Source organism: Agrobacterium sp. GW821-FHT14E08 (genome assembly GCF_058803865.1).
Genome location: NZ_JBXAPJ010000007.1, coordinates 1 through 228,737, shown reverse-complemented (window position 1 = coordinate 228,737; position 228,737 = coordinate 1). Strand labels below are relative to the sequence as shown.

Genomic DNA, 228,737 nt, shown 5'->3' with positions numbered 1-228,737 from the left:
AGCGGCCGAGCTGCACGATCCAGCGTGTCCATTCCGCACTATCAGGCTTCAGAATATCCGACGTGACGTCACGGCTTTCCGACGCGAAATGGCGCATCTGGCGCGGCGAAAGACCGAAGGTCTTCTTGAAGACGCGGCTGAAATTTTCCGGATTGGTGAAACCATAAGACGCCGCCACCTCGGCAATCGTCATATGTGCCGATTGCGGTGCCCGCAGGAAATCCATTGCACGTTCGAGACGCCGATGGGTGATGCAGGCCGAAAACCCGCCCAGCGGCTCGAAAAGCCGATAGACGGTGCGCCGTGATACGCCGAATTCGCCCATGACCCTTTCCACCGACAGGGCCGGATCGAGAAGGTGATTGTCGATATAGCGCCTGATGGATGCCCGGAGCGCCCGCTGCACGCCCTGCGCATTGTCGTGCCCGACATGATTGTTGATGGCGGCTGCGGCAAGGTCCAGAAGCGGCGAGACCGTGGCTGCGCCTTCACTGGCGTTCATCACGTCGAAATGACGATAGATGCTCGTCATCGTTTCGCGCAGCAGCGATACCAGCGGCAGACCGGCCGGCAGCACACGTTCATGATGATTGCCGGAACCGACAAGCCTGCCTTCCAGCAGCCGGCGCGGCACGACGAGGCTGAGATGGTCATGGTCTGTCGTCGCAGTGGCCAACGGTTGCGCCATATCGATGAGATAGAGGTCGCCGGGGCCCGCGGTCTCGCCCGATCCACGCCGCGACATGCTTTGTCCGCTGGCGTAGAATTGCAGGAGAAAACCGTCCATGCCGTCGCGGGCAAGCTTGTGGCGCGAACGGTCGAAATCCTGCGCCGAGGACTGGGTGCGACCGAGCGCGACATTGCCGATGAAAGCCGCATCGACGCTGGCGAAGAAACCGTCATCCTGCGGGCGACGCAGCCGGGCATCGAACAGCACGTTGATCGAATCCCGCCAAAGCCCCATGGCGTCGCGTTTCGGCACCTGGCGCGTGTCGAAGCGCGAGCGCGCCAGCGGCGCTTCAAAAGACCCTGTGTTCATCATGACGCTTTTCCGTGAACACGGCGCTGACTCCGCCGTCCACGAAAACTATACAGGATTGAAACCGCTCAACAATGCCGGAAGCCGATGAGACGGTTCGCTTCAAGCGCGTGCACGAGAATTATTTCGCGGTCCAGCCGCCATCGATGGAGATGGTGGTGCCGGTGATGGAGCGCGCCATATCGCCGGAGAGATAAAGCGCCATTTCCGCCACTTCTTCCGGTTGCACAAACCGCCTGGTCGGCTGCGGCGCAAGCATCACCTTTTTCACCACATCCTCCTCGCTCATGCCATGCACACGCGCCTGATCGGCAACCTGGGCGGCGACAAGCGGCGTCCAGACATAACCGGGGCAGATGGCGTTGCAGGTGATGCCGAGTTCGGCCACTTCCAGCGCCACGCTTTTCGTCAGGCCCACCACTGCATGTTTGGTCGCCACATAGGGTCCCTTGAAGGGCGAAGCACGCAGGCCGTGCGCGGAAGCGATGTTGACGATGCGGCCCCAACCCCTTTCCTTCATGCCCGGCAAAGCCGCACGGATCGTATGAAAGGCACTGTCGAGCGAGATAGCGACAATGTGGGAGAAATCGGCAAAATCGAACTCGTCGATCGGCGCGACTTTCTGGATGCCGGCATTATTGACGAGGACGTCAATATGACCGAATTCGGCGATGACGGTTTCCGGCAGATGGGCGCTTTCATCATAATTGGCGAGGTTGGCGGCAAAATAGACCGGCCTGTGCCGCGCCACCTTCGCGACCGCCTCCAGCGCCTGCGTCGCCTCCTCGGCCGTCTCTATGCCATGCACCGCAACCAGATACCCCGCCTCGGCGAAACGTTTGGCGATGGCGAGCCCGATGCCGCTGGTGGAACCCGTGACGAGCACGGTTTTCGGTTGATCCTCCATCGGCCTAGTCCTTCAGCTGCGGCAGGTTGCGGAAAAGTTCGAGCGCTTCGGGATTGGCGAGCGCATCGGCATTCTTCACCGGCCGGCCATGGATGGTGTCACGCACCGCGATTTCGGAAATCTTGCCCGAACGCGTGCGGGGAATGGCGCTGACGGCAATGATCCTTGCCGGCACATGCCGCGGCGTCGCACCCGAACGGATGCGGCTGCGGATCGTTTTTTCCAGCTCTTCCGTCAAAACCGCACCGCCCTTCATGCGCAGGAAGAGGATGACCCGCTGGTCGCCCTCGATATCCTGCCCCACGGCAATGGCCTCTTCGACTTCAGGCACGGTTTCCACCTGCCGGTAGATTTCGGCCGTGCCGATGCGAACCCCGCCGGGATTGAGCGTCGTGTCCGAACGTCCATGGATAACATAGCCGCCGGAAGGGCGCATCTCGGCGAAATCGCCATGCGCCCATATTCCGGGGAACCGGTCGAAATAGGCAGCCTGATAGCGCGAGCCATCCTCATCGCCCCAGAACTTCACCGGCATGGACAGATGCGCATTGCGGCAGACGAGTTCGCCGGCAACGCCACGATCGGAATGTCCCTCATCATCCAGCGTGTCGATATCCATGCCGAGCATCGCACCCTGCAATTCGCCGCGATGCACGGGCTGCAAAGGGTTGCCGCCGAGGAAACAGGCGCAGATATCCGTGCCGCCGGAAATAGAGGCGAGGTGCACGTCGGCCTTCCAGTCGCGATAGATATAATCGAAGGATTGCGGAATGAGCGGCGAGCCTGTCGAAAGGATCGTCCTCAGCGATGAAAGATCGTGGCTTTCGCGCGGCTTCAGCCCGGCCTTCAGGCAGGCGTCGATAAACTTCGCCGACGTGCCGAAAGTGGCGATCCGCTCGGCGTCGATGAGATCGATCAGCCGCGCCGATGTTGGATAACCGGGATTGCCGTCATAGGTGATGAGCGTTGCGCCGAGCGCCAGACCGGAGACCTGCCAGTTCCACATCATCCAGCCGCAGGTGGTGAAATAAAAGAAGCGCTCCCCTTCCTGAATATCGCATTGCAGCTTCAGCTCCTTCATGTGCTGAAGAAGCAAACCGCCGCCGGAATGGGTGATGCATTTCGGCTTGCCGGTGGTGCCGGAGGAATAAAGGATCGCCAGCGGCGCCTTGACGGGCAGACGGTTGAAGGCAATCTCGCCCGCCGCATAAGGCGCGACGAAATCCGTAAGCGTCACGCAGCCGAGATCGGCAAGGCTTTCGGGAACGGTGTCGCCGATCAGCACGATCTTTTCAGGAGCCGCACTTTTCGCGACGGCGCGGATGGTCGGGCCGACATCGATGCGCTTGCCGGCATAACCATATTCCGGCACGGCGATGAGGATTTTCGGGCCGATCTGCGACAGGCGGTCGGAGGCTCCCGCCGGGCCGAAATCCGGCGAGCAGGACGACCAGATCGCCCCGATGGCGCTCGCGGCCAGATAGCTGACGATCGCCTCGATATCATGGGTGACGATGGCCCCGACGCGGTCGCCTTGCCTCACACCGGCATGGGCAAGCGCCTGCACCATGCGGGACACTTCGTCGTAAAGCTCTCTGCGGGTAATCTCGCGCCTTGTGCCGTCGTCGCGATGGGCGATGATGGCCAGCCGCGCGTCGGCATTGCGCAGAAGGTTCTCCGCATAATTGAGCCTCGCGCCCGGATAGAACTCGGCCTCCCGGATCGTCGCGCCCGGTTTGAATGCCACATCGCCTCGCGTGCCGATAATGCCGAGTTCGTCCCACAGCGCATCGTAAAATTCATCCGGCGCGTCGATGGACCAGCGCAGCAGGCCGGCATAGTCATTGGCGGCCTGCCCGTGCAGCTTTGCCGTTTTCGTGGCGAAGGCGAAAAGCGCCGAACGCTCCAGCCTCTTCTCCGGCGGCACCCATAAGATGTCGGATGGCGCGGCGTCCGTCATGCTTCGCTCCCGCGCAGCATTTCGACGATGGCGGAAAAATCACGCCCGCCGCTCCCCTCATCGACGAAGTTCTCGTAAAGCGCCGCCGCCGCCGCACCGAGTGGGGTGGAGGCCCCGGCTCCATTCGCGGCCTCCTGCGAAAGCTTCAGATCCTTCAGCATCAGGGCCGCTGCAAATCCGGGATGGTATTCCTTGTTGGCGGGCGATGTCGGCACCGGGCCCGGCACCGGGCAATAGGTGGTGAGCGACCAGCATTGCCCGGAGGAGGTGGAGGCGACATCGAACAGCGCCTGATGCGAAAGCCCGAGTTTTTCGCCCAGCACGAAGGCTTCGGAAACGGCGATCATGGAAATGCCGAGGATCATGTTGTTGCAGATCTTGGCCGCCTGGCCGTTACCGCCCTTGCCGCAATGCACGATCTTCTTGCCCATCGCCTCCAGCACCGGCTTTGCCGCAGAGAAGGCCTCAGCCTCGCCGCCGCACATGAAGGTCAGGGTGCCCGCCGCAGCCCCGCCCGTCCCGCCGGAAACGGGCGCATCGACCGAGGGGCAACCGGCGGAAGCAGCCAGTTCATGCGCCTTAAGCGCGCTTTCCATATCCACCGTCGAGCAATCGATGAGCAGCGTTCCAGCAGGGATTTTCCGAACCAGATCGCCATAGACCGACACGACATGTTCGCCCTTCGGCAGCATGGTGATGATCACGTCAGCCGCTTCGATGGCCTCGGCGGAATCCGCGGCAACGGGAATGCCCGCCTCTCTCGCCGCCGCGCGGCAGGCTTCGGAAAGATCGTGACCCCTGACGGCATATCCGGCCTTGACGAGATTGGCGGCCATGGGCAGGCCCATATGTCCCAGCCCGATAAAAGCGACGGTCTTCATCGGAGCGCTCCTTTCAGCGATTATCCGCAAGGATCATGTCGGCGGCCTTTTCGGCAATCATGATCGTCGGGGAATTGGTATTTCCGGATGTGATACGCGGCATCACTGATGCATCGGCGACGCGCAACCCGGCGAGCCGGCGGAATTTCAGCCGCGCATCGACCACGCTTTCCATATCCGACCCCATGCGCAGCGTGCCGACGGGGTGAAAGATGGTGGTGCCGATATCGCCCGCGGCCTTTGCAAGATCATTGTCGTTTTCGAAGGAGGGACCCGGCTTGTATTCCTGCGGCTTGAACCGCGCAAAGGCCGGCTGGGCGACGATGCGGCGCGTCAGCCGCATGGAATCGATGGCCACCTGGCGGTCGCCTTCGGTGGAAAGATAGTTCGGGCGGATTTCCGGTTGCATGGCGAAATCCGGTCCTTTCACATGCACTGAGCCCCGGCTTTCCGGCCGCAGATTGCAGACACTTGCGGTAATGGCCGGAAAAGTGTGAACCGGATCGCCGAACTTGTCGAGTGAAACCGGCTGGACATGATATTCCAGATCAGCGGTTTCCTTCTCGGGTGACGAACGGGTGAAGACACCGAGCTGGCTCGGCGCCATCGACATCGGCCCGGAGCGCGTCAGTGCATATTCGAGGCCGATCCGCGCCTTGCCGAACAGGGTGGAAGCCCTTTCATTCAGCGTCAGGACGCCGGAGACCTTATAGACCATGCGCAGTTGCAGATGGTCCTGCAGATTTTCACCCACACCCTGAACCTCCGCTACTGTGTCGATACCGGCCGCCTGCAACACATCGCCACGGCCAACGCCGGAAAGCTCCAGAATATGCGGCGAGCCAATGGCACCGGCGGACAGCACCGTCTCACGCCGAGCCCGCATCGTTTTCAAGACGCCGTCATGGTGAAACTCGACGCCGGTAACACGGCCTTCTTCGATGATCAGGCGCTTGACATGGGCCTTGGTCAGAACCGTCAGGTTCTTGCGGCCAAGCGCCGGTTTCAGGAAGGCTTTCGCCGTGTTCCAGCGCCAGCCCGCCCGCTGGTTGACGTCGAAATAACCGGCACCCTCATTGTCGCCCCGGTTGAAATCATCGGTCGTGGGAATGCCCGCCTCGCCCGCCGCCTTCTGGAAAGCATCCAGCACATCCCAGCGCACACGGGCCTTTTCCACGCGCCATTCGCCGCCGGCGGAATGCATCTCGTTCTTGCCGCGATAAAAGTCTTCCGACTTCAGGAAATAGGGCAGGATATCGTTCCATCCCCAGCCCTCGCAGCCGAGCTGCCGCCACATATCGTAATCGCGCGCCTGGCCGCGCATATAGATCATGCCGTTGATGGAGGAGCAGCCGCCAAGCACCTTGCCGCGCGGATAGATCAGCGAGCGGCCGTTGAGCCCCGGCTCTTCCGCCGTCTTGAAACACCAGTCGGTGCGCGGATTGTTGATGCAATAGAGATAACCGACCGGAATATGGATCCAGTGGTAATTATCGTTGCCGCCCGCTTCCAGCAGCAGCACGCGGTTGTTCGGATCTTTCGAAAGGCGGTTGGCGAGAACGCATCCGGCACTCCCCGCTCCGATGACGATATAGTCATATTCGCCCATACTCTTCTCCATACGCCGCCCTTGCCGCGTCGTCCCGGACGCGGGGGAGGCCTTTCCAGTGTTTTCAAAAAATGTTTAGCCGCGGTGCTGGAAGCCGAGTTTTCTCCCAAGCCGCGACGCGTAGAATTCGCCGATAAGACCCCGTCGGAACACCAGAACGCAGGCCATGAAAACGAGGCCGGTAATGATGGTAACCGGGAAATCCGATGTCGCGAGATAGTTTTGCAGGGTGACGACAAGGCCCGCGCCAAAAATCGGGCCAATCATGGTGCCGATGCCGCCGAGCAGCGTCATCAGGATTACTTCGCCGGACATCTGCCAGGTCACATCCGTCAGCGTTGCGAACTGGAAGACCAGCGCCTTCAGACCGCCCGCAAGACCGGCCAGCGTCGCCGACATCACGAAAGCACCGAGCTTGTAGCGCTGCACGCTGTAGCCCAGCGAAATGGCGCGTTGCTCGTTTTCGCGGATCGATTTCAGGATCATGCCGAAGGGCGAGTTGACGAAACGCCAGATGACCAGAAGCGCCAACACAAAGGCGGCCAGCACCGTATAATAGATGTTGAGCGGCGCGTTGAGATCGAGAAGGCCGAAGAGATGGCCGCGCGGCACGCCCTGCAAGCCATCCTCACCATGGGTGAACGGCGCCTGAAGGCAGAAGAAATAAAACATCTGCGACAGCGCCAGCGTGATCATGGCGAAATAGATGCCCTGGCGGCGGATGGCGAAAAAGCCGATGACAAGACCGAGCAGCGCCGCACCCGCCATGCCGATGACAAGGCCGATCTCCGGCGTCACGCCCCATTCTTTCACCGAATAGGCGGTGAAATAGGCTGCACCGCCGAAAAACGCGGCATGGCCGAAGGACAGAAGGCCCGTGTAACCGATCAGGAGGTTGAAGGCGCAGGCAAACAGCGCAAAGCACAGCAGCTTCATCAGAAAGATCGGATAAACGAACATCGGCGCGGCGATGAGAACGGCAAGCCCTGCGAGAATAAGCACGGTCTTGATGGTGCCGGCAGTCGTCGAAACCTCCGTCTGCGGCATTGCTCCGGCGGTGGGGCTATGGGTGGCTTTGGACATATCAGGCGTCCTTTCCGAAAAGTCCGGCGGGGCGGATGAGCAGCACAAAGGCCATGATGACGAAAATGACGATGTTGGAGGCTTCCGGGTAGAACACCTTGGTAAGGCCCTCCGCAATGCCGAGCATGTAACCGGTGACAATGGCACCCATGATCGACCCCATGCCGCCAACCACGACCACGGCAAAAACGACGATGATGAGGTTGGTGCCCATCAGCGGCGAGACCTGATAGATGGGCGCCGCCAGCACGCCGGTGAAGCCTGCAAGGCCGGCACCCAGCGCGTAGGTCAGCGTCAGCAGTACCGGCACGTTGATGCCGAAAGCCTGCACCAGCGTCGGGTTTTCCGTCGCGGCCCGCAGATAGGAGCCGAGTCTTGTTTTTTCGATCAGCGCCCATGTCGCAATGCAGGCGACCAGCGAAATGACGACGACGAAAGCGCGGTAGTTCGGCAGGAACATGAAGCCGAGATTGGTGCCGCCGGCAAGCTGCGGCGGAACCGAATAGGGTTGGCCCGCAGCGCCATAAAGCCAGCGGAACGTGCCTTCCACCACCAGCGCCAGGCCGAAAGTGAAGAGCAGCCCATAAAGCGGATCGAGATCGTAAAGCCGTGACAGCATGAGACGTTCGACGATCGCACCGAGAAGCGCCACGACAAGCGGCGTCACCACCAGCGCCACCCAGAAATTGATGCCGAAATATTGCAGGCCGAGGAAGGCCACAAAAGCGCCGAGCATATATTGCGCGCCATGCGCAAAATTGATGACACGCAACAGGCCGAAAATGACGGCAAGGCCAAGCGACAGCAGGGCATAAAACGAACCGTTGATGAGGCCGATCAGCAATTGCCCGAGCAGTGCCTGAATTGGAACGCCGAAGATCATCGTCATCGTTAAACCCCCAGCACCTTGTTGAGTTCGCCCATGCGGCCGGAAAGCTCGCCCACCGGAAAATTGCCGACCATCTGGCCATGATCCATCAGGTAGAAGCGGTCGGCGATGCGGCTGGCGAAACGGAAATTCTGCTCGACCAGAACCACGGTCATGCCGCGGCTCTTCAGTGTCTTCAGCACCTCGCCGATGCGCTGGACGATAACAGGGGCAAGTCCCTCGGTCGGTTCATCAAGCAGCAGCACCTTCACCCCGGTGCGCAGGATGCGCGCCATGGCCAGCATCTGCTGCTCGCCACCGGAGAGCTTCGTGCCGGGGCTCGCCCGACGTTCATAAAGATTGGGAAACAGCTCGTATATCTCATCGAGAGTCATGCCGCCGGATGCGACGACGGGCGGCAGCTTCAGATTTTCCTCGACGCTCAGCGTCGCGAAGATGCCGCGCTCTTCCGGCACGAAACCAAGGCCGTATTTCGCAGTTCGATGCAGCGGCACCGGCATCATATCCTTGCCGCCGAGCTTGATGGAACCCTTGCGGTTGCGGATGATGCCCATGATGGTGCGCAGCGTCGTGGTCTTCCCCACGCCGTTGCGGCCGAGAATGGTGATGGTTTCACCCTCGCCGACCGTCAGATCGACACCGTGCAGCGCCTGGCTTTCGCCATACCAGGATTTCAGGTTGGAGACTTCGAGCATTGCCGCCATATCAAGCCTCCTCCGTGCCCATATAGGCCGTGCGCACACGCGGATCGGCGGCAACAGCGGCATAATCGCCCTCCGCCAGAATTTCACCGCGTTGCAGGACCGTGACGTGGTGGCAAATATCGGCCACGACTTTCAGATTGTGTTCGACCATCAGCACCGCGCGTGTCTTTGCCACCTCACGGATGAGTTCGGCGACGTGGGCGACATCCTCGCCGCCCATGCCTGCCATCGGTTCATCGAGCAGCAGAACCTTCGGATCGAGCGCCAGCGTGGTGGCGATTTCGAGGACCCGCTTGCGGCCGTAAGAAAGATCGGCCGCAAGCGCATGTTTTTCTCGTGTCAGGCCGACCATGGCGATCAGCTCCTCGGCGCGGGCGTTCAGCCTGTCGAGCGAGGAGAGCGGCAGCCAGAACTGCGTTGCAAGGCTGTTGGGCCGCTGCAACGCCACCCGCACGTTTTCCAGAACCGTCAGATGCGGAAACACCGCCGATATCTGGAAAGACCTGACGAGGCCGAGACGCGCCACCTTGTCCGGCGGCGTCCTTGTTATGTCCGTTCCCATGAAGGTGATCGCCCCGCCTGTCGGCTGGAGAAACTTGGTCAACAGGTTGAAGACCGTGGTTTTGCCGGCACCGTTCGGACCGATAAGCGCATGCACGCGGGCATGGTGGACGTCGAGATCGACGTTTTTCACGGCCGCGAATGCGCCGAAGGTCTTGGAGAGACCGCGCGCCGAAAGAACGACGCGAGGTTCGGCCTGCCCGGCAAGGGCGGGAGCGATCGTCATCAAGCTTTCCCCTTTTTATTCTTCTTTACTGCGTTACCAGCGGGCAACCGCTCTTTGCGGGGTCCATGAAGGCTTCCTTGCCGGGGATGGTGGCAAGTACCTTGTAATAATCCCACGGCTGCTTGCTTTCCTCCGGCTTCTTCACTTCCATGAGATACATGTCGTGGATCATGCGGCCATTGGCGGCCACACGGCCGTCCTTCGAGAAAACGTCGTTGACCGGCATTTCCTTCATGGCCTTGGCGACGGCATCGGCATCATCCGTACCGGCCTTTTCGATGGCCTTCAGGTAGTGCAGCACGGCAGAGTAAGTGCCGGCATGAACCATGTTCGGCATGGCGCCAGTGCGTTCCTTGAAACGTTCACCGAACTTGCGCGATTCATCGTCGCGGTCCCAATAAAAACCTTCCGTCAGCGTCAACCCTTGAGCCGCTTCCAGACCGAGGCCGTGGACTTCGGCAAGCGTGAAGAGAAGCGCCGCAAGCCGCTGGCCGCCCGCCACGATACCGAATTCGGCCGCCTGCTTGATGGCGTTGGAGGTATCGAGACCGGCATTGGCAAGGCCTATGACCTTCGCGCCCGAAGACTGCGCCTGCAGCAGGAAGGAGGAATAATCCGTCGTGGCCAGCGGATGGCGCACGGAACCCAGCACCTTGCCGCCATTGGCCTTGACGAAATTGCCGGTGTTTTCTTCCAGCGAATAACCGAAGGCATAGTCTGCGGTCAGGAAGAACCAGCTGTCGCCGCCCTGCTTGACAAGCGCGCCGCCGGTGCCGACTGCCAGCGAATAGGTGTCATAGGCCCAATGGAAACCATAGGGGCTGCATTGTTTGCCCGTCAGCTCGGTGGTTGCCGCACCCGTATTGACGGTAATCTTCTTCTTGTCCTTGGAAAGCGCCTGTACGGCGAGGCCCACCGACGACGACGTCAATTCCATGATCGAATCGACCTGTTCGGTGTCGTACCATTGGCGGGCGATATTGGAGGCGACATCCGCCTTGTTCTGGTGGTCGGCGGTCACCACTTCCACCGGCGCATTGAGCACCTTGCCGCCGAAATCCTCGACCGCCATCTTCGCGGCCTCGTAAGAATATTTGCCGCCGAAGTTGGCATAGACGCCCGACTGGTCGTTCAGGATGCCGATCTTGACCTTGCCGTCGGAAATCTCGGCGGCATAAGCGGCGGTGCCCGCGGCTAGTGCCATGGCCGTGGATAAAAGGATACTCTTGCGCATGACTTCTCCTCCCAGAGATGATTGCGAGCCTCAGATGGGTCTGTGCAACGGTGAACGAAACCGCCTGCGGGCTTCCATGCCATTGCACCCGAATGGTCACACCGCCCTCCTCAAAGCGATGCATCCTGAGCCTAGACTTCTCGAATTCGGCCGTTGACACAAGAGCGGGGCATCATCAAATTGCGAACAGGAACTGTTCATTTTTGAACAGAACTCTTGATGGGAGACGAAAATGGCCACCCCTTTTACCTGGGACGACCTGCAATATTTTCTGGCCGTGGCCCGCACCGGGCAGCTCTCATCGGCAGCCCGAAGCCTGCGCACCAGCCACGCCACCGTCTCCCGCCATATCGACCGGCTGGAATTCTCACTTAAAACCAAGCTGTTCGAGCGAAACCCGCGCGGTTATGAACTCACGACCGTCGGCCGGCGGCTGGTGGATACGGTCGAGCGTATCGAGGCGGAAGCGGAAAGACTGCAATCGGATATTTCCGAAAGCGGCAGCCTGCTGCGCGGCGTGGTGCGGCTCAGCGCACCGGAAGGTTTTTCCAATTTTTTCTTCGTTGAAAGGCTGAAGGACTTCGCCATCACGCATCCCCACATCATGGTGGAGATGGTGACGATCCAGCAGATCATGGCGCTATCGAGAAAGGAGGCCGATGTCGCGGTCACGCTCGACCCACCGAAAGCCGGTCCCTATATCAACGAACAGATCATCGATTACACACTGCATATCTATGCCTCGCGTTCCTATCTGGCCGGGCGACCGAAAATCACCAAGCGCGAGGACCTGCTCGATCATTTCTTCATCGGTTACGTACAGGACCTGATCTTTTCGCCGGGTCTAGACTATATGCGCGATGTGCTGCCCGGCCTCAGGCCCAACTTCCAGTCATCGAGCATTTTTGCCCAGCTGACCGCTACTCTCAGCGGCCGCGGCCTTTGCATATTGCCGAATTTCATCGCCGCGCGCTTTCCCGATTTGCAAATGGTGCTTGCCGGGGAAGTGGAACTGCGACGGGGCTACTGGCTGACGAGCCATCAGGACTTTGCCAACGTGCCGCGCGTCCGCTCGCTGATGGACTTCATTCTCACCACCGCGCGCGCCCACGAAAATCTCTTCATCCTCGACCGCAAGACGATTGCCTGAAGCAGCCATCGTTCACATTTCGGCGACACCGTGTTTACGGGCGGCGGATTGGAGGATGCGCGCCATTGCCTATATGACTGACAACAACGAAGCCGGTTTGTGAAAGCCGGCATCCTCCGACATCTGGAAGGTCATCATGAAAAAGATCGGATTTTTATCCTTCGGCCACTGGACGCCCTCGCCCCAGTCGCAGACCCGCTCGGCTGCCGATACCCTGCTGCAATCGATCGATCTCGCTGTCGCGGCGGAAGAGCTGGGAGCCGACGGCGCCTATTTCCGCGTGCACCATTTCGCCCGTCAGCTGGCTTCCCCCTTCCCGCTTCTGGCCGCGGTGGGCGCCAGAACGAAAAGCATCGAGATCGGCACCGGCGTCATCGACATGCGTTATGAAAACCCGTTCTACATGGCTGAAGATGCGGGTTCTGCCGATCTCATCGCCGGCGGCCGCCTGCAACTCGGTATCAGCCGCGGTTCGCCGGAACAGGTGATCGACGGCTGGCGTTATTTCGGTTACCGCCCCGCTGAAGGCCAGAGCGAAGAGGATATGGCGCGGCAGCATACCGAGGTCTTCCTCGAACTCTTGAAGGGCGAAGGTTTCGCTGAGCCGAACCCGCGACCGATGTTCCCGAATCCGCCCGGCCTTCTGCGGCTGGAGCCGCATTCCGAAGGGCTGCGCGAGCGCATCTGGTGGGGTTCCAGTTCCAACGCCACGGCAGTGTGGGCGGCAAAGCTTGGCATGAATCTGCAAAGTTCCACCCTGAAGACGGACGAAACGGGCGAGCCCTTCCATGTCCAGCAGGCGCAGCAGATCCGCACCTTCCGGGAAGCCTGGAAGGAAGCAGGCCACACCCGCGAACCCCGTGTTTCGGTCAGCCGCAGCATCTTCGCTCTCGTCAATGACCGCGACCGGTCCTATTTCGGTTACGGCAACGAGGGTGACGACAAGATCGGTTATATCGACGACAAGACGCGCGCGATCTTCGGGCGCAGCTATGCCGCCGAGCCTGAAAAACTGATCGAACAGCTGAAAGCCGACGAGGCCATCGCCGAGGCCGACACGCTGCTCCTCACCGTACCGAACCAGCTGGGCGTCGAATACAACGCCCATGTGATCGAGACGATCCTGAAGCAGGTGGCGCCCGCACTTGGCTGGCGCTAGGTCTGGCAAACCTACATAATCCACACTCCGTCACCCCGGACTTGATCCGGGGTCCAGCGCGATCAAGTCCTTGATCGCAAGAGACTCTTTTCACGGCGCAGACGCGCCGTGGCTGGATGCCGGATCTAGTCCGGCATGACGGAGGACGGGCTTCCCTCCCTTAAAATCCGGGCTGTGTATCGCTGCTCATTTCACAGCCTTGCCATAGCGGACAATGCTTTCGACCAGAGGCGTGGTGCTGGCGCCCGGAAGCTCGGGCCGCTTGTAAACGCCGTCGCGAACATGGATCGGTTCTTCGAAATGATCCTTGATCCACGGAATATATTCGAGAATGGTCGAGGCCGGATGCCAGTAGCTCAGGTGCACATGCACCTGGCTCATCTCGCCGGCATGCGGCACGACGGGCAGGCGATGGGCGAGTGCAAGGTCGGCGACCTGGATATATTCGGTGATGCCGCCGAGCCGGGTCACATCCGGTTGGACATAGGCAACCGCACCCGCATCGATGAATGAGCGGAACGCATCCACCGTATAAAGCTGCTCCCCGAGCGCAATGGGAATGGACGTATTCTGCGCCAGCCGCGCATGGCTCGTGACATCGTCATACCAGAGCGGCTCCTCGAACCAGTAGATATCCAGATCTTTCGCCGCCGCGCAGAAGCGCTGGCAGGTCGGCAGGTCCCACTTGCCATTGCCGTCAATCGCAATCCTGACGGAAGAGCCGACGCGTTTGCGGACGGCGGCGAGACGCGCAATGTCGATATTGGGATCGTCATGCCCGACCTTGAGCTTCAGGCGGGTGAAGCCATCTTCCTCCACCGCCTTGGCGCTGCCCGCCAGCAGCTTCTCCAGCGTGAAGGAAAGCCAGCCGATATCGGTATTATAGGCTTCCACCCCGGCCGTGCGCGCGCCGCCCAGGTAATGCCAGAGCGGCACGCCCGCCTTTTTCGCCTTCAAATCCCAGAGTGCCACGTCGACCGCGGCCAGCGCCAGATGCGTGATGCCTGCACGGCCAACCCATTGCAATGCGGGGTAACGGGCAAGTTTCATCCAGAGCCGCGAATGGTCGGAGGCGTCCTCCCCCACCAGCAGGGGCGCATAACAATCGCTGATGCAGGATGTGATCAGCCTGTCGGATGGCAAATGTGCATGGGTGCCGGTGAACCCATAGCCCTCGAGACCGTCACTGGTGGTGATTTTTGCGCCAACGACGCCCCAGTGAGTGATGCTGTGGGTGGAATCGGAAATCGACTCCGAAGTCAGCGGCAGATGCAGGATGAAAGGTTCGACAGCGGTTATTTTCATGATCGGTCAGTTCCTCGACGCTTGAGCGGCCTTTGAGGAGGAATAAACGGATGCCCCTTTCTGATCGAAGCCCGACGGTTGGCCGCCGGAAAATCCTCACCCCCGCAGTCATTGACCGCAGGAGGCCCTTCAGGGGAACGCCAGACCGCCCTCCTCCAGCAGCCAGCTTCCGATGACCGATAGAGCTAACGGAAAAACGACCATTGTAAAATAAAAAATTTTTTATTTTTAATATTTGGCCATTGCCTGCCTCGTAAAGCTGAGCGATGATGTTTTCATGAACACGCTGGTCAAAGTCACACTCGCCGAACAGGCGCATCAGGAATTGCGGGCACGCATCGTCAGCGGCAGATTGCGCGGCGGCGAGCGCCTGCTGCCCAATGAGCTTGCCGCCGATCTCGGCATCAGCCCCACGCCGGTCAAGGAAGCCTGCCTGAAACTCGAGGCGGACGGGCTGGTGGTCAATTCCTCCCGGCGCGGCATGGTGGTGCGTGATTTTACGGTGGAGGACGTGGAGGAACTCTACGCCGCCAGAATGCTGCTGGAAAAAGGTGCCGTGGAAGTGGCCTTCGACGCCGGGCAACTGGACGAGGCGCTGCATGCGCAGCTTCTGCAAAGCCTCGTAAAACATCGCGAATTTGCCAAAGGCTCCACCCTCGACGAATTGTCGAAGGCGCTTTTTTTCGACCGCCGCTTTCACACCGACCTGGTTTCGGCCGCACGCATTCCGGTCATTTCCGGTTCGCATGAGCGCATTCTCGACCAGACCCATACGGTTTTCGTATCGATCCTCGGCGACTATGCCCGCTCAGTCGAGGAGCACCAGAATATTGCCGATGCCATTGCCGCCGGCAGCAAGGCCCAGATCGTCGACGCCCTTTGGCGGCATCTCGAGCGCAGCCGGCAGAATACGTTGCGCCAGGTACGCATACTCAAAGAGGCCCGCGCCTGATCCATTCAAAATACCGCCATTCAGATAAAACGGGAGGAACTGACATCATGGGCGAAAACCCGGACGCCGCAATTCCAGTGGCCCATGCCACGGATTTCTTATTCGGAACGGGAAAGTCGCATCGATGACAGACAGGCTTTCCGCTGCCGCCCTGCCTCGCCTGCCGCAATCCGTCGCAACACCCGCCTATGACCGCCAGACCGCGACACCGGGCATCGTGCATCTTGGCGTCGGCGCCTTTCATCGCGCGCATCAGGCCGTTTTCATCGACGATTGCCTCAACCGCGGCGAGACGCAATGGGGCATTGTCGCCGCCTCCCTCAGAAGCCCGGACACCCGCGACGCCATAGAGCCGCAGGATAATCTCTACACCTTCTGCCTGCGTGACGGAGAAAGAGAGCGCCTGCGCATCATCGGCTCCATCCTCGAAACCATCGTCGCACCTGAGGACCCCGAACGCCTGGTGGAACGGCTCTCCGATCCGCGCGTCCTTATCGTGACGCTGACGGTGACGGAGAAGGGTTATCTGACCAATCTCGCATCCCGAAGCCTGCTGCGCGATCATCCCGATATTCTCCATGATCTCGAACATCCGGACCGGCCGCGTTCCATCTTCGGTTTCATTCTTGCCGCCACAAGGCGCAGGCGCGCTGAAGGCTCCCTGCCGCTGACGCTTCTGTCCTGCGACAACCTGCCGGCCAACGGACATGTGCTGCGAAAGCTGCTGCTGGAATTTGCGAACCTCGCGGACAAGGAGCTGGGAACATTCATCGAAACCAATATTGCCTTCCCCTGCTCGATGGTGGACCGGATCGTTCCCGCAACCACCGATAAGGATCGGGATGCGGTATCCGCGGCACTTGGTGCGCGCGATGCATGGCCAGTGGTGGCCGAGCCCTATTTCCGCTTCGTCATCGAGGACAATTTTCCGCATGGAAGGCCGGCGCTCGAAAAATCGGGCGTGGAATTTGTCGGCAATGTCGAACCATATGAGCATATGAAGCTCAGAATGCTCAACGGTTCCCACAGCGCCATCGCCGCCATCGGCCAGATCGCCGGCCTAGCGACGGTGGCCGATGCCTGGGCCGAAACGCCCGTGCGCGATTTCATCGATGCCTACTGGCGCGAGATCGACCGGACACTCGACCCAGCCGTCGACGGCGCGGAATTCGTGGCTGGCCTGAGGGAGCGTTTCGCCAACCCTTCCCTGCAACACAAGACGATGCAGATCGCCTCCGACGCTTCGCAGAAAGTGCCGCTGCGCATTCTCGCCCCCTTACGCGAATTGCTGGAAGAGAAGGCCGAAAGCAGGGCCGTCGTTTTCGCGGTCGCCCTGTGGATCAGGTCCTGCGCGGACAGGGATGAAAAGGGTCAGCCGATCACCATTCTCGATCCTGCTTTCAAGGAATGGGATGCCCCGGACCAACTGACAATGTCGCCCGATGCCGTCGTCGACCGTTTTCTCACCTTCGGGCGCACATTTGGCGAGGACCTTCCTGAAAACGAGACCTTCGTCTCAACCCTGAAGGCCGCTTATCGCAATATTCGGGAAAATGGCGCGCTGGGGGCCATCGGCAGGTTTTTGAAGTCCTGAAAAAAGAACAGGCCGGAAATCCGGCCTGCCCAACTTTACTCACCGGTAAAAATCACTCAAGCCGTCGCAGCCTGCCGTGCCGCCTTACGGCGTTCCACGCGGGCGCGGATGGCGTCGACATCCGTGATCGGCGTGGCTGCAAAAAGCTGGCGTGTATAGGCGTGTTTGGGATCGGCGAACAGTTCCTCGCGCGTTCCCTGCTCCACGGCCTCGCCCTTCGAGATGACCATCACGTCATCGGCGATATAGCGGACCACGGAAAGATCGTGGCTGACGAAGACGTAGGTGAGTTCGAACTCTTCCTGCAGATCCCTGAGCAGGTTCAGCACCTGCGCCTGTACCGACAGATCGAGCGCCGAGACCGGTTCGTCCAGCACCAGAAGTGCCGGATTGAGCATCAGCGCCCGTGCAATCGCGATGCGCTGGCGCTGGCCGCCCGAGAACATATGCGGATAGCGGTTGAAGTGTTCCGGCCCCAGGCCCACCTTCACCAGCATGGCTTCAGCCCGCTCGCGACGCTCGGAAGCCGGCATTCCCGTGTTGATGACCAAAGGTTCCATCAGCACGTCGCCCACCTTCTGGCGCGGATTGAGGCTGCCATAGGGGTTCTGGAACACCATCTGCACCTTGGAGCGCATGTCGGTGCCGGGACGACGCTTGGCGATATCGACCGGCTGGCCATCAATCTTCAGTTCGCCGCCGGATGCCGGATCGATCAGCGCGATGATGCGCGCGAGCGTCGACTTGCCCGAACCGGATTCTCCGACGATGGCGAGCGTCTTGCCACGCTCGACAGCGAAATCGATGCCCTTCAGCGCCTGAACCGTCTTGGCGCCGCCAAACAGGCCGCCCGGAACGTGATAATGGCGGGTAATGCCCTTGCCTTCGACAACGATGCTCATTGGACGCCCTCCTTGCCGAAGAAATCGGAAACCGTGGGCAGGCGGTCACCGGTCGCATTTTCCGGCAGGGCCGAAAGCAATGCCTTGGTATAGGGATGCTGCGGGGCTTCGAAGAGGCTTAAGACATCCGCCTCCTCCATCTTGCGGCCCTTATATTGCACCACGACGCGGTCTGCGGTTTCCGCCACAACACCCATGTCATGGGTGATGAGGATGAGCGCCATGCCATATTCTTCCTGCAGGTTCATCAACAGATCGAGGATCTGTTTCTGGATCGTCACGTCGAGCGCGGTCGTCGGCTCGTCGGCGATCAGCAGACGCGGTTTGGAGGCGATTGCGATCGCGATCATCACACGCTGGCACTGCCCACCGGACATCTGGTGCGGATAGGCATTAAGCTTGGTTTCCGGATCGGGAATACCAACGGCCCGGAACAGTTCGAGCGCCCGCGCACGCGCGGCGGACCGGCCCATGCCGAGATTGAGGCGCAGCACCTCCTCGATCTGGAAACCGACCGTGAACGACGGGTTGAGCGAAGCGACCGGCTCCTGGAAGATCATGGTGATCTCGCGGCCGATCAGCTTGCGACGCTCCTGCGGCGTCATGGCCAGCAGGTTCGTGCCGTCGAAGGTCATCTCGTCGGCAGTGATTGTCGCCGTATCGGGCAGAAGCCCCATGACGGCGAGCATGGATACCGACTTGCCCGAACCGGATTCGCCGACGATGGCGAGCACTTCGTGCTTGTCCACGGACACGTCGATGCCGTTGACGGCCGTGAAAGCGCCGGTGGCCGTGGCGAACTTGACGGTGAGGTTCTTGATTTTCAGCAGGCTCATCGGTCAGCTCCGCTTCAGTTTGGGATCGAGCGCATCGCGCAGCCCGTCGCCCATCAGGTTGATGGCGAGCACCGATACGAGGATCGTCAGGCCAGGAAGGGTAACGACCCACCAGGCGCGCAGGATGAACTCGCGGGCTTCGGCCAGCATCGTGCCCCATTCGGACGCGGGCGGCTGCGCGCCCATGCCGAGGAAGCCGAGAGCCGCCGCATCAAGAACGGCGGACGAGAAGGAAAGCGTCGCCTGCACGATCAGCGGCGCAAGGCAGTTCGGCAGGATGGTCTTGAACATCAGCCGGAAATTGCCGGCACCCGCCACACGGGCGGCCGTGACATATTCACGGCGCAACTCGCTCATGACAGCCGCACGCGTCAGACGCGCGAAATGCGGCTGGTAAACGATGGCGATGGCGATCATGGCATTGGTGAGACCAGGCCCCAGGATCGCGACCAGCACCAGCGCCAGAAGCAGCGACGGAAACGCCAGGATGACGTCCATCACGCGCATGATGACGGTATCGACCCAGCCGCCGAAGAAACCGGCGACGAGACCGATGACGATGCCGCCGACAAGGGCGATGGAGACGACGACAACGCCGATGAACAGCGAATATTGCGCACCGTAGATCAGCCGGGACAGCATGTCGCGACCGACCGCATCGGTGCCGAAGAAGAAGCCGGCGCGGCCGCCATCCTGCCATACGGGCGGAACGAGCAGAGCGTCGCGATATTGCTGCGTCGGATCATGCGGCGCGATGAGCGGCGCAAAAACCGCCACCAGCACCAGAAGAAGGAAGACGGCGAGACCGATGACGGCGCCACGGTTCTGGCGGAAGTAGAACCAGAAATCGGCGATCATCCGGCGGCGGATGGCGGCGTCCGAAAGACGGACGCCGGGGGTGGTGGTCACATCGCTCATTTGTGACGGATCCTCGGATTGATGAGGCCATAGGTCAAATCGACGAGCAGGTTGACGACCATTACCAGACCCGCAATCAGAAGCAGGCCGCTCTGCACGACGGGATAGTCGCGACGAGAGATGGAATCGATCATCCACTTGCCGATACCCGGCCAGGAAAAGATGGTTTCGGTCAGGATCGCGCCCGCCATCAGCACGCCGATCTGCAGGCCGATGGTGGTGATGACCGGGATCATGGCGTTACGCAGCGCATGGATACCGACGACGCGGGAGGGCGACATGCCCTTGGCACGCGCGGTGCGCACGTAATCCTCACTCAGAACCTCCAGCATTGCCGAGCGCGTCTGGCGCGCAATGACCGCAAGCGGAATGGTGGCAAGCACCACCGACGGCAGGATGAGATGCGACAAGGCCGAGGCGAAGGCGCCCTTCTGCCCAGAAATCAGGCTGTCGATCAGCATGAAACCAGTGACGGAGGGGAAGAAATACATCAGCGAGATGCGGCCCGACACCGGCGTCCATTGCAGGATGCCGGAAAACATGATGATGAGCAGCAGGCCCCACCAGAAGATCGGCATGGAGAAGCCCACCAGCGCGGTCGTCATGGAAATCTGGTCGAACCAGGAGCCACGGCGGATGGCGGCGATGACGCCCACCGGCACACCGATCAGCGTTGCGATGATGATGGCGACGAGGCCAAGCTCGACCGTCGCGGGGAAGAGCGACAGGAACTCGGTCAGAACGGGTTTCTTGGTGACCAGCGAATTGCCGAGATCACCCTGAAGCAGCCGCCCGAGAAAATGGAGATATTGCTGCCAGATTGGCTGGCTGAAGCCGAGCTGCTCGGCAAGCTGCGCATGCCGTTCGGGTGAAATGCCGCGCTCACCCGCCATCAACAGCACAGGATCTCCCGGCAGGACGCGAACGAAGGCAAAGGCGACAATGGTAATCCCGAGAAATGTCGGAACGAGATAGAGAAGTTTGCCGAAAATGAACCGGATCATGGTTTTTTCCTGAAAAGACGCGCGGAAGAACCGAGTTCTTCCGCGCGTCCTGTTACTTGGGATTACTCCGCGATGTCGACGGATTCGAAGGTGAAGTCGCCAAGCGGGCTCATGGTGAAGCCGGAAACCTTGGCAGACATCGGAACGAACTGCGTGGAGTGCGCAAGCGTCGCCCACGGAGCCTGTTCCTTGAAGATCACCTGCGCCTGCTCATAAAGCTTGGTGCGCTCGGCAACATCAGTGGTCTGCTTTGCCTTGGACAGCAGCTCGGAGAACTCCTTGTTGCACCACTGAGCACGGTTTGCACCGCCTTCGCCGGTTGCGGCGCAGGAGAGCAGAACACCCATGAAGTTGTCCGGGTCACCGTTGTCGCCGGTCCAGCCGAGGATGACGGAACCGTCACGGTTCACTTCGGTCGACTTCTTGAGGTATTCACCCCATTCGAAGGAGACGATCTCGGCCTTGACACCGACCTTCGCGAAATCCGACTGGATCAGCTCGGCCGTGCGGCGGGCGTTCGGCATGTAGGGGCGCTGCACCGGCATTGCCCAGATCTTCATCGACAGATCCTTGACGCCAGCGGCTTCGAGAGCCTTCTTGGCAGCTTCCGGATCGTAGGCATCGTCCTTGATGCTGTCGTTGTAGGACCACATGGTCGGCGGGATCGGGTTCTTGGCAACCTGGCCTGCACCCTGGAACACGGCGTCAATGATCGCCTGCTTGTTCATCGCCATGTTCAGCGCCTTGCGCACTTCCGGCTTGTCGAAAGGTGCAACAGTGGTGTTGTAGGCGAAGTAGGCAACGTTCAGGCCCGGCTGTTCATCGAGCTTGAGGTTCTTGTCGGCGCGGATGGCGGCAAGGTCAGCAGGGGCCGGGTACGGCATCAGGTGGCATTCGCCGGCCTTCAGCTTCTGCAGGCGAACGGCGGCATCCGGCGTGATTGCGAAGATCAGATCGTCGATCTTCGGCGCGTCACCCCAGTAGTCAGCATTCTTCTGGTAGCGGATGACCGCGTCCTTCTGATAGGCGACGAACTTGAACGGACCCGTGCCGATCGGCAGGTTGTTGAAGTCTTCCTTGGTGCCGGCCTTGTCGAGCGTATCGGCATATTCCTTCGACACGATCGAAGCGAAAGGCATGGCGATGTTGGCGAGGAACGGCGCTTCCGGGCGCGTCAGCACGAACTTGACGGTGTAATCGTCAACCTTGACGATTTCCTTGATCAGCGACGGCATTTCCATGGAGTTGTAATATTCGTAGGTGATGCCTGCGATATACTGGTTCCACGGGTTCTTCGCGTCGCCCTGGCGGTTGTAGCTGAAGATCACATCATCGGCGTTGAAATCGCGGCTCGGCGTGAACTTGTCGTTGGAGTGGAACTTCACACCCTTGCGCAGGTGGAAGGTGTATTCGAGGCCATCGCTCGAAACATCCCATTTTTCAGCAAGGCCCGGCTCAACTTCGGTCGTGCCCTTCTTGAACTCGGTCAGACGGTTGTAGACCGGATGCGCGGAGGCATCGAAGGTGCCGCCGGCGGTGTAGGGCGACGGATCGAAGCCTTCCGGCGACGCCTCGGAGCAATAAACGAAGGTCTTCGCCATGGCAGGCACGGCGGAAGTAATCGCAAGCGCAGAGGCGATAAGCAAACTGCGGGTCAGCGTTTTCATCTGGTGGTCCTTTCCCTCTTTTTCTGAGTTCCTGCGGCCCCGTCCGGGGGCCTACCTCTTCTGGTCAGCAGCGACGCGGGAACCCCGTGTCGCTGTTCGGTCCTTTGCCTCCCGACCAATTACCCGGCGACCGGCTGAAACAGCCGGTCGAGGTTCTTCTCCGGAGGGCAGAACCAGCGTGGCCCAGCCTCCGTCATATAAACAATGTCCTCGAGACGGACGCCGCATTCCCCATAAACGCAAAGCATCGGCTCGATGGAAAAGCACATGCCCGGCTCAAGCGCTGTGGCATTTCCTGCAACGATATAGGGTTCTTCGTGAATATCCAGCCCGAGCCCGTGGCCGGTGCGGTGCGGCAGTCCGGGAAGCTGATAATCCGGGCCGAAACCGGCCGCCTTCAGACTGTCGCGCGCGGCCTTGTCCACATCCGAACAGGCAGCGCCGACCTTAGCCGCGTTAAAGGCCGCAGCCTGGGCATCGCGTTCGGCGTTCCAGAGAAAGCGCTGCCGATCCGTCGGCTGGCCGAAAACATAGGTGCGGGTGATATCCGAACGATAGCCGTGAAGAATGGCGCCGAGATCGACCAGCACCATGTCGCCTTCATTCAGCGTCTGCGCATAGGGCACGCCATGCGGATAGGCCGTCGCCTCGCCGAACTGCACCGCCACGAAAAGCGGCTTCAGGCCAAGCGCAATATGGGCAGCGTTAACGAAATCAGCCACTTCGGTGGTGGAAACGCCCGGACGCAGCCCCTCGAACACAGCCTTCTGCACGCCGTAGCTTGCATCCATGGCGGTCTGGATGAGGGCGATTTCGGCGGCGGACTTGACCTGCCGCTGGGCGACGATCAGCGGCTGGGCGGAAATGATCCGTCCTTCCAGACGCTGCATCAAAGCCGAAGCAAAAACAAAAGGTGTGGCTGGATCGATAGCGACAAGATGGCCGGAACAGGAAAGTGTGTCGATACGCGTCGTCATCAGGTCGAAGGGATTTTCATCCTCTTCCCAGACGACGACCTCACCCGGGATACGGATCAGGGTCTGAAGCTTCGGCTCCTCGAAGGTCGGGCTGACATAGACCGGCGCGCCTTCGGCCGGCACCAGGGCGCCGTGAATCCGTTCGGAAAGACCGAGCGACAGGCCGGTATAATAGGTCAGCGACGATGATGCATCGAGCCAGACCGCCTTGATGTTCTGCTGGATCATTCGCGCTTGCAGGCCGCGTAGTCGCAACCTTAGTTCGTCTTCAGCGATCGATGAAACCGCGATCGGCTGAAACCGCTTCAGCGCCTCTTGAAAGTCTGTCATTCTCTCCCCGCCGCTTTCGGGCGCACAGGCACAAGCGTGCCGGCAACCTCCCAAGCGTTCTTTTGCCCATGCTTAAACACAGGCCGGAGGCTAAGCAATGGGCCAGCACCGCCCACCGCCACAAAACTGTGCATATTCATCTAGACATAACGAAATCGTGATCGACACGCGTCCGATTTCCGCACTCGTCGCCTTGACGGAGAAATCCGAAATCCCCCGGAAATCCATGGGGGAAGATGCAAAAGCACCGTCGGCACATAGCCGGCGCGCGGAAGCTCGCGGATGAGACTCTTCGGAAATGAGGCCCAGAAAAGGAAAAAGCCTGCCGCGGGAGGAGGTGCGGCAGGCTTCAAACTTGATCGGCGACTGGGAGGAGGAGTGCCACCGATCCACATCGAGCGACGCTGGGAGGAGGAGTGCGTCGCTTCGATGATTTGAATATAGCGACTTCCGCGCTTTTTAACAGAGCGAGTCTCGCAATGCAGCATTGCATTTCTGCATAGCTCGAAAAATCCTGCTCTGTTTTTCAGCACTCCCCGGAATACACTGAGAAATCAGCTTTCCCGGTAGACCTGAAAACCGGCAAAGGACTGGTTGACCGGCATGAGTTCGAGGCTGTTGATGTTGATATGCTTGGGCTGCGAGGCGACCCAATAGATCGTATTGGCGATATCTTCGGCCGTGATCGGGTTGACGCCCTTATAGAGATTGTCCGAGGCATCCTGGTTGCCGCCGGTTCGCACCAGCGTGAATTCGGTTTCGCACATGCCGGGTTCGATGGAGGTAACCCGTACGCCCTTGCCATGCAGGTCTGAGCGAAGACCGAGCGAGAACTGCCGCAGGAAGGCCTTTGTGCCGGCATAGACATTGCCTCCAGCATAGGGCCAATGCGCAGCCACCGATGAAAGATTGACGACAATGCCCCTGCGGTCGATCAGGGTCGGCAAAAGCTGGTGGGTGATGTTCAGGAGGCCGGTGATGTTGGTGTTCACCATGGTCTGCCAGTCTTTCAGCGGCACCTGCGGCGCAGGCGCCGTACCGAGCGCCAGGCCGGCATTGTTGACGAGGATGTCGATGTCCCGGAAACCCTCCGGCAGCGCCGCAAGCGCCTTTTGTGTCGCATCTTCATCTGTGATGTCGAAAGCGACACCATGAAAGGCGGAGCCGAGTTCCTTCGCCGATGCTTCCAGCCGTTCGGCCCGCCGGCCGGTGCCGATGACTTTCCAGCCTTCCTTGATGAAGCGCTGCGCCGTGGCCTGTCCGAAACCGGATGTAGCGCCGGTGATGAGGATGGTACCGCTCATGATGATGTCTCCGCTAGATTTTTTCTGTCAGGGTCAGTCTCTGTCAATAATTTTTCGGCGGCCACAGCGAGGCAGCGCCTGTAGGCGTCCAGATCCGTATACAGCGCCTCCCCGGATGCGTTGCCGACGATGATGACGCCGCCGCGCCGCACGATTCCGCCATGCAGCATGAGATTGTCGACCATGTCGAAATTCTCGATCGACAGCCCGTCCGGCCCGCGATACCGGCCGGTTTCGTCAATTGCGGCAATACCGCCGTAATGCGCCTTGATGCGGGTGAAATGATTGGCCGCGACATTGGTATAGGCGAAAACCGGCTTGCCCAGCGCGCACATGAACCCAAGTTCGTAGCTCGTTCCCGTATCGGCGGCGATACCACGGAACGGTGTTAGATTGGCGATCACCGCATCCGCTTCCAGCATCATCTGCTCATCGATGGCATTGATGTTGCAACCGTGGCCAATCTTCGTATCCGCCGGAGGGATTTGTAAATCACCCGGCGATAGCGGCACAAAACCGGCTTCCCGCGCAAGCGCGGCCTTGAGATCAAGCATTTCACGCGCGTTCGGGAGGAAAACTTCCGGTCCGGCGAGATAGATTTTCTTTGTCATCGGGAATTTCATGCAATCTGGAAGAAAAGGATTTCCCGAACCTAACCCGGGGACTTTCGCAAAGGCAAGTGCCAAGAGGCGCGCGAAGGACCTTGGACGGGCCTATAAAACGGTATCGTCCGACCGCTCTTTCCGTTATAGCCGGAGCAACGAACTGGAAATTCCTGGAGCAAGACATGGCCGCACCCATCCGTTACCACGAAGGCGATATTTCCGCCGAAGATGCCGCACGTTATACCGGCGCCATCGCCATCGACACGGAAACGCTGGGACTGGTGCCGCGCCGTGACCGCCTCTGCGTCGTCCAGCTTTCGCCGGGCGACGGCACGGCAGACGTCATCCGCATCGCCGCCGGCCAGAAGGAGGCGCCGAACCTCGTCCGGATGCTTGCCGATCCCGCCCGCCAGAAGATCTTTCATTATGGCCGTTTTGACATCGCCGTTCTGTTCCACACCTTCGGTGTGACGACCACGCCGGTTTTCTGCACCAAGATCGCCTCGCGCCTGACCCGCACCTATACGGACCGGCATGGGCTGAAGGACAATCTGAAGGAAATGCTGGAAATTGATATTTCCAAAGCGCAGCAATCATCGGACTGGGCAGCGGAAACCCTGTCGCCCGCGCAGCTTGAATATGCCGCCTCCGACGTGCTTTACCTGCATGCGCTGCGCGACAAGCTGACAGCCCGCCTTATCCGCGACGGCCGCCTCGATCACGCCGATGCCTGTTTCGCCTTTCTGCCGACCCGCGCGAAGCTCGACCTCCTCGGCTGGGAAGAAACGGATATTTTCGCCCATAGCTGAGCGTTCGCGCAGATTGTTTAAGCACTGATTTACCAGAACTGCCTATTCTCGGCCGCAACTTTGGGCGGCCGGGGACTTTCCAGATGATTACTCCGCTACAGCAGACGGCAGGCATTGCAGTCAGCGACATCATGCGGTCGATGGTCGAGACCATCGAGGAACGCCAGCGCGAAGAGCAGGAAAAGGCAAACGGCACCCAAAAGGATGACGCGGTCAAGACGCAGCCGCAGCCGGACGAAAGCCAGCGTGTCGCCAATGAAAAGATAAGCGCCTATCTGTTCGGCATCATGAAGCCGGACGCGGATCCCTTCGCCTCGCTTGTTTCCCGCTTCTCCTCCGCCCTCGGCATCACCCAGGAAGCCAATGAATCGAACACCTCTTTCGCGCAGAGGCTTCAGGACGCGCTGACCCTGACCGAAAATTTCGAAAAAACCGATGCACAGGGAAAAGCCACGAAGATTTCCCTGACATCCTTCGGTGTCTCGGAAGCGCAGGTCCTGGACGTACTGAACAACGGCGTCGGCGCCAAGACAGATCCCATGGCCGCCCTTGCCGCACGTATCGCCGCAGGCGCCGGCCTGTCAGGCAAGGAAGAGGATTTCGGCGAGCAGCTGTCGAAGGCCATCATGGCGGCCCGCGCCACCCTGCCCCGAACCGTCGATGATCTGGAAGAATCCACGGGTCTCAAGGAACTCGGCGTTTCGGCACAACAGATGATCGCCGCCATCGCCAACCCTTATGGCGATGCCGCGCGCGCCGTCAAGGATGCGCTGAACGAGCAGGCGCAGGGTACGCGCTTCATGACACGGGAGACGCTGAAGGTCATCCAGCGCCTGGAGGATGTCGCAGACCCGAAGAGCAAGGAAGAATTGCAGGCTGAGCGCGGGAAAAATCGCATCGGCGAGATCAACGATGCGGAAGTTGCCGCCGAGCGGGAACAGGATATCCAGACCCGCGATGCGCAGGGCAAGCTTGAAGATGTGCAGGAATTGCAGGATGTCGTCAAAGAACATCTGGACGCATCCGCCGATGAAAAAACGGACGCAGCAGGCGGGCAGGGTCCAGTCGATATTTCTTCGGAAATGGCCCTGATTTCCGTACTTGCCGCCACGCCGGCCGCTGAACCTGCTCCTCCTGAAAACGATAACGAAGCTGCAGGCAAGGATGCACCTGCGTCGCCAGCTGAAGCGGAAGACGACGCCGAAAAACTGCTCGATGCGCAGGCCGTTATCGAGGATGCCCGAGACACCATTCTGCCGATCTCGATCGACGACAATGGCCTTTATGAACTGCTGAAGAAAAAGGCGGCATGATTGCTGCTTCCCATAGTCACTTGAGCGAAACATGATGTGAGTTCAGACATGTCCGATATTTCAGGCATATCCGGCACCGCCAGTCACGATGCCGAACAGAATGCGGCGCAGACGCTGCTCTCCATGGCTGCCCCGTCGCTTGTCCCGGATGACGTTGTTTTTGTCGCGCCGGTCGAGGAAGATAACCTCATCACCCCTGAAGATATCCGTCCGGAGAGAAGCTTTCCAAAGGCGAGCTGGCTCGATGCGATGCCGCCGGAGGCTCTGGATCAGACGGTCAGCGACCCGGATCACATTTCATCGGTCAATTCCGACGATAACGGGCTTTACCGCATGTTCATCGGCGTTTCTCCCTGACGATGCCAGTGAACGGCACTGCCCGTGGTTAGCCAAATCTTAATATCTGCAGGTCAAGCTTCGGCTTGATGATTCTGTGTGCTCCGACAACAGCTGGCATTCGGGCCGGTGGCGCGCACGGCGCTCCCGCATGAGCGGGCGAGATGACACCTGTACATCACCGGCGCGGCAATCTTTCAACATACAGCCAAATGCGGATCAGAGAGCCAGGAGGGCCCTTTCGCAGCCAGCGGCGGTAATCGATAGGAACGGAGCGCAGCATGTTACCGCCTGTACCGAAAATTCCGGCCGCCGATGCCGCCTATGGAGCCTCAGCCACACCGACACCGCGCGGGCAGCAGAAAGAGGTCGCGCAGCCACAGGCAAGCAATGCTGCTTCTGGCAATGGCAGCAGTCTTTTTGCCAGAGCCGCGATCGCCTCTCTCGCCAGCGAATTTCAGCTTTCCCGCAGCACCGCCATTCTGGCGGAAACGCTCGGCAAGCTGATGAATCTGCCAAGGCAGGACGGCGAAGCCATTCAGGCCTACGTGGTGCGCCTGACGGACGCCATTCGCGCCTTGCCCGCCCCGCAGCGTCTGGCACTGGAGCAGCAGGTCGCAAAGGTCCTGCAGGGATTGAGCCTTTCAATGCTGGCCGAAATCCTGAAACAGCCAACGGGACCGGATGCCGCACGCCTTGCACTTCTGATCGAGCTTTCCCGCTACAAGGGAATGGATCTTGCCGCAAAGGCGGTCGTCTCTTCCTATCAGCAGAATAATTCGGCCAATCCAACACCCGCGCAGCCGCCACAACCGAAGGCCCAGACACCCCAAGGCCAGAACGCGGAAAGCCGCCCGAATGCAGCTACGGCTGCGCAACTGTCAAATGCGCAGACAACCGGCAGGCTCCTGTCCCAATTCATCGGCCTGCCGGCCCTTGGTGCCGCGGCGGTAAAAGCCATGGCCACGGCACAGGCCGCATTGCCGGACCTGCGGAGCAATCTTCCTGCCTCACCCGCCGACCTGCCCGATTCTTCACCCGAAGCGGCAAGAGCGGACGGAAAGGCCGAAAGCGCGGCACGTCCGCCTCAACTGCAAACGGGAACCATGGCAAAGGAAGGGACCGCACCGGCGGAGACCCATTCGGCAAAATCCCCACGGGCAGAAAATGTCGAAGCGCGCCCTGCCTTGCCGCTTCGGGACGTGGTGAAGGCCGAACAGAAGGACGCACGGGCGGCCCTGCTCCAGCCATCCGGCCAGCCTGCAGGCGATGCCCGGGATATGGAAAACCTGCTGCTTGCCGCCCTGACCGGCAAACTTCCTGCCAGGGCAACAGCCACGCCCCAGCCCGCCGCCACTCCACCGGGCATTCCGCCACAGCAGCCGGAAGAACAGCCTGCCGAAAAAAACGCTTCGGCAACGGCCGCCGCCCGCCCGTCCGGCGAGGAAACGGAAACAATCGCCAATAGGCCCGAAGCCCAGCCCCTTCCCCGCGCCGCCATTGATCCGGAAGCCAGAATGGCGATGCTCGAACAATCGACGTCGCAATCGCTGATCGCGGCGGCTCTTGCGAAAGAAGGCACGCCGCTACCACTTGTCGCCTATCCCCCGGCGGAAGACGATCACGAATCGGAAAGTCCGCATCGCGGAAGCGGGCCGTTTTCCGAGGAGGAGGCGGAAGGCGAACCGGAGGATGAAAATCCTGGCGCTCAGGACGAAGCCGAAGAACGTGTCGCCGCCAACGACGAGACCGACGAGCTGGAAGCAGCTTCCGATGACAGCGCTGAAAACTATTATCTGCGGATGAGCGGCATGCTCTGAGCACCGCGTCGCTCTTCCATTCCTGACGCGGACAATAAACCCAATAAAAAACCCGCCGGAAATTCCGGCGGGTTCTTCATTTTCAAAGGATCGAAGCGATTATTCGCCGCGGTTCTTCAGAGCCGCGCCGAGGATGTCGCCGAGCGAAGCGCCCGAGTCGGACGAACCGAACTGTGCGACGGCTTCCTTCTCTTCAGCGATTTCCAGCGCCTTGATCGAAAGCATGACCTTGCGGTCCTTCTTGGAGAAGTTGACGACGCGGGCGTCGAAAACCTGACCGACCGAGAAGCGCTCCGGACGCTGATCGTCGCGATCGCGTGCGAGATCGTTGCGGCGGATGAAGGAGGTGATGTCCTCGTGGTTGACGAGCTTCACTTCCACGCCACCGTCGTTGACGGCGATGACTTCGCACGAAACAACGGCGTTCTTGCGCAAATCGCCGGATGTCGCAGCTTCGCCGACGGAATCCTTGCCGAGCTGCTTGATGCCGAGCGAGATGCGTTCCTTCTCGACGTCAACGTCAAGAACGACAGCCTTGACGACGTCACCCTTGTTGTATTCTTCGATGACCTGCTCGCCCGGACGGTTCCAGTCGAGATCCGACAGGTGAACCATGCCGTCGACATCGCCTTCGAGGCCGATGAACAGACCGAATTCAGTCTTGTTCTTGACTTCGCCCTCAACTTCAGTGCCGGCCGGATGGCTGTAGGCAAATGCCTGCCACGGGTTTTCCAGCGTCTGCTTGAGGCCGAGCGAGATACGGCGCTTGGACGGATCGACTTCGAGAACGACAACGTCGACTTCCTGGCTCGTGGACAGGATCTTGCCGGGATGTACGTTCTTCTTGGTCCAGGACATTTCGGAAATGTGGATCAGGCCTTCGATGCCCGGCTCCAGCTCGACGAATGCACCGTAGTCGGTGATGTTCGTGACCGTACCGGAGATCTTCTTGCCAACCGGGTACTTGGCGGAGATGCCATCCCACGGATCGGACTCGAGCTGCTTCATGCCGAGCGAGATACGGTGGGTTTCCTGGTTGATGCGGATGATCTGAACCTTGACCTGCTGGCCAATGTTGAGGATTTCCGAAGGATGGTTGACGCGGCGCCATGCCATGTCGGTAACGTGCAGCAGGCCGTCGATGCCGCCGAGGTCAACGAACGCACCGTAATCGGTGATGTTCTTGACAACGCCGTCAACAACCTGGCCTTCTTCGAGGTTCTGAACGATTTCAGAACGCTGCTCGGCACGCGACTCTTCGAGAACCGTACGGCGCGAAACAACGATGTTGCCGCGACGCTTGTCCATCTTGAGGATTTCGAAGGGCTGCGGGTTGTGCATCAGCGGGGTAACGTCGCGGATCGGACGGATGTCGACCTGCGAACGCGGAAGGAAGGCAACAGCGCCGTCCAGATCGACGGTGAAACCACCCTTGACTTGGTTGAAGATAACGCCTTCGACGCGCTCGCCAGCTTCGAACTTGGCTTCGAGCTTGACCCAGCTTTCTTCGCGGCGAGCCTTCTCGCGCGACAGAACGGCTTCGCCGAGAGCGTTTTCGATGCGCTCGACGTAAACTTCGACTTCGTCGCCGACCTTCAGCGTGCCGTCCTTGGACTTCGCGCCGAATTCCTTCAACGGTACGCGGCCTTCAACCTTGAGGCCGACGTCGACGATGGCAACGTCCTTCTCGATTGCCGTTACGATACCCTTGGCAACATAGCCTTCGGCAAGATCGTTGGAGGCAAAGGATTCTTCGAGAAGCGCTGCGAAATCTTCGCGCGTGGGGGTAGATACTGACATGAAATCTCCTGATTGCATCCGCGCAATGGCGAATACAAAAGCGCCGGTGGGCTAGTGTTGTTGATACCCGACCCCATGCCCGCCTTTTAAAAGGCTTTCCGGCGCAAGGACATGTCTTCGGGCAATTCCGGACTAAACGCAGACGGCAGAAAGCCGTTCCGCGAGAAACCTATCTCTCCAGGGCGGCGTCGATGATCGTCCGCGCGGCCTGAAACGCCGCCTCTATACTCATTTCCGACGTATCTAGCAAGTGCGCGTCTTCAGCCGGCTTCAACGGGCTGTCGGCGCGGCCCATGTCGCGCTCGTCGCGTTTTTTCACTTCAGCGAAAATGGCATGATAATCCGCAACGCTGCCATTGGCGAGGATTTCATCATAACGCCGCCGCGCCCTGACGTCGGGCGAAGCGGTAACGTAAAGCTTCACCGGCGCATCCGGGCACACCACCGTCCCGATATCACGGCCATCCAGAACCGTGCCCGGCTCCTTTAACGCAAAACGCTGCTGCGCCTTGACCAGCGCCCGCCTTACCGGCGTCATGACCGCAATCTTCGAAGCCGCTTCGCCGATATCGTGCCGGGAAAGGACAGAGCGGTCGAGGCCGGCAAGATCGAGTTCCAGCGCCACTTTTTCAGCGATGGCCTCATCATCGAGCGGCAGGCCGGCATCAAGAAGCGCCTTGGCCGTCGCCCTGTAGGTCAGCCCGGTATCGAGATGATGGAAACCATAGGTCTGCGCAATCTTGCGTGACAAGGTGCCTTTGCCCGCCGCAGCCGGCCCGTCTATGGCGATCGTGAAGGTCATGAAGCTTTCTGCCTGTGCATTGGTCATTGATACAATATGGAGTACGGGATGTTTCCCGATATTTATGAGCATCCCCGCATACAGCTTGCGGCAAGGGAAGACGACATCCGAAGTTTGTCTTTGACACGAAAGACCGCAACGATTAAGGGGACCGGCTAGAAATTTTACCGTCTATGCCGGTTTTACGGCGTACACACCGAAACTCATTCGACAATTTGAGGCTTAGACAGTGGCAAAAGCGGAACTTGGTACCAAGCGCACCGACCCCGATACCGGCAAGAAGTTCTACGATCTGAACCGCGACCCGGTCGTTTCTCCCTATACCGGCAAGTCCTGGCCGCTCTCCTTCTTTGAGGAAAGCACCGCCCAGGCCAAGATGGAGCAGGCTGAAGAAGAGGAAGTGGCGGAAGTCGATACCGAAAACACGGAAGTCGAACTCGTATCGCTGGAAGACGCCGACGGAGACAACAGCGGCGACGAGATCCCGGATATGGGCGACGACGACGACGTGGAAATCGACGACGATGACGACACCTTCCTCGAAGCCGACGAAGACGATGATGATGACGACATGTCCGGCATCATAGGCGTAACGGGCGACGACGAAGAAGCTTGATCCTATTGAATAAATCAGCCCGGCGACAAAAAAATGAAGCCGGGCTGTTTTTTGTGCTTGCACTCTTCGATTAGCCGAAGTAGTAAGCCGCCACCGAACGGAACAACAGCCGCTTCGGTTCCCGGAACCGGAAGAAATGCCGGAACCCTTATGGGGCTATAGCTCAGCTGGGAGAGCGCTTGCATGGCATGCAAGAGGTCAGCGGTTCGATCCCGCTTAGCTCCACCAAATTTCCCAGAACCTGCAAATCTCGTTTTCAGGCAATCACTTTCACCCACCTTGTGGCAACCCCTCTCGATCGCCTATTGCAATAACGCCCGCACATCCTGTCCGTTGATCCGGCATTCGACAGAACGGGCAGCGGCACCCTCCTCCACCACGCGGCATTCGAGATATCTCCCGCGCAACCGGTTCTCCAGTGCCTTGAAAGCGTTCAGGCCGCAGGCATAACGGCGGCCATCGGAACCCGTGCAGACCCGGTTGCGGTCGACTTCCTCCACGCCCGCCAGCCGGAATTCCTGCCCCTTGAAAGTGAAGCGGTTGCTGGCAACCACGCGCAGGCGCTGATCCGCATGCATTTTGAGGGGATAGAGATCGGGCGGCGTCGGGATGCGTTCATAGTTTTGGCGACGAGGATCGACCCGCACCGGTGAGGTCGTCCACAGCATTTCCGTGTTGGCGGCAAGGCCTGCCGTCGCATATCCGGCCTCGCCGTTCACGAGCGAGGCGATACGGATGCCCGCGACACCGAGGCTCACGACCAGCGTGATCTGAAAAAGCAAAGCTGCGACCTGCCGGATCATGTCACCGAAACATCAAAACAATAAAATATGAATTCGCCGCCGGGGGGCGGGGATTACATCAACAAGACCTTGCGGGCGGCAACCTCGCGCACCGTGCCCATTGCCATCATCGGAACGCCGTCGCAGTCATGGATCACCCTGCCTGTCGTCCGCAACCAGCGAAAGCCGCCGGACCTCAGCCCGATCCGGTACTCCTGGTCATAAAACTCACCGCGCGTCAGCGAATTATGGACCGCCCTTGCCACCCTCGCCCGAGCGTTAATCTCGACCTGGGCAATGAACGCTTCCACCGGAATGCCGCCGGACGCCTCATCGAAGGAAAAATCCCGCACACGAGCGGCCACAGCATCCAGATAAACCAGATTCTGTCCGATATTCCACGTATAATAGCCAATAAGCGTCTCTTCTAGAGATATATCTTCCAACATCGGCTTTCTACACTATTAGAATGCTTATAACATTTTTATAACATAACAAAATATACGCGACTAACCACAGGAATTCGTCCTTTCGTCTAACAGGACATTATTTTAGGATTTACGCGAATACCGGCAGCACTTTTGGTCCGCTTGTTGGCGAACCGCTCTTCCTGTGCCAAAGAAGGTTGAAATCGCAACCTGCAACAGGAGTCGCCGTGACCATCGGGCTTGCCCATGCCGAACTCATTGCCGTCGTCACCGCCATTACCGGAGATGAGCCGCGGGTAATGACCGTGCGGGCGGGCGCTGCCCTTCCTTCAGGGCCGTTCGAATTCGGGCACAGAACGCTTCAGAGCGGGCTGCGGGAATGGATCCACGAACAGACGCATCACCCCGTCGGTTATCTCGAGCAACTCTACACCTTCGCCGACCGCGACCGGAACAACGACATTCCGGGCGGCAGAACCATTTCGATCGGTTATCTCGGGCTGGTTCGGGAGCAGGAATCGTCCGGCAATGGACGCCCCCTGTGGCATGGCTGGTACGAATATTTTCCGTGGGAGGACCACCGTCAGGGCCGGCCAGCAGTTCTGGACACCATCATCGACAGGCTGCGCGCATGGGCGGACTCCGATCCAGCCTGCAAAAGCCAGCGCCATTTGCGTGCCGATTTCACCTTCGGCCTCGACGGTGGCGGCTGGAACGAGGAACTCACCCTGCAGCGCTACGAATTGCTCTATGAGGCGGGATTGGTCGAGGAAGCCCAGGGCGAACCCCGGATCAATTTCGGCACACCCATGTTTGCCGATCACCGCCGCATCCTCGCCACCGGCATCGCCCGGCTGAGAGCCAAGATCAAATACCGGCCTGTAGTTTTCGAGCTGATGGCCGATGCCTTCACCCTGCTGCAATTACAGCGCGCCATGGAGGCACTGGCGGGACTGACGCTGCACAAGCAGAATTTCCGCCGGTTGATCGAACAGCAACAACTGGTGGAAGAAACCGGCGACATGGCGACCGAAACCGGCGGCCGCCCGGCAAAGCTTTTCCGCTTCCGCCAGACGGTTCTCGATGAACGCGCCCTTTCCGGAACGAAACTGCCACTCTCCCGCAATTGACATATGCTCATATTGAGAATATCTATTTGCCATAGATATACTCAAAAAGAGTATAAATGGGAGAGCGCCGTGAACGAACAGATTTCTGCCGCAAGCCTTTATGACCGCGTCAGCCGCGTCATCCCCAAGGCCGAATGGATGGGTTTTCAGGACGATGTGGAGGCGATCCTTGAGCTGAAACGCAAGCGCAATGCCGTCATCCTCGCCCATAATTACCAGACGCCGGAAATCTTCCACGGCGTCGCCGATATCGTCGGCGACAGCCTCGCCCTCGCCCGCAAGGCGATGGAGGTGGAGGCGGATGTGATCGTTCTGGCCGGCGTGCATTTCATGGCCGAGACGGCAAAACTGCTCAATCCGGAAAAAACCGTGCTCATTCCGGATATGGCCGCCGGCTGTTCGCTCGCCGATTCCATCACGCCCGAAGACATAGCGCTTCTGCGCAAGGCCTATCCCGGCGTTCCGGTTGTCACTTACGTGAATACCTCGGCGGCAGTGAAAGCGGCTTCCGACATCTGCTGCACCTCCGGCAATGCCCGCCAGGTGGTGGAATCGCTCGGCGTGCCGCGCGTTTTGATGCTGCCGGATGAATATCTGGCGAAGAATGTGGCGCGGGAAACCAGTGTCGAGCTGATCGCCTGGCGCGGCCATTGCGAGGTGCACGAGCTGTTCACCGCCGATGACATCAGGGAATTGCGGGAAAGCCATCCGGGCGTCACCGTGCTGGCGCATCCGGAATGTCCGCCCGATGTCGTCGAAGCTGCGGATTTTTCCGGTTCCACCGCCGTCATGTCGGATTATGTCAGCCGCGAGCGGCCGGCCCGCGTGGTGCTTTTGACGGAGTGCTCGATGAGCGACAATGTCGCCGTGCATCACCCGGATGTCGAATTCATCCGCCCCTGCAATCTCTGCCCCCACATGAAGCGTATCACGCTCGGCAATATCCGCACGGCGCTTGAGGAAAACCGCCACGAGGTGACCGTCGATCCGGCGATCGCGGTCGCGGCCCGCCGCGCGGTGGAAAGGATGCTGGCGGTATGAGCGAAGCGCTGTCGCAATATGCGGGCAGGACGGTCATCGTCGGCAGCGGCATAGCGGGCCTGATGGCGGCGCTGACGCTTGCGCCACAGCCCGTGCTGCTTCTGACGCGGAGCGCCCTCGGCGGAGAGACATCCAGCGCCTGGGCGCAGGGCGGCATCGCGGCCAGCCTTGGCGCGGATGACAGCGCAGCGCTCCATCTCGCCGATACGCTTGCCGCCGGCGACGGCCTCTGCGACACGGATATGGCCGCGGACATCGTCTCCGCCGCCCCTGCCGTCATTGATGCACTGGAGAGCGCCGGCGTCCGTTTTGACCGCGATGCGCAGGGCAAACTCGTCTTTGGACTGGAAGCCGCCCATAGCCGTCGCCGCATCCTCCATGCCGAAGGTGACGGGTCGGGCGCGGCCATTGTCAGGGCTCTTGCGGCCGCCGCTCTCAACACGCCGTCCATTGCAGTTCTGGAGGGCACGGAGGTGCGCCGGCTGCTGACGGAAGACGGGGCCTTGACCGGTCTCGTCTGCGCCGGACAAAAGGGCAATTTTATTCTGCCGGCCACGAAGGTCATTCTCGCAACGGGCGGACTCGGCGGGCTTTATGAGGCGACGACCAATCCTTCCGGCAATTATGGACAGGGCATCATGCTTGCCGCGCGCGCTGGCGCCGTCCTTGCCGATATGGAATTCGTCCAGTTCCACCCGACGGCTCTTTCCTCCCCCCGGCGGCCGCTGGCGCTGGTCAGCGAGGCGGTGCGGGGCGAAGGCGCGCTGCTTCTCAATGAAAACGGCGAACGTTTCATGGCGGCCGTCCCGGGTGCCGAGCTTGCTTCCCGCGATATTGTCGCCCGCGCCATCGACCGGGAAATCCTGCGGGGTGGCAGGGTCTTTCTCGATGCCCGAAAGGCGCTCGGCAACGGTTTTGCTTCGCGCTTTCCCTCGATAGACCTGCTCTGCCGCGAGGCCGGAATAGACCCCGCTTGCGAGCTGGTTCCGGTCCGTCCCGCCGTACATTATCACATGGGCGGTGTCGCCACTGACGGGAATGGCCGCAGTTCCGTGCCGGGCCTCTGGGTTGCGGGCGAAACCGCCTGTACGGGCCTTCACGGGGCCAACCGGCTCGCCAGCAACTCCCTGCTGGAAGCGGCCGCCATGGGCATGCGCGCGGCGCAAGATATTGCCGGCCAGTCGACATCGAAACCGGTGGCGACCGTCACACCATTCGCGACGCCTGTTCTTTCGGCCGCAGACCCATCTATCGTCAGGCCAATCGTCTCCCGCCATCTCGGCATAGCAAGACATGAAGCCGGGTTGACCGAGGCGATCCGCGATCTTCTGCCGCTCGCCAAACAGAATGGCCCGGCCTCCGATCCCGCCATTGTCGGGCTCGCCATCGCCGTCTTCGCGGCCCTGCGCACGGAATCGCGCGGCGGCCATTTCCGTAACGATTTCCCGGAAAAGGACGTGACCGCCACAAGGCGCAGGCTTTGCCTGACCGACATCATCGCCATTGCCCGCGACCTTTCCTCCAGCAGCCTTTCCTCCCCCAGCATTGCGCGGAGCGCCTGACATGACCCTTTCCCCCCTGCCACGCCTCATCGTGGAACCGCTCGTCCGCAACGCCCTTCTGGAAGATCTCGGGCTCGCGGGCGACATAACCTCCGCCGCTGTCATTCCTGCCGATCATCGTTCGGTCGTTGTCATGGCCGCGCGGGAACCGGGCGTCATCGCCGGTCTCGATGCCGCAGAGCTCGCATTCCAGCTCGTCGACCCGGCAATCGTGATGAAGCGGCACGTGCAGGATGGGGCGACCGTCGTACCCGGTGATATCATCGCGACAATCGAAGGTCCCTCGCGCGGCCTTTTGACCGGGGAGCGCACTGCGCTTAATTTCCTCGGCCATCTGTCTGGCATAGCATCGGTAACCGGGAAAATCGCTGCCGCCATCGCCGGCACCAGGGCCTCCGTCGCCTGCACCCGAAAGACGACGCCGGGCCTCCGGGCGCTGGAAAAATATGCCGTGCGCGCCGGCGGCGGCATGAACCACCGTTTCGCACTTTATGATGCCGTCCTCATCAAGGACAACCACATCGCCGTGGCCGGGGGCGTGCGTCAGGCTATCCGCAGCGCCCGGCAGGGTGTTGGACATCTCGTCAAGATCGAGGTGGAGGTCGATACGCTCGCACAATTGCGCGAGGCGATGGAGGAAGGCGTCGATGCCGTTCTCCTGGACAATATGACGCCGGAACAGCTGCGCGAAGCGGTGGAAATCGTCGCCGGTCGTGCGATCACCGAGGCCTCCGGCCGGATCAACCCGGAAACCGCCGCCATTATTGCCGCAACCGGCGTCGATCTCATCTCCGTCGGCTGGTTGACCCATAGTGCGCCGGTTCTGGATATCGGGCTGGACTTCCAAAGCCAGAGCTGAACGAAAGGGCCGCCATACAGCCCGCCGCACGGAACCAACCGCCAGCATTTTCGTTATTGCCTCGCCTGGGGTCGATTCAAGGCGGGGGGATCAGTGCGCGCAAAAGCCTGTCCATATGCCGGTGGACCTCTCTCACAAAGGAAAGGCCTGTTATGGAAGACGCACAAATCGGCTGGATTGCAGCAATCATCATTGGCGGCGTGGCCGGCTGGCTCGCCGAACAGTTCATGAAAAGCAACATGGGTGTTTTCATGAACATCATCCTTGGCATCGTCGGCGCCCTCGTCGCCAATTTCCTGCTTGGGCTTGTGGGCATCTCGCTCGGGGGCTGGATTGGATATCTCATCGCCGGTTTCATCGGCGCCTGCATTCTCATCGCCGTCGGGCGCGCATTTCGCCGATAAAGGGAGGACACAATGAGCTTTTTCGACAAGATCAAGAACGCGATTTTCGGCAAGGCCGAAGCCGCTCCACAAGCTTCGGCTCCAACTGCAACAACCGCAAGCCCGGCCGCACCGGCCCAGCCCGCAGCACCTGCTCCAGCCGCCACAGCCCCGGCAAGCACGGGCAACGTCGACGTCGCCTCCATCCTGGATGCGGCCGTCAAGCAGAACGGACAGAAACTCGACTGGAAACGTTCAATCGTTGACCTTCTGAAGGCGCTCAATCTGGACAGCAGCTTCACCGCCAGAAAGGAACTGGCCGGTGAACTCGGCTATACCGGCGACACCTCGGATTCAGCCACCATGAACATCTGGCTGCATAAGGCCGTCATCAAGAAGCTGTCCGAAAACGGCGGCAAGGTTCCTGCCGACCTTTTGGACTGAACCAGCGAACGGGAGAGCCGCGATGGACGACTATTCGAGCTTGCGAGAGCAGATCGGCCAGGACCTCGACACCCTGCACAGGACCGAGAACCCGAAATCGATTTTCGAGATTGCCGACGACTATCTTCTGGGAAATCCAAACCTCAAGAGGGCGCTGGTCGAAGACATCATCAAGGAAGAAGCGGACAAGCGCGGCATCGCAATCCACTGAAGCCGCACGTCAAGCGGGGTGACTTTTACAGGAAGGGCGGCATTCACAACGGATGCCGCCCTTTTTCACCGCGTGCCCCGAAGCATTATTTTTCCGGCTTTGCCTCGGCCTTTCTGGCGTTTTCTTCCATCAGCTCATACCACATCGCGTTCATGACGGCGAAGATGGCGGCGAGAGGCAGGCCAAGCAGCCAGGCGAAATACCACATGGTCGATCTCCTTCTGTTTGATATCAATAGGCGTGGCCGCTGTCGTCGCGGATCGCCTTTTCATCCACCTTGCCCCACAGCACGCGATAGACCCATGAGGTATAAGCGACGATGATGGGAATGAAGATGAGCGCGACGACCAGCATGATGAACAGCGTCATATGGCTGGACGATGCATCCCAGACAGTCAGGCTCGATTTCGGGTCGATCGAAGACGGCAGGATGAAGGGAAACATCGTCAGCCCAACCGTCGAGATGATGCCGAAAATGGCAAGCGAACTGGAAAGCAGCGCCAGCACCTCACGCCCGACCCTGAACAACAGGAAGGCGACGAGCGGGAAGGCGAGACCGAGCGCCGGCGCCAGCATCATCCAGGGATGGGCCGCATAATTCGCAAACCAGACGCCGCTTGCGACCTCGACCGTCTTTGACAGCGGATTGGACGGACCGTCGGTCACGACTTCCGAGGTGAAGCGATACCCGTCAATACCGAGCCACAGCAGAACTCCGCCGAGTGCGAAAAGAACTGATGTGGCGAGTGCGGCAATGCTGCCGAAACTGCGGGCGCGGGCTGCAACCGGGCCTTCGGTCTTCAGCACCAGCCAGCCAGCACCATGCATCACCAGCATGGCAACGGAAACGAGGCCGCAGAGGATGGCGTAAGGGTTGAGAAGCTCGAACAGCGTCGTGCCGTCGTAGAAAATCCTCAAGTCGTCATTGAAGCGGAAGGGGACGCCCTGCAGCACATTGCCGACCGCCACACCGAAGATCAGCGCAGGAACAAAGCCGCCGATAAACAGCGCCCAATCCCAGGCACTGCGCCATGTCGTGCTCTCACGCTTGGAGCGGTATTTGAAACCGACCGGTCGCAGGATCAGCGCAAACAGGGTGGCGAACATCGCCAGATAAAACCCTGAAAACGACACCGCATAAAGCGGCGGCCAGGCGGCAAAGATGGCGCCGCCGCCAAGGATGAGCCAGACCTGATTGCCTTCCCAGACCGGGCCGATGGAATTGATGACGACGCGCCGCTCGATATCCGTTTTCGCGACGAAGGGCAAAAGCGCGCCGGTGCCCAGATCGAAACCGCCGGTGACGGCAAATCCGATCAGCACCACGCCGAGCAGCAGCCACCAGATGACGCGGAGGATTTCGTAGTCGATGAGTTGGTGCAATATCATGATCGTTTACTCCGCAGCGACGAGTTTTTCAGGAACGAGCGGCGCTTCCGGCTCGTGATCCGGATCAGGCCCCTTGCGGATCGCCTTGAGCATCAGCCCCATTTCGACGATGAACAGCACCGTGTAGATGGCGATGAAACACAGAAGCGTAATCAGAACCGTCGAGGCGCTGAGGCTGGAGACGGCGGCGGCCGTCGGCAGCACACCCTCGATGATCCATGGCTGGCGACCGAATTCCGCAACTATCCAGCCCATTTCAGCTGCGATCCACGGCAGCGGGATGGCGAAGACGGCCACCTTCAGCAACAGCGGATAGCGATCCAGCCGGCGGCGGGCCGAGAGATAAAAGAAGGTCGCCGTCAACAGAATGAAGAACATGCCAAGACCGACCATGATGCGGAAGGCCCAGAACAACGTCGGCACATGCGGGATAGTATCGGCGGCCGCCTTGGCGATCTGCTCCTCGGTCGCCTGACGCGGATCGTCGACATAACGTTTCAGCAGCAGGGCGTAACCAAGTTCGTGGCCAAGTTCCGCAAAGGTGCCACGCACCTCTTCGGGCAGTTCCGCGCCCTTGCCGGTGGCGCGTATCTGCATCAGCGCATCATAGGCCTTGATGCCATCGCGGATGCGGGTCTTTGCCAGCTCCACCAGATCGTTGATGCCCGGGATTTCCGTGTCGAGCGAGCGGGTGCCGATAAGACCCATGACCCACGGGATTTTGACGGCGAAATGCGTCTCACGCGCTTCCTGATCGGGAAAACCGATGACGGTGAAAGGCGCCGGCGCCGGTTCCGTTTCCCACATGGCCTCGATGGAGGCGAGCTTCATCTTCTGGTGTTCGGTCGAAAGATATCCGCTTTCGTCACCGAGCACGACAACCGACAGCGCCGCCGCCAGACCGAAGGAAGCGGCGACCGTCATCGACCGCTTGGCAAGATCGACGTGACGTCCCTTGAGAACATACCAGGCCGAAACGCCGAGCACGAAGATGGAGGCGGTCACATAGCCCGCAGAAACGGTATGGACGAACTTCGCCTGAGCCACCGGGTTGAACAGGACCTCGAAGAAGTCAGTCACTTCCATGCGCATGGTCTGAGGGTTGAAAGCCGATCCCGCCGGGTTCTGCATCCAGCCATTGGCGATCAATATCCATAGCGCCGAGAAGTTCGAGCCGATCGCCACGCACCATGTTGCGATGAGATGGCCGAGTTTCGACAGCTTGTCCCAGCCGAAAAAGAACAGACCGACAAAGGTGGCTTCAAGAAAGAAGGCCATCATTCCTTCGATTGCCAGCGGCGCACCGAAAATATCGCCGACATAGTGGCTGTAATAGCTCCAGTTCATGCCGAACTGGAATTCCATGACGATGCCGGTGGAAACACCAAGCACGAAATTGATGCCGAACAATGTGCCCCAGAATTTCGTCATCTGCCGCCAGATCACGCGGCCGGTCATGACATAGACCGTTTCCATGATGGCGATCACCACCGATAGTCCGATCGTCAGGGGAACGAATAGAAAGTGATATAAAGCGGTAACCGCGAATTGCAGGCGCGATAGCGCCACGATGTCGAGTTCCATGTTTTTACCCCACCTTTCAGGAAAGGCCGGCCTTCTGTTACGAGACGGCGCCGGCCCTGAAAAAATCACTCAGTCCGGACGCAATGTTTGCAGCATTACGTCGTATTCCGGGGTGCCGCTTTGACATTGATCAAGTTGGCGGCCCTCTTTCAGCACGATGATGCGATCGGCAAATTCCGCCTCACGGCGATTATGGGTGATCATCACGACAGTCTTTCCCTGTGCCCTGGCAAACAGCCGGCCCAGCACGTCGCGGGCGGTCTCGCCGTCCAGCCCTTCCGTCACCTCGTCGAGAAGCCAGAGCGGTTTGTCGCGCAGCAGGAAGCGGGCAAGTGCAAGCCGCCGCGACTGGCCGCCAGAGAGGCCTTGCCCCGCCTCGCCAAGCTTCGTATCCAGCCCGGCGGCCAGGGTTTTGACGTGCTCACCAAGGCCTGCCGATTGCAGGGCGTCCCACATTTCACGCTCGGTCGCGGCAGGTTTTGCCAGCCTCAGATTATCGGCGATGCTATCGCGGAAAAGCTGGCTGCGCTGCGTCATGAGAGAGCACGGCAAAGCGCTGACCGTGCCAGCCGCCGGCTGCAATTCGCCTGCCAGAAGCTGGATGAGGCTGGTCTTGCCGGCACCGCTCGGCCCGATAATCGCAACCGTTTCTCCGGCGGCAATCGCAAGGTTGATATTTGTCAGAACGGAGTTTTCGTTCCCGTCCCGCTCCAGCCGCACGCCATCAAGCTCGGCCGCCATGCCCGTGGCAGGCACGCGCGGACAGTTGGCGGCGGCCTCGGCGGAAAAACGCGGCGCGATGCGTCTTGCCGAAAAGAGCGTGCGCCCGAGTTCCATTGCACCGCGGCGCAGCGCCGTGAAGGGTTCCAGCGCAGCGAAACAGACGAGCAGACCGAGGGCCGCAGCCGGCGCAGTCACCGCTCCCTGTTCCGCAAGCCAGGCCATGCCGAGCAGAGCCGAACTCAAAAGAACCGCCGCTGACATGCCGAAGGAAAAGCCGGCATTCGTTTCGATCCGGTTCAGGCGGTCGTCGCAGGCAGACAGATAGTTGTCCGCCCGTTTTACCGCGGCAACCTGCGCGGAAAGACGGGATGTCGTCAGCAATTCCGCCTGTCCGTTGACGAGATCGGCCGTGCGGGCGCGGAGCGCTTCAAGCCCGATTGCCCGGCGGCGTGAGAATTTTTCCGCCCGCAATGCCGACCGCACCGAAATACCGAGCCCCGCCGCGACAAGGAAGATCGCCGCCAGAGCACCTGCAAGCGGGCTGAGAAAAGCAAGCCCGATACCTGTCGCGATGGCGGCAAGAACCGCAACGGCCGCGGGCACCAGCACGCGTAGATAGAGCGAATCCAGCGCGTCGATATCCGCGGTCAGACGGTTCAGCAGACGGGCGGGCCTTGCCTCCAGAGTTTTTGCCGCCTGCGGCGCGGCAAAGCCGCGAAACAGCTTTTCCCGAAGAGCTGCAAGCACCGACAGCGTTGCTTCATGGGTGGTCATACGTTCGCCATAACGGGCGGCGGTGCGCGACAGCGCCAGCAGGCGGATCGCTGCCGACGGCGCAAAGACGTCAAATGCATAGGCCGTGGCCGGCAGAAGACCGGCAATTGCGGTGGCCGTGATGAACCAGCCGGAAACGCCGAGCAGGCCGATGCCCGCCAGCACCGTGGTTGCCGCCAGAACGGCACCGGCAAACAGCATACCGCGCCGCGCCGACCAGAACAGCGTGATGACGGGTTTCAATATGGCAAAACGCGCAATCATGACCGTTTCCCCGAATGGATCGCCGTTATGTCCACGATCCTGTCCATGCGTGCCGCAAGCACCGGATCATGTGTTGCGACAATCAATGTCCTGCCCTTTGCAAGCTGCAGCAGGTTTTCCGTCACCAGAGCAGCCGTCTCCCGGTCGAGATGCGCCGTTGGCTCATCCACCAGAACCAGCTGCGTTGCGGGATCGGCAAAGGCGCGCGCAATGGCGAGCCGCACGGCTTCCCCGCCTGAAATGCCATATCCGCCATCTCCGATCGGCAGATGCCGGCGCGCATGCCACAATGTATCCAGCCCGGTACGGCGCAGCACCTCTTCCACCATGCCTTCACCAACACCGGCACGGCCAAAGCGAATATTCGCCTTCAGGGAACCCGCAAAGAAGAACGGCTTCTGGCTGACCCAGCCGATTGTCTTGCGCAGCCCGTCGGCACTCGCATGATCGAGCGTCACGCCGCCGATCCTTATTGCGCCGCTCCCAGCCTCGGCCAACCCGGCAATCAAGGAGAGTACAGTGGATTTGCCACAACCGGAAGACCCGAGAATCGCAACTCTCTCGCCCTGCTGAACCGTAAGGTTGAGATTTTGAATGACGGGTGGAGAATTCGGATAGGCGAAGGAGAGATTATCCAGTTCCACCAAACCCGGCATCAGGCGTGGGGTTAACACGGCCTCGGTACCCTCGCCCACGATGGTGGTGCCGCCTTCCGTCAATGTGCCGAGCGCGCCAAGTGCTGCTTCGCCGGCAGCACGGTCATGCCACACGGCGGATAATTCCCGCAATGGCTCGAAGAAGGCGGGGGCCAGAAGCAGAATGAAGAGCCCCTCGGCAAGCGTCAGCTTCTCGCCCCATGCGCCGAAATCGAGAAAACCGAGCAGATGAAAGCCGATATAAACGGCGGTCATCGCAACACCGAGGGCTGCGAAAAGTTCCAGCACGGCCGAGGAGAGAAAGGCGATCCGCAGCACCGCCATTGTCCGCTTCTTGAGGTTTTCCGCGTCCCTGCTCAGGCGTCCAGCGGTCAGATCGACGGCTTCAAGCGCCCGGATCGTTTCCAGCCCGCGCAGGCGATCGAGCAGGAAGGCATTCATGTTGCCGGTCTCGGCCAACTGCTTTTCACTGGCAGCCTTCGCCTGCCAGCCGATCAGCGCCATGAAAAGCGGGATGGTCGGCATGGAGAGGAGCAGCACGAGGGCCGCAATCCAGGTGAAGGGCAGGATTGCCAGCACGAACACCAAGGGGACGATGGTGGCTTTCATCCGCGCCGGCTGGAAACGGGAAAGATAGGGCACCAGCGCTTCCGCCGTCTCGGCAACGACGCCAGCAACCTCCCCGGATGCCGTACGCGACAGATCGAGTGGCGACACCTGCGCCACGGCATTGAGTGCTTCCAGCCGTCGCTGCGACAGTGCGGTGCGTGCAGCACGAAACGATTGCCTCGCCGCGATTTTTTCCAGAAAGGCCTTGATCAGGCCAAGGACGAGGACAGCCACTGCCGCTGGCAGGATTGCCATCACCGGTGCGCCATCGGCGATTTTTCCAACCGAAAAGGCAAGCAGGCCCGCCTGCGGCAGCCATAGCAAAGCCGGCAGCACATGAAGCAGGGCCACGAACCTTCCCACCGCCGGGGCCTTCGCCATTTCTGCCGTGCTGGAACCCGTGCCACGGGCGTGTTTCCCAGTGGCAGCGTCCAAAGAGTGCCGCCGAGCTGCATCGGGTGAGGCTACTCCAGGCGCGGGACAGTCTGCTCCCTTGCCATCAGCGGGTTGGTGGATTTGTGCCGATATGCTCAAGGCCGATCTCCTCACCCGTCCTTTTTTGCACCACGGGGCCTTGCAAGCGAGACGATCTTGTCCTTGGCCTCCAGCAGCTTCGTGACCTTCGAACCGAGCGCCAGAAGCGAAGCCAGCCTCTCCGTCTCCAGCCTCTTCACATCGTCATACCAGCCGGTGAGCTGCTCGATCAGCGTTTTCATCTCGTCGATGCGCTTCTGCGCATGCCGCTCATCTTCATTTTCCGGTGTTTCCATAAGGATTTCACGCAGCACGCTGAGGGTTGGGTCGATCTCACGCTTCTTGCGCTCCTCGGCAAGGGTGCGCAGAATTTGCCAGACATCCTCCGGCGTGGTGAAGAAATCGCGCCGGTCACCGGGGAAATGTTTGAGAATTGCAAGGTTCCATGCCTGAAGCTCCTTGAGGCTCATCGACACGTTGGAACGCGAAATGCCGAGCGCCTCGACAATGTCGTCCGCACAGAGCGGCTGCGGCGAAATGTAAAGCAATGCATAGACTTGCCCGACCGTGCGATTGATGCCCCAGCGGCTGCCCATTTCACCGAAATGCAGCACGAAGGACTGAACAAGCGGGGAAAGATTAGCCGGCATTTCTTCGTTTCCTGTATTTTCAGTAATTTCTGAAATTTCGATAACGCAAAAAATGGCGAGCGGCAAATCACCTTTTTGACCTGCGTCAAAATGTGCAGATCGGCTGAAACGGGGTCAGTCCGGCAAGACCAAGTTGTCCTGCATGGCCCATGAGCTGGTCATGATATCGATAACATAATCAGTATATTGTTGCGTGCGAAAAGCGCCCGCAAAAAATCGGCGGCGGAAATAATCCGCCGCCGATCAAAACATCGATACACATGCCTCGAGGGACAGGCCCTTATGAAAAAGCGATCTGAACCTTCATGGCGCGACTGCGGTCGGAGGCGAATTCGAAGGCGGAGATGGCATCGGCGAGATCCACCGTCTGGGTGATGAAAGGCTTGACGTCGATCAGGCCCTTGCGCATCAATTCGACGCCGGTGGCGAATTCCTCATGGAAACGGAAAGAACCGCGCAGATCGAGTTCCTTGGCCGTGATCGCCATCATCGGCAGGCTCATATCACCACCAAGGCCAAGCTGGACGATAATGCCGCGCGGCCGAAGCGCCGCAATTCCGCCCGCAAGGGCGACGGCGGCACCCGAGCATTCATAGAGAACGTCGAATGTTCCCTTGTTTGCCCCGTAGGCGGCAAGCGCATCGGGCTCATCCTTGCTGTTGATGACACGATCCGCACCGGCTTCCCGCGCCTTGGCAAGCGTGAAATCCGAAAGATCGGTCGCGACGATTTCAGCCGCACCCGCGCGGCGGGCGGCAAGAATGGAGAGGATGCCGATGGGGCCGCAGCCGGTGACGAGTACACGTTTTCCCAGCAAATCGCCGGCGCGGCGGGTGGCGTGCAGTGTAACCGCCAGCGGCTCCGCCATGGCCGCCTCGCCGGCGCTCAGGCCATCGGCCGGAACGCATTGCAGCGCATCCGCGACAAGAACCTCCCGGAAAGCACCCTGAATATGCGGGAAAGGCATGGCGCTGCCATAAAAGCGCATATTGAGGCATTGGTTGTGCAGGCCTTCCTGGCAAAAACGGCAGGTCCTGCACGGGCGGGATGGCGAAACCGCAACAAGGCCGCCGACCTTCAACCCCTCGACGCCTTCGCCGAGTTCCTCGATGACGGCAGAGACCTCGTGCCCCAGCACCATGGGTTCGCGAAGCCGCACCGCGCCGAAACCGCCATGGTTGTAATAATGAAGATCGCTGCCGCAGATGCCGCCCCGAACCAGACGGAGCCGCACTTCCTGCGGCCCCGGCGCTTCCTCCGGCCGCTCCTCGATGCGCACATCCTTTGCCCCATGGGCGACAATCGCTCTCATAAACAACTCCCGTTCAACCGCACGCCACTCTGGCGCGCAAAATTTTCCGCATCCCAATCCCGCTGCAAGGCGCGCAACAGCCCCTTGCAACCTCCTCCCGCGCCCGATCCGTACCGAAACAGGGCGTTTAAGCCTTGACATCCATGTCTGAAAGGGATGAATGTTATCGATAACATAAACCTGCACGAATGCAATGTCGAGAGACTGGAGGAAACAGTGGGCCTTAATTTGTTCGATCTTTCCGGCCGCCGCGCCCTGATCACGGGTTCGTCCCAGGGCATCGGCTTCGCGCTGGCGCAAGGGCTGGCGGAAGCGGGGGCGGAAGTGGTTCTGAACGGCCGCGACGAGGCGAAGCTGAAAGCGGCTGCCGCCGGCATTAAGGGCGCCAAGACGCTCGCCTTCGACGCCACCGATCATGCAGCGGTGCGCAAGGCCATAGACGGTTTCGAGGCGGATGTCGGCCCCATCGATATTCTGGTCAACAATGCCGGCATGCAGCACCGCACGCCGCTCGAGGATTTTCCGGCGGACGCCTTTGAGCGCCTGTTGCAGACCAACATCGCCTCGGTTTTCCATGCAGGCCAGGCTGCCGCGCGCCACATGATCAGCCGTGGACGTGGCAAGATCATCAACATCGCCAGCGTGCAGACCGCTCTTGCCCGCCCGGGAATCGCGCCTTACACCGCTACCAAGGGCGCTGTCGGCAATCTGACGAAGGGCATGGCGACGGATTGGGCCAAATACGGCCTGCAATGCAACGCCATTGCGCCCGGCTATTTCGACACGCCGCTCAACGCCGCCCTGGTGGCGGACGAGACCTTTTCGGCATGGCTTGAAAAACGCACCCCCGCCGGCCGCTGGGGCAAGGTCGAAGAGCTTGTCGGCGCCTGCATTTTCCTGTCGTCCGATGCCTCGTCCTTCGTGAACGGGCATATTCTCTACGTCGACGGCGGCATCACCGCCTCGCTTTAAAATCTCTCGTCCGGCTGGCCCGCTGAACCCGCCAGCCGGATCGGGCAGACAATACCACGACGCTTTGGGAGGAGACCGTGAGCACCATGACCGACAAGAATAAAGTCGCCCTCATCGGCGCAGGCGCCATGGGTGGGGCGATCGGCACGCGGTTGATCGAGACCGGCAATCACCTGACGGTTTTCGATCTGGATGCGGAAAAGGTCGCGGCGCTGACGAGCCTCGGCGCACAGAGCGCGGGTACAGCCGCGGAAGCGGCTTCGGTTTCCGATGTGGTCATCCTCAGCCTCAACTCGCCGAAAATTGTTCGCATCGCCGTCTTCGGCAAGGATGGCGTCGCGGCGGGAGCGAAGCCCGGCACGCTGATCATCGACATGTCCTCCATCGACCCCGAAGCGACCAAGGAACTGGCGGCCGATGCTGCCGAAAAGGGCCTGCGCTGGGTGGACAGCCCCCTTTCGGGCGGTGCGCCCAAGGCGCTCATCGGGCAATTGACGCTGATGGCCGGCGGCACCGAAAAGGATGTGGCCGACGCCCACCGCGTGCTGCAGCATGTCGCCAGCAACTATACCCATATGGGGCCAAGCGGCGCCGGCCAGACGACGAAACTCATCAATCAGGTTCTTTGCGGCCTGAATTTCCTCGCCGTCGCGGAAGCAACCCAGCTTGCGCTGGATGCCGGTGTCGATGCCGCCAAAATTCCCCAGGCGCTGAAGGGCGGCCGCGCCGACAGCGCCATCCTGCAGGAATATATGCCGCGTTACGTGGCGAAGGACTACCGCCGCACCGGCCGCATCGACAATATGGTGAAAGACCTGAACGGCGCGCAGGATCTTGCGCGACGCACCAACACGGCCATGCCCCTGACGGCGCTTTGCGCCGAGGTGCATCGTATGCTGACCGCCGCGGGACTGGGCGGCGAGGACCAGGCCGCGCTCATGGAATTTTTCAGCGGGGCGAAACAAACCTTTCCGGACTGACATTCGCCAAAGGCAAGGCGACCAAATCGGAATTGCCGAACCGGATGCGCAGGTCATGCATCTTTGCTGCTCGGCCATTGCGAAATGTCCCCGCAACGAAGATGATCTGACGAATCGGCGGGGCAACAGGCCCGGTGACCGCAGACGCATGCATGCAAAGGACAATTTCCCGATGACCACCTCTGTGACAGGCACAGGGATTGCCGGTATTGCCATTTCCGGAAATGGTTTCAGCGCCGAGATCGCTTATGAGGGCGCGACCCTTCTGAGCTGGCAACCGCACCTTGCCGAAGGCGGCAAATGTGAAAACCTTGTCGACGGCTATTTGACCCCTGCGGAATTGCAATCCCAGGGCGGCGTGAGAAACGGCATTCTCGCCCCCTTTACCAATCGCATCCCGGACGGCCGGTTCAGTTTTGGCGGAGAGACGCATCAAATAGAGCCGGTGCTTGCCAGCGAAAGCCTCGTTTTCCACGGTTTCGCCAGAGCCCTGCCATTTGCCCTCACCCGGTCTTTCGAAGAGGATGGCGTCCATGTGCTCGTTTTCCGCACGGAGATATCGCCCGGCGACTTCAAGGGTTATCCCTATCATCTCGCCATCGAGGTGGAATACCAATTCTCCGGCCATGACGTCACCATAAACATACGCGGCATCAATGGTGACGACCGGCCGCTGCCCTTCGCCGCCGGCTGGCACCCCTATTTCCGTCTGCCCGGAATGGCGTCCATCGACGATCTCGATCTAAGGCTCCCCTCGCGAACGGCGATCGAGACGGATGAGCATTTGATACCGCTTCTCGACAGGAAAAACGGATTTCTCAAGCGGCGGGACGATGCGACGTTTCTTGCTGCCGCGCCGCTTGCCGGCCATGTGCTCGATGTCTGCTTTACCGATCTGATCGCATCCGAAAATGGACTGTACGAGACACGGCTGGAGAACCGGCGGAACGGATCAAGCCTGACCATCTGGCAGGAGCGTGGCCACATGCATGTCTTCACCGGCGACACGCTTGCCCGCGACAGGCGAACTTCCATCGCGCTCGAACCCGTTGAGACACCCACCAACGCTTTCAACCAGCCGGAACTTGCCGCTGCGATCACCCTTCAACCCGGCGAGACACGAAATTTCCGCTTCGGTTTTCGCTTCGAAACCGCACGCTGAAAAAAGCCAGTGGCCTCATCATATATGTGTCGTTGGCAGCGACGATGACAGCTTCACCGTCTCCATGGAAATATAGGCGGACATGTCGTAAAGCTCGACGCGGCGGAGGATCTGTTTGTAGATCGTATCGTAATATTCGACATTCGGCAGCACCAGCTTCAGAATATAGTCGAAATTCCCGGTCAGCCGGTGAACCTCCACGATCTCCGGTATGGTGCTGACGGCGGCATGGAACCGGTCCAGCCAGTCCTCCGCATGCAGACCTGTCCTCACCAGCAGGAAAACCGTGGTCGGCAAATTGATCTTGCGCCGGTCGAGCAGCGCCATCGTGCCCGTCACATATCCTTCCGCACGCAGGCGCGTGATGCGGCGCGAACAGGCCGATAGCGACAGCGACACTTCCTCCGCAATGTCGGCGAGCGGCGTTTCAGCATTTTCCTGGAGAATCGCAAGGATTCGGCGGTCACGATCATCAATCATCGACAAAGAATGCACAGGTTAACGCAATGGCGCAAGAAATTTGCGACTTTAACACAAAGAGCGCGTTAGTTTTGCATTTACGCCGCGAAATCCCTGCAAAAACGCATGCCGTTTTCGTCCCGGCGATGGCATTCTTATTTTCAATCAAACTTGATAAGGGAACTCTTATGAAACGGATCGGCCTGATCGGCGGCATGAGCTGGGAATCGACCGCAACCTATTACCGGATGATCAATGAGGCCGTGCGTGACAGCCGCGGCGGACTGGTCTCGGCAGACATCGTCATGCATTCGCTCGATTTTTCCGAAGTCGTCGCCCTTCAGAAGGCTGACCGCTGGGATGAGGCTGGCGCGCTTCTGGGCGCCGCCGGCGCACGCCTTGCCAATGCGGGTGCCGATTGTGTGCTCATCTGCACCAACACCATGCACCTCGTCGCGGAAACCGTAGAAAAAATGTCGGGCGTCGCACTCATCGACATTATCGACGAAACCGCCGCAGCCCTGAAGGCGGATGGACGCCGCAAGCCGCTGCTGCTCGCCACCCGCTACACGATGGAACATGGTTTCTACACCGACCGCATGCGCCGCCACGGCGTCGAGGTGGTCGTTCCGGATGCGGAAGACCGGGCTGCGATCCATGACATCATCTTCGGTGAACTTTGCCAGGGCGAGATCAAGTCGTGCTCGCGCGAGCGCTATCTTGCAGTCATCGAGAAGGCCCGCGCACTCAGCGTCGATTCCGTCATTCTCGGCTGCACCGAGATTTCGCTGCTGATCGATCCCGATGCGCTGCCGCTACCGGGTTACGATTCGACCGCCATTCACGCAAAGGCCGCCGTCGGTTTCGCACTCGGAAACAAGGCCCTGAACAGGGCCGCATGAATGTGTCGCCTCTTTGCCTATTCCGGTAAACCTGTCTGGCTCGACAGTCTTCTGATCGAGCCGGAAGCATCGCTGGTCAGCCAGTCCATGGCCGCGCGGGAAGCAAAGACCGTCGTTAATGGCGATGGTTGCGGTCTTGGATGGTATGGCGAACGCGGAACGCCCGGCGTTTTTCGCGATACCAGACCCGCCTGGTCCGACGCCAATCTGGCCGCCCTTTGCCATCAGCTTCGCTCGGGCATGTTCATGGCCCATGTTCGCTCCGCCACATCGGGCGAGGTATCGCGCGCCAATTGCCACCCCTTCGCGCATGGGCGGTACCTGTTCATGCATAACGGCCAGATCGGCGGTTACGAACAGATCAGGCGCGATATCGATTCCCTCATTCCCGACGATATCTACGCCTCCCGGCGCGGCACCGGCGACAGCGAAGCCATTTTCCTGATCGCCGCCGGCCACGGGCTTGATAGAGACCCGGTCCGGGCCATTTCCACCGCGCTGCGCCTCTGCCAGGAACGGATGATCGCCGCTGGCGTATCTTCCGCGCTGAGATTCAGCGCCGTGCTGATGGATGGCGATTGCCTGCATGCCTTCCGCTGGTCCAGCGATGACAAGCCGCCGACACTTTACTGGCGTGGTCTCGATGAGGGCATCGCGCTGAGTTCGGAGCCCTTTTCCTTCGATTGCACCCCCTGGTGCGCCGTTCCGCCAAATACAAGGGTGACGATCCGCGCCAGCGAGATGAAGACCGAACCATTTTTTCCGGCATAAATCTCGTATTTCCCCCTGATCAGGGCCGGTTTTGAGACCGTAGCCGCCGCCGGCCTGTGCCGCGGCGGCACCGCCTCGTTTATTTTCATTGAATTTTCTCAGCCGCGAAGGCTAGTGTGTGATCCGATAGACCGAAACAGATTTCAGGACCGGTGAACCATTTCGATAGTGTTGCAGCTTCTCTCCCTTTCTTGAACGATGCCCGGCATCGCAACGACCACGCAAACCCGTTCATGAACGGCGCAAAAAGAGCGCGCAATGCCTTCGGCGACCCTTTGGGCGCTGAGGGAAAAGTCTTATTTTTCATTACATTAAGCTGTTCAACTTTCCGGAAAAATTGCTGTTGCCACGCCTCCATATCGATGCATAAACTGGCATCAGCAAAGGCAAACCGGATCGACCTCATCAGACCCTCTCCTCCCACCAAGGTGCTGACCGACCAATGATCAATAATCTCAACGCCGCCGATCTTCCCCGCCCCGCCCCGCGCAGTTCCAATCCGGAAATCATGGCGGCGGAAATCATCGAGCGACTGACCTACCGCATCGGCAAGGACGTCAAGGTCGCCAAGCCGCATGACTGGCTGACCGCAACCATTCTCGTCGTCCGCGACCGCATCATCGACAAATGGATGGAATCCACCCGCAAGGCCTATCAGAACAATTCCAAGCGCGTTTATTACCTGTCGCTCGAATTCCTGATCGGCCGTCTCATGCGCGACGCCATCTCCAATATCGGGCTGATGCACGAAATCCGGGATGCGCTTTCCTCGCTCGGCGTCGATCTGGATGTCATTGCCGGGCTGGAGCCGGATGCCGCACTCGGAAATGGCGGTCTTGGCCGTCTCGCGGCCTGCTTCATGGAATCGATGGCGACCGTCGATATTCCCGCCTATGGCTATGGTATCCGTTACGTGCACGGCCTTTTCCGCCAGCAGATGGCGGATGGATGGCAGGTGGAACTGCCCGAGACCTGGCTGGCGCACGGCAATCCCTGGGAATTCGAACGCCGGGAAAGCTCCTATGAAATCGGCTTCGGCGGATCGGTGGAGACCATCGGCGGCTATGAAGATCCGCAGCGTTTCGTCTGGAAACCGGCCGAACGCGTGATCGCCATGGCATATGACACGCCGGTCGTCGGCTGGCGCGGCACGCGTGTCAACACATTGCGCCTGTGGTCGGCGCAGCCGATCGACCCCATTCTGCTTGCCGCCTTCAACGCCGGCGACCATATCGGCGCATTGCGTGAGAGCAACAAGGCGGAAAGCCTGACACGGGTTCTTTATCCTGCGGACGCGACGCCGGCAGGCCAGGAACTGCGCCTGCGGCAGGAGTTTTTCTTCTCCTCCGCCTCATTGCAGGACATTCTGCGCCGCCACCTGCAGCAATATCCTGATTTCACATCGCTGCCCGAGAAGGTTTCGATCCAGCTCAATGATACGCACCCGGCCATTTCCATTGCCGAAATGATGCGTCTTCTGTGCGATGTGCACGGTCTGGAATTCGACGAGGCCTGGACGATCACCCGGGGAACCTTCTCCTATACCAACCACACGCTTCTGCCGGAGGCTCTGGAAAGCTGGCCGGTGCCTCTGCTGGAACGGCTGCTGCCGCGGCACATGCAGATCGTCTATGCGATCAACGCCAACACCCTGGTTTATGCCCGCAAGGAAAAGAAGATGCCGGATCAGCAGATCCGCTCCATCTCGCTGATCGACGAGGGTGGTGAGCGCCGCGTGCGCATGGGCAATCTCGCTTTCATCGGTTCGCATTCCATCAACGGTGTTTCAGCGCTTCATACCGAGCTGATGAAGGAAACGGTCTTCGCCGACCTGCACAGCCTCTATCCCGACCGCATCAACAACAAGACCAACGGCATCACGCCACGCCGCTGGCTGATGCAATGCAATCCCGGCCTGACAGGGTTGATCAGGGAAGCGATCGGCGACGATTTCCTCGATGATGCAGAAAAGCTGACAGCGCTCGACCGTTTCGCCGACGATGCCGGTTTCCGTGCGAAATTCGCCGAAGTGAAGCGTCTGAACAAGGTGCGGCTTGCCAATACGGTGGCGCAGCGCATGGGCATTCGTGTCGATCCTTCGGCCATGTTCGATATCCAGATCAAGCGTATTCACGAATATAAACGCCAGCTCCTGAACCTCGTGGAAACGGTGGCCCTTTACGACCAGATCCGTTCCCACCCGGAACTGGATTGGGTGCCGCGCGTTAAGTTCTTCGCAGGCAAGGCGGCGCCGAGTTATCACAACGCGAAGCTGATCATAAAGCTTGCCAACGATATTGCCCGGGTCATCAACAACGATCCGGCCGTGCGCGGGCTCCTGAAAGTGGTGTTTATTCCGAACTATAACGTCTCGCTTGCGGAAATCATGGTTCCGGCGGCCGATCTTTCCGAACAGATCTCGACGGCGGGCATGGAAGCCTCGGGCACCGGCAACATGAAGTTCGCCCTGAACGGCGCTCTCACCATCGGCACGCTCGATGGAGCCAATGTTGAAATGCTCGAACATGTGGGTGACGATAATATCGTCATCTTCGGCATGACGGCGGAAGAAGTGGCCAAGGCACGCGCCGAAGGACACAATCCCCGCGCGATCATCGAACAATCGGCGGAACTGTCGCAGGCGCTGTCATCCATCGCGTCCGGCGTGTTCTCTCCCGATGACCGCTCGCGCTTTTCCGCTCTGATCGACGGTATTTACAATAGCGACTGGTTCATGGTCGCCGGCGACTTCGACGCCTATGCCAATGCACAGCGCGAGGTGGACGCCATCTGGAGCAATCCGGATAGCTGGTATGCCAAAACAGTCCGCAACACGGCACGCATGGGCTGGTTCTCGTCCGACAGGACGATCCGGCAATATGCCGCCGACATCTGGAGAGCCTGATGAAAAAACCGCTCAATTCGGCCGAAGAGAAAAAGACTGGCGCTGTCACAAAGGCTGAAATCGAGGCGATCAAGAGCGGTTTGCATTCCAATCCCTTTGCCCTTCTCGGTGTTCACGAAACGCCGGAAGGGTTTTCCGCGCGCTGTTTCATCCCCGGCGCCGAAGAAGTGTCCGTCCTCACGCTCGACGGCAATTTCATCGGCGAACTGAAGCAGCTCGATCCGGAAGGCTTTTTCGAAGGCTCGGTCGATCTCACGTCACGCCAGCCGGTGCGTTATCGGGCCGGCCGTGACGATGCGGAATGGGCGGTGACGGACCCTTACAGCTTCGGTCCGGTTCTCGGGCCGATGGATGATTATTTCGTCCGCGAGGGTTCGCATCTGAGGCTCTTCGACAAGATGGGCGCGCATCCCCTCAAGCTCGAGGGCGTGGAAGGTTTCCACTTCGCCGTCTGGGCGCCCAATGCCCGGCGCGTTTCCGTTGTCGGCGACTTCAACAATTGGGATGGGCGCCGGCATGTGATGCGCTTCCGCAAGGATACCGGCATCTGGGAAATCTTCGCGCCTGACGTCTATGCCGGCTGTGCCTACAAGTTTGAAATCCTTGGCGCGAATGGCGAGCTTCTGCCGCTGAAGGCCGACCCCTATGCGCGGCGTGGCGAATTGCGGCCGAAAAACGCCTCCGTCACCGCGCCGGAACTGACGCAGAAATGGGAAGACCAGGCCCACCGCGAACATTGGGCGCAGGTGGACCAGCGCCGCCAGCCGATCAGCATCTACGAGGTTCATGCCGGCTCCTGGCAGCGACGCGAGGACGGCACCTTCCTCAGCTGGGACGAGCTGGCCGCGCAGCTCATCCCCTATTGCACCGATATGGGCTTCACCCATATCGAGTTCCTGCCGATCACCGAACATCCCTACGACCCCTCCTGGGGATACCAGACGACCGGCCTTTATGCCCCGACCGCCCGCTTCGGCGATCCGGAAGGTTTCGCGCGTTTCGTCAACGGCGCACACAAGGTCGGCATCGGCGTGATTCTCGACTGGGTTCCGGCACATTTTCCGACCGACGAGCATGGCCTGCGCTGGTTCGACGGCACGGCGCTTTACGAACACGCCGATCCCCGCCAGGGTTTTCATCCGGACTGGAACACGGCCATCTATAATTTCGGCCGAGTCGAGGTCATGTCCTACCTCATCAACAATGCGCTGTACTGGGCCGAGAAATTCCATCTCGACGGCCTGCGCGTCGATGCGGTCGCCTCGATGCTCTATCTCGATTATTCCCGCAAGGAAGGCGAGTGGATCCCCAACGAATATGGCGGTCGCGAGAACCTCGAATCCGTCCGCTTCCTTCAGAAGATGAACTCGCTCGTTTATGGCACCCATCCAGGCGTCATGACGATCGCCGAGGAATCCACCTCCTGGCCGAAAGTGTCCCAGCCGGTCCACGAGGGCGGTCTCGGTTTCGGCTTCAAGTGGAACATGGGCTTCATGCACGACACGCTGAGTTATTTCTCGCGCGAGCCGGTGCATCGCAAGTTCCACCATCAGGAACTAACCTTCGGCCTGCTTTACGCCTTCACAGAAAATTTCGTGCTGCCGCTTTCCCATGACGAGGTGGTGCACGGCAAGGGATCGCTGATCGCCAAGATGTCCGGCGACGACTGGCAAAAATTCGCCAATCTGCGATCCTATTACGCTTTCATGTGGGGTTACCCCGGCAAGAAGCTGCTGTTCATGGGGCAGGAATTCGCGCAATGGAGCGAGTGGAGCGAAAAGGGATCGCTCGACTGGAACCTGCGCCAATATCCGATGCATGAGGGCATGCGCCGCCTCGTGCGCGATCTCAACCTCACCTACCGTTCGAAAGCCGCCCTGCACGCCCGCGACTGCGAGCCGGAAGGTTTCCGCTGGCTGGTGGTCGATGACCACGACAATTCCGTCTTCGCCTGGCTGCGCATGGCACCGGGCGAAAAACCGGTGGCGGTCATCTGCAATCTCACGCCGGTTTACCGGGAAAACTATTATGTGCCGTTGCCTCAGGCGGGGCGGTGGCGGGAGATTCTCAACACCGATGCCGAAATCTACGGCGGCAGCGGCAAGGGAAATGGCGGACGCGTTCAGGCGGTCGATGCCGGCGGAGACATCGGGGCGATGCTGGTCCTGCCGCCTTTGGCGACGATCATGCTCGAACCGGAAAACTGACAGACAGAGAGGGAGGACACCATGTCGGAAAAAAGAGTTCAGCCACTGGCGCGTGATGCAATGGCCTATGTCCTCGCGGGCGGCAGAGGAAGCCGCCTGAAGGAGCTGACAGATCGCCGGGCCAAACCCGCCGTCTATTTCGGCGGCAAGGCGCGCATCATCGATTTTGCGCTTTCCAACGCGCTCAATTCCGGCATTCGCCGCATCGGCGTCGCGACCCAATACAAGGCGCACTCGCTTATCCGCCACCTGCAGCGCGGCTGGGACTTCTTCCGTCCCGAGCGTAACGAAAGCTTCGATATTCTGCCGGCCTCCCAGCGCGTTTCCGAAACGCAATGGTATGAAGGCACGGCCGACGCCGTCTACCAGAACATCGACATCATCGAGCCCTATGCGCCGGAATATATGGTCATTCTGGCCGGCGACCATATCTACAAAATGGACTACGAATACATGCTGCAGCAGCATGTGGATTCCGGCGCTGACGTAACAATCGGCTGCCTGGAAGTGCCGCGCATGGAAGCGACCGGTTTCGGCGTGATGCATGTGAACGAAAAAGACGAGATCATCGATTTCATCGAGAAGCCGGCCGATCCGCCGGGCATTCCCGGCAATGAGGGCTTCGCGCTCGCCTCGATGGGCATCTACGTCTTCCACACGAAATTCCTGATGGAAGCCCTGCGCCGCGACGCCGCCGACCCGACCTCCAGCCGCGATTTCGGCAAGGACATCATTCCCTATATCGTCAAGCACGGCAAAGCCGTCGCCCACCGCTTCGCGGATTCCTGCGTGCGTTCGGATTTCGAACACGGACCCTACTGGCGCGATGTCGGCACCATCGATGCCTATTGGCAGGCCAATATCGACCTGACCGATGTGGTGCCGGACCTCGACATCTACGACAAGTCCTGGCCGATCTGGACCTATGCGGAAATCACCCCGCCGGCGAAATTCGTGCATGACGATGAGAACCGACGCGGTTCGGCCGTGTCTTCGGTCGTCTCCGGCGACTGCATCATTTCCGGTGCCGCTCTCAACCGCAGCCTTCTGTTCACGGGCGTGCGCGCCAATTCATACTCCCGCCTTGAGAATGCCGTAGTACTGCCGAGTGTGAAGATCGGACGTCATGCCCAGTTGAGCAACGTCGTCATCGATCATGGCGTGGTCATTCCGGAAGGACTGATTGTAGGAGAAGACCCAGAACTGGATGCCAAACGTTTCCGCCGCACTGAAAACGGCATTTGCCTTATCACCCAATCGATGATCGACAAGCTGGACCTGTAGAGCCCATGAATGTCCTTTCGGTTTCATCCGAAATTTATCCCCTGATCAAGACCGGAGGGCTCGCCGACGTTGCCGGCGCGCTCCCCATCGCGCTCGAAGCCTATGGCGTCAAAACGCGGACCTTGATACCCGGCTATCCGGCGGTGAAAGCCGCCGTGACGGACCCCGTCAAATGTCTGGAATTTTCCGATCTGCTGGGCGAAAAGGCCGACGTGCTCGAAGTGCGGCATGAGGGGCTCGACCTCCTCATTCTCGATGCGCCCGCCTATTACGAGCGTTCCGGCGGCCCCTATCTCGGCCAGACGGGCAAGGACTATCCTGATAACTGGAAGCGTTTTGCGGCGCTGTCGCTGGCGGCGGCGCGCATCGGTGCCGGAGCCCTTCCCGGCTGGCGGCCGGATATGGTGCATGCCCATGACTGGCAGGCGGCGATGACACCGGTCTATATGCGTTATGCCGAGACACCGGAAATTCCGAGCCTTCTCACCATTCACAATATCGCCTTTCAGGGTCAGTTCGGCGCCAATATCTTCAGCAAGCTCGAATTGCCCGCCCATGCTTTCGGCATGGAAGGCATCGAATATTACAACGACGTGAGTTTCCTCAAAGGCGGCCTGCAGACGGCGACGGCGCTCAGTACCGTCAGCCCCTCCTATGCGGAGGAAATCCTGACCCCGGAATTTGGCATGGGGCTGGAAGGGGTGATCGGCAGTCGTTCCCATGTGCTGCACGGCATCATCAACGGCATCGACGCCGATGTCTGGAACCCGGCCACCGACCATCTGATCCACGACAATTATTCCGCCGCAAACCTGAAGAACCGCGCATTGAACAAGAAGGCGGTCACCGAGCATTTCCGTATCGATGAGGATGACAGCCCGCTTTTCTGCGTCATCTCCCGCCTGACCTGGCAAAAAGGCATCGACCTCATGGCGGAAGCCGTGGACGAGATCGTTACCCTCGGCGGTCGCCTCGTGGTTCTGGGAGCCGGCGATGTGGCGCTGGAGGGTGCGCTTCTGGCGGCGGCATCCCGCCACCATGGCCGCGTCGGCGTGGCTGTGGGTTATAACGAACCCCTGTCGCATCTCATGCAGGCGGGCTGCGATGCGATCATCATTCCTTCGCGCTTCGAGCCCTGCGGGCTTACCCAGCTTTACGCGCTGCGTTACGGCTGCATTCCGGTCGTCGCCCGCACCGGCGGCCTCAACGATACCGTAATCGACGCCAACCACGCCGCCGTCGCCAGCAAGGCGGCGACCGGCGTGCAGTTTTCCCCTGTCACGCTGGACGGTCTCAAACAGGCGATCCGTCGGACCGTCCGTTATTATCACGACCCGAAACTATGGACACAAATGCAGAAGCTCGGAATGAAATCCGATGTTTCCTGGGAAAAAAGCGCCGGTCTCTACGCCGCGCTTTACAGCCAGCTTATTTCGAAAGGCCATTGAAACAATGATCAAGACTGTTCAGACGAAGCCCTATCAGGACCAGAAGCCGGGCACATCCGGCCTGCGCAAGAAGGTGCCAGTCTTCGCCCAGGAAAATTACGCCGAGAACTTCATCCAGTCGATCTTCGACGCGCTTGAGGGTTTTCAGGGTCAGACGCTGGTGATCGGCGGCGACGGCCGTTATTACAACCGCGAAGTTATCCAGAAGGCGATCAAGATGGCCGCCGCTGCCGGTTTCGGCAAGGTGCTCGTCGGTCAGGGCGGCATTCTCTCCACGCCTGCCGCCTCCAACATCATCCGCAAATACAAGGCCTTTGGCGGCATCGTGCTTTCCGCAAGCCACAATCCAGGCGGCCCGAACGAAGATTTCGGCATCAAATACAATATCGGTAATGGCGGCCCGGCCCCTGAAAAGATTACCGACGCGATCTATGCCCGCTCAAAGGTCATCGACAGCTACAAGATTTCCGATGCCGCCGATATCGATCTCGACAAGGTGGGCAACTTCAAGGTGGATGAGCTGACGGTCGAGGTTATCGACCCGGTCGCCGATTACGCCGCTTTGATGGAGGAACTCTTCGATTTCGCCGCCATTCGCGCCCTGATCGCCGGCGGCTTCAAGGTGGTGGTCGATTCCATGAGCGCCGTCACCGGCCCCTATGCCGTGGAAATCATCGAAAAGCGTCTTGGCGCACCGAAGGGCTCGGTCCGCAACGCCACGCCGCTGCCGGATTTTGGCGGCCACCACCCCGACCCAAACCTGGTGCATGCCAAGGAGCTCTATGACGATGTCATGAGCGCGGAAGGTCCCGATTTCGGCGCGGCGTCGGATGGCGACGGCGATCGCAACATGGTCGTCGGCAAGGGCATGTTCGTCACGCCGTCCGACAGTCTGGCGATCATCGCCGCCAATGCGAAACTCGCACCCGGTTATGCGGCCGGCATTTCGGGTATCGCCCGCTCCATGCCGACCAGTGCGGCAGCGGACCGCGTTGCCGAAAAGCTTGGCCTTGGCATGTATGAGACACCGACCGGCTGGAAATTCTTCGGTAACCTCATGGATGCCGGCAAGGTGACGATCTGCGGTGAAGAAAGCTTCGGCACCGGCTCCAACCATGTGCGTGAGAAGGATGGCCTGTGGGCCGTTCTGTTCTGGCTGAACATCGTCGCCGCCCGCAAGGAAAGCGTAAAGGACATCGTCACCAGACACTGGGCCGAATATGGCCGCAACTATTATTCCCGCCACGACTATGAGGAAGTGGATTCGGACGCCGCCAACACGCTGGTCGCAACGCTGCGCGAAAAACTCGCCACGCTGCCCGGCACCAGCTACGGCAATCTGAAGGTCGCGGCTGCGGATGATTTTGCCTATCACGATCCGGTCGATCAGTCCGTGAGCAAAAATCAGGGCATCCGCATCCTGTTCGAGGGCGGTTCGCGTATCGTATTGCGCCTTTCCGGCACCGGAACGGCAGGGGCCACACTCAGGCTTTACGTCGAACGCTACGAGGCGGATGCGGCCCGTCACGGCATAGAAACCCAGGAGGCGCTCGCCGACCTGATTTCCGTTGCCGATACGATCGCCGGCATCAAGGCCCATACCGGCCGCAACGAACCGAGCGTTATTACGTAAGGTTACCGAGGCGCTTGCCTCTTCCGGAAGAGAGAGCGCCGCGCAATACGATGGCGTTTGGCAAGGCAGCTTATCGGGGTGACACACCCTTCGCCACATTCGGCGTCATCCTCGGGCTTGACCCGAGGATGACGGAAGAGAGGTTTCAGCCCTTTGGGAGTTTGGGGTGAAAGGATAAGCCTCCTCCAACCCTGCCGACGCGTTTGAGAAGAAACATCATCCCCCGGAGACACAGACCATGCAGACACCATCCGTTTTCCCCAAAGGTGCGATCCAGACGGAAAACGGCACGGAATTCACGGTCTATTCCCGGCACGCCTCACAAATCGATCTCTGCCTTTTCGATGCAACGGGCGAAAAAGAGATAGCCCGTTTGCCGATGTCGCGCGGTGAGAATGACATTCACCGGCTGACGGTCACAGAAGCTGGCCCCGGCACGCGATACGGCTTCCGTGCCCACGGCATTTACGCTCCCGAACATGGTCTCTGGTTCGATCCCTCAAAACTGCTGCTCGACCCCTACGCGACACAGATAGACCGGCCGTTCCGGCATGATCCGGCGCTTTATGCCTTTGGCGAGGAAACAGGCGCGGTCATGCCAAAGGCTATCCTTTCAGAGTATGAGCCGCTCAAGCGCCAGCCGCCGCTTTTTACCGAGGGCGGGCTGATTTACGAACTTTCAGTCAAATCCTTCACCAGATTACACCCGCAAGTGCCGGAAGAGTTGAGAGGCACCGTGGCGGCGCTGGCCCACCCCGCCATTGTTGCACACCTAAAAAAAATCGGCGTCGATGCGGTGGAGCTGATGCCGATCACCGCCTGGATCGATGAGCGCCACCTGCCGCCGCTCGGCCTTTCCAATGCATGGGGCTACAATCCGGTCGGCTTCATGGCGCTCGATCCGCGCCTCTGCCCCGGCGGTGTGCGCGAGTTGTGCGACACGGTCACCGCACTGCATGCGCAAGGCATCGGCGTCATTCTCGATCTGGTCTTCAACCATACCGGTGAAAGCGACAGCGCCGGCTCCATCCTGTCATTGCGTGGGCTGGACAATCTCACTGCCTTTCGCCACCCGCAGGATAAGCCCGGCGTGCTGGTCAACGATACCGGCACCGGCAATACGGTTGCCTGCGATCATCCCTACATTCGCCAGCTCGTCATCGATTCACTTCGGCATTTCGTTCTGAATGCGGGCATAGACGGCTTCCGCTTCGATCTCGCCCCCATTCTCGGAAGAACCGCGAGCGGCTTTGACATGGCAAGCGAAACGCTGGCGGCCATGCATTCGGACCCCGTGCTTTATGACCGTGTGCTGATTGCCGAACCATGGGATATCGGGCCCGGAGGTTATCAGCTGGGTAATTTTCCTGAAAGCTTTCTGGAATGGAACGACCGCGCCCGTGACGATATGCGCCGGTTCTGGCGCGGTGATGCGGGAACGACCGGCGCCTTGGCTAATGCGCTCTCCGGCTCTTCGCCGATCTTTTCTCGCCACGGCCGCTCCGGCACCCGCAGCGTCAATTTCCTTGCCGCCCATGACGGTTTTACCCTGTTCGATCTTGTCAGCCACGAACACAAGCACAATGAGAAAAACGGCGAGAACAATCGCGATGGCCACAATGAAAATCACTCCTGGAACAATGGTATCGAGGGTCTGACCGATGATCCTGCCATTGTCGCCGCGCGCATTGCCGATGTGAAAGCGCTGCTTTCCACGCTTTTCGTCAGCCGTGGAACATTGATGCTGACCGCCGGCGATGAGGGCGGCCGCAGCCAGCACGGCAACAACAATGCCTATTGCCAGGATAACGACATCACCTGGGTCGACTGGTCGTCGCTCTCACCCGAACTGATCGATCACACGGCGTTCCTTTCCACACTTCGCAAAAGGTTCGGCGTTTTTTCGCAAACCGGCTTTTTCTCCGGCAATGGCGACGTGGAATGGCTTGCGCCAGGCGGCAAACCGATGACGGTGGAAGAATGGGAAAGACCGGACGGGACGGCATTTGCCATGGTGCTCTCCACCCCGGATCATGAAACCGGGGACGACGCCGAGCTTGCCGTTCTCATCAACCGCGGCCGCAAGATCGTTCCCTTCACCCTGCCCGGCGATGGCTGGCGGGCGATCGGTACGGATTTCGGCAATCCCGCCTTCCTTCCCGCCCGCTCTGTGGTGTTTTATCGACGCGGTTGATCGCCTGGCCCCGGCACCTTTATAAGTGCCGCGAGACAACCCAGAAGAGGTAACATGGCAAAGGACATAGCGCTGGCGGAAATGAAAAATTTCGTCGGTACGGAAATGGGCGTTTCCGACTGGATCACCGTCGACCAGTCGATGATAAACGCCTTCGCAAAAGCAACGCTGGACGAGCAGTTCATCCATACGGACCCCGAACGCGCCAAGGCGGAAAGCCCTTTCGGCGGCACCATCGCGCATGGGTTCCTGACGCTCTCGCTGCTTTCGGCGCTGAATTACGATGCCCTGCCCCGCATTCGCGAAACGACCATGGGCATCAATTACGGCTTTGAAGCCGTCCGCTTCGTCGCGCCGGTCAAAAGCGGCGCGCGGGTGCGTGGACGTTTCATTTTGGCCGAGGCGCGGTTTCGTGGCGCCGCCATGCTGGTGACGACCTATGATGTGACGGTGGAGATCGAAAACGAGCAGAAACCGGCGCTCACCGCCCGCTGGACCACCATCACCCAGTTCAACCCCGAGGACAGGCCACAGGACGTCTGAGGGGGAAATGCATCGCGGCTTGAGATCGGAGTGTCTGTGAGATTCGCCTATTTGATAGAACCTCCGTTCAACTACAGGAACGAAACCGGTGATGTCACCGGTTGCGATGTGGAATTGGCGCGAGTCATTCTGGCCATGATCGGCATTCACGACATTGAATTCATCGAAGCCGAATTCTCGCAATTATTGCCTGGCCTGAACGAGAACCTCTGGGACATGACCACGGGCCTCTTCAATACGGCTGAACGCAGAAGGATCGTTGCATTCAGCCATCCGATCTGGGCATTGCCCGACGGCCTGCTGGTGATGAAGGGCAACCCCAGAAATCTGGACGGATACGCCTCGGCAGCGAGTGATCCGGAATGTACGCTCGTCGCGATCCGTGATCAAATCCAGCATCGCGTAATTGTGGAAGCGGGCATGCCCGATGACCGCATCCTCATCTGCGAGACCTACGAAGAAGCCGCTCAAGCCGTCCTCGATGGGCGCGCCGACGCCTATGCGAGCGTGGCCATGGCGCATCTCGGCTTTCTACAGCAAAATCCCCAGCTGGATCTCGAAATTGTCGCCGTATCACCAGAAGAAAGACCGGCAGCCTCAGGCGCATTTGCTTTCCGCCAATCAGACCGGAAGCTCCAGAGCGCGGTCGATGCGGCGCTGCGTAGTTATATTGGATCGGACGAGCATCACACACTGATGCGAAACTTCGGTTTCGATGATCAAGCCATCGCCGATGGTAAGGCCGATAGAGCCAGTTAACGCCAGATTGCGCAAAGGAGACGGCCCCATGCATGACGAAGCCGTAAGGAATGCGTTTCTCGTGCAGGCAAGGGCCTGCGACAGCCTTGGTTCGCCCTTTACCGCACGGCTTTGCCGCGCGGTGGCGGCGCGACTGGACCGCCAGACGGAGGTTGGCGAGAAGATTTTATCCTGGCCCGGCGATGTCGGCCCCTCGGGCGATTCCGTACCCCTTCGGCTGGCAGGTGCCCTGCATGCACTTGTTCTTGAGGATAAGATCGTACCGCTTGTCGATATCGCACCCGAAAACGAGGATGCCCTCTGGCGGGCTTGTGCAGATGCGCTGCGTTTCCATTCGGCCTTCATCCTCGAAAGACTGAAATCACCACCGCAGACCAACGAAGTCCGTCGTTCCGCCGTTCTGCTGCCAGCCTTCCTCTCCATAGCAGCACTTACGGGCAAGCCGCTGGCCCTTTCCGAGGTCGGCGCAAGCGCCGGGCTCAACCTGCAATTCGACCGTTACCAGTATCGCCTTGGTGATCTTGCCTGGGGTCGGCAATCCGCAGTGTTCATGTCACCCGAATGGCGCGGAAATACCCCGCCCGATACGCAGATCAAGGTCATCGAGCGGGCCGGCTGCGATCTCAACCCCCTCGACCCGTCATCCGCCGAGGATCGCTCGCGGCTGATATCCTATCTCTGGGCCGACCAGACCGACAGGCTGGAGAGGACGGCAGCGGCCCTTCGCATTGCAGAGGAGAACGGCCTGCATGTTGAAAAAGCCGACGCAATCGACTGGCTGAAACGCCGCCTTGCCACGGACCATCCGGGCGCTACCCATGTCGTCTATCATTCGGTTGCCTGGCAATATTTCCCAGAGATTTTGAAACAGGCCGGCGAGGCAGTGATTGCCGAAGCCGGCGCCCGCGCAACCCCGGATGCGCCGCTTGCCCGCCTGCAGATGGAAGCGGATGCGACACCGGGAAGCGCCGCTATTACCCTGCAAATCTGGCCGACCGGCGAGAAACAGGAAATCGGCCGTGCCGATTTCCATGGACGCTGGGTGGAATGGCGGGGGTGGGAAGCGGAAAAGCAGAGATTTTAAACGAAGTGCCCGCCAAAAATCCAACTAGTACTTGTAAAAGAAATACAACCGTGCTCCTCTTCATAAGACCTTATCTAGAGGGGGATTTTAATTGCGTATCAAAGCCCCGAAACTCATAAATATACTTGCACTTTTCACCTTGGCTGCAGATCCGGCAGCTGCGCAGCAGCAAATGGGGTCACAGGCCGCCATGAATGCCTGCGCAACCATTGCCACCCTGCTTCAAATGGGGGGACCGCAACTACAGTCCGCATTTGGACAGCAGGCATTATTTGCTATTTTTCAACAGACAGGCGGAACAGGTCGTTATCCTCCGCTGGTTCAACTTGGACCTGTTCATAACGTTATGATCGGCGGGGAAAATGTACTGCCGCTGGGTAGTTTTTTGACTTGCAGGACCGTTCACCAGAATGGATATGCGGATTGGCAACTCGCATTTTCTCAAATGACGCAGCGGTTTGAGAATTTTCAGTTTAATTCGGTGCCTGGCGGAATCGCGAACCCCACTCCCCCTACCCCAAACCCAAACCCAAACCCCAATCCGGTCCCCAAGCCACCCCCAGATAACCAGGCATGCCAAAAATTTCCCGAACTTTGCCCCTGAGGTGAACGCCATGATTACAAGACGCGGCCTTCTTGTCGGATGTGGCGCCAGCCTCGCATTGCCTGGTAGATGCTGGTGTCAAACCTATAGCGGCTGCACGCTGACGGCCGCAGAGATTGCATCCGAAACGAACAACCAGACGATGGAATTCTCATATGTTGATGGCCAGTCCCCGGTCTCCACTTCCGGGGACAAGGACTTCGATTATGCACTGGCCCAGACCTTGAACTATCTGAGTAACCTGTTTGATGTCCTCCCCGGCTTCACCTATCTCGATGATGCGAAGGGAAAGAATGCCTATGCCAGCCCGGCCAACTATATGGGCCGCTCGGACGGCACGGTTCTTTTCGGCCTGCGTTTTCTCCAGGAATTTCTGAACCAGCCAGCCTATCCGGCCGCCTATATAGCAGCGGTTTGCGCCCATGAATTCGGCCATATAGCACAATATAAATATGGGATAGATGATAGGCTGGGCGGACAACCGACGGTCAAAAGAATAGAGCTGCATGCGGACTATCTCGCAGGATATTTCGCAGGCCGCCGCAAGCTCGATAACGAAAATTTCCCTGCGGCGACGATCGCCCTGGCGCAATTCAGTGTCGGAGATCATGCGGTTGATCATCCGGGACATCACGGCACACCGGATGAGCGCGGTAATGCCGTAAAAGCGGGTTTTCTAGCCAGTTATCATCAACGCCTGGCATTCAAGGACGCGCTGGAGGCCGGCGTCGGCTATGTGCAGACTCTCTAGGCCCAGAACATCTTTACTGACCGAGAAAGCTATTCGAGGCCGATACAGGGCCTTTCATTTCTGGGGCGGCATGGAAATTCAGGTGAATATGTCCTGCGCCGCCTCCTGCAACAGGCCGCCGACATATTCGGCGAAAGAGCGCCAGCATTCCACGCGAAACGTATCGTCAGCCGTGCGCAGCAGCACAACTTCAGCCTTGCCGAAAACCGTGCGCGAGCAGGCGCCAACGGGGAATTTTTCGAGCGACAGGTCCTGCGGGCAACCGGCATTGAGTGCTGCTTCCGCACCCGGACCGGAAACGATGACGGCCGTGTTGCGATGGGAAATGTCGGTTGCTGAAAACAGGCCGGAGACGTCGGCAAGCGCCGCCATCAGGTCACTTTCGCCCTGATCGATCACCAGCCATTCATCCGGGCCGATCCAAAGAGCGGAGCGCAGGCCCGATGTCGCAGAGCTTTTCGGGCTGGTGGGCAAAGCGAGGCCAAGCGCCTCTGAGAGGGCCGGCAGGGCAGCTTCCCGGGCGCGCAACGACAATCGCGAGGCGGCGGCTGCCGGCTTCAGCGAGACGAAGGGTGAGCCGCCATGGAAATCCTCCAGCACGGATTTGCGTTTTGCGTGAAGCGTATCAGCCATTGAGACGGGCTCCTTCCTTGTCGAGGAAGACCATGTCGGTCACTTCGACGGCAATGGTTTTATCGGCAAGCGGGATATAAAGGGTTTCACCCATGCGCGCCCTTCCATCCGCCACCAGCGCGAATGCAACGGAGTGGCCGAGATTTTCCGACCAATAGGCCGACGTGACATGGCCGAGCATGGTCATGGGTTTTGGCTGGTTCGGATCGACGACGATCTGGCCGCCCTCTTCGGGAACGGTCAACCGGTCCTTTGTCTTCAGTCCCACAAGCTGCTTGCGGCCGGAGCGCATCAGATCCGGGCGCCTCAGACCGCGGATGCCGACGAAATCCGTCTTCTTTTTCGAAACCGCCCAGGCGAGCCCGGCATCATCAGGCGTCACCGTGCCATCGGTATCCTGACCGACGATGATGTAGCCCTTTTCCGCACGCAATATGTGCATGGTCTCGGTGCCATAAAGGCAACCGCCCACGGCTTCGGCCCTTTCGCGGATCGCGGTCCAGACGGCCGCGCCGTAATCGGCGGGAACATTGATTTCGAAACCCAGTTCGCCGGTGAAGGACACGCGGAAGAGGCGCGTCGGCACGCCGCAGAAGGTGCCTTCGGCCACGGCCATATGCGGGAAGGCTTCCGGGGAAAGGTCAATGCCCTCGACGAAGGGCGCAATCACCTCACGCGCCTTCGGACCCTGCACCGCAATCACCGCCCATTGTTCGGTGGCCGATGTCAGCCAGACGTTGAGCTCGGGGAATTCGGTCTGGAGATAATCCTCCATATGCTGCAACACGCGCGGCGCGCCGCCCGTCGTCGTCGTCACATGGAAACGATCCTCGGCGAGACGCCCGACAACGCCGTCATCATAAACGAAACCATCCTCGCGGGTCATGATACCGTAACGGCAGCGGCCGGGTTTCAGCGTATCCCAGGCATTGGTGTAGATGAGGTTCAGGAACTTCGCCGCATCCGGCCCGACAACCTCGATCTTGCCGAGTGTCGAGGCATCGAACACGCCCACACTTTCACGCACCGTTTTGCATTCGCGGTTGATGGCCTCGTGCATGTCTTCGCCCGGACGCGGGAAGAACCATGCACGCTTCCAGTTGCCGACATCCTCGAAGACCGCACCGGCAGCCAGCTCTTCCTCATGCATTGGCGTCTTGCGGGCCGGATCGAACAGCGCGCCGCGTGAATGGTTGATGAGCGTGCCGAAGGTGACCGGCGTATAGGGCTGGCGGAAGGTGGTGAGACCGACCTTCGGCAGATCCCGCCCAAGCGCTTCAGAGGCGATGGCAAGACCGTGCATGTTGGACATCTTGCCCTGATCGGACGCCATGCCATTGGTGGTGAAGCGCTTGATGTGTTCGACGGAATGCATGCCCTCGCGCACGGCAAGGCGAATATCCTTGGCGCAGACATCGTGCTGGAAATCGATGAAGGCCTTGACCCCCGTGCCCTCGCCCGCCCCTTCGGCAGCACCGATCATGCCGCCGGTCCAGGCCCGCGCATTCTCGCCGGAAAATTCCACGGCGCCACCGCCAGCAGCTGCAGCCTCGGCAATCAATGCGGTGAGGTCGTCCGTGCCGTTACAGGCGCCGACGGACACACAGTTCTGCACATGGATATCCGGCAGGAAGCGCTGGTTAGCCGCGTCAAACTTCAGCTTGCCGCGCGATTGCGAGAAGAGATGCACCGAAGGCGTCCAACCGGCCGAAACGATGAGCGCATCGATGGCGATCTTGCGCTTGTTCGAGCCGCCATTGCGGCCAACGGTCATGGAAGAAACGCGCAGGCGTCCCGCCGTGTCGTAAACACTATGGCCGGCCAGCACTTCAATGCCCAGCGCCCGCGCCTCGTCCAGCAGCCGTGCATCAGGGTTCTCGCGGCAATCAACGATGGCGGCGATCTTCACACCCGCTTTTTTCAGATCGAACGCCGTTTCATAAGCGGAATCATGGGCGGTATAGACGCCGACATTATTGCCGACGGTCACGCCATAATGATTGAGATAGATACGGGCAGCCGAGGCCAGCATGATGCCGGGACGGTCATTATTGGCAAAGACCATATGACGCTCGATCGCACCTGCCGCCAGGACGACCTTCCCGGCTCGAACCTGCCACAGTCTCTCGCGCGGCTGGTGTTTGGCCGGCGTGGCGAGGTGATCGGTCACGCGCTCCGCGAGCGCCACGAAATTATGATTGTAATAACCGAAGGCCGTCGTGCGGGTCAGAACACGCACATTGGGCAGGGATTTCAGCTCGGCCAGAACCTTCTGCGCCCACTCATAGCCGGGCAGGCCGTCTATGACCGTGCCGGTATCGAAACGCAGTGCACCGCCAACTTCGGCATTCTCATCAACCAGAATGACGCTGGCGCCGGTTTTTGCCGCTGCGAGAGCCGCCGTCAGCCCGGCAACACCGCCACCGGTCACCAGCACGTCGCAATGGGCGTATCGACCGGAATAGTGGTCCGCATCCGGCTCGGACGGCGCCTTGCCGAGACCGGCAGCGCGGCGGATGATCGGTTCATAGATTTTATGCCAGGCGGCCTTCGGCCACATGAAGGTCTTGTAGTAGAAGCCGGCCGCAAACATCGGCGACAGGAAATCGTTGATCGCACTGATATCGAAGGACAGCGACGGAAAGCGGTTCTGTGAGGCGATGATCGCGCCGTCGAACACATCCTGCACCGTGGCGCGGACATTCGGTTGCTTGCGCATGCTGTCACGCGAGACGTCGATCAGCGCATTCGGCTCTTCCGGACCTGCGGAGAGAAAGCCGCGCGGCCGGTGATATTTGAACGAACGACCGATCAGATGCACACCGTTTGCCAGCAGTGCGGATGCGACCGTGTCGCCTTCCAGCGCCTGATAGATCTTGCCGTCGAAGGTGAAACGCGCGGTTCTGGCGGGTGTCAGGCGGCCAGCGCCCTTGATGCGATAAGCGCCGCTCATTGCGCCTCTCCCTTCTCTCCGGAAAGAACCGTCTCGGCATCCGGCTTCGGTTCGCCTGCCTTGTAGGTCATCAGAAATTTATCGCTGACCGAATCGCGGGCCGCGTTGAAGAACCGGCCGCAGCCGTGAATGTGACGCCAGCGCTCGAAAACGAGACCCTTGTCGTTGTCGCGAATGAAGAAATATTCGGCGAAGGCCTCGTCGGAAATATCGGCGATGTTTTCCGGCCTGGCGATGTGGGCTTCACCCGCCCAGCGGAATTCGAGTTCGGAACGGTCTTCCCGGCAATAGGGGCAATGGATCAGAAGCATCGTCGCTCCACCTTCAAAGAGAATTTTCCGGAAGGACGCTTCCGGCGGGTTGGTCACACAGCCGCTTTCCCATCGCAACAAAGGGGGAAAGCCGCTTCAAGAGCTGCTCGAAATTATCGAATGGTTTCAGCGCCGAGGCCCGACCCATATTGATGATGGCAACCGCCATCATGTCGGTGTCGATCGCGAAGGGTTCGTCCTGTTCGCCATTTTCCTTCTCGCCGACGAAATAGACGAGCTTCTCCATCAGGCTCGGCGCGCAGAGAAGCAGGCCTTTTTCCGCCACGAAGGGCCAGTCGCGTTCACCCTGCATCCTGCGGATTTGCTGGCTGCGAAAATCTCCCGCCTCCGGAACGAAGCTGCCCACCGGCACCATTGCCGACGCACCGGACATATTGGCCGCAACCAAAGCCGCCGCCAGCATCAATGCGCCACCGCGGCGGCGGCGGCCTCATCGATCAGACGTCCGGTACGGAACCGGTCGAGCGTCAGTCCGGCCGCCAGACGATGCGGCTCGCCGCGGGCAATCAGATGCGCAAACAGATTGGCCGACCCAGGCGTCGCCTTGAAACCACCCGTTCCCCAGCCGCAATTGACGAAGAGATTGGGCACCGGCGTCACGCTCTGGATGGCGGAACGATCGGGCGTGTTGTCGGTGATGCCGCCCCATTGCCGCATCATCTTGACGCGACGGAAGATTGGGAACAGCTCGCAGATGGCGTCGAGCGTATGGGTGATGATCTGGAGGCCGCCGGTCTGGGAGTAGGAATTATACTGGTCAGTGCCCGCGCCGATGACCAGCTCGCCCTTGTCGGATTGCGAAATATAGGCGTGGACCGTGTTGGACATCACCACACAGGGGAAGATCGGCTTCAGCGGTTCCGACACCAGCGCCTGCAGCGGGTTGGAATGCAGGGGCACGCGCACATCCGCCATCTTCATCACGATGGAGGAGTGACCGGCGGCGGAAACGCCGATCTTCTTCGCGCCGATGAAACCGCGATTGGTTTCAACACCCGTCACCGCACCGTCCGGCCCGCGCCTGATGGCCGTGACCTCGCAATTCTGGATGATGTGCACGCCGCGATCGGAAGCCGCGCGCGCATATCCCCAGGCGACCGCATCATGGCGCGCGGTGCCGCCGCGGCGCTGGAGGGCGGCACCATTGATTGGATAACGGGCATTGCCGGAAATATCGAGCGGCGGGCAATATGCTTTTGCCTGTTCCGGCGTCAGCCACTCATTGTCGATGCCATAAAGGCGGTTGGCGTTGATATGTCGCTTAAAGGACTGCTGGTCGTGAATATTGTGCGACAGCATCATCACGCCGCGCGCCGAATACATGACGTTGTAATTGAGATCCTGGCTCAGGCCTTCCCACAGTTTCAGGGAATGCTCGTAAATATCCATGCTCTCTTCATAGAGATAATTGGAGCGGATGATGGTGGTGTTGCGGCCGGTATTGCCGCCGCCGAGCCAGCCTTTTTCCAGCACCGCGACATTGGTGATGCCGTGTTCCTTGGCAAGATAATAAGCAGCCCCAAGACCATGGCCGCCGCCGCCGATGATGATGACGTCATAGTCCTTGCGCGGCTCGGGCGACGCCCATTGCGCATCCCACCCTTTATGGCCCCGCAACGCCTCGCGCGCCACGGCAAAAACGGAATATTTGCGCATTCGCTGTCTGCTCCTCAAGAACCGGCCAGAAGCCGGACATCATGGCGCCGGCACGTATAATACACATGGCAAATCGGGGCCGGAGGCAATATCCCTTTTGCGACGCGGCGATGGTTTTGTTTTGACATGAAGGCAAGAAAGGCGGACCGGTCGCATTTTAGCGGTTGTTTGCGGGTTATCGGCTGGACTTGCCGTAAATGATCTGATAATGCACGTCACCAATCGCACGGCCAAAACGGCCTAGCGAACGACTTTGTGTTTGCGCGCGAATGCCTTTATTCGCGCAGCAAGATAACCAAACAAAAGGAACGGGATTCACGTGCAGGTACTAGTCCGCGACAATAACGTTGATCAGGCGCTTCGCGCTCTCAAGAAAAAGATGCAGCGCGAAGGCATTTTCCGCGAAATGAAGATGCGCGATTATTACGAAAAGCCTTCCCAGAAGCGCGCTCGCGAAAAGGCTGAAGCCGTTCGCCGCGTTCGCAAGCTGGCACGCAAGCGTGCGCAGCGCGAAGGTCTGATTGCGGCCCCGCGCGCAGGCCGTTAATAGGCCGTCTTTTGGACGTTTTTGAATGCTTGTTGGGCGGGGGCGATCAATTCGCCGCCGCTCTTTGTGTTTGTGGCCGGAGACCGATCGTGGGACAACGATTATGAGACCGGCCGGCGAGGGAACCCACACCGAATGACCGCTGTTGATGCCTGTGTTGTAAACAACTCCGATGCCTCCACGCGCCGGGTACCGCTGAGAAACAACAAGCGGCTTCATCTTTCCCTTGTCGTCTGCACCGTTCTCGCCGGACTTTCCGGTTGCGCGACGTCCAACCAGACCGATGATGTCTTCAGGATCGACCGCGCCCAGGGCTCGCAGGAAAACATCGCCTCGCTCACCTCGGTCATCAACGCCAATCCGCAGGATCCCGAAGGCTACAATGTCCGCGGTTCGGCTTACGGTCGCGCAGGTGATTCCCGCCGCGCCATCGAGGATTTCAACAAGGCGCTGCAGCTCAACCCGCGCTTCTACCAGGCTTATGCCAACCGCGCGCTGGTCTACCGCAACTCTGGTCAGCAGCAGCAGGCCCTGCAGGACTACAATGCGGCCCTGCAGATCAATCCGAGCTATGATGTGGCCCTGATCGGCCGCGGCAATCTTTACCGCCAGTCCGGACGCGTGAACGAGGCTTTCAACGACTTCTCCCGCGCTATCGAGCTTGAGACCACCGACGGACGCGCATGGCACAATCGCGGCCTGATCTACCAGCTGCGCAACCAGCACGCCCAGGCAATCGAGGACTTCTCAAAGGCCATTTCGCTGTCCTCCACCTCGCCAGAGCCCTATAATGGCCGTGGCCTTTCCTATGTCGCGCTGAACGACGACGAAAACGCCTTCGCCGATTTCAACCACGCCATTTCGCTCGACGGTAACGTCGCGGAATCCTGGGCCAACCAGGCGCTGGTCTATGAACGGCGCGGCGAGATGGCCAAGGCCGCCAAGTCCTATGGGCATGCGGCACGGCTCGATCCGAAATATAAGCCCGCTCTTGACGGTGTTGCCCGCACACGCGGCGCCAGCGCCTCCTGATTAAAACAGGCAGAAACAAAAAAGCCGGCGGTGCAACACTCGCCGGCTTTTTTTATGAAAAACGCTGAGGCCTCAGTGGCTGTCGCGGCGCGCCTCGGGGGTAACATCGCCTGCCCATAATTCCGCCTGCACCGCGTTTTGAAACTCCATGACCTCGCGCCGCATGGCGGCGTCCTCATAACCAAGGCCCATCAGATAAGCGGCCAGTTCACGGCATTCCCTGCGCCAGAAATCATTCGCCTCCACACCATGCAGCTGGTCGAGCATGGTTGCACACCGTTTTACGTCGGCAATACGGTTCTTTGCCGGAAAGGCGATTACTTCTGAACTCGTCGTCACGCGGGCACCCTGCTCGTCTGAGGAATCAATACCGACTTTTTTAAAGGCGAGATGGTTAACGAAGTCTGCAGAGCGCGCGAGAAGGCTGGTTTTACGGTGAGCGGAGGACCTGGCCCGTGTTTTTAGACCGATATGATACGGGCAAAACGCCGATTACCAAGGAATTTACCAATCAAGATTACCGAAATTTCATGCCATGGCAGATAGAAGAAGTATATGTGTGTTGAAACAACACCGGTCTCATCGTATATTTCTTGCAAAGAAAAAAAATGCCGCAGCGCAGCCAAAAATGGAGAAATCGTTCTCGGGAGGAGAGCACCATGTATGCACCTCGTGTTTTTTTCAGCATGATCGGTGCATTGCTCATCTTTGCGGTTGCCACATATTTCATTCACGGGTCGCTCTATACGGCATTTATCCAGACCCTTATCTGCGCCGTCATTCTGCAAGTGGGTTATTTTATTGCAATTCTGGTTCTCGTTGCCCGGGAGAAGCGCCGGATGCGCGAGACGTTCTCGCGTGATCGCAGCGCCGAGAATGTAACGGCGGACGCCGCAAATAACGCCCCGCCGCATGGCGCAAAACTGACCGATATGTGACATTTCACGCACAGTGATTTATTGCGATGCAAAAAAATCACTTGCATCCACACCCCTGACACTTTCTGCTGGCCAAATTCTGACGGTTCGTCACAGCAGAAGGACATTCCATGGTGAGCGGTTCACAGCCCATTTGCGTCATCATCGCTGCAAAAAATGCATCCGAGACGATAGACATCGCCATCCGCTCCGCCCTTGTGGAACCGGAAGTCGCGGAGGTCGTGGTGATCGACGATGGCTCGACGGACGCGACGAGCGAGGTGGCACATGCGGCGGACGACGGCACCGGCCGCTTGAGAGTTGTGCGGTTCGAGATCAATCGTGGCCCTTCGGCCGCGCGCAATCACGCCATCTCCATTTCATCCGCGCCGCTGATCAGCATTCTCGATGCGGACGATTTCTTTTTCAGAGGCCGTTTCGCCGCCATGCTGGCCGATGACGACTGGGACCTCGTCGCGGACAATATCGCCTTCATCCAGCAATCTGTTCCAGGCGCATCATCCATGCAGCCTGCCCGCTTTGAGCCGCAAGCCCGCTTTCTGTCACTCACAGAGTTCGTGGAAGGAAACATTTCCAGACCCGGCGTGGAGCGCGGGGAAACCGGCTTCCTGAAGCCGGTGATACGCCGCGCCTTTCTCGACAAACACGCGCTGCGTTATGACGAGGCCCTGCGGCTTGGCGAAGACTACGAGCTTTACGTGCGCGCCCTTGCCGCCGGCGCCCGCTACAAGGTCATCCGCCATTGCGGTTATGGCGCGATCGTTCGTGGCAATTCGCTGAGCGGGCGTCACAGCACCGAAGATCTTCGCCGATTATATGAGGCGGACAGGGCGATACTCGCCGGCTGCAAGCTTTCAGCAAGCGAGACGGCGATCCTGCGCGAACACGAGAAACATGTGCGCGCCAAATTCGAGCTTCGCCACTTTCTCGATGCGAAAAAGCAAAAGGGAATGGGAGGCGCACTGAGCCACGCACTGACACGCCTGCCGGCCCTGCCCGCCATCACGCACGGCCTCTGGACCGATAAGACAGCCCGTTTCCGCAAACCGGTGCAGCCGGTGCGGGACGTGCGCTACCTTCTCGACGGCACGCCGGTTTCGTGAGGGAAAAGGCGCGGGATTAGGGGAGACAACTTTGCCCAAAACTCCGCCGTCATCCTCGGGCCTGTCCCGAAGATCCAACCACCTATCGTAAAATCAAACGGTTGCAGATGCTCGGGACAAGCCCGAGCATGACGGCAGAGAGATTAGAGGATAATATCCTTAAGTGGGGGCGGCAGAAAATTCTCCGCCGCACCCGGTGCTTCCACCTTCAAAGATAATCGCGCTTGATCGTTTCCAGCACGGCGGAAAAACGCTCCTTGCGCTCTTCCAGTCTGCCATCCGGGCTGAGACGCGGCTCGGCACGGCTTGCCTGCCACAGTGCAAGCGTGGAAGGGGCGGCCAGAACCTGCTTGGCCAGTTTGCGCAACGACCGGGATTGGGTTTCCTGCGACCGCACCAGCACATCACCTTCATGCACCGGGCCTTCATGCGCCGGAACAGAACCGGTTTCAGCGATAACAGGAGCCGGCGGCGGCGGAAAACTCATGCCCCAGAAACGCGAGCCCTTTTTCGCCGCTTCGGCGCGGGTGGAAACGGGCACGTAACGTGGATTATATTCCACACCCACGCTGCCGGCCCAATCGCTCCATTTGAAACTGTTGATCGAGGGGGATGTGGTGACCGCCACCCATGGCACGCGGAAAGCGTCGGCGAGAATTGCGCCATGCATGGATTCGGCCACGATGAATTCCGACTGGGCGATGGCCCGGATGACGGCTTTTGCCTCGCCGCGCGGGTCGAGATAGGTCAGTCCGGCCGGCTCGCAGACCGTTTCCCACATGCCGAATTCCGCCGATTCCCAATGCGGAACGAAGGTCTTCTTGTAGAGCTTCGGCAGGCCTTTGAAATCAGGCATCTCGGTGACCATGACAGCCGGGTCGACAATGCCCTTCTCAGGCGCGAGCCCCAGCTTGGCGGCGGTTTTTTCGCCGCGCACGCAGCGAATATCCCAGAACTCGGTGCTGGTATCCGGCACCGCGCCATAACCATAACCGCTGCCGATCACCAGCTTGCGCTGCTTTGCGGGCAAAAGAACATCATTCAGCACGGTGCCGACGCCGACGAGCATGACATCGTCATGCACATCGCGCAGGCCCGGAAGCAGAAAATCCCACAGCCACAGGTTGAGATCGTCACCGAAATTTCCGTGATGAGATTCCCAGTGGTAAGGTTTCATGAGGTCACTCCTGGGTGAAAAAACATATAAATTCTTGCGGGCGAGAATTCGCTCATCTGGAGCGGACTATTTTTCCAGCACCTAGCTCGAAAGCGGCGCGCAGAAGTGCCGGATCGCGCATCGCCCACTTCAGGAGCAGCCCGAATTCGGGCGCCTTGCGCCGTTTCAGATTGCCCGCCTGGCTCCACAGCGCCTGTTTTCGCGCCGTGTTTTTATAAGAAGCAATGGAGGCGACATCGGCTGGCCGCCGCGAAAAACGGCCCTCCAGCGTATCGAGCGCCACCCAGGTATTGAACTGCTGGCGCAGGAATTCCGGCGAGGTATTGTCGATGCTGTGGAAGATATTGACCCCCATGCCGCGCATCGCGCCGGCATCGTCACACAGAAGCGTTCGCTTCGATGCAAGGATACAATCACAGAAAAACAGGACGTCTTCAGCCGCCAGACGCAGTGCCGGGTCGAAGCGAATCTTTTCAAAAAGAGGACGGCCGATCACCATGCAGGAGAGATGCAGGAAGCTCCAGTTGCGCAGCATCACGCTTGCCAGATCCGGTAGCTCAATCAGCAGAGGCCGCTCTGAAAGCCTTGCCGCGCCTTCATTCTTCTCCAGCTCGGAAATGGCGAAATGATAATAAAATTCGTCACTTGCCTGCATGGATGCCCAGTAGCACTCACCACCGAATGTCGTGAGAGCGGAGGCGGCGTTCTGAAGATGATCCGGCGTCCAGATGTCGTCCGAATCAAGAAATGCCACGTAGTCGCTGCCGTCAGGAACATGGTCGAGACCGGTATTGCGCGCACCGCCCGGACCGCCATTGGCCTGTTTGATGACAATAATTCGGTCTTTCTGTTCTTGCGAAAGTTCCGCAAGTTCCCTGTCTATCGGGTAGGGCGATTCGTCATCGACGATGACAAGATCGAACTCCTGGTAAGTCTGCGCAAAAACCGATGCGAGTGCACGTCCCAGAATCCCGTGCTGCTTTTGGTAATAGGGAATGACGACAGTAAATCTTGCCATTGTTTCGCCCCTTGCGTTGATCAAGAAGTGTCGGGCCCGATCCTAAAAACGGCCCCGATGGTATCGGCAACTCCCAACCGGCAATCCTCCCGCCGGCCTCCAGAAACAGGATGCTTGTATGCCCCCAGCTCCAAATGTAAAGACCATCACCACGAATGTCGGTTGGAGCGTCCTGTCTAAAACAGGCACATTCGGGCTTAAATTTGTCACCGTCCCGATTCTCGCTCGACTGCTTTCCCCGGAGGAATTCGGGGTGGTCGCGGTAGGACTAACGGTTGTACAGTTTCTGACCATGATCGCCGGCGCGGGGCTGACCTCTGCCCTGATCGTCGAAAAGGAAGAGGATATGGATACGATCCATACCGTCTTCTGGGCCAATCTGGCCATCTCCTGCACCATGGCCGCCGTTCTCTACATCTGGGCGGAATTTTTCGGCGGGCTGCTGGGTGCGGTGGAGAGTGCCTATCTGCTGCGCATCATGGCCTTCCTCATTCCGCTGCAGCTCGCAGGCGATGTCGCTTATTCGCTGCTCGCCCGGCGCATGAACTTCAGCCAGGACGCGGTGTGGAGCATGGCGTCGGAAAGCATCGCGGCGGTCGTCGCCGTCGCTCTCGCCCTTCTCGGCTTCGGCGTCTGGGCGCTCATCATCCAGCTTTTCGCCGCAGCCCTCATCCGCCTTGTCGGGCTTTATGCCGTTTCCCGTTATTGCCCGCGTTTCGTCATGAAACCGCGCCGGCTGGTGCCGCTTCTCGGTTTCAGTTCGGGGCTGATGGGCTCGGAAATCGCTAATTTCGTTACCTTCCAGTCACCGATGGTGGTCATTGCCCGACACCTGGGTCTGGCCGATGCCGGCGCCTATTCCGCCTCCAACCGCTTTGCCAGCATTCCCAATCAGGTGGTTCTGTCGGCCGTTATGGGTGTCCTGTTTCCCGCCTTCAGCCGCATGATGGACGACCCGCAACGCCGGCGCGATGCGCTGATGTTCAGCACGCAGGTGCTCACCGTGCTGCTTGCGCCGATGATGTTTGGCCTCTGGGCCGTGGCCGAGCCGGCCATGCTTGTCATCTTCGGGCAGAACTGGGCCTATGCCTGGCCGGTTCTCGGACTTCTCGCCCTGTCAAAGGCCATTCTGACACCATGCAGCACCTTCATCCCCTATCTGAAGGGTGCGGGTTACGGGCGCGTGCTGTTCTGGTCGGCCACGATCCGCGCCATTGTCACCACGGTCGCGGTCTGGGCTGCCGCTGTTTACGGCACCCTGATCGATGCGATGATATGGCTTTGCATCGTCAATGCGGTCACTCTCGTGGCCTATTCCTGGGCCGTGTTCAAGGCAAGCGACACGCCCTTTTTCAGCGGTCTCTACATCAGCAGCAGGCCAATGATTGCAGCACTGGTGATGGCCGTTTCCGTGCGTTACCTGCTTCACGTCCTTGCAGACCGCATTCCCAACGCGACACTTCAGGTCCTCATCGGGGCAGCCGTCGGCGGCATCATCTATGCGGGGCTCATCCTGCTCACCGAACGCGCATTGCTGAAAAAAATCCTCGGAATGGTCAAATCGCGGCGAACACGCGAAAACGCAACCCAAGGTTAGAATAACTGCGCCTCATTTCGGCCGTGAACCAACCCGTTCCCCCGTGGGTTCACGCGCCGACACGGGGCGTCAGGGTCTGATTTTTGCGATGCAGCATCACGACAAATGACAATTTCACACAGTTCAGCTATTTTTAATCATCGCCAATCCTGAATAAAATTGAATAATTTCAATTATTTAATTTTCCATCCCAGCAGCATATGGCGAAACGCCAGACAATTACCCGCAATATCTAAGCTTGCGTTTTTCCCGCGTCGCCACATTTTACCCTTAAGTCGAAACCAGACTTACGAGTGCGGGCTTAAGTTCGCTCTGGTTGCAACGCGGCGTGGGTGGACGCCGCCCAATAGGGGTGACTGATGTGACTGTCGATCAGAACCTATCCTCCCGTATCAATTTGATGCGCATATTGCTGATATCAGGAATCGTGTTCGTCCATGTGCCGCACGATGCCGAAACCAGCCCTTTTCTCGGCCTTTACGGTTTCTTCGACTGGCTGCGGGTTTTTCTGGGCGATGCGCTGTTTCGCATCGGCGTGCCCTGTCTCAGCGCCATTTCCGGCTATCTGCTGTTTCGCCGCGGCATGAGCGGTTTCGATTATCCGGCGACGATCCGTTCCAAGTCGAAAACCGTGCTGCTGCCCTTCCTTCTCTGGAATGGCGCACTGTTTGCCGCCGTGTTGCTGATCCAGCTCTTCGATGTCGGTGTGGGCTATTTCCCCGATCTGTGGAACGCCAGCCCGCGTGAAATCATCAGCCATGGGACTGCGCTTGAAGAGCTGCCGGTGAACGTTCCGCTTTATTTCCTGCGCGACCTCTTCGTCTGCATCCTGCTGTCGCCGGTGCTCGCCTTTCTGATGCGCCGTTTCGCCCTGCCGACGCTCGCCATCCTGCTCTTCATCACAGCCATGCCCGACCTGACGATCTTCATCGTCCAGAAGAAATCCATCCTTTTCAGCTTCTCGCTCGGCATTGCGCTTGCGCTCCACCGCGTCGACGTCAAGGCGCTGGATCCTTACGCCCTGCCGATCATGGCGCTGACCTTTGCCGCCTCGGCCATGCTGGCGACAGGCCTCTATTTCACCGGGCCGGAATTCACCTTCTGGCTCAACATGTCGCGCAATCTGCTCGCTGTCTTCGGTGCGCTCGGTTTCTGGGCATCGTCCGCGCTTTTGATCCGCAGCAGGCTTGGCAGGCGGCTTGCCGAAACCGGCAGCCTGAGCTTCTGGATTTTCTGCGCCCATTATCCGCTCCTCGTCATCATGTGGATGGTGTGGAACAAGGGCGGGCCGGATTTCTACCCCGCCTTCTATATCAGCGCGACGCTTTCCGCCTTCGTCATTCTGGTGGTCAGCAATGCCCAGACCCGCAAATACCTGCCGGCCGTCTATGCCGTGCTGACCGGAAGCCGAAACGGCAAAGGCAAGACGAAGGCCGATTTTGCGACCAAACGGGCCTCCATGATCGGTCCGCCCACATCCGAAACACTTTATTCGCAACGACAGAGGTGAACCAATGACAACATTTGTCACCCGCGTTCAGACACGCATTCTTCTCGCCACGGCCCTTCTGGCCACGCCCTTTGCAACGCCCGGCCAGGCGCAGGAAGGCAATGGCGCATCCTTCATCGAGAACTTCGATTCCATGGACAGAAGCTTCTGGTACGTTTCCGACGGCTGGAACAATGGCGCGCATCAGAACTGCACCTGGTCGAAGAAACTGGCAACGGTGGAAAACGGCCAGCTGACGCTCGGTTTTGAAGACGCCAAGGCCGGCGACCGCAAATTCTCCTGCGGCGAAATCCAGACCAAGGGGCGTTATCGTTACGGCACCTATGAAGCGCGGATGAAGGCAGCCACCGGCTCCGGCCTGAACTCCGCATTCTTCACCTATATCGGCCCAACCGACAAGAAACCGCATGACGAAATCGACTTCGAGGTTCTGGGCAGGAATACGGGCCAGGTGCAGCTCAACCAGTATATTTCCGCCAAGGGCGGCAATGAGAAGCTGGTGCCGGTGGAAGGCGGCGCCGATGCCGGCTTCAACGATTACGCCTTCGTCTGGGAACCACAGCGCCTGCGTTATTACGTCAACGGCAAGCTCGTCCATGAAGTGACGGACGAGACGAAAATTCCCCAGAATGCCCAGAAGATCTTCTTCAGCCTGTGGGGCACCGACACCCTGAAGGACTGGATGGGCCGGTTTTCTTATGCAGGACCATCGCAAATGATCGTTGACCGGTTTGCCTTCACGGCGCTCGGCGACAAATGCCAGTTCCCGGAATCCATCGCCTGCGCCCTCAACTGATTTTTTTGAACCAAACCGTCATCCGCGGCGTCTCTGACGCATGAACCAACCGGACCCTTGCATGACCCATGTTCTATATCTCGCGCATGATCTGTCGGACCCCGCCATTCGTCGGCGGGTGCTGACCCTGCTTGCGGGCGGGGCGCGGGTGACGCTGGCGGGTTTCCGGCGCGGACAGAACCGACTGGCGGAGATCGAAGACGTCGTGCCCGTCGTGCTCGGGGAAACCTCCGACGGACAGTTTCTGCAGCGCATGGCGGCGGTGGCGAAAGCCAGCCTCTCGCTCGGCAAGATATTGAGCGGCATCCCCGCCCCCGATGTCATTCTTGCCAGAAACCTGGAAATGCTGGCTCTGGCAAAGCGGGCCATGTCGATCTATGCCGGGCAGCCGGCGCTGGTTTATGAATGTCTCGACATTCACCGCCTGCTTCTCAACTCGGGCAAGCCCGGACAGCTGCTGAATGCCGCGCAGCGTTATTTCGCCCACGACGCCAAGCTGCTGATCACCAGCTCTCTGGCCTTTGTGGAGCACTACTTCAAGCCCGTGTCGGGCCTCGACCTTCCCGTCCTGCTACAGGAAAACAAGGTTCTGGCGCTCGATGCGGCCGTTGCCGCCACACCGCAGCCACGCGCCCCCGCCCCCGGCGAGCCTTGGAAAATCGGCTGGTTCGGTGCGCTTCGCTGCCGCAAATCGCTGGAAATCCTCGCCGAATTTGCCCGTCAAATGGAGGGCAAGGTCGAAATCATCCTGCGCGGCCGGCCGGCCTATTCGGAATTTGCCGATTTCGACGGCTTCGTGGCCGCTGCCCCGCATGTGCATTTCCATGGGCCTTACAAGAACCCCGAAGACCTTGCCGCCATCTATAACGAGGTGCAGTTCACCTGGGCGATAGACTTTTTCGAGGAAGGCCAGAATTCCAGCTGGCTGCTGCCCAACCGGCTTTACGAGGGCTGCCTTTATGGCACCCTGCCGATTGCGCTGGCCGGCACGGAAACCGCCCGCTTCATCGAAAAGCGCGATATCGGCTTCGTGCTGCACAATGCCGGCGCTGACGATCTCGCCGCGCTCTTTAATCGGATGAACCCGCAAACCTATGCGGATGCCTTCAGCACCATCTCAACACTCGACAGGAAACAATGGCTGACCGACCGCGACGATTGCCGTCAGCTGGTCCAGCAATTGTCCTCTCTCGCCAAATCCGCTTCCGGCCATGCCCGTGAAGCGCAGTTTTCACCCGTGTAGTGCGTAGGGGGCAAATCATGGAAGGTCTTGGTCATTCCGGCATCAGAACGCTGATCGTCATTCCCTGCCTCAATGAGGCGAAGACGATCGAGGGGCTGCTTGTCAAATTCACCGGTGCGATGCAGGGGCGTCTTTTCCGCATCGTGGTTGCCGATGGCGGCAGCACGGATGGAACCCGCGATATCGTTTCCGCCTTTGCGACGGCGGATGACCGCGTGACGCTTCTCGCCAATCCGAAGCGCATCCAGAGCGCCGGCATCAACCTTGCCGTCGCCACCTTCGGCGAGGATTTCGATTACCTCATCCGCATCGACGCCCATGGCGATTACCCGGATGATTATTGCCAGCGGCTGATCGAGGATGCGGAGCGCACCGGCGCGGATTCCGTCGTCGTCGCCATGGATACGGTCGGCCACGGCCTGTTTCAGAAGGCGACGGCCATCGCCCAGAATTCCAAGCTCGGCAATGGCGGCTCCAAGCACCGCGAAGGCGCGAAAGGCCACTGGATAGACCATGGCCACCACGCGCTGATGAGGATCGCCGCTTTCGATGCGGTCGGCGGTTATGACGAGAGCTTCAGCCATAATGAGGATGCCGAACTGGATTTCCGGCTGCGCAAATCCGGGTTCCGCATCTGGATGACCGACAAGACCCGCATGACCTATTATCCGCGCGCGAGCGTCATGCCGTTGTTCAGGCAATATCTCGCCTATGGCCGCGGCCGGGCAAAGAACCTCCTGAAACATCGCTCGATCCCGAAAATCCGCCAGATGATTCCGCTCGCCGTGCTGCCGGTCTTCATCTTTGCCTTGCTGTCACTTGTGCATTGGGCGGCACTTATTCCGCTCGGCCTCTGGATCGCCGCATGTGTGGGGTATGGCTTGTGGATGGCAATAGGTCAGAAAAACCCATACGGCCCGCTCGCCGCCTTTTCGGCAATGGTGATGCATCTGGCCTGGTCCACCGGCTTCTGGCTGGAACTCCTGAAATTCCGGGGAAGAAAGGCTGTCTCATGACCGACAACACCGTCACCCGCCCAGATGATTCGAAAACCGTCGATATCGGCATCTGCACCTACAGACGCCCGGCACTCGTCGCCACACTTCTGTCACTCTTCGAGCTCGACGTGCCGGAAGGCGTGAAAGTTCGGCTGATTGTTGCGGATAATGACGAGGAGCCAAGCGCCAAAGCGAGCGTCGATCGCCTGCGCGAAACCGCCCCCTTCGAGATTACCTATGTGCATTGCCCGAAATCGAATATTTCGATTGCCCGCAATGCCTGCCTGTCAGAATGCAAGGCGGATTATCTGGCCTTCATCGATGATGACGAGACCACCCCGCCGCATTGGCTCTCCGCCCTTCTGGAAAAGGCCGACGAGACCGGTGCGGAAACCGTTCTCGGCCCGGTGACGGCCGTCTACCGCGAAAACGCGCCGGGCTGGATGAAACGCGGCGATTTCCACTCGACCGTTCCGGTCTGGGTCAATGGTGAAATCATCACCGGTTATACCTGCAACACATTGCTCAAGATGGATGCCCCCTCGGTGAAGGGCCGGCGCTTCGCGCTGGCGCTCGGCCAGAGCGGCGGTGAGGATACCCATTTCTTCTCGCATCTTCACGCCGCCGGCGGCCGCATCGTCTTTGCGGAAGATGCCATGCTGTCCGAACCGGTGCCGGAAAATCGCGCAAGCTTCATGTGGCTTGCCAGACGCCGCTTCCGCTCCGGCCAGACCCATGGCCGCGTGCTGGCGGACAGGAAACCCGGTATACGCCGCGTGGTGCAGGTGCTGAAGGCGGGATCGAAAGTGCTGTATTGCGCCGTCTTCGCCGCCTTGAACGGTTTCAACGCCGTTCGCCGCAACCGTTATGCGCTGCGCGGCGCGCTGCATATGGGCTCGATGAGCGGCGCTTTCGGCGTGCGTGAAATCCGCCAGTATGGCGCGGTGGAGGCGACCTGATGGAAAACCTTGCCTTGCCGCCCGATATCAGCTTCGTTATCGCCGCCTATAATGCCGCCGATACGATTGAAGCCGCCATTCAAAGCGCACTCGACCAGCAGGGTGTGACGCTGGAGGTTATCGTCGTCGACGACCGTTCCGCCGATGACACCATTGCGCTGGTGGAAGGTATCGCCATCATCGATCCGCGCGTCCGCCTGCTTGCTCTTGCCGAAAACCTCGGTCCGGGCGGGGCACGCAATGCCGGCATCGAAGCCGCGACGGGACGCTGGATCGCCGTGCTCGATTCCGACGATGTCATCCGCCCGGAGCGTTCCGCCTGCATGATGTGCCGGGCGGAAGCCGCAGGTGCGGCAATTGCGGTCGATAATCTCGATGTCGTCTATACCGACGGCAGGCCCATGGAGACGATGTTTCCGGAAGAATTTCTGGAGGAACGGCCGGTTCTCACGCTTGAGGACTTCATTTCCTCCAACATTCTTTTCCGCGCCACCTTCAATTTCGGCTACATGAAACCGATGTTCAGGCGCGATTTCCTCAATGCCGAGGGACTGCGTTTCCGCGAGGATATCCGCATCGGCGAGGATTATATCCTGCTCGCCTCGGCGCTCGCCGCCGGCGGTCTCTGCGTCATCGAACCGAAGCCGGGTTATGTCTACAATATCCGCGAAGGCTCGATTTCGCGCGTGCTCGAACTTCATCACGTCGAAGCGATGATGCGGGCGGATCAGGAATTCCTGAGCCATTACACTTTGCTGCCCGCCGCCATGGATGCGCAGCAGGCGAGAGCCCGCAGCCTGCGGCTGGCGCATAATTTTTTGACATTGGTGGAAAACATCAAGAGCCGCTCGGTACTGGGCGCCTTGAAGACCACGATAAGGGATCCTGCCGTGCTGGGGCACTTAAGAATGCCGATAGCGGTGCGGCTGAGGAGGCTGCGGGACGCCATGTTTGCGCCCGCGGCGAATACAGGGGTGAAAAGACAGATTTCGTGAAATTGACGCGTGGACGAAATCTGCGCGGGGACTGGGGACAGATCAAACCTTGATGAAGGAGAACGCGATGGACCTGAACAAAACTGTCAGAAAAGCCGTCATTCCCGTAGCTGGCAACGGCACACGGTTTTTGCCCGCCACCAAGGCGATGCCGAAAGAAATGCTGACGATCGTGGATCGTCCGGTCGTGCAATATGCCGTTGACGAGGCCATGCAGGCCGGCATCGAGCACATTATTTTCGTGACGAGCCGCAACAAGACCGCCATCGAAGACTATTTCGACAGCGCGCCGGAACTCATCAACACGCTCACCCGCTCCGGCAAGACCGTGCAGGTGCTGCAGCTTGAAAAGATGCTGCCGGTTGCCGGCACGGTGAGCTATACGCGCCAGCAGGTGCCGCTCGGTCTCGGCCACGCCGTCTGGTGTGCGCGCGAACTGGTGGGCAAGGAGCCTTTCGCCCTGTTGCTGCCTGATATGGTTTCCTATGGCGCACGCGGCTGCATTGCCGGGCTGATGGAGCTTTACGATGAAGTCGGCGGCAATATTCTCGGCGTCGAGGAATGCCTGCCGGAAGAAGTGTCATCCTATGGCGTCGTCGGCGTCGGCCAGAAGGTCAATCATGGCTTCGCCGTCACTGAAATGGTCGAAAAGCCGGAACCATCCAAGGCGCCTTCGAATTATTACCTGAATGGCCGTTACATCCTGCAGCCGGAAATCTTCGATATTCTCGCCAAGCAGGAGCGCGGCGCGGGCAATGAAATCCAGCTGACCGACGGCATGAAGCGGCTTGCCGAAAAGCAGTCCTTCCATGCGCAGAAATATAGCGGTCGCACTTTCGACTGCGGCAGCAAGCAGGGCTTCATCGCCGCCAACGTCGCCTTCTCGCTGATGCGCGCCGACATGGAAGCTCAGGTTCTCGCTTCCGTGAAGGAACTGGTGGCAAACCACGAAAGCCGCGTCCAGGCGGCCTGACTTTAATCGCGCCGCCGGGGAGGCGGTCGGCGCACCAATAACGGGGGGCGGGAAGGCGAGCCAAGGCTCGGCTTCCCGCGTACCATTTTTAATTCACAAGGTAGGTCCATGCACCACAAGACCTTTAAATCCAATATCGGTTTTCCGGAGTCCGGCAAGGATTCCGACACGTTCATCGACCTCGACCGCCTGTGGGCCGCCGTGGTGCGTCGTGCCAATGTCATTGCCGCCTCCGTCATTGCCGCCGTGGTTCTGGCCGGCCTTTATCTGGTGCTTGCGACCCCCGTTTACACCGCGATGACGCAGGTGCTCCTGGATGAAAGCCTTTCCCGTTATGCGGAAGAGGAATCGCCGGTTCCCGCCGCGCAGATCGTCGACAACCGCATCGCCAGCGCCGTGGAAATTTTAAAATCCAAGGAAATGGCCCTGACCGTGGTCGACAAGGCAAGGCTTTACGAGAACGACACCATCGTCAATCCGCCGATGTCGCCGGTGGAGCTCGTCAAATCCTCCGTGCGCGGCATTCTCGATCTCGTCCTGCCGGGCGATCCGCCGGTCTCCGAAGCTGCAATCCGCGCCGGACGCCGCGAAAAGGCCGCCGCCGTGCTGCAGCAGTCGCTGACGGTGGAACGTGTCGGCCGCAGCTCGGTCATCGCCATCTCGACCCGCTCGACCGACCGCCAGCTTGCCGCGCAGATTGCCAAGACCTATGCGCAGGCCTACCTCACCGAACAGCTGAATGCCAATTTCGACGCCAGCGAGCGCGCTTCGGTATGGTTGCAGGAACGCATGACGGACCTGAACCAGCGCGCTCAGGCAGCGGAACTTGCGGTCCAGAAATTCCGGTCCGACAACAATATCGTATCCTCACGCGGCGAACTGATGTCGGAAAGCCAGCTTGCCGATCTCAATGGCCAGCTGATCGCCGCGCAGGCGGATGCCGCCACGGCATCTGCCCGTTACAACCAGTATAAATCGATCATCGACCGTGGACCGGAAACGGCTGTCGATAACGCCGTTGTCTCGGCCCGCGATACCGATAATTCGGTCATTCAGGACCTGCGAAAGCGCTACATCACCATCTCCGACCGGCAGCGCGGCATCGTCCAGCAATTCGGCGCCGACCATCCGCAGGCAGCCGCGCTCGATGCCGAGAAGAAGGAAGTATCACAGCAGATCTTCCAGGAATTGCAGCAGCTGACCGGCAGCTTCAAGAACGAATATGACGTCGCCAATTCCCGCGTACAGTCGCTGCGCGACAATATCGACAAGGTGGCTGGCCGCAATTCCGAAGCCAACATCACCATGGTGAAGCTGCGTGAGCTCGAGCAGCGGGCAACGGCGCTACGCACCCTCTACCAGTCCTATCTCGGCCGCTTTGAGGAAGCCTCGCAGAAACAGTCATTGCCGATCGCCAAGGCCCGCATCATTTCCGAAGCCGGCCTGCCGACCTCGCCTTCCAGCCCGAAAAAGACCATGACCATGGCACTTTCGGTCATTCTCGGCCTGATGCTGGGTGGCGGTATCGCCGCACTTCTGGAATTCCGGGATCGTTTCTTCCACACCGGCAACGACGTGCGTGACAATCTGCGCATGCGTTTTCTGGGCTATCTGCCCTTCATCGGTGAAAGGGGCGTGGAAAACGCCAAGACGGGCAACAGCGCCGCCACCCCGGGCGGCGAGAACGCGACGCTTGATGAAAGCGGTCAGGTCTCGTTCCAGAAAATGCTGCGCCTGGCCGTGGACAGCCCGCGCTCGAGCTTTGCGGAAACGCTCCGCAACGTGAAGCTGACGGCAGATGTCGTCATTCAGGAACGCCAGTGCCGGGTCATCGGTGTGATTTCCTGCCTGCCAAACGAAGGCAAGTCGGTCGTGGCGCTCAATCTCGCCGGGCTGATCGCCTCCACCGGCAAGCGCACGCTGGTCGTGGATGCCGATATCCGCAATCCCGGCCTCAGCCGTATGCTGACGACACGGCAATCCGCCGGCCTGGTGGAGGTCGTGCTCGATGAAGTTCCGTGGACGCAGGCTGTGAAGGTAGATACACGCACGAAGATGGGCATCCTGCCAGTTTCCACCAGCAACCAGTTCGCCCATTCCAGCGAATTGCTGTCTTCCTCCGGCATGCGCAAATTCATCGACTCAGCCCGCGAGGCCTGCGACTACATCATCGTCGACCTTGCACCCGTGGTTCCCGTCATCGACGCCAAGGCCTTTGCACCGCAGGTGGACGGTTTCGTCTTCGTCACCGAATGGGGCAAGACGCCGATCCAGATGGTGCAGAACCTGATGGCCAACGAACCGCAGATCGCCAACAAGACGCTCGGCATCGTGCTGAACAAGACCGACATGACGGAATTGCAGCGTTATGCCGGCCCCGGCGGTTCGGAACATTATCACGAGAAATTCTCGGCCTATTACGGCGATGCGAAGCCGCCGGTGAAGGAAGATGCGTGATCATGAAACGGCCCGGTGAAAACCGGGCCGTTTTATTCTGCCGAAGATTAAAACGACAGGCCTCTGGCATTGCCCCCTGAAATTGCGCATTGATGGCGTGACGCTAAAATCGCAAGCAGGATCAGTCCCATGCCATCACCCATCGCCTTTGTTTCACGGATGAATGCGGAAACGGAAGCCGTCTGGAAACAGGCGCTGCGCGCCGCCATGCCGCAGGAGGAAATCCTTTCCTTCTCCGAATTGACGGACGAGCAGCGACGGGCAGTGGATTTCGCCATCGTCGCCAATCCAGATCCGGCCGATATCGCCGGGCTTCCGGGTCTCAAATGGATCCACAGCCTGTGGGCGGGTGTCGAGCGGCTGGTGCTGGAACTGGGCGACAAGGCTCCCCCAATCGTCAGACTGAAGGACCCCGAGCTTTCCCGCGTCATGGCCGAAGCCGTGCTGGCATGGGCCTATTATCTGCAGCGCGACATGCCCGCCTATCGCGAAAACCAGCAAAAGGCGCTCTGGCAGGAGCTGGACTACCGCCACCCGGGCGAGATGACCGTCGGTCTCCTCGGCCTCGGAGCCCTCGGCACGGCTGCGGCGGAGCGCCTTATCCATGCCGGGTTCAACGTTGCCGGCTGGAGCCGTTCGGCCAAGGCGATCGAAGGCGTGGAAACGCTGACCGGCGATGACGGGCTGCAGGCATTGCTGGAAAAGAGCGACATTCTCGTCTGCCTCGTACCCCTTACCGATGCCACGCGCGGTCTTCTTGATGCGGGCCGTCTCGCCGCAATGAAACAGGGCGCGGCACTCATCAATTTCGCCCGCGGCGCCGTCATCGTTGCCGACGACCTGATTGCGGCGCTTGATTCCGGCTGGCTTTCGCACGCCGTTCTCGATGTCTTCGAGCAGGAGCCCTTGCCCACCGCTTCCGCCTTCTGGCAGCATCCCAAAGTTACCGTCCTGCCGCATATTTCCGCGCCGACAAGCCGCGAGAGCTCGGCCAGGATCGTCGCCGGCAATGTCCGCACATGGCGGGAAACCGGCGCTCTGCCCGAGACTGTCGATATGGTGCGTGGTTATTAAAACGGGATGGCGGGCGACCTATTCTCCCGCCGCCGTCTTTGCCGTGTGGGCCATTTCAACGGCCGAGATGATCTGCTGTTCGTCATAGGGTTTGGTCAGGAGAACCGCGCTTTCCGGTGCTCCCTCCGGCAGATGGCTGTCACCCGTCGCAAAAACGACGGCAAGCCCCGGCTTGCGGCGCAGAGCCTCCACCGCCAGTTCCCCGCCCCGCATGTCCGGCAGGCCGATATCGGTGACGAGAACATCGATATGGTCCGCCTCGATCGCCTTCAGCGCCTGAGCTGCATTGCCGGCCTCGACTACGGTGTAGCCGCTATCCGAAAGCATCTCCGTCGAACTCATCCGGATGAGCGCATCATCCTCGACCAGAAGCACGCGAACGGGTCTGTTTTCATGTCCTGCCTTGGCGGTTTCGGTGATTTTTGACGTATTCGATGCCGATGCCGGCCTCGTCTTGGCCAGAGAAACCTGCTTGCGATTGGCGATGACGTGGCGGATGCGCCGCGCCAGCGCTTCACGCGTATAGGGCTTGGAGAGAAGCTCGACCCCGGCATCCAGTTTGCCGCCATGCACGATGGAGTTTTCCGTGTAACCCGATGTGAAGAGCACGGCGAGGCCGGGCAGCCGTTCCTGCGCGCGACGTGCCATTTCCCGGCTTTTCAAAGGTCCCGGCATCACCACATCGGTGAAGATGACATCGATCGGTATGCCGCTTTCGACCACGGTCAAACCGGCCTGCGCATCGCGGGCGGTCAGCACCCGGTAACCGAGATCACCAAGCGTCTCGACGACAGTGCCGCGCACCTCCTCGTCATCCTCCACCACCAGGATCGTCTCGGTTCCACCCTCGATGGGACCGGTCGGCATCACCACTTCCCTGTCCTCGTCGGCGGCGGAGCGCGGCAAATACATCTTCACCGTCGTGCCCTGCCCGAGCTCACTATAGATGTTGACGTGGCCGCTCGACTGTTTTGCGAAACCATAGACCATCGAAAGACCCAGGCCTGTGCCCTTGCCCTCCGGCTTGGTCGAAAAGAACGGCTCGAAAACCTTCTCCAGAATCTCCGGCGACATGCCCGATCCGGTATCTGTAACGGCGAGCATGACATATTGCCCCGCTGAAACCTCCGAATGTTTGCGGGCATAATCGCGATCCAGAACCACATTACCGACCTCGATCGTCAGCTTGCCCTGCCCCTCCATGGCGTCTCGCGCATTGATCGCGAGATTGAGGAGAGCATTCTCCACCTGGTTGGGGTCGGCATAGGTGTTCCACAGGCCGCCGGAGGTGATGACCTCCACCTCGATCGCCTCGCCGAGCGAGCGTCGCAACAGATCGTCCATGCCCGTCACAAAACGGGCAATGTTGATGACACGCGGTTCCAGCGCCTGACGCCGGCCGAAAGCCAGAAGCTGGCTTGCAAGCTTTGCACCGCGATGGACGCCGGCAAGTGCATTTTCCAGCCGCCGTTCGGCGCGCTCATTGCCAGTCACGTCCTTTGACAGCAATTGCAGATTGCCCGCGATCACCTGAAGCAGATTGTTGAAATCATGCGCCACGCCGCCGGTCAGCTGGCCGATGGATTCCATTTTCTGCGCCTGCTGCAACGCCCTTTCGGTCTGGCGACGCTCGGCCATTTCCGTCTCGACACGCGCTTCCAGCCCTTCGTTAAGCTGGCGAAGCTGCTCTTCCGCCCTGATCCGGTGGCGAATTTCGCGTTCCAGATTGCTGGCATGCTCCTTCAGCGTATTTTCGGCCTGCCGCTGTTCGGTGACATCCGTGTGGACGCCGACCCATTCGGCAATGGTGCCGGTCGTGTCGAAAATCGGAACGCCACGGATCGCAAATGTGCGGTAGATGCCGTCATGGCGGCGCACACGATGTTCCCAGATATAGGTCGATTTTTCCGCAACCGCTTTGTTCCAGCTGTCGACAGACCCCTGCCTGTCCTCAGGATGGACGGCATCCGCCCAGCCAAAACCCTGATATTCTTCTGGTGTCTGGCCCGTTAACGCCGCCCATGCAGGCTGCTCGCCGAGCATCCTGCCCTCGGCGCTGTTGGTCCACAACACGCCGTGGACGGCTTCCACCGCGGCGCGGAAGCGACTGTTGCTGAGCAGGATTTCCCGCTCCGAACGCTTCCGTTCCTCGATATCGATGATCAGCACATAGATGCCATCGATGGAGCCATCGGCGATATAACGCGGAACATAGCGGATTTCGGCCGCACGCGTGGTGCCGTCCGGCCTGTTGATCACAGTATCCGAAACGATCTTCTCGCCGCTGAGGGCACGATCGAGATAGGCCCTGCGAGCCTCGAAAAAAGCCTCACCGACGATTTCGGGAGCGCTGCGGCCGATCACTTCCTCGGCGCGGCGGCCGAACCATTCCAGATAACCGTCATTGGCGAACTTATAGACATAGTCACGATCGACATATCCGACCAAAATAGGCAGGGCGTTGGTAAGCCGGCTTAGTTCCTCGCGGCTCTGCTCCAGCGCCTCGAGCGCCTTCACCTTGTCGGTATTTTCGAGCACGGTGCATAAAACACCGTCCACCGTGCCGCCTTCGTTATAGATCGGCGTGTAGAACAGGTCGAAGATCACCTCTTCCGGCTGGCCGTGCCGCATCAGCGTCATCGGCTGGTCACGATAGGACATGACCTCGCCGCGAAAGCCGGCTTCCAGAATGCGGCTGTTCCAGTCCCATATTTCCGGCCAGATACCCGGCACCGTTCCACCAAGCGCCCGCGGGTGGTAATTGCCGGCGATCTCCGCATAGCCGTCATTATAGATCATCACATGATCACCACCCCACATCAGCACCTGCGGAATGGGGGAATTGACGACGGAATTGGCCTTCTGCCTCAGATTTTGCGGCCAGCCGCCAATCGGACCGAGCGATGTCTTCGACCAGTCGAAACCACGCACAAGCTCACCCGTTTCACCACCACCGATTGGCCATATCGGGGCAGCACGAAGATTGGTCATTCAATATCACCACAAAAACAGAGACGAAATTTCCCGTAATACAGAACGGAATAAATGTCCAAGAAAACAAAAACTTCCGTTTATTGTTCCAGGCTTTTTCAGATTTCGGAAAAGTTCCAGTGGCGTGAAATATTTGCTTGGACGCGCAGCAGCGTCACGCGAAAACGACATCCGCAAGCGGCATTTTTCACCGATGTCTCCGCCAGACGTGAAGATTGATTGACGATTGCCATCCTCAATACGCCAGAAATTGCCGCAAACGGAACGACAACAAAGGAATTATTAAGCCTCAATACGAACGCTGACGGTCGCGGTGCCGTCCGCGCCCGGGTCTCCGCCACACCGCGACCAGAGGGAACAAAAATGAAAATACTTTTGGGTGCCACTATTCTTTCCGCCGGCTTCGCCTTTTCAGGCGGTGCCGCCTTTGCCGCCGACTGTGGAAACGTCACCATCGCCAGCATGAACTGGCAATCCGCCGAAGTCGCCGCCAATCTCGACAAGCTCATTCTTGAAAAAGGCTATGGCTGCTCCGCCGAAATCGTCACCGGCGATACCGTACCGACATTGACGTCCATGGCCGAAAAAGGCCAGCCGGACATCGCACCCGAAGCCTGGGTCAGCCTGCAGCCGGAAATCGTCAAGCAGGGGCTGGAAGGCGGCAAGGTCGTCGCCGCCGCCAAGATCCTCTCGGACGGCGCCGTCCAGGGCTGGTGGATTCCGAAATATGTCGCCGACGCCAATCCCGATCTCAAGACCATTCCGGACCTCTTCAAACATCCCGAACTTTTCCCCTCACCCGAAGACAAGGCGAAGGGCGCCGTCTTCAACGGTCCGCAGGGCTGGGGCGGCACCGTCGTCACCGCCCAGCTCTTCAAGGCTTTCGATGGTGAAAAGGCAGGCTTCACGCTTGTCGACACCGGCTCCGCCGCAGGTCTCGACGGTTCGATCGCCAAGGCTTACGAGGCCAAGCAGCCATGGGTCGGTTATTATTGGGCACCCACCTCGCTGCTCGGCAAATATGAGATGGTGAAGCTCGGCTTCGGCGCGGAATACGATGCGGCCGAATGGAAGCGCTGCACTTCTGTCGCTGACTGCGCCGATCCGAAGCCGAACGCATGGCAGGTGGACGATGTGCAGACGCTGGTCAGCAAGACCTTTGCCGACCGCGCCGGTCCGGCCATGGATTATCTGAACAAGCGCGCCTGGACCAACGACACCGTCAACAAGCTGATTGCCTGGATGACCGATAACCAGGCGACAGGCGAAGACGGCGCCAAGCATTTCCTGAAAGAAAACGAGGCGCTGTGGACCGGTTGGGTGTCCTCTGACGTCGCGGAGAAGGTCAAGGCCGCCCTTTAAAGGCCGCCTCGACATATCTGCCCGGCAACCGGCGTCCGTCAAAGACGACGCCGAGCTGCATCGCGTATTTTGCGAGGCAGGCTGCGTCGGCTCAACAGGATAGAGCGTCCCGCCCGGCATGCCTGAAGGCCGCGCGGCGCTCTGACGATCTTACTCCCGGAGCGCGGAGGATTTGGGTCCCCGCCTCCGCTTCGTCATGGAGAACAGGATATGGAATGGCTTTTCAAATTTCCGACCATGAATGACGATGCTCTGCGCGCGCTGAAAAAAGTCATCGACGAGGGATTTCGGGCATTCACCCGAACCTATGGCAGCGCGATAGAGGGGCTGTTCACCCCCCTACAAAGCTTCCTCATCTGGGCGGAAAGGCTTTTGATCGGCGCCCCCTGGCCGGTCGTTATTCTTATTGTCGGCGCTCTCGCCTGGTTTGCCAGCCGCAGCGCCACCATTGTTGCCCTGTGTTGCGGCATCCTGTTTGCCATCGGCTGGTTCGGCATGTGGGAAGACACGATGAAGACGATTTCGATGATCTTCGTCTGCGCCGTGCTGTCCATCGTCATCGGCCTGCCGATCGGCATCGCCATGGCCCGCTCCAACCGTCTGCAGAATGTCGTCAATCCCATTCTTGACGTGATGCAGACGATGCCGAGTTTCGTCTATCTCATTCCCGTCGTCATGCTGCTCGGCATCGGCCGCGTGCCCGGCGTCATCGCTGTTGTCATCTACGCCATCCCGCCGATGATCCGGCTTACCAATCTCGGTATCCGCATGGTCGACCGCGACGTGCTGGAGGCGGCCGACGCCTTCGGATCCTCGAAGCGCCAGAAGCTTTTCAAGGTGCAGCTGCCGCTTGCCCTTCCCACCATCATGGCAGGCATCAACCAGACCATCATGATGGCACTTGCCATGGTCGTCATAGCCTCCATGATCGGCGTGCAGGGTCTCGGTCAGCCGGTGCTGAAGGCCATCGCCAACCAGTATTTCACGCTTGGCGTGTTCAACGGGCTTGCCATCGTCGGCATCGCCATCATCTTCGACCGCATCAGCCAGGCCTATGGCCTTCGCCTGCAAAAACACCGGGAAGTGGCGCATGGCTAGTCAATCGATCGAAATTCGCAGTCTCTACAAGATTTTCGGCTCCAAGGCGGCGGACTATGTCGAGCCCGTCAAAGCCGGCATGTCCAAGGCGGAACTCAACGCCAAACACGGCCATGTGCTCGGCCTGCGCGATATCAACATCACCATGCCGGGCGGGCAGATCACCGTCATCATGGGCCTTTCCGGCTCAGGCAAATCGACACTGATCCGCCACGTCAACCGGCTGATCGACCCGACCGCCGGTGAAATCCTCTATGGCGGCGCCGATGTCTGTCGCCTGAACGAAGCCGAGCTTCTGGAATTCCGCCGCCACAAGACGGCGATGGTGTTCCAGAAATTCGGCCTCTTGCCACATCGCAACGTGCTGCAGAATGTCGTCTACGGGCTCGAGGTGCAGGGCGTCGACAAGCGCGAGCGGGAGGAAAGGGCCGAAGTCTGGATCCGGCGCGTGGGGCTCGAGGGCTTCTCCAGCCACTATCCGAACCAGCTTTCGGGCGGCATGCAGCAGCGTGTGGGTCTTGCCCGGGCGCTCACCAACAATGCGGAAATCCTGCTGATGGACGAGGCCTATTCGGCGCTCGATCCGCTCATCCGCGTCGACATGCAGACGGTGCTGCTGGAACTGCAGAAGGAGTTGAAAAAGACCGTGGTCTTCATCACCCACGATCTCGACGAGGCTCTGCGGCTGGGCGACAAAATCGCGATTCTGCGCGACGGCGAAATCATCCAGCAGGGCACGGCCGCCGAAATCGTCATGTCACCGGCCGACAGCTATATCGAGGCCTTCGTGGAGGAGGTCAATCGCGGCCGTGTCATCCGCCTCGGCGCCATCGTCCAGCCGGAGTTTTCCGGCCAGTCGCGCCTTCAGCTCGCTGCGGATATGACGGTCGAAGAGGGCCTGCGCGCGCTCGTCCGGGAAAATGTCAGCAGCGCCACGGTTGTTGGAGAAAACGGCAAGTCGCTCGGCACCGTCACCACCGACGCCATCATGCGCTGTCTCGTTAGAACCGCTTCTGGCGAAGACGCAGGCATGGCGGAACGGCTGTCAGGCTGATTCTTCAAGCCACCCGGCAATGCCCTTGGCGGCGGCCTTGCCGGTGGCAAAACAGGCGGTCAGCAGATAACCGCCTGTCGGCGCTTCCCAGTCCAGCATTTCCCCGGCAGCGAATAGGCCGGGGATGCTTTTCAGCATGTAGTTCTCATCAACACCGTTCCAGGCGACACCACCCGCCGATGAAATCGCCTCGGCAATCGGCCTCGGCCGCAAAAGCGGTATCTCGGCATGTTTTATTCTCGCGGCGACGAAATCGTCTGGCATGGCCGCGATGTCGGGAAAGATTTCCCTGAGAAGGCCGACCTTGACGGCAGAGAGGCCAGCCGCCTTGCGCATGCGGTTTGCAAAACTCTCCTTGCGGCCAAGCTTTGCCAGATCGAGGCCCAGGCGTTCCACGGTTCGTCCCGGCGCCAGATCGACGACAAGCGACACTTTGCCCGCCTGTTCCAACCGGTCGCGCAGTGCGGCGGAATGGGCATAGATGACGCTGCCCTCGACGCCGTGCTGCGTCACGACGAACTCACCCTGAAACGCACCTGCGGGAGAAATGGTGATGACGGATTTCAGCGCCTCGCCTGCAAAACGCTGCCGGAACACATCACTCCAGTAGACGTCGAAACCGCAATTGGCAGGTCTGAACGGGTCAAGCGCCACACCCTTTGCCGCAAGCACTGGAACCCATGCGGCATCCGAACCCAGCCGCGGCCAGCTCGCGCCGCCGAGCGCCAGAAGAATGGCATCGGCCTTGACGGTAACGTCACCTTCCGGTGTCGCAAAAACCAGTCGATCGCCTGAAAAACCCATCCAGCGGTGCCGGGCCCTGATGGTCACACCCTGCGCTTCCAGCCGGGCGAGCAATGCCCGCAGCAGCGGCGAGGCCTTCATAGCAGTGGGAAATACACGGCCGGAAGTGCCGACGAAGGTTTCTTGCCCCAGCCCCCGCGCCCAGTCGCGCAACATATCCGGCGTGAAATCATCGAGAGCGGCGCGCAGCCTCGGTTCCGCATCGCCGAACCGGTGACGGAAGCTGTCGTATTCTTCGGCATGGGTAATGTTGAGGCCGGATTTTCCGGCCATCAGCAATTTACGCGCCACGGTCGGCATCGCCTCGAACACCGTCACGGCATGGCCTGAAGCCGAGAGCACATCGGCCGCCATCAGCCCCGCCGGTCCGCCGCCGACAATCGCGACCCGCCTCGCTTCCCTCAAAACCCGCTCCATCGCCATCTTCGCCATTGTGGCCTTATACCGATTTCCGTGAATGAATATATGCGATATTGAAACGCGCATGTTCACGCTCGACCGACCCGTCACCTTTTCGCAGGATATCAAGAAAAGCCGCTTCATCGCCTTTGCCGCACCGGTGACGGGCGAAGAGGATGCGAAAAACTTTCTTGCGGCGCATTCTGACGTCGACGCGAACCACAATTGCTGGGCCTGGCGAACGGGTCAGACCTATCGTTTCAGCGATGACGGCGAACCTTCCGGCACGGCGGGAAAACCAATCCTTCAGGCCATAGACGGCCAGGCGCTGGACAATGTCGCCGTTCTCGTCATCCGCTGGTTCGGCGGCACCCTGCTCGGCAGCGGTGGTCTCATGCGCGCCTATGGCGGCACGGCGGCTGCATGTCTCCGGCTTGGAGAAACCTCGCCGGTCATCGCCTATGTCAGCGCGACTTTGAGCTGTCCATTTTCCGATCTGGCGCTGGTGAAATCGCGCCTTTCCGCCACACAGAACCTGCGGGTGGAAAAGGAAGATTTCACCGGAACCGGCGCGGATATGCTGCTTTCGGTTCCGGCAGAGGAAGCCGAACGGCTCACCCGGCTTTTAAGCGACCTGACCAGCGGACGCGTCAATCTCCACATTCCCGACTAGCACGTCTGTCCGAATGCGCGATTTGTGCTAAGGAAGCGCCATGTCATCTGAGCTTTCCAACCCCGTCTATAATCCGCCGCTCGAACCGTGGCTGACCATCGTGCACCGTGATGACGATCTTCTGGTGCTGGATAAGCCGAGCGGGCTTCTATCCGTGCCGGGGCGCGATCCCGCGCTTTCCGACAGCCTGATGACGCGCGTGCAGAAACAGTTCCCGAAAGCGCTGATGATCAACCGGCTGGACAAGGACACATCGGGCATCGTGCTGATGTCCCTGAACCGAAAGGCGCATGCGGCGATTGCGTCGCAGTTTGAAAACCGCCAGACACGCAAATCCTATATCGCCATTGTCTGGGGAGAGGTTGCCGGAGAAGCGGGCGAAGTGGATTTGCCACTCGCCATCGATCCCGAAAACAAGCCCCGCCACCGGGTCGACCGCGAGAGCGGCAAGCCGGCACAGAGCCTTTGGCGGGTGCTGGAACGATTGCCGCTTCCGGCAACGCGGCTGGCGCTGACACCCCTTACCGGCCGTACCCACCAATTGCGGGTGCATATGAAGGCACTTGGCCACCCCATTCTCGGCGATGAATTTTATGCCGAGGGCGAAGCGCTTGCCGCCGCGCCGCGGCTGATGCTGCATGCGCAGGAGGTCGGGTTCCGCCATCCCGATGGCCGCGACGTCACCTATACCGTGCCCTGCCCCTTCTGAGGCCTGCGATGAAAGAAAAAGACGAAAGCTTCGTAGTAGATTTTGTCGGCGGTGCAGTTGGACACCGATTCCGCTCCGGCGAGGGGCGCGGACAGGCCCTGCCGAAAGCCACAGGTTTCACAAAGGGCCGCACGCCAAAGATCGTGGATGCGACCGCAGGCCTCGGGCGCGACGCCTTTCTGCTGGCCTCACTGGGAGCGGAAGTGACCCTCATCGAACGCTCGCCGGGAATGCATGCCCATCTTGCGGACGGCATTCGCCGCGCATTGCAGGCTGGCGGCGCCTATGCCGAGGCGGCAGCACGCATGACGCTGCTTCATGGAGATTCACGCCAGTTGCTGAAAGAGCTTTCGCCAGAAGTGGTGATTGTCGACCCCATGCACCCGCCGCGCCACAACACGGCGCTGGTGAAAAAGGAGATGCGGGTGCTGAGAGAACTGGTTGGCTCCGACCCGGACCAGGTGGAGCTGATGGAGGCCGCACTGGAGAATGCGACGAAACGGGTGGTTCTGAAATGGCCCCTGCGCGCCGAGCCGATGCCGGGCATTCGCAAGCCCTCGCATCAGATAATGGGCAAGAACACCCGTTATGATGTCTTCATGATCTTCGGGAAATCTCTCGACCCGGAGGAATGATCAGCGGAAATTCGGTTTGCGCTGCGCATTCATCAGAAGCTCGTGCCGCGAAGCGAACTCGCCGAACAGCTTTCTGAGCCGGGTCTCCTCGGCCTTGTCCAGCCGGTAGCGGCGACAGAATTCCGCGACATTGAGGATCGGTTTGGTTCTGTTCCCGTCTATGGTCTTGTTATCGATGATCTGCATGGCGCCCTCCGTATAACCAGAGGGAGAACGTGGGTGCATGATTGCGGTTCCCTACGAATTCGTACGGATGATAAAAGAGGGGGCCGCCTGCACACGAACTCATCAAGTTTTCTTGAAGCTATCGCAAGAAACGAAATCCTCCCCAAATGGTTTGTGCCTGACGCAAACGAAGGAAGGGAGACCCATGTTCCGCAACAACCGATTTCTGAGTTCGACGATGCTATTCGCGCTGCTTGCCGTGCCACTTGCTGGCGCGGCCCATGCACAGACCGCCCCGGCTGCCGAAACGAAACGCGCCAATGCGCCGAATCAGAAACCGGCTTTTGAGGGTCAGACCCGTGCGCCGCAGGCTGCCACCCAGCCGAATGTCGAAAAAACCGTCATTGCCGAGGGCCTGCCCCATCTCTGGTCGATGGAGTTCCTGCCCGATGGCCGCATGATCGTTGCGGCCAAGGAAGGCGCCATGCATATCGTCGCCGACGGCAAGGCCGGCCCCGCCATAGACGGCGTGCCGGAAGTGGCATCCGCCGGACAGGGCGGCCTGCTCGACATAGCGCTGGCTCCCGATTTCGAGACATCGCGCACCATCTTCTTCTCCTTCTCCGAACCGCGCGACGGCGGCAACGGCACCTCTGTTGCCTCTGCAAAACTGACTGAGGAAGGCGGCGCGGCCAAACTTGAAAATGTCGCCGTGATCTTCCGCCAGATGCCGACCTATGACGGTGACAAGCATTTCGGTTCGCGTCTGGTCTTCGGGCCGAATAACGAGCTTTATGTCACTGTCGGCGAACGCTCGGATGCGACGCCGCGCGTGCAGGCGCAGGATCTATCGAGCGGCCTCGGCAAGGTCTTCCGCATCGATACACAGGGCAAGGCCTTCGAAGGCAATCCTTTCGCCGGCCAACAGAACGCCCTGCCCGAGATATGGAGCTACGGCCACCGCAACCTGCAGGCGGCAGCGCTGGATGGTCAGGGCAGGCTCTGGACCGTGGAACACGGCCCGCGCGGCGGCGATGAGCTGAACCTGCCCAAAGCCGGTCTGAACTACGGCTGGCCGGTCATAACCTACGGCATCGAATATAGCGGCCGGTCCGTTGGTGAAGGCGCCACGGCAAAAGAAGGCATGGAGCAGCCGGTCTATTATTGGGACCCGGTCATCGGCCCCTCCGGCATGGCCTTTTATGACGGCAACCAGATTCCCGAATGGAAGGGCGCCTTCATCGTCGGCGGTCTGGTGAGCCAGGGCCTCGTCATCCTGCATCTTGATGGCGACAAGGTTGCCACCGAAAGCCGGCTGCCGCTTGAAGCACGCATCCGCGACGTGAAGGTCGGGCCGGATGGCGCGATCTATGCCGTGACAGAAGAGCGCGGTGGCGGTGAGTCCCAGATCCTGCGGATCACCAAGGCCGGCTGAGAAAACTCACGACTGGAACGACAGGCCGCCGGAACGAAGGCGGCCTGTTTTTCGTTTGCCGCAGCGTGAAACCTGCCGGAAAAAACCATGCCACAGCCGCCCACCCGCCTTCTTGCCAAAATCGGACTTGCCTATGTCAACGATCAGGAGCCGGGTATTGCCCGCGAGAAACGCGGACGCGGTTTCTGTTACCGCCTTCCGGGCGGCGCGCTTCTCTCTGACAGCGTCGAACTGAAGCGCATCAAAGCGCTCGGCGTGCCGCCCGCCTATAAGGACGTGTGGATCTGCATTGACCCCGCCGGCCATCTGCAGGCTACGGGTTTCGATGCCCGTGGGCGAAAACAATATCGGTATCATCCCGACTGGCATGCACTCCGGGGCGAAACAAAATTCTTCCAGCTAAAAAGCTTCGGCAGGGCGCTGCCCGCCATTCGCCGCCGCGCCATCGCCGATATCGAAAAACAGGATCATGGGCAGGAAATGACGCTGGCAGCGCTCACGCTGCTGCTCGATGCCGCCTATCTGCGCGTCGGCAACCGCTCCTATCTCGAAACCAACGGCACCTATGGCGCAACGACATTGCTCAAGCGGCACGTCTCCTTCGGTGAAACCATCGAGTTACGGTTTGCCGCCAAGGGCGGACAGAAAGTGAAACGGCAATTACGTCACCCGCGCCTTCAAAAAATCCTCGAGGAGATCGCCGATCTGCCCGGCAAGGAACTCTTCGTCTGGCAGGACAGCGAAAACCGGGTGCATTCGGTCGATTCCAGCGATCTCAACGCTTACCTCTCCCGCATCGGCGGGCAAGGCATTTCCGCCAAGACCTTCCGCACCTGGGGCGGAACTTTGGCGGCCTTCTGCAACGCGATGGAACATGTGGCGGCGGGTGAAAAGCCGAGCATAAAGGGCATGTGCCAGGCAGCGGCGGCGGAGCTTTCCAACACGCCCGCCATCTGCCGCAAGAGCTATGTGCACCCGGCCGTCCTCGATATCGCCACGGAAGAGAAAACGCAGAAAAAGCTTGGCCGCATCTTGAAAGTCGGGGCAAAGCCCGTCTCCGGCCTCAGAGCGGATGAAAGACGGCTGCTTGCCTTCCTGCCCTGAGGATCAGCGGCTGCCGGCCCATTCCGCCAGCTCCCGCTCGGCCCTTTCCAGCGCGCTGTAATTCAGCAGCTTGCGCAGGAAAGCGACGGTAACGGCGCGGGTTCTGAGATTATACCGGCCTTCCGCCTCGTCATCGCCGGCGGCCTGATGCACGTTCAGCTTCTCATAGAGACTTTGCAGCCGGTTCTGTACGCTGCGCAGCGACAGGTTACGGCGCCGCGCAATCGCCTTGTCGGTGAGGCCGAGCGCGACATCGACAAGGATTTCATATTCGGAATCGGTAAAGCCATGGGCCTTGCCGAGGCTCTTTTCCTGCAGGCCGCGCACTTCCCGATCGATCACGCATTGCGCCTCGATGAAGATGCTGCGCAGCGCCAGCCGCAGGCGGTCATCGGAGGCGGATTTCAGCACGTAACCATAGGCCGCACCTTCCGGTACGATGCGGGAGACACCGCGCACATAGGCCTCGTCGGAATAGTTGGACCAGAACAGGATGCGGGTATCGGGCCTTTCCTTCCAGATGGTGCGCGCCGCCTCGATGCCGTTGCGCTCGTTCATCTGCAAATCCATGACGATATGGGCGGCGCGATTTTCGCGCGCGAGCTTCTCGCCGGTTCTGCCGTTTGCCGCCTCCAGCACCTTGTCGCATTCCGGCAGCGCGGCTCTTACCGCCTCGTTCAGATAGGCGCGGTGCAGCGCGTCGTCTTCGACGATCAGCACATCCATGTCACAACTCCTCCCGCCGGTCGAAAGCGCCTGCCGGCAATGTCACGGTGATGCGGGTTCCCGCTCCCGTGCCATTGCCGCCAATATCGAATTTCGCCGAAATCAGCCGCGCCCGCGTCTTCATATTGCCGATGCCGAGGCCGCCGGAGGCCCCGCCTTCGCCGCCACCGCTGCCGTCGTCGCTGACCGTCACCCGCAAACCGCCGTCGATTGCAGTCAGTTTCACGGCAATCGCTTCGGGCTGGGCATGGCGAATGGCGTTATTGACCGCCTCCTGCACGATGCGGAACAGCGAGATGGCCACCGTCTTGTCCAGCCTTTCCACCAGCCCATCCGTCTCATCCGTCACCGACCAGTCGACTACAGACCCGCTATCGCGCACGGAGCGGTCCACATAGGTCTCGATGGCCTCAACGACGCCGAACAATTGCAGGATCGAGGGTTTCGCCTCCTCGATGATCTCGCGCAAATCCTGCATGCAATGCTGCAGGCTGCGCACCACCGGCTCCAGCATCTCGCCTGACAGGTCAGGGGTATGGCTCATGCGCTCGATGCGCCGCGCCAGCCGCGTCAGATCCGCCAGCGTCTGGTCGTGCAGATCCATGCCGATGCGCTGCCGCTCGGCCTCCAGCGCCTCGGTCAATTGCAACGCGCCTAGCCGCAGGCCCTCCTCGCGGGCATTGGCGCGCGCCTCCTCGATGGCGGAGCGTTTGGCCTGCTCGGCGGCACGGATGGCGTAGAAATAGGGCGCCAGCAAATCGGCGACCGCGCGGGCATTCGCCACATCCTCCATCGTATAGGCGTCCGACTGGTGGGAGGAGCAACTCAGCGCGCCGATAATGTCGCCATGCACCTTCATCGGCACATGCAGGCGACTATGCAGGTTGAGTTCGATGATCGGGCTTGAAAACGACCCTTCGAAATGAAAGCGCGGATCGGCGCAGGCGTCGCCGCTCAGGAGGTATTCCACCTCGCCTGACAGCAGCGAACGGATCGGGCTGCCGGTCAGAAGGGCGGGCGGGAGCCTGCTCCAGGCACTGGCCAGACCGCTCTCATAGGCAATGTGATATTTGTCATCCAGCTGCTTGATGCAGACATCCATATGGTCATGCGGGATAATGTGGCTGATCTCGGTGGCGACCGCCTGGATGATAGCATTAAATTCGAGCTGCCCGGCAAGCAGCCGCGAAATGCCCATATAATGATGAAAAAGAGCGCTTTTCGGCGTATCCAGCATGTGCGGACGCCCTCCCAAGCGCCTGCCTTCGACCATCGCGGCGAAGATTCAATCCCTTGGGCGCCGCATCATTCATTCTGCGCCCGGCAGTGGCGTTTCGTCCTGCGGGTTCCCGCATGCTTTCTGCGGAAACCCGCAGGAAGATTGCCGTGATCTGCCTGTACAAGCCAAATCTTCTTGGTCATTCTCGCTTCTACTGGGGAAAGGAGCTCCAGTGCAAAGGAATTCTGTCTGCCGCCGAGGAGATTTGCGACAGACGGGCGTTTCCGGGCTCGAAAGGGCAAGCCACCAGGGAGGAAATCAAATGGCTTTCAGGAAGATGCTTCTGGCATCGGCCGCTGTCGCATGCGCAGCTTTGCCGATCACCGCTCATGCCGATACGTCGGCCAAAAAAATCGCGCTTTCAAACAATTATGCCGGTAATTCCTGGCGTCAGGCGATGCTGACGAGCTGGGACAAGATCACCAAGCAGGCGGTTGCCGACAAGCAGATCGCCGCCGCTGACGCCTTCACCACAGCCGAAAACCAGGCGACCGAACAGGCCGCGCAGATCCAGAACCTCATTCTTCAGGGCTACGACGCCATCGTCATCAATGCCGCTTCGCCGACCGCGCTTAACGGCGCGGTGAAGGAAGCCTGCGATGCCGGCATCACCGTCGTATCCTTCGACGGCATCGTCACCGAGCCCTGTGCATGGCGCATCGCGGTCGATTTCAAGGCGATGGGCGAAAGCCAGATCGACTATCTCGCCAAGGCCATGCCGAAGGGCGGCAACCTGCTTGAAATCCGCGGTCTCGCCGGCGTTTCGGTGGATGATGAAATCCATGCCGGCATCGCCGCGGGCGTCGCCAAGAACCCGCAGTTCAAGATCGTCGGTTCCGTCAATGGCGACTGGGCGCAGGACGTCGCGCAGCGCGCCGTCGCCGGCATTCTGCCGAGCCTTCCAGAAGTCGCGGCCGTCGTGACGCAGGGCGGCGACGGTTACGGCGCGGCACAGGCTTTTGCCGCCGCCAAGCGCCCGACACCCACCATCGTCATGGGCAACCGCGAAGACGAGCTGCAATGGTGGAAACAGCAGAAGGACGCCAGCGGTTACGAGACCATGTCCGTCTCCATCGCTCCCGGCGTCTCGACGCTCGCTTTCTGGGTGGCGCAGCAAATCCTCGACGGCAAGGATGTGAAGAAGGACCTGACCGTGCCCTTCCTGCGCATCGATCAGGCCAATCTCGAGGAAAACCTGAAGACGACCCAGAAGGGCGGCGTGGCGAATGTGGAATATTCACAGGAAGACGCCCAGAAGGCCATCGCATCGGCCAAATAGGCCGGATCGGCTTTAAGCCTCACTATTGCGGCGCTCCCGGAACGGGCGCCGCAATAGCCACACATTATCCGATTTTCACATCACTGGCGTAGTTGCTCATGAATGACATCATCGAGGCGGAAGAGGTCGTCGCTGCGCGCGGCGTGAAGGTCGTGTTCGGCGCGGTAAGGGCGCTGGATGGGGCCGATCTCGTCATCCGCACGGGGGAATGCCTCGGGCTCGTCGGCCATAACGGCGCGGGAAAATCCACCATCGTCAACGTCATCAATGGCGGGCTGACGCCGCATGAGGGTTCCGTTTCCTATGGCGGCAACGAAAACCGCCACGGCATTGCCGCCGCGCGCGCGAACGGCGTTCGCTGCGTGTTTCAGGAACTGTCGCTTTGCCCGAACCTGACGATCAGCGAAAATGTCCGCATCATGCATGCCGCCACGGGTGGGCGAAACTGGCGCGGCCGTGCGCTGACGACGATCCGCCAGACACTGGATGAAATTTTCCCCGGCCACGGCATCGATTGCGAACTGACCATCGCTGAACTTTCCATCGCCGAACGCCAGATGGTGGAAATCGCCATCAATTTCTGCCGCATACCGCACGCGCCGAGACTGGTGATCCTCGATGAGCCCACCTCTTCGCTCGATGCCGGTCTTGCCGAGCAGCTGATGGATTACGTCCGCCGTTTCGTGCGTGAGGGCGGCTCGGTTCTGCTGATCTCGCATATTCTCGGCGAAATTCTTTCGACGGCCACCCGTATCGTGGTGATGAAGGATGGCCGGGTGGTGGCCGACCGGAAGGCCGCCGACTTCACCACCCGCTCGCTGGTTGAGGCCATGGGCAGCGTCGTCAAGGAACAGGACAGGCGACGGGGTGAAAGCCGCAAGGCGGGCGAGAAGGTGCTTTCCATGCCGGCACGCCGGGGCGAAGGCCTTGCCTTCGAGGCCTTTCGCGGCGAGATCGTCGGCCTTGCCGGTCTCGGCGGCCATGGCCAGACCGAAGCGCTTCTCGATCTTTATCTTGCCCGCAACAATAGCTGGCTGCCCGCGCGCAAGACCGATATCGCCTTCGTGGCGGGCGACCGCAGCCTGAACGGCACCTTCCCGCTGTGGAGCATCCTCAAAAACCTGTCCATCGCCTCGCTCAGGGATATTTCAGCCGCAGGCATGGTGGACAGAACCAAGGAAACCGAGCTTGGGGCGCAATGGAAAAAGCGCATCGAAATCCGCACGCCCGACATGGGTAACAAGATCCTCTCACTCTCCGGCGGCAACCAGCAAAAGGTGCTTTTCGCCCGCGCGCTTGCCACCACCGCCAGCACGGTCTTGATGGACGACCCGATGCGCGGCGTCGATATCGGCACCAAACAGGAGGTTTATGACATCTTGAGAACCGAAGCCTCCCACGGCCGCACCTTCATCTGGTACTCCACCGAAATGGACGAAATCCGTCTCTGCGACCGGGTCTATGTGTTCCGCGACGGCGCCATCCAGGCGGAACTCGTCGGCGACGATATTACCGAGCAGAATGTGCTGGCGGCCTCCTTTGCCGGAGAAGACCACGCATGAAACTCTCGGCAAACGCGCTCCGCCTCATCATTCCCGCCGCCTCGCTCGCCGTCCTGCTTGCCGCCGTCTTCTACATGCAGCCGCGCGCCATGAGCTATACCGGCATGAACCTGCTGTTCAATCTGGCGGTGCCGATTGCGCTCGCCACCATTGCGCAGATGCTGATCATGTCGGTCAACGATCTCGATCTGTCGATGGGCACCTTCGTCAGTTTCTGCGCCTGTGTGACCGCCACTTCCCTGCAAACCACGCCGATCCTCGGTATTGCGATCTTTGCCGGTGCGATTGCGGTTTATGCACTGCTGGGCGCCATCATCCATATCCGCGCCCTGCCCTCCATCGTCGTCACGCTCGGCATGAGCTTCGTCTGGGGCGGCCTTGCCGTCCTCATTCTGCCCTCGCCCGGCGGCCAGGCCCCCGCCTTCATCCGGGCGCTTATGACGGCAAAACCGCCTTTCGTGCCGATCGCCATCGTCGCCAGCATCGTGATCGCGGTCGTCGCCCATTACATCGTCATGCGCTCTTCCTTCGGTGTGCTGATGCGCGGGGTCGGCGGCAATTTCCGCTCGGTCGAGCGCTCCGGCTGGTCGGTCGTCGGCATCCGCGCCGCCACCTTTGCGCTGGCCGGTTTCTTCGCGGTACTGTCCGGTATCGCCCTTGTCGGGCTGACGACATCGGCCGACGCCAACATCGCGCTGCGTTACACGCTGCTCTCGATTGCCGGTGTCATCCTCGGCGGCGGCGAATTCGTCGGCGGAAGGGTATCGCCCATCGGCGCGGTCATCGGCGCGCTGACGCTGACGCTCGCCGGTTCGTTCCTCTCCTTCATGCGCATTTCGCCGGACTGGCAGATCGGCGCGCAGGGGGCGATCCTCATCATCGTGCTGGCGCTGCGCATCCTGCTCAACCGTCTTGAAAAGCGGGAGAAAAACCAATGAACGGGCTCTCTTCCCTCACCAGAAAACCATGGATCTGGTCTTTTGCCGCAACGGCGGTCGTCTGGATTGTCACCGTGCTCTTCACCGGCGGTGCAAGCTCCTTCGGCCTGTCGCATGCCGCACTCACCTTCGCGGCCTTTTCGGTCATCGTCGGCATCGGCCAGATGTTCGTCATCACGCTCGGACCGGGCAATATCGACCTCTGCGTTCCCGCCACGATGACGCTGTCAGGCACGCTGGCGCTCAAATTCATGGATGTGTCCGACGGTCTCATCCTGCCCGGACTGCTGATCGCCATTCTGATCGGCATCGCCATCGGCATCGGCAATTATGCGCTGATCAAACTCCTGCGCATCCCGCCGATCATCGCGACGCTCTCCATGAGCTTCATCGTGCAATCCATCGCCATCTGGTCGAACCGCGGCCTGCGCATCAAGCCGCCGGAAACATTGGCCACATTCACCACATCAAGTTTCTTCGGCATTCCGAATGTCGCTCTCGTGGCCCTGCTGCTGTCCGTCATCGCCTGGCTGCTGCTCGACCGCTCGTTTTACGGACGCTGGATTTCCGCCATCGGCCAGAGCACCTTCGCCGCCCGCATGACCGGCATTCCGGTGGACGGCGCACGTTTCGTCACCTATGTGCTCTGCGCGGTGCTGGCGGCGATTGCCGGTTATCTGCTCGCCAGCTTCTCTGGCGGTGCGGCGCTCAATATGGGCTCGGAATATCTGCTGATGTCCATCGCCGTCGTCGTCATCGGCGGAACGGCGGTGGCGGGCGGCGATTCCAACGTTCCCGGCATATGGGGGGCATCGCTCTTCATGTTCCTGGTGGTGTCGATGCTGAACACCTATGGTTTCGGCGCCGGCATCCGCCTCATCCTCACCGGCCTCATCATCATCTCCGTCATTCTTCTGGCAAGCGGCCCCAAGGCCACGCGCTGACCCCATAACGACAAGCCCCCAAGCGGACCACGCTCATGACCACAGACACGACCTCCCCTTACGAAATCCACGATGACCGCTTCCGCCATCTGATCGTCGGCAATGCCGAACTGGAAGAGCTTTATTCCGGCTGCCGCTGGGCCGAAGGCCCGGTGTGGTTTGCCGATCTGAACTGCCTGCTGTTCAGCGATATTCCCAATCAGCGCATGCTGCGCTGGGTGCCGGATGGCGGGATCTCGGTGTTCCGCGAACCCTCCAACTTCACCAACGGCAATACCCGCGACCGGCAGGGGCGGCTCGTTTCCTGCGAACATGGTGGGCGCCGCGTCACCCGTACCGAAGTGGACGGCTCGATCACGGTTCTTGCCGACAGCTACGGCGGCAAGCGGCTGAACTCACCCAATGACGTGGTGGTCAAATCCGATGGCAGCGTCTGGTTCACTGACCCGACCTACGGGATTCTTTCCGATTACGAGGGCTACAAGGCCGAGCCGGAACAGAAGACGCGCAATGTCTATCGGCTCTATCCCGCAACGGGAGAGGTCACGATCGCCATCGACGACTTCATGCAGCCGAACGGGCTTGCGTTTTCGCCTGATGAGACAAAGCTCTACGTCGCCGACAGTTCCTACAGCCATGATGTCTCCCGCCCGCGCCATATCCGCGTCTTCGATGTGGTGGATGGCGCGAAGCTCACCAACGGCCGGGAATTCTGCAACCTCGACAATGGCCTGCCGGACGGCTTCCGTCTGGATACTGCCGGCAACCTGTGGACCAGCGCCGGCGATGGCGTTCACTGCTTTTCCCCCGAAGGTACGCTCCTCGGCAAGATCAAGGTGCCGCAGACGGTCGCGAACCTTACCTTCGGCGGCCCGAAAAAGAACCGCCTGTTCATCACCGCGACGAAATCGCTTTACTCGGTCTATGTCGCCGCAACCGGCGCGCAAACACCGTGAGCTACTGAAAAACCGGAGGAAACGTGTCGGGAAGGAACTGGCAAGACGGGTTCACCGCGCTATAAAAGCGGAATGAACGACGATTCCAGCCCCTTCCTGACCGATGACATGGCCGAGGACGGCGACACGCCGGCCATTGAACCCACCAGCCGGATGCTTTCCTGGGCGCGCAATTCCGCTCTTTACCGGCTGGAACAGCGCATGATGACGGAAAAGCAGCTACGCGACGCCATCATGCGCAAGGCGCGGGAAAAATTCGAGGATATCAGCCCGGCACAGGTGAAGGCGCTTGGCGAATTTGCCGTGACCTTCGCTTATGGCATCAAGGCGCTCGACGACACGGCCTATGCGGAAATCGCCGTGCGGAGTGGCCAGCGCAGCGGCAAGTCGAAACGCGGGCTCGCGCAGAAACTTCAGGTCAAGGGCATCGCACGGGAAACGGCCGCCGTTGCGCTTGAAGAGACCGATGATCTGGTCGCAGCCGTCATCTTCGCCCGCAAGCGCGCCTTCGGGCCGTTTCGCCGTGTCGAACTGGACGAGAAGCGCAAGGCCAAGGAATTCTCCGCCTTCGCCCGCAACGGCTTCGGCTTCGAGATCGGCGCGAAAGTCATGGCGATGACCTTCGAAGAAGCGGAAGAGATTATCGCTGAAGCACCGCTCTGACCGCTATTGCGACATCGGCCGCGTTTTCAGATAAGCGATCAAATCCGCAATATCGGTTTCACTCCAAAGGCCGAAAAAACGCATCGCATTTCCGGGTATCGCCTTCTTAGGGCTGGCGATGAATTGTTGCAGCTCCTCTTCCGACCACACCCGGCCAGCCGCACCGGCATCTTTCAGCGCCTGCGAATAATGACCGTAATCGGTCACGGAGGCCATCGGCCTGCCGACGACACCCATCAGATGCGGGCCCATGCGAGTGCGCGGCGTGTCGACACTGTGACAGGTGGAACAGCGGCTGAAGACCTTTTCCCCATGGGCCGCATCGCCCTCGGCAAAAGCGGCTGTCGCAAGAAGGAAAGAACAGGCGGTGACCGCCGCGACACTTTTGAATGTGGAAATCATGATCCGCATAATACGACGCCCTCTTCGTCTGACAACGAAGAGGGCGTGTTTAGACATGCGACAGAATGCCCGGCGCGATACACCGGGCATTTCGCTGATCAGTTCATGGCCGTCAGCGTCACCGAGGTGCCGGTGGCGGCGAGGTTGAGGCCAACCTGACCCGTCACGCTGACCGTCTGCAGCTGGATGGAGCCGGACGTGCCGCCAACCAGAACGTTGGTGCCGACGCCGAGACCGACGGTGACTTCAGCCGTTGCGCCCTGATAAAGGCCGCCGAGCGAGCCGCGGTGGTAACCAGCCGTCGGGGCGAAAACAGCCCAGACCAGACGGCCCTGCGTGGTGAAGCCAAGGTCGACGCCCATCTTGCGGATCGCGCCGGTGTAATGGTCGGTGCGGCGAGCGCCCAGCGTAGACTGGAAGGTGCAATCCAGTTCCTTGGCCGAGCCGATCACGTAACCGACGCCACCACCGATATCGCAGGTAAGGTAACCGATCTTGACGCCGTTGCGGTCGTCCTGCTCCTGCGGAGCCGGTTCATATCTTGCAAGGTCGGCAGCAAGTGCGGAAACGGTTCCGCCGAGGCCCATCGTCAATGCGGCAAAAGTTACGGCAACAGCCTTTTTCATCTGATTTTCTCCTGTTTCATTCCTACCCGCAGCAGCCCTTCTTGCCCTCTCCGGATATTGAATTCCGCACTGTTAACGTTTGTTCCCCAGAATCGATCCAAAACAACTTAATTGGATGCAAGGAAAGCAAAACAGTTAACAATGTCTGTTGGCGGTAGGATGCCATTAAGACATTGTTAGGGCGAAAAATGCCGGGAGAATTACTGTCAACAGCAGGCTTTTCCGCGCGTTGTTTTGCTGCAACAAGCTTAAAGCGGCAAAGCGACGGGAAGGCCGGTTGCGGCATGGGTCATGACATCCATGCGCACACCATAGATCCGCTCCAGCGTCTCCGGCGTCATGATCTCTTCAGGCGTTCCCCTTGCAATCAGATTGCCGGAATGGAGCGCGACGATCTCGTCGCAGAACCGCGCCGCCATGTTGACATCATGCAGCACCACGATGACGCCGAGACCCTTTTCCCGTGACAGTCTCTGCACCAGGGAAAGAACCTCGAGCTGGTGCGCCATGTCGAGAGCCGAAATGGGCTCGTCCAGAAGCAGGCTTTCAGCGTTCTGGGCAACCAGCATTGCCAGCCATACGCGCTGGCGCTCACCGCCTGAAAGCGTGTCCACCAGCCGGTCCCTGAAGGCTACCGTATCGGTCAGCTCGATGGCCTCGTCCACCTTGTCCTGATCCGCCCGGGTGAACTGGCCGAGAGCGCCATGCCAGGGGTAACGGCCAAGCGCCACCAGTTCCTTGGCAAGCATGCCGGAGGCGGCCGGCGTATATTGCGGCAGATAGGCCAGCTTTCGCGCAAATTCGCGATTGCCCCAGTTTCCGAGCGCCTTTCCCTCAAATGAGACGCTACCCGCCGTCGGCTCCTGAATGCGTGCGAGAATCTTGAGCAGCGTGGATTTTCCAGAACCGTTATGGCCGATCAGGCCGATCGTCTTGCCGGTCGGAAAGCTGGCCGTCAGAGGATGCAGCAATCTCCTGCCCGGCACCTCCATCGTCACTTTTTCCAGTGAAAAAAGCGGGATATCGTCATAATCGACGGCAAGTGCTGCCTGACCCATGGTTCTCATCTCCGTAAATCGCTCAAAGACATCATCAGCGCCTGCCTGAAAGCCAGATCAGGTAGGGCGCACCGGCAAGAGCCGCAAAAAGGCCGAGCGGTAGTTCATAAGGAAAGGTCATGGTCCGCGCCCCGAGGTCGGAAAGCGCCATCAGCACCGCACCGAACAGGAAGGAGGCGAGCAGATGGTCGCGCGGCGTGGTGAAACCGGCGCGAAGCGCAATATGCGGCGCCATCAACCCGACGAAACTCAAGGGACCAACCAGCAGCGAGGCAGCCCCCGTGGCAATGCCTGCCACCGCAATAACGGCGATGCGCGCAGCACCAAGCGGCAGACCGAGCGAGAGCGGCACATCCCTTCCGAGCGGCAGGATCGTCAGCCAGCGCGTCACCGAAAGCGCAGCCGCGAGCAGCACGACGGAAAGCACCCCAAGAAAGATCGCCGAAACGGGCGTCGCCGTTGAACCCGAGCCGCTGAGCCAGGCGAGAATTTGCCAGGCGCGCTGGTCGCCAATGGCAAGCAGCGCCGAGAGCACCGCCGAGCAAAGCGAACTGATGGCGATGCCGGCGAGCAGTATTTTTTCCGGCGCCAGATGCCGGCGCACCGAAAAGAACAGCACGAGGATCATGATCACGGCCGAGCCGATGCCGGCGCCAACGAACAGCTCGAGAAGACCGGCGGCCGGAAAAATCGTGATGGCGGCGGCAAAACCGAGGCCTGCACCGCCGCTGACGCCGATCACCTCCGGGCTTGCCATGGGATTGCCGGTGAGCCGCTGGAGCAGCGCGCCCGCCATGGCCAGAAGACCGCCGGCGGCCATGGCAGCCACCAGCCGCGGCCAGCGGAACGGCAGCAGGCTTTGCAGATCACCGACCTTCAGCACCGTCCAGCCATCAGGCCCCTTGCCAATGGCAATCGCCGCAAAAACCAGCCCCGCCATGACGACAAGCATTGGCAGCAGCGCCGCGAGCCGGCGTCTTGTCGCAAGCTCGACACCTTCGCCGCGATGCACATCGGTCGGCCGGATTTTGGGAAGCAGCCACAGAAGCAGCGGCCCGCCGATCAGGGCCGTCACCGCGCCAGTCGGGAAAACCTCAGCCGTCGTGCTCGCCAGAAGCTGCACGAGACCGTCGCAGAACCAGAGCAGCAGACCACCCAGAAGCGGCGAAACAAACAGCACGGAAGATGCTCGCCGCACGCCAAGCGCCCGGGTGAGCGCCGGCGCGGCAAGGCCGATGAAGCTGACAAGGCCAACCGCCGCGGCAACGAAGGCCGCCAGCATGACTGCGACGGCCGCGACCGCCAGCCGGATCGAAAACAGCGACACGCCAAGCGATCGCGCACCGGAATCGCCAAGGCCAAGAACCGTGAGCGGCCTTATCAGCAATCCGGTGAGAACCAGGCCCAGGAAAAGTTGGGCAGCAAGCAGAAAGGCGTTCGACCAGTCCTGCTGGCTGAGCGAGCCGCCGTTCCAGACGACCAGCGACATCAGATATTCGCCCTGCGCAAGCGTCAGGGCTGCAGAGGCTGAGGCAGCGGTGATGCCGACCAGCAACCCGGACACCACCATGGTCACCGGCTCGAAGGATCGTCGCCAACCGAGAAGAAATACCACACCCGCCGCGACGGTAGCACCCGCCAAGGCCACCAAGGCGCGGTTACCATCCAGCACCGAAGGAAAAAACAGGGTTGCGGTGACGATTGCCAGTTGAGCGCCGGCAGAGATGCCGAGGGTGGAGGGATCGGCGATCGGATTGCGCAGCAATTGCTGAAAAAGCGCACCCGACAACCCCAGCATCGCCCCCGCCAGAATGGCGACGGCTACGCGCGGCATCAGGCTGAAGGCGAAAATCACCTGATCCATCGACATGGAGGTGGCATCAAACGGCAAAGCCGGCCATGCGCCAAGAGGCAGCCGCAGCAACCCGGCATGCAGGGAAAGCCCCAGGGCCAGAACAAAGACCAGCCCGAAAAGAAACTGGAGAGGCCGCGCCGTCACAATGCTTCCCCCCGTATCGTCAGAGCCTCGGTCAGAAGCCGTGCGAAACGCATGCCGGCGGTGATGCCGCCATAGGGGCTGACATTGCCGAGCGTGACCACGCGATTTTCCCGCACGGCAGGCAGCGCACGCCAGATGGCGCTGTTGCGCAGGCTCTCGCGGGCCTCGACCGGAATATCGGAAACGATGACGATGCGCGCATCGGGGGAGCCCGCGAGATTTTCGAGCGGGACGGGGGCGGCGAAGGTGAATTGCGAACGATCCGCCCAGGCATTGGTGAGGCCCAGCCCGCCAAGAATATCACCGAACATGCTGTCTCTACCGAAGGCACGAAAATGCCGGGCGTCGCCAATGTTGATCACATAGGTCGGCCGCGTAGCAAAGGCTTCGAGGCGCACGCGCATGGCTTGCAGCGCCTGGTTCGTCCCGTCCAGAACCTTTCGCGCTTCCTCAGTCCTGCCGAGCTTTTCGCCAAGGGACGAGACTGCAGCAAGCGCCTTTGAAAATGGCGGCTCGCCCTTCACGTAAAAGGGCAGTGAAAACACCGGCGCTATGGCTTCCAGCCTGCCGGTGTAACGCGTGTAGAAAGGCGAGATGAGAATGAGGTCCGGCCGGGTCAGTTGCAGCAACTCGAAATTCGGCGCACCGCGCAGGCCGAGATCGGCGACGGTCTCGGGAATTTCCGGCTCGACCGCGCCGGCGCGGAACTGGATGAGCTCGGTCGCAGCCACCGGCATGACGCCGAGCGCAACGGATGTTTCCAGCATGGCCCAGTCGATGGCGGCAATGCGCGGCGTCGCCGCCGCCCGCGCCTTGCCGGCAAGAGCCGAAGCGGCGAGCAGGCCCAAAAACTCCCGCCTCCCCCAAAGGGGGGACATCCATCGATCCTTACGCGTCATGCCCCTGCTGCTTCACTTTGATATGGCGTCACCAACGATAGGTCAGCTTGCCCATAACGGTTCTGCCGTCACCGTAATAGCATCCGAAAGTGGAGCAACTAGAAATATATTCTTTATCAGTCAAGTTTTGCACGAGAAGCGAGGCACGGTAGCCGTTCTTCTCGTAATGCACGCCGAGATCGAGCAGGGCCAGCCCCTTCATCTCGAAGGCGTTGGCCGCATCGCCATAGCGCTTTCCGACATAACGGACGCCGCCGCCAATGCCGAAGCCCTCAAGCGCCGTATCCTCCGCGAAGGTGTAATCGAGCCAGAGGCTTGCGGCGTGCCGGGGCGCATTGTCGAGTTCCTTGCCATTATTGACTCGTCCTGCGACTTCACTGTCCATGTAGGTATAGGCTGCCCGCAGATCGAGCCTGTCGGTCAGGCTTGCGACGCCTTCCAGTTCGAGGCCTTTCACATGCGCCTCATCCATCTGCTGCGTCACGCCGCCGACAGTCGTTGTCACGTTCTTCTGCTTCAGATCATAGATTGCGGCCGAGAAGAAACCGTCGAATCCATCAGGCTGATATTTGACGCCGGCTTCCCACTGTTCGCCGGTGGTCGGCTTCGGCGCATCGCCGACAGCCGGCTGCGGCACCGGCTCGAACGAAGTCGCATAGCTGACATAGGGCGCGATGCCACCCTCAAAGAGATAGCTGATGCCGACGCGGCCGGTCAGCTTGTGGTCGTCCTTGTCCAGCGATCGATAGGTCGTTCCGTTGAAGGTCGTGCCGCTGGTGCTTGCCCAGTCCTGCCGCAGGCCGGCGGTGACCCGCCAGTTTTCGTAGGAAATCTCGTCCTGCGCATAAAGGCCGATCTGGGATATGTCGGTTTTCACATCGGCATAAAGCGTGCGCGAGGTCAGGCTGATCGGGCCGCCATAGACCGGATTGACGGGGTCAAGCGGCGTCGCCGCCCAGAATTCGGTTTTTACGTTATTGTCGAAATAGCGATAATCCAGTCCGACGAGCAGAGTATGATCAACCGGGCCTGTCGAGAAATCGGCCTGGAGGCTGTTGTCGATATTGAAAGTGTTCAGCAACTCATCCTGGAAGGTCGCATTGCGGCGGATGAGATTGCCGATCATGCCGCTATTGGTCGAGGACATGCCAAGCGCGCGGTAGGACCAGTCGAAATTGGAATAACGCGCATTTTGCCGGAAGGTGAAGGTCTCGTCGAAACGATGCTCGAATTCGTAGCCTATATTGGTGAACTTGCGGTTTGACGTATCGAAAGACGGATCACCGACATAAAAGCTGCGGTCCAGCATATTGCCCGGCCGGGAAAAGGTGAGTGCTGGGGGAAGGCCGGACGGCGAGCTCGGATTGTCGTGCTGATAGGAAGCAAGGACCGTCAGCTTCGTATCCTCATCAGGCTGCCATGTGAGCGCCGGCGCGATGAAATAACGGTCGTTCTGCAGATTGTCCGTCTGCGCATGGGCGTTGCGGGCAACCCCGGTCAGGCGATAGGCAAGGCTGTCGCTATCCGCAACCGGCCCTCCAATATCGAACATAGACTGGTAGTAATCGAAGCTGCCGATCTGCGCGCCCACTTCGCCGAAACGCTCGAAGGTCGGCCGCTTGCTGATAAGATTGATGAGGCCGCCGGGGTTGCCCTGGCCATAAAGCACCGAAGCCGGCCCGCGAATAACCTCCACGCGTTCCAGACCATAGACCTCATAGGACGGCGCCCCCGCCGTGCGCATCAGTCGAAGGCCGTTGAGAAACTGCAGCTGGTTTCCCGCAAATCCACGAATGCGCGGCGCATCGAAACGCGGATCGGAACCCGAAGGCTGCGCGACAACGCCGGGAACATAATTCAGCGCCTCGCTGAGATTGCGGACGTTCTGTGCATCCATCTGGTCTTTGGTGATGACGGAAACTGATTGCGGCGTCTCGATCAGGGACCGTCCGGTCTTGGTGGCACTGGCGCTGGTTTTCGCCACATAGCCCTTTACGGGGGCTTTGGGGTCCTGTTTTCCAACACCCTCCACGGTAATCCTCTGCAGCACCGTCGTGCCGGCTTCCTGCGCGAAGGCAGCACCGGAGGACAAAAACGCCACATAGGCTATGGCGGCGCAACCGCCCGCCAGAATGGAAATGTGTTTGGTCTTTCCCTGCACCGCCAAAACCCTTTATCAACCCGCGCCGCCACCAAGGCGGATATTTTTCTGGAGAATTTAACTCATCTTATTACGCAAGGTGCAGATTGTGATCCAATAAGCGCAGGCGGTTTTTTTCAGAAGTATTGATTATGAAAATACCGACAGATAATAGCTTGGAATTATTCAAATCTGCTAAAAAGGCCATGCGATGGGCAGGAAACCGGCAAGCCGGGCTGAGACATTCGAATTGCGACACCTGCGCTATTTCACAGTGCTGGTGGATGAGCGCAATTTCGAGCGCGCCGCCGCCCGCCTCGGCATTGCCCAGCCGGGACTTAGCCAGCAGATCATGGCGCTTGAGGACATTGTCGGCATGCCGCTCTTGGACCGGACGCGCCGCTCGGTGAAGCTGACCACGCCCGGCCAGCTTCTCTACGAAGACGCCCGGAAAATTCTTGCCAATGCCGAAGCGACGCTTGCGGCGCTGAAGCGTGTCGACCGTGGTGAAACCGGCCGCATCTCCATCGGTTATGTTGCCTCGGCCGCTTATTCCGGCCTGCTCATCCGGTCGATCTCCAGTTTCCGCGCCTCTCATCCCGATGTGGAGCTGCAGCTCATCGAAATGGAGATGCGACTGCAACTGGCCAAGATCGCCGACGGCAATCTCGATTTCGCCTTCATCCGTCCACCGGCGCCCATCCCGGAAGGTGTTGCGGCCCATGTGGTCCTGCGTGAGCCGTTGATGGCCGCCTTGCCGGAAAATCATCCGCTGGCCTTTGCGCTCCAGATCGATCTCAGGAACCTCGCCGCAGAAACCTTCATCACCCCGCGACAGCCGCCGGATGTCGGCTTTCACTACAATACGATAGAAGCCTGCAACGAAGCCGGATTCCAGCCTTCCATCAGCCCGGAAGGCCGGGACTACACCACCATCGCCAGCATGGTGGCTATCGGCCTCGGCGTCGCGCTGGTGCCGCGCTCGCTCGATTGCCTTCGGCTTCCGGGGGTGCGTTACGTACCGCTTGCGGCAAGTTCGGCAACCTCTGACCTCGCAATCGCTCACCGGAAAACGGAAGCCTCTCCGGCCGTCAGGGCCTTCATTCTCCATGCCCGGAACTGAGGCGGAGGCCTCCGCCCGGATGGGGACGTCAAGCCATTTGGAACGATTCCGTGGACGAAAAATCCGCCACAGGCCATCTGGCGGATTTGGTGACGATAGGGCCATTGCAGCCAACCGCATGTGAAGACACAGACAATATCCGCTTGCCCGGACAGGACGGCGCAGTCCTCGCGTCCGGCGCGACATCCAACGTCCCCGTTTGTCCCCTCCCGCCCGCAAGGCCGTATATTCACGACAGGTTCGTTTTACGGGAGACAGCAATGGCTGAAATTTACACACACTATGCCGCCGGCCTGGAATCGCCGGCGTCCAACGGTTTCGACATCCTTCCGGACGATGCCAGCCCGCTTCCCTCTCCCACACGCGCGATTTATGTCGGCAATGGCGGGCAGCTCTGCCTCACCCTGCTTTCCGGGGCGACCGTGACCTTCCAGAACCTGCCCGCAGGCAGCCTGCTGCCGGTTCGGGCCACACGCGTATTTTCAACGCGCACCACCGCAACGGGCATCATCGGACTGAATTAAGTGGTATTATGCCGTCGTCTGAGCATCGGCTGCCACGGCATTATGTGACACTTTCATGACAAAGCTTTCAGGTTGATGTCAGCTAAATGACGCATCCGCCATCAATCGGCCCATGCGGCAGCCTGAAGACGGGTGCTTCCACACGTTCCTTGCTACCGCCGGCATATATGAATCTGGTGGAACTGACAGTGGCTCTTTTTACGGCGAAAGCGACAGGAACTGAAACATATCGTCCGGAAATCGGCAGCGTGCCGCTCAGCCTGCTGACGGCGGTCTATCTGCTGTTTTTCACCAACCAGACATTCTGGTCGAAGGTCCATACCTATCTTTCCGCCTATCCGGTCGCCATCGTCTCGCTTTATGTTGCGATGATCGCACTTTTCGGCGCCCTCATCACGATTTTTTCCGCCAAATACCTCATCAAGCCGTTCCTGATCTTCCTCGTCTTCGCAGCGGCGGCAGCCTCGTGGTTCATTGACCGTTACGGCATCGTCATTGACAGCGACATGATCCGCAACGCCGTGGAAACGACGCCGGCGGAAGCCGGCAATCTGATGACCCCCGGCCTGTTCTGGCATCTCGCCATCTTCGGGCTGGTGCCATCGCTCGTCATCGTGTTCGTCCGCGTCAGGCATCGTCCGATCCTCGACAAGCTCCTGTGGAACACCATCAGCATTCTCATCTGCCTCGGTGTCGCCGGCATCATCAGCTTTGCAAATTCCAAGACGTTCACCACCGCCATCCGCCAGCACAAGGACATCGTCAAAAGCGTCAACCCATTGTCGCCGATCATGTCCACCGTCCACTATTTCACGCAGGCCGGAAAGGAAGCCGACATACAGGTCAGCGCCATCGGCAAGGATGCGAAGGTTCTTCCCGCAATTGGCGGCGTCCATAAGCCGCGCATCACCGTCATCGTGGCCGGCGAGACCGCCCGCGCCGCGAATTTTTCGCTGAACGGTTATGGGCGCGACACCAATCCGGAACTCGCCAAACGCAATGTGATCTATTTCCCGAGCACCACCAGCTGCGGCACCGCAACGGCTATTTCCATTCCCTGCATGTTCTCGAAGTTCCCGCGTTCGGAGTACAGCCACAACAAGGCGCTCGCCAACGAAAACGTCATGGATGTTCTCGTCCATGCCGGCATCGGTGCGACATGGCTGGACAACAATACCGGCAGCAAGAATGTCGCCGACCGCATTCCCTATTTCGACCTGCCCTCCACCAATGACAGCCGCTTCTGTACCGGCGGAGAATGCCGCGACGACATCTTCTTCGACAAGCTCGATGCCTGGCTGAACAACGTTACGAAGGACAGCGTCATCGTGCTGCACCAGATGGGCAGCCACGGGCCGACCTATTATCTTCGCTACACCGACGAATTCCGGAAATTCACCCCCGACTGCCGGACGGCGGAACTTGGCAACTGCACCGACGCCGAAATCGTCAACTCCTACGACAACACGCTTCTCTACACCGACCATTTCCTGTCGACTGTGATCGACAAGCTGAAGGCACGCTCCGACAAGCTCGCAACCGGCATGATCTATGCATCGGACCACGGCGAGTCGCTCGGCGAAAACGGCGTCTATCTGCACGGCGCGCCCTATCTCCTGGCGCCTGACCAGCAGACCCATGTGCCTTTCCTGGTCTGGTTCGACGACGATTTCGCCAAATCCATGGGGCTGGACAAAGCCTGCCTGGCGAAAAGCGCGGCCAAGGGCGGACGCTCCCACGACAATTATTTCCACAGCATCCTCGGCATGATGAACGTCTCCACCTCCGTCTACGATCCCTCGCTGGACGTGTTCGGTGGCTGCACGCAGCGCCAGAACAGCTGAACACACAGTGCTTGACGCCTATCCCGTGAAAGCGATACGCAGGACGACGCGATAAAGGAGCTGTCTTGCGGGTTCTGCTTGTTGAAGACGATCATGTTCTGGGAGAAGCGCTGAGAGACCACGTTGCAGCGGCGGGACACGCCGTGGACTGGTTCAAGACGCTGGGCGACGCCATGGCGGCGACGCGGACCATGGGCTATGGCCTGATCCTGCTCGACATGCGCCTACCCGACGGCGAGGGCATCACCCTGTTGCAGGGCCTGCGCAACCGCGACGATGCGACACCGGTGATCATTCTGACGGCCCACGATCAGGTTTCCGACCGGATTGCCGGACTGAACGCCGGCGCCGACGACTATCTGGTCAAGCCCTTCGACCTCAACGAACTTTCGGCGCGCATGCTGGCGGTCTCGCGCCGTTATGAAGGTCGCTCGGCCCCGGTCATCCGCCTGCCCGGCATCGAAATCAACCAGGTGGCGCGCAATATCACCGTCGACGGAACGGCGCAGACGCTCAGCGCCCGGGAATGGGCCGTTCTCGAAAAACTGGTCGAATATCCCGGTGCCGTCGTCTCGAAAGCGCAATTGCACGACACGCTCTACGAATTCGGCGCGGAAATAGAAAGCAACACGGTCGAGGTCTATATCAGCCGGCTGCGCAAGAAAATCGGCCATGACCGCGTCGAGACCGTGCGCGGCGTCGGCTACACCATCAGATAGTCAGAATTACAAGCAGGCAGACATGGCCAGACCGACCAGCATGACCCGCAAGCTCGTGACGGCGCTGACAAGCGTCGTCGCCATATCCTGGCTTCTTGCCTGCGGGCTGGGCGTCATGGTGATGCAGGACGAGTTCGCCGAAATTTTCGATGCCGGCGTGCAGGAAACGGCCGAAAGGCTGCTGCCGCTTCTGGCCGACGACCTCAGGGAAAACAACACGGCCCCCGCCTCGAGAAAGCTCAACCCCTCGGCGGAAGGTGCCGAATATCTCACCTATCAGGTGCGCGACCGGGAAGGACAGGTCGTGCTGCATTCGCATGATAGTTCGACGGAGCCTTTCGAGGTCTCGCTCGAACCCGGCTTTTCCGAAACGGCCACGCAGCGCATCTATACGGTGGCAACGCCGGACGGGGAATATTTCCTTCAGGTCGCCGATGCCTTTGCCAACCGGCGCGAGGCGATAGAAGAAGCCGGCAGCGCGCTTTTGCTGCCCGTCCTCATCCTCATCCCCGCCAGCATCTTCGCCGTCATCGTGGTCGTGCGCAGAACCCTTCAGCCGATACAGACCCTGCGCGACGAGATCGGCAGAAAGGACGGCGGCAATCTGGCACCGCTGCAAACCCAGCCTTTTCCGGCCGAACTCCATCCCATTGCCCGCTCCGTCAATCTGCTGCTCGGGCGGCTGCGATCGGCAATCGAGGCGGAACGGGAGTTTACCGCCAACAGCGCCCACGAATTGCGCACACCCATTGCCGGCGCGCTGGCGCAGGCGCAGCGGCTCCGCGCGGATATTCCACCGGAACTTGCCCCGCGCGTGGAAAATATCGAAAAATCCCTGCAGCACCTCGGCCATCTTGCTGAAAAACTGCTTCAGATGTCACGTGCCGAAGCAAGGATCGGCGTGACCGATACCACGAGCGATCTTATCCCCGTGCTCGAACTCGTCATCGACGACATGAGCAGGACGGCGATCGGCACATCCCGCATCCGCTTCACCAATCGCTGCGAAGGCGGCATGAATTGCAAGATCGGCGCGGATGGCTTCGGCATCATCATCCGCAACCTTCTGGAAAACGCCCTGATCCACAGCCCGGCGGGAAGCCCGGTACAGATATTCGCCGAAGAGGACGGGACAATCCGCGTCATCAATTCCGGACCGGCAATCGACAGGGCGCTCCTGCCGAAACTGACGACACGTTTTGCCCGAGGCCCGACCAAAGCGGATGGCACCGGGCTTGGCCTTGCCATCGTCAAGAGCCTGGTGGAGCAAACGGGCGGAGAGCTGGTGCTCTCCTCTCCGGCACCGGGCAGACAGGACGGGTTCGAAGCCCGCATCGTTCTTCCGGTCGAAGCCGCCTGAATGCGCTGAAAACAAAAAGCCCCGCCAGGGTGGCGGGGCTTTGTTTCGTCTGGATTGGAGGGCTCAATCCTCGTGGATATGGCTGTGATCGCGCGTATCGCGCATCTTCACATAAACCACCAGCGACAGCGCGATCATGATCGTCACATACCAGAAGAACCAGTTTTCATGGCCGATCTGCTTGAATTTCAGGGCCACGAATTCCGCCGTTCCGCCGAATATGGTGTTCGCCAGCGCATAGGGCAGAGCCACACCGAGCGCGCGGATATGGGCGGGGAACATCTCCGCCTTTACCACCGCATTGATGGAGGTGTAGCCAGTAACGATCAACAGGCCGACCAGAACGAGGGCGAAAGCCATGATCGGATCGGTGGTCGTCGCGAGCGTGCTGAAGATGACATAAGTAAACAGCGTGCCGAGAATGCCGAAACCCACCATCAGCGGCTTGCGGCCGATCTTATCCGACAGCGCACCGGCAATCGGCTGGCACAACATGAAGACAAAGAGCGCCGCCGTCGTGATTTCGGTCGCACTTTCCTTGCTGAAGCCAGACGTATTGACGAGGAATTTCTGCAGATAGGTCGTGTAGGCGTAAAAGGCGAGCGTGCCGCCCGATGTCAGCGCCATGACCATCAGCGCTTCCCTCGGATAGTGCTTGAACAGCGCCCATCCGCTGGATTTCGGCTTGTCCGCATCACCCGCCTTGGCATTTTCGAAAGACTGCGTCTCGACAAGGCCACGGCGGATGTAAAACACGGCAATCGCAAGAAGGCCGCCGATGAAGAAAGGAATGCGCCAGCCCCAGGAACCGAGCTGTTCCGGCGTCAAAACCCGCTGCAGCACCAGAAGCACCGCCAGCGCCAGAAGCTGGCCGGAGATCAGCGTCACATACTGGAAGCTGGAGAAGAAGCCGCGGCGGTTCTTGCCGGCCATTTCGCTGAGATAGGTTGCGCTGGCGCCATATTCGCCACCGACGCTGATGCCCTGCAGGAGGCGGGCGAAGACCAGAATGGCCGGTGCGGCAATACCGATCGTTTCATGGCCTGGCGTGATCGCGATCAGCAGCGAGCCGAGACACATCAGTGTGACGGACAGGGTCAGGCCGGCCTTGCGGCCCTTGCGGTCAGCATAGGTTCCCATGAACCATGCCCCGATGGGTCGCATCAGAAATCCGACGGCAAAAACGGCAGCTGCGCTCAACAATTCTGCGGTCTGGTTTCCGGAAGGGAAAAACACCGGCGCGAAATAAAGGGTGAAGGCCGAATAGACGTACCAGTCGTACCACTCGACGAGATTGCCCGCCGATCCGCCGATAATGGATTTCAAACGGGTTTTCTGATCCGGCGCGGTGGCAGGACCATTTGCCATAATATTCACGGGTTGACTCCAATTCATCTTCGTCTGGAGATGGAAGGGCGAACGGAAGGTGTGATAATTTGTCGCTCTCGGTGGGGGTATATACCCCTCATATTGCAATGCGCAAGCTTATGCCGCATCGCAACATAATTGATAAAGCGGCGGTAAAGGCCTCAATGACGGTGATTTTGGCTTCCCTGCGCCGCGACAGCCGGCATGATCCCGGCGTCGAAGCCGCGAAAAGCAAAAAATCCATCATCGCAATCCGCCTTGTCACCCGTGCGTGCTCAAACTAAAAAATATCAATGATTTACGATGTGTCCGACGTCCAGATTGAAAAGCTTCTCATACCCGCTGCCCGCGCGGGCGAAGCGCTGGCGCGGCTGGACGAGCGGATCAGCCGGTCTCCGATGAAGCATGGCTTTATCGAAAGGCAAGATTTTACCGATGCGATCTCATCCATGTGGGTGGATGGCGAACTCGTGCACATGGAAGATCTGGTTTTGCATGATGCCCACATGGACGTGCGGGTGCCGACGCACGAAATGACGGCGGCACACCGGATATTGCGGTCAAGGCGACTGATTTTCTCCAATGCACCGGGTTGGGCCTTCACGGCGCAGGGCCTTTCCCGCCTGCGTGGCAAGACGGCAATTGCCGCCGACGAGACGGTATTTACCCCTGGGCCCACGGATCATTCCAGCAACGAGGAGCCGGAAACAGATGGTGAAACACCGCTGGACGGGGCTTTTTCCGAGCTGGACGCGCTTCTGGCTCGAAGCGCCGCAACACTGAGCGCCATTACCGCCGGCACGACGCTCGCGCCCCTTCAACATCGGGAGGAGACCAATCCGATGGTCAACGATCCCGACTGGGACGAGGAGGAACGGCTGGCGGAATGGCGGCAGGTTCATGGCCAGACGGAGGAACTGCCCGCGATCCTGCGGACCGCAATCATGCTGGATGCCTGGAACATGATAGAGGTCCTGCAGCGCAGCCCGTGGCTCGGCAGGCTTCTGGCCGCTGCATTTCTGCGCGACGGGGCTGTCGCGCCCGATCACCTGCCGGCGCTCAGCACCGGCCTTCGCGCCGTTCCACGCGAGCGGCGGCATGCCAGAAACCAGACGCAACGCCTCCTCGCCCTTCTGGACAGCTTTCATGAAGCAGCGCTCGCCAGCATGAAGGAACATGACAGGCTGACCCATGCAAGGGAGCGCATGCTGCGCAAGCTGGCCGGCCGGCGCTCCTCCTCCCGCCTGCCTGAGCTGGTGGAGCTCGTGGTCTCCCGACCGGTGGTCTCGGCGGCGATGATTGTCAGGGAACTTGGAACCACGCCACAGGGCGCTATCGGGCTCGCCAATCAGCTGGAATTGCGCGAGGTAACGGGCCGTGGCCGGTTCCGCGCCTGGGGAATGCTGTAGCACTCATTGCTCTGACACGGCACGGCGGTGACCGGAAAATCACGTTTCATCTGCCCATTTTCGCCACGGAAAAATGCCGCGGGAATGCGGCGATCACGAATCTTAACAAAATTTAACTATTGCGTAGGTGGACGAAGCGTCTATGTTCCTCGCTGCGTTGCAGCACCGATTTCTTCTCCGGCAACGCGGTCGCATTCGGCCCGGCAACTTTTTTCTGCCGCCCGCATTAAAGTGTCCATCATGAGGGAGATGCAAATGACAATTTCAGTCTCACAACCCGATTCCGATCAAGAAACAGATGCTCCTTTTGCCAGAAAGGTTCTGACCGCTCGCAATCTCGCCGGTTATACCGTCGAGCAGCTTGCAATAACCTGCGGCCTCACGACCAGCGAAATTCGCGCCCTGGAAGACGGCACGGACAGCGATCCGCTCCGCATCAGGCGCGTTGCCGCCGCCCTGCATATTCCCGTAGAAACCGTTATCTGATCGTCTACGGCGATCCGGATAAAATTTGAGCGCCGCCGGGGACGATGTTCGCGAGAACATCCGGGCGGCGCTTGCAATTGAACACGGCCAATCTCTCCGGAACATTTTCCGCACCTCTCTCTTAACATTTCCGTTACCCGGCACCACATGTTGTCCGCACGGACCATGTTCGGCATCTGGCCCGCCCGCACGAGAGCAGCAACAACCTCCGGAATCCTGTCATGACGCTTAGTCTCAACACCGAAGAACGGGTTTCTTCAGCTTTGGATGAATTGTGGCCGGCGGAGAAAACGGAAATCCTCGACTGGCTCATCACCGGCACGAAGGATGAGCGCTTTATCGACGAAATATTCGTCGAGCTTTGCAGCAGATTGCGGTCTAGCGGCATTTCCGTCGCCCGTGGTGTGCTCGCTTTCCGCATCCGTCATCCGCAATGGCTTGGCGCACGGATTTTGTGGAAAGCCGGCATGTCATCCGCCGAGATCGCTACCTACGGCTACGGATCGGAAAATACGCCCGAATATCTGAACAGCCCCATCAACGACATCCATCAGGGCGCCACCGAAGTTCGTCTCCGCCTGAATGATGACGAGGCCGACGAGCCCGGCTACACCATCTATGAGGAACTGCGGGCTGACGGGCTGACGGATTATCTGGCCTGGCCCATCGAACACACTTTCGGCAAACGCCATGTCGCGACATTTTCCAGCGACCGTGCGGGAGGCTTTACCGAAGCGGAAGTCCTCGCCCTGAAAAACCTGTTGCCGGCGCTCGCGCTGGTCAGCGAGATACGCCTGAAAAACCGCATGACGCGCACCCTGCTGGAGACCTATGTCGGCCCGCATGCGGGTGAAAAAATCCTCAATGGGGCAACGACGCGCGGCAGCGGCATGACCGTGGGCGCGGCGATCCTGATCTGCGACCTGCGCAATTTCACCCATATTTCCGACCTCTGGCCACGCGACGACGTCATCGAGCTGCTGAACGGTTATTTCGACGCCATGTGCGATCCGATCGAAGAGTTCGGCGGGGAAATCCTGAAATTCATGGGCGACGGGCTGCTGGCCGTTTTCCCGCTCAGCGACCCGCAGGCCTGTGAAAACCTGCTGAAAGCCATTGCCAGCGCACAGAAAAGTCTCGTTGCCCTCAATGACATCAATTGCCAGAAGGGCCACGACCCGCTGGGTTACGGCATCGGGGTCCATGTCGGTGATGTCATGTATGGCAATATCGGCTCCAAAACCCGCCTCGATTTCACCGTTATCGGCCCTGCCGTGAACATCGCTTCTCGGCTTGAAACGCTGACCAAGGAAACCGGCCGCAGCGTGTTGTTTTCCGAAGAATTCGTCCGTATGGCCGGGTACGGGGACAAGCTGGAAAATCTGGGGCCGTGGCTGCTGCGCGGACTTGAAACCCCGGTCGAGGTTTATGCCTTTCCGCAAAATGCCGTCCTTTCATCTTCCATCGACTGATCGCCGGCACCGGCTTTCAACCCGCCCCAGGTTGCTTTTCCACCGTGGCCGCCATCCGCAACATGCGCCTTGCGGGGGGAATAATTTCGGCTGTCTAACCATCGTCAAAACGCTTGACACGCCCCGGATGTCGCTCTAGCAAAATAGAACATATATTCCATATCGAAACATTGTTTGCGTTCATATTCTGTCTTTCCGGGAGTGAGGGTCAGATGTGAGGAACCGGAGGAAAGATGGTTACGAAATTGGCACTGCTGGGCGCTGGACGGATCGGCAAGGTCCATGCCAAGGCAATCACCACCGACAGCCGCGCGAAGCTGGTTGCCGTCGTGGATGCCATGGCCGGCGCTGCGGAAGCAATCGCCCACGAAGCGCAGTGTAAGGTGAGCACGATCGATGAGGTTCTGGCCGACAAGACGATCGACGCCGTCATCATCTGCACGCCGACCAACACCCATGCCGACCTGATCGAGCGTTTCGCCCGCGCCGGCAAGGCCATATTCTGCGAAAAGCCGGTTGATCTGGATGTGAGCCGGGCCGAGGCCTGCGCCAAGGTGGTTGAAGAGACCGGCGCAAAGGTGATGCTCGGCTTCAACCGCCGTTTCGATCCGCACTTTCAGGCCGTCCACAAGGCCATCGAAGATGGCCGCATCGGCAAGGTGGAAATGGTGACCATCACCAGCCGCGATCCCGGTCCGCCACCGGCGGAATATATCAAGGTTTCTGGCGGTATTTTCCGCGACATGACCATCCATGATTTCGACATGGCCCGTTTCCTGCTCGGCGAGGAAGTGGAAAGCGTGTTTGCGACAGGCTCCGTTCTGGTCAATCCGGAAATCGGCGCGCTTGGCGATTTCGACAGCGCCAGCATCATCCTGACGACCAAGAGCGGCAGGCAGGCGATCATCTCAAACTCCCGGCGCGCGACCTATGGTTACGACCAGCGTATCGAAGTGCATGGTTCGCTCGGTTCGGCAGCGGCCGAAAACCAGCGACCTGTCTCCATCGAAATAGCCAATGCTGAAGGCTATACCCGCCCGCCGCTGCATGATTTCTTCATGACGCGTTATACGGCAGCCTATGCGGCAGAAATTACCGCTTTCATCGATAGTATCGAAAACAATATCGCACCGACCCCTTCCATCAAGGACGGGCTGATCGCATTGAAACTGGCCGACGCCGCGCTCAAATCCGTGGCTTCGAAAGCGGTCGTGACGATCGGCTGATCGCTGCAGCAAAAACTGCAAACGTCATGGCGTATTGCTGAACCCTGTCCGCCGCACAATTGTTGACGGCGGACAGGGCCTTTTACCAAGTCGTCTTGGATGATAAGCGAAAACCGCTCGCGAAACTCTGCGTAACACCAAGGCTTGACCCGAAGGTCCATGATTTCAACCTGTGAATTCCCGGGTTGAGCCCGTGAATGACCGAAGAGAGGTTGCGGCGGTAACGCCCTTTAGCGCAGCCGGCAATCTGCCTATTGAAAGAGCAGTTTCCGGACTTGCATAGCAGCTATTCGGAAAATAAGGTTGTCTGACAAGGTAAGGCCGTCACATATGGCTGTTACCCACCTCATTCACGCCGAATCCTCTTTTGCCGGCAACAGCCGGACAGCGGTTTTTTTATGCCATCACACAAGACCGGTTATCTTTATGCGCTTGTCGCCTTCACGATCTTTGCGGCGCAGGATGGCATATCGAAACACCTGGGCACCTTCTATCCGCCGGTCTTCGTCGCAATGCTGCGATACTGGGCCTTCGCCGTTTTTGTTTTCCTGATGGCCGCTGCTTCACCCGGTGGCATCCGTGGTGCCGTCATGGCCAACCGTCCCTGGTTGCAGATTGGCCGCGGCGTCCTGCTTGCCGTGCAGATCGTTTTCTCCATCTTCTCCTTTGCAGTTGTCGGGCTGGCGCACAGCCATTCCATCCTCGCCTCCGCGCCGCTGATTGTTGCGGCTCTTTCCGTGCCATTGCTTGGAGAACATGTGGGCTGGCGGCGCTGGTGCGCCATTTTTGTCGGTTTCATCGGCGTTCTCGTCATCTTGAAACCCGATGGCGAAGGTTTCGATAACAGCCTGCTAATCACCTTTCTGGCCGTCTTCATGCTGGCGCTTTACAGCGTCCTGACCCGGCTCGGCAGTAAAAGCGATTCAGCAATGACCAGCTTCTTTTATACTGGCGTGGCCGGTGCGGTGGCGCTGACGCTGGTCGGTCCGTTCTATTGGGTAAGCATAGCACCGCAGGATTGGGGATGGATGCTGGCGCTGTGCATTACCGGCATGAGCGGCCATTATTGCCTGATCAAGGCATTCGAACTGGCAGATGCGGCCTCGGTACAGCCCTTTTCCTATTACCAGCTGGTGCTCGTCTCCATCATCGGCGTCACCGTCTATGGCGAAGTCGTCACGTCCAATATGGTTCTGGGCGCAGCAATCGTAATTGCCGCCGGTCTCTTCACCATCTGGCGCGAACATGTTGTCGGACGGAAAGAACGCCGGCAAGCGGACTAAAGCACTTGCCGAACGACCTTCCCTCTCAGAAGAGCGCTGCCTCGCAGCGCAACAGCATTCCGAACAGATCGCGCGGCTCATCCGGATCGGCCAGCAGATCCAGCTCGGTATAAAGCCCGGTCGCTGCCAGTTTCGACCGAACATAACGCAGCGCCGAAAAATCCTCGGTCGCGAAGCCGACGCTGTCAAACAGCGTGATCTGCCGGTCGCTTACCCGCCCCTGCTTTTCACCGGCAATGACCTGCCAAAGCTCGATGACGGGGTAGTCCGCCGGCAATTGCTGGATTTCGCCTTCGATGCGCGTCTGCGGCGGGTATTCGACGAAAATATCCGAGCGCAGCAGAATATCCCGGTGCAATTCCGTCTTGCCGGGACAATCGCCGCCGACGGCGTTGATGTGAATGCCGGGACCGACCATGTTGTCGGTCAGGATCGTCGCATATTGTTTGTCGGCAGTAACGGTGGTGATGATATCCGCGCCTTCGACCGCCTCCTGCGCACTATCGCAAATCTTGATCGCAAGGCCTTGGCCGGCAAGATTGCGGGCGCATTTTTCGCTGGCCGAACGATCTATATCGAAAAGCCGCAGCGTATCGATGCCGAGAATGGCCTTGAAGGCGCGCGCCTGAAACTCACTCTGCGCGCCATTGCCGATGATGGCCATCGAGCGGGCATTTTTACGGGCGAGATGTTTTGCAGCGACTGCCGAGGTGGCGGCGGTGCGCAGCGCCGTCAGGATCGTCATCTCGGTTAGAAGCAGCGGGTAGCCGTTGCCGACATCGGAAAGCACGCCAAATGCCGTGACGGTCTGGCGGCCCTCCCTCATGTTTTTCGGATGACCATTGACATATTTGAAGCCGTAAAGCGTTCCGTCGCTGGTGGGCATCAACTCGATGACACCCTCTTTGGAGTGCGACGCAATGCGCGGGGTCTTGTCGAAGCTTTCCCAACGGCGGAAATCCTCCTCCACTGCATCGGCAAGCTCACGCAGAAAGGTGTCGACCCCTACCCTGAGCACAAGTTTCATCATGTGATCGACGCTGACGAAAGGTACGATATTGAGGTTCGGTATTGCCGTCATAAGCCCCTCCCTCAGCCAGCCCGTGTCGGGCGATCCATGACCCGCTTGCCCAACAGGCTGGCGGCAAGATCGACCATCAGAGTCGCCGTTCTGCCCCGCTCATCAAGGAACGGGTTAAGCTCCACCAGATCGAGGCTGCAGACCAGCCCGCTATCATGCAGCATTTCCATCACCAGATGCGCCTCCCGGAACGTCGCCCCGCCCGGAACCGTGGTGCCGACCGCAGGCGCGATCGACGGTTCAAGGAAATCGACATCGAGACTGACATGCAGGAGGCCGTTTGACTCCTGAACCCGCGCCAGGAATGCGCGCAGCAGGACGGCGACGCCGTGTTCGTCTATCGAGCGCATGTCGTGAACGGTGATGCCGCTCTCTTCCAGGGCGGCCCTCTCGGCCGGATCAACGCTGCGAATACCGATCATGCCAATATTCTCTTCGGGAACCGCATGGGAAAGGGGCGGAAAATAGCCAGCGAACCCGTCACGCCCGCTGAAGTAGGCGACCGGTGTGCCATGCAGGTTACCGCTGCGCGTTGTCTCCAGCGTGTGATAGTCGGTATGGGCATCGAGCCAGAGCACGAAAAACGGGCGCCCGCTTTCCGCGACCCGGCGTGCCATGCCGGCAACGGTTCCAGCCGAAATCGCGTGGTCGCCGCCGAGAAAGATCGGCAATGCGCCATCGCTTTCGCGATAGGCCGCCTCCGTCAGCGCCTCCGTCCAGGCCACCGTCTCGGAGAGGTGATGCACCGCCGGATTGGGGTGGGAGAATTCCTTGAGGGGCGCCGGCGTCACATTGCCGGTATCGACCACCCGATGGCCCAGATCCTCAAGGGCGCGCGTAAGACCGGCAATGCGATAGGCGCTCGGCCCCATCTCACATCCCAATTGCCCGGCACCTATCTGCAACGGCGCACCAATCAGCCTGATATCCATTTGAACCCTCGCTTTTCAACAGAACCCTACTAGACCACAGAGACATGGCGGAATGAACATCAAATATTGGCAATATTATTGAAATAGGCTATCAGTTTGGTAAAATCTATTTATCAGAGTGACTATTAATGGATATCCTCGACGAACGGCTCGTAACCCTTTTGCGGCACAACGGCCGGCGCAGCATTTCCGATCTGGCCATCGAAACGGAAACCTCGCGCGCGACGGTGCGGTCACATATCGAAAAGATGGAAAATGACGGCACCATCATCGGCTACACCGTCATCCTGCGTGCCGATGCGGTGGAAGCCGCGATCCGCGGCATCATGATGATCGAAATTGAAGGCCATGTGACGGACCGCGTCATCCGCACGCTTGGCGGCTTCCCGGAAATATCCGAAATCCACACCACAAACGGGCGCTGGGACCTTATCCTGGAACTCAATGCCGCAACGCTCAGCGATTTCGACGCCGTGCTGCGCCGCATCCGTCTCGTACCCGGCATCACCGGCAGCGAGACAAGCATTCTGCTCTCCACCCCGCGCTCGACCCGCGCGCGGCTCTGACCAGCAGACGAAACGCAAAAGAACAGTGAAAACGCATTTTTCGATTTTTTCGACTTGCGCCCCTGAATAAATCATCTATATGACGACCCACCAAAGCGAACGCGCCGAAGCGCTTCAGGCTTTTGGGGAATAGTTCAATGGTAGAACAGCGGACTCTGACTCCGTCGATCTTGGTTCGAATCCAGGTTCCCCAGCCAACCATTTTATCATATAAAATCAAATGATTATGCGGAACGAAATGCCGACACGTCCGGCATTTCAGATTGCGCTGCATTGCTCCGTATTGTCAGCCGCCATACGGCGCTTCGGTCTCGCGTCAAGGCGACTGGTCCGGGACAATCCACCAGAATAGTTGCACGAGGTCGTTCCAGAGCCTGACGGTATCATCGATCATCGATGTCACTTCTGAATAGGCGTAAATGGCCAAAAGCGTCAGAACCGCCAGCAGCAGCCAAGGCCAGATCGAGCGTCTTGGCTGTGTTGCATCATGTTCTTTTTCATCGAGGTTCAATGGCAGCCTCCCGGTTTGCTTTGAGACTATGACGAAAAGCAGCGGGGCCGCAATGACATGCGCAGGCCCGTTCGCGCGATGAGGCCTGCCGTTTTGTGAGTTGGCTTAAACTCGATAAATCACTGCACCTCCGGTCAGGCCCGCCCCTGCCGCAGTCAATAACAGCGTCTCTCCCTCAACGAAGCGTCTTTCAGCATTGGCAACCGAAAGCGAAAGCGGAATGGTGGCGGCGGACGAATTACCGAAAGTCTCTACCGTGCGCACCGTCTTTTGCCGGTCAATGCCGAGATTGCCGCAGACGGCGTCGAACATACGGGCATTGGCCTGATGCGGAACAAAGCGGTCGATATTGGCGGTTTTTATGCCGGCCTGTTGCAACACCTGGTGTGAGGTCTGCGTCATCAACGCGACGGCGCGGGAAAAGACTTCGCGCCCATCCCGCATCGTCATCAGCGTCTCTTCAATCGGCATATCAAGGGAGAAAGGCTGGCTGCTGCCGCCGGCCCCTATCTGGATAAGGTCGTAGCCGCTGCCATCGGAAACGAGATCGGCGGAGAGGAGGCCACGCTCAGCGTCCCGGCACGGGGCAAGCACAACGGCCCCGGCGGCATCGGCGAACAGAACGGCACTCGCCCTTTCCGCCGGATTGATGCGACGGCTCAAAATATTGGCGGCGACGACGAGTACCGCACGGCCATGGGTGCGGACAAAACCATCCGCGAGGGTGAGCGCATAAAGAAAACCGGAACAGGCCCCGGCAAGATCGATAGCGCCGGAACGTTTCAGGCCGAGGCGATGGGCAAGCAGCGGTGCGGAAGGCGGGAGAAGATGGTCCGGTGTCGAGGTTGCCAGCAATGTCAGTGCAATATCGTCAGAGCCGATCTTGGCGTCTTCCAGCGCCAAACGGCCGGCTCTTTCCGCAAGCCCGCTTAACGTATCGCCCTCTCCGGCCCAATAACGCGTGCGGATACCCGTCCGACGCTCAATCCAGCCGGCGTCCAGCCCAAGACGCGCTTCTATTTCGGCATTGCCGACGCATCGCGCGGGGACGGCATGTCCGAAGCCGGCCATGCGGGAAGAACGTGTCTGCATTGTCAGGCCTTTCCGAACGCTTGGAAAATGCGGATGTCTGGTTCACGCGGTCCCAGTGGCGCGCGATTTGGCCGGAGCGGCGTCATTCACGATCGAGGCCACTTCATCGATGGCGTCAAAGGCGTAGGTCAGGTCGTCTGCCGTCGTGCAATAGGGCGGCATCAGATAAATGACGTTTCCGAGCGGGCGGATGATCAGCCCGCGCTCGCGGAAGAATTGCCGCATGCGAGGACCAGCCTCGGCGAGATAACCGCCGGCAGGCACGTCGAGGTCGAGAGCCGCTATGGTTCCCGCCTGGCGGATGTTCCCGAAACGCCCGTCCCCTTCAAATCGCCCGAGTTCAGCATGCAAGGCTTCCTGCAATTGCCCGATGCGCTGCGCCACCGGCTCATCGCGCCAGACCTGCAGATTGGCGACGGCAGCAGCACAGGCAATCGGATTGGCGGTATAGGAACTGGAATGGAAAAAGGTCTTGCGGCGGTCGGTTGAAAAATGCGCATCGAAGATGTCGCCGGTGCACAGCGTTGCCGCAAGCGGCAGAGAACCGCCCGTAAGCCCCTTGGAGGTGCACAGAATATCCGGCGAAATCCTGGCCTGCTCGCAGGCGAACATGCTTCCGGTTCGGCCCCAGCCCGTCATCACCTCATCAGCGATGAGCAGGCAGCCGTGGCGTTCAGCGATCTGTTTCAACCCGGCCAGAACATCCGCACCATAAATCTTCATGCCACCGGCACCGAGAACCAGCGGCTCGATCAACAGGGCGGCGATACGGCCCGAACGGCAGAAGCTCTCGAACATGTCGAGCGTCTCCTGCCCGCGCTCCGCTTCCGGAAAAGCAAGCCGGTCGACGCCGAAAAGCAGCGGTTCATAAGCGGCATTAAACACGCCGCGCTCGCCCGTCGACATGGTCCCAATCGTATCGCCGTGGTAGCCGTGCTCCATGACCACGATGCGGTCGCGCTTTTCACCGCGGTTATGAAAATAACCGAGCGCCATTTTCAGCGCGACTTCCACCGAGGTCGAGCCGCTATCGGAATAAAACACATGTTCCAACCCGGCGGGGGCAAGTTCGATCAGCCCTTTGGCCAGCGTTTCCGCCGGTTCGTGGGAAAATTCGGCGAAGATGATCTGGTCGAAGGCCTCGGTCGCCGCGCGAATGGCTGCCATGATCGCGGGGTGCCGGTGGCCGTGGGTGATGACCCACCAGGATGAAATGGCATCGAACAGCCGCTTGCCGTTCTCATCGACCAGATAGGCGCCCTCCGCCGAGACGATGCGTTTCATCGGCGGTTCCAGCCCATGCTGGGTAAAAGGGTGCCAGACAGGGGAACGGCTCATGCCGGCACCTCCAGAAAATCAGCGAGATCAAATTGTTGAGCGAATGTTTGGTGTAGCGTGTCCGCACTCATCGACGGCAGGTGAGGCAACCGGCCAAGCGAACGAACCCTGCCGATATCGGCGATGATGCGCTGATTTTCCCGGTTCTCGTCGCCGATGAACACAACGCCATGCACCGGAATTACCCTTTGCCGCAGCGCCTCAAGCGACAGCAGCGTATGGTTGATGGTGCCAAGTGACGTCCTGGTGCACAGGATCAGCGGAATTTGCCAGCGGGCGAAGATATCGGCAAATAATAATGTGTCGGTGAGCGGCACCAGCAGGCCGCCTGCCCCTTCGATCACCAGCGGTCCGTCCGTCTGCGGCGGAAACAGACGTTCGGGATCGATCGTCACATTTTCAAGGCGGGCCGAAAGATGCGGTGAGGCCGGCATTTTCAGACGATAGCTTTCCGGCAGGATGCGCGCGCGGGGCACGCCGCCCAGCCGTTCCACAACCTCACTGTCGGTTTCTTCCTCCAGCCCGGATTGCACGGGCTTCCAGTAATACGCTTGCAGGGCATGGGCCAGCGCTGCCGAAAAGACTGTCTTGCCGATACCCGTATCGGTGCCGGAAACGACGAAACGAGGGCTCATCGCTCCTCCTCCGTAATAGCGGCGAGCAGCCCGATCATGTCCGCGATCTGACTTTCATCCACATTGAGCGTGATCGATATGCGCAGGCGCGCCGTGCCTTCCGGTACAGTCGGCGGGCGGATCGCACGTACATCGAAACCGCCACTACGCAGACGCGCAGCGATCCTCAGCGCACGGGCATTGTCACCGATCAAGACAGGCAATATCTGCGAGCCGCTGGGTGCCATACCAAGTCGGGCGTGCAATTCTTCACCGGCGAAGTTTACCAATTCCTCCAGCCGTATCCGACGCCAGGTCTCGTCGGCAACGATATGCAAGGCCTCACGCACGGCTGCGGCCATCAGCGGGGACGGCGCTGTCGAATAGATGAAACCGCGGGCGCGATTGGTGAGGTAATCGGCAAGAACCGCAGGCAGGCTCAGAAGCGCGCCGGAAAGGCCAAGCGCCTTGCCGCAGGTATGCAGCGCCACGACATTGCCCCGGCCTTCCAGTTCGGCAGCAAAACCACGCCCGCCGGATCCGAAAATGCCGGTGGCATGCGCTTCATCAACGACGAGGAAGCCGCCGTGCCGCTCGGCAAGATCGGCAAGGGCCGCAACCGGCGCCCGGTCTCCATCCATGGAGTAGAGGCTTTCCACCGCGATCCATGGGCGGCCCCTGCCGCCCGCCTGCCGCCAGCGGTTTATTTCCCGCTCAAATGCCTCGACCTGATTATGCGGCACGGCGACAGCCTTCGCCTTGCCCGCCGCAATTCCATCATGCACGCTGGCATGGATCAGTTCATCGTGAAGCACGAGATCGTCCCGAAGCGGCAAGGCAGAGAAAAGCGCGACATTGGCGGCAAATCCGCTGCCGAAATAGATCGTTCTTTCGGAACCGAAGAACATCGCCGCCTCCGCTTCAAGCGCCTGATGTTCCGGGTGGTTGCCGCGCAGCAGCCGCGAGCCACCGGCACCAACAGGCACGCCTCTTTCGATGGCGGCGGCAATCGCCGCCTTCAGCCGGGGCGCATCGGCAAGCCCGAGATAATCGTTCGAGGTGAAGTCGACCCCCTCCTGAGGGGCGAGCGCGCGCAGCCGCGATTTGCGATGCAGGCCGGCAAGCTTCGCTTCATAAGGAGAGAGCGCCGAAACGGTCACCGGCACCCTCCCGCCTCCGCAGGCTGCAGCTCCATCGGCTTCAGACCCAGCCGCCGGAACAGCGCCGTATCGTGATCTTCGCCCGGATTATCCGCCGTCAGCAACGTCTCGCCGATGAAGATGGAATTCGCCCCGGCCAGAAAACAGAGCGCCTGCGTCTCATCGCTCATTTCCGTGCGCCCGGCGGAAAGCCGCACATGCGACGTTGGCATGAGGATGCGCGCAAGCGCAATGGTGCGGACAAAATCGATCGGATCGACCGGGTCAGCATTGGCGAGCTTCGAGCCGGGGATCGGGATCAGCATATTGATCGGCACGCTTTCCGGCGGAACCGGCAGATTGGCGAGCGTCACCAGCATCGAAATACGGTCATCGACCGTCTCCCCCATGCCGAGAATGCCGCCGGCGCAGACCTTTATGCCGGCATCGCGGACATTGGCGAGCGTTTCCAGCCGGTCCTCGAAAGTGCGGGTGGTGATGATCTGCGAATAGAACCGTTCCGATGTGTCGACGTTGTGATTGTAATAATCGAGCCCGGCATCGGCGAGCCGTTCGGATTGCTCCGGCGTCAGCATGCCGAGCGTCATGCAGGTTTCCATGCCAAGCGCCTTCACGCCTTCGACCATGGCCACGACCGCCTCCATGTCACGCTCCTTGGGGTTGCGCCATGCTGCGCCCATGCAATACCGCGTCGCGCCGCCTTCCTTCGCCTTGCGCGCCTCGGCCAGCACCCGTTCCACCTCCATCAGCTTGGAGGCCTTCAGTCCGGTCGGATTGCGGGCAGACTGGCTGCAATAGCTGCAATCCTCCGGGCAGCCGCCTGTCTTGATGGATAAAAGCCGGCTCATCTGGATGGCGTTGGCATCGAAATGTCGGCGATGCACCTGCTGCGCTTGGAAGAGGAGATCATTAAACGGTAAATTATAGATAATTTTAGCTTCTGCTAGCGACGAATCTGCTCCATTCATCGGAGGCGGCGCCGTGTTTGGCTCCATTTGCGTAACAATCTGATCCATTTGACGGCCCTCCGGGTAAAATAAATAGATAGAACTTCTTTTTATCTATTTTTTTTAACGCGGCTTTTGCAAGCGCTTTTTTCTGAAAAATCGTCGCCCGCAGGAATCGAGGGGACAGGCCCATCCAGATGTCCGGGCTTCTAAAGAACGACCGAAAAGATGAGAAAACACTTTTTAAGAAAGATCAGAATCGCCCCCATGGCGCAAAAAGCTGGCAATTGCTAAGGGTTAAGACATGATTACACTTCGCTCTTCCGACACTCGCGACACGGCCCGCATCCTTGAAATATGGAGCAAGGCCGTCGACGCCACTCATGACTTCCTTCTTCCGGCAGATCGCATCGCGATCGAAGAGGAGGTGACGGCTTTTCTGCCGCAGGTCCCCTTGACGCTCGCGGTCGATGCATCCGATCAGCCCCTTGGTTTCATGTTTCTGCATGAAGGCCATATGGAGGCGCTTTTCATCGATCCGGACCAGCATGGCAAAGGGATTGGAAGGGCGCTCGTACAGGCGGCGCTCGCCGCATCTCCGGCGCTGACTACCGATGTGAATGAGCAGAACGCACAGGCAATGGGCTTTTATCGTCGACTCGGTTTCGAGCCGACGGGACGTTCCGACCTCGATGGGCAGCAACGGCCCTATCCGCTCGTTCATCTTCAATTTCGCGCGGCGGAAAAATAAGCCGACGGGACAGGGATCTTCGGGGAGGAGCAAGTCACGAACACCATCATCCGTTTCGCAACCGATGATTTTCAGCCCGAGCACCGCTTCGACCAATGGCGCGAGGTGCGCGGCAAAAGCCTGTTCGGCGTGACGATCGAACTTGCTCCGGATCGTCGCCACACTTTCAGAGGGTCGTTTCAGGCGCACGCCATTGCCGGCGCCGTCGTAAGCGAGATGCGCGCCTCCTCCTACCGGGTCAACCGCACGGAAGCGGATATAGCCCGCATTGCTGGCAACAGCCTCTGCATCGGCCTGCAGGTGACCGGCTCGGGGCTGCTGCATACCGGCAGAGACCGTGTCCATGCCGTCAGCGGTGGCGATATCACCATCAACTACTCGGATTTACCCTATGACGCGTTACCGGGCGGCGAGGCGGCTTTTCACTACAGGATGCTCAAGATTCCCGTCGACTACGAGGTCATGCTTGGCCAGCCGGCCGATGACCTGTTTGCGACGCGTTATAGCGACAATACCGCCTTCTCCCGGCCCTTCCGAGCGCTTTTCAATGCACTGAACGCCGACAACGGCAGGCTCATAGACCCCGCACGCGATGTGGCGCATGTCGCCCGGCTTGCCATGACGGTGCGCGGGCGGCTTTCACCCTCCATGCCGGAAGTGCGCGCCGCGCTGAGGACCGGGCTTTGTTATGCCGCCCAGGACATCATGATGCACAAAAAATCCCGGCAAAACCTGACACCTGCCGCAGTGGCGAAGGAACTGGGCATTTCGCTGCGGCAATTGCATGTCGTTTTCGAGGGCGCGGAACTGTCGTTTTCCCGGACGCTGTCCTCCATGCGTATCGAGGAAGCGCGACGCCTGCTGCTGGAGTTTCCCGCTTTGCCAATAACGCAGGTCGCCTATGGTTGCGGCTTTGACAGCCTGGCCACCTTCTACCGGGTGTTCAGCAGCACCTTTGGCATGACACCTGGCGACGCACGCGCGATGAGCCTGCCGACCGCTTAAATTTCACCTCTGCGCGCAATGAGAAGACGCCTCATCTCCACCTCTGTAAAGCCGATGGATCGTGCAGTCCCGTCCGGTAATCTGAGGAGCGCTCCCATGACCAATTTTTTCGATTTCGCGATTTCCGGGCTGCCCGACGCCACCGCATTTCGCCGCAGCCCACCGCCCTGTGAAATCGACCGGCTGCTCCAGACGAGTTCCTTCACGGCAGCACTGCGTCTGCTTTCCAGAAGTTTCATCGCCCTTTATGAAGGTTCGCCCGTCATGACCGCGCTTTTCGCGACGCGCCAGAGCCGGCTCCTTTGCCATGCGCTGCTGGCGCTGTATTTTCAAAAATGTGACATCTGCGAGACCGGAGCGGGCAAGCCCGCCCTGACGCGGGAAGATTTCGGCCGTCTCGCGCTCCGCCATGGCCTCGCAAGCCACGATGTCGCTTATGCCTTTTTCGAAGAGGCGCTGAAACGCGGGCTGACGAGAGAGGTGAAATCCGACGGAGAAAAGAGCAACGGGGTGGCGCCTTCGCAGCTGACCCTGGCGATGCTTGCCCATTGGTACGATGTGCATTTTCAGGCACTCGACCTGATCGATGAAGGTTTCAGGGCCTCCAGATTCATCAAACAGTCCAAAACCATGCTCGCACACATCCATCCCCGCGTGACGGAAGCGCTGCTTTCCAATCCCGAGGTTCGCTGCCCCGGGCCACTTTCCATCATCTTCAACTGGTTCGACGCCGGCGGGCTTTTGATGGACCGCCTGATCGCCGGGATAGACTGGGAAAAGCCGACGGAACAGGGCAGGCATCTGACGGATGTGAAGACGGTGTCGGAATTGGCAAAATCGCTCTCCCTTACCCGCCCCCATGTTGCCCGCAAGCTTGCGGCGGCCGAACTGATCGGCGGCATCGGCTGGAGCGGAAGGCGGGGTCGCTCGGCGCTCTGGATATCGCAGGGCTTTTACGAGGAATATGCCCGCATGCAGGCGCGCAAGCTCCTCATCCTCGATGATACCTTCATTGAGACGACATGAGGTTGCGGAACCGGAGGGCACGGCATTTGTCGATGGTTATGAGTGATACCCATTGACAAAATTCGAGAACTACGGCTCTTCTACTGTCCATGCGTAAGATGTTGCAAACATCGAAATTGACGGCACTGCTGTTTAGACTGGTGATGATACTGTCACTGGCGGGTTACAGCGTTTCCACCGTCAATGCCGCAATGCATGGTCCAGACGCTGCGGGAATGCCGCACGACCAATCGGTCACTATGGATCATGGCGCGATGAAGAGCCACGGCGGTTCAGCCATGGCGTCCGACGATCATCACAAGATGGATGCGGCAGAGCATGACAGCGGCGTTAAAAAGCCGGTCAAGCCGGAATGCTGCGGCGATTTCTGTCTCGGCATGGCCGTGTTGATCGCTCATGACGCGCTGGGCAAACCCGTCGACAATTCCATTCGTTCCTTCCTCGACGATAGCAAGGCCGTGGGCGAGACCCCGCTCCTTCACCGTCCACCGAATATCTGAACAGGCAAAGCCCGCCTGCTGGGCAATGACCGTGCGTGAGCGGCTTTAGCGCCGTCGCGCCGTTACATCTCCTGTTCGGACATTACCATGAATCCTATTTACATCGTGGTGGCAGCGCCCCTGCTTCTGGGCGGCTGCACGGCCACATCCTTGATGAACGAGGCTACCTCGTTTGAAGACGCGGCGAACCCGTCGCTCGGCGTCGCACCCATCCGCTATCAAACGCCGGTTACGGGTTATACGCACCGCGCCCCGGCTGACCCGAAGCCCTGGCGTAACCAGAACGATGCGCAGGCTCCGAAAGGAGACGCATCATGACGATACGTATATTCAAACTCGCGGCCGCCCTCTCCTTCCCCGTCATTCTCGGCGGCTGTGTCACGGCCGCCGACTACACCTCGAAAAATGCGGGCTTCACCACCGTATCGGCCAAAACATCCGAAGCGACCGGAAAGCAGACGGTCTGGATACAGAACAGGGCAGAGGCGCAGGCGACTTCGGCCCGCGTCAAGTCGCTGATGGCCATCAAAACCATCGATGTCGAAACGGCGGTTCAGGTCGCGCTGCTCAACAACAAGGGCCTTCAGGCTGCTTATACGGATCTTGGCGAGTCTGCCGCAACCGCCTGGCAATCGACCATGCTGGTCAATCCGAGGGTCGGCATCGGGCTGACGGGCATCGGCACTCCTGGGCTCAGGGCCTACAAGGCGATCGAGGGTGTGATCGTCACCAATATTCTGGCGCTGGCCACTCTTAAACAGAATGTCGAGATCGCCGATACCGGCTTCCGCAAGGCGCAGCTCTCAGCCGCGCTGAAGACGTTGCAACTGGCCGCGGATACCCGCCGGGCGTGGATCACGGCTGTCGCGGCCTGGGAAAATGTCGGCCAGCTCGCTCAGGCGCAGACGGCGGCGGATGCAGCCTCGGAACTTGCCAAAAAGCTCGGGGAAGCGGGCTCCCTGAACAAGGAGGGCCAGGCCCGCGAACAGGTCTTCTATGCCGAGCTGACAGGCCAGATCGCCAAGGCGAGGCTTGAGGCACGTCTTGCGAAGGAAGAGCTGACAAGGCTGATGGGACTATGGGGAGGAGACATCGAATACAGCATCCCCAATCGCCTGCCGCAGCTTCCCAAGGATATTGCCAAACGCGACATGATCGAGGCCGAGGCGCTGCAGCGCCGCGTGGATTTGCAGATCGCCAAACTCGATCTGGAATCGACCGCCCGGTCGTTCAAGCTCACCGAGGCCACCCGATACGTCACCGATCTCGAACTTCGTTCCGGTTTCGAGACCGAACGCGAGCGTGATGAGGACGCCATAAACAAACAGACGACGGGCAATGCGGAGCTGGAATTCGTCATTCCGATCTTCGATTCCGGCCGGGCGAGAATGCGGGAATCCGAACTTGCCTATATGCGGGCGGCAAACCTGCTGGCGGAAAAGGCGGTCAATGTCCGCTCCGAAGCCCGCTCGGCCTATCAGGCCTATCGCTCGAACTACGATATCGCCCGGCACTATCGCAACAGCGTTGTACCGCTGCGAACGAAGATCGAGGAAGAGTCGCTGCTCACCTATAACGGCATGCTCACCAATACCTTCGAATTGCTCGCCGACAGCCGCGAAAAGGTCAATTCGAACCTGCTCGCCATCAATGCCAAACGCGACTTCTGGCTCGCGGAAGCCGGCCTCGCTCCCGCCATCTATGGCGGTGGCGCGGCTACGGCAGGGGCAGAAACAGAAGTTGCCACCGCTGGTGGCGGCGGTGGCGGACATTGAGAAAGGAAACGGCCATGTTCAATAGAAGAAACTTTCTGGGTGTCGGCGCCGCGATGGTCTCCACGGCGGCCTGGGCAAAGACATCGAATAGCAGCCTGCCGGAAGCGGCCGTGATGGAAACGGCGGCAACCCAGGCGCCGGTCAAGCCCACCACCGGTCCCGATTACAATCCGGTCGTCACCCTGAACGGCTGGACCCTGCCATTCCGGATGAACAATGGCGTCAAGGAATTCCACCTTGTCGCCGAGCCGGTGGAGCGCGAGATGGCGGAGGGCATGACCGCCCGCCTCTGGGGCTATAACGGCCAGTCGCCCGGCCCGACCATCGAGGCCGTCGAAGGCGACCGGGTGCGTATTTTCGTCACCAACAAGCTGCCGGAACATACGACCATCCACTGGCACGGCATGATCCTGCCGTCGGGCATGGACGGCGTCGGCGGCCTGTCACAGCCGCATATCCCCGTCGGCAAGACCTTCGTTTACGAGTTCGATCTCGTGAAATCGGGTACCTTCATGTACCACCCGCATTCGGACGAAATGGTCCAGATGGCGATGGGCATGATGGGCTTCTTCGTGATCCATCCGAAGGATCCGGCATTCATGCCTGTTGATCGCGACTTCGTCTTCCTGATCAACGCCTTCGATATCAACCCCGGCTCCTACGTGCCGAAAATCATGACGATGACGGATTTCAATCTGTGGTCATGGAACAGCCGGGTGTTTCCGGGCATCGATCCGCTGGTGGTTTCCAAGGATGACCGGGTGCGCGTGCGCGTCGGCAACCTGACCATGACAAACCATCCGATCCACATGCATGGCTACGATTTCGAGGTGACCTGTACGGATGGCGGCTGGGTGCGGCCCGAGGCTCGGTGGCCCGAAGTCAGCATCGACATCCCTGTCGGTGCGATGCGAGCTTACGAATTCGACGCCAAATATGTCGGCGACTGGGCGATCCATTGCCACAAGTCGCACCATACGATGAACGCGATGGGGCATGATGTCCCGACCTTCATCGGCGTCGACAAAAAGACCGTCACCGAAAAAATCCGCAAGGTCCGGCCGGAATATATGCCGATGGGCACCGCCGGCATGGCCGATATGGGCGCCATGGAAATGGAAATCCCTGAGAACACCGTTCCCATGATGACCGGCTGGGGTCCGCACGGCCCGATCGAGATGGGCGGCATGTTCTCCGTGGTGAAGGTCCGCGAAGGCATCTCCGCCGGCGATTACTCAGATCCCGGCTGGTACGAAAACCCGCCCGGAACCCAGGCCTGGGAATGGACCGGCGACGTGCCGGCGACCGAAAAGACCAATTATCCCAAAACACAGATCACGCCGAAACCCATGAAACACGGCTGATCGTGCAGACCACAATCCCCACAGAACCAAGGAACATGCAATGACCAGACTGAAACTTGCACTGCTTCTCACCGCTCTTGCCACACCCGCCTTCGCCTCGGGCACCCACGGCGGCGGCCATGATGCGATGGCGATCGGCGAACCCGGCGACAAATCCAAGGTAACCCAGACCATCCAGGTGACGATGAAGGAGACACCGGATGGCAAGATGCTGTTCACCCCCGCCAAGTTCGAATTCAAGAAGGGCAAGACCGTGCGTTTTGCCGTGAAGAATGTCGGCGAGCTGGACCACGAATTCATCCTCGACGAGCAGAAGGCCAATCTTGAGCACAAGGCCGCCATGGAGAAGGCCCCGGAGATGGAACATGACAATCCCAATGCGATCAGCCTTGCGCCGGGCGAAAGCGGCGAAATCATCTGGAAATTCACCAATGACGGGATGTTCGAATTCGCCTGCCTGAAACCCGGTCATTATGAGGCCGGTATGCGCGGCGATCTCAAAGTCTCGGCAAAGTAACCCATTCACCAAAGGAACCTGACCATGAAGACAATCATTAAAATCTCCGTTGCAGCAGCGCTCCTGCTTACCGCTCCCTTCGGCGCATTCGCACAGGAATTCACCAAGGGCACGGTGAAGAAGGTCGATGCCACGGCCAAGAAAGTCACCATCATCCATGAGGAACTGAAGAACCTCGACATGCCTGCCATGACGATGGTGTTCCGCGTCAAGGACGACGCCCTGCTCGCCAAGCTGAAGGAAGGCGCGAACATCGAATTCGTCGCCGAGCGCGCAGACGGCAAGCTGGTCGTCGCCCAGGTGAAATAAGGCCCCCAAAGCCTGCACACGCCTGTGACGGACCGAAATCCGGCACCGGGACGGGCGTGTGCGCCATGTCAAATATCCGCGCCGAAGCATAGCCTTCGAGTCGCCGGCACCCATGCTCGAAACAGGCCGATTTGCGGCGGGGGGTGCCGCCTTGCCTGACGGTCGGGAATGAGGTGGCCGCAAAGCCTCCATATGCCAAATGATTTTCTACAAAATAAATAGAAAAAGAACGACCTGTCTTTCTTGACGCGGTTCTGATCCCTAGGCTAGCTGTCATCATTGGCCGCCTTCAGGGAGGGACGATGTTGAACGAAATCCTGTATCAATGCCGCAATCTCAACCGCTGCAATTGATGCCGGCGCAATATCGGTCCGGTTGAATTGGGGAAAAAGGTGACACGATACGTTATTATCGGCGCAGGTGCGGTCGGTGCGAGTCTTGCCGCGCAGTTCGAACTTTCCGGCATCAAATATGCTCTGGTCGGGCGCGGCGCACAGATTGCTTCCATTATCAAACAGGGCCTGAGCTATCAGAGGCCATCCGGCACGCAGCAGATAAGGCTGAACGCCTTTGATGTATCCGAACCGCCCGAACTGGCACTCGATGATATTCTGCTGCTGACCGTGAAGACGCAGGATGTGGTAGCCACGCTGGCGGACTGGTCATGGCGTCAGGTGCGGGGCGCGGAGGACGCGACGGCTGCGCAATTGCCGCTGGTTACCTTTCAGAACGGTCTGGCGACGGAAGCCCTGGCGCTTAGAACCTTCGCCAATGTCTATGGGGCCAGCATTCTGACCCCTGCCCGGTTTACGCAAACGGGCGCAGTGGCAGCAGCCGGCAATCCGCAGGTCGGCGTCGTCACCATAGGGCGTTTCCCTGCCGGTTCCGACGATACGGCGACGGAAATTGTCGCAGACCTTACTCGCGCCAACTATCTCGCGGAAACCAGCAACGATATCCACCGCTGGAAATCGACAAAACTCCTTCACAATGTCCGCAATGCGCTGGATCTGTTTGCAGGAGAAGACGGCCTGCGGGCCTCCATCGCCGAGGCACTGGTCCATGAGGCCCGTCAGGCGCTTGAAGCCGCAGGTTACAATCTCGCCTCTGCTTCCGAGCGGACCATCGATATTTCGAGCTGGAGCATCGCAGAAAACAGCGGCATAGAGCCTGGCCAGCAATCAACCTGGCAAAGTTTTGCCCGGGGCGCCTCCAGCGAGGTCGATTATCTCAACGGGGAAATCGTGCTGCTCGGGCGTCTGCACAACATTGCGACGCCTTACAACGAGGCTATCCAGTCCCTTGCCGGCAGGCTGGCGCATCAGGGCCGTTTCTCGAAGGCGGCGCCGCTCGATGCAATCCGGTCCCTTGTCCTGCAATTGCAGGATCGCGACAAAAACGGTCTCGCCGCCGCGCAATGACGCGGTCGATCCATTCTTCACATGAAAACCACCAAACTGAAGCGATAAAATGAGAGAAGCCATTCCAGATCAGATCCTCACCGCCGCCGGTGCGCTGTTTTACAACGAGGGTATCAGGGCAGTCGGGATCGATCGCATCATTGAAGAAGCGAAGGTCGCCAAGGCGACACTCTATCGACATTTTCCATCCAAGGATCACCTCGTTGCTGCCTATCTTCAGGATCGCCACGACCGTGTCATTCGCTCGCTGCAGGATGTTTTGACCGCAACGAACAATCCGAGGGACCAGATCCGGGTGATTTTCGAGCGGCTTTACGAGAAAGCCGACAGCCCCGAATTCAGAGGCTGCGCCTTTGCACTTGCGGTTGCCGAACACGGCGATTCCGATCGGGTCGTCACCGTGGCGAGAACCCATAAACGAATGGTACGGGACATCTTTGAGACGGTCATGTCCAAGACAGGGGGCCGGCCGGATCAGGCCGCATCTCACCTTTCGCTTCTTTACGAAGGCGCGCTCGCGACCGTCGCCGTCGGGCGCGATCCGCATGCCGTTCTCATCGCCCGGGACTGTGCGCTCTCGGTGTTCGATCTTGCAGCCGGCCAGGCATCCTGAGGAAACCAGATATGACAAAGACCATCGATTATTTCTTCGGCATCGGCTCCCCCTGGGCCTTCCTCGGCCTGGAGCCTTTCGCCGCCCTTGCCGGTGAACAGAACGCCACGATCCGGCCCCACATCATTCCGCTGATCGAGGATAATGGCGCGATCTATTCCCGTAACCGTCCGGAGGCGCGCCGTGCCTATTGGACGAAGGATTTAAAACGCTGGGCCGCGTTGCGCGGCAAGTCGCTGAACTTCGAAAACCGTGCCGCCCTTTCCGATCCTACCCCCGCAGGCTTCATGGTCATTGCCGCCATCGAGGCGGGCGAGGACTGGCTGAAGCTGACCAAGGCACTCCAGGGAGCCTTCTGGGAAGGCGGCGAAGACATCGGCAAGGCCGAGATTCGCCGTGCAATCGCGGACAAAGCCGGCTTCGACGGCAAGGCGCTGGATGAGCGCGGCGGAAGCGACGCCATCGCCGCCATCTGGAAAGCCAATTACGAAACCGCAAAGACAGCCGGCGTGTTCGGACTTCCGACATTCCGTTACGAGGGCGAACTTTATTGGGGGCAGGACAGCCTTCCCTTCCTTGAACGTCATCTCAAGGGCGAAAAACTGGTCGCCTGATCCTGTCGTGACCGGGTGCTCGCTGCCGCTTGGCTGCACCCGGTCTGCGGCTTTCTTCGGACCGTTCCTGTGGAGTTCCCCATGTCTCTCTTCCCGCCGTCCTCGCGCGGAGTGTCGCGATGAGCGCACTGCCTTCCGCTCTTTCGGACGCTTTGCGCAACCGTTTCGGCGAGCGCTTTTCCACCGCTCAGGCCTTGCGGGAACAGCACGGCCGTGGTGAATCCCACCATACGCCGGCGATCCCCGATGCCGTCGTTTTTGCCGAGAGCACGGATGATGTTGCGGAAACCGTCCGGCTTTGCGCCATTGAAGGTATTCCCGTCATCGCGTTCGGTACCGGCACCTCGCTCGAAGGCCATCTGACGGCGGTGCGCGGCGGCGTCTCGGTTGACCTGTCGCGCATGTCGAAAATCGTCCGCATCAGCGCAGAGGACCTCGACTGCACGGTGGAGGCAGGCGTCACGCGCGAACAGCTGAATACATATCTGCGCGACATGGGCCTGTTTTTCCCGATCGACCCCGGCGCCAATGCCTCGATCGGCGGCATGACCGCAACGCGCGCGTCGGGCACCAATGCCGTGCGTTACGGCACCATGCGGGAGAATGTGCTGTCACTCACGGTCGTCCTGCCCAATGGCCAGGTGATCCGCACGGGCGGGCGGGCACGCAAATCGTCAGCCGGCTATGATCTAACGCGGCTTTTCGTCGGCTCCGAAGGAACGCTTGGCATCATTACAGAAGTGACGTTGCGCCTTTACGGCATTCCGGAAACCATCTCGGCCGCGCTCTGCTCTTTCGAAGACGTCGAAAAGGCGGTTGCCGCAGCCATCACGGTGGTGCAGCTCGGCATTCCCGTCGCCAGAATGGAACTGATGGACCGTGGCCTGATCGAAGCCGTCAACGCCTATTCCAATCTTTCCCTCAAGGTCGAGGACACGCTCGCCTTCGAGTTCCACGGCTCGCCGGCCGGCGTTCAGGAACAGGTGGAGATGGTCGCCGCGATCGTGGAAGACAATGGCGGCAGGGATTTTGAATGGGCGAATGCGCCGGAGGACAGAAACCGCCTGTGGAAAGCCCGTCACAATGCGTTTTATGCCGTGGTCTCACAGCGCCCGAACGCCAGGGGCTGGTCCTCCGATGTCTGCGTGCCCGTCTCTGAATTAAGCGGCTGCATCGTAAAGACCCGTGAATTGCTGCGCGATTGCAGCGTACCCGCCGCCATTCTCGGCCATGTGGGCGACGGCAATTATCACGTGGTCTTCGCCGTCGACCCTGCCAACCAGACGGAACTCGATGAGGTGGCGGCAATCAACAAGAAGATGGTGCAGCACGCCATCTCGGTCGGTGGCACCTCCACCGGCGAGCACGGGGTCGGCACCGGCAAGATCGCTTATCTTCGGCAGGAACACGGTGATGCGGTTGATCTCATGGCCGTCATCAAAAACGCCATCGATCCGGCTGGCATCATGAACCCGGGAAAAATTTTGCCCGGCCGCCAAGAAACGCTCTGACCACGCGGGATTTCGCAGATGGATAATTACAGGACCCACAGCTCCCACTGGGGTGCGTTTTCGGGCAGCTACCGCAATGGCAAGCTCGATATCCGTCCGCATCCGGGTGATCCACACCCTTCGCCTTTGCTCGGTAACCTGCCGGCAATCGCTGACAGCAGCGCGCGCATCCGGCGCCCGGCGATCCGGCGTGGCTGGCTGGAGGGAAAACCCGATAACGCCAGAATGCGCGGTGCGGATGATTATGTGGAAGTCAACTGGCAGCAGGCGACGGATATCGTCGCAAAAGAGCTTCAGCGTGTTTACGCGGATTTCGGCCCGCAGGCCGTATTCGGCGGGTCCTACGGATGGTCGAGCGCCGGCCGCTTCCATCACGCGCAAAGCCAGGTTCACCGCTTTCTGAATGTCCTTGGCGGCTATGTGCGTTCCGTCAACACCTATAGTTCCGGCGCGGCGATGGTCATCATTCCGCATGTTCTCGGACCCTATGACCATTTCGACCGCAAGAGCGTGACCTGGGATGCGATAGAGCGCAGCAGCGAATTGATCGTCGCTTTCGGCGGTATGGCGCTCAGAAACACGGATGTGCATGGCGGCGGCAACAGCGTCCATATCGTGCCACAGAAGCTGAAAGGCGCATCTGCACGCGGCGCGCGCTTCGTGCTGATCAGCCCGCTGAAGGACGATTTTCCGAAGGAGCTGAATGCGCAATGGCTGCCGGTCACACCCGGCACCGATGTTGCGCTGATGCTCGGCCTCGCCCATGTTCTCGTCACCGAGGGCCTGCATGATCGCGAATTCATCGACCGCTATACTGTCGGCTATCAGCGTTTCGAGGACTACCTGCTGGGCCTGACCGATGGCGTCGCGAAAAGCCCCGAATGGGCGTCCGGCATCTGCGGCATCGGCGCCGACACGATAAAGGAACTGTCCCGCGCCATGGCGGACGCGAGGACATTGATCACCGTCAGTCATTCTCTTCAGCGCGCCGATTATGGCGAGCAACCCGTCTGGCTGGGCATTGTCCTGGCCGCCATGCTGGGCCAGATGGGCCTCGACGGCGGCGGCTATTCCTATTCCCTTGGCGCTTTGGGCAATGTCGGCAAGAGCCTGCTGGCCGTTCCCCTGCCGACACTCAATCAGTTCAAAAACCCGGTTGCGGATTTTATTCCCGTCGCACGCATCGCCGATATGCTGCTCAATCCGGGTGACGACTATGATTATAACGGCCAGAGGATGCGCTATCCCGATATCCGCCTGGTTTACTGGGCGGGCGGCAACCCGTTTCACCACCATCAGGACATCAACAGGCTGCGGGCGGCTTTCAGAAGGCCGGAGACCATCATTGTCCATGAGACCGCATGGACATCGTCCGCACGTCACGCCGATATCGTGCTGCCGGCGACAACAACGCTGGAGCGCGACGATATTGGCGCGGCCGACCGCGATCCCCTGATGATTGCGATGAAAAAGCTGATCGAGCCGGTTGGCGAGGCGAAGGATGACTATGAAATCTTCTCCGGGATCGCACGCCGCCTCGGCAAATTCGAAGCCTTCACCGAAGGCCGCAGCAGCCGGGAATGGCTTGCCTTCCTCTACGAAACGACGCGTGGGGCGCTCGCCGCCGGCGGGCACGAAGCGCCCGATTTCGAGACATTCTGGGAGCGTGGAGAGATTGGCCTGCCGCTAAAGCCGGATGATGGAGGGCCTGCACGGGCCTTCCGGGACGATCCGTCCACCTTCCCGCTGAAGACGCCATCCGGAAAAATCGAAATCTTCTCCGAGACGATAGAAGGTTTCGGTTATGATGATTGCGGCGGCCATCCGCAATGGTATTCCGGCAGAACGACATCGGAAGATGCGGCCCTTTATCCGCTGCATCTCATCTGCAACCAGCCGCATCAGCGGCTGCACAGCCAGCTCGACTATGGCGCTTTCAGCCGCTCCACAAAGATCAGGAGCCGCGAACCCGTGCGTATCAACCCCGAAGATGCCGCCCGTCGTGGCATTGCCGATGGCGATATCGTCCGGTTGTTCAACAGTCGCGGCAGTTGCCTTGCCGCAGCCGTTCTGAGCACGGATGTTCGCCACGGCGTGATGCAGCTGGCCACGGGTGCGTGGTTCGAAGCGCATGACCCGCAGGCAGAACATGCCATGTGCATTCATGGCAATCCGAACATCCTGACCCGCGATATCGGCACCTCGAAACTGGCGCAGGGTTCCACCGGCCAGATCACCAGAGTGGAGGTCGAGCGTTTCCTCGGGGAAGCGCCTCCGGTGCGGATTTTCGAAAAGATGGCATTTGCGAATGGCGTGACGGAGGGATGATCGCCGCCATCCGCCATGCCCACGGCCTTGATGTTTCGGCACAGCCAAAAAGCCCAGCGCGAGGGTGTCATCAGCCCCGGAAAAGCTGATCCTACCACCTTCGTAAACCGCGGCAAAATAATCCATTAATTCGATAGAAAAAGAACAACTGGTCTTTCTCCTTCTGGCTACCCTGCTACTTTATGCATCAAGATCCGAATTTCAAACAAAGGGACCGCGTCATGACCGCACGATGTATCAGCAAGCACGGCCTGCGATCGAATGAGCCGTCCATCGCTGAACGGTAACGGCGACACCGCAGCATCGGCCTGACTGTCCAACGGGATAAGGCAGGCACATTTTCCCGATTTCCGGGCCTTTGAACCTCGCGGCAGACTGCCCGCGTGAACGCCTTCCCATGCGCGCAATTGGCGGGCGTGAAGCGGCGGCGGCCCATGAAACCAGCAAGACAAGACACAACTCTACCAATCAGGATTTTTTAATGACGATACGTTCTTCCCTTTTTTCCTTCTCCCGCCGGGGCCTGCTGACGACCACTCTTGCAGGTGCAATCGCGCTTCTGGCGGCGACGGGGCCTGCTCCGGTCGAGGCAGCCGACACCCCGCGTAACGGCGGCGACATCACCTTCCTCATCGACTCGCTCGGCGATACCTGGATTCCGAACAACAGCGCCATCTCCAGCTTTCAGGGCCATATCTGGGGCCATGTGGCCGACAAGCTGCTTTATGTCGACGCAGACGGAAAAGTCAGCCCCTGGCTTGCCGAACGCTGGGAGCAGAACGACAACGCCACCGAATTCACGCTTCATCTCAAGAGCGGCGTAACCTTCTCCGACGGTACGCCCCTTGATGCGGCAGCAGTCGTTGCCAATCTCGACATCTGGTATGCCGGCCGCAAGGCCGAAGGCATCAACCCGATCGGTCTCTTCCCCAAGACCTATGACCGTGCCGAAGCGGTGGATGCAACGACGGTGAAGGTCTTCTTCAAGAAGCCGACACTCGGCTTTATTCCCACACTCGGCTATCACGGCTCCATCCTGATCTCCCCGAAGACAATCGCACAGCCCGCCACCCAGCAGGCGGACCTCAGCAAAACCTCCGGCAGCGGCCCCTATGTCGTCGAATCCTGGAAGGAAGGTGACTACGTCAAGCTGGTTAAGCGCAAGGATTACAATTGGGGTCCGGCAGCCGTCGGCCACACGGGCCCGGCCTATCTTGATTCCATTACCTATAAACTTGTGACGGAACCTTCACTGCGTGTCGCCTCGGTCCAGTCCGGTCAGGCCGATGTCGCCTACAATGCCTCTCCCCAGGAGTTGAAATCCCTGCACGAGGAAGGCTTCACGGTCGCAACGCCACGCTACCTCGGCTTCGTTAACGGCTGGGCCGTCAACACCAAGCTTCCTCCCTATGATGATGTGAAGGTTCGCCAGGCGCTTCAGGCCGGCGTCAATCGTCAGGAAATCATCGACACCGTCTATACGCCCGACTGGAAACTCGCCGCATCCTTCATCCAGAGCAATGTGCCGGGAGCGACCGATCACAGCGATCTCCTTGCCTATGATCCGGCCAAGGCCGAAAAGCTGCTCGACGAGGCCGGCTGGGTCAAGGGCGCCGACGGCATCCGCACAAAGGACGGCAAACCGCTCGCGCTGACGATCCATTCCAATCCCTATCTTGCCACATCGAAGTCTGTCGATGAGCTCATTGCCCAGCAGCTCGGCAAACTTGGCTGGAAAGTCACCATCCGCTCTTACGACGTCGTGACCTACGGCGAAAAGGTCAAGTTCGGTGGCGCCGCCGTTCCGACCTATGAGGTGACGCGCAGCTTCATAGACGCGGGAACGGTCGCCAGCATTCTCACCAACGCCAATAATGGTGAGAACTGGTTTGCGCTCGACGACCGCGACGCGACACTCAACGGATTGCGCGACAAGATCGCCGGCGCAGGCTCCTTCGACGAGCGCAGCCCGCTTCTCGACCAGCTGCAGAAATACGTGCTCGAGCAGGGCTATTTCATTCCGAGAACCCAGATCGTGCAGCGGATTTACGTGCAGTCGCCGAAGCTCAAGGGCGAGGTCTATAACGGCGTCGCTTACGCCAGCTACTACACCGCTTCCCTCAGCGACTGATCCGCATCATCGAGCAACGTGAAGGAGAGCACCGGCATGAGCAATGCCTACCTAACCTACGCCGCAAAACGGCTTGGCCAGGCGGTCGTCGTCATACTGCTGGCTTATGTCTTCACCTTCGTGGTCGTCAGCATCCTGCCTGGCGACCCGATAACCAGTGTGCTGCGCAACCCGCAGAACGGGTTTACCGAACAGGAAATCGCGGAAATCATCGCCGCGCAGGGCCTCGACAGGCCAGTAATCGTGCAACTCTGGTCGTCACTGTCAGGCTTTCTGACCGGCGATCTGGGCATCTCGATGCGCTCCAACCGGCCCGTTGCGACCTTGATCGCCGAGGTGCTGCCTTCCACCCTGGTGCTGGCATCCACGGGACTTGCCGTCGCCCTGTTTCTGGCGATGGCGGTTGCCTATGGAACCCAGGTCATTCCGAAACGCTATGGCCAGGGATTGCTCCGGGGTTTTCCTTCGCTGTTTCTATCAACACCGAATTTCGTGATCGGCCTGATACTCATACATCTCTTTGGCTTCCAGCTGCGCCTTTTCCGCGTCATCGAGCCTGATAGCTTCTGGGCAACGCTGTTTGCCGCAATCACGATCGGAATTCCCTTTTCCGCACAGATCGCCGAAGTGCTTATCGCAAATCTCGACAAGGAGGCGGAACAGGAATATGCGGCCGTCGCCCGCAGCCGCGGCATCGGACAGGCGCGGCTGTTTGCGCAGCATCTGCTCAAGCCGGCCTCCTTACCCGTCGTCACCGTTATCGCCATTACCGTCGGAGAACTGATCGGCAATTCGCTGATCACCGAAACGGTCTTCGGACGAACCGGTCTCGGCAGCCTGGTGCAGCGTTCGGTGAGCACGCAGGACCTGCCTGTCCTGCAGGCGATCGTTTCTCTCGGTGCCGTGGTCTTCGTCCTCGTCAATCTGATTGCCGATCTGCTTTATCCATTGCTCGATCCGCGCGTGAAAATCCTCGATGGGCAAAAACGTCGCCCGACCATCGCCGATGAAACATCCACCACCAAGGCGGTGACCCCATGACCTTCTCTTCAAACCCTTACCCGCCGGGCACGAGCCTCGCCGACCGGCTGGCGGGCTTTCGGATACCGGTAACCGTGGCGCTGTCTTTCGCCATCATCACGCTAGTGATCGCCTGGTCGCTCGCGCCCGGCCTCTTTACCAGCCATAGCCCGATCAACGGAGTTCCTACGGACAAGCTGCTTGGGCCAAGTCTCGAGCACTGGTTCGGCACCGACCACCTCGGCCGCGATCTCTATGCCCGCGTCGTTTATGGCACCGCCTCCTCCGTCTCGAGCGCCCTCGTCGCAGTGATCATCGGCGTGTTCGCCGGCGGTCTCATCGGACTTCTGGCGGGCTTTCTCGGCGGTTGGGTCGATGTCGTCCTCGCCCGGCTGGTCGATGTGTTGCTGGCAATTCCAAAATTCCTGCTGGCCGTCATCGTTGTTACCGCCATCGGCTTCGAGACAATCAATGCCGCAATCGCCACCGGTGTCTCGGCCGTCGCCGTCTTCGCCCGCGTTACGCGTGCAGAGGTCATCAAGACGCGACAGGCGACATTCGTGGAGGCCTCCTTCCTGCTCGGCGGCTCGCGCTGGTTCATTCTTCTGCGCCACGTCCTGCCCAACGCATCACGCTCGGTGCTGCCGCTTGCCGTGCTGCAATTCGGCGAGTCGATCCTCGTGATCGCCAGCCTTGCCTTTCTCGGATACGGCGACCCGCCGCCCGCCTCCGACTGGGGCCTGCTGATCTCGATCGGCAAGGACTACCTCAAATGGCCGTGGCTGGTATACGCCCCCGCCTTCGTCACAATCGCGACCGTCCTCTCTGTAAACAGGATCAGCCGATGGCTACGCAAGACAGACTGACCACAACGATCGACCGCTCCATCGCCTTTGCGGGCAGACCGCAGCAGGCTCCCGCCCCGCTCCTGCGCGTCGACGACCTCTCAGTTGCCTATGGGCGGCAGGAAGTCGTCAGCAATGTCGGTTTCGAACTCGGCCGTGGCAAGAGCCTTGCCCTCATCGGCGAGTCCGGTTCCGGCAAATCGACGATAGCCCGCGCGGTGCTTCGGCTTTTGCCGAGCGGAGGATACGCCACGGGTCGCGTCACCTTCGGCGGTCAGGAAATATTGGCTTTGCCGGAGCGCAGCTTCAGGCCGCTGCGGGGACGCGCAATCGGCTTCGTCCCGCAGGATCCCGGCAATTCGCTCAATCCTGTCAGGACAATCGGTGCGCAGGCGATGGAGGCGGCAGCCCTCCTCGATGAACCTGACAAGGCGATCCGGAAGGCCCTCATTCTCGAGACCTTCGCGCAGGTGGGGCTCGACAACCCGAATGTTGTCTACGATTCCTACCCGCATCAATTATCCGGCGGCATGCTGCAGCGTGTACTCATCGGGCTTGCGGTGCTGCCCCGCCCATCTCTGCTGGTCGCCGATGAACCGACCTCGGCACTGGATGTCACGATCCAGAAACGTATCCTCGACCTGCTTTCACGGTTGCAGCATGAGCTGGATATCAGCCTGCTCCTCATCACCCACGATCTGGCGATTGCCGCCGAGCGAGCAGATTCGCTGGTGGTCCTGAAGGGCGGCACCATCCAGGAGGCCGGAAGCACCGCCTCGGTCTTTTCCGCGCCCGCTTCCGCCTATGCAAGGAAACTGCATGCCGATGTCCCGGCCCTCAATCCGGACCGTTATGCCCGCCTGCGTGACCCAGGTTTCCGGCTGCTAAAGGCCGAAGCCGCCACGGAGCGGAAGATCGAGCTCAAAGCCGTCACCAAGAATTTCCGGGTCGGCGACCGGGTACTGACGGCGGTCAACAACGTATCTTTCAACGTGCCCGCCGGCACCACCCATGCCTTGGTCGGCGAGTCCGGCTCGGGCAAGACGACGACCATCCGGCTGCTGCTCGGCCTCGAAGAGCCCGATACCGGCACGATATCAGTAGCCGGCGAAGAGTTGGCCGGCCGCTCCCACGCATCGCTGCGTGCAACATGGCGGCATCTCCAGTTCGTTTACCAGAACCCTTTCACCTCTCTCGATCCCACATGGACCGTGGAGCAGCTGGTGCGCGAACCGCTCGACCGTTTCAAGATCGGAACCCGTGCGGAACGGCTGGAGAATGTCCGCGAGGCTCTTTCCAATGTGGGGTTGGGCGAACACCTGCTCACCCGCAAACCGGCGGCGCTTTCGGGCGGGCAGCGCCAGCGCGTTGCCATTGCCCGGGCGCTGGTTCTCAAGCCGGATGTAATCGTGCTCGACGAGCCAACCTCCGCGCTTGATGTCAGCGTTCAGGCCGACATTGTCGACGTGCTGTTGTCGTTGCAGGCAAAGCTCGGTCTGACCTATGTTTTCGTCTCCCATGACCTCGCACTGGTGCGCCAGCTCGCCCATACCGTTTCGGTGATGCAGCGCGGGCGTATCGTCGAGCACGGAACGGTTCTCGATATCTTCGACAATCCGCAGCATCCCTATACCGCGTCACTGCTGGAATCGATCCCGTCCGGCGCCGCCGCCATGGCCCGTGCGCCACAGGCTCTGCCCCGGCGGGTTCTCGACAAGGAAAAGATCGCATGACCATCGCCGCACCCGCCGATACTCTGCCTGCGCCCTTCCGCCCCAAACGACGGCTCGGATTCAACACCCGGGTCTCCTTTAACGACGATGCCGGACCGGCGCAGGGGCTGCGTGAAGGCATCGAACTCTTCAAGGCCGCCGAACAACTGGGCTATCAGTCTGGCTGGGCCTATCAGCGGCATTTCGATCACTATCTATCCTCGCCGCTGCCGTTCTTTGCCGCAGCCGGCCAGCACACCCATCATATCACGCTGGGTTCAGCGGTCATCCCGATGCGTTATCAGGATCCGATCCTGCTCGCCGAAGCAGCCGGCACCACTGACCTCCTGATTGACGGGCGGCTGGAACTTGCCATCTCGACCGGTGCAAACGCCACTTTCGATGCGGTGTTCGGCACGGTCGACACCGATGCCCGCACGGAGGCCAGGCACCGCCAGACACGCTTTCTTTCGGCAATCGCGGGCGATGTCCTGCACCGTGTCGAAGGGGGGCAGTCCAACCCGGAGGGCACCGAACTGCGTGTAACGCCGCACAGCCCGACGCTTCGCACGCGTATTCGCCAGGGCGCGGCAAGCATCGGCTCGGCGGTGCAGGCGGCAGAACTCGGCATCGGCCTCATCTCGGGAACCGTCCAGCACGATCAGGCCGAAGGCGAGAGTTTCGGACAGTATCAGGCGCGGATCATCGAGGCTTTCCGGTCCACATGGCGCAAGACATGGAAAACGGAACCGCCGCCGGTTGCCGTCGCCGCCTCCATTCTGGTCGGCACCACGACCGAACTTCGGGAAAAATACGCTGCCTATGATCTGGAGCGGCGCACCAAGGGTATCGCCGCCTCTCGCCCCAAAGGCGCCCTCGAACAGGCAGCCCAGCCGGCGGGCTACAAGATTTCGCCGGTCTTTCAGGGCACGCCCGATCAGGTGCTGGAAGCGGTGTTCAACGATCCGGGCCTTGCGGCAGCCGATGAGGTCGTGCTGTTTTTGCCACCAGCCTTCGGTCTTGCCGAAAACATCCAGCTGCTGAGCGATCTCGCAAGCACGGTGGCGCCGAGCCTCGGCTGGTCGCCCATCTCCTCTTCCTGAGATAACGAGCCGATCGGCGCCAGGGGTTAAGACAGCAGACCACGGCGGTCACCGGTCCTATATCGAAGGCCGTCTCAGGGAATATTTTCTACATATTCCATAGAAAAAGAAAGACCTGTCTTCCTCGTTAATCCGCCGCATCCTAACATGCCCGCATTGAACCTGAAGGAGCCCCCATGGCCGCGGAATTTATTAGCGTTAGTTTTCCCAATGCGTCGAACGACCTGAACCCTCTGCCCGATGCGCCCGTGGATCCCGTTTTTCTGGAGCGCTACGCGCGTGCGCTCGATGATTACGGTTTCAACTATACGCTGATCCCCTACTCCTCCTCGTCCTTCGATCCGTTCACGCTTGGCGCCACGGTGCTCGCCCACACGAAAAACATCAAGATCATCGTCGCGCTGCGGCCGAATACGGTTTATCCCACGGTCGCCGCCAAATCGCTCGCAACGCTCGACCAGTTGAGCGGCGGACGTGTCGTGGTGCACTTCATTGCCGGCGGCAGCGACGAAGAGCAGGCGCGTGAAGGCGACTTCCTCAACAAGGAAGAACGTTACGAGCGTCAGGAGGAATATATCCGAATCCTGCGTCTGGCCTGGACCTCCAAGGAGCCCTTCGACTTCGATGGAAAATATTACCAGTTCAAGCAGTTCCGCAGCGCCGTGCGCCCGACCAACGGACTTATTCCGATTTCGCTCGGCGGCTCTTCGGATGCCGCCTATCGCATCGGCGGTTCGCTCTGCGATATCTTCGGGCTCTGGGGTGAGCCGCTTGCTGAAACCAAGCAGCAGATCGAGCGGGTCTATGCCGAAGCCGCAAAGGCGGGCCGCACGGATCGCCCCCGTATCTGGGTCACATTCCGGCCGATCGTCGCCGAGACGGATGAGCTTGCCTGGGAAAAGGCCCACAGAACTCTCGATCGATTGAACGAGAACCGCCAGAAAGGCGTCACCCGCGCACCGCTCAATGCGCCACGCCCGGCCAATGTCGGTTCGCAACGGCTTCTGGAGATCGCCGCACGCGGTGACGTGCATGACCGCGCCCTCTGGTATCCGACAGTAACGGCCACCAATGCCAGCGGCGCCACCACGGCGCTGGTCGGCTCGCCACGCACCATCGCGGATTCCATACTCGATTATATCGACCTTGGTGCCGACCTGATCTCGATCCGGGGTTACGACAATTACAATGATGCGGTGGATTATGGCCGCTACATCCTGCCGCTTGTCCGTGAAGGCATTCGCGAACGGGAAGAGGCGAAGAAAAAGACCGCAGCCTGATGCCGCAATCCGGCCCGGTCATCTGGCCGGGCATTTTTTCAAGTGCAGACGGAGCCAGTCGTCCCTGTCGGGGACATGGCGCTTTCCTCCATAGCCAGAGAGCCTCGACAACGCATGTCCCATGACACAACCGTCCTCGACGCAACCGTGCGCGTCCTTGAGCAGGCCGCACCGGATGCGGACCAGACCGGCCAGTTCCCCTGGACGGGTATCCGCGCCGTTCATGAAAGCGGCCTCCTCGAAAGCACGGTTGCGACACGCTACGGCGGTCAGGGTGCCACGCTTGCCGATACCGCCCACATTCTGGCGGCGCTTGGCCGGGGCGATCCTTCCGTGGCTCTCATCAGCGCCATGACGATCTTTACCCATCTCGGTCAGGCCGCGAAAAACCACTGGCCGGAAGATCTCTACAGGCGGCTTCTGGCGGACGCGAAACAAAAGCCGCTGCTGCTCAATGCCGCGCGCGTCGAACCGGAATTGGGGTCGCCGGCGCGGGGCGGTCTGCCCGCGACACTTGCCCGCCGGACAAAAACCGGCTGGTCGATCACGGGCCGCAAGCGTTTCGTGACGGGTGCATATGGCCTCACGCATTTTCTTGTCTGGGCGCATACCGACGAAACACCGGCGCGGGTGGGAACATTCGTGGTGCCGAACGGCTTGCCGGGCATCAAGGTCATCGAGAACTGGCAGAGCCTCGGCATGCGCGCCACCGGATCGCATGACGTCGACTATGCCAATGTCGAAATCCCGGCGGAAAACGTCATCGACCTCGTCGATCCATCGGTGGCCCAGCAGGACAACCGGGCGCATGCCGCCATTACACTGGCCTTGACAGCGCTCTATCTTGGCGTGGCCGAAGCCGCTCAGGCCAAATTCATCCGCTTCGCGCATGAGCGCGTGCCGGCCAATCTCGGCCATCCCATCGCCCGCACCGAACGTTTCATCACGCTTTCAGGCGAAATCGACCTTCTGGTCTCCGGCGCCCGCCAGATCATTTTCGGTACACTCGAAAACAATAATGGCGATGCGGAAGGCTTCATCAGGGCAAGGCTGCTTGCCGGCCGGCAGCTGCGCGATGCCGTTGAGATCGCCGTGCGCGGCATCGGCAATCCCGGTCTTGGAAGCGAATTGGGGCTGGAACGGCATTTCCGCGACATTCAGACAGTGCTCGTCCATGCGCCGCAGGAAGACACGTCGATTGCGATTCTGGGCCGCGCCGCCTTTGGCCGCTGGAGCCGCGACGAGAATGCGGCCGCCCAGCCCGCAGCGGCGTTGCAAATCCTGAAAACCGCCTGATCTATCGGCCCCGCGCAAGGCAATTCCCTAAACGTGGACAGGTTTTTGCGCCGGGCCAAAGACCACAAAGCTGAGAGCCGCGAGCAGCCAGACGCTGATGCAGGCATAAAGCATGACCAGACCGAAACCGTCTGTGAGTGCCTGATGGACAAGTGCACCCGAAACACGCTCTGCCGACGACCCCGCGGTTCCCGCCGCGATCTTCTCCGCGAGGGAACGCAGGTCATCGGTATCAGGACCGGACGGCAAATTGGCCCTGAGCGACGACCACACGCCCTCAACCAGAATGAAGCCCATGATCGGGATATTGATGGCGAGCGAGATCATTCTTGCGCTCATGTCGATGCCGGAGGCCATGCCGGAACGGGTGGCAGGGACGGCGCCCGTCGTCGTATTGGTCACCGGCGTGTTGGTAAGGCCAAGCCCGATGCCGGACAGGATGCAGCCGGGCAGCATGGTCAGCCAGCTCGCATTTGCAGCACCGCCGCCAAGTTTCATCAGCATGAAACCCAGACCGATGGTGAACAGCCCGGCCGGGATGACAAGGCGGGGTTGATAACGCAATGACAGACGCTCCGCCAACGGTGGCACGACCAGCGCCGGCAGCGTGTAGGCAAGCAGACCGAGACCGGCGGTGACACTGTCATAACCAAGACCCGCCTGAAACCAGATCGGCAGATAGATCATGAACGGCCAGAAGCTGATATTCATCGCCGCCGAGCCGATGATCGCGCCGGAAAAGGGCCGGATACGGAACACGGAAAAATCGAACATCGGCCTTGGCGTGAGCTTTTCCACGATGACGAAGGCGATGAAGCTCGCAACCGCGACACCAAGGATCAACAGCGCCTCTGCACTGGCAAAACCGAGTTCAGGCCCCTGTGTGATAAAAAAGGCAAGGCAAAACACCGCAACCGACAGCGTGGCAATGCCGGCAAGATCAAGGCGCGTCGCCTCCGGGTCGCGCGATTCCCTGACACCGCCCATGGCTAGCAGCAATGTGACGATGCCGAGCGCCACGTGAACGAGGAAGACCCATTCCCAACTCCAGAGGGCGACAATCGCGCCACCGATGATCGGCCCGAAACCCAGCCCAACACCTGAGATAATACCCCACCAGCCGAACGCCATGCCGCGCTCACGGGCCGTGCGGAACTGGTGTGAGAGAATGGCGATCTGGCACACCAGCATCGCCCCGCCGCTCAAGCCCTGAAGAAAACGTGCGCCGATCAGCACCGCCACGCTTTCCGTCATGCCACAGGCGAAGGAGGAAAGGGCGAAAGCGATGATGCTTGCGATGAAGACGCGTTTGCGGCCGAAGCGATCAGCCAGCGCACCGGTTGCCATCAGCACCATCGTCACGCCGATCGTATAGGCGTTCATGATCCATTGAAGCTGCCGGAAATCCGCATGCAGCACCTGTTCGAGTGTCGGCAGGATTGCCGGCACGCTGGAGATTTCCAGCCCGAACATCAGGGCGGAGAGACACACAGCAGCAAGCGCAAGCGCGCTTCTGCTGGCGGTTGGGGCGGTAACGGCAAAGGTCACTTCTTCAGCCTTTCGTGGTTCACACCGTAGCGGCGAAATCCGGCCATGACGAAGGCTCGCCCGCTACGGTGGATATGTTGCAGAGCCGAAGGCAAATTAGTGAAAGCTTGACCATAACTGAATTGGATGCTTGGATATTTCAGAGACAACAAATTTGGATCATTGCCATGACCACGCTGGATGTGGATGCCGTCCAGGCTTTCGTCACCATCGCCGATCTGCAGAGCTTCACCCGTGCCGCCGAAACGCTTGGAACCACACAGGGCGCCATCAGCGTCAGGCTCAAGCGGCTGGAGGACCGGCTCGGCCAGCGGCTCCTCGAACGAACGCCGCGCTCGGTGAGGCTGTCGGCGCAAGGCGCCGTGTTTCTCGCTCCTGCCCGTGAATTCCTGGCCGCGCATGATCGCGCCATCACCGGCCTTTCGTCCACGCGCCGCCGCTTCGGTCTCGGCATTGCCGCCCATGTTGCCGGGCCGGAAGTGCCGACGCTGCTGGCACGGCTCAATGCACATGATCCGGGGCTGACGATTGAAGTGCGCATGGACAATTCCCGCGCGCTGCTGGATGCCTTCGACCGCGGCGAGATCGACGCCGCAATCATCCGGCGCGAGGATGACAGACGGGATGGCGAAGTGCTCGGGCCCGAGCATTTCGGCTGGTTCGCAACCCCGCAATTCGAGCATAGACAGGGTGAGCCGCTGCGACTGGCAGCCCTTTCGCCGGCCTGCGGCGTGCGCGATATCGCCACCCGCACTCTCGATGCCGCCGCCATCGCCTGGACGGAAGTGTTTCTCGGCGGAACGTCGTCGATGGTAACCGCAGCCGTGTCGGCAGGGCTCGCCATTTCGGCCTTCTCCTGCCGTCTGGCACCGCCCGGGACCGTCGAGGTCAGCCAGCGTTTCGATCTGCCGCCGCTGCCTTCCACCGAGATCGTCATGTTCTCCACCCTCACCGACAGCAGATCGCGCGAGGCGCTGCGCACGCTCGCCGCCGCTTTCCGGGAGCACCGGCCGGGACAGTGAGCCATGGCAAGGGCCGGATATGGCTTGCCGGGCGGTCGCTGCGGCGCTATAGAGAAGCGTCGAAAAAGGCACGACTTGGTGTGGTCTAGCCCAAGTCCTTTCGGAAACGAAAGCTCTGTCCATGCCCCGTGCATGAGTCCCACGACGAACAACGACGCTGTTCAGGCGTCAAATTGTTCGTCCGTGTGGTTCTCAAAATCGACGAGCCGCTCCGGTCGAACGACCAGAAGGAGCAGTTCATGTCAAATAATCCAGACACTTATGATGTTGTCATTGCCGGCGCCGGCCCTGTCGGCCTGTTTCTCGCCTGCGAGCTTCGTCTCGCAAACCTTTCGGTCCTGGTGCTGGAGCAAGCCCCTGACCCTTGCTCTCCGCTCAAGAAACTCCCCTTCGGCATGCGTGGCCTTTCCGCGCCGACCATCGAAAATTTCGACCGGCGCGGCTTGCTGGATGATCTTGCCGAACGGCAGCGCACCAAAGAGCAATCGAACGACAGCCATTTGTCGGCCCAGCACTGGATGCACCAGCAGCGCCGTCCAGGCGGCCACTTCGCCGGCATTCAGTTTTTTCACGACAATATCGATCCCTCGAAATGGGCCTATCGCCTGCCGAATTCGACACCCGTTACCATGGCTTCCAGCATGGAAGAGATCGAATCGGTTCTGGAGACACGTGCCAATATTATGGGTGCCGAGATCCGGCGGGGCGCCGGTATTGATGGCTTCGAGCAATCGGACGGGGCCGTAACCATTCGCGCCGGCGGCCGGACATTTCGCGGACGGTGGCTCGTTGGCTGCGATGGCGGCCGCAGCACCGTGCGCAAGGCTGGCGGTTTCGATTTCATCGGCACCGATCCCGAATTTACCGGCTATTCCGTCGAGGTCGAAATGGCGGATCCGGAAAAACTCGCTGCGGGTCGCCACTACACGCCAACCGGCATGTATACCTACCAGAAGCCCGGAACCATCGCGATGGTCGATTTTGACGGCGGCCGGTTTCACCGCACCAGCCCGATAACGCTGGAGCATGTGCAAGCGGTATTGCGGCATGTTTCCGGCACCGACGTCACGGTCACCAATCTTCAGCTTGCAACCACCTGGACGGACCGCGCCTATCAGGCCACGACATACCGCAGGGGCCGGGTATTGCTGGCCGGTGATGCCGCGCATATCCACTCTCCGCTTGGCGGACAGGGGCTCAATCTCGGGCTGGGCGATGCCATCAATCTTGGCTGGAAACTTGCAGCGACGATCCATGGCACTGCACCGGACGGATTGCTGGACAGCTATACGAGCGAACGGCACCCGATCGGCGCGCGGGTTCTCGACTGGTCGCGCGCCCAGGTCGCGCTCATGCGTCCAGGCCGGAGCAGCCGGGCGCTGGAGGCCATCATCCGCGATCTCATCGAGACCCGCGATGGCGCCACATATTTCGCCGAGCGCGTCTGGGGCGTTTCCATCCGCCACGATCTTGGCGGCAACCATCCGCTTGTCGGCCACAGCGTCCCGGATTTCGAACTGATGGACGGGAGGAGGACCGGCGAACTTTTGCGAGAAGGAAAAGGCCTGCTCTTGAACTTTGGCGCGGATGCATCCCTTCAATCACTGACCGATCGCTGGAAAGGACAGATCGCATATGTCGCGGTCGACGCTGCGGATCGATTGGGATTGAGCACCCTGCTGGTGCGTCCCGACGGGATCGTCGCCTGGGCTGCGGATTCCATTCCCGACAAAGAGGAAATCGCGCAGGCCGCGGCCCGATGGTTCGGCGTGGCTTGACAGTAGCTGAAGCAGGGAATCGGCCTTGCTTAACGATGCGCTTGACGGCGGCAAAAGCCGCCGCCAGCTCCAGCATTTTACCGACACGACCGAAGCCAACCCGTTACTCGATCACCTCACCTCGCATGAGAAACTTCGCCAGCGCGACCGTCGAAACGAAGCCGAGAACGGCAAGGATGAGAATGAAGGGAAGGTAGAGGGCGTTTCCGGTTTTAATCGCCAACACCAGCGCCTGTAATATTCCCAGATTGTAGATGGTATCGACAGCCATGACACGATCTTGCACGCGTGGCCCCTTGATCAGGCGATATGTGGCAAGCGCCATGGAAAGCAGAAGCATTCCCTGGGCAAAACTGGTCGACCAATAAATGATATCCGAACTCAACATCGCCGACACCGCTCAGCAAGGTCGCGCCGGAGAAATAAGGCAAATCTGCAAAGGGTGGTCGAAAGGGATCATGGCTCTCTCCTCGTGTTCTTTACACACGGGGCCGTCCCCTCTTGATCCGGATGGCGCAGGTCGTCCTGCACAAATGGGTGCTATCATCAGTGGCACCTATCTTCAAGACAGCTATTTAAGCGCCATTGCCTTCAAGAACCCGGTCATGGTATCGCTGAAGCCAGCTGCTTGACGAAGCTTCGTTCGGGACGACCCGAATGCGACAGATTGCCGGGGACGACCCCAGATGAGGTCGCCTGCAATGTCAGATACAAAATCTCCATCATTTATCCGGGGGCCCTGGCCCAAACTCGTCTTGGCCTGGCTGGTCGTCGTGGTTTTCCAATTCGCCGGTAAGTCATGGCTTTCGCCCGATATGACGCCGGCCATTGCAATCTCCTGCTTTCTCGTTCTCTTCATCACAATCCTGATGGCGGCCTTCGGCGTCGTGAAAGAGGCTGACGAACTTGCCCATCAGTTGGGCGAACCTTACGGAACGCTCATTCTCACCCTCTCGATCGTTGCAATCGAGGTGATCCTGATCGCCGCCGTGATGCTCGGGCCCAACGAGGCGCCGACGATCGGACGAGATTCCATATTCGCGGTGATGATGATCATTCTCAACCTCGTGACGGGTATCTGCCTGCTCGCGGGCGCGATACGTTATGGCGAACAGGAATATAATGCGCCGGGGGCCGTCTCCTTCATCGCGATGACGGTCGTATTGGCCGGTGTCGCGCTGCTGGTGCCGAATACGCTGCCGGCAGGCGACGGCACCTTTACCGCTCTTCAGGCCGTTGTGGTTTCGGTCGTGACCGTGATTGTCTACGGCGGGTTCCTTGCCCTTCAGATGGGGCGCTACCGCAGCCACTTCATGCAGCCCGAACCGGGCCGGATGTCGATCCGGCTGGCGGAACCAATCGCTCGCGGCATGACGGATGATCATGTTCCTCAGGAGGGCGGGGCCGGCAGAAAAAACATCATTCATTCGGCAATGCTGATCGGGTTGATGTTACCGATCGTGCTGCTCGCGCATGACCTTGCCGTCGTCATCGATTTTGGCGTCGCCCGGGCCGGTGCTCCCGTGGCGGTTGGCGGCGTGCTCATCGCGATCATCGTCTTCACGCCGGAATCGATCACGGCCGTCAAGGCTGCGCTGAAAAACGAGACACAAAGGGCAATCAACCTGTGCCTCGGTGCATTCGTCTCGACAGTCGGGCTGACCGTGCCGGCAGTTCTGACAGTCGGCCTCCTGTCCGGCAAAACGGTGATCTTTGGAATTTCGTCCACGGAAACCATCCTGTTTACGCTGACCATCGCACTGACGACCCTCACCTATCTGGGCAGGCGAACCTCCGCGGTACAGGGTCTTCTGCACCTGATGCTGTTCGCGATCTTTGGGCTGCTGCTGTTCACGGCCTGAAAACATCCGGCATCGCGGGACGGCCCGCGCTCTGCGAAACCAAACGGGGACGGCCCCACAATCGTGAGATTCATGATGTGGAAAACGCCGCAGACGCTTTATCGAGACATTTCGGAAACGGCCATGCGGAGTGCGCACGAGCGCACCGCAAGCTGGAAAACGCTGATCTCATCGGCCTTGATCTTCATTTTTGTCGCCAACCACGCAGTCAGGCTCTCCCGCGCCGATGCATTTGCCCGAAAGCCATTGCCACCCGCCGGCGATTTGGCTAGAAAGCGCTCGCGCGGGACGACCCGCGCCTTGAAGCGTTCCGGGGACGGCCCTGATTCTCAATCTTGGGATCAGGATGACCGACCTAGCGAACACCCTCCTCATTTCTGATGCTCCATCAAACGCGCGGCCTTCCTGCGTCCGGCAGAGCCGCGACCTTGCGCATCAGCATGTCCCCGTCATTGCCGCAATCTACTGAAGGACCTTCCATGGCCGGCCCTATCGAGCAATTCGAAGTCAAACCTCTCGTTGAAATTACCATCGGTGATATCGATCTGAGTTTCACCAATGCCTCGGCATACATGTTCCTCACCGTCACCCTGGCGAGTTCGTTCCTGCTGCTGGCCACAAGCAGGGCGCGCCTCGTGCCCGGCCGGTGGCAATCCAGTGCTGAAATGCTTTACCTGTTCGTCGCCAAGACACTGCGTGACAATGCCGGCGAGCAAGGAATGCGGTTCTTCCCCTTCGTCTTCTCGCTTTTCATGTTCATTCTGTTCGCGAACATGATCGGCATGTTTCCTTACGCTTTCACCGTCACCAGTCAGATCATCGTCACATTTGGTCTGGCGATGATGGTGTTCGGCACCGTCACGCTTTATGGGCTTTTCAAACACGGCATCCGTTTTCTCGGCCTGTTCAAGCCGGCCGGGATCCCGGCAATTCTCGCACCCATCATCGTGCCGATTGAAATCATCTCCTATATGTCGCGACCGGTCAGCCACTCCGTCCGCCTGTTTGCTGTCATGCTTGCCGGTCACATCACCCTGAAGGTCTTTGCCGGTTTTGTCGTGTCGCTGGCCAGCGTCAATGCCCTCGGCATGATCGGCGCCATCGCACCGCTTTTCATGACGGTCGCGATCACGGCGCTGGAGTTCCTGATGGCTGCCATTCAGGCCTATGTCTTCACCATGCTGACCTGCATGTACCTCAATGACGCCTTGCATCCGGGCCACTAGCATACCGATCTGGAAATCGGCCACCTGCGTGTCGACAATTCCGGGCTGAAAATTTAGCATTGCGCGAAAATCAGATGGCCGACGTATTTTCGGCCCTCACCGCGCGGAGCAAACATGTCCCTTCCCCAGAAGATCGGTTTTATCGGAACCGGAGCGATCACCGATGCCATGGTAAGGGGCCTGCTCGGCAAGCCCGCCGCCGTGCCGCATGTCATGGTCTCCCAGCGCAGCGCGGATATCTCGGCCCGGCTTGCCGCCGATTTTCCGCAGGTGATCGTGTCCGGCGACAATCAGGCAATCGTTGACGGCTGCGACACCGTCATGCTGGCGATCCGACCGCAGATCGCCGAAGAGGTCATCCGCGCCTTGCGGTTTCGGGATGGACAAAAGGTCATAAGCGTCGTTGCCGCGACAGACCGGCAGGCCCTTCTCGACTGGATCGGTGCGGATGTGCGCCTCACGCAGGCGATCCCCCTGCCCTTCGTTGCCCGGCGCAAGGGCGTCACCGCCATATATCCGCCCGATATGGATACGGCGGCGATCTTCAACGTTCTCGGCAATGCGGTGGAATGCGAAACCAAGGCGGAATACGACCTTCTCGCCGCCGCAAGCGCGCTAATGGCCACCTATTTCGGCATTTTGCAGCACACGACGGAGTGGCTTGTCGAAAACGGCCTGCCGGAAGAAAAGGGGCGCGCCTATCTTGCACCCCTCTTCGCTGGCCTATCCGAGGTAACGCTCCATGCCGGCAGGGACATCGACTTCATCGACCTCAGCCGTGAATTCGCCACCAAAGGCGGGCTCAACGAGCAGGTCTTGAACGATTTCAACGACAATGGCGGTTCGGATGCGCTGAAGCAGGCTTTGAGCCGCGTGCTGGAGCGGATTGCGCAATAGGCGCAATTCGATGCCTATAGCGCCTTTGCCCACTCGTGTTCGGGGTGGAGGTGCTCGAGACAATCCCGCAGCCACCGACGCTCGGACGCCGACAATTTCGGTGCGGCGTGTGCGAAATCCTTCTCGTCCTTGGGCCGGCGGTGCTTTGCCTTGAACAGCAGCACGGCGGCGGGGTTTAGGTGGGGAATGCCGTCAGTGGTCAGCGCGACCATTTCGGCGCGGGGCCGCTTAATTTGCGGATCCCTTTTGTAGGCCCAGCTATCATCCGTTCCCGGCTCGATCATCATATCAACCCGCCAGCGGAGAGCGGCACGATCGAAACACCATATCTGGAAAATCTCCGTCGCCGGTTCCCGGTCGGCGGCCAACCGTTCGAGCACGCCGTCATTGACGGTGTAAAATTCCATATCGTTCAATTCACGCCGGAAAATGCCCAGATCCTCACGCAGGACCGTGAATTCCAGATCCTCATGCTCGCGTGTCTTCTTCCCGTGCCACAGATCGAGAGCCCATCCGCCAACCACGCACCAAGGTTGTGATACGTTGCTCAATCGCCGGAAAAGCTCGGCAGGGCTCCAGGGCTCCCAGATATCCTGATCAGGGACAAGGCTTTGATTATTCATGCTGTCGGATCTCTCATGCGATTGTCATGGTCGTGATTTGGTCCCGGCTGCGTCGGACCACCGTTTCAGCAATCCCGCCAGAAGCATCATTGCCCCGGTCAGGTCGTCGAATGACGGGCCGCCGAGGCAAAACCGAATGCCGCTTGCCTGATCCTGCGAATCCACCATCATGGACTCCGGAGCGGTCAATCCTATACCGCTTGCGGATGCGATGGATACGAAACGATCCGCGGCGTCACGTTCCATCGGAAGCCAGACATTATATGCAGCGGGATGCGAGACCAGCTCGCTGACACCGAGAAGAGAAACAGCGAGAGCAGAGCGCCGCCGCGCCTCGTGATGCAGATCCCGCTGGACCGACGCAATGATGCCGGTGGCCAGCCACTCCTCGACCACCGCGCAGGAAAGCGCTGAGGGGGCCATCGGCACATCCTGCAAAAGACGCTCCGCTGCGCCCTTCAATCCTGCCGGCAGCATGAGCATGCCGATCTGCAAACCGGGACCGAGCGATTTGGACAATCCATTCACATGCAATGAAATGTCAGGCGCCAATGCCGCCAGGGGACGCAAACCGGTTTCGGATGCCGCATACACGCCGTCCTCAATGATCCAGACGCCGGCCCGGCGGCAAATATCCGCAATGGCCTGCCGCCGCGCCGCGCCCATGGTGGCGGTTGTCGGGTTGTGCAATGTCGGCGTCAGATAGACCGCCCTGCCACCGCGCGGGGCCGTGCCGCCAAGCGCTTCCGCAAGCGCCTCAGGCACCATTCCCTCGGCGTCGATCTCCACCCCCCTCATCCGGCACCCCTTGCGCCGGAGAAGCGAAAGGGCGCCGGGATAGGTGATCCGCTCGGTCAGCAGCAGACCGTCGGGACCGCAGGCAAGATCGAAGGCCAGCGCCAGTGCCTGACGGGCGCCACTCGTCAGCACCAGATGCGACGGATCGATGGACAATCCCAGCGTTTCCAGCCACCGCGCCAGAACACGGCGGTGTTCCACATGCCCGGCGGGCGGGGCGTAGAGATTGAAATGATCCGCATCGATCTTGCGCGCGATCCCGGTCAGCGTTTTTGCCAGAATGCGGGGGTTGAGCGTGGGCGGTGGCGCGTTGGAGGAGAGGTCGATCTGCCGATCGGCATGCGCCTCCTGCAGCGCCACGAATGTACCCCGCCCCTTGACGCTGCGCGTCAGGCCGCGCCGTTCAAGAGCCGCATAGGCTTTCGTCACCGTGCCGAGGCCAACGCCCAGTTTCCATGCCAGATCACGATGAGCGGGCAGGCGGTCACCCCCCGCCAGCCGCCCCTCGATAATGTCATCGGCAAGGGCAAGCACCAGCCGTTCGGCCGCATTCGCCTCGATGTTCGCGAGGCGGGGCGTCCAGGGGGATTGCAGCAGCACAGGCACTACCTCGTTTAAAGTGTCACGTTACACTATTTCAATAAACAGCAAGTGTAACATAGGCTATGACGTCGCTTCGTGAAACCCACATCGTTCAACGCGACGACCTCCCGCTCTTTCCGGGGACGCCCTTTGATTGCCGGAGAACGTCCGAATGATCGCCAGCCAGCTCGCCCTCGTCTATGGCACCTATCTCATCGCCACCGCCAGCCCGGGGCCAAGCAACATGGCGATCATGGCGACGGCCATGCGTGACGGCCGCTTGCCGGCGCTCGTCCTGGCCGCAGGCGTTATCACCGGCTCGCTCTTCTGGGCGATCCTTACCGCGACCGGCCTGTCCGCCGTGCTCACCACCTATGCCCAGGCGCTTTTCGTCATCAAGATCGTCGGCGGCTTCTATCTGCTATATCTCGCCTTGCGCGCCGGCAGATCGGCCCTGAAGCCGGCCCACGACATCGCAGGCACCAATGCCGGGCGTGCAGGGCCGCGCTATCGGGCGCTCTACCGGCAGGGCCTTTTCATGCATATCGGCAACCCCAAGGCCATCCTCTCCTGGATAGCGATCATGTCGCTGGGGTTTCGCGCGGAAGGGTCAGCCGGCATGCTGCCGGCAATCATTGGCGGCTGCGCAATCCTCGGTATCATCGTATTCGGTGGCTATGCCCTGCTTTTTTCTACGGCCTCGATGGTTGCGCTCTACACCAGATTGCGGCGCTGGATCGAATCCGTGCTTTCTGCCGTGTTTGCCATTGCTGGCATTAAACTGCTTGTCTGGCAGGGCTGAACGCCCCAACCCTCCGCACGACCACCACCCATTGATTCAAACTGAAAGAGCGATGTTATGACCTTTACACTCCATATGATCGATGTGTTCAGCGCCGGTCCGCTTTCCGGCAATCCGCTGGCGGTCGTCACCGGCGCCGACAATTTGACGACGGATGACATGCAGCGACTGACGCGGTGGTTCAATCTTTCCGAAACCACATTTCTGCTGCCGCCTACGCATCCAAAGGCTGACTACCGGGTCAGGATATTCTCGCTGGACAGGGAGTTGCCCTTTGCCGGGCACCCCACACTGGGCAGCTGCCATGCCTGGCTCTCCGCCAAGGGTACGCCAAAAAACGAAACGGAAATCGTGCAGGAATGCGGTGCGGGGCTGGTCACGATCCGGAATGAGCATGGACGGCTTTCCTTTGCCGCCCCGCCTCTGATCCGTTCCGGTGCCCCAACGCCGGCTGAACTGGAAGAGGCATTGCAGATCCTGCGCATCGAAGCCCGCGACATTGTTGATGTCGCCTGGGTCGATAATGGTCCCGGCTGGCTGGGGATCAGACTTGCTTCAGCAGAAAAAGTGCTTGCTCTTGACCCAGCCCGCAGCTGGCACCGGCATATCGATATCGGCGTGGTGGGTCCGCATGCGACAGGCGGCGAGACCGCCTTTGAGGTCCGCGCTTTCTTCAGCGATCATCTGGGCACCATCGCCGAAGATCCCGTCACAGGAAGTCTCAACGCCTCGCTGGCGCAATGGCTGTTTGCCACGGGCGTGGTAAAGCAGGACTATATCGCCGCGCAAGGCACACGCCTTGGCCGGAACGGCCGCATTTACCTGACACGCGACGATGCCAGCCAGATATGGGTCGGCGGCGAGACGCACACACATGTCGAGGGCCGGTTGCAAGGCCTTTGAAAAGACAGATGAAAACGAGGTGACTGGATGGACAGCAGCGTTTACCGCCCGATTTCCGAACGCGTCTTGGCAGATGATTGGGGACGGCTGACCAAATATGAATATGAACTCCGGCTCAGAGACGGAAGCTGGCAGCGGCAGACCCGGGAGGCCTATGATCGCGGCAACGGGGCGACATGCCTGTTGTATAATCCCGCGAACGACCATGTCCTGCTGACGCGCCAGTTCCGGCTGCCGGTTCTTTTGAACGGCGGCCTGAAATCACTGATCGAGACACCGGCGGGGCTGCTGGAGGGCGCAGAGCCTGCAACGCGCATGCGTGCGGAACTGATGGAGGAGACCGGCTATGAGGTTTCCGAACTCACGCATCTGTTCGATATCTATATGAGCCCCGGATCGGTCACGGAATATCTGGCCTTTTTCCATGGCGAATATGCCGAAAAACACAAGGTCGGCGCGGGTGGCGGCTCCGCTGCCGAAGGAGAGGATATTGATGTGCTGGAAATCGCCCTTCCCGAGGCGATGCGGATGATCGATCGTGGCGAAATCCGCGATGCAAAGACGATTATTCTGCTCCAGCATCTTGCCCTTCGGCTTTTGCAGGAAAAGCACGGCCTGCGCTGATCCTGACCCGGACAATAAAAAGGGGCCAATCGGCCCCTTTTCCAATTCAAGCTTTGCCTGGACGATTGATTGTCAGGAAGTGCCGCACGACCGGTCTTTCCAGACCCGAGTGATAGGCGAGTACCTTGCCCTGCAGATCCGCATCGGCATTGGAGACCCGCTTGTGCTGTCGCAGGTGCTCGGCCCAGGATTCCACCATGAACCATTCGACGATCTTCTGCGGATCGGCGGAATCTTCGGTCACACCCCAGCCATAGGCGCCATCCCGTCGACGTTCCTGGGACAGCTCGTCAAGCGCATGCAGGAATGCGCTGCGGTGATGTTTTTCGACATTGTATTCGATCAGTATCAGAACCGGGCCACGGTCATGGGCCACCGGCTCGGCAACGAGCGGCTCGGGCCAATGGTTGGAAGGCACCATATCCGCATCTCCGGCAGGCAACTTCAGACGATGCATGACGAGACCGGCGACGAACAAACCAGCAGCGCCAATCAGAAGGGTTCCCGGCACGCCCGCCGCTTCGCCAACCGCACCCCAGCCGATGCTGCCCGCCGTCATCGCGCCATTAAAGACGGTGAGATAGACCGCGAGGCCACGGCCGCGCACCCAGTTCGGAAGAATAGCCTGAGCAGCACCGTTCAGCGTCGTCAGCGCCGTGATCCATGCGCCGCCAAGAAAGAGAAGGATGATGATGGCAAGCCATTTGGGCGGAGCAAGCGACAATCCCGCCATGACGAGTGCGGTAATAAGGGCTGCCCCCAGAAGCAAGCCATCAGCATCGAAACGTGCGCGCAGTTTCGGCATGATCAACGCGCCGCCGATGGCGCCGGCACCGACCGCGCCAAGCAGGATGCCATAAAAGCTGGCATCCCCGCCGAGTAATTGCCGGGCGACCAGGGGCAACAGCGCCCAGACGGCACTGGCAAAAGCAAAGAAGATCGCGGCCCGCAGCAGGACGACATGCAACGGCCGGCTGGCGCGGGTGTAACGAAGGCCCGCCCGGAATGCCCCGAAGAAACCTTCGGCCAGTGCATCATTGGCGTTCTTCGCCCTTGGCCACCATAAAAGCGCGGCGATGACCACGAAATAGCTTGCGACATCGGCGCCATAAGTGAATGCCGCGCCGAAAGCCGCAAGCAGGATGCCGCCGGCGGCGGGACCGATGGAGCGGGCGATATTGATGCCCAGCGAGTTCAGCGCCACGGCGCTCTTGATATCCTCACGTTTCACCAGTTCCGGCACGATGGCCTGCCAGGTCGGCCCCATCAGCGCCGCACCAATACCGCCGAGGAAGGTGAGCCCGATCAGCGCGCTGACGGACAACAGGCCGGTATGGGAAAGAACCATGAGGGTGACGCTGACCGAGGCCAGCAGAAGCTGGACCGCGATCAGGAACTTGCGGCGGTCGAGAATATCTGTCAGCACGCCGGCCGGGATCGCCAGAAGAAAGATCGGCAGGGTTCCGGCCGCCTGAACCATGGCGACGGCCGCTGGCGAGGCCGAAAGATCGGTCATCAGCCATGAACTGGCGACATCGCGCATGAAGCTGCCGGTATTGCCAAGCACCGTCGCCGCCCAGAGGACCGCGAAAACCGGTTGCGCAAGGGGAGCAAAGCTGCTCGCGGAGGATTTTGCGGCACTCATTTGCCTGTTCCTTTCGTGAGATCGATTGCAGCGACGATGATGAAGGCGCCGGCAAGGCCAAGATGCTCGAAGAAGGCGTTGGTGGCCATCATGCGGTCCATGCCGGGCGCCATTTCCCAGAAACGGAGAGCGATGAAGGTGGCGAGAAGCGTGAAGCCTGCCAGCGCCAGAGCGCCGGCCCAGCGCAGGAAGCCCGACACCACCAGAGCGGAGGCGGTAAGCTCGAACAGGATGACGACGACAGCGAATGCGACCGCCGGCTGAAGGCCAAAATGGCTCATCTCGGCAATCGCTCCGGGGAAGTCGAAGATCTTGGTCAGCGGCCCCTGAATATAGGCCGAGCAGAGCGCCAGAAGCGCGAGGGTTTTCGTTACGGGCGCGGCAACGATATCGGCGAGAAGCCCGCGAGGGCGAAGGGTTGAAGATGGCTCAGTCATTTTTTGCTCCTGCGATCTGGCCGGTCGGTTCGAGCGGCGCTGCGTTCATCTGATGGAGCGATATTGGCGCAAAGGATTATCGCCAACAATTGCATCAATAGTTTCTATATAATTGCGTATTTCGCAATATTCTTGAGCAGGCCGGGCAGCGGCGATCCGCTGCCCGGTGGATTTTTCCGCTGGCCGGGCTCAGACTGCCCAGCAGGAGCAGCCCAGCGCTCCGAAGAAGCCCTTCAGATCGGCAATCGGCAATTTCGACGTCCATGCGCCGGCATGGTCATGGCCGTGAACGCCGCAATCATTGGCGCAGCCGCAGGAGGTGATGGCTGCGCGTCTGAGCGAGTTCTTTCCAGCGCCCTGCGGCTCACCCCAGGCGGCATAACCGCCGAAGGTTCGCACAGGCGACCAGTCGGGCATCGCCGGCGGAATATTGCTTTCATCCAGCGTCCTGAAGTCGCCGGCGCCATAAACGACCTTGCCGCCCACCATGGTCAGTTCCGAGGTGAGGAAGGAAATCTCATCTTCCGCGCAGGAGAAATAATCCTTGTCCGGCACCACGAGATCGGCGAACTGGCCTTTTTCGATGCGGCCCTTCTTGCCTTCCTCGTTGGAGAACCAGGTGACTTTTTCCGTCCACATGCGCAGCGCCGTCTCGCGGTCGAGGCAATTGGCGCGCGGATAAAGCTGCATGCCGCCCACCGTCTTGCCCGTCACCATCCAGAACAGCGACACCCACGGATTATAGGAGGCGACGCGCGTCGCATCCGTACCGGCCGAAACGTTCACACCCTTTTCCAGCATCCGCGCAATCGGCGGGGTGGCTTCCGCCACGCCCTGACCGTAACGCTCGACGAAATATTCACCCTGATAGGCCATGCGGTGCTGGGTTGCGATGCCGCCGCCAAGGGCTGCGATACGGTCGATAGAGCGGTCGGAAATGGTTTCGGCATGGTCGAAGAACCAGTTCAAGCCTTCGAGCGGAATGTCCCGGTTGACCTTTTCGAAGACATCCAGCGCCCGCGAAATCGTCTCGTCATAGGTGGCGTGCAGACGCCACGGCCAGCGGTTTTCCGCCAGAATGCGGACGACGTCTTCGAGCTCGCCTTCCATTTCCGGCGGCATGTCCGGTCGCGGCTGGCGGAAATCCTCGAAATCGGCAGCGGAAAAGACCAGCATTTCGCCTGCGCCATTGTGCCGGAAATAGTCGTTGCCCTGCTTGTATTTGACCGATGACGTCCAGTTGAGGAAATCCTCCTTCTCCTGTTTCGGCTTCTGCGTGAAGAGATTGTAGGCCAGCCGAACCGTCATCTGGTTCTCATCCGACAGCTTCTGGATCACCTCGTAATCGTCAGGATAATTCTGGAAGCCGCCGCCAGCATCGATCACGCCGGTCACGCCCAGCCGGTTCAACTCACGCATGAAGTGGCGGGTGGAATTGACCTGATAATCGAGCGGCAGCTTTGGCCCCTTGGCGAGCGTCGAATAGAGGATGCCGGCATTCGGCTTGGCCAGCAGCAGGCCGGTCGGATTGCCGTTCGCATCGCGGGTGATCTCGCCGCCGGGCGGGTTCGGCGTGTCCTTCGTGTAGCCGACGGCGCGAAGGGCTGCGCCATTCAGCAGCGCCCGGTCGTAAAGATGCAGCAGGAAGACCGGCGTATCCGGCGCTACCGCATTGATTTCCTCGATGGTCGGCAGGCGCTTTTCGACGAACTGATGTTCGGTGAAGCCGCCGACGACCCGCACCCATTGCGGCGCCGGGGTGATCGCCACCTGACGCTTCAGCATGTCCATGGCATCGGCAAGTGAGCGCACGCCGTCCCAGCGCAGTTCCATGTTGAAGTTCAGGCCGCCGCGAACGACATGGGTGTGGTTGTCGACCAGGCCGGGCAGAACCCGCTTGCCCTTCAGATCGATGATCTTCGTATCCGGCCCGGCAAGGGCCATGACCTCGGCGTCGCTTCCCACCTCCAGAAACAGGCCGTCCTTGATGGCGACTGCCGTTGCATTCGGATTGCCGCGGTCGAGCGTCGTGAAGCGGCCATTGTGAAGGATCGTATCTGGATGCATGGAAGAACCTCCGGTCTTGATGGGATCAGCGGCCTTAGCCGGTGAAAACAGATTCGGAAAGGCAAGGCTCGAAGCCGCGCCAAGAAAGGTGCGTCGTGTCGGCATCAGCCTCTCTCCCGCTCGATCGGCTGTTTAACTTCGGCGAGACCCGTGGTTTCAGCGCCACCCTTCGGCATATGGCCGAACATGTGCGGCTTGATCTGGTTGATCCACGAAACGACGGCCGGTTCCTTGCCGGCGATCGTCTTCGCGAAGGGAATGATCTGCTCGCCAACCAGGATGCCGAGCAGGCCGACGAGAGCGATGATGGGCGGTGCGGGAGAGCGCACATTGAGCAGGCTGTAAACGATGCCGACCAGCAGGCCGGCGCCAAGGGACAGAAGATAGACTTTCATGGGAACCTCCTCGATGGGTGAAAGCCGCACCGGCCTGGATGTCGATCCTGCCGGTGCGGCGCGGTTGAAAGCTTATTTCTTGGCCGGGTTGGGGCCGATGCGCTTGCCGTGCTTGACGCGCTCTTCGCCGCCATGGACATGGGTAACGGCATAGTCGATGCCCATGCCGTAGGCGCCGGAATGTTCCTTCACCAGCGAGGTGACGGCGTCATAGGTTTCCTTGCGTGCCCAGTCGCGCTGCCATTCGAGCAGCACCTGCTGCCAGGTGACGGGAATGATGCCGGCCTGCACCATGCGGTCCATCGCATATTTATGCGCATCGACGGAGGTGCCGCCGGAGGCGTCCGCCACCATGTAGATCTCGTAATCCGCGACATCGTGGAGCGCGGAGAGCGCGAAGGTGGTGTTGCACACTTCCGTCCAGAGGCCGGAGACGACGATCTTCTTGCGGCCGGCCGCCGCATTCTTCGCCAGCGCATCGCGGACATTCTGGTCATCCCAGGAATTCATCGAGGTGCGCTCGAGAATGTCGTTTTCCGGGAAGACCGCGAGCAGCTCCGGAAAGGTATTGCCGGAGAAGCTTTCCGTTTCGACCGTGGTAATCGTCGTCGGGATATTGAAAATCTTTGCCGCCTTGGCGAGGCCGACGACATTGTTCTTCAGGGTCTGGCGGTCGATCGACTGCACACCGAAAGCCATCTGCGGCTGCTGGTCGATGAAGATGAGCTGGCTGTTGGCGGGGGTCAGGACTTCGAGCTTGGACATTTTCGTTTCTCCGTTCTGGTGGTGATTGCCGATCTGCGGCGGTGGAAATTGACAAGTCTTCGCCAATCGGCTGCCCGGCACGGGCAGCCGTCTTGAAAAGGCGCGGAAGTATCGATCAGTGGGTGTGGGTTACACGCCCGGTTTACGCAGCGAGAGGAGCGAGATTTGCCTCGATCTGGTTGCGGAACGGCTCATAGCGGTTCGGCAGCTTGAGTGCTTCGCCGAGATGCGCCGTATCCTCGTCCCGGTCGAAGCCGGGTTCGTTGGTGGCGATCTCGAACAGGATGCCGCCCGGTGTGCGGAAATAGATCGCCCAGAAATAATCACGGTCGATAACGGGGGTAACCTGATAGCCGGTATCCATCAGCGCCTTGCGGACTTCGAGCTGCTTTTCGCGGTTTTCGACTGCGAAGGCGATATGGTGGACAGAGCCTGCTCCAGGACGGGCAAAGGGCGTCTTTGGCAGGGTTGCGAGATCGATCGTATCGGCCCCGTTGCCCCCGGGAACGATGAAGCGCGTAACATTGCCTTCGACTTCTGCCCGTTCATATCCCATGAAGTGAAGAAGTTCCTCAGTCGCGGCCGTGTCGTTCAGATTGAAGCGCGCGCCGGTGAAACCGCGTATGGCGTTGTCTTCGGAAATACCCTCAGCCAGCCAGGCAGCACGAGCGTCATCAGCTATTTCGATGAGTGCAAGGCCATCGCCATCGGGACCGGTGAAGCGCAGGCGATTGGCGCCAAAGACCGTGTCGGCCTGAATGCCGGTGGCACCCTTGGCACTGAGACGCTCTTTCCAGAAGCCCAGCGAACCCTTCGGAATGGAGAACTGGGTCTCGCCCACTTCGCCGACGCCGGGACGACCGGCCATCATGTTGGCAAAGGGAAAATAGGTCATGACCGTGCCGGGCGTTCCTTTTTCGTCACCGTAATAGAGGTGATAAACACTGGGTTCGTCGAAGTTGACGGTCTTCTTCACCCGGCGAAGCCCGAGCGTTTCGGTGAAAAATCTGTTGTTCTGCCTGGCATCCGACGCCATGGAGGTGACGTGGTGCAGACCCTTGATATCCTTGATCATGGCCGGAGCCTTTCTTGCTGGTGTGCCCGTTTCGATGACAAAGATGTAACCCGCTTGATTGCATTGCGGAATTGCAATATTTCTCTCGAATGAATTGCAATTTTTGAAATAATCGGATGAACGATCACAAAGCTCTCAAAACGTTTCTGATGGCCGCCGAAAAGCGCAACTTCGCGCAGGTCGCCCGCGAACTGGGCATGACAGCCGCCGCCGTCACCCGTGCGATTGCCGCGCTTGAAGATGATCTGGGTGTGCAACTATTTGTCCGCACGACCCGTCAGGTGTCGTTGACGACGGATGGCGCTGTCTTTGCCGCGCAGATTCAGCCGGCGGTCGAGGCGCTCGAAAATGCACGGCGCGATGTCCGCAATGCCCATAAGGCCGACGAAGGGCGGTTGCGGATCAGCGCACCGACTTGGCTCGGCAAGACGGTGCTGCCGCCAATCCTGTCCGGCTTCCGCGAACTCTATCCGAAAATGTGCTTCGAGATTTCCCTGTCGGACGGCCTCGTCAACATTGTCGACGACGACTACGATCTCGCAATCCGCATCTCGTCGGCCCCATCGGACAAATTCACCATCTGGCGCAAGATCAGGGCCGTGCCGCGAATATTGGTGGCGGCACCGGGCAGCCGGTTTACGCAGATGGAACATCCAAGCGAATTGACCCCTGACGATTGCCTTGCCTATAGCGGTGAAAGCCGGCGGGAGAACTGGGCACTCTCGGACGGCGGATCGAGCTTTACCATCGCTGCCGGTCGCGCATTCAGCGCCAATAATGGCGAGGTTCTGGCTGATATGGCGGCAGATGGCGCGGGCGTGGCGATGCTGCCGGGATTTCACATCGCCGAGCATATTCGCAGCGGCCGGCTCGTTCATGTCCTGCCCGGCTGGGCACCGCCGGAACTCTGGTTGACGCTCTATTACCCGCCCTATCAGGCCCTGCCACCCCGCATCGCCACTTTCTCGAAATTCTTTGAGGAGCAGCTGCCGGCCTATATGGTGGCGCTGGAGTAGGCTTCAGGATCGGCATTCCCCTGCGCGCCCTTGCATTATACGCTACTCGAGCAGCGTCTCGACGAGCGCGCGGGTGGCCGCAGAAAGGCTTCTATGGGGAACATAAAGGATCGAGAACGGGCGCGAGCGACCTGACGCCTGCGGCAAAAGTTCAACAAGGCTGCCGCGTTCGATCCGTTCGCGTACAATGAAATCATAGGTCTGGCAGATGCCCATGCCCGCCTCGGCCAGGGACATGACGCCCAACACGTCCTCAGAAACCTCGACCGTGCCCTGCGGCATCCAGTCTATATCTTTACCATCAACTGAAAACAGCCAGGCGCCCGGACGGCCGGTACTGGGCATGATGAATGGAAGGCATTGATGCCGACCCAGATCGTCGACCGAGCGTGGCATACCCATGCGCTTGAGATAGGCAGGGGAGGCAACCAGGCGCAGCGGCGCATCCTCCAGCTTGCGACCGACAAGCCCGCTGTCAGGAAGGTGACCGAGACGGATGGCGATATCATAACCCTCGGCGACCAGATCGACATTCCGGTTTGAAATACTGACTTCGATCTGCACCTTCGGATGAAGGGTGGCGAAGCGCGCCAGTTTTTCCGGTAGCCGGAAATGCCCGTAGGTCGTGGAAACACTGATGCGTATGCGCCCGCCGAGCGGGCCATCCCGCCCCTGCACCGCCCGCTCGGCATCGCTGATTATCGTGAAAGCCGCTCGAGCCTGTTCCAGATAGGCAAGGCCTGCTTCGGTCAGGCTGAGACGCCGTGTCGTCCTTCGCACCAGTTGCGTTCCCAGACGCGTTTCGAGGCGCGTGATCGCCCTGCTGAGGACCGATGGCGTTGTGGAGAGCGCCACCGCACCGGCGCTGATCGACCCTTTGTCGATAACGGTGACAAAAGCCTCCACGTCACCGAGATAATCGAAACGCCGCATGATTATACCCTCTGGAGAACAGATGATTTCCACGGCGTCATGTTTATCGCCTTCTTCGGAGAGAATAAATGCTCTTCATCGAATGCATGCGGCCCCGCCGCCGATGATATCAGTCACCCCAGGAGACAGACATGAAACTGATCCGTTCGCTTGCGGCAACGCTTGCACTCATCTTCGCCGGCGCGCAGGCCGAAGCTGCCAACATCCTCGTCGTGCTCTCGGACGAAAATCATCTTGATCTCAAGGACGGCAAGGTTTTCAAGACCGGTTTCTATCTCAATGAACTGATGCAGCCGGTGAAGGCCTTTCTCGACGCCGGCCACGAGGTGACCTTCGCAACGCCGAAGGGCAAAATCCCGGCCGTCGACAAGACCTCGATCGACAAAATGTATTTCGGCGGAGACGAGGCAGCCATGCGCGCGGGCGAAGCCCTGCTTGCGGAACTGAAGATACTGGATGAGCGCGCTTCACCCGTCGTTAGCCTCTCGCGCATCGAACAGATCGGTTATGATCATTTCGACGCGGTCTATGTTCCGGGCGGACATGCCCCCATGCAGGATTTGCTGGTCAGCCCCGAACTTGGCGCGCTTCTCCGGCAGTTTCACACGGAGGGAAAGATAACGGCGCTGATGTGCCATGGGCCGATTGCCCTGATGTCCACTCTGAACGATGCCGCTACATTCAAAGACGGCCTGGAGACCGGTGCGACCCCGAAGACCCCCGCCGACTGGATTTATGCCGGATACAGGGTCACCGTCTTCAGCAATGAGGAAGAAGAAATGGCCAAGCCGTTGCTTGGCGGCGGTGAGATGAGGTTCTATCCCCAGGATGCCCTGCAGCAAGCCGGCGCGATTTTCGTCAGCAACAAGACGGCCTTCGAACCGAACATGGTAACTGACCGTGAATTGATCACAGGCCAGAACCCGGCAACCGCGAATCAAGTCGCAAGCGAAATCCTCAAGCGTTTGAAAACAAAGATGTGACGACCGTTGGGTTGGAGAGAAAAGCTCGTCCGGCCGAGCACATTTACTATCCGGCTAATCTTCTGCTTTGACTGCGATGAGGTCGTTCCAACCGGAACGACCTCACTAGCAAATCTGCCATCGAGGCGAGTACGTGGGACAGGACTCTCCCGCAAGCGTTCCGGTACCAAATCGTGCTGCAAACGTTTGGCGTTAAAAGCAAACTTCTGTCTCGAGGCATCACGGTAAGCTTGGATCCCTTCAGCCAAGTTGATCTCCTAACCCACCAAGCTGATCAACGCGGCTTGACTCACCAAAACACAACAGATATGTCATAACCACATCTGATATCTCAGTTTGGTAATTGATATGTCTAACCCGGTCGAATTTCCATCGCTGCCATTGTCCGAACTCGTCACCCCGCAAGATCTGCCGGCTGACGGGAACATGACCAATCGGATTCATGCCCTGCTTCGCAAACTGATTGTCGAGGTAAAGCTTCTTCCCGGACGGGCGCTGTCTGAGAAGGAGATCGCTGCGCTGCTTCACGTCAGCAAGACGCCCGTGCGCGAGGCGATCATCCGTCTCTCCGAGGAAGGTTTCGTGACTGTCGTGCCGCAGGGCGGCACCTATATCTCGCCGATTGACGTTCAGCGTTACATGGAAGCCTGCTTCATCCGGTTCAAGCTGGAAGAGGGCGCTGTCATAGAGGCGACCAAGCGGCATTCGCTTGAAGATATCGCCCGTCTGAAAACCTGCATTTCCCAGCAGCGCACGGCAGCCGAAGACGAGGAATTCACGGACTTCTTCCTGCTGGACGAAGAGTTTCACCGCACGATCTTCGCAGCAGCCCGCCTTCCCGGCGCCTGGAGCGTCGTCAATCAGGCGAAAGGTGAAATGGACCGCATGCGCCACCTGAAGCGCGTCTTTGCAGTTCGCCGCACCGAAAAGGTGATCGGGGAGCACGAGGCAATCGTAAGCGCCATCGAGTCGGGCGATGTCGAGGCCGCACGCGAAGCCGTCCAGCGCCATCTCGGATCACTCGAAACCAAGATCGCAGAACTCTCCAGAAACCCGAAGATCTGGACCTTCATCGAACAGGTCAACACGCGCGTCACGAGGAAGCGCGCTTCACGGGGGTCGAAGACGCCTGACTGAACATTCAAGGCTTTTGAGGAGGGGCCTTTCATGTCTGCAGTTCAAATCAACGATGTCGTCAAGCGCTACGGCGCTCTCGAAGTCGTCCACGGTATCAATCTTTCCATACAGCCGCAGGAATTCGTTGTCCTCGTTGGTCCCTCGGGATGCGGAAAATCCACCACGCTGCGCATGCTTGCAGGGCTGGAAGACATCTCGGACGGCACCGTTTCGATGGACGGCCGGGTGGTCAACAAGATCGCCCCGAAAGACCGCGATGTCGCCATGGTGTTCCAGAACTACGCGCTTTACCCGCATCTGAGCGTCGCCGATAACATCGCATTCGGCCTGCGTGTCCGGGGCGAGAAACGAGCCGCCATCGACAAGGCCGTTGCGGAAGCCGCCCAGATACTGGGGCTCACCGAATATCTGGCCCGCAAGCCGGCCGATCTTTCCGGCGGCCAGCGTCAGCGCGTCGCCATGGGTCGCGCCATCGTGCGCAGGCCGAAAATCTTCCTTTTCGACGAGCCGCTCTCGAACCTCGACGCCAAGCTGCGCACCCACATGCGCGCCGAAATAAAGCTGCTGCACAAGCGGATGCAGGCCACCAGCATCTATGTCACCCATGACCAGGTCGAGGCGATGACGCTCGCCGACCGTATCGTCATCATGAATGGCGGCCATATCGAGCAGGTCGGCTCGCCGATGGAGGTCTTCCTCGAACCGGCAAATACGTTTGTCGCAAGCTTTATCGGCTCGCCGCCGATGAACCTTCTCGATGGGACCATCGAGAAGCGGGACGGCAACGTGAAGGTTGTGCTTGCGGGCGGTTCCGGCCAGCGCTTCAGCATTCCCGAAGCTTTCGCGAAGAACGCCACGGAAGGGCAGCCGGTCAAGCTAGGCCTGCGACCGGAAATCATGTCGGTAGAGACCGAAGAGGGTCGTGAAACATTAAATTGCAGCATCGACCTCGTGGAGCCACTGGGCGCGGAAGCGCTCCTGCATGGCACGGCCGATGGCCAGCCATTTATCGCCAAGGCCGAAACACTCTATGGCGACCATACTCTGAACGGCGTCAACCGCCTCGGTATTGATACCGCGCGCATCCACGTCTTCGATGCGGCGACCGGCAGGTCGCTGAAGGCCAGAGGTGAGGCGCTGGCATGAAACAGGGCTTTCAGGAACGCCTCCACGATCTTCAGGAAGATATGCGCCGCGACTGGCAGCTCTATCTGCTGCTGGCGCCGATGCTCATCTGGTTTGCAGTCTTCCTCTACAAGCCCATGTACGGGCTGGTCATCGCATTCCAGGACTTCTCGATTTTTCGCGGTATCGAAAAAAGTCCCTGGGTCGGTTTTGCGAATTTTATCGAACTCTTCCACAATGACATGTTCGTGCGCTCCTTCTGGAACACCATCAAGATCAGCGGCCTTGGACTGATCTTCGCCTTTCCGGTCCCCATCATTCTGGCCCTAATGTTCAACGAGGTTCAAAATGGCGTCGCACGCCGCTGGGCTCAGACGGTCGTTTACCTGCCGCACTTTATTTCGGTGGTGATCGTTGCCGGCATCGTCATCAATTTCCTGTCGCCATCGATCGGTATCGTCAATCTTCTGCTGAAAGGCCTTGGGTTTGAGCCGATCTACTTCCTGACCCAGCCGGAATGGTTTCGTCCCATTTATATCGGCTCGTCGGTCTGGAAGGAGGCAGGTTTCGAATCCATCGTCTATCTCGCCGCCATCGCCGGCGTGAGCCCGACGCTTTATGAATCCGCCCGGGTGGACGGCGCATCGCGCTGGCAGATGATGTGGCGCATCACCCTGCCCTGCATCCTGCCGACAATCGTGATCATGCTGATCATCCGCGTCGGCAATCTGGTCGAAGTCGGGTTCGAATATATCATCCTGCTCTATCGCCCATCCACCTATGAGACGGCGGACGTCGTTTCCACCTTCATCTACCGCACCGGCCTGCAGGGCACCCAGTACGACCTGGCCACGGCCGCCGGACTGTTCAACGCCGTCATCGCTTTCGTTCTCGTCTATTCGGCCAATCGCATCAGCCGAAAAGTCTCGTCGACATCGCTGTGGTGAGGAGCTGAAACATGGCAAACTTCAATCTCTATTCCCGCGGCGACAAGATTTTCGGCTGGGCAAACGCCATTCTTCTCGGCCTGTTCGTCCTGTCGACGCTCTATCCCTTCATTTACGTGCTGTCGGTCTCGCTCTCCTCGGGCGCCGCCGTCACCGCCGGCCGCGTCACGCTCTGGCCGGTCGACGTCACGCTTGCCGCCTATGACCGGGTCTTGTCCGACAGGATGTTCTGGGTCGCCTATGGCAACACCTTCATCTACACCTTCGGCGGCACGCTCATGAGCCTGCTGATCATGATCCCCGGAGCTTATGCCCTTTCGCGCAAACGCCTGCGTGGTCGCACCTTCTTTAACATCGCCATCGCATTTACGCTCTGGTTCAACGCCGGCATGATCCCCTTCTTCCTGAACATGCGCGATCTCGGGCTTCTCGACAGCCGCTTCGGCATCATTCTCGGGTTTGCCGCCAATGCGTTCAACGTCATTCTGCTGCGCAATTTTTTCGAAGCCGTGCCTAAATCCTTCGAAGAGGCCGCCAAGATGGATGGCGCCAGCGAATTGCAGCTGCTGTGGAAGGTATTCATTCCACTGTCGAAACCCGCCATCGTCACCGTTGCGCTGTTCTGCATCGTCTCGCGCTGGAACGGTTATTTCTGGGCCATGGTGCTGTTGCGCGGCGAGGAAAAGATCCCGCTTCAGGTCTATCTGAAGCGCGTCATCGTCGATCTGAACTCGAACGACGAATTCGCCTCGAGCCTGCTCACCGCCCACTATTCGTTCGAGACGGTGACGTCAGCGATCATGATCGCTTCCATCATTCCCGTCCTCATCATTTACCCCTACGCGCAGAAGTATTTCACCAAAGGAATTCTGCTGGGCGGAGTGAAAGAGTAGCAGCACAAGGGAGGAGAACCTGTGAGAGCACTACGAAAAGGCGCGCCCCTACTGGCGTTGATGACAGCCGCGACCCTGGCCTTGCCGGCATCGGCACAGGATTCAGGCAAGATCACCGAAGACCCGCTGGAACTGACGATCCATTTCCACTTCCGCGACAAATACGTCTATTCGGAAAAATGGCCGGTAGAGCAGAAGGCGGCGGAAATCACCAACATCCATGTCCGCAACGTGGCGTCGCTGGCAACCACCAGCAGCCGCGATGCCTTCAACCTTCTGATCGCCTCTGGCAACCTGCCCGATATCGTCGGCGGTGACGCCTCCGGCGGACTGAAGGAAGACTTCATTCGCTACGGGCTGGAGGGCGCGTTCATTCCGCTTGATGAGCTGATCGAGGAAAACGCCCCCAACCTCAAAGCCTTCTTCGACAGCCACAAGGAAATCCGCAACGCCATCTCCGGACCGGACGGCAAGCTTTATTTCATTCCCTATGTGCCTGATGGCAAGTTCTCGCGCGGCTGGTTTATCCGTCAGGACTGGCTCGACAAGCTTGGCCTCAAGCAGCCGGAAACGCCGGAAGAAGTCTATGAGGTTCTGAAAGCCTTCCGCGACAAGGACCCGAACGGCAACGGCCTCAAGGATGAGGTTCCCTATTTCGCCCGCGAGGAAATCGATGCCGTCCGCCTCATCAATCTGTGGGATGCGCGCGTGTCCGGATCCGAACGTTATGGTGACTTCGCCGTTTATGACGGGCAGCTGCGTCACCCCTGGGCGGAGGAAAACTACAAGACCGGGATTTCCAATGTTGCCAAGTGGTACAAGGAAGGCCTGATCGACAAGGAGATTTTCACCCGCGGCGCGCGCTCGCGCGAATATCTTCTGGGCAACAATCTCGGCGGCATGACACATGACTGGTTCGCCAGCACCTCGACCTACAATGATGCGCTGTCGCCCAAGATCGAGGGCTTTGCGCTAAAGCCGATGCTGCCGCCAAAAACGGTCTCCGGCCAGCGCTTCGAAGATTCCCGCCGCCTGCGTGTCCAGCCCGTCGGCTGGGCCATTTCGGCGACCAATGAGCACCCGGTCGAAACCATCAAATATTTCGATTTCTGGTTCTCGCAGCAGGGCCGCATCCTGTCGAATTTCGGCGTCGAGGGCCTGACCTACGAGATGGTCGACGGCAAGCCGCAATTCAAGAAGGAAATCCTCGCCAACAAGGATCCGGTGAATGCCCAGCTATGGGCCGTCGGTGCGGCGATCCCGCGCGGATACTGGATGGACTACGAATATGAGCGCCAGTGGACGAACAAGATCGCGCTCGAAGGCATCGACATGTACGAGAAGTGCAATTGCCTCAAGGACGAGTTCATGGGGGTTTCCCTGAACGCCGAGGAAAAGGCGACCTTCGACCGCTACTGGCCGAGCATCCTCACCTACATGACCGAGATGCAGCAGACCTGGATTCTCGGCGCGCAGGACGTCGATACCGGCTGGGACGCCTACAAGAAGCGCCTCACCGCACTCGGCTACGACGAGGTCATCAAGATCATGCAATCGGCCTATGACCGTCAATACAAGGCCGCGCAATAAACCCTTCGACCGTGATGGCGGCCTTGTCGCCGCCATCCTTTTCCTTCCGTTTTCATAGGAGTTAGAGCGCAATGCGTCCCTCTGCCCCGGCCATATCCAGACAGACACTTCTCGATGAACCCCGGCCGGGTTCATTGACCATTGGCTACGAGCCGAGCGAAGAAGCACCACCGACGGAGAACCCTCCGCGCTTTTCATGGCTACCCGATATCGACGACGGCGCACGTTACGTGCTGCGCATTTCTACCGATCCCGGTTTCGCCGACAAAAAAACACTCGTCTTCGAAGATCTCGCCTGGAATTTCTTCACGCCGGATGAGGCCTTGCCGGAAGGCCGTTATCACTGGTGTTATGCGCTGTGGGATGAGACCACCGCAACGCCGGAGTCCAACTGGAGCACCGTGCGCAGCTTCGAGATCGGCGCGTCGCTGCCGAAAACGCCGCTGCCCGGCAGGCAGGCGCGCCATGCCGCCGCCCATGCCAGCCATCCAAGGCTGTGGCTCAATCCCGAGCAGTTGAGCGCCTTCGCGGACGCCGTGGCAAAGGACCCCAACCATTGCGGCTGGTCCGAATTCTACGAAAAATCGGTCAAACCCTGGCTGGAGCGGCCGGTCATGCCGGAACCACAGCCCTATCCCAACAATATGCGCGTCGCGACACTCTGGCGGCAGATGTATATTGACTGCCAGGAAGTGATCTATGCGATCCGGCATCTGGCCATAGCGGGCCGTGTGCTTGGACGCGACGATCTGCTCGATGCATCCCGCAAGTGGCTGCTGGCGGTCGCCGGCTGGGATCCGAAAGGCGCGACCTCCCGGGCCTATAATGACGAGGCGGGTTTCCGTGTCGTCGTCGCACTCGCCTGGGGTTACGACTGGCTCTACGACCATCTGAGCGAAGACGAGCGAGAAACCGTGCGTTCGGTTCTGCTTGAACGGACACGCGAGGTTGCCGACCATGTCATCGCGCATGCCCGCATCCACGTGTTTCCCTATGACAGCCATGCGGTTCGCTCGCTTTCGGCAGTCCTGACACCGGCCTGCATCGCGTTGCGGGGCGAAAGCGACGAGGCAGGCGAATGGCTCGATTATACCGTTGAATTCCTCGCCACCCTCTATTCCCCATGGGCCGGAACCGATGGTGGCTGGGCGGAAGGTCCGCACTACTGGATGACCGGCATGGCCTATCTCATCGAGGCTGCCAATCTGATCCGTTCCTATATGGGTTACGATCTCTATCAGCGGCCGTTTTTCCAGAATACCGGGCGCTTCCCGCTTTATACCAAGGCGCCGGGAACCCGTCGCGCCAATTTCGGCGACGACTCCACGCTCGGCGACCTTCCCGGCCTGAAGCTCGGCTACAACGTCCGCCAATTTGCCGGCGTTACCGGCAACGGCCACTATCAATGGTATTTCGATCACATCAAGACCGATGCGACGGGCACGGAAATGGCCTTTTACAATTACGGCTGGTGGGATCTGAACTTCGACGATCTCGTCTATCGCCACGACTACCAACAGGTGGAAGCCGTTTCACCGGCCGATTTACCCGCACTCGCGGTTTTCGACGATATCGGTTGGGCGACCATCCAGAAGCACATGGAAGACCCGGACCGGCATCTGCAATTTGTCTTCAAATCCAGCCCCTATGGTTCACTGAGCCACAGCCATGGCGACCAGAATGCCTTTGTCCTCTATGCCCATGGCGAGGATCTGGCGATCCAGTCCGGCTATTACGTAGCGTTCAATTCGCAGATGCATCTGAACTGGCGTCGCCAGACACGGTCGAAAAACGCCGTGCTGATCGGCGGCAAGGGACAATATGCCGAAAAGGACAAGGCGCTTGCCCGCCGCGCCGCCGGCCGCATCGTTTCGGTCGAGGAAAAGCCCGGCCATGTTCGCATCGTCGGCGATGCAACCGCCGCCTACCAGGTTGCGAACCCGCTGGTTCAAAAGGTGCTGCGCGAAATCCACTTCGTCAACGACAGCTATTTCGTGATTGTCGATGAGGTCGAATGTTCAGAGCCACAGGAACTGCAATGGCTTTGCCACACGATTGGAGCACCGCAGACCGGCAGGTCGAGCTTCCGCTACAATGGTCAGAAAGCGGGCTTTTACGGACAGTTCGTCTATTCGTCAGCCGGCACGCCACAGATCAGCGCCGTCGAGGGCTTCCCCGACATCGATCCGAAAGAGTTCGAGGGACTCGACATTCACCACCATGTCTGCGCCACGGTTCCAGCCGCCACCCGGCATCGCCTTGTCACCCTTCTCGTGCCTTACAGCCTGAAGGAGCCGAAGCGCATCTTCAGCTTCATCGACGACCAGGGATTTTCGACCGACATCTATTTCAGCGATGTCGATGACGAGCGTTTCAAGCTCTCCCTTCCCAAGCAATTCTAACCATACGAGGTTCTTCAAATGCAGCGTTTTACCAACAGGACCGTTGTTGTCGCCGGCGCCGGCCGGGATATCGGCCGGGCATGCGCCATTCGTTTTGCAAAGGAAGGCGCCAATGTCGTTCTTACCTATAATGGTGCGGCCGAGGGTGCGGCCACGGCCGTTGCCGAAATCGAAAAACTTGGCGGTTCGGCTCTGGCAATCAAGGCCGACCTGACAAATGCAAGCGAAGTCGAGGCCGCGATTTCTGCTGCCTCGGACAAATTCGGCGAGATCCATGGCCTCGTCCATGTTGCCGGTGGCCTTATCGCCCGCAAGACAATTGCGGATATGGATGAAGCCTTCTGGCATCAGGTCCTCGACGTCAATCTGACGTCGCTGTTCCTGACGGCCAAGGCCGCATTGCCAAAAATGGCAAAGGGCGGGGCGATCGTTACCTTCTCGTCGCAGGCGGGCCGTGACGGCGGCGGTCCGGGCGCGCTAGCCTATGCGACCTCCAAGGGTGCCGTGATGACGTTCACCCGTGGCCTTGCCAAGGAAGCCGGCCCGAACATTCGCGTAAACGCCGTTTGCCCGGGCATGATCTCGACCACCTTCCATGACACCTTCACCAAACCCGAGGTACGTGAAAGGGTGGCCGGCGCCACATCGCTGAAGCGGGAAGGCTCGAGCGAAGACGTTGCCGGCCTGGTGGCTTTCCTCGCATCCGACGATGCCGCCTATATCACCGGCGCCTGCTACGACATCAATGGCGGCGTCCTGTTCTCCTGATATCCCGGTAAAACCATGTCCGTATCGTTACCAAGGGCGAGCCGGATTGCCATTCTCGGCACCTCGCTCGTCCAGCAGAACCATATCGGCGACGCCAGCTCGCTTGCCACATCGGCACGCGGCTGGATGAGCTGGGCCGAGGTCCTGTCGCATGGCAGGCTTTGCTGCCCCGTTCACCACGATCCATCCGTGCCGCCCGGCTGGGAGCCGAGCAACCGGCGGGGTGTCAGCCGGTTCTTTTCCGGCCTCAATTTCGGGGTGTCCGGCCAGAAAGCGATCGAGATTGAACGGCGGCTGCCGCGACTGCTGCAATCGGATTTCGATCTGATCATTGTCGATGCCGGCACCAATGACATGATGGTGGAAACACGCCAGACGATTGCCGATACGCGGGCGCGGATCGTCTCGGCTCTGCTCGACGCGGGCAAGGTGGTCATCCTGCTTCCGATCCTCGCACGGGGCATTGGGAAATGGCCGGCCGGCGGTGCGGAACGGGCAAAGGCGCACTGGATCAACCGGCAGAGCATCGAATTTGCTGCCAGCCACGCCAATTGCCATGTCTTCGACTGGAATTCGGCGTGGGTTGACCCCGAAAGTGAATTTGGCGAGCCCTATCGCGGCTATTCCGATGACGGCACCCATTTTGCCGTTTCCGGCGCCTTTGCCGTCGGAAAGCGGCTTGCGACCTATCTCGAAACGATCGTGCCGCGCGCGCCGGCCCGCATCCTGTCAAAAGACGACCGTTTCGACCCGGTAAACAACCCGACAGGCAATCTGGCATCGGATTTTTCGGCCCTGACAGTCACGGAAACGAGTGAACAAAGCCATAGCCTCGGCGGGCAGCTTGTCCATCCGGGCACAGGCTTCTGGGTGGAGGCGATATGCGATGTAGAGGTGCCGGCGCATGGGGACGTGCTCGGAATATCGCTCCGGCTGAAAGATGCTGCAACCGAAGGGCAGGAAGCAGTCGCACTTGCGCCTTTCCGCGCGGAAGAGGGTTCGCTTTTCCCTTTCCCGCCCGCCCAATGGAGCGGAGCGCTCAGAACTCCTCCGTTGAAACTCAGGCCAGGTGAAGCGCCTCCGGAGCTTTTTCTCGATGTCATCCTGCGGCCCGGTTCCCGACCGATCGAAATCGAGGTTGACCGCATCGATATTCGTCCTGTTTCAAGTCCGGTGCGCGCATGAGACAATTTCAGAAGAAACCACGGCTTTTAATCGCCATGCGCAGGGAACTACCGGAAGGTTTCTTCGGTGCGCGCGAATGGGCACGGTTGAATGCGGTGACGGATATCATCCCCGGTTTCCCCTATACGGATTTCGACACGGCAGCGGGGGCCGAGGCGCTGGCCGAAGCGGATATCCTGCTGGCTGCCTGGGGTACACCTTCCTTGACACGCGAGCGCCTCGCCCGTGCGCCAAAGTTAAAAATGATTGCCTATGCCGCATCCTCGGTGCGCACGGTTGCACCCACCGAATTCTGGGAAACATCCGATATTCTCATCACCACGGCGGCATCCGCCATGGCTGTTCCGGTTGCCGAATTTACCTATGCGGCCATCATCATGTGCGGCAAGGATGTGTTTCGTCTGCGCGACGAACACAGGGCCGAGCGCGGCACCGGTGGGTTTGGCAGCAGGCGTGGCATGAGCCTGCCCTATCTCGGCAATCATGCCCGCAGGATCGGCATTGTCGGCGCTTCACGAATTGGTCGGCTGGTCATGGAGATGCTGGCGCGCAGCAAATTCGAAATCGCCGTTTACGACCCTTTTCTTTCGGTGGATGAGGCGGCGGCACTTGGCGCGACGAAAATGGAGCTCAACGCGCTTCTCGCCTGGTCCGACGTCGTTTCCCTGCATGCACCGATCCTGCCTGAAACCCGCCATATGATTGGCGCCCGCGAGCTGGCGCTGATGGCGGATCATGCCATTTTCATCAATACGGCGCGGGGCTGGCTGGTCGATCATGACGCATTGCTGACAGAGGCGGTTTCGGGGCGGTTGCGCATTCTCATCGATACACCGGAACCGGAACCATTGCCCACGGACAGCCCGTTTTACGATTTGCCCAATGTCGTCCTGACGCCGCATATCGCCGGGTCACTGGGAAATGAATTGCGGGCGCTTTCCGATCTCGCCATCACCGAGATCGAGCGTTTCATCGCGGGGCTTGCCCCGCTTCATCCAGTTCACAAGCGGGATATGGAGCGTATGGCATGACCATTTTCCAGCATTGCTTTTCGACCCTCGGCTGCTCCGAGCTCAGCCTTCATGAGACGGCCGATCTGGCGCAACGGCACGGTATTGTGACCGTGGAATTGCGCGCATTATCCGGTACGGTCGAGCTGATCCCGGCCCTCGCCTCCGAGTTTGGCACACCTGCGGCGTTTGCAGCATTTCTGGCCGAACGCGATCTGAAGATTGCCGCTCTCAACACCTCCATTCGGCTCTTCGGAAGTACCGATCTCGCCGCCATCGAGCCTTTCATTGGCTGGGCAGAAGCTGCTGACATTTCCCATTTGCGCATCTTCGACGGTGGCAAACGGTTGACACCGGACGAGATAAACCGCGCAGCAGCGCTGTTGGAGGACTGGCGTGCTCTACGGCAGTCCCGCGGGTTGAATGTCGATCTGATGATCGAGACCCACGATGCGCTGGCGGATTTCGATCAGCTTCTCACCTTCATCGAACGCGTGCCGACAGCACGGATTTTATGGGACACCCACCACACCTGGGCCAAAGGCAGCGATCTTAAGACCCTTTGGCACCATATCGCGAAAAACATCGTCCATCTGCACGTCAAGGACAGCAAGACGGATAGCGATGGTCGGCGACGCTATGTTTTGCCCGGCCAGGGTGATTTTCCCATGGCGGAACTGCTTTCGATTTTACAGTCGAGCGAACGATACATCCCCCTCAGTCTGGAATGGGAACGCCACTGGCATCCCGAACTGCCACCGCTGGACGATGCGCTGAGAGCTGCGCGCAGCTGGTGGCGACAAGGAGCTTTTTGATGCGCATAGCCGAAATTCACCTCACGCCGGTCGCCATTCCTGACAGGCCGCTGCTGAACTGCAAGGGCGTACATCAGCCCCATGCATTGCGTACCGTCATCGAGGTTATATGCGACGACGGCACGGTCGGCCTCGGGGAAAGCTACGGCAGCATCAAGGCGCTGGACGGGTTGCGGCGCGCGGCACCGGCGCTCATCGGGCTGGACCCGTTTCATCTTCACGCGCTGAAATCCCGCGTCATCGCCGCATTGCCGGGCAGCGGCGGCATCAATGCCAAATCGGCGGTGGCTGATCACAAGTTGACGGACGTGGTCGCCTCGGCCTTCGAAGTCCCCTGCCTCGACATTCAGGGCAAGCTTCTCGGGCGGCCGGTCTCTGACCTGCTTGGCGGCGCGGTTCGCACCAGCGTTCCCTTCAGCGCCTATCTGTTTTTCAAATTTGCGGGTCACATCGGCGAGGCCCCAGATGAATGGGGAGAGGTTCTCACACCGGACCAGATGGTTGGCGAAGCCTGCAGGATGGTCGACACATACGGTTTCCAGTCGCTGAAACTGAAAGGCGGCGTTCTGCATCCCGATCTTGAGATCGAGACGATGCTGAAGCTCCGGGAAGCCTTTCCCAATCATCCGTTGCGGATTGACCCCAACGGTGGCTGGACCGTGGAGACGGCGATTTACATTGCCCGCGAGCTCGAAAATGTTCTGGAATATCTGGAGGATCCGGTCATCGGCATGGACCAGATGGCGCAGGTGGCAGCCGCGACGTCCATCCCGCTCGCCACCAACATGATCGTTCTGGAATTCGACCAGATCGCCACGGCCTTCCGCAAAAACGCGGTCCAGATCGTGCTGTCCGATCACCATTATTGGGGAGGACTGCGCGCCTCGACCCATTTTGGAAAAGTCTGCGAGACATTGGGGCTTGGCGTTTCCATGCATTCCAATTCCCACCTTGGCATCACCCTTGCGGCAATGATCCACGTGGCCGCGGCAACGCCAAACCTGAGTTTCGACTGCGACACGCATTACCCATGGACGGGTGTCGACGTCATCGAAGGAACGCCATTCACGTTCCGGGGTGGCCGGCTGGATGTACCCGAGGGACCGGGACTTGGCGTCACGCTCGACCGGCAGAAGCTTTCCGAACTTGCCGCACTCTATGAGCAGACAGCGATGAAAGAGCGTGATGACACGGCTTACATGAAGCTCTTCGATCCAGCCTATGAAAGACGCGTGCCGCGCTGGTAACCAGAACCCGATCACAATGTTTCGGACCAGGAAAAGGCTCCGGCGTGAGCCGGAGCCTCCATCCATGCGGATGCGAAACCGCTGTCCCTAGCTGTTGATCTGCAGAACGATCTTGCCGCGGGTGCGCCCGCTTTCGGACAGTTCCAGCGCTTGCCCTATGCTCGCAAGCGGCAGGACGGTTGCCACATGGGGCCGTACCTTCTCCTGCTCGACCAGTTTGCGGATGGATGCGAGCTGTTCCGCATCGGGCTTGCACTGCACACGCGCGACGCCGATGCCATGGCGCTTGTCCTCTTCGCTGGGGAAAGCCACCGCCGTTACCAGAAAACCGCCCTGTTTGAGAGTGGCGAACGCCCGCTTGAACGTGTCGCTTCCAACCGTGTCGAAGACGACATCCATATCGTGAGCGACCAGCTCGAAGGGCTGCTTCGTATAGTCGATAAACTCGTCCGCGCCGAGGCTTTGGACGTATCCCTCGTTCCGACCGGACGCCATTGCGGTGACATGCGCCCCTCTCGCCCTGGCAAGCTGCACAGCCAGAGAACCGACGCCGCCCGCGCTGTTGGTGACGAGCAGGCGCTGGCCATTTGAAAGGCCGGCCACATCGAACAGTGCCTGCCACGCGGTCAAGGCGCCGAGCGGCACCGCAGCCGTCTCGATGAACTCCAGGTTGGAAGGTTTGCCTGCGATATCCGTCACTTTGGCGACCGCATATTCCGAGAACCCGCCGGCCTTGATGATGCCGTAAACACCGTCGCCCAGTTTGAATTCGCCGACGCCCGGTCCAAGCTTTTCAACAATGCCGGCGATCTCGCCACCAAGATGGATCGGCAGGGTCATGCCCATCCGCTGGCCGGCGCCGCTGCGGATCTTCCAGTCGATGGGGTTCACGCCCGCCGCATGCACCTTTACCAAAACCTCGCCGGGACCCGGCTCCGGACGTTCAACATCGGCAACTGTAAGCACGGCGTTGTCGCCATATTCGTTGATGACCACTGATTTCATATCTTCACTCACCTTTGTTCCGGCTTCGATGAGTCCTCGACCATCGACATCTTCCATGCTAGCCAAACACCTTATCGATGTGCCGCCAATCGACATCGCTGAGAGGCCAATCATGCCCGGACGTCCGTTTATGTTCCAAAGAGGCTTCAAGCCGCGCGGCGGCGGCTTGCCAATCCATGCCCATGACGAGGCGCAACTGACCTTTGCGGCATCCGGCATGGTGCAGGTCCATACCGAAGAGGGCCGGTGGTTGGTGCCCTCCCAGCTCGCAGTCTGGATTCCGGCCCGCGTTGCCCATCGCGTCGATGTCCTGACGGATGCGGAATTATGGATGGTTCATTGGGAGCCATCGGCAGCGCGAGCATGGGCGCCGCCGATGCCGCTTGAGCGTACATTTGCCCTGCATGTTACCCCGCTCATGCAATCCCTGCTCGAGGCGGCTTTCGTTGCCGAGATCGAGGAGGAGAAGGCCGAACTCATTGCAAGGCTCATGCTACACGAACTGACATCCACCGCCCATGCCCCCACATTCCTGCCGCTGCCAACGAGCACGATCGGAATACGTGTCGCCAATATGGCTCTCGACGACCATAAAAACAGATTGAACATTGAGGAACTGGCCTCGAGAGCCGCGACATCGGTCCGAACCCTGAGCAGGCTTTTTCCTTTAGAGACAAGCCTGACATTTAAGGCCTGGCGGCAACGGGCTCGTATCGTGCAGGCCATGGATCACCTCGCCAGAGGAAACCCTATCGCCAGGGTGGCGGCCGAATTCGGCTTTTCCAGTACCGCCTCGTTCTCACATGCCTTTCGGCAGGTCACGAACATGACGCCGACCAGCTTTCTTGGCATGGAAGACCAGTTGGCCTGAAGGACGGATCGTTTCAGAACCGCCCCTCTGCAAGCCGCGGCCTCTCCTTGCAGCCTAAAATGAACCTGCGAAGATTTTCGCCAGCCTTTCGATACCCGCCTGATCGTCAGCATCGAAACGTGACGGCAAAGGGCTATCGAGATCGATGACACCGATCGTCGCACCGTCCCGAAAAATCGGGACGACCAGTTCCGAGCGCGAGGCTGCGTCACAGGCGATGTGGCCAGGGAAAGCGTGGACATCCTCAACAAGGATCGACGACTTCCGCTCAACGGCGCTGCCGCAAACGCCGCGGCCAACGGGGATGCGAACACAGGCAGGTTTTCCCTGGAAGGGCCCAAGAACCAGCTGCTCGCCCTTCAAGAGGTAAACACCCGCCCAATTGAGGTCTGGCATCATCTGATAGATCAGCGCCGACATGTTGGCGCCATTGGCGATCATGTCCGCCTCTCCGTCAAACAAGGCCTGCAATTGCTGGGCGAGCGCGCGGTAAAACTCGGTCTTGTCGGCAGTGTCGATAGAGACCGCTTCAAACATGTCCGGCACCTTCCTTAATCGTCTGGGTTGACGGCTGATATCAAATACCGTTCTCGGCGACCAGCACGGGCTTCTCGCGAAAATCCCTTGCAAACAGCTTGCGCAGGTTTTCGAGCTTCGGAAGGTCGTTATAGACGATGTAGGGATAGGTCGGATTGTTCGTCAGGAAATCCTGATGGTAGGCTTCGGCGGGATAAAAAGCATGGCCCGGCTCGATTGTCGTCACGATCGCCGCGTCGTAAAGACGTGCCTTGTTGAGCTGGGCAATATAGGCTTTCGCCACACGGCCCTGATCCTCATTTGCTGGAAAGATGGCGGAACGATACTGCGTGCCGATATCCGGCCCCTGGCGGTTAAGCTCGGTCGGATCGTGGGCGACTGAAAAATAGATCTGCAGCAGATGACCATAGGTCACCTGCTTCGAATCATAGGTCACCTTCACGGCCTCCGCATGGCCGGTCTTGCCACTGCCAACCGCTTCATAATTCGCCGTCTGCCTTGCGCCGCCCGCATAACCGGAGACTGCGTTTTTGACGCCGCTCACATGCTGGAAGACACCCTGCACGCCCCAGAAACAACCGCCCGCAAAAACCGCCGTTTCGGTGGCTGCGGTGCCTGGGGAAACATCAGCCGCAGGCGCGGGAAGCGCTATGCCTTCCTGCGCCGAGGCTACACTCAGACTTGCCAACATTATCGCGGATCCGACGGCCAGCGTTGCCGTTACCGCTTTCCACGCAAACATGCGTCTCATGACCTTTTCCTTTCAACCGAAGGTGAATGCATAGGCTTCGGGACCAGCGTCCAGAAAGCGGATTTCGAATGTGTGATCTTCTACCGGTCCACTCTGGCGGACGAGTTGATAAAGGCGCTGTTCGGTAATGGTGCCGTTTCCATCGGGATCGACATCCATGCCATGGTCTTCACGCGGCGGCTTGCCATCAATCGTAACCTGGAAGCGCACCGGCTTGCCATCTGCACCTGGACCAAGGACCAGATGCAGGTCCCGGGCCCGGAACCGATAATAAATGCCGCCGCCGCTGTCATTCAATGCCGCATGTTCAGCGCCAACCGTCCAGTTGCCGGTTAGACCCCATTCGTTGCGCCGGGGCTTTTCCTCGACATAGGCGTGGGCCTGATCGTTGACGATCCCGCCGGCACTGATGAAGTTCTGCGCCCGTTCGTAACCGACATAGGTTTCCGGCGATTGCACGTCGGCCGTGTCGGAGGCCGCCTGCGTGCCACTTGCGGTGACCGCGACGATATCCGTCTTTCCCGCTTCCGCAAGAAGCTGCTGGATGACACGCTCCGACCGGTCGTATTCGCCCTCACCGAAATGATGGTAGCGGACCTGTCCCTTTGCGTCGATGAAGTGATGCGCCGGCCAATATTGATTACTGAATGCCCGCCAGATCGCATAGTCATTATCGACGGCGACGGGGTAAACAATACCGAGATCAGCAATCGCCTTTTTGACATTGTCGATGCGTTTTTCAAAAGCGAATTCCGGTGCGTGCACGCCGATCACGACAAGTCCCTGATCCCTGTATTTTTCGGCCCAGGCGCGGACATAGGGGATAGACCGCAGGCAGTTGATGCAGGAATAGGTCCAGAAGTCGACGAGCACGACCTTGCCCTTCAGCTGCTCCATGCTCAGGGGTTGCGAATTGAGCCATTCAACCGCGCCTGCGAGCGACGGAGCGGTGCCTTCGACCGGAAGCTGTTCTGCGGTGGACGCCGATGGCTTGCCCTGCATCATCATCGCGCTCAAGCCACTCATCGCGGCCGGATTGGCAGACATCATCGCGGGATTGCCCTGCATCGCGCCATTCTGCACGGCATCCTTCTGCATCACGGTCGAGGGCTTCATCGCGCCGCCTCCAGCGATATCCTGATCCGGCTTGCCGCCCAATCCATCGATCAGCTTCTGTTCGAGCGCTGAGGTGCTGGCAAGCGACGCCTGTGTCAGGAAGCCGGTATCGAGGCCGAGGCCGATTGCGGCGACCGCGACAAGCACGGCGACACCCAGGCCGCGCCTTATCCATTCCCCTGCCCCGATGGAACGTTTCATGGCCTGAAAAACCCGGCCGCCGATCAGAAGGGCAAGCATCAAAGACGTCGCCGCGCCAAGCGCATAGGCAAGCAGCAGAAGCGAGGTTCCGACATTGGCTCCCTGCAGTGCTGCTCCAGTCAGAATGAGGCCGAGAACCGGTCCCGCGCACGGGGCCCACAGGAGGCCGGTGGCGACGCCGAGCATCAACGATCCGGCGACAGCCGAACCACGGCCTGTTTCCCGGTCGGCTGATTGCGAAAGTCTCGCGCCCAGCGCCACCAGCGGCCGGGTCAGACGCTCCGACAATGACGGGAAAAGCAGGAACAGGCCAAAGACTGCCAGCAGCGTGATGGCCGCCACCCGCCCATATTCATTGGCTTCGACCGCCCAGCCGCCCCCGACCGCCGCGAGTGTCGCCACGCCGGCGAAGGTTGCCGCCATGCCGACCAGCATGGGAAGGATGCTGGTCACGAAAGGTCGACCGGCACGTGCAAAAACAAACGGCAAAACCGGCAGGATGCAGGGACTGACGATCGTCAGCACGCCGCCTATATAGGCGAGAAGAAACAGCAACATCGCAATATTCCCTATCGGTCAGGCCGACGTCGGATGGAAGTTCAGCGCCACGCCGTTCAGGCAATAGCGAATACCGGTTGGCTTGGGACCATCATCGAAAACATGGCCCAGATGACCGCCACAACGGGCGCAATGGACCTCCGTTCGCACCATTCCAAGAGAGGTGTCCTGTGTGGTGCCGACCGCGTTTTCCAGAGGGGCCCAGAAGCTCGGCCACCCGGTTCCACTTTCGAACTTGGTGGTGGAAGAAAACGCCTCCTGATCGCAACCGGCGCAGGCGAAATTGCCCCGGCGTTTTTCATGCAGCAATGGGCTGGATCCCGGATATTCCGTGCCCTCTTTCCGCAAAACCTCATATTGATCCGGGGTCAGGCGTTTGCGCCATTCCTCATCGGTCAGGGTGATGGGGAAAGAACCCGTCGCGGCAAACGCTCGTCCGCCACCAAGCTGAAGCGCAATCGCCGCGAATGCCGCCCCTTTGAGAAGCTCTCGTCTGTTCACCATTGCTCGATCCTCCCGTTGAACCAATTCTTTCAATATTTACGAGGGCGAGGCCGAGGAAGTTACAGCCCACGGAGCACATATTCGTGATCGGGACGCAAACGCCATTTCAAGGTGCACGCGGCCATTCCGTTTCGGCCTGAAGGTCTGGCAGTCCCTAAAATTCGACGCGGCAGCGCTGATAAGTCACCCCGGTATTGATGATCATCGATATGTTTATGAGAATATATCGGTAGTCGCTTAAGTGCCCATCGGCAAGGACTTAACTTGCGAGCGCTCTCCGCTCACCCAATATACAGATAAGCGGACAGCGCTTTTTTGTCAGAAGCCCGAGGGGCGGATCAGTCCACCGCGACCATGACGTCCGATGCCTTGACGACAGCATAGGCGTCCCCGCCGACCTTCAGTCCAAGTTCATCGACGGCATCATTGGTGATGGATGAGGTGACGACAATACCGCCACCGATATCGATACGCACATGCGCAGTTGTCGCCCCTTTGACGACATCGATGATCTTGCCCTTGAGGCGATTGCGCGCACTGATCTTCATCGTCAACTCCTTCTACCCATGTCGATATAATCAGCCGAGTCTAAGATGCTCTGCGGCGGCTGCCAAGAATTTACGGGGTCAATGACTAAAAGAATTTACGAGGCAGTTGAACCAAAGGTACTTCGGCACCGGCTCTCCAAAACCCGGAAAAGGCAAATACCCGCCTCGTCAGGATGATCGAAATGCACGGGTGATACGTGCGAGCGCGGAGTTCGCACGATCGCCGGTCACTGTGGAAATCATCACGACATCCAGTTTTGGAAGCGCCGGCAGAAAGCGGCTCCTCACCTCCCGCACACCCGCGGGAGCGGCACTTCGCGCCAGGAGCGCGATGCCGATGCCGGCTTCCGCCGCTGCTCCCACCGCCGTTGCCCCGGTTCCCACAAAAGCCTCGCGCCAGGCAATATCCACGCTATCCAGCGCCCGAAGAGCCATGGTTCGTAAATTGCAGGGCTCCGGTTGAAGAACCAGCGGCACCGGGGCGCTTGCAGGAAGATCAAAATCCGGGCTGGAGTACCAGCCAAAGCTTTCCTGAAACAGAGGCTCACCATCTCGCCGGATATCGTCATGCCGCAACACGACGATCGCATCGAGCTCTCCGGCATCGTAGAGTTCAAGCAGGGTCCTTGTGCCGGCTGTACGAAGATGGAGCGTGACGGTAGTCTCGAGTTCACTGATCACCCGGAGTATTCGAGGCAGGTCGGCTCCGATCAGATGATGCGTAACGCCGATCGCCAGACGTGTCGGCTCCTGCTCAAAGACATCACTCGCACGACGGCCGGCGGCGACATAGGCGCGGGCCGGCTCCAGGAAGCGTTCCCCTGCCGCCGTCAACCGCACCCGGCGCGGTGTCCGTTCGACCAGGCGATGCCCCAACATTTCTTCAAGCCGACGCAGGCGCAGGGATATGGCGGCCTGCGACGTATTCATCACGCCCGCAACCCGGGTGAACGACTGCAATTCGGCAACAAGAAGAAAAGCCTCGACGGCCATGGGATCCAATGAACGCATGGCTTGCATAACAAGCTGTTATCATTGAAATGTGCAAGTCCTTAATTCTGTCGGCTCCTCGGGAAGGCTATTGCACGAAAACTCTTGATAGGAGCTTTTCCGTGTCGTCACAGATTTCTTCGACTTCGCCTGCACCCGCTGCCGCCACCGATCCCAGGATCTGGGCCGTGCTTGCCGTGGCAGTCGGCACGCAGACCGCCGGCTCGTTCGTGTCGCAGGGCATCTACATTCTCGTGCCCTTCTGGCGTGAAGCCTTTGGCGTCTCTCTTGCATCCGCGTCACTCGCCGTCACCGTCATGAACGCTATCCAGATCGTGACCATGTTCACGCTCGGCCGCGCCATCGACATTCATGGTGAACGCCGCATCGTCGGCATTGCCATGCTCGGCATGGCGATCGCGATGGCATGTGCGGCGGCATTCGCAAACAGCCTGCCTGCGCTGCTTGTCTGCATCGCGTTTCTGGGCGGTACTTATGCAGCGGTCCAACCGGGTGGCACGCGGGCGATCATGCGCTGGTTCCCGCCCGCCAAACGCGGCATCGCGACAGGGTTTCGACAGGCAGCCGTTCCCTTCGGAACGATGATCGCAGCCGCTCTCCTTCCCTTTATGGCAGTCCGTTACGGATGGCATGCCGCAGCATGGCTCTGCGCCGCTATCTCCGTGCTGGGCGCTGCGCTTTTCTGGGGACTGTATCGCGAGGGAAGCGATTTGGCGGCAAAAACGGAGCCACCGCTTCCGCTGACAAAACTCGTCCGCATCGTCGGTCAGAATAGCAGTTTCTGGCCCGTATTGCGGCTGGGCATTGCCATGTCCGCCTTTCAATTTACCCTTACGGCGCATGTCATCGGGTTCATGGCTGACGGACTGGGGCTTGGCCTCTTTGTCGCCTCCTCGATGTTCGCCGCAACACAGCTTGCGGGCATTCCGGGCCGCATTCTGCTGCCATGGATCAGCGATCGCTTTCGGCCCGGTCTTCGCGGTCAATCATTCGGCCGTGTATCCATCATTGCCGCAGGTACTGCCGCAATCCTGGCAATCCTTCCCATCGGCACCCCGGCACCCGTTATCCTGTTCGTGCTTGTCCTGCTGGGCATATTCGGCATCGGCTGGTTTCCGCTTTACCTGCTGGAGATCGCCGAAAGTGCGCCGAAAGGTTCGATTGCATCAACGATCGCCTTCGCTTCCACCATTTGTCTGGCGGTCATGGCAATCGGCCCCTACATATTCGGTCTCCTTGTCGACCATTTCGGCTATGGGGCAGCATGGTCGGCACTGATCGTGCCGGTGCTTGTAACGGCGCTCCCTCTGGCCATCTCATCGTCGCGCCTCCCTCTCTCTCAGACGGGCTCGTAACGTCAGAGCAAGGTCTCGGCTGAAACATCACTTCCGCTTGACCATTCGGCGAAGCAGCGAGCCTGCTCTCGCCTTGCGGGGAATGAGATCGATATCGCTGACAAGCTTCGCGCCGCCGTCCCGACGTTCCAGTGTGATCTTGCGGCTATGAAATGCTTCCAGTTCGGCACGATGCGCCACGCTTATAATCGTGGCGTCGGGTAGTTCGTCGATCACCGTTTGCATCATCTTGTCCTGACTTTTTTCGTCCAGGGCTGCCGTCGCCTCATCCATGACGATGATATCGGGGGCATTCAATAACAGGCGCGCGAAGGTCAGCCTTTGTTTTTCGCCGCCCGACAAGGTCTGGTCCCAGGGCGCGTCGTCTTCGATCCTGTCCTTGAGTTGACCGAGACCAACCTTGTCGAGAGCCGCCCCGATCTCTTCCAGCGTCCAGCTCTCAGCCGCTTGCGGATAGCAGACAGCCCGACGTAGCGTGCCGGCAGGAATATAGGGCCGTTGCGGCAGCATGAACAATCGGCTGCCGGCGCGGAAATTCACGCTGCCCCCACCCCATGGCCAAAGACCGGAAATGGCCCGAACCAGCGTGCTCTTGCCCGATCCGGATTCCCCCGCCACCAATACCCTCTCGCCCGAGCCGATTTCGACATCCGTCTCTTTGACGACAGCCGTTCCGTCACCCAGCGAAACGGCAACATCCTTGAGGCTAAGTATTGTCTCGCCTTCCGTTTCGCCACGCACGATCCGACCGAGAGTATCGCTCTTTTCAGCCCGTTCGAGGCCATCCAGCGACATCATCAGGGAGGCAACGCGTCGCGCGCAGGCATTCCAGTCGGCAAGGCGAGGATAATTGTCGACCAGCCAGCCAAATGCAGACTGGACGATGGTGAAAGCGGAGGCGGACTGCATCACCTCGCCAAGGGACATGCTTCCATCGAGAAATTTCGGCGCACAGAGCAGAACCGGCACGACGGGGGCAATCAGCATCGATCCATTCGACACAATTGTCGTGCGCATATATTGCTGCGCCATCAACCGCCACTGCCGCCGGACATTGCCGAACCTCTTGTCGAGATCGCTGCGCTCCTCGTCTTCGCCGCCAAGCAAGGCGATACTCTCGCCATTTTCCCTGACGCGGGTGAGCGTGTAGCGGAACTCCGCTTCGACCTGGTTTTTGACTTCGGAAACCTTGACGAAGTTCCGGGCAATGAAGGCTATGGAACTGGATGTGATGAGCGCATAGATGACGGCCGCAATGACGAGAAAGCCGGGGATCGTTATCACAGCACCGCTGATCGAGACCGTCAGGGCGCCACCAATCGTCCACAAAACAACAATAAAGGTGGAAGCCGATACAAAAGCAGCGATGACACCCGAAATGAAATCCACGGGTGCCTCGGTGGCGATCCGCATATCCTCAGAAAGCCTCGCCTCCGGATTTTGGTGGTCGCCATCGATCAGATTGAGCTGATAATAACGGCCATTTGCGATCCATCTTCCAACCAGCGCCTTTGTCAGCCAGGAGCGCCAGCGCCGCTGAATACGCATCCTGACATAGACCTGTGAGGTCACGATGAAGACGCTTCCCAGGACGAGTGGCGGAAAAACGGATCCGAGAAAATAGACCGTAGCCGCGTCCCTTTTCTCAATCGCGTCAAAGATCCCGCGATTCCAGACATTGATGCCATATTGGACGCCGACATTTATGCCGATCATCGCCAGAAGCCCGAGCGAGAATGGCCATGCAAACCCATCGCCACGACGGCTCCAGAAACCTCGCGCGCTGATCCAGAAGCGCTTCAGCAAATATCTCCGACGAGCCTGTTCAGCCTCTTCAGGCGTCAAGCCCAAAACAGCTTCCATCTCCTCTGGCGGGAGGGGATCATCGGTATCGTGAGCATCCTTCGCGGATGCGGTTTTGGTACCATTCTGGTCGGCACCATCGACCGGTTTCGGTCCTGCGTCAGCGTCGGTCATGGGCGCTTAACGGATGATCGCCTGAAAGGTTTCACGCCCTTGTGAGGGAGGGCGATACATTCTCCAATTTTCTTCTGGGGCAGCGCTCGTCCGCATATGTTTCTGCCGCTTAGGCCAGTGTCCCATCCATAAACAAAGGCCTCGTGGCGTGCACAATGGCATCAATCGCCACCCGCAAACGAGGCAGCATGAGGGGTGAAGCCGGCCACAGCACATGGATTGGCAAATGCCCGGCAACCCGCTCATCCAGAACGGAAACCAGACGTCCGCTGGCCAGCTCGTCACGAATGAGCCAGCGGGGCAAAAGACCGAGCCCCTGCCCTTCCACAATTGCCGAAAACGTCAGCAGGCTTCCATCCAGCATAAGGCGCGCCTTGGGATGCCAGGTCAGGAGTTCGCTTTCAGCGCCGCGAAACTGCCATGGCGCAGGTTTACCGTTGCGTGGAGAAGCGATCACGGTGTGATCCGCCAGATCTTCAATTTTCTGCGGCACCGGCCGCCCTTCAAAGTAGGCCTTGGAAGCACAGAGAACAATGCGCTGGTGACCGAGCAAACGAGCCTTGAGCCCGCTCACATCCGGAACTTCGCCAATCCTGACCGCAAGATCGGTCGTGCCATCCAAGAGGTTGCTTGGTTCCGTCGAGGTGGAAATGCTGAAATCAAGGTTCACCCATTGCCGGCAGAGCGCATAGAGCGCCGGCGCAACGATCCTCGCACCAAAGAGCGGCGGCAAACTGATATTGAGTGTGCCAACCGGTTCTTGCGCGAGACCCGCGATTGCTGCCTCGGTTCGCTCGATCTCCTTGCGCGCGCGCTGGCAAACATCGCGATAAATCACACCCTCCGCCGTCAGGTGCAGTCTGCGTGTCGTGCGCTGAAACAGTCTTATACCCAGCCGATTTTCCAATCGCCCCACCGACTTTGCCACAGCGGAAGCCGAAAGCCGCAGGCGCACCGATGCCGCGACGAAGCTACCCGCTTCGCAGACTGCCAGAAACGCGCCGATGTCATCGCCGGATTGATGTCGCATAGTTTCTACTAACGAATTTCATTCCGTAATCGAAGGAAAATTATGCGCTTCTACCGCGTGAAAGATGTAACGTAAGATGTCTTCCATGAGCAAAAATCAAACCTACGCCATCATCGGGGGCACATCCGGTATCGGATTGGCACTCGCCCGCAAACTCGTTGAACGGGGAGATCATGTCCTGCTCGGCGGCCGTTCTCAGGAACGATTGTCAAAGACGCTCGCCGAATTGGGCGATCGGGCTTCAGGCCGCACCGTAGAAATCACCGATCGTGCCTCGCTTGCCCAATTCTTTGCCGAAGCCCCTTCACTTTCCGGGCTTTTCACGCCAGCAGCGTCATACAGCACCGGCACATTCGCGGAAGGCGACCCGGAGACCAGCGAGGACCTGTTCAGAGCGAAATTCTGGGGGCAATATTGGGCCATTCACGCCGCCCTGCCCCGTTTGACGCCTGACGCATCCGTCCTTCTGATGTCAGGCGCGGCATCCGTGCGCCCTATTGGTGCACCGGCCTACGCCGCCTGTAATTCGGCGCTGGAAGGACTGGCGCGTGGACTTGCCATTGAACTCAATCCGATCCGCGTCAATTGCCTTTCACCGGGAACAACCGATAGCGAGTTATGGCGCAAACGGCCGGCCGAGATACGCGAGCCCGCCTATGAATATTGGGGAAAGCTTTGCCTCGTTCAGCGCCCGGCGACGGTTGAGGAGCAGGCACACGCGGCGCTGTTCCTGCTCGACAACACCAACATGACCGGCAATACGCTGTTCAGCGACGGCGGTTATTCCCTGCGGTAGCGGGATCGTCGAAAATCCTCCGCCTATTGAGGAGATCGTCCATTTTGTCGAACGACTGGACGATCTCGATCTCCGCCAGGGTAATAATGGCTCCGCCGCGCTGCCGCTTTTTATCAGGCGCCGCTGATGATGTTGCAGATGCCTGTGCGAACGACGTTCTTGTCGGTGATCTGCCCCGCCTGAATATTGAACACAACGTCAATCCGCACACCCGCGCCCTTCTGCCGCGCGACAACCCGAAGGGTCTGAACTCTCCCGCTCCCGGTCGTCTCCTGATGCGCATCGACCGATGACAAAGCCTTGTTGACCTGGATACCGGAGAAACCTTCCGCTGCCACGGCCTGGGCAAGCTTCTGGAGAACTGTTGACGCCTTTGCCTTCGGCAATTCCTGCCAGGATTTATAGGAAACGGCCGTTACCATCGGAACGCCTGAAACCGTGAAGTTTTTTTCGCAAGAAGCGGCAAAAGCGGAACTCGAAACGGCAACGAAGCCGAGGGCGGCAATTACAGTTCTCATATCAATGTCCAATTTCGGTGATGTTTGACTTTTTAGCGGGCCGCGTCAGAACGATGCCCCATCTTTACCGAAGCTCACTTACTCTTAAACGAGAGTCAATCTCCGATAACAACTTTTGGTACGCGGGTGGCTGTTCGAAATGAGACAGCGAGCGGCCCTTGATTTCGAAATTGCCGCGGTTTCGCTCCCGTTGGCAGCGTGCAGATGTAACCGGAGCGTTGACTTCCCGTTTAACGAGGTGGCTTAAAATAAGCAGACACTGAAATTAGACCCGCCGCATCCGGTCATCACACCTTGCGGCAAGCAGACGGCGCCCATCATGCGACTCAGCACCATCACGAACCTGGCTTATGCCGTAACCCTCGTGCTCACGACAGTATCGGCAACGACGTTCATTCTGTCGGCCAGAAGCGCCTCCCAGGAGCGTGTGGCGATCCAAACTCACCTTGATCTCAACGATCTCGCTGAGGAGCTGGCGATCATTGCGGATGAGCGTACCGAGGAGGCGCGTCTTTACGTCATGCGCGGCGATGAGCAGCACCTGGCGAAATTTTACGTCGATGAAGATCAGGAGAACCGCCTCGAGAACACCCTGCCTAAACTGACCGCCCACGGGGTTTCCCTGGAAGAGTCCAGCACATTTATGGATATACGCAAGCGTGCCGATGCACTGGACAAGATGGAGCGCGAGGCCATCGGTCTCTATCGATCGGGCCGCCAGAACGATGCGCAACAACTCCTGTTTGGCGATGAATATTATCAACTGCATACGGGTCTGGTGAGCACCGTCGAGACGCTGAGGCAGACCATTGCAGCCCGATCGCAGGCAACGGTTGACCAGGCCAAAAGCCGAAGCGATTTCTACGGGTCGATCGCCAAGGTCATGCTTGCCCTGACCGCCCTGATGTTTGTAGCCGTACTCTATTTCGTCCTCAGCAGGCGCGTTGCCGTACCCCTCATCAGGATGAGCAATATTGTCATGCGCCTTGCCCGCCAGGATTACAGTATCGACGTTCCCGACGAAGGACGCCGTGACGAGATTGGCGAAATGAATCAGGCCATCAGGATTTTCCGCAGCAACGGGCTGGAACGGGAACGGCTTGACGCGGAGCATCGCAAGAACCAGCGCATAAAGGACCTGATCCTGCAAATGATGCATCGGATTCAGGCCTGTCAGAATCAGGATGAATTATCCGACGTCGTCTCGAAATTCATGCCGCAGATTTTCCCCGCCATCGCCGGCCGGCTGCTCGTGCTCAAGGAACATAGTCCGGTCCTTCAATCGACGGGCCAATGGTCCGATCCTTCATCTTCCGCCCCGGAGTTTTCGATAGACGATTGCTGGGCGCTCCGCCGCGGACGCCCCCATGCCAGCAAACCGGACGGCGACGATGTCGTCTGCCACCACCTCCAGGGAAATTTTGGAACGGGCCTGTGCATACCACTGACGGCATTGGGCGACACCGTTGGCTTATTGTATCTTGAAATTCCGCAAAGCAGCGAGGCTCTGGAGGCAGAGCGCCTGTATCTGGAACTCCTCGCCGAAAATATCGGCCTTGCCGTTGCAAATCTTCAGCTTCGGCAGCGACTGGTCGGCATGGCAAAACAGGATGCCTTGACCGGTCTTTTGAACCGTCGGTCTCTCGATGAGGCGCTGAACAGGCATATTGAAAAGCCAACCAGCACGCTTGCCTGCCTGATGCTCGACATCGACCATTTCAAGCGCTTCAATGACCGCTTCGGCCATGATGCCGGAGACGCGGTAATGCAATATGTCGCCCAGGTCCTTTCGGAGGCCGTTGGCAATCTGGGTGAATTATTCCGTTTCGGCGGTGAGGAATTCACCGTGCTGATGCCCGCCGCGGGCATTGAAGATGCGATCAAACTTGCGGAAAAACTTCGATACGCCGTTGAACGGGCGCCGTTTACCTATCGTGGCCGCCTGCTTGATCCGGTTACCATCTCTATCGGCATCGCAACGTCACCAGAGGCGGGGACCGTAAGCAGCGTATTGGAAAGAGCGGATGCCGCTCTTCTAAACGCCAAGCAGACGGGACGGAACAGGTGGGTGTCGTCGGACGCCATGTGAGTGGCAAGGCCTCACGGGCTGCGCCAGCCCCGTGCATTGTCGATCGCGCGCGCAAACCGAGCGTGGTCTGCGGTTTCAACCGAACCATCAGGTGTAAATATCTCGGTATCGTTTCGCATGGCGGCGACATTGATGTCGCATAGTTCCGCCAGACCAAGCGCCGTCAATTCGCGCATGGCCGGAACGCGAATAGTCCGGCCACTGGCAGCAGCCAGGAAACGGGCGAAATAGCGACTGTTCGACAGGCCGCCATCGATGGAAATCGTATCGCCGACGGGAACGACGGCCTGCGCCGCCTCGATCAATCGAACCGTCAGCAAGGCAATGCCCTCAAGCAGGGCCCGCACCATGTCACCCCGCCCGGTGGCATGGTCCATGCCAATGAAGAGCGGCACGGCCTGCCTGTCCCAGTAGGGTGCGGCAAGGCCTGAAAGTGCGGGCACGAATACGAGGCCACGGCGAATGGCCGACGGTCCCTCGAAACCGTCGAGTTCCGCATTGTCAGTATAGAGGCCGATCTTTCGCGCCCATTCGAGCGAGGCGCCGGCATCGTAGACCCCGCCTTCGATGGCGAAAATGGCGGGCGCGTCCTGCTTTTGCCAGCCAATGGTCGGCAGAAGCTCTCCTTTCAGCGGAGGTTCACTCCCTGCCACGGCCAGCAGGAAAGCTCCCGTACCGAAGGTAATCTTGCAATCGCCAGGTTTACGGCAACCATGGCCATAAAGTGCTGCCTGCTGATCAACGATGGAAACGCGGATCGGCGTTCCCTCGATGGAACCGAAGCCGCCATCGACAGGGCCGATGGCGGGCAGGCAATCCAGCGGCACGCCGTGAAGCGTGCAAAGTTCCGGGCTCCAGTCACCGGTTGCCAGATCAATGAGACCGGTGCGCGAAGCCGTTGCAAGGTCGGTGCGGAAACGGCCCGCCAGCCGATCCAGAAAAAAGGCATCGGTGGTGCCCAGCCGCAACCGCCCCTCGGCCCTCGCCTGCGCCACCGCCGGATTGTGCTTCACCAGCCAGGATAGTTTGCTGGCCGAAAAATAGGGGTCCAGCGGCAAACCGCAAATCTCTTTTGATCGTTGCGCAACCGATGGCGGTAAGGCTTCCAGCGCTTCCGCAGTGCGGGCATCCTGCCAGACGATGACCGGAGAGAGCGCCTCGCCGCTTTTGGCGTCCCAGGCCAGACAACTCTCGCCCTGGTTGGCGATGGCGATGCCATCCACCGGCCCGGCAGCGGCCAGCACCGCGCGGATGTTGCCCAGCAACTCTTCCGGGTCATGCTCCACATGGCCGGGCGCCGGATAAAATTGCGCATGACGCAGGCTGGCGACCACCTCTGCCTTCCCGCCGTCGCTTACCACGAGGCATCGGGTTGATGTCGTTCCCTGATCGATAGCTGCAATGCGCATCAATCCGCCTCCCGGAAGTGAAAGGCAATTTGGCTCGCTTCAACAGCGGCGCGGGGAATAGGCACAAGCACACGGCGCTCAGGCAGCCACAGGCCCGCCTTGCTCCACACTTCCGTTCCATCGAGATGAAGCGAAAGCCTGCCTCGAACACGTCTGGTAAAGCGCAGCTGAAAATCGCGAAAAGCCTGCCGCTCAAGTCCCTGCGATCGCACCATGGTGGGTACGGCGAGTTTGATGGGATCGGCGAAAGTGACAGGCACTGGCCGGTCATTACCGGGCTCGCGGGCGAGATCGGCGGCGACGGCGGCGCCCACGCGTCTGCCTTCGCGGAACGACCAGCCACCCGTTTCCACGGCCCGCAATATGTTCCCTCCGGCAAAGAAGATCGGGTTGGCCATTCGGCCGTCCTGATCGATCATCGGCCCCGCGCTGCCCGCCGCAACATCGACCGGGGATGCGTTCAGAAGTGCGGCCTCCGGTGTGAACCGCCCGGTCAGAAGAACACCATCGCACTTGACGGTCAGGACCCGGCCATCCGCCAGCCGGATGTCTGCCTCCTCGACACGGTCGCGCCCACGAATATCCGTGACCACCGCATGGCAATGAAACGGCACGCCAACCAGCCGCGGGAACCACCGGAAAAACGACCGCGCCAGCGGTTTCGACTCGGGCTCGATCATCGCCACTGGCCGCGCATGATGCGTCAGACAGGTGAGGAGCGCGGAGAAGGACACCAGTTCCGAACCAATGATAAGCGGCCGGCGAAAGGGCATGATGCCGTGAAAGGCGACATAAGATTGCAGCGTGCCTGTTGTGATCACGCCCACCGGCCGGTCGCCCGGAAGAAGCCGCACGGAGCGTGGTTTTTCCCGCGCGCCGGTGGCGAGCACGATGCGCCGCGCCTTCAACGTTTCGACCCCGCGCGCCGATGTCACCAGCAGCGAGCCGTCCTGTCCCAGTTCCACAACGGAATGACCGGTGCGGATATCCACACCGGCATTCTGCGCCTGCCGCTGCAGGCGTTGCGCATAGGCCGGGCCGAAATAGATGCGTCCGAATTCGCGCATGCCGAAGGGCGAGTGCGAACAATGCCGGGTCGCGCCGCCCAGTGCCGGTTCACGTTCGAGGATCATCACGCGCGCAATGCCACGGGCCTTCAGCTCCAGCGCTGCCGCCACACCCGCCGGGCCACCACCGACTACGATGACATCCGCATTTGGAACATTTTCACACGTCTGCTGAAAAGGCTGCAAGACGTTCATCGGTCGTCTCCCGCACGGACTGCAAGCGGTACAGCCAGACGGTCGCCCGTCATCGCTGCCAGCCGGGCATTGCAGTAAAAACCCTGACAGCGCCCCATGCCGGCGCGGGTGCGCCGCCGCAGCCCGCCGAAATCGCCCGGCGGCACCGGACTGGAAAATGTCGCGTCGATCTCGCGCCGGGTGACAAGTTCGCAATGGCAGATGATTTCGCCATGATCGGCGCGCTGCCAGTCGCGCTCGCAGGTTTCGGTGAGGTTCGGCATCCTTACCTCTGGCACCACGGGAGGGGGCACAAAGCTAGTGCCGAAACTTTCGTGAAGCGCCAGAGCATGCTGCGCCAGACCGAGTGCCGCGCTGAGGCCCGTGGAACGGACGCCGCCAAGCGTTATCGCCCGCCGGTCCGGCCGCGCAGAGATCCGGTAATGCTTCTTTTCAGAGGCCGGGCGCAAGCCGGCATAGACAGCCGTCACGGAAACGGAGGCCAGCGCTGGAACGATCTCCGTGCCGCGCTTCAGCAGCGCTTCCAGCGCAGCCGTCTCGACCGTCGCGCGGTCGCGATCATCCTGCTCTTCCGCCGTCGGGCCGATGAGAACGTTGCCGAAGGCGGTCGGACACACCACGATGCCCTTGGTGATTTCGGTGGGAACCGGCAGGACGATGCGCGGCACATGCCGGCGGGCAGCCTTGTCGAGAACGACGAATTGTCCCTTGCGAGGCTTGATGGTGAAGTCCGGGACAAGGCCGAGCCGCGCATCAACAATATCGCCGAACAGCCCCGCGGCATTGACAACGCCTGCCGCAAGGATCGGACCCGCGGTCGTCTCGATACGCCATGCCCCGTCGAACACGCCGGACAGGACTTCGGCGTTGCACACCAGCTGCGCGCCCAGCGCCACCGCCTGTGTGAGATAACCCAGCGGTGCGGACCACGGATCGATGACATGTTCGCCGGGAACGTCGAGCGCGGCAATAAGATGGCCCGACAAGCCCGGCATGGTTTCCCGGGCCTGCCGCGCCGTGAGGAGACCGAGTTCCGCAATCCCGTTGCGCCGCCCCTGCCCGGCGATCGCTTCCAGACTTTGCGCCTCGTCGATATTCCACGCGCAGACCAGCGCGCCGGTTTCAACAAGGATGAGGCCCATCTGCCCATGAATCGACAGATATTCCGCCCGGCCTGCCTTCACCAGCTCCAGTTCCAGACTGCCTTCCGGCGCGTCGAAGCCGGTATGCAGGATGGCGCTGTTGGCCTTCGACGCCCCGGAAAGGATATCTGAACCTTTTTCGATGACCACGACTTTCGCACCGGCCAGCGCGAAACGACGGGCAACCGCGCAACCGACCACCCCGGCCCCGATGACGGCGATGTCGAATTTTATGGAGGGGTTCTGGACCATGACGTCCCTTCATTTTAGTGGTTCAAAAACGCAATCGGCAGGCGCGACGGATCGAGCCGATTCACCCTGCCGGGTCGTGCCTGAGAATGAGATTCGGTCTGCTGTTAGTCGGACAAAGCCGTCACCGGCCTTTCGGATTCAATCAGTGTCACGCCACTCGTCTGCTGCTGGCACATGGCGCTGATCAGGGCCATGATCCTGCGGGCAGCTTCGGCGGGCGACACGCCGCCATCGCGAATGTTCGAGATGCAGTTTCGGCGGGAATCGGGCAATCCGGTCTCTGGCCCGAAGGTGACATAGGCCCCCAGACTGTCGGCGGCCGAAAGGCCGGGCCGTTCGCCAATCAGGATCACCGACACCTTTGCTCCAAGCGCAGCGCCCACATCGTCCGCCAATGCCACCCGCGCCTGCGTGGCAAGAGTGACCGGCGCGACCGCCAACCCTTCACGTGCCAGCGCTTCCAGCAGCGCCGTTGCTACCGATACGGCATTCATCTCCACAGCCGTCGCCGAAAGCCCATCGGCGATCACCAGCGCGACGTCGGCCCCTTTGCCATGCCCTTCCAGCGCAGCACGGCCCTCGGCTGAGAGCGCGCGACCGAGATCGGGGCGCCGCAGATAATCCGCACGGCCTGGCGCGCGGCTTGCGACATGCACGATATCAGCACCCGCCTCACGCAACTCACGCTCCACCCTGTCAACATCCAGCGGACGCCACACGGCCTGACGCGCCTGCGCATGATCCAGCAGAAATCTCTGCGCCGCGCCCGTGGGCAGGCCCGCGCCGGCGCGACCAAGCGCCACCCTTGCATCGGTTGCAACCCGCAGGGCCTTGAGACGTTCCGGCGGACCCGAGATGAGGAAGGATCGGGGATGGCGCATCAGGCAGCGTCCTTTGCCAGAAAATCGAGTTCGCGAAGGCCGCGGTTCATCAGCGCCGGGTTCTCGATCATATCGCCAGCGGCATCCGTGACGCCCATAGCGACCAGCCACGCGTCGAATTCCGGCGCGGGCCGACGCTTCAGCGTTTCGCGGGCATAGATGGAATCATGATGGGAAAGCGTCTGGTAATTCAGCATCACATCGTCCGAACCGGGCACGGTGATGACGAAATTGACATTGGCGGCGCATAGCATGGTCAGCAACACATCCATGTCTTCCTGATCGGCATCGGCATGGTTGGTGTAGCAGACATCGACACCCATCGGCAGGCCGAGCAATTTGCCGCAGAAATGGTCTTCCAGGCCGGCGCGGATGATCTGCTTGCCATTGTAGAGATATTCGGGACCGATGAAGCCGACGACCGTATTGACCAGAAGCGGTGAGAATTCGCGCGCCACGGCATAGGCACGCGCCTCCATCGTTTGCTGATCAATGCCAAAATGCGCACCCGCCGACAGGGCAGCACCCTGCCCCGTCTCGAAATACATGAGGTTGCTGCCGATCGTTCCACGCTTCAGCGACAGACCCGCCTCATGGGCCTCCCGCAGAACGGCGAGGTCGACGCCGAAGCCCGCATTGGCCTTCTGGGAACCGGCAATCGACTGGAACACCAGATCAACGGGCGCAGCACGTTCCATTGCCCGTATCGCCGTTGTCACATGGCCAAGGCAGCAGGTTTGGGTTGGAATGTCGAGCCATTGCCGCAGATCATCGAGCAGCTGCACGACGCGGATATAGTCCGACACCGCACTGGTGGCCGGATTAACGCCGATCACCGCATCGCCGCTGCCCAGCAGCAGCCCATCAATGGCCGAGATGGCGATGCCTCGGGAATTGTCAGTGGGATGATTGGGCTGGTTGCGGGTGGACAGGTGGCCGGAAAGACCAATCGTGTTGCGGAAGCGGGTTATGACTTCCCGCTTGGCCGATACCGTCACCAGATCCTGAAGCCGCATGATCTTTGAGACCGCCGCCACCATTTCCGGCGTCAGGCCCCACATCACCGCTTCGAGTTCCGCCTGCCCGACCCTGGGATTGAGCAGCCATTCGCGAAACTCTCCAACCGTCAAGGAAGCCACGGGGGCAAAAGCCTGCGCATCGTGCTGGCGAGCGATCAGCGCCGAAATCTCGTCCTCATCAGAGGCGATCAATTCCTGTGCAACGAAGGTGGAAAGCGGCAGATCGGCAAGCACCATCTGCGCCGCCAGTCGCTCCACCGGCCCCTCCGCCGACAGCCCGGCGAGCTGGTCGCCGGACCTTTCCGGTGTCGCCTTCGCCATCAGGGTCTTCAAATCCTCGAAACGATAGGTCGTGCCGGCGGCGATCTGTCGATATGCCATTCTTCCAGCCCTTATTTCACGAAGGTCTTCGTCAGGCCCACCGTGCGGTCCACGATCAGGACAACGGCAAGCGTCAGCACGATCAGAAGAACGGAAATGGCGGCAACAAGCGGATCGGCCTGGGTTTCGACATGCTGATACATCGCGACGGGAAGAGTAGTGATGCGCGGACCGGTGAGGAACAGCGAAATCACGGCTTCATCGAACGAGACGAGAAAGGAAAGTGCTGCCGTCGCAACGATGCCGGGCGCAATCATCGGCATGGTGACCCGGCTAAAGACGGTGAGCGGTGATGCCCCAAGCGTGGAGGCGGCCTCCTCGAAGATCAACGGCAGGCCCGCAAGCGAGGTGGTTAGCACACGCAGCGCATAGGGCAAGACGATGATAAGATGGGCGATCACCAGACCGGTAAAGGTGCCGAGCAGGCCCGCGCCGGCAAAGACGATCAGGATCGCAAGGCCGAGAACGATGGTTGGCAGAAGCAGCGGTGCTGTAAAGAAGGCGAGCAATGCATCCGCGCCGAGCACCCGCATCCGCACGATGGCATAGGAGGCGGGCAGCGCGATCAGCATGGACAGCACGGTGACGATGATCGCAAGAAGCGTGCTGGTGCCCAGGGCACCAATCATCTTGGAATTGTGCATGAGATCGACATACCAGCGCAGGCTCCAGCCCGAAGGCGGGAAGCTCATGTAGCTGTCGGCCGAAAACGAGATCGGCACGACGAGCACGACAGGCGCAAGCAGAAATAGGAACATGATGAAGGCGACGATTTTCAGCGCCAGCGGAGCGGGACGTTCTTCCATCTTCGATCTCCTTTACAGAATGGCCCGCAGAAGCCGGGAATAGAGCACCAGAGCGGCACCGAAGATCACGAGGATGATCATCGAGAGCGTCGCGGCCAGAGGCCAGTTGAGCGTCACGATGGCCTGATCGTAGATTTCCGTTGCCAGAAGGAAGACACGGCCGCCGCCGAGCAGCTTGGGTGTAATGAACGAGCTGACCGCCAGAACGAAGGAGAGCAGACAGCCCAGCGCCACACCGGGCATGGTGAGCGGTACGATGATCCGCCAGAACACTTTCCAGGGGGATGCGCCGAGCGTTTCCGCGGCCTCCTCGACACGTGGATCAAGCCTGCCGAAACCGGCGAGCAGCGCCAGGATCATGTAGGGCATCAGGATTTCGGTGAGCCCGATGACGACGCCGATCTTGTTGAACAGAAGACGCACGCCGCTTTCAGCGCCCAGCGCGAAGAGGATGTTGTTGATGAGGCCGTCATCCGCAAGGATCGCGATCCAGCCATAGGTGCGCACCACCGCCGACGTGAGCAGCGGTGAAATGACCAGCACCAGCAGCAGCGTCTTCCAGCGGCCCTGTGCCCGGTGAAGATAAAGCGCGATGGGATAGGAGGCGACAAGCGTCAGGACGGTGATCAGAAGGCTGGTGAGAATGCTCTGACCGATCAGTTCGATATAGAAACCGTCCGTCAGTGTTGACGACCAGTTTTCGAGCGTGTGCGCTTCCCCAAGGCCGCCGCCGCCGAGGCTTTCGCGGAAGGAAAGCAGAAGCAGATTGAAAACGGGCATGACGAAGGCCAGACCGTTGACCGCAATGATCGGCCCAAGAAGAAGGGTTGCGAGAAAAACGATGGAAGAGGTGCGGCCGCCGGGAGCCGTGATCATGACCGCCGCTGTCATCGGTTCGCTCCGAAGACAAGAGTATCTTCCACGCGCCAGACAAGACTGACTGCGCTACCTGCCGAAACCGGCGTCTCGCCGCCCGAGGTCGCACGCTCCACGGACAGGGTCTGCCCGCCGGCGGCAATCTCGTAATGCAGGATGTCACCCGCATAATAGACATCGCGGACTTCGCCGGCGATGCGATTGACGGGCGCGCCGTCGAAATCGGGCGCGGCATCGCCGGCGACCGTCATGGCCATACGATGCGGCCGTACCATCAGGTCGATTTCGCCACTATGCGCGCCGGGCGCGCGCAGCACCGCATCACCAACCGTGATGCGGTCGCCCGCCGCATTGCCGATCAGCCTGTTGGTGCGGCCGACAAAGGAGGCGACGAAAGCGGTCGCCGGGCGCTCATAGAGATCGTGCGGTGTGCCGAGCTGTTCCAGGCGACCGCCGTTGAGCACGGCGACCTTGTCACACATGCTGAGCGCCTCGACCTGATCATGCGTGACGAAGATGGATGTGATGCCGAGCTGTTTCTGGATGCGCCGGATTTCAGCGCGCATCTCGTCACGCAGCTTGGCATCGAGATTGGAAAGGGGTTCGTCGAACAAAAGGATGGAGGGCTGGATGACGAGGGCGCGCGCCAGTGCGACGCGCTGCTGCTGGCCCCCGGAAAGCTGGGCTGGGCGGCGGTCTTCACGCCCCTCCAGACGGACCATGGCAATGGCTTCACGGGCACGCCGTTCCGCTTCGGCAGCCGGCACCTTGCGCATTTCAAGACCGAACATGACGTTCTTGAGGACCGTCATATGGGGAAAGAGCGCGTAGCTCTGGAAAACGAGGCCAATGTCCCGCTTGTAGGGCGCAAGCTTCGTCACGTCCTTACCGTCGATCAGGATCGAACCCGAGGAGACGGGAGAGAGGCCTGCAATCATCCGCAACGACGTCGACTTGCCGCAGCCCGAAGGCCCGAGGAAGGCAACCAGCTCACCCTTGGGAATCTCGAGATTGAGATTATCCACGGCGACGATGGTCTCGTAGCGCTTGGTCAGTGAACGAATCGAGAGGAATCCTGGCTGCATGATATCTGAAGTTCCCATTATGGCTTCTTGCCTTTCTCCAGAACACCTCCAGCCCGCAGGGGAGCGGAAATGCCCTGTCCCTTGATCTAAGCAGGCGCCGCGAAAATTCGCGACGCTGTTTCGCGGCGCCTCCGTTTCTGCAGGCCTGTCGGCCCGCTCGGAATGCATCGCCGCGTCAGTTCACCCCTTCTGTCGCCCCAGCGCCGACAGAAGAAATGAGCCGAGGGGGTTTGATATGCCGTTTCCGCAACCGCTGTGGAGGTTGCGGAAATCCTTTCATTTTGCGCTCGGCGCAAAGTCTCAACGGCTGAGCGGAATGACCTTGCGGCGCCAGTCCTGCGTAATCTGGTCGCGGACCTTGGAGAGGCCAATCCAGTCCACGGGGATGACCTTGTCCATCGCCTTGACGACCGTGCGCTCGCTCACATCGGCAGCGACCGTGGATTTGGAGTTGGTCGGCGCATAATACATGGCGGCGGTAAAGGCGGCCTGGGCTTCCGGGCTCAGCGCATAATCAACGAACTTTCGCGCGGCTTCTGACGACGGGCCACCCTTGACGAGATTGAGCGTATTGATCTGGAGGATCGTGCCTTCCTTCGGAAGGACGACCTTCATCTTGCCCTTGGAACCATCGGCATTCACCTGGCTGCGGGCATTCCAGCCCACGCCCAGCGACACCTGGCCGTTGACGACATTCGGATAGACTTCCGGCTTGGGCTCCCAGGTCTGGACGTTTGGGGCAACTTCAGCCATGGCATTGATGCCGGCATCGATGTTCTTGATGAAGTCGGTGCCGCCATTCATGTGATTCATGATGATGGTCGTGCCGATACCGACGATATCGGGGGCGCTCAGCATGGCGACTTTGCCCTTGAGGGCGCTATCCTTCAGGGCATTCCAGCTGTCAGGCGCCGTCTTGATGGCGTCGGTATTGTAAATGAGTACGAGATTGTCGAACGTTACGCCAACGCCAGCCACGCCTTCGAAACGCGCATTGGGATAGAGGTCGGCGACATTCTTGGTGACGCTTTCATCGATCTTGTCGAACAGACCTTCATCCGTGCCGGTTTTGGCCACGGAGACATCCATCAGCGCGATATCCGATTGCGGGGCGGCTTTCTGCGCGCGCAGCGAGCCAAGCATGGCGGCAGAGCCCTGCTGCGGGAAATATTCGACCTTGATATCAGGGTTGGCAGCCATGAAAGGTTCGATGACGGCCTTGGTATAACGCTCCTGGAAAAGGCCGCTATAGCCGAGGAACGTTACGGTCTGCTGGGCATGCGCCGGAAGGGCGGCCGCTCCAAGCATGAGAATCCCACTCAGAAGTATCGATTTCTTCATTGTCCTGTTCTCCTCTATTGTTATTGGGAGTGGCGAACGGGTCCGCCACCCGTAAGATTGTGTCAGGCGCTCAGCTTGGCCTGGACGAATTTGTTGGCACCTGAAATATCCGGCAGCTTCTCGCCGTTGCGCAGGCGTTCCAGAAGCACGATCTCGGCCTCCTGCATGCTGATGGCGCGTTCCGCCATGGCGCGGGCCTGGCTCGGATGAAGGGCGACAACGCCGCTTTCATCGCACAGGATCGCATCACCCGGATTGATCATCTGGCCACCGACGCTGATCGGAACATTGATCGCGCCTTCCAGCCCAAGGATCTTGGTGGTGATGGGCGACGGGCCGCGGCACCACATGGGCATGTCGACCTTGGTGAACTCCGAGAAATCGGTCGCCGGGCCATCGACGACACCGGCCTTAACGCCGGCCATCTTCATGGTGTTGGTGATGACACCGCCCCAGCAGGCGTGACGGGTATCACCGCAACGGTCGATCAGGACGATATCGCCCGGACGCACGAGCTGCGTCAGATAGTGGAGCATGGTCGAATCCGCGTTTGGGATACGCAGCGTGACGGCGGTGCCCGCCACCCGCTTGCCCGGAAGGACCGCCCGGATTTCAGGATCGACGAAGCCGGAATGAAGCACATGACCGATCGTTGCGACTTCGACCTTTTCAAGAAGTTCGATGATGTCCGCGTCGATCTGGTCCGGCATTGGGTTGACGATAAACATTGGGTCTTTCTCCGATCAGAGAACGTGGTGGTTTGCCACCGGCACGTTGGCGCGCACCTTGGCCGAATAGTCGAAGTCGAGGGCAGCGCCGGCAGTTCCAACACTGTCGGAGCATTGCGTAACGATGTGGCCCCACGGATCGATGACCATGGAATGCCCCCAGCAGGCCTTCTTGCCACCCGCATGGGTGCCGATCTGGCCGACAGCCAGAAAGTAGGTCTGGGTTTCGACGGCGCGGGCGCGGGCCAGCACTTCCCAATGATCCTTGCCTGTCATCAGGGTGAAGGCGGCTGGCAGAACGATGACGTCTGCACCTTTATCCCGCAGGGCGCGGAACAGTTCGGGGAAGCGAATATCGTAGCAAATACCACAACCAACCGTCTTGTCACCCACCTTGTAGGTCACGACATCTTCGCCTCGGGCGACTGAATCGGACTCGCGATAGCTGATGCCGTTCGGCGTATCGACGTCGAACAGATGAATTTTGCGGTAGCGGGCGATCTGATTACCGTCCGGACCAAAAACGAGTGTCGAATTGTAGAAGCGATTGCCTTCCTTCTCGACGATGGAACCGGCATGCAGCGTGATCGCGTGCTTCTTCGCCAGTCCCGACAGCAGCGCGTAGATTTCGCCGCCGGGGAATTCTTCCCCGCTTTCATGCATCTCTTGAGGATTATCCCCAAGAAATGCGAAGTATTCTGGAAGAACAACAAGGTCAGGATTATCCGCCTTAACTGCTTTCTCAATTAGATCGGCAGCAACCTTCAGGTTTTCTGCCTTGTCATTCTGGGTATTCATTTGAACAAGTGAGACTTTCACGTTGCTCTCCTCTCATGTTGCGAGGAGAATTAAGAACGGGAACTGTTTCCATTACAAACGGAAAAACTCTATCGAACCCCATAAGGTAAGCTTATAGATTAATCGTTTTGCGGTGCAGCATAAAATTTAGGCGGCAGCCGTCATCCATTGCGTTGTGGTTTCACTGACGATTTCCGTCGCCATGTCGGCAATGGCGCGGGCAAGCGCGTTGTCGCCCCGCTCCTGATAAACGGTGTGAAAGGTCAGAGGCGGAACCGACGGCGTGATATCGAGAATACGCGCTTCGCCTGATTTGATGATACCGTCCACCAGCACGCGCGGCAATGCACCCACGCCAACGGCGGCGGCCACAAGGCGGGTCATGATCGACAGGGAGTTGGAATTATAGATACGGCTGTCAGACAGCCCGTGGGAATCAAGCAACGCGCGCAGTGCCTGATGCGGCTGCGATCCTGTCGAGAAGGTAAGCAGCGGAAAATGCGCGATATCTTCGAGCGTGACATCCGTTTCCGGCAACGCCAGTTCCATCGCGCCGACCCAACAGGATTCGAATGTGCAGAGCGGCGAATTATAGATATTCGCAGCCATGACCGGCCCCATGATGAAACCGACATCCACCTCACCGTTCTGAATGCGCTGGGATAATTTCAGGCTGGTATCGATGGTCAGATCCAGGCTGACACCGGGATATCGTTCATTCATACGGCGAATGAGTTGTGGTAACCACGCGTAGACAATCGTATCCGCAGCGCCGATACGCACTGTGCCTCTCAGCGCCTCGCGGCTACTCACGATCTGCCGGAACTCCCCGGTCAGGTTGACGATCTTTTCAGCATGCTGCAGCGCCAGACGACCGGCTGGCGTCAAGTTGACGCAGCGCACATCGCGCGTGAACAGCACGACGCCGAGCTCCCTCTCCAGCGCGGCAATGCGGTTAGACACGGATGCCTGGGTGGTGTGCAAACGTTCCGCAGTTGCCGAAAAGCTGTTCAGCCGTGCAGCCCAGAGGAAAGTCTCGAGAAATCGCGTATTCATGAGGTAAAATCTTCTCGCATGGCGCCGCGATCCAGCACTGCGTCTCTGGCATCGTTTTGCCGGTGGCTTTGTGGTTCGAATGCGAGTATGTCCGATGCGCGCCCCGATAATCAAGGGATCAACGCCGCCTTGGCGCCTGCCTCTCGCAAATGCGCGCCGGCTTCATCTGCAATAGATCGGTTGTCACGGTTTTTTCTTTTGATTGTCTGTTTTGCATCAGGTCAAATTGCGGCTGAAGACAGTCTGGAGGGTTTTATCCGTCGCTAGGAAGTGAGCATTGCCTCGGGTTTTCGGCCCGGCTGCTTCGGTATTTTGAACGCCAAAAGGGCCCTGAGTTTCCTCGGGCCCTTTGATAAGTCTTGAATGTCTTATGAGTATTGGTTGCGGGGGCAGGATTTGAACCTGCGGCCTTCAGGTTATGAGCCTGACGAGCTACCGGGCT

At 59.9% G+C, this 228,737-nt stretch carries 212 protein-coding genes and 2 tRNA genes (1 of these 214 running past the window's edge); 120 read left to right on the top strand and 94 right to left on the bottom strand.

Annotation, left to right across the window (positions count from 1 at the left end; genetic code table 11):
- From AC1ROR_RS22285 to AC1ROR_RS22240, 10 genes are all read right to left on the bottom strand, one after another.
- On the bottom strand, positions 1-1,042 hold the 5' portion of the coding sequence (locus AC1ROR_RS22285; protein WP_142173492.1) for a helix-turn-helix domain-containing protein. 2 nt of this gene lie to the left of the window's left edge; the window shows 1,042 of its 1,044 coding nt (coding positions 1-1,042); it begins with the start codon at positions 1,040-1,042; its stop codon straddles the left edge of the window (only 1 of its three bases is visible, at position 1).
- Positions 1,043-1,160: 118 nt separating this feature from the next.
- Positions 1,161-1,946: a 3-hydroxybutyrate dehydrogenase gene (locus AC1ROR_RS22280; protein ID WP_080839034.1), complete on the bottom strand. Its 786-nt coding sequence runs from the start codon at positions 1,944-1,946 to the stop codon at positions 1,161-1,163.
- A 4-nt stretch (positions 1,947-1,950) separates the two neighbouring features.
- The gene (locus AC1ROR_RS22275) at positions 1,951-3,906 is read right to left on the bottom strand and encodes an acetoacetate--CoA ligase (protein WP_498590767.1); all 1,956 of its coding nucleotides are present in this window, start codon (positions 3,904-3,906) and stop codon (positions 1,951-1,953) included.
- Entirely contained in the window at positions 3,903-4,787 is an 885-nt protein-coding gene (gene mmsB / locus AC1ROR_RS22270) for a 3-hydroxyisobutyrate dehydrogenase (protein ID WP_142173486.1), read from the bottom strand. Before mmsB ends, AC1ROR_RS22275 begins: the two co-directional genes overlap by 4 nt.
- A 13-nt stretch (positions 4,788-4,800) precedes the next feature.
- Entirely contained in the window at positions 4,801-6,396 is a 1,596-nt protein-coding gene (locus AC1ROR_RS22265; protein WP_498590766.1) for a GMC family oxidoreductase, read from the bottom strand.
- A gap of 75 nt (positions 6,397-6,471) precedes the next feature.
- Positions 6,472-7,479, bottom strand: a complete 1,008-nt coding sequence (locus AC1ROR_RS22260) for a branched-chain amino acid ABC transporter permease (RefSeq protein WP_080839024.1) — start codon at positions 7,477-7,479, stop codon at positions 6,472-6,474.
- Position 7,480: 1 nt separating this feature from the next.
- On the bottom strand, positions 7,481-8,368 hold the full coding sequence (locus AC1ROR_RS22255; protein ID WP_035223592.1) for a branched-chain amino acid ABC transporter permease: 888 nt from the start codon (positions 8,366-8,368) through the stop codon (positions 7,481-7,483).
- A gap of 2 nt (positions 8,369-8,370) precedes the next feature.
- Positions 8,371-9,072 (bottom strand): ABC transporter ATP-binding protein, encoded by a 702-nt coding sequence (locus AC1ROR_RS22250; protein WP_035223595.1) that lies wholly within the window; start codon positions 9,070-9,072, stop codon positions 8,371-8,373.
- A gap of 1 nt (position 9,073) precedes the next feature.
- Positions 9,074-9,859 carry an ABC transporter ATP-binding protein gene (locus AC1ROR_RS22245; RefSeq protein ID WP_003522494.1) on the bottom strand — a complete coding sequence of 262 codons (786 nt, stop codon included), beginning with the start codon at positions 9,857-9,859 and terminating at the stop codon, positions 9,074-9,076.
- 25 nt (positions 9,860-9,884) lie between these two features.
- Positions 9,885-11,093 carry an ABC transporter substrate-binding protein gene (locus AC1ROR_RS22240; protein ID WP_498590765.1) on the bottom strand — a complete coding sequence of 403 codons (1,209 nt, stop codon included), beginning with the start codon at positions 11,091-11,093 and terminating at the stop codon, positions 9,885-9,887.
- Between the two features lie 232 nt (positions 11,094-11,325).
- Between AC1ROR_RS22240 and AC1ROR_RS22235 the strand changes: the two genes are divergently transcribed.
- Both AC1ROR_RS22235 and AC1ROR_RS22230 read left to right on the top strand, forming a co-directional pair.
- Complete coding sequence (locus tag AC1ROR_RS22235) at positions 11,326-12,243, top strand: LysR family transcriptional regulator (RefSeq protein ID WP_080839019.1); 918 nt, start codon at positions 11,326-11,328, stop codon at positions 12,241-12,243.
- A 136-nt stretch (positions 12,244-12,379) separates the two neighbouring features.
- Entirely contained in the window at positions 12,380-13,402 is a 1,023-nt protein-coding gene (locus AC1ROR_RS22230; protein ID WP_142173480.1) for an LLM class flavin-dependent oxidoreductase, read from the top strand.
- Between the two features lie 186 nt (positions 13,403-13,588).
- On the opposite strand, the gene AC1ROR_RS22225 is transcribed toward AC1ROR_RS22230, so the two are convergent.
- Positions 13,589-14,707 (bottom strand): mandelate racemase/muconate lactonizing enzyme family protein, encoded by a 1,119-nt coding sequence (locus tag AC1ROR_RS22225; protein WP_498590764.1) that lies wholly within the window; start codon positions 14,705-14,707, stop codon positions 13,589-13,591.
- A 277-nt stretch (positions 14,708-14,984) separates the two neighbouring features.
- On the opposite strand from AC1ROR_RS22225, the gene AC1ROR_RS22220 reads away from it, so the two are divergent.
- Entirely contained in the window at positions 14,985-15,659 is a 675-nt protein-coding gene (locus tag AC1ROR_RS22220) for a GntR family transcriptional regulator (protein ID WP_498590763.1), read from the top strand.
- Positions 15,660-15,783: 124 nt separating this feature from the next.
- Complete coding sequence (locus tag AC1ROR_RS22215; protein WP_498590762.1) at positions 15,784-17,253, top strand: mannitol dehydrogenase family protein; 1,470 nt, start codon at positions 15,784-15,786, stop codon at positions 17,251-17,253.
- A 56-nt stretch (positions 17,254-17,309) separates the two neighbouring features.
- On the opposite strand, the gene AC1ROR_RS22210 is transcribed toward AC1ROR_RS22215, so the two are convergent.
- From AC1ROR_RS22210 to AC1ROR_RS22175, 8 genes are all read right to left on the bottom strand, one after another.
- A complete protein-coding gene (locus tag AC1ROR_RS22210; protein ID WP_142173472.1) occupies positions 17,310-18,155 on the bottom strand; it encodes an ATP-binding cassette domain-containing protein in 846 nt (281 codons plus the stop codon).
- A complete protein-coding gene (locus AC1ROR_RS22205; protein WP_003498444.1) occupies positions 18,152-18,991 on the bottom strand; it encodes an ABC transporter ATP-binding protein in 840 nt (279 codons plus the stop codon). The genes AC1ROR_RS22210 and AC1ROR_RS22205 overlap by 4 nt, the downstream gene beginning before the upstream one ends.
- 3 nt (positions 18,992-18,994) lie before the next feature.
- Complete coding sequence (locus tag AC1ROR_RS22200; RefSeq protein WP_035223614.1) at positions 18,995-19,909, bottom strand: ABC transporter permease subunit; 915 nt, start codon at positions 19,907-19,909, stop codon at positions 18,995-18,997.
- Entirely contained in the window at positions 19,906-20,913 is a 1,008-nt protein-coding gene (locus AC1ROR_RS22195; RefSeq protein ID WP_035223617.1) for an ABC transporter permease subunit, read from the bottom strand. Before AC1ROR_RS22195 ends, AC1ROR_RS22200 begins: the two co-directional genes overlap by 4 nt.
- A gap of 62 nt (positions 20,914-20,975) precedes the next feature.
- The gene (locus AC1ROR_RS22190) at positions 20,976-22,580 is read right to left on the bottom strand and encodes an ABC transporter substrate-binding protein (RefSeq protein WP_142173470.1); all 1,605 of its coding nucleotides are present in this window, start codon (positions 22,578-22,580) and stop codon (positions 20,976-20,978) included.
- Positions 22,581-22,699: 119 nt separating this feature from the next.
- Positions 22,700-23,887 (bottom strand): M24 family metallopeptidase, encoded by a 1,188-nt coding sequence (locus AC1ROR_RS22185; protein WP_498590761.1) that lies wholly within the window; start codon positions 23,885-23,887, stop codon positions 22,700-22,702.
- Between the two features lie 554 nt (positions 23,888-24,441).
- Positions 24,442-25,191, bottom strand: a complete 750-nt coding sequence (locus AC1ROR_RS22180) for an SDR family oxidoreductase (RefSeq protein ID WP_035223623.1) — start codon at positions 25,189-25,191, stop codon at positions 24,442-24,444.
- Positions 25,188-25,802 carry a nucleoside 2-deoxyribosyltransferase gene (locus tag AC1ROR_RS22175; protein ID WP_498590792.1) on the bottom strand — a complete coding sequence of 205 codons (615 nt, stop codon included), beginning with the start codon at positions 25,800-25,802 and terminating at the stop codon, positions 25,188-25,190. Before AC1ROR_RS22175 ends, AC1ROR_RS22180 begins: the two co-directional genes overlap by 4 nt.
- Positions 25,803-25,978: 176 nt before the next feature.
- Between AC1ROR_RS22175 and AC1ROR_RS22170 the strand changes: the two genes are divergently transcribed.
- The 4 genes from AC1ROR_RS22170 to AC1ROR_RS22155 all read left to right on the top strand — a co-directional run bounded on the left by AC1ROR_RS22170 (position 25,979) and on the right by AC1ROR_RS22155 (position 30,074).
- Entirely contained in the window at positions 25,979-26,605 is a 627-nt protein-coding gene (locus tag AC1ROR_RS22170; protein WP_035223625.1) for a ribonuclease D, read from the top strand.
- Positions 26,606-26,688: 83 nt separating this feature from the next.
- Positions 26,689-27,918, top strand: a complete 1,230-nt coding sequence (locus AC1ROR_RS22165) for a hypothetical protein (protein WP_498590760.1) — start codon at positions 26,689-26,691, stop codon at positions 27,916-27,918.
- A gap of 48 nt (positions 27,919-27,966) precedes the next feature.
- Positions 27,967-28,275 carry a hypothetical protein gene (locus AC1ROR_RS22160; protein ID WP_142173463.1) on the top strand — a complete coding sequence of 103 codons (309 nt, stop codon included), beginning with the start codon at positions 27,967-27,969 and terminating at the stop codon, positions 28,273-28,275.
- Positions 28,276-28,535: 260 nt separating this feature from the next.
- Positions 28,536-30,074, top strand: coding sequence for a hypothetical protein (locus tag AC1ROR_RS22155; protein ID WP_498590759.1), 1,539 nt, complete (start codon positions 28,536-28,538; stop codon positions 30,072-30,074).
- A 99-nt stretch (positions 30,075-30,173) separates the two neighbouring features.
- Here AC1ROR_RS22155 and rpsA read toward each other — a convergent pair whose 3' ends face one another.
- Both rpsA and cmk read right to left on the bottom strand, forming a co-directional pair.
- Positions 30,174-31,874 (bottom strand): 30S ribosomal protein S1, encoded by a 1,701-nt coding sequence (rpsA, locus tag AC1ROR_RS22150; protein ID WP_035223636.1) that lies wholly within the window; start codon positions 31,872-31,874, stop codon positions 30,174-30,176.
- A 169-nt stretch (positions 31,875-32,043) separates the two neighbouring features.
- The gene (gene cmk, locus AC1ROR_RS22145) at positions 32,044-32,703 is read right to left on the bottom strand and encodes a (d)CMP kinase (protein ID WP_167377606.1); all 660 of its coding nucleotides are present in this window, start codon (positions 32,701-32,703) and stop codon (positions 32,044-32,046) included.
- 202 nt (positions 32,704-32,905) lie between these two features.
- On the opposite strand from cmk, the gene AC1ROR_RS22140 reads away from it, so the two are divergent.
- Both AC1ROR_RS22140 and AC1ROR_RS22135 read left to right on the top strand, forming a co-directional pair.
- The gene (locus AC1ROR_RS22140) at positions 32,906-33,292 is read left to right on the top strand and encodes a TIGR02300 family protein (RefSeq protein ID WP_035223640.1); all 387 of its coding nucleotides are present in this window, start codon (positions 32,906-32,908) and stop codon (positions 33,290-33,292) included.
- A gap of 152 nt (positions 33,293-33,444) precedes the next feature.
- Positions 33,445-33,520, top strand: a tRNA-Ala gene (locus tag AC1ROR_RS22135).
- Positions 33,521-33,594: 74 nt separating this feature from the next.
- On the opposite strand, the gene AC1ROR_RS22130 is transcribed toward AC1ROR_RS22135, so the two are convergent.
- A complete protein-coding gene (locus tag AC1ROR_RS22130) occupies positions 33,595-34,095 on the bottom strand; it encodes a hypothetical protein (RefSeq protein ID WP_080839005.1) in 501 nt (166 codons plus the stop codon).
- Positions 34,096-34,148: 53 nt separating this feature from the next.
- Complete coding sequence (locus tag AC1ROR_RS22125) at positions 34,149-34,523, bottom strand: PAS domain-containing protein (RefSeq protein ID WP_035223642.1); 375 nt, start codon at positions 34,521-34,523, stop codon at positions 34,149-34,151.
- Between the two features lie 206 nt (positions 34,524-34,729).
- Here AC1ROR_RS22125 and AC1ROR_RS22120 point away from each other — a divergent pair, with 206 nt between their 5' ends.
- The 7 genes from AC1ROR_RS22120 (at position 34,730) to AC1ROR_RS22090 (ending at position 40,132) form a co-directional block, all read left to right on the top strand.
- Positions 34,730-35,632, top strand: coding sequence for an NUDIX hydrolase (locus tag AC1ROR_RS22120; protein WP_498590758.1), 903 nt, complete (start codon positions 34,730-34,732; stop codon positions 35,630-35,632).
- Between the two features lie 69 nt (positions 35,633-35,701).
- The gene (gene nadA, locus AC1ROR_RS22115; protein ID WP_003498416.1) at positions 35,702-36,673 is read left to right on the top strand and encodes a quinolinate synthase NadA; all 972 of its coding nucleotides are present in this window, start codon (positions 35,702-35,704) and stop codon (positions 36,671-36,673) included.
- Positions 36,670-38,235, top strand: coding sequence for an L-aspartate oxidase (locus tag AC1ROR_RS22110; protein ID WP_498590757.1), 1,566 nt, complete (start codon positions 36,670-36,672; stop codon positions 38,233-38,235). The genes nadA and AC1ROR_RS22110 overlap by 4 nt, the downstream gene beginning before the upstream one ends.
- 1 nt (position 38,236) lies before the next feature.
- Positions 38,237-39,094, top strand: coding sequence for a carboxylating nicotinate-nucleotide diphosphorylase (gene nadC, locus AC1ROR_RS22105; protein WP_498590756.1), 858 nt, complete (start codon positions 38,237-38,239; stop codon positions 39,092-39,094).
- Positions 39,095-39,246: 152 nt separating this feature from the next.
- On the top strand, positions 39,247-39,498 hold the full coding sequence (locus AC1ROR_RS22100) for a GlsB/YeaQ/YmgE family stress response membrane protein (RefSeq protein WP_498590755.1): 252 nt from the start codon (positions 39,247-39,249) through the stop codon (positions 39,496-39,498).
- A 12-nt stretch (positions 39,499-39,510) separates the two neighbouring features.
- Positions 39,511-39,921 (top strand): DUF3597 domain-containing protein, encoded by a 411-nt coding sequence (locus AC1ROR_RS22095; protein WP_498590754.1) that lies wholly within the window; start codon positions 39,511-39,513, stop codon positions 39,919-39,921.
- Between the two features lie 22 nt (positions 39,922-39,943).
- Positions 39,944-40,132, top strand: coding sequence for a hypothetical protein (locus AC1ROR_RS22090; RefSeq protein ID WP_003498406.1), 189 nt, complete (start codon positions 39,944-39,946; stop codon positions 40,130-40,132).
- Between the two features lie 85 nt (positions 40,133-40,217).
- Here the strand turns inward: AC1ROR_RS22090 and cydX are convergent, their stop codons facing one another.
- The 7 genes from cydX to AC1ROR_RS22055 form a co-directional block, all read right to left on the bottom strand.
- Entirely contained in the window at positions 40,218-40,340 is a 123-nt protein-coding gene (gene cydX / locus AC1ROR_RS22085; RefSeq protein ID WP_003498405.1) for a cytochrome bd-I oxidase subunit CydX, read from the bottom strand.
- Positions 40,341-40,363: 23 nt separating this feature from the next.
- A complete protein-coding gene (gene cydB / locus AC1ROR_RS22080; RefSeq protein ID WP_498590753.1) occupies positions 40,364-41,521 on the bottom strand; it encodes a cytochrome d ubiquinol oxidase subunit II in 1,158 nt (385 codons plus the stop codon).
- 6 nt (positions 41,522-41,527) lie between these two features.
- The gene (locus tag AC1ROR_RS22075; protein ID WP_498590752.1) at positions 41,528-43,105 is read right to left on the bottom strand and encodes a cytochrome ubiquinol oxidase subunit I; all 1,578 of its coding nucleotides are present in this window, start codon (positions 43,103-43,105) and stop codon (positions 41,528-41,530) included.
- A gap of 69 nt (positions 43,106-43,174) precedes the next feature.
- Positions 43,175-44,866 (bottom strand): thiol reductant ABC exporter subunit CydC, encoded by a 1,692-nt coding sequence (cydC, locus tag AC1ROR_RS22070; protein WP_498590751.1) that lies wholly within the window; start codon positions 44,864-44,866, stop codon positions 43,175-43,177.
- Complete coding sequence (cydD, locus tag AC1ROR_RS22065; protein WP_498590750.1) at positions 44,863-46,512, bottom strand: thiol reductant ABC exporter subunit CydD; 1,650 nt, start codon at positions 46,510-46,512, stop codon at positions 44,863-44,865. Before cydD ends, cydC begins: the two co-directional genes overlap by 4 nt.
- 164 nt (positions 46,513-46,676) lie before the next feature.
- Positions 46,677-47,255 carry a GbsR/MarR family transcriptional regulator gene (locus AC1ROR_RS22060; protein ID WP_035223672.1) on the bottom strand — a complete coding sequence of 193 codons (579 nt, stop codon included), beginning with the start codon at positions 47,253-47,255 and terminating at the stop codon, positions 46,677-46,679.
- Between the two features lie 280 nt (positions 47,256-47,535).
- Positions 47,536-48,567 (bottom strand): L-idonate 5-dehydrogenase, encoded by a 1,032-nt coding sequence (locus AC1ROR_RS22055; RefSeq protein WP_035223673.1) that lies wholly within the window; start codon positions 48,565-48,567, stop codon positions 47,536-47,538.
- Positions 48,568-48,783: 216 nt separating this feature from the next.
- Here AC1ROR_RS22055 and AC1ROR_RS22050 point away from each other — a divergent pair, with 216 nt between their 5' ends.
- The 3 genes from AC1ROR_RS22050 (at position 48,784) to AC1ROR_RS22040 (ending at position 51,681) form a co-directional block, all read left to right on the top strand.
- Positions 48,784-49,539 carry an SDR family oxidoreductase gene (locus tag AC1ROR_RS22050; RefSeq protein ID WP_035223925.1) on the top strand — a complete coding sequence of 252 codons (756 nt, stop codon included), beginning with the start codon at positions 48,784-48,786 and terminating at the stop codon, positions 49,537-49,539.
- A gap of 86 nt (positions 49,540-49,625) precedes the next feature.
- Positions 49,626-50,519, top strand: coding sequence for an NAD(P)-dependent oxidoreductase (locus AC1ROR_RS22045; RefSeq protein ID WP_498590749.1), 894 nt, complete (start codon positions 49,626-49,628; stop codon positions 50,517-50,519).
- Between the two features lie 172 nt (positions 50,520-50,691).
- Positions 50,692-51,681, top strand: coding sequence for an aldose 1-epimerase (locus AC1ROR_RS22040; RefSeq protein ID WP_498590748.1), 990 nt, complete (start codon positions 50,692-50,694; stop codon positions 51,679-51,681).
- An 18-nt stretch (positions 51,682-51,699) separates the two neighbouring features.
- Here AC1ROR_RS22040 and AC1ROR_RS22035 read toward each other — a convergent pair whose 3' ends face one another.
- Positions 51,700-52,161, bottom strand: coding sequence for an Lrp/AsnC family transcriptional regulator (locus AC1ROR_RS22035; RefSeq protein WP_003522155.1), 462 nt, complete (start codon positions 52,159-52,161; stop codon positions 51,700-51,702).
- A 167-nt stretch (positions 52,162-52,328) separates the two neighbouring features.
- Between AC1ROR_RS22035 and AC1ROR_RS22030 the strand changes: the two genes are divergently transcribed.
- Together AC1ROR_RS22030 and AC1ROR_RS22025 are read left to right on the top strand one after the other, a co-directional pair.
- On the top strand, positions 52,329-53,042 hold the full coding sequence (locus AC1ROR_RS22030) for an aspartate/glutamate racemase family protein (protein WP_498590747.1): 714 nt from the start codon (positions 52,329-52,331) through the stop codon (positions 53,040-53,042).
- Positions 53,043-53,813 (top strand): class II glutamine amidotransferase, encoded by a 771-nt coding sequence (locus AC1ROR_RS22025; protein ID WP_142173435.1) that lies wholly within the window; start codon positions 53,043-53,045, stop codon positions 53,811-53,813.
- 85 nt (positions 53,814-53,898) lie between these two features.
- Here AC1ROR_RS22025 and AC1ROR_RS22020 read toward each other — a convergent pair whose 3' ends face one another.
- Entirely contained in the window at positions 53,899-54,219 is a 321-nt protein-coding gene (locus AC1ROR_RS22020; protein WP_191856353.1) for a hypothetical protein, read from the bottom strand.
- A 36-nt stretch (positions 54,220-54,255) separates the two neighbouring features.
- On the opposite strand from AC1ROR_RS22020, the gene AC1ROR_RS22015 reads away from it, so the two are divergent.
- The 11 genes from AC1ROR_RS22015 to AC1ROR_RS21965 all read left to right on the top strand — a co-directional run bounded on the left by AC1ROR_RS22015 (position 54,256) and on the right by AC1ROR_RS21965 (position 69,225).
- Positions 54,256-56,718, top strand: coding sequence for a glycogen/starch/alpha-glucan phosphorylase (locus AC1ROR_RS22015; protein WP_035223687.1), 2,463 nt, complete (start codon positions 54,256-54,258; stop codon positions 56,716-56,718).
- The gene (glgB, locus tag AC1ROR_RS22010) at positions 56,718-58,925 is read left to right on the top strand and encodes a 1,4-alpha-glucan branching protein GlgB (RefSeq protein WP_498590746.1); all 2,208 of its coding nucleotides are present in this window, start codon (positions 56,718-56,720) and stop codon (positions 58,923-58,925) included. Before AC1ROR_RS22015 ends, glgB begins: the two co-directional genes overlap by 1 nt.
- A 21-nt stretch (positions 58,926-58,946) precedes the next feature.
- The gene (gene glgC, locus AC1ROR_RS22005; RefSeq protein ID WP_035223690.1) at positions 58,947-60,209 is read left to right on the top strand and encodes a glucose-1-phosphate adenylyltransferase; all 1,263 of its coding nucleotides are present in this window, start codon (positions 58,947-58,949) and stop codon (positions 60,207-60,209) included.
- A 5-nt stretch (positions 60,210-60,214) separates the two neighbouring features.
- A complete protein-coding gene (gene glgA / locus AC1ROR_RS22000) occupies positions 60,215-61,657 on the top strand; it encodes a glycogen synthase GlgA (protein ID WP_498590745.1) in 1,443 nt (480 codons plus the stop codon).
- Between the two features lie 4 nt (positions 61,658-61,661).
- Positions 61,662-63,290 carry an alpha-D-glucose phosphate-specific phosphoglucomutase gene (locus AC1ROR_RS21995; RefSeq protein ID WP_498590744.1) on the top strand — a complete coding sequence of 543 codons (1,629 nt, stop codon included), beginning with the start codon at positions 61,662-61,664 and terminating at the stop codon, positions 63,288-63,290.
- A gap of 238 nt (positions 63,291-63,528) precedes the next feature.
- Entirely contained in the window at positions 63,529-65,484 is a 1,956-nt protein-coding gene (gene glgX, locus AC1ROR_RS21990; RefSeq protein WP_498590743.1) for a glycogen debranching protein GlgX, read from the top strand.
- Between the two features lie 54 nt (positions 65,485-65,538).
- Positions 65,539-66,027: a MaoC family dehydratase gene (locus tag AC1ROR_RS21985; protein ID WP_498590742.1), complete on the top strand. Its 489-nt coding sequence runs from the start codon at positions 65,539-65,541 to the stop codon at positions 66,025-66,027.
- Between the two features lie 36 nt (positions 66,028-66,063).
- Positions 66,064-66,786, top strand: a complete 723-nt coding sequence (locus tag AC1ROR_RS21980) for a transporter substrate-binding domain-containing protein (protein ID WP_498590741.1) — start codon at positions 66,064-66,066, stop codon at positions 66,784-66,786.
- Positions 66,787-66,814: 28 nt separating this feature from the next.
- Positions 66,815-67,870, top strand: a complete 1,056-nt coding sequence (locus tag AC1ROR_RS21975) for a DUF2332 domain-containing protein (RefSeq protein WP_498590740.1) — start codon at positions 66,815-66,817, stop codon at positions 67,868-67,870.
- Positions 67,871-67,961: 91 nt separating this feature from the next.
- Positions 67,962-68,474, top strand: coding sequence for a hypothetical protein (locus AC1ROR_RS21970; RefSeq protein WP_498590739.1), 513 nt, complete (start codon positions 67,962-67,964; stop codon positions 68,472-68,474).
- A gap of 10 nt (positions 68,475-68,484) precedes the next feature.
- A complete protein-coding gene (locus AC1ROR_RS21965) occupies positions 68,485-69,225 on the top strand; it encodes a M48 family metalloprotease (protein WP_237681205.1) in 741 nt (246 codons plus the stop codon).
- Between the two features lie 78 nt (positions 69,226-69,303).
- Here AC1ROR_RS21965 and AC1ROR_RS21960 read toward each other — a convergent pair whose 3' ends face one another.
- The 5 genes from AC1ROR_RS21960 to AC1ROR_RS21940 are packed head-to-tail and all read right to left on the bottom strand — an operon-like array spanning position 69,304 to position 74,799.
- Entirely contained in the window at positions 69,304-69,858 is a 555-nt protein-coding gene (locus AC1ROR_RS21960; RefSeq protein ID WP_498590738.1) for a sarcosine oxidase subunit gamma, read from the bottom strand.
- Entirely contained in the window at positions 69,851-72,811 is a 2,961-nt protein-coding gene (locus tag AC1ROR_RS21955; RefSeq protein WP_498590737.1) for a sarcosine oxidase subunit alpha, read from the bottom strand. The genes AC1ROR_RS21960 and AC1ROR_RS21955 overlap by 8 nt, the downstream gene beginning before the upstream one ends.
- A complete protein-coding gene (locus tag AC1ROR_RS21950) occupies positions 72,808-73,122 on the bottom strand; it encodes a sarcosine oxidase subunit delta (protein ID WP_080838963.1) in 315 nt (104 codons plus the stop codon). The genes AC1ROR_RS21955 and AC1ROR_RS21950 overlap by 4 nt, the downstream gene beginning before the upstream one ends.
- A gap of 13 nt (positions 73,123-73,135) precedes the next feature.
- Complete coding sequence (locus tag AC1ROR_RS21945; RefSeq protein WP_498590736.1) at positions 73,136-73,546, bottom strand: hypothetical protein; 411 nt, start codon at positions 73,544-73,546, stop codon at positions 73,136-73,138.
- Complete coding sequence (locus tag AC1ROR_RS21940) at positions 73,546-74,799, bottom strand: sarcosine oxidase subunit beta family protein (protein WP_035223720.1); 1,254 nt, start codon at positions 74,797-74,799, stop codon at positions 73,546-73,548. Before AC1ROR_RS21940 ends, AC1ROR_RS21945 begins: the two co-directional genes overlap by 1 nt.
- A 319-nt stretch (positions 74,800-75,118) precedes the next feature.
- On the opposite strand from AC1ROR_RS21940, the gene rpsU reads away from it, so the two are divergent.
- Both rpsU and AC1ROR_RS21930 read left to right on the top strand, forming a co-directional pair.
- A complete protein-coding gene (gene rpsU, locus AC1ROR_RS21935) occupies positions 75,119-75,346 on the top strand; it encodes a 30S ribosomal protein S21 (RefSeq protein ID WP_080838961.1) in 228 nt (75 codons plus the stop codon).
- 135 nt (positions 75,347-75,481) lie between these two features.
- Entirely contained in the window at positions 75,482-76,378 is an 897-nt protein-coding gene (locus tag AC1ROR_RS21930; protein ID WP_035223723.1) for a tetratricopeptide repeat protein, read from the top strand.
- A gap of 72 nt (positions 76,379-76,450) precedes the next feature.
- Here the strand turns inward: AC1ROR_RS21930 and AC1ROR_RS21925 are convergent, their stop codons facing one another.
- Positions 76,451-76,717 (bottom strand): DUF6074 family protein, encoded by a 267-nt coding sequence (locus AC1ROR_RS21925; protein WP_498590735.1) that lies wholly within the window; start codon positions 76,715-76,717, stop codon positions 76,451-76,453.
- A gap of 320 nt (positions 76,718-77,037) precedes the next feature.
- Here AC1ROR_RS21925 and AC1ROR_RS21920 point away from each other — a divergent pair, with 320 nt between their 5' ends.
- Together AC1ROR_RS21920 and AC1ROR_RS21915 are read left to right on the top strand one after the other, a co-directional pair.
- Complete coding sequence (locus AC1ROR_RS21920; protein ID WP_035223727.1) at positions 77,038-77,316, top strand: exopolysaccharide production repressor protein; 279 nt, start codon at positions 77,038-77,040, stop codon at positions 77,314-77,316.
- Positions 77,317-77,426: 110 nt separating this feature from the next.
- Positions 77,427-78,419, top strand: coding sequence for a glycosyltransferase family 2 protein (locus AC1ROR_RS21915; RefSeq protein ID WP_035223730.1), 993 nt, complete (start codon positions 77,427-77,429; stop codon positions 78,417-78,419).
- Positions 78,420-78,627: 208 nt separating this feature from the next.
- On the opposite strand, the gene AC1ROR_RS21910 is transcribed toward AC1ROR_RS21915, so the two are convergent.
- A complete protein-coding gene (locus AC1ROR_RS21910) occupies positions 78,628-79,596 on the bottom strand; it encodes a polysaccharide pyruvyl transferase family protein (protein ID WP_498590734.1) in 969 nt (322 codons plus the stop codon).
- Between the two features lie 52 nt (positions 79,597-79,648).
- Positions 79,649-80,614, bottom strand: a complete 966-nt coding sequence (locus tag AC1ROR_RS21905) for a glycosyltransferase family 2 protein (RefSeq protein WP_142173409.1) — start codon at positions 80,612-80,614, stop codon at positions 79,649-79,651.
- Between the two features lie 118 nt (positions 80,615-80,732).
- Here AC1ROR_RS21905 and AC1ROR_RS21900 point away from each other — a divergent pair, with 118 nt between their 5' ends.
- The 10 genes from AC1ROR_RS21900 to AC1ROR_RS21855 all read left to right on the top strand — a co-directional run bounded on the left by AC1ROR_RS21900 (position 80,733) and on the right by AC1ROR_RS21855 (position 93,216).
- Positions 80,733-82,211, top strand: coding sequence for a lipopolysaccharide biosynthesis protein (locus AC1ROR_RS21900; protein WP_498590733.1), 1,479 nt, complete (start codon positions 80,733-80,735; stop codon positions 82,209-82,211).
- Between the two features lie 361 nt (positions 82,212-82,572).
- Positions 82,573-83,721: an acyltransferase family protein gene (locus AC1ROR_RS21895; RefSeq protein WP_142173406.1), complete on the top strand. Its 1,149-nt coding sequence runs from the start codon at positions 82,573-82,575 to the stop codon at positions 83,719-83,721.
- A 4-nt stretch (positions 83,722-83,725) separates the two neighbouring features.
- Positions 83,726-84,517 carry an endo-1,3-1,4-beta-glycanase ExoK gene (gene exoK, locus AC1ROR_RS21890; RefSeq protein ID WP_498590732.1) on the top strand — a complete coding sequence of 264 codons (792 nt, stop codon included), beginning with the start codon at positions 83,726-83,728 and terminating at the stop codon, positions 84,515-84,517.
- Positions 84,518-84,578: 61 nt separating this feature from the next.
- Positions 84,579-85,760, top strand: a complete 1,182-nt coding sequence (locus AC1ROR_RS21885; protein ID WP_498590731.1) for a glycosyltransferase family protein — start codon at positions 84,579-84,581, stop codon at positions 85,758-85,760.
- A gap of 17 nt (positions 85,761-85,777) precedes the next feature.
- A complete protein-coding gene (locus tag AC1ROR_RS21880) occupies positions 85,778-86,776 on the top strand; it encodes a glycosyltransferase family 2 protein (protein WP_498590730.1) in 999 nt (332 codons plus the stop codon).
- A complete protein-coding gene (locus AC1ROR_RS21875; protein WP_498590729.1) occupies positions 86,773-87,717 on the top strand; it encodes a glycosyltransferase family 2 protein in 945 nt (314 codons plus the stop codon). Before AC1ROR_RS21880 ends, AC1ROR_RS21875 begins: the two co-directional genes overlap by 4 nt.
- Complete coding sequence (locus tag AC1ROR_RS21870) at positions 87,717-88,712, top strand: glycosyltransferase family 2 protein (RefSeq protein WP_498590728.1); 996 nt, start codon at positions 87,717-87,719, stop codon at positions 88,710-88,712. Before AC1ROR_RS21875 ends, AC1ROR_RS21870 begins: the two co-directional genes overlap by 1 nt.
- Positions 88,713-88,779: 67 nt before the next feature.
- Positions 88,780-89,685, top strand: a complete 906-nt coding sequence (locus AC1ROR_RS21865) for a UTP--glucose-1-phosphate uridylyltransferase (RefSeq protein WP_003522128.1) — start codon at positions 88,780-88,782, stop codon at positions 89,683-89,685.
- Positions 89,686-89,793: 108 nt separating this feature from the next.
- Complete coding sequence (locus AC1ROR_RS21860) at positions 89,794-92,142, top strand: polysaccharide biosynthesis tyrosine autokinase (protein ID WP_035223755.1); 2,349 nt, start codon at positions 89,794-89,796, stop codon at positions 92,140-92,142.
- A gap of 129 nt (positions 92,143-92,271) precedes the next feature.
- Positions 92,272-93,216: a 2-hydroxyacid dehydrogenase gene (locus AC1ROR_RS21855; RefSeq protein ID WP_498590727.1), complete on the top strand. Its 945-nt coding sequence runs from the start codon at positions 92,272-92,274 to the stop codon at positions 93,214-93,216.
- A gap of 18 nt (positions 93,217-93,234) precedes the next feature.
- Here AC1ROR_RS21855 and AC1ROR_RS21850 read toward each other — a convergent pair whose 3' ends face one another.
- Together AC1ROR_RS21850 and AC1ROR_RS21845 are read right to left on the bottom strand one after the other, a co-directional pair.
- Complete coding sequence (locus tag AC1ROR_RS21850; RefSeq protein WP_498590726.1) at positions 93,235-96,207, bottom strand: PAS domain-containing protein; 2,973 nt, start codon at positions 96,205-96,207, stop codon at positions 93,235-93,237.
- Between the two features lie 98 nt (positions 96,208-96,305).
- Positions 96,306-96,593, bottom strand: a complete 288-nt coding sequence (locus tag AC1ROR_RS21845) for a hypothetical protein (RefSeq protein WP_498590725.1) — start codon at positions 96,591-96,593, stop codon at positions 96,306-96,308.
- On the opposite strand from AC1ROR_RS21845, the gene AC1ROR_RS21840 reads away from it, so the two are divergent.
- From AC1ROR_RS21840 to AC1ROR_RS21830, 3 genes are all read left to right on the top strand, one after another.
- Complete coding sequence (locus AC1ROR_RS21840) at positions 96,571-97,569, top strand: ABC transporter substrate-binding protein (RefSeq protein WP_498590724.1); 999 nt, start codon at positions 96,571-96,573, stop codon at positions 97,567-97,569. The genes AC1ROR_RS21845 and AC1ROR_RS21840 overlap by 23 nt on opposite strands.
- A 210-nt stretch (positions 97,570-97,779) precedes the next feature.
- Positions 97,780-98,667, top strand: coding sequence for an ABC transporter permease (locus AC1ROR_RS21835; RefSeq protein ID WP_035223765.1), 888 nt, complete (start codon positions 97,780-97,782; stop codon positions 98,665-98,667).
- A complete protein-coding gene (locus AC1ROR_RS21830; RefSeq protein WP_080838936.1) occupies positions 98,660-99,721 on the top strand; it encodes a quaternary amine ABC transporter ATP-binding protein in 1,062 nt (353 codons plus the stop codon). Before AC1ROR_RS21835 ends, AC1ROR_RS21830 begins: the two co-directional genes overlap by 8 nt.
- On the opposite strand, the gene AC1ROR_RS21825 is transcribed toward AC1ROR_RS21830, so the two are convergent.
- Complete coding sequence (locus AC1ROR_RS21825; RefSeq protein ID WP_498590723.1) at positions 99,713-100,957, bottom strand: TIGR03862 family flavoprotein; 1,245 nt, start codon at positions 100,955-100,957, stop codon at positions 99,713-99,715. The genes AC1ROR_RS21830 and AC1ROR_RS21825 overlap by 9 nt on opposite strands.
- A 52-nt stretch (positions 100,958-101,009) precedes the next feature.
- Between AC1ROR_RS21825 and AC1ROR_RS21820 the strand changes: the two genes are divergently transcribed.
- Genes AC1ROR_RS21820 through AC1ROR_RS21810 form a run of 3 tightly spaced genes read left to right on the top strand, consistent with a single transcriptional unit; the run spans position 101,010 to position 102,941 of the window.
- A complete protein-coding gene (locus tag AC1ROR_RS21820) occupies positions 101,010-101,597 on the top strand; it encodes an IMPACT family protein (protein WP_498590722.1) in 588 nt (195 codons plus the stop codon).
- Positions 101,598-101,637: 40 nt separating this feature from the next.
- A complete protein-coding gene (locus AC1ROR_RS21815; RefSeq protein ID WP_498590721.1) occupies positions 101,638-102,306 on the top strand; it encodes a pseudouridine synthase in 669 nt (222 codons plus the stop codon).
- Positions 102,307-102,314: 8 nt separating this feature from the next.
- The gene (locus AC1ROR_RS21810) at positions 102,315-102,941 is read left to right on the top strand and encodes a class I SAM-dependent methyltransferase (protein ID WP_498590720.1); all 627 of its coding nucleotides are present in this window, start codon (positions 102,315-102,317) and stop codon (positions 102,939-102,941) included.
- Here the strand turns inward: AC1ROR_RS21810 and AC1ROR_RS21805 are convergent, their stop codons facing one another.
- Complete coding sequence (locus AC1ROR_RS21805; protein ID WP_080838926.1) at positions 102,942-103,127, bottom strand: hypothetical protein; 186 nt, start codon at positions 103,125-103,127, stop codon at positions 102,942-102,944. It lies immediately after the preceding gene.
- Positions 103,128-103,311: 184 nt separating this feature from the next.
- Here AC1ROR_RS21805 and AC1ROR_RS21800 point away from each other — a divergent pair, with 184 nt between their 5' ends.
- Together AC1ROR_RS21800 and AC1ROR_RS21795 are read left to right on the top strand one after the other, a co-directional pair.
- Positions 103,312-104,541 (top strand): PQQ-dependent sugar dehydrogenase, encoded by a 1,230-nt coding sequence (locus tag AC1ROR_RS21800; RefSeq protein WP_498590719.1) that lies wholly within the window; start codon positions 103,312-103,314, stop codon positions 104,539-104,541.
- Positions 104,542-104,628: 87 nt separating this feature from the next.
- Positions 104,629-105,645, top strand: coding sequence for a DNA topoisomerase IB (locus AC1ROR_RS21795; RefSeq protein WP_498590718.1), 1,017 nt, complete (start codon positions 104,629-104,631; stop codon positions 105,643-105,645).
- A 3-nt stretch (positions 105,646-105,648) separates the two neighbouring features.
- Here AC1ROR_RS21795 and AC1ROR_RS21790 read toward each other — a convergent pair whose 3' ends face one another.
- On the bottom strand, positions 105,649-106,371 hold the full coding sequence (locus AC1ROR_RS21790; RefSeq protein WP_003522116.1) for a response regulator transcription factor: 723 nt from the start codon (positions 106,369-106,371) through the stop codon (positions 105,649-105,651).
- Position 106,372: 1 nt separating this feature from the next.
- Entirely contained in the window at positions 106,373-107,608 is a 1,236-nt protein-coding gene (locus tag AC1ROR_RS21785; protein ID WP_498590717.1) for a GAF domain-containing sensor histidine kinase, read from the bottom strand.
- Between the two features lie 304 nt (positions 107,609-107,912).
- On the opposite strand from AC1ROR_RS21785, the gene AC1ROR_RS21780 reads away from it, so the two are divergent.
- The 6 genes from AC1ROR_RS21780 (at position 107,913) to recX (ending at position 113,992) form a co-directional block, all read left to right on the top strand.
- Positions 107,913-108,929 (top strand): ABC transporter substrate-binding protein, encoded by a 1,017-nt coding sequence (locus AC1ROR_RS21780; RefSeq protein ID WP_498590716.1) that lies wholly within the window; start codon positions 107,913-107,915, stop codon positions 108,927-108,929.
- 98 nt (positions 108,930-109,027) lie between these two features.
- Complete coding sequence (locus AC1ROR_RS21775; protein WP_080838913.1) at positions 109,028-110,491, top strand: ATP-binding cassette domain-containing protein; 1,464 nt, start codon at positions 109,028-109,030, stop codon at positions 110,489-110,491.
- Entirely contained in the window at positions 110,488-111,429 is a 942-nt protein-coding gene (locus AC1ROR_RS21770; protein ID WP_498590715.1) for an ABC transporter permease, read from the top strand. Before AC1ROR_RS21775 ends, AC1ROR_RS21770 begins: the two co-directional genes overlap by 4 nt.
- On the top strand, positions 111,426-112,373 hold the full coding sequence (locus tag AC1ROR_RS21765; RefSeq protein ID WP_080857657.1) for an ABC transporter permease: 948 nt from the start codon (positions 111,426-111,428) through the stop codon (positions 112,371-112,373). The genes AC1ROR_RS21770 and AC1ROR_RS21765 overlap by 4 nt, the downstream gene beginning before the upstream one ends.
- A 35-nt stretch (positions 112,374-112,408) precedes the next feature.
- Entirely contained in the window at positions 112,409-113,329 is a 921-nt protein-coding gene (locus tag AC1ROR_RS21760; RefSeq protein WP_498590714.1) for an SMP-30/gluconolactonase/LRE family protein, read from the top strand.
- A gap of 72 nt (positions 113,330-113,401) precedes the next feature.
- Positions 113,402-113,992 carry a recombination regulator RecX gene (recX, locus tag AC1ROR_RS21755; protein ID WP_498590713.1) on the top strand — a complete coding sequence of 197 codons (591 nt, stop codon included), beginning with the start codon at positions 113,402-113,404 and terminating at the stop codon, positions 113,990-113,992.
- Between the two features lie 3 nt (positions 113,993-113,995).
- Here recX and AC1ROR_RS21750 read toward each other — a convergent pair whose 3' ends face one another.
- The 6 genes from AC1ROR_RS21750 to AC1ROR_RS21725 all read right to left on the bottom strand — a co-directional run bounded on the left by AC1ROR_RS21750 (position 113,996) and on the right by AC1ROR_RS21725 (position 121,137).
- Positions 113,996-114,403, bottom strand: a complete 408-nt coding sequence (locus AC1ROR_RS21750) for a c-type cytochrome (protein WP_498590712.1) — start codon at positions 114,401-114,403, stop codon at positions 113,996-113,998.
- An 89-nt stretch (positions 114,404-114,492) separates the two neighbouring features.
- Entirely contained in the window at positions 114,493-115,020 is a 528-nt protein-coding gene (locus AC1ROR_RS21745) for a DUF992 domain-containing protein (protein WP_035223782.1), read from the bottom strand.
- Positions 115,021-115,268: 248 nt separating this feature from the next.
- Positions 115,269-116,078 carry an ATP-binding cassette domain-containing protein gene (locus AC1ROR_RS21740; RefSeq protein ID WP_498590711.1) on the bottom strand — a complete coding sequence of 270 codons (810 nt, stop codon included), beginning with the start codon at positions 116,076-116,078 and terminating at the stop codon, positions 115,269-115,271.
- Positions 116,079-116,112: 34 nt separating this feature from the next.
- On the bottom strand, positions 116,113-118,077 hold the full coding sequence (fhuB, locus tag AC1ROR_RS21735) for a Fe(3+)-hydroxamate ABC transporter permease FhuB (RefSeq protein WP_498590710.1): 1,965 nt from the start codon (positions 118,075-118,077) through the stop codon (positions 116,113-116,115).
- Positions 118,074-118,976: an iron-siderophore ABC transporter substrate-binding protein gene (locus AC1ROR_RS21730; RefSeq protein ID WP_498590709.1), complete on the bottom strand. Its 903-nt coding sequence runs from the start codon at positions 118,974-118,976 to the stop codon at positions 118,074-118,076. The genes fhuB and AC1ROR_RS21730 overlap by 4 nt, the downstream gene beginning before the upstream one ends.
- Positions 118,977-119,004: 28 nt before the next feature.
- The gene (locus tag AC1ROR_RS21725; RefSeq protein ID WP_498590708.1) at positions 119,005-121,137 is read right to left on the bottom strand and encodes a TonB-dependent siderophore receptor; all 2,133 of its coding nucleotides are present in this window, start codon (positions 121,135-121,137) and stop codon (positions 119,005-119,007) included.
- Between the two features lie 190 nt (positions 121,138-121,327).
- Here AC1ROR_RS21725 and AC1ROR_RS21720 point away from each other — a divergent pair, with 190 nt between their 5' ends.
- The 5 genes from AC1ROR_RS21720 (at position 121,328) to AC1ROR_RS21700 (ending at position 126,686) form a co-directional block, all read left to right on the top strand.
- Positions 121,328-122,239, top strand: a complete 912-nt coding sequence (locus AC1ROR_RS21720; RefSeq protein ID WP_035223788.1) for a LysR family transcriptional regulator — start codon at positions 121,328-121,330, stop codon at positions 122,237-122,239.
- Between the two features lie 260 nt (positions 122,240-122,499).
- Complete coding sequence (locus AC1ROR_RS21715; RefSeq protein WP_498590707.1) at positions 122,500-122,763, top strand: spike base protein, RCAP_Rcc01079 family; 264 nt, start codon at positions 122,500-122,502, stop codon at positions 122,761-122,763.
- Positions 122,764-122,939: 176 nt separating this feature from the next.
- Positions 122,940-124,607: a phosphoethanolamine transferase gene (locus AC1ROR_RS21710; RefSeq protein ID WP_498590791.1), complete on the top strand. Its 1,668-nt coding sequence runs from the start codon at positions 122,940-122,942 to the stop codon at positions 124,605-124,607.
- 65 nt (positions 124,608-124,672) lie between these two features.
- Complete coding sequence (locus tag AC1ROR_RS21705) at positions 124,673-125,326, top strand: response regulator transcription factor (RefSeq protein WP_142173364.1); 654 nt, start codon at positions 124,673-124,675, stop codon at positions 125,324-125,326.
- A gap of 22 nt (positions 125,327-125,348) precedes the next feature.
- A complete protein-coding gene (locus tag AC1ROR_RS21700; protein ID WP_498590706.1) occupies positions 125,349-126,686 on the top strand; it encodes a sensor histidine kinase in 1,338 nt (445 codons plus the stop codon).
- A 63-nt stretch (positions 126,687-126,749) separates the two neighbouring features.
- Here the strand turns inward: AC1ROR_RS21700 and AC1ROR_RS21695 are convergent, their stop codons facing one another.
- On the bottom strand, positions 126,750-128,054 hold the full coding sequence (locus AC1ROR_RS21695) for an MFS transporter (protein WP_035223795.1): 1,305 nt from the start codon (positions 128,052-128,054) through the stop codon (positions 126,750-126,752).
- Positions 128,055-128,122: 68 nt separating this feature from the next.
- On the opposite strand from AC1ROR_RS21695, the gene AC1ROR_RS21690 reads away from it, so the two are divergent.
- The 6 genes from AC1ROR_RS21690 to AC1ROR_RS21665 all read left to right on the top strand — a co-directional run bounded on the left by AC1ROR_RS21690 (position 128,123) and on the right by AC1ROR_RS21665 (position 133,930).
- Positions 128,123-128,338 (top strand): hypothetical protein, encoded by a 216-nt coding sequence (locus AC1ROR_RS21690; RefSeq protein WP_498590705.1) that lies wholly within the window; start codon positions 128,123-128,125, stop codon positions 128,336-128,338.
- A 9-nt stretch (positions 128,339-128,347) separates the two neighbouring features.
- Complete coding sequence (locus AC1ROR_RS21685; RefSeq protein ID WP_498590704.1) at positions 128,348-129,463, top strand: RHE_PE00001 family protein; 1,116 nt, start codon at positions 128,348-128,350, stop codon at positions 129,461-129,463.
- A 255-nt stretch (positions 129,464-129,718) separates the two neighbouring features.
- A complete protein-coding gene (locus AC1ROR_RS21680) occupies positions 129,719-129,949 on the top strand; it encodes a helix-turn-helix domain-containing protein (RefSeq protein ID WP_035223798.1) in 231 nt (76 codons plus the stop codon).
- Positions 129,950-130,170: 221 nt separating this feature from the next.
- Positions 130,171-131,421: an adenylate/guanylate cyclase domain-containing protein gene (locus AC1ROR_RS21675; protein ID WP_498590703.1), complete on the top strand. Its 1,251-nt coding sequence runs from the start codon at positions 130,171-130,173 to the stop codon at positions 131,419-131,421.
- Positions 131,422-131,654: 233 nt separating this feature from the next.
- Complete coding sequence (iolG, locus tag AC1ROR_RS21670; protein WP_498590702.1) at positions 131,655-132,647, top strand: inositol 2-dehydrogenase; 993 nt, start codon at positions 131,655-131,657, stop codon at positions 132,645-132,647.
- A 398-nt stretch (positions 132,648-133,045) separates the two neighbouring features.
- A complete protein-coding gene (locus tag AC1ROR_RS21665; protein WP_498590701.1) occupies positions 133,046-133,930 on the top strand; it encodes a DMT family transporter in 885 nt (294 codons plus the stop codon).
- Positions 133,931-133,955: 25 nt separating this feature from the next.
- On the opposite strand, the gene ocd is transcribed toward AC1ROR_RS21665, so the two are convergent.
- Both ocd and rocF read right to left on the bottom strand, forming a co-directional pair.
- A complete protein-coding gene (ocd, locus tag AC1ROR_RS21660; RefSeq protein ID WP_498590700.1) occupies positions 133,956-135,011 on the bottom strand; it encodes an ornithine cyclodeaminase in 1,056 nt (351 codons plus the stop codon).
- Between the two features lie 11 nt (positions 135,012-135,022).
- A complete protein-coding gene (gene rocF, locus AC1ROR_RS21655; RefSeq protein WP_498590699.1) occupies positions 135,023-135,943 on the bottom strand; it encodes an arginase in 921 nt (306 codons plus the stop codon).
- A 128-nt stretch (positions 135,944-136,071) separates the two neighbouring features.
- On the opposite strand from rocF, the gene AC1ROR_RS21650 reads away from it, so the two are divergent.
- The gene (locus tag AC1ROR_RS21650) at positions 136,072-136,509 is read left to right on the top strand and encodes an Lrp/AsnC family transcriptional regulator (protein ID WP_035223808.1); all 438 of its coding nucleotides are present in this window, start codon (positions 136,072-136,074) and stop codon (positions 136,507-136,509) included.
- 123 nt (positions 136,510-136,632) lie between these two features.
- Positions 136,633-136,706, top strand: a tRNA-Gln gene (locus AC1ROR_RS21645).
- A 119-nt stretch (positions 136,707-136,825) separates the two neighbouring features.
- On the opposite strand, the gene AC1ROR_RS21640 is transcribed toward AC1ROR_RS21645, so the two are convergent.
- The 6 genes from AC1ROR_RS21640 to bioB all read right to left on the bottom strand — a co-directional run bounded on the left by AC1ROR_RS21640 (position 136,826) and on the right by bioB (position 142,240).
- Positions 136,826-137,020 (bottom strand): hypothetical protein, encoded by a 195-nt coding sequence (locus tag AC1ROR_RS21640; protein WP_080838853.1) that lies wholly within the window; start codon positions 137,018-137,020, stop codon positions 136,826-136,828.
- A gap of 105 nt (positions 137,021-137,125) precedes the next feature.
- The gene (bioZ, locus tag AC1ROR_RS21635; RefSeq protein ID WP_498590698.1) at positions 137,126-138,112 is read right to left on the bottom strand and encodes a 3-oxopimeloyl-[acyl-carrier-protein] synthase BioZ; all 987 of its coding nucleotides are present in this window, start codon (positions 138,110-138,112) and stop codon (positions 137,126-137,128) included.
- A gap of 42 nt (positions 138,113-138,154) precedes the next feature.
- Positions 138,155-139,450, bottom strand: a complete 1,296-nt coding sequence (locus tag AC1ROR_RS21630; protein WP_498590697.1) for an adenosylmethionine--8-amino-7-oxononanoate transaminase — start codon at positions 139,448-139,450, stop codon at positions 138,155-138,157.
- Complete coding sequence (gene bioD, locus AC1ROR_RS21625; RefSeq protein ID WP_498590696.1) at positions 139,447-140,085, bottom strand: dethiobiotin synthase; 639 nt, start codon at positions 140,083-140,085, stop codon at positions 139,447-139,449. The genes AC1ROR_RS21630 and bioD overlap by 4 nt, the downstream gene beginning before the upstream one ends.
- Positions 140,082-141,224, bottom strand: a complete 1,143-nt coding sequence (locus AC1ROR_RS21620) for an 8-amino-7-oxononanoate synthase (RefSeq protein ID WP_498590695.1) — start codon at positions 141,222-141,224, stop codon at positions 140,082-140,084. Before AC1ROR_RS21620 ends, bioD begins: the two co-directional genes overlap by 4 nt.
- On the bottom strand, positions 141,221-142,240 hold the full coding sequence (gene bioB, locus AC1ROR_RS21615) for a biotin synthase BioB (protein WP_498590694.1): 1,020 nt from the start codon (positions 142,238-142,240) through the stop codon (positions 141,221-141,223). The genes AC1ROR_RS21620 and bioB overlap by 4 nt, the downstream gene beginning before the upstream one ends.
- Positions 142,241-142,475: 235 nt before the next feature.
- Here bioB and AC1ROR_RS21610 point away from each other — a divergent pair, with 235 nt between their 5' ends.
- The 21 genes from AC1ROR_RS21610 to AC1ROR_RS21510 all read left to right on the top strand — a co-directional run bounded on the left by AC1ROR_RS21610 (position 142,476) and on the right by AC1ROR_RS21510 (position 165,292).
- Positions 142,476-142,922 (top strand): acetyltransferase, encoded by a 447-nt coding sequence (locus tag AC1ROR_RS21610; protein WP_498590693.1) that lies wholly within the window; start codon positions 142,476-142,478, stop codon positions 142,920-142,922.
- Positions 142,923-143,027: 105 nt separating this feature from the next.
- On the top strand, positions 143,028-143,927 hold the full coding sequence (locus AC1ROR_RS21605; RefSeq protein ID WP_498590692.1) for a helix-turn-helix transcriptional regulator: 900 nt from the start codon (positions 143,028-143,030) through the stop codon (positions 143,925-143,927).
- A gap of 96 nt (positions 143,928-144,023) precedes the next feature.
- The gene (locus tag AC1ROR_RS21600) at positions 144,024-144,953 is read left to right on the top strand and encodes a hypothetical protein (protein ID WP_498590691.1); all 930 of its coding nucleotides are present in this window, start codon (positions 144,024-144,026) and stop codon (positions 144,951-144,953) included.
- Positions 144,954-145,042: 89 nt separating this feature from the next.
- The gene (locus tag AC1ROR_RS21595; protein ID WP_498590690.1) at positions 145,043-145,453 is read left to right on the top strand and encodes a hypothetical protein; all 411 of its coding nucleotides are present in this window, start codon (positions 145,043-145,045) and stop codon (positions 145,451-145,453) included.
- An 87-nt stretch (positions 145,454-145,540) separates the two neighbouring features.
- Positions 145,541-145,771 carry a hypothetical protein gene (locus tag AC1ROR_RS21590; RefSeq protein ID WP_035223825.1) on the top strand — a complete coding sequence of 77 codons (231 nt, stop codon included), beginning with the start codon at positions 145,541-145,543 and terminating at the stop codon, positions 145,769-145,771.
- Positions 145,768-147,228 carry a TolC family protein gene (locus tag AC1ROR_RS21585; RefSeq protein WP_498590689.1) on the top strand — a complete coding sequence of 487 codons (1,461 nt, stop codon included), beginning with the start codon at positions 145,768-145,770 and terminating at the stop codon, positions 147,226-147,228. The genes AC1ROR_RS21590 and AC1ROR_RS21585 overlap by 4 nt, the downstream gene beginning before the upstream one ends.
- A gap of 14 nt (positions 147,229-147,242) precedes the next feature.
- Positions 147,243-148,592 carry a multicopper oxidase family protein gene (locus tag AC1ROR_RS21580; RefSeq protein WP_498590688.1) on the top strand — a complete coding sequence of 450 codons (1,350 nt, stop codon included), beginning with the start codon at positions 147,243-147,245 and terminating at the stop codon, positions 148,590-148,592.
- A 40-nt stretch (positions 148,593-148,632) separates the two neighbouring features.
- Positions 148,633-149,109, top strand: coding sequence for a cupredoxin domain-containing protein (locus AC1ROR_RS21575; RefSeq protein ID WP_035223828.1), 477 nt, complete (start codon positions 148,633-148,635; stop codon positions 149,107-149,109).
- A 24-nt stretch (positions 149,110-149,133) separates the two neighbouring features.
- On the top strand, positions 149,134-149,418 hold the full coding sequence (locus tag AC1ROR_RS21570) for a copper-binding protein (protein WP_498590687.1): 285 nt from the start codon (positions 149,134-149,136) through the stop codon (positions 149,416-149,418).
- A gap of 392 nt (positions 149,419-149,810) precedes the next feature.
- Positions 149,811-150,839: a ketopantoate reductase family protein gene (locus AC1ROR_RS21565; protein WP_498590686.1), complete on the top strand. Its 1,029-nt coding sequence runs from the start codon at positions 149,811-149,813 to the stop codon at positions 150,837-150,839.
- A gap of 49 nt (positions 150,840-150,888) precedes the next feature.
- Positions 150,889-151,452 (top strand): TetR/AcrR family transcriptional regulator, encoded by a 564-nt coding sequence (locus AC1ROR_RS21560; RefSeq protein ID WP_035223834.1) that lies wholly within the window; start codon positions 150,889-150,891, stop codon positions 151,450-151,452.
- Positions 151,453-151,463: 11 nt separating this feature from the next.
- Positions 151,464-152,066, top strand: a complete 603-nt coding sequence (locus AC1ROR_RS21555; protein ID WP_035223836.1) for a 2-hydroxychromene-2-carboxylate isomerase — start codon at positions 151,464-151,466, stop codon at positions 152,064-152,066.
- Positions 152,067-152,185: 119 nt separating this feature from the next.
- Positions 152,186-153,577: an FAD-binding oxidoreductase gene (locus AC1ROR_RS21550; protein WP_498590685.1), complete on the top strand. Its 1,392-nt coding sequence runs from the start codon at positions 152,186-152,188 to the stop codon at positions 153,575-153,577.
- Between the two features lie 18 nt (positions 153,578-153,595).
- Positions 153,596-155,905, top strand: a complete 2,310-nt coding sequence (locus tag AC1ROR_RS21545) for a molybdopterin-dependent oxidoreductase (protein ID WP_498590684.1) — start codon at positions 153,596-153,598, stop codon at positions 155,903-155,905.
- Between the two features lie 481 nt (positions 155,906-156,386).
- Entirely contained in the window at positions 156,387-158,036 is a 1,650-nt protein-coding gene (locus AC1ROR_RS21540) for an ABC transporter substrate-binding protein (RefSeq protein WP_080840351.1), read from the top strand.
- 36 nt (positions 158,037-158,072) lie between these two features.
- Positions 158,073-159,077, top strand: coding sequence for an ABC transporter permease (locus AC1ROR_RS21535; protein WP_498590683.1), 1,005 nt, complete (start codon positions 158,073-158,075; stop codon positions 159,075-159,077).
- Positions 159,074-159,922 (top strand): ABC transporter permease, encoded by an 849-nt coding sequence (locus AC1ROR_RS21530; protein ID WP_498590682.1) that lies wholly within the window; start codon positions 159,074-159,076, stop codon positions 159,920-159,922. Before AC1ROR_RS21535 ends, AC1ROR_RS21530 begins: the two co-directional genes overlap by 4 nt.
- Entirely contained in the window at positions 159,901-161,634 is a 1,734-nt protein-coding gene (locus AC1ROR_RS21525; RefSeq protein ID WP_498590681.1) for a dipeptide ABC transporter ATP-binding protein, read from the top strand. Before AC1ROR_RS21530 ends, AC1ROR_RS21525 begins: the two co-directional genes overlap by 22 nt.
- Complete coding sequence (locus AC1ROR_RS21520; RefSeq protein ID WP_498590680.1) at positions 161,631-162,716, top strand: LLM class flavin-dependent oxidoreductase; 1,086 nt, start codon at positions 161,631-161,633, stop codon at positions 162,714-162,716. The genes AC1ROR_RS21525 and AC1ROR_RS21520 overlap by 4 nt, the downstream gene beginning before the upstream one ends.
- Before the next feature lie 176 nt (positions 162,717-162,892).
- Positions 162,893-163,996, top strand: coding sequence for an LLM class flavin-dependent oxidoreductase (locus tag AC1ROR_RS21515; RefSeq protein WP_080838811.1), 1,104 nt, complete (start codon positions 162,893-162,895; stop codon positions 163,994-163,996).
- Between the two features lie 114 nt (positions 163,997-164,110).
- Entirely contained in the window at positions 164,111-165,292 is a 1,182-nt protein-coding gene (locus tag AC1ROR_RS21510) for an acyl-CoA dehydrogenase family protein (RefSeq protein WP_142173314.1), read from the top strand.
- Positions 165,293-165,319: 27 nt separating this feature from the next.
- Here the strand turns inward: AC1ROR_RS21510 and AC1ROR_RS21505 are convergent, their stop codons facing one another.
- Positions 165,320-166,840 (bottom strand): MFS transporter, encoded by a 1,521-nt coding sequence (locus AC1ROR_RS21505; protein ID WP_498590679.1) that lies wholly within the window; start codon positions 166,838-166,840, stop codon positions 165,320-165,322.
- 167 nt (positions 166,841-167,007) lie between these two features.
- On the opposite strand from AC1ROR_RS21505, the gene AC1ROR_RS21500 reads away from it, so the two are divergent.
- Positions 167,008-167,862 carry a LysR family transcriptional regulator gene (locus tag AC1ROR_RS21500; protein WP_035223853.1) on the top strand — a complete coding sequence of 285 codons (855 nt, stop codon included), beginning with the start codon at positions 167,008-167,010 and terminating at the stop codon, positions 167,860-167,862.
- Positions 167,863-168,101: 239 nt separating this feature from the next.
- Positions 168,102-169,640, top strand: coding sequence for an FAD-dependent monooxygenase (locus AC1ROR_RS21495; RefSeq protein ID WP_498590678.1), 1,539 nt, complete (start codon positions 168,102-168,104; stop codon positions 169,638-169,640).
- A gap of 103 nt (positions 169,641-169,743) precedes the next feature.
- Here the strand turns inward: AC1ROR_RS21495 and AC1ROR_RS21490 are convergent, their stop codons facing one another.
- Positions 169,744-170,025: a K+/H+ antiporter subunit F gene (locus AC1ROR_RS21490; RefSeq protein WP_191856362.1), complete on the bottom strand. Its 282-nt coding sequence runs from the start codon at positions 170,023-170,025 to the stop codon at positions 169,744-169,746.
- 388 nt (positions 170,026-170,413) lie between these two features.
- Here AC1ROR_RS21490 and AC1ROR_RS21485 point away from each other — a divergent pair, with 388 nt between their 5' ends.
- From AC1ROR_RS21485 to AC1ROR_RS21475, 3 genes are all read left to right on the top strand, one after another.
- Positions 170,414-171,502, top strand: coding sequence for a calcium:cation antiporter (locus AC1ROR_RS21485; RefSeq protein ID WP_498590677.1), 1,089 nt, complete (start codon positions 170,414-170,416; stop codon positions 171,500-171,502).
- Between the two features lie 479 nt (positions 171,503-171,981).
- On the top strand, positions 171,982-172,728 hold the full coding sequence (locus tag AC1ROR_RS21480) for a F0F1 ATP synthase subunit A (protein ID WP_035223856.1): 747 nt from the start codon (positions 171,982-171,984) through the stop codon (positions 172,726-172,728).
- A gap of 114 nt (positions 172,729-172,842) precedes the next feature.
- A complete protein-coding gene (locus tag AC1ROR_RS21475) occupies positions 172,843-173,625 on the top strand; it encodes a pyrroline-5-carboxylate reductase (RefSeq protein WP_498590676.1) in 783 nt (260 codons plus the stop codon).
- Positions 173,626-173,639: 14 nt separating this feature from the next.
- Here the strand turns inward: AC1ROR_RS21475 and AC1ROR_RS21470 are convergent, their stop codons facing one another.
- Positions 173,640-174,248: a nucleotidyltransferase domain-containing protein gene (locus AC1ROR_RS21470; protein ID WP_498590675.1), complete on the bottom strand. Its 609-nt coding sequence runs from the start codon at positions 174,246-174,248 to the stop codon at positions 173,640-173,642.
- A 24-nt stretch (positions 174,249-174,272) separates the two neighbouring features.
- Positions 174,273-175,652 (bottom strand): aminotransferase-like domain-containing protein, encoded by a 1,380-nt coding sequence (locus AC1ROR_RS21465; protein WP_498590674.1) that lies wholly within the window; start codon positions 175,650-175,652, stop codon positions 174,273-174,275.
- Positions 175,653-175,800: 148 nt separating this feature from the next.
- Between AC1ROR_RS21465 and AC1ROR_RS21460 the strand changes: the two genes are divergently transcribed.
- From AC1ROR_RS21460 to AC1ROR_RS21450, 3 genes are read left to right on the top strand one after another with little or no spacing between them, the layout of a single operon-like run.
- The gene (locus tag AC1ROR_RS21460; protein ID WP_498590673.1) at positions 175,801-176,430 is read left to right on the top strand and encodes a LysE family translocator; all 630 of its coding nucleotides are present in this window, start codon (positions 175,801-175,803) and stop codon (positions 176,428-176,430) included.
- Between the two features lie 57 nt (positions 176,431-176,487).
- On the top strand, positions 176,488-177,333 hold the full coding sequence (locus AC1ROR_RS21455; RefSeq protein ID WP_498590672.1) for a PhzF family phenazine biosynthesis protein: 846 nt from the start codon (positions 176,488-176,490) through the stop codon (positions 177,331-177,333).
- 27 nt (positions 177,334-177,360) lie between these two features.
- Entirely contained in the window at positions 177,361-177,957 is a 597-nt protein-coding gene (locus AC1ROR_RS21450) for an NUDIX domain-containing protein (RefSeq protein ID WP_142173297.1), read from the top strand.
- 46 nt (positions 177,958-178,003) lie between these two features.
- Here the strand turns inward: AC1ROR_RS21450 and AC1ROR_RS21445 are convergent, their stop codons facing one another.
- The 6 genes from AC1ROR_RS21445 to AC1ROR_RS21420 all read right to left on the bottom strand — a co-directional run bounded on the left by AC1ROR_RS21445 (position 178,004) and on the right by AC1ROR_RS21420 (position 184,341).
- Positions 178,004-179,602, bottom strand: a complete 1,599-nt coding sequence (locus tag AC1ROR_RS21445) for an MFS transporter (protein WP_080838786.1) — start codon at positions 179,600-179,602, stop codon at positions 178,004-178,006.
- The gene (locus tag AC1ROR_RS21440; RefSeq protein ID WP_080838783.1) at positions 179,599-180,039 is read right to left on the bottom strand and encodes a DoxX family protein; all 441 of its coding nucleotides are present in this window, start codon (positions 180,037-180,039) and stop codon (positions 179,599-179,601) included. Before AC1ROR_RS21440 ends, AC1ROR_RS21445 begins: the two co-directional genes overlap by 4 nt.
- A 189-nt stretch (positions 180,040-180,228) precedes the next feature.
- The gene (locus tag AC1ROR_RS21435) at positions 180,229-182,211 is read right to left on the bottom strand and encodes an amidohydrolase (RefSeq protein WP_498590671.1); all 1,983 of its coding nucleotides are present in this window, start codon (positions 182,209-182,211) and stop codon (positions 180,229-180,231) included.
- Entirely contained in the window at positions 182,211-182,501 is a 291-nt protein-coding gene (locus AC1ROR_RS21430) for a XapX domain-containing protein (RefSeq protein ID WP_498590670.1), read from the bottom strand. Before AC1ROR_RS21430 ends, AC1ROR_RS21435 begins: the two co-directional genes overlap by 1 nt.
- A gap of 72 nt (positions 182,502-182,573) precedes the next feature.
- Positions 182,574-183,266: a hydrolase gene (locus tag AC1ROR_RS21425; protein ID WP_020811322.1), complete on the bottom strand. Its 693-nt coding sequence runs from the start codon at positions 183,264-183,266 to the stop codon at positions 182,574-182,576.
- Positions 183,267-183,408: 142 nt separating this feature from the next.
- A complete protein-coding gene (locus AC1ROR_RS21420) occupies positions 183,409-184,341 on the bottom strand; it encodes a VOC family protein (RefSeq protein ID WP_498590669.1) in 933 nt (310 codons plus the stop codon).
- Between the two features lie 116 nt (positions 184,342-184,457).
- Here AC1ROR_RS21420 and AC1ROR_RS21415 point away from each other — a divergent pair, with 116 nt between their 5' ends.
- Positions 184,458-185,357 carry a LysR family transcriptional regulator gene (locus AC1ROR_RS21415; protein WP_035223876.1) on the top strand — a complete coding sequence of 300 codons (900 nt, stop codon included), beginning with the start codon at positions 184,458-184,460 and terminating at the stop codon, positions 185,355-185,357.
- A 42-nt stretch (positions 185,358-185,399) separates the two neighbouring features.
- Here the strand turns inward: AC1ROR_RS21415 and AC1ROR_RS21410 are convergent, their stop codons facing one another.
- Positions 185,400-186,290, bottom strand: coding sequence for a LysR family transcriptional regulator (locus tag AC1ROR_RS21410; protein WP_498590668.1), 891 nt, complete (start codon positions 186,288-186,290; stop codon positions 185,400-185,402).
- A gap of 131 nt (positions 186,291-186,421) precedes the next feature.
- Here AC1ROR_RS21410 and AC1ROR_RS21405 point away from each other — a divergent pair, with 131 nt between their 5' ends.
- The 12 genes from AC1ROR_RS21405 (at position 186,422) to AC1ROR_RS21350 (ending at position 200,392) form a co-directional block, all read left to right on the top strand.
- Complete coding sequence (locus tag AC1ROR_RS21405; RefSeq protein WP_498590667.1) at positions 186,422-187,273, top strand: type 1 glutamine amidotransferase domain-containing protein; 852 nt, start codon at positions 186,422-186,424, stop codon at positions 187,271-187,273.
- A 426-nt stretch (positions 187,274-187,699) separates the two neighbouring features.
- Positions 187,700-188,410, top strand: coding sequence for a GntR family transcriptional regulator (locus tag AC1ROR_RS21400; protein WP_035223879.1), 711 nt, complete (start codon positions 187,700-187,702; stop codon positions 188,408-188,410).
- A gap of 30 nt (positions 188,411-188,440) precedes the next feature.
- Entirely contained in the window at positions 188,441-189,556 is a 1,116-nt protein-coding gene (locus AC1ROR_RS21395) for an ABC transporter ATP-binding protein (RefSeq protein ID WP_498590666.1), read from the top strand.
- Complete coding sequence (locus AC1ROR_RS21390; protein WP_498590665.1) at positions 189,553-190,482, top strand: ABC transporter permease; 930 nt, start codon at positions 189,553-189,555, stop codon at positions 190,480-190,482. The genes AC1ROR_RS21395 and AC1ROR_RS21390 overlap by 4 nt, the downstream gene beginning before the upstream one ends.
- 11 nt (positions 190,483-190,493) lie before the next feature.
- Positions 190,494-191,375, top strand: a complete 882-nt coding sequence (locus tag AC1ROR_RS21385; RefSeq protein ID WP_035223884.1) for a carbohydrate ABC transporter permease — start codon at positions 190,494-190,496, stop codon at positions 191,373-191,375.
- A 60-nt stretch (positions 191,376-191,435) separates the two neighbouring features.
- Positions 191,436-192,965 carry an extracellular solute-binding protein gene (locus AC1ROR_RS21380; RefSeq protein WP_035223886.1) on the top strand — a complete coding sequence of 510 codons (1,530 nt, stop codon included), beginning with the start codon at positions 191,436-191,438 and terminating at the stop codon, positions 192,963-192,965.
- A 71-nt stretch (positions 192,966-193,036) separates the two neighbouring features.
- Entirely contained in the window at positions 193,037-195,367 is a 2,331-nt protein-coding gene (locus AC1ROR_RS21375; RefSeq protein WP_498590664.1) for an alginate lyase, read from the top strand.
- Between the two features lie 18 nt (positions 195,368-195,385).
- On the top strand, positions 195,386-196,135 hold the full coding sequence (locus AC1ROR_RS21370; protein ID WP_498590663.1) for an SDR family NAD(P)-dependent oxidoreductase: 750 nt from the start codon (positions 195,386-195,388) through the stop codon (positions 196,133-196,135).
- Positions 196,136-196,150: 15 nt separating this feature from the next.
- The gene (locus tag AC1ROR_RS21365; RefSeq protein ID WP_498590662.1) at positions 196,151-197,320 is read left to right on the top strand and encodes an SGNH/GDSL hydrolase family protein; all 1,170 of its coding nucleotides are present in this window, start codon (positions 196,151-196,153) and stop codon (positions 197,318-197,320) included.
- Positions 197,317-198,351, top strand: coding sequence for a hydroxyacid dehydrogenase (locus AC1ROR_RS21360; RefSeq protein ID WP_498590661.1), 1,035 nt, complete (start codon positions 197,317-197,319; stop codon positions 198,349-198,351). Before AC1ROR_RS21365 ends, AC1ROR_RS21360 begins: the two co-directional genes overlap by 4 nt.
- Positions 198,348-199,145: a sugar phosphate isomerase/epimerase family protein gene (locus AC1ROR_RS21355; RefSeq protein ID WP_498590660.1), complete on the top strand. Its 798-nt coding sequence runs from the start codon at positions 198,348-198,350 to the stop codon at positions 199,143-199,145. The genes AC1ROR_RS21360 and AC1ROR_RS21355 overlap by 4 nt, the downstream gene beginning before the upstream one ends.
- A complete protein-coding gene (locus AC1ROR_RS21350) occupies positions 199,145-200,392 on the top strand; it encodes a glucarate dehydratase family protein (protein WP_498590659.1) in 1,248 nt (415 codons plus the stop codon). Before AC1ROR_RS21355 ends, AC1ROR_RS21350 begins: the two co-directional genes overlap by 1 nt.
- Before the next feature lie 87 nt (positions 200,393-200,479).
- On the opposite strand, the gene AC1ROR_RS21345 is transcribed toward AC1ROR_RS21350, so the two are convergent.
- Positions 200,480-201,397 carry an NADP-dependent oxidoreductase gene (locus AC1ROR_RS21345; protein ID WP_498590658.1) on the bottom strand — a complete coding sequence of 306 codons (918 nt, stop codon included), beginning with the start codon at positions 201,395-201,397 and terminating at the stop codon, positions 200,480-200,482.
- Here AC1ROR_RS21345 and AC1ROR_RS21340 point away from each other — a divergent pair.
- Positions 201,381-202,268, top strand: coding sequence for an AraC family transcriptional regulator (locus AC1ROR_RS21340; protein ID WP_498590657.1), 888 nt, complete (start codon positions 201,381-201,383; stop codon positions 202,266-202,268). The two genes, AC1ROR_RS21345 and AC1ROR_RS21340, sit on opposite strands and share 17 nt — an antisense overlap.
- Positions 202,269-202,322: 54 nt before the next feature.
- Here AC1ROR_RS21340 and AC1ROR_RS21335 read toward each other — a convergent pair whose 3' ends face one another.
- From AC1ROR_RS21335 to AC1ROR_RS21310, 6 genes are all read right to left on the bottom strand, one after another.
- A complete protein-coding gene (locus AC1ROR_RS21335; protein WP_498590656.1) occupies positions 202,323-202,805 on the bottom strand; it encodes a GAF domain-containing protein in 483 nt (160 codons plus the stop codon).
- A 40-nt stretch (positions 202,806-202,845) separates the two neighbouring features.
- On the bottom strand, positions 202,846-203,547 hold the full coding sequence (gene msrA, locus AC1ROR_RS21330) for a peptide-methionine (S)-S-oxide reductase MsrA (RefSeq protein WP_498590790.1): 702 nt from the start codon (positions 203,545-203,547) through the stop codon (positions 202,846-202,848).
- Between the two features lie 21 nt (positions 203,548-203,568).
- Positions 203,569-205,431: a cytochrome c biogenesis protein DipZ gene (locus AC1ROR_RS21325; protein WP_498590655.1), complete on the bottom strand. Its 1,863-nt coding sequence runs from the start codon at positions 205,429-205,431 to the stop codon at positions 203,569-203,571.
- Between the two features lie 18 nt (positions 205,432-205,449).
- Positions 205,450-205,935, bottom strand: coding sequence for a peptide-methionine (R)-S-oxide reductase MsrB (gene msrB, locus AC1ROR_RS21320; RefSeq protein ID WP_498590654.1), 486 nt, complete (start codon positions 205,933-205,935; stop codon positions 205,450-205,452).
- Positions 205,936-206,273: 338 nt separating this feature from the next.
- Positions 206,274-206,483 carry a TOBE domain-containing protein gene (locus AC1ROR_RS21315; RefSeq protein WP_035223899.1) on the bottom strand — a complete coding sequence of 70 codons (210 nt, stop codon included), beginning with the start codon at positions 206,481-206,483 and terminating at the stop codon, positions 206,274-206,276.
- A 168-nt stretch (positions 206,484-206,651) separates the two neighbouring features.
- Positions 206,652-207,503: a LysR family transcriptional regulator gene (locus AC1ROR_RS21310; protein WP_498590653.1), complete on the bottom strand. Its 852-nt coding sequence runs from the start codon at positions 207,501-207,503 to the stop codon at positions 206,652-206,654.
- Positions 207,504-207,595: 92 nt separating this feature from the next.
- On the opposite strand from AC1ROR_RS21310, the gene AC1ROR_RS21305 reads away from it, so the two are divergent.
- Complete coding sequence (locus AC1ROR_RS21305) at positions 207,596-208,849, top strand: MFS transporter (protein ID WP_498590652.1); 1,254 nt, start codon at positions 207,596-207,598, stop codon at positions 208,847-208,849.
- A 27-nt stretch (positions 208,850-208,876) separates the two neighbouring features.
- Here AC1ROR_RS21305 and AC1ROR_RS21300 read toward each other — a convergent pair whose 3' ends face one another.
- Positions 208,877-210,826, bottom strand: a complete 1,950-nt coding sequence (locus tag AC1ROR_RS21300; RefSeq protein WP_498590651.1) for an ABC transporter ATP-binding protein/permease — start codon at positions 210,824-210,826, stop codon at positions 208,877-208,879.
- A gap of 109 nt (positions 210,827-210,935) precedes the next feature.
- Entirely contained in the window at positions 210,936-211,856 is a 921-nt protein-coding gene (locus AC1ROR_RS21295; protein WP_498590650.1) for a LysR family transcriptional regulator, read from the bottom strand.
- Between the two features lie 85 nt (positions 211,857-211,941).
- Between AC1ROR_RS21295 and AC1ROR_RS21290 the strand changes: the two genes are divergently transcribed.
- On the top strand, positions 211,942-212,652 hold the full coding sequence (locus AC1ROR_RS21290; protein ID WP_498590649.1) for an SDR family oxidoreductase: 711 nt from the start codon (positions 211,942-211,944) through the stop codon (positions 212,650-212,652).
- Positions 212,653-212,765: 113 nt separating this feature from the next.
- Here the strand turns inward: AC1ROR_RS21290 and AC1ROR_RS21285 are convergent, their stop codons facing one another.
- Positions 212,766-213,170 (bottom strand): hypothetical protein, encoded by a 405-nt coding sequence (locus AC1ROR_RS21285; protein ID WP_035223908.1) that lies wholly within the window; start codon positions 213,168-213,170, stop codon positions 212,766-212,768.
- Between the two features lie 319 nt (positions 213,171-213,489).
- On the opposite strand from AC1ROR_RS21285, the gene AC1ROR_RS21280 reads away from it, so the two are divergent.
- Complete coding sequence (locus AC1ROR_RS21280) at positions 213,490-215,259, top strand: sensor domain-containing diguanylate cyclase (RefSeq protein WP_498590648.1); 1,770 nt, start codon at positions 213,490-213,492, stop codon at positions 215,257-215,259.
- Positions 215,260-215,270: 11 nt separating this feature from the next.
- Here the strand turns inward: AC1ROR_RS21280 and AC1ROR_RS21275 are convergent, their stop codons facing one another.
- The 12 genes from AC1ROR_RS21275 to AC1ROR_RS21220 form a co-directional block, all read right to left on the bottom strand.
- Positions 215,271-216,668 carry an FGGY family carbohydrate kinase gene (locus AC1ROR_RS21275; RefSeq protein WP_498590647.1) on the bottom strand — a complete coding sequence of 466 codons (1,398 nt, stop codon included), beginning with the start codon at positions 216,666-216,668 and terminating at the stop codon, positions 215,271-215,273.
- Entirely contained in the window at positions 216,668-217,930 is a 1,263-nt protein-coding gene (locus AC1ROR_RS21270) for an NAD(P)/FAD-dependent oxidoreductase (RefSeq protein WP_498590646.1), read from the bottom strand. The genes AC1ROR_RS21275 and AC1ROR_RS21270 overlap by 1 nt, the downstream gene beginning before the upstream one ends.
- On the bottom strand, positions 217,927-219,324 hold the full coding sequence (locus tag AC1ROR_RS21265) for an NAD(P)/FAD-dependent oxidoreductase (RefSeq protein ID WP_498590645.1): 1,398 nt from the start codon (positions 219,322-219,324) through the stop codon (positions 217,927-217,929). Before AC1ROR_RS21265 ends, AC1ROR_RS21270 begins: the two co-directional genes overlap by 4 nt.
- A 104-nt stretch (positions 219,325-219,428) precedes the next feature.
- A complete protein-coding gene (gene eutC, locus AC1ROR_RS21260) occupies positions 219,429-220,205 on the bottom strand; it encodes an ethanolamine ammonia-lyase subunit EutC (RefSeq protein ID WP_498590644.1) in 777 nt (258 codons plus the stop codon).
- On the bottom strand, positions 220,205-221,605 hold the full coding sequence (locus AC1ROR_RS21255) for an ethanolamine ammonia-lyase subunit EutB (RefSeq protein ID WP_498590643.1): 1,401 nt from the start codon (positions 221,603-221,605) through the stop codon (positions 220,205-220,207). Before AC1ROR_RS21255 ends, eutC begins: the two co-directional genes overlap by 1 nt.
- An 11-nt stretch (positions 221,606-221,616) precedes the next feature.
- On the bottom strand, positions 221,617-222,411 hold the full coding sequence (locus AC1ROR_RS21250) for an ABC transporter permease (protein WP_035228471.1): 795 nt from the start codon (positions 222,409-222,411) through the stop codon (positions 221,617-221,619).
- 12 nt (positions 222,412-222,423) lie between these two features.
- Entirely contained in the window at positions 222,424-223,302 is an 879-nt protein-coding gene (locus tag AC1ROR_RS21245; protein ID WP_035228474.1) for an ABC transporter permease, read from the bottom strand.
- Positions 223,299-224,372 carry an ABC transporter ATP-binding protein gene (locus AC1ROR_RS21240; RefSeq protein WP_498590642.1) on the bottom strand — a complete coding sequence of 358 codons (1,074 nt, stop codon included), beginning with the start codon at positions 224,370-224,372 and terminating at the stop codon, positions 223,299-223,301. The genes AC1ROR_RS21245 and AC1ROR_RS21240 overlap by 4 nt, the downstream gene beginning before the upstream one ends.
- 300 nt (positions 224,373-224,672) lie before the next feature.
- Positions 224,673-225,713, bottom strand: coding sequence for an ABC transporter substrate-binding protein (locus AC1ROR_RS21235; RefSeq protein ID WP_035228476.1), 1,041 nt, complete (start codon positions 225,711-225,713; stop codon positions 224,673-224,675).
- Positions 225,714-225,775: 62 nt separating this feature from the next.
- Positions 225,776-226,441: an RraA family protein gene (locus tag AC1ROR_RS21230; protein ID WP_035228478.1), complete on the bottom strand. Its 666-nt coding sequence runs from the start codon at positions 226,439-226,441 to the stop codon at positions 225,776-225,778.
- 15 nt (positions 226,442-226,456) lie between these two features.
- Positions 226,457-227,260, bottom strand: coding sequence for a carbon-nitrogen hydrolase family protein (locus AC1ROR_RS21225; protein WP_498590641.1), 804 nt, complete (start codon positions 227,258-227,260; stop codon positions 226,457-226,459).
- A gap of 126 nt (positions 227,261-227,386) precedes the next feature.
- Positions 227,387-228,295, bottom strand: coding sequence for a LysR family transcriptional regulator (locus AC1ROR_RS21220; protein ID WP_035228482.1), 909 nt, complete (start codon positions 228,293-228,295; stop codon positions 227,387-227,389).
- Positions 228,296-228,737: the final 442 nt, after the last annotated feature.

Excerpts from the sequence above, each read along its gene's own strand:
- AC1ROR_RS22280 (WP_080839034.1), bottom strand. The coding sequence starts at position 1,946 with ATGGAGGATCAACCGAAAACCGTGCTCGTCACGGGTTCCACCAGCGGC.
- AC1ROR_RS22275 (WP_498590767.1), bottom strand. The coding sequence starts at position 3,906 with ATGACGGACGCCGCGCCATCCGACATCTTATGGGTGCCGCCGGAGAAG.
- mmsB (WP_142173486.1), bottom strand. The coding sequence starts at position 4,787 with ATGAAGACCGTCGCTTTTATCGGGCTGGGACATATGGGCCTGCCCATG.
- AC1ROR_RS22265 (WP_498590766.1), bottom strand. The coding sequence starts at position 6,396 with ATGGGCGAATATGACTATATCGTCATCGGAGCGGGGAGTGCCGGATGC.
- AC1ROR_RS22260 (WP_080839024.1), bottom strand. The coding sequence starts at position 7,479 with ATGTCCAAAGCCACCCATAGCCCCACCGCCGGAGCAATGCCGCAGACG.
- AC1ROR_RS22255 (WP_035223592.1), bottom strand. The coding sequence starts at position 8,368 with ATGACGATGATCTTCGGCGTTCCAATTCAGGCACTGCTCGGGCAATTG.
- AC1ROR_RS22250 (WP_035223595.1), bottom strand. The coding sequence starts at position 9,072 with ATGGCGGCAATGCTCGAAGTCTCCAACCTGAAATCCTGGTATGGCGAA.
- AC1ROR_RS22245 (WP_003522494.1), bottom strand. The coding sequence starts at position 9,859 with ATGACGATCGCTCCCGCCCTTGCCGGGCAGGCCGAACCTCGCGTCGTT.
- AC1ROR_RS22240 (WP_498590765.1), bottom strand. The coding sequence starts at position 11,093 with ATGCGCAAGAGTATCCTTTTATCCACGGCCATGGCACTAGCCGCGGGC.
- AC1ROR_RS22235 (WP_080839019.1), top strand. The coding sequence starts at position 11,326 with ATGGCCACCCCTTTTACCTGGGACGACCTGCAATATTTTCTGGCCGTG.
- AC1ROR_RS22230 (WP_142173480.1), top strand. The coding sequence starts at position 12,380 with ATGAAAAAGATCGGATTTTTATCCTTCGGCCACTGGACGCCCTCGCCC.
- AC1ROR_RS22225 (WP_498590764.1), bottom strand. The coding sequence starts at position 14,707 with ATGAAAATAACCGCTGTCGAACCTTTCATCCTGCATCTGCCGCTGACT.
- AC1ROR_RS22220 (WP_498590763.1), top strand. The coding sequence starts at position 14,985 with ATGAACACGCTGGTCAAAGTCACACTCGCCGAACAGGCGCATCAGGAA.
- AC1ROR_RS22215 (WP_498590762.1), top strand. The coding sequence starts at position 15,784 with ATGACAGACAGGCTTTCCGCTGCCGCCCTGCCTCGCCTGCCGCAATCC.
- AC1ROR_RS22210 (WP_142173472.1), bottom strand. The coding sequence starts at position 18,155 with ATGAGCATCGTTGTCGAAGGCAAGGGCATTACCCGCCATTATCACGTT.
- AC1ROR_RS22205 (WP_003498444.1), bottom strand. The coding sequence starts at position 18,991 with ATGAGCCTGCTGAAAATCAAGAACCTCACCGTCAAGTTCGCCACGGCC.
- AC1ROR_RS22200 (WP_035223614.1), bottom strand. The coding sequence starts at position 19,909 with ATGAGCGATGTGACCACCACCCCCGGCGTCCGTCTTTCGGACGCCGCC.
- AC1ROR_RS22195 (WP_035223617.1), bottom strand. The coding sequence starts at position 20,913 with ATGATCCGGTTCATTTTCGGCAAACTTCTCTATCTCGTTCCGACATTT.
- AC1ROR_RS22190 (WP_142173470.1), bottom strand. The coding sequence starts at position 22,580 with ATGAAAACGCTGACCCGCAGTTTGCTTATCGCCTCTGCGCTTGCGATT.
- AC1ROR_RS22185 (WP_498590761.1), bottom strand. The coding sequence starts at position 23,887 with ATGACAGACTTTCAAGAGGCGCTGAAGCGGTTTCAGCCGATCGCGGTT.
- AC1ROR_RS22180 (WP_035223623.1), bottom strand. The coding sequence starts at position 25,191 with ATGAGCGGTACCATCCTCATCACCGGCGCTACATCCGGTTTCGGACAG.
- AC1ROR_RS22175 (WP_498590792.1), bottom strand. The coding sequence starts at position 25,802 with ATGACAAAGAAAATCTATCTCGCCGGACCGGAAGTTTTCCTCCCGAAC.
- AC1ROR_RS22170 (WP_035223625.1), top strand. The coding sequence starts at position 25,979 with ATGGCCGCACCCATCCGTTACCACGAAGGCGATATTTCCGCCGAAGAT.
- AC1ROR_RS22165 (WP_498590760.1), top strand. The coding sequence starts at position 26,689 with ATGATTACTCCGCTACAGCAGACGGCAGGCATTGCAGTCAGCGACATC.
- AC1ROR_RS22160 (WP_142173463.1), top strand. The coding sequence starts at position 27,967 with ATGTCCGATATTTCAGGCATATCCGGCACCGCCAGTCACGATGCCGAA.
- AC1ROR_RS22155 (WP_498590759.1), top strand. The coding sequence starts at position 28,536 with ATGTTACCGCCTGTACCGAAAATTCCGGCCGCCGATGCCGCCTATGGA.
- rpsA (WP_035223636.1), bottom strand. The coding sequence starts at position 31,874 with ATGTCAGTATCTACCCCCACGCGCGAAGATTTCGCAGCGCTTCTCGAA.
- cmk (WP_167377606.1), bottom strand. The coding sequence starts at position 32,703 with ATGACCAATGCACAGGCAGAAAGCTTCATGACCTTCACGATCGCCATA.
- AC1ROR_RS22130 (WP_080839005.1), bottom strand. The coding sequence starts at position 34,095 with ATGATCCGGCAGGTCGCAGCTTTGCTTTTTCAGATCACGCTGGTCGTG.
- AC1ROR_RS22125 (WP_035223642.1), bottom strand. The coding sequence starts at position 34,523 with ATGTTGGAAGATATATCTCTAGAAGAGACGCTTATTGGCTATTATACG.
- AC1ROR_RS22110 (WP_498590757.1), top strand. The coding sequence starts at position 36,670 with ATGAGCGAAGCGCTGTCGCAATATGCGGGCAGGACGGTCATCGTCGGC.
- nadC (WP_498590756.1), top strand. The coding sequence starts at position 38,237 with ATGACCCTTTCCCCCCTGCCACGCCTCATCGTGGAACCGCTCGTCCGC.
- AC1ROR_RS22100 (WP_498590755.1), top strand. The coding sequence starts at position 39,247 with ATGGAAGACGCACAAATCGGCTGGATTGCAGCAATCATCATTGGCGGC.
- AC1ROR_RS22095 (WP_498590754.1), top strand. The coding sequence starts at position 39,511 with ATGAGCTTTTTCGACAAGATCAAGAACGCGATTTTCGGCAAGGCCGAA.
- AC1ROR_RS22090 (WP_003498406.1), top strand. The coding sequence starts at position 39,944 with ATGGACGACTATTCGAGCTTGCGAGAGCAGATCGGCCAGGACCTCGAC.
- cydX (WP_003498405.1), bottom strand. The coding sequence starts at position 40,340 with ATGTGGTATTTCGCCTGGCTGCTTGGCCTGCCTCTCGCCGCCATCTTC.
- cydB (WP_498590753.1), bottom strand. The coding sequence starts at position 41,521 with ATGATATTGCACCAACTCATCGACTACGAAATCCTCCGCGTCATCTGG.
- AC1ROR_RS22075 (WP_498590752.1), bottom strand. The coding sequence starts at position 43,105 with ATGGAACTCGACATCGTGGCGCTATCGCGCCTGCAATTCGCGGTTACC.
- cydC (WP_498590751.1), bottom strand. The coding sequence starts at position 44,866 with ATGATTGCGCGTTTTGCCATATTGAAACCCGTCATCACGCTGTTCTGG.
- cydD (WP_498590750.1), bottom strand. The coding sequence starts at position 46,512 with ATGGCGAAGGCCCCGGCGGTGGGAAGGTTCGTGGCCCTGCTTCATGTG.
- AC1ROR_RS22060 (WP_035223672.1), bottom strand. The coding sequence starts at position 47,255 with ATGCCGGCTAATCTTTCCCCGCTTGTTCAGTCCTTCGTGCTGCATTTC.
- AC1ROR_RS22055 (WP_035223673.1), bottom strand. The coding sequence starts at position 48,567 with ATGAGAGCGATTGTCGCCCATGGGGCAAAGGATGTGCGCATCGAGGAG.
- AC1ROR_RS22045 (WP_498590749.1), top strand. The coding sequence starts at position 49,626 with ATGACCGACAAGAATAAAGTCGCCCTCATCGGCGCAGGCGCCATGGGT.
- AC1ROR_RS22040 (WP_498590748.1), top strand. The coding sequence starts at position 50,692 with ATGACCACCTCTGTGACAGGCACAGGGATTGCCGGTATTGCCATTTCC.
- AC1ROR_RS22035 (WP_003522155.1), bottom strand. The coding sequence starts at position 52,161 with ATGATTGATGATCGTGACCGCCGAATCCTTGCGATTCTCCAGGAAAAT.
- AC1ROR_RS22030 (WP_498590747.1), top strand. The coding sequence starts at position 52,329 with ATGAAACGGATCGGCCTGATCGGCGGCATGAGCTGGGAATCGACCGCA.
- AC1ROR_RS22025 (WP_142173435.1), top strand. The coding sequence starts at position 53,043 with ATGTGTCGCCTCTTTGCCTATTCCGGTAAACCTGTCTGGCTCGACAGT.
- AC1ROR_RS22020 (WP_191856353.1), bottom strand. The coding sequence starts at position 54,219 with ATGAGGTCGATCCGGTTTGCCTTTGCTGATGCCAGTTTATGCATCGAT.
- AC1ROR_RS22015 (WP_035223687.1), top strand. The coding sequence starts at position 54,256 with ATGATCAATAATCTCAACGCCGCCGATCTTCCCCGCCCCGCCCCGCGC.
- glgB (WP_498590746.1), top strand. The coding sequence starts at position 56,718 with ATGAAAAAACCGCTCAATTCGGCCGAAGAGAAAAAGACTGGCGCTGTC.
- glgC (WP_035223690.1), top strand. The coding sequence starts at position 58,947 with ATGTCGGAAAAAAGAGTTCAGCCACTGGCGCGTGATGCAATGGCCTAT.
- glgA (WP_498590745.1), top strand. The coding sequence starts at position 60,215 with ATGAATGTCCTTTCGGTTTCATCCGAAATTTATCCCCTGATCAAGACC.
- AC1ROR_RS21995 (WP_498590744.1), top strand. The coding sequence starts at position 61,662 with ATGATCAAGACTGTTCAGACGAAGCCCTATCAGGACCAGAAGCCGGGC.
- glgX (WP_498590743.1), top strand. The coding sequence starts at position 63,529 with ATGCAGACACCATCCGTTTTCCCCAAAGGTGCGATCCAGACGGAAAAC.
- AC1ROR_RS21985 (WP_498590742.1), top strand. The coding sequence starts at position 65,539 with ATGGCAAAGGACATAGCGCTGGCGGAAATGAAAAATTTCGTCGGTACG.
- AC1ROR_RS21975 (WP_498590740.1), top strand. The coding sequence starts at position 66,815 with ATGCATGACGAAGCCGTAAGGAATGCGTTTCTCGTGCAGGCAAGGGCC.
- AC1ROR_RS21965 (WP_237681205.1), top strand. The coding sequence starts at position 68,485 with ATGATTACAAGACGCGGCCTTCTTGTCGGATGTGGCGCCAGCCTCGCA.
- AC1ROR_RS21960 (WP_498590738.1), bottom strand. The coding sequence starts at position 69,858 with ATGGCTGATACGCTTCACGCAAAACGCAAATCCGTGCTGGAGGATTTC.
- AC1ROR_RS21955 (WP_498590737.1), bottom strand. The coding sequence starts at position 72,811 with ATGAGCGGCGCTTATCGCATCAAGGGCGCTGGCCGCCTGACACCCGCC.
- AC1ROR_RS21950 (WP_080838963.1), bottom strand. The coding sequence starts at position 73,122 with ATGCTTCTGATCCATTGCCCCTATTGCCGGGAAGACCGTTCCGAACTC.
- AC1ROR_RS21945 (WP_498590736.1), bottom strand. The coding sequence starts at position 73,546 with ATGCTGGCGGCGGCTTTGGTTGCGGCCAATATGTCCGGTGCGTCGGCA.
- AC1ROR_RS21940 (WP_035223720.1), bottom strand. The coding sequence starts at position 74,799 with ATGCGCAAATATTCCGTTTTTGCCGTGGCGCGCGAGGCGTTGCGGGGC.
- AC1ROR_RS21930 (WP_035223723.1), top strand. The coding sequence starts at position 75,482 with ATGACCGCTGTTGATGCCTGTGTTGTAAACAACTCCGATGCCTCCACG.
- AC1ROR_RS21920 (WP_035223727.1), top strand. The coding sequence starts at position 77,038 with ATGTATGCACCTCGTGTTTTTTTCAGCATGATCGGTGCATTGCTCATC.
- AC1ROR_RS21915 (WP_035223730.1), top strand. The coding sequence starts at position 77,427 with ATGGTGAGCGGTTCACAGCCCATTTGCGTCATCATCGCTGCAAAAAAT.
- AC1ROR_RS21910 (WP_498590734.1), bottom strand. The coding sequence starts at position 79,596 with ATGAAACCTTACCACTGGGAATCTCATCACGGAAATTTCGGTGACGAT.
- AC1ROR_RS21905 (WP_142173409.1), bottom strand. The coding sequence starts at position 80,614 with ATGGCAAGATTTACTGTCGTCATTCCCTATTACCAAAAGCAGCACGGG.
- AC1ROR_RS21900 (WP_498590733.1), top strand. The coding sequence starts at position 80,733 with ATGCCCCCAGCTCCAAATGTAAAGACCATCACCACGAATGTCGGTTGG.
- exoK (WP_498590732.1), top strand. The coding sequence starts at position 83,726 with ATGACAACATTTGTCACCCGCGTTCAGACACGCATTCTTCTCGCCACG.
- AC1ROR_RS21885 (WP_498590731.1), top strand. The coding sequence starts at position 84,579 with ATGACCCATGTTCTATATCTCGCGCATGATCTGTCGGACCCCGCCATT.
- AC1ROR_RS21880 (WP_498590730.1), top strand. The coding sequence starts at position 85,778 with ATGGAAGGTCTTGGTCATTCCGGCATCAGAACGCTGATCGTCATTCCC.
- AC1ROR_RS21875 (WP_498590729.1), top strand. The coding sequence starts at position 86,773 with ATGACCGACAACACCGTCACCCGCCCAGATGATTCGAAAACCGTCGAT.
- AC1ROR_RS21870 (WP_498590728.1), top strand. The coding sequence starts at position 87,717 with ATGGAAAACCTTGCCTTGCCGCCCGATATCAGCTTCGTTATCGCCGCC.
- AC1ROR_RS21865 (WP_003522128.1), top strand. The coding sequence starts at position 88,780 with ATGGACCTGAACAAAACTGTCAGAAAAGCCGTCATTCCCGTAGCTGGC.
- AC1ROR_RS21860 (WP_035223755.1), top strand. The coding sequence starts at position 89,794 with ATGCACCACAAGACCTTTAAATCCAATATCGGTTTTCCGGAGTCCGGC.
- AC1ROR_RS21855 (WP_498590727.1), top strand. The coding sequence starts at position 92,272 with ATGCCATCACCCATCGCCTTTGTTTCACGGATGAATGCGGAAACGGAA.
- AC1ROR_RS21850 (WP_498590726.1), bottom strand. The coding sequence starts at position 96,207 with ATGACCAATCTTCGTGCTGCCCCGATATGGCCAATCGGTGGTGGTGAA.
- AC1ROR_RS21840 (WP_498590724.1), top strand. The coding sequence starts at position 96,571 with ATGAAAATACTTTTGGGTGCCACTATTCTTTCCGCCGGCTTCGCCTTT.
- AC1ROR_RS21835 (WP_035223765.1), top strand. The coding sequence starts at position 97,780 with ATGGAATGGCTTTTCAAATTTCCGACCATGAATGACGATGCTCTGCGC.
- AC1ROR_RS21830 (WP_080838936.1), top strand. The coding sequence starts at position 98,660 with ATGGCTAGTCAATCGATCGAAATTCGCAGTCTCTACAAGATTTTCGGC.
- AC1ROR_RS21825 (WP_498590723.1), bottom strand. The coding sequence starts at position 100,957 with ATGGCGAAGATGGCGATGGAGCGGGTTTTGAGGGAAGCGAGGCGGGTC.
- AC1ROR_RS21820 (WP_498590722.1), top strand. The coding sequence starts at position 101,010 with ATGTTCACGCTCGACCGACCCGTCACCTTTTCGCAGGATATCAAGAAA.
- AC1ROR_RS21815 (WP_498590721.1), top strand. The coding sequence starts at position 101,638 with ATGTCATCTGAGCTTTCCAACCCCGTCTATAATCCGCCGCTCGAACCG.
- AC1ROR_RS21810 (WP_498590720.1), top strand. The coding sequence starts at position 102,315 with ATGAAAGAAAAAGACGAAAGCTTCGTAGTAGATTTTGTCGGCGGTGCA.
- AC1ROR_RS21805 (WP_080838926.1), bottom strand. The coding sequence starts at position 103,127 with ATGCAGATCATCGATAACAAGACCATAGACGGGAACAGAACCAAACCG.
- AC1ROR_RS21800 (WP_498590719.1), top strand. The coding sequence starts at position 103,312 with ATGTTCCGCAACAACCGATTTCTGAGTTCGACGATGCTATTCGCGCTG.
- AC1ROR_RS21795 (WP_498590718.1), top strand. The coding sequence starts at position 104,629 with ATGCCACAGCCGCCCACCCGCCTTCTTGCCAAAATCGGACTTGCCTAT.
- AC1ROR_RS21790 (WP_003522116.1), bottom strand. The coding sequence starts at position 106,371 with ATGGATGTGCTGATCGTCGAAGACGACGCGCTGCACCGCGCCTATCTG.
- AC1ROR_RS21785 (WP_498590717.1), bottom strand. The coding sequence starts at position 107,608 with ATGCTGGATACGCCGAAAAGCGCTCTTTTTCATCATTATATGGGCATT.
- AC1ROR_RS21780 (WP_498590716.1), top strand. The coding sequence starts at position 107,913 with ATGGCTTTCAGGAAGATGCTTCTGGCATCGGCCGCTGTCGCATGCGCA.
- AC1ROR_RS21775 (WP_080838913.1), top strand. The coding sequence starts at position 109,028 with ATGAATGACATCATCGAGGCGGAAGAGGTCGTCGCTGCGCGCGGCGTG.
- AC1ROR_RS21770 (WP_498590715.1), top strand. The coding sequence starts at position 110,488 with ATGAAACTCTCGGCAAACGCGCTCCGCCTCATCATTCCCGCCGCCTCG.
- AC1ROR_RS21765 (WP_080857657.1), top strand. The coding sequence starts at position 111,426 with ATGAACGGGCTCTCTTCCCTCACCAGAAAACCATGGATCTGGTCTTTT.
- AC1ROR_RS21760 (WP_498590714.1), top strand. The coding sequence starts at position 112,409 with ATGACCACAGACACGACCTCCCCTTACGAAATCCACGATGACCGCTTC.
- recX (WP_498590713.1), top strand. The coding sequence starts at position 113,402 with ATGAACGACGATTCCAGCCCCTTCCTGACCGATGACATGGCCGAGGAC.
- AC1ROR_RS21750 (WP_498590712.1), bottom strand. The coding sequence starts at position 114,403 with ATGCGGATCATGATTTCCACATTCAAAAGTGTCGCGGCGGTCACCGCC.
- AC1ROR_RS21745 (WP_035223782.1), bottom strand. The coding sequence starts at position 115,020 with ATGAAAAAGGCTGTTGCCGTAACTTTTGCCGCATTGACGATGGGCCTC.
- AC1ROR_RS21740 (WP_498590711.1), bottom strand. The coding sequence starts at position 116,078 with ATGGGTCAGGCAGCACTTGCCGTCGATTATGACGATATCCCGCTTTTT.
- AC1ROR_RS21730 (WP_498590709.1), bottom strand. The coding sequence starts at position 118,976 with ATGACGCGTAAGGATCGATGGATGTCCCCCCTTTGGGGGAGGCGGGAG.
- AC1ROR_RS21720 (WP_035223788.1), top strand. The coding sequence starts at position 121,328 with ATGGGCAGGAAACCGGCAAGCCGGGCTGAGACATTCGAATTGCGACAC.
- AC1ROR_RS21715 (WP_498590707.1), top strand. The coding sequence starts at position 122,500 with ATGGCTGAAATTTACACACACTATGCCGCCGGCCTGGAATCGCCGGCG.
- AC1ROR_RS21700 (WP_498590706.1), top strand. The coding sequence starts at position 125,349 with ATGGCCAGACCGACCAGCATGACCCGCAAGCTCGTGACGGCGCTGACA.
- AC1ROR_RS21695 (WP_035223795.1), bottom strand. The coding sequence starts at position 128,054 with ATGGCAAATGGTCCTGCCACCGCGCCGGATCAGAAAACCCGTTTGAAA.
- AC1ROR_RS21685 (WP_498590704.1), top strand. The coding sequence starts at position 128,348 with ATGATTTACGATGTGTCCGACGTCCAGATTGAAAAGCTTCTCATACCC.
- AC1ROR_RS21680 (WP_035223798.1), top strand. The coding sequence starts at position 129,719 with ATGACAATTTCAGTCTCACAACCCGATTCCGATCAAGAAACAGATGCT.
- AC1ROR_RS21675 (WP_498590703.1), top strand. The coding sequence starts at position 130,171 with ATGACGCTTAGTCTCAACACCGAAGAACGGGTTTCTTCAGCTTTGGAT.
- iolG (WP_498590702.1), top strand. The coding sequence starts at position 131,655 with ATGGTTACGAAATTGGCACTGCTGGGCGCTGGACGGATCGGCAAGGTC.
- AC1ROR_RS21665 (WP_498590701.1), top strand. The coding sequence starts at position 133,046 with ATGCCATCACACAAGACCGGTTATCTTTATGCGCTTGTCGCCTTCACG.
- ocd (WP_498590700.1), bottom strand. The coding sequence starts at position 135,011 with ATGACGGCAATACCGAACCTCAATATCGTACCTTTCGTCAGCGTCGAT.
- rocF (WP_498590699.1), bottom strand. The coding sequence starts at position 135,943 with ATGGATATCAGGCTGATTGGTGCGCCGTTGCAGATAGGTGCCGGGCAA.
- AC1ROR_RS21650 (WP_035223808.1), top strand. The coding sequence starts at position 136,072 with ATGGATATCCTCGACGAACGGCTCGTAACCCTTTTGCGGCACAACGGC.
- bioZ (WP_498590698.1), bottom strand. The coding sequence starts at position 138,112 with ATGCAGACACGTTCTTCCCGCATGGCCGGCTTCGGACATGCCGTCCCC.
- AC1ROR_RS21630 (WP_498590697.1), bottom strand. The coding sequence starts at position 139,450 with ATGAGCCGTTCCCCTGTCTGGCACCCTTTTACCCAGCATGGGCTGGAA.
- bioD (WP_498590696.1), bottom strand. The coding sequence starts at position 140,085 with ATGAGCCCTCGTTTCGTCGTTTCCGGCACCGATACGGGTATCGGCAAG.
- bioB (WP_498590694.1), bottom strand. The coding sequence starts at position 142,240 with ATGGATCAGATTGTTACGCAAATGGAGCCAAACACGGCGCCGCCTCCG.
- AC1ROR_RS21610 (WP_498590693.1), top strand. The coding sequence starts at position 142,476 with ATGATTACACTTCGCTCTTCCGACACTCGCGACACGGCCCGCATCCTT.
- AC1ROR_RS21600 (WP_498590691.1), top strand. The coding sequence starts at position 144,024 with ATGACCAATTTTTTCGATTTCGCGATTTCCGGGCTGCCCGACGCCACC.
- AC1ROR_RS21595 (WP_498590690.1), top strand. The coding sequence starts at position 145,043 with ATGCGTAAGATGTTGCAAACATCGAAATTGACGGCACTGCTGTTTAGA.
- AC1ROR_RS21590 (WP_035223825.1), top strand. The coding sequence starts at position 145,541 with ATGAATCCTATTTACATCGTGGTGGCAGCGCCCCTGCTTCTGGGCGGC.
- AC1ROR_RS21585 (WP_498590689.1), top strand. The coding sequence starts at position 145,768 with ATGACGATACGTATATTCAAACTCGCGGCCGCCCTCTCCTTCCCCGTC.
- AC1ROR_RS21580 (WP_498590688.1), top strand. The coding sequence starts at position 147,243 with ATGTTCAATAGAAGAAACTTTCTGGGTGTCGGCGCCGCGATGGTCTCC.
- AC1ROR_RS21575 (WP_035223828.1), top strand. The coding sequence starts at position 148,633 with ATGACCAGACTGAAACTTGCACTGCTTCTCACCGCTCTTGCCACACCC.
- AC1ROR_RS21570 (WP_498590687.1), top strand. The coding sequence starts at position 149,134 with ATGAAGACAATCATTAAAATCTCCGTTGCAGCAGCGCTCCTGCTTACC.
- AC1ROR_RS21560 (WP_035223834.1), top strand. The coding sequence starts at position 150,889 with ATGAGAGAAGCCATTCCAGATCAGATCCTCACCGCCGCCGGTGCGCTG.
- AC1ROR_RS21555 (WP_035223836.1), top strand. The coding sequence starts at position 151,464 with ATGACAAAGACCATCGATTATTTCTTCGGCATCGGCTCCCCCTGGGCC.
- AC1ROR_RS21550 (WP_498590685.1), top strand. The coding sequence starts at position 152,186 with ATGAGCGCACTGCCTTCCGCTCTTTCGGACGCTTTGCGCAACCGTTTC.
- AC1ROR_RS21545 (WP_498590684.1), top strand. The coding sequence starts at position 153,596 with ATGGATAATTACAGGACCCACAGCTCCCACTGGGGTGCGTTTTCGGGC.
- AC1ROR_RS21540 (WP_080840351.1), top strand. The coding sequence starts at position 156,387 with ATGACGATACGTTCTTCCCTTTTTTCCTTCTCCCGCCGGGGCCTGCTG.
- AC1ROR_RS21535 (WP_498590683.1), top strand. The coding sequence starts at position 158,073 with ATGAGCAATGCCTACCTAACCTACGCCGCAAAACGGCTTGGCCAGGCG.
- AC1ROR_RS21530 (WP_498590682.1), top strand. The coding sequence starts at position 159,074 with ATGACCTTCTCTTCAAACCCTTACCCGCCGGGCACGAGCCTCGCCGAC.
- AC1ROR_RS21525 (WP_498590681.1), top strand. The coding sequence starts at position 159,901 with ATGGCTACGCAAGACAGACTGACCACAACGATCGACCGCTCCATCGCC.
- AC1ROR_RS21520 (WP_498590680.1), top strand. The coding sequence starts at position 161,631 with ATGACCATCGCCGCACCCGCCGATACTCTGCCTGCGCCCTTCCGCCCC.
- AC1ROR_RS21515 (WP_080838811.1), top strand. The coding sequence starts at position 162,893 with ATGGCCGCGGAATTTATTAGCGTTAGTTTTCCCAATGCGTCGAACGAC.
- AC1ROR_RS21510 (WP_142173314.1), top strand. The coding sequence starts at position 164,111 with ATGTCCCATGACACAACCGTCCTCGACGCAACCGTGCGCGTCCTTGAG.
- AC1ROR_RS21500 (WP_035223853.1), top strand. The coding sequence starts at position 167,008 with ATGACCACGCTGGATGTGGATGCCGTCCAGGCTTTCGTCACCATCGCC.
- AC1ROR_RS21495 (WP_498590678.1), top strand. The coding sequence starts at position 168,102 with ATGTCAAATAATCCAGACACTTATGATGTTGTCATTGCCGGCGCCGGC.
- AC1ROR_RS21480 (WP_035223856.1), top strand. The coding sequence starts at position 171,982 with ATGGCCGGCCCTATCGAGCAATTCGAAGTCAAACCTCTCGTTGAAATT.
- AC1ROR_RS21475 (WP_498590676.1), top strand. The coding sequence starts at position 172,843 with ATGTCCCTTCCCCAGAAGATCGGTTTTATCGGAACCGGAGCGATCACC.
- AC1ROR_RS21470 (WP_498590675.1), bottom strand. The coding sequence starts at position 174,248 with ATGAATAATCAAAGCCTTGTCCCTGATCAGGATATCTGGGAGCCCTGG.
- AC1ROR_RS21460 (WP_498590673.1), top strand. The coding sequence starts at position 175,801 with ATGATCGCCAGCCAGCTCGCCCTCGTCTATGGCACCTATCTCATCGCC.
- AC1ROR_RS21455 (WP_498590672.1), top strand. The coding sequence starts at position 176,488 with ATGACCTTTACACTCCATATGATCGATGTGTTCAGCGCCGGTCCGCTT.
- AC1ROR_RS21450 (WP_142173297.1), top strand. The coding sequence starts at position 177,361 with ATGGACAGCAGCGTTTACCGCCCGATTTCCGAACGCGTCTTGGCAGAT.
- AC1ROR_RS21445 (WP_080838786.1), bottom strand. The coding sequence starts at position 179,602 with ATGAGTGCCGCAAAATCCTCCGCGAGCAGCTTTGCTCCCCTTGCGCAA.
- AC1ROR_RS21440 (WP_080838783.1), bottom strand. The coding sequence starts at position 180,039 with ATGACTGAGCCATCTTCAACCCTTCGCCCTCGCGGGCTTCTCGCCGAT.
- AC1ROR_RS21435 (WP_498590671.1), bottom strand. The coding sequence starts at position 182,211 with ATGCCGACACGACGCACCTTTCTTGGCGCGGCTTCGAGCCTTGCCTTT.
- AC1ROR_RS21430 (WP_498590670.1), bottom strand. The coding sequence starts at position 182,501 with ATGAAAGTCTATCTTCTGTCCCTTGGCGCCGGCCTGCTGGTCGGCATC.
- AC1ROR_RS21425 (WP_020811322.1), bottom strand. The coding sequence starts at position 183,266 with ATGTCCAAGCTCGAAGTCCTGACCCCCGCCAACAGCCAGCTCATCTTC.
- AC1ROR_RS21420 (WP_498590669.1), bottom strand. The coding sequence starts at position 184,341 with ATGATCAAGGATATCAAGGGTCTGCACCACGTCACCTCCATGGCGTCG.
- AC1ROR_RS21415 (WP_035223876.1), top strand. The coding sequence starts at position 184,458 with ATGAACGATCACAAAGCTCTCAAAACGTTTCTGATGGCCGCCGAAAAG.
- AC1ROR_RS21410 (WP_498590668.1), bottom strand. The coding sequence starts at position 186,290 with ATGCGGCGTTTCGATTATCTCGGTGACGTGGAGGCTTTTGTCACCGTT.
- AC1ROR_RS21405 (WP_498590667.1), top strand. The coding sequence starts at position 186,422 with ATGAAACTGATCCGTTCGCTTGCGGCAACGCTTGCACTCATCTTCGCC.
- AC1ROR_RS21400 (WP_035223879.1), top strand. The coding sequence starts at position 187,700 with ATGACCAATCGGATTCATGCCCTGCTTCGCAAACTGATTGTCGAGGTA.
- AC1ROR_RS21395 (WP_498590666.1), top strand. The coding sequence starts at position 188,441 with ATGTCTGCAGTTCAAATCAACGATGTCGTCAAGCGCTACGGCGCTCTC.
- AC1ROR_RS21390 (WP_498590665.1), top strand. The coding sequence starts at position 189,553 with ATGAAACAGGGCTTTCAGGAACGCCTCCACGATCTTCAGGAAGATATG.
- AC1ROR_RS21385 (WP_035223884.1), top strand. The coding sequence starts at position 190,494 with ATGGCAAACTTCAATCTCTATTCCCGCGGCGACAAGATTTTCGGCTGG.
- AC1ROR_RS21380 (WP_035223886.1), top strand. The coding sequence starts at position 191,436 with ATGACAGCCGCGACCCTGGCCTTGCCGGCATCGGCACAGGATTCAGGC.
- AC1ROR_RS21375 (WP_498590664.1), top strand. The coding sequence starts at position 193,037 with ATGCGTCCCTCTGCCCCGGCCATATCCAGACAGACACTTCTCGATGAA.
- AC1ROR_RS21370 (WP_498590663.1), top strand. The coding sequence starts at position 195,386 with ATGCAGCGTTTTACCAACAGGACCGTTGTTGTCGCCGGCGCCGGCCGG.
- AC1ROR_RS21365 (WP_498590662.1), top strand. The coding sequence starts at position 196,151 with ATGTCCGTATCGTTACCAAGGGCGAGCCGGATTGCCATTCTCGGCACC.
- AC1ROR_RS21360 (WP_498590661.1), top strand. The coding sequence starts at position 197,317 with ATGAGACAATTTCAGAAGAAACCACGGCTTTTAATCGCCATGCGCAGG.
- AC1ROR_RS21355 (WP_498590660.1), top strand. The coding sequence starts at position 198,348 with ATGACCATTTTCCAGCATTGCTTTTCGACCCTCGGCTGCTCCGAGCTC.
- AC1ROR_RS21350 (WP_498590659.1), top strand. The coding sequence starts at position 199,145 with ATGCGCATAGCCGAAATTCACCTCACGCCGGTCGCCATTCCTGACAGG.
- AC1ROR_RS21340 (WP_498590657.1), top strand. The coding sequence starts at position 201,381 with ATGACCACTGATTTCATATCTTCACTCACCTTTGTTCCGGCTTCGATG.
- AC1ROR_RS21345 (WP_498590658.1), bottom strand. The coding sequence starts at position 201,397 with ATGAAATCAGTGGTCATCAACGAATATGGCGACAACGCCGTGCTTACA.
- AC1ROR_RS21335 (WP_498590656.1), bottom strand. The coding sequence starts at position 202,805 with ATGTTTGAAGCGGTCTCTATCGACACTGCCGACAAGACCGAGTTTTAC.
- msrA (WP_498590790.1), bottom strand. The coding sequence starts at position 203,547 with ATGTTTGCGTGGAAAGCGGTAACGGCAACGCTGGCCGTCGGATCCGCG.
- AC1ROR_RS21325 (WP_498590655.1), bottom strand. The coding sequence starts at position 205,431 with ATGTTGCTGTTTCTTCTCGCCTATATAGGCGGCGTGCTGACGATCGTC.
- msrB (WP_498590654.1), bottom strand. The coding sequence starts at position 205,935 with ATGGTGAACAGACGAGAGCTTCTCAAAGGGGCGGCATTCGCGGCGATT.
- AC1ROR_RS21315 (WP_035223899.1), bottom strand. The coding sequence starts at position 206,483 with ATGAAGATCAGTGCGCGCAATCGCCTCAAGGGCAAGATCATCGATGTC.
- AC1ROR_RS21310 (WP_498590653.1), bottom strand. The coding sequence starts at position 207,503 with ATGCAAGCCATGCGTTCATTGGATCCCATGGCCGTCGAGGCTTTTCTT.
- AC1ROR_RS21300 (WP_498590651.1), bottom strand. The coding sequence starts at position 210,826 with ATGACCGACGCTGACGCAGGACCGAAACCGGTCGATGGTGCCGACCAG.
- AC1ROR_RS21295 (WP_498590650.1), bottom strand. The coding sequence starts at position 211,856 with ATGCGACATCAATCCGGCGATGACATCGGCGCGTTTCTGGCAGTCTGC.
- AC1ROR_RS21290 (WP_498590649.1), top strand. The coding sequence starts at position 211,942 with ATGAGCAAAAATCAAACCTACGCCATCATCGGGGGCACATCCGGTATC.
- AC1ROR_RS21285 (WP_035223908.1), bottom strand. The coding sequence starts at position 213,170 with ATGAGAACTGTAATTGCCGCCCTCGGCTTCGTTGCCGTTTCGAGTTCC.
- AC1ROR_RS21280 (WP_498590648.1), top strand. The coding sequence starts at position 213,490 with ATGCGACTCAGCACCATCACGAACCTGGCTTATGCCGTAACCCTCGTG.
- AC1ROR_RS21275 (WP_498590647.1), bottom strand. The coding sequence starts at position 216,668 with ATGCGCATTGCAGCTATCGATCAGGGAACGACATCAACCCGATGCCTC.
- AC1ROR_RS21270 (WP_498590646.1), bottom strand. The coding sequence starts at position 217,930 with ATGAACGTCTTGCAGCCTTTTCAGCAGACGTGTGAAAATGTTCCAAAT.
- AC1ROR_RS21265 (WP_498590645.1), bottom strand. The coding sequence starts at position 219,324 with ATGGTCCAGAACCCCTCCATAAAATTCGACATCGCCGTCATCGGGGCC.
- eutC (WP_498590644.1), bottom strand. The coding sequence starts at position 220,205 with ATGCGCCATCCCCGATCCTTCCTCATCTCGGGTCCGCCGGAACGTCTC.
- AC1ROR_RS21255 (WP_498590643.1), bottom strand. The coding sequence starts at position 221,605 with ATGGCATATCGACAGATCGCCGCCGGCACGACCTATCGTTTCGAGGAT.
- AC1ROR_RS21250 (WP_035228471.1), bottom strand. The coding sequence starts at position 222,411 with ATGGAAGAACGTCCCGCTCCGCTGGCGCTGAAAATCGTCGCCTTCATC.
- AC1ROR_RS21245 (WP_035228474.1), bottom strand. The coding sequence starts at position 223,302 with ATGACAGCGGCGGTCATGATCACGGCTCCCGGCGGCCGCACCTCTTCC.
- AC1ROR_RS21240 (WP_498590642.1), bottom strand. The coding sequence starts at position 224,372 with ATGCAGCCAGGATTCCTCTCGATTCGTTCACTGACCAAGCGCTACGAG.
- AC1ROR_RS21235 (WP_035228476.1), bottom strand. The coding sequence starts at position 225,713 with ATGAAGAAATCGATACTTCTGAGTGGGATTCTCATGCTTGGAGCGGCC.
- AC1ROR_RS21230 (WP_035228478.1), bottom strand. The coding sequence starts at position 226,441 with ATGTTTATCGTCAACCCAATGCCGGACCAGATCGACGCGGACATCATC.
- AC1ROR_RS21220 (WP_035228482.1), bottom strand. The coding sequence starts at position 228,295 with ATGAATACGCGATTTCTCGAGACTTTCCTCTGGGCTGCACGGCTGAAC.